Source organism: Phyllobacterium endophyticum (genome assembly GCF_003010935.1).
Classification (GTDB): domain Bacteria; phylum Pseudomonadota; class Alphaproteobacteria; order Rhizobiales; family Rhizobiaceae; genus Phyllobacterium; species Phyllobacterium endophyticum.
Genome location: NZ_PGGN01000001.1, coordinates 566,687 through 797,372, shown reverse-complemented (window position 1 = coordinate 797,372; position 230,686 = coordinate 566,687). Strand labels below are relative to the sequence as shown.

General features: G+C 57.8%; 204 protein-coding genes, 2 pseudogenes and 1 riboswitch (1 of these 207 only partly in view). Of the genes and pseudogenes, 103 read left to right on the top strand and 103 right to left on the bottom strand.

Annotation, left to right across the window (positions count from 1 at the left end):
- The first annotated feature begins 89 nt into the window (after positions 1–89).
- Complete coding sequence (locus CU100_RS03755; RefSeq protein WP_106715188.1) at positions 90–314, top strand: hypothetical protein; 225 nt, start codon at positions 90–92, stop codon at positions 312–314.
- A gap of 232 nt (positions 315–546) precedes the next feature.
- The gene (locus tag CU100_RS03750; RefSeq protein WP_106715187.1) at positions 547–1,623 is read left to right on the top strand and encodes a FecR family protein; all 1,077 of its coding nucleotides are present in this window, start codon (positions 547–549) and stop codon (positions 1,621–1,623) included.
- Between the two features lie 20 nt (positions 1,624–1,643).
- On the opposite strand, the gene CU100_RS03745 is transcribed toward CU100_RS03750, so the two are convergent.
- Complete coding sequence (locus CU100_RS03745) at positions 1,644–3,845, bottom strand: CHASE2 domain-containing protein (RefSeq protein WP_106715186.1); 2,202 nt, start codon at positions 3,843–3,845, stop codon at positions 1,644–1,646.
- Between the two features lie 406 nt (positions 3,846–4,251).
- Here CU100_RS03745 and CU100_RS03740 point away from each other — a divergent pair, with 406 nt between their 5' ends.
- Together CU100_RS03740 and CU100_RS03735 are read left to right on the top strand one after the other, a co-directional pair.
- Positions 4,252–5,280 (top strand): fatty acid desaturase, encoded by a 1,029-nt coding sequence (locus CU100_RS03740; protein WP_106715185.1) that lies wholly within the window; start codon positions 4,252–4,254, stop codon positions 5,278–5,280.
- A gap of 46 nt (positions 5,281–5,326) precedes the next feature.
- Complete coding sequence (locus CU100_RS03735; protein ID WP_106715184.1) at positions 5,327–5,779, top strand: pyridoxamine 5'-phosphate oxidase family protein; 453 nt, start codon at positions 5,327–5,329, stop codon at positions 5,777–5,779.
- Positions 5,780–5,795: 16 nt separating this feature from the next.
- On the opposite strand, the gene CU100_RS03730 is transcribed toward CU100_RS03735, so the two are convergent.
- Entirely contained in the window at positions 5,796–6,968 is a 1,173-nt protein-coding gene (locus CU100_RS03730; RefSeq protein WP_106715183.1) for an MFS transporter, read from the bottom strand.
- Between the two features lie 122 nt (positions 6,969–7,090).
- Between CU100_RS03730 and CU100_RS03725 the strand changes: the two genes are divergently transcribed.
- From CU100_RS03725 to CU100_RS03715, 3 genes are read left to right on the top strand one after another with little or no spacing between them, the layout of a single operon-like run.
- On the top strand, positions 7,091–7,462 hold the full coding sequence (locus CU100_RS03725) for an ArsR/SmtB family transcription factor (RefSeq protein ID WP_106715976.1): 372 nt from the start codon (positions 7,091–7,093) through the stop codon (positions 7,460–7,462).
- 2 nt (positions 7,463–7,464) lie between these two features.
- Complete coding sequence (locus CU100_RS03720; RefSeq protein ID WP_106715182.1) at positions 7,465–7,866, top strand: (R)-mandelonitrile lyase; 402 nt, start codon at positions 7,465–7,467, stop codon at positions 7,864–7,866.
- Positions 7,867–7,908: 42 nt separating this feature from the next.
- Positions 7,909–8,097 (top strand): hypothetical protein, encoded by a 189-nt coding sequence (locus CU100_RS03715; protein WP_106715181.1) that lies wholly within the window; start codon positions 7,909–7,911, stop codon positions 8,095–8,097.
- 9 nt (positions 8,098–8,106) lie between these two features.
- On the opposite strand, the gene CU100_RS03710 is transcribed toward CU100_RS03715, so the two are convergent.
- On the bottom strand, positions 8,107–8,340 hold the full coding sequence (locus tag CU100_RS03710; RefSeq protein WP_106715180.1) for a hypothetical protein: 234 nt from the start codon (positions 8,338–8,340) through the stop codon (positions 8,107–8,109).
- A 125-nt stretch (positions 8,341–8,465) separates the two neighbouring features.
- Between CU100_RS03710 and CU100_RS03705 the strand changes: the two genes are divergently transcribed.
- Positions 8,466–9,389 (top strand): LysR substrate-binding domain-containing protein, encoded by a 924-nt coding sequence (locus CU100_RS03705; protein WP_106715179.1) that lies wholly within the window; start codon positions 8,466–8,468, stop codon positions 9,387–9,389.
- On the opposite strand, the gene CU100_RS03700 is transcribed toward CU100_RS03705, so the two are convergent.
- Positions 9,386–9,547 (bottom strand): Thivi_2564 family membrane protein, encoded by a 162-nt coding sequence (locus CU100_RS03700; RefSeq protein WP_106715178.1) that lies wholly within the window; start codon positions 9,545–9,547, stop codon positions 9,386–9,388. The genes CU100_RS03705 and CU100_RS03700 overlap by 4 nt on opposite strands.
- 176 nt (positions 9,548–9,723) lie before the next feature.
- Here CU100_RS03700 and CU100_RS03695 point away from each other — a divergent pair, with 176 nt between their 5' ends.
- The 7 genes from CU100_RS03695 to CU100_RS03665 all read left to right on the top strand — a co-directional run bounded on the left by CU100_RS03695 (position 9,724) and on the right by CU100_RS03665 (position 19,071).
- Positions 9,724–10,137 carry a VOC family protein gene (locus CU100_RS03695; RefSeq protein ID WP_106715177.1) on the top strand — a complete coding sequence of 138 codons (414 nt, stop codon included), beginning with the start codon at positions 9,724–9,726 and terminating at the stop codon, positions 10,135–10,137.
- A gap of 51 nt (positions 10,138–10,188) precedes the next feature.
- Entirely contained in the window at positions 10,189–11,022 is an 834-nt protein-coding gene (locus CU100_RS03690; protein ID WP_106715176.1) for a DMT family transporter, read from the top strand.
- A gap of 271 nt (positions 11,023–11,293) precedes the next feature.
- A complete protein-coding gene (locus tag CU100_RS03685; protein WP_106715175.1) occupies positions 11,294–13,243 on the top strand; it encodes a PrkA family serine protein kinase in 1,950 nt (649 codons plus the stop codon).
- Positions 13,244–13,397: 154 nt separating this feature from the next.
- Positions 13,398–14,717 (top strand): YeaH/YhbH family protein, encoded by a 1,320-nt coding sequence (locus CU100_RS03680; RefSeq protein WP_106715174.1) that lies wholly within the window; start codon positions 13,398–13,400, stop codon positions 14,715–14,717.
- 7 nt (positions 14,718–14,724) lie between these two features.
- The gene (locus CU100_RS03675; RefSeq protein WP_106715173.1) at positions 14,725–16,275 is read left to right on the top strand and encodes a SpoVR family protein; all 1,551 of its coding nucleotides are present in this window, start codon (positions 14,725–14,727) and stop codon (positions 16,273–16,275) included.
- Positions 16,276–16,404: 129 nt separating this feature from the next.
- Complete coding sequence (locus tag CU100_RS03670) at positions 16,405–16,860, top strand: (2Fe-2S)-binding protein (protein WP_106715172.1); 456 nt, start codon at positions 16,405–16,407, stop codon at positions 16,858–16,860.
- Between the two features lie 3 nt (positions 16,861–16,863).
- A complete protein-coding gene (locus CU100_RS03665; RefSeq protein ID WP_106715171.1) occupies positions 16,864–19,071 on the top strand; it encodes a xanthine dehydrogenase family protein molybdopterin-binding subunit in 2,208 nt (735 codons plus the stop codon).
- Positions 19,072–19,149: 78 nt separating this feature from the next.
- Here CU100_RS03665 and CU100_RS03660 read toward each other — a convergent pair whose 3' ends face one another.
- Positions 19,150–20,061 carry a LysR family transcriptional regulator gene (locus tag CU100_RS03660; protein WP_106715975.1) on the bottom strand — a complete coding sequence of 304 codons (912 nt, stop codon included), beginning with the start codon at positions 20,059–20,061 and terminating at the stop codon, positions 19,150–19,152.
- A 170-nt stretch (positions 20,062–20,231) separates the two neighbouring features.
- On the opposite strand from CU100_RS03660, the gene CU100_RS03655 reads away from it, so the two are divergent.
- Positions 20,232–21,419: an MFS transporter gene (locus tag CU100_RS03655; RefSeq protein ID WP_106715974.1), complete on the top strand. Its 1,188-nt coding sequence runs from the start codon at positions 20,232–20,234 to the stop codon at positions 21,417–21,419.
- 15 nt (positions 21,420–21,434) lie between these two features.
- The gene (locus CU100_RS03650) at positions 21,435–22,259 is read left to right on the top strand and encodes an aldo/keto reductase (protein WP_106715170.1); all 825 of its coding nucleotides are present in this window, start codon (positions 21,435–21,437) and stop codon (positions 22,257–22,259) included.
- Positions 22,260–22,343: 84 nt separating this feature from the next.
- Here CU100_RS03650 and CU100_RS03645 read toward each other — a convergent pair whose 3' ends face one another.
- From CU100_RS03645 to CU100_RS03620, 6 genes are all read right to left on the bottom strand, one after another.
- The gene (locus CU100_RS03645) at positions 22,344–23,201 is read right to left on the bottom strand and encodes a D-alanyl-D-alanine carboxypeptidase family protein (RefSeq protein WP_106715169.1); all 858 of its coding nucleotides are present in this window, start codon (positions 23,199–23,201) and stop codon (positions 22,344–22,346) included.
- 151 nt (positions 23,202–23,352) lie between these two features.
- Positions 23,353–24,399 (bottom strand): L-idonate 5-dehydrogenase, encoded by a 1,047-nt coding sequence (locus CU100_RS03640; RefSeq protein WP_106715168.1) that lies wholly within the window; start codon positions 24,397–24,399, stop codon positions 23,353–23,355.
- Positions 24,396–25,802, bottom strand: coding sequence for a TRAP transporter large permease (locus CU100_RS03635; RefSeq protein WP_106715167.1), 1,407 nt, complete (start codon positions 25,800–25,802; stop codon positions 24,396–24,398). The genes CU100_RS03640 and CU100_RS03635 overlap by 4 nt, the downstream gene beginning before the upstream one ends.
- A 3-nt stretch (positions 25,803–25,805) precedes the next feature.
- Positions 25,806–26,378 (bottom strand): TRAP transporter small permease, encoded by a 573-nt coding sequence (locus CU100_RS03630; RefSeq protein ID WP_106715166.1) that lies wholly within the window; start codon positions 26,376–26,378, stop codon positions 25,806–25,808.
- 66 nt (positions 26,379–26,444) lie between these two features.
- Positions 26,445–27,422, bottom strand: a complete 978-nt coding sequence (locus tag CU100_RS03625) for a sialic acid TRAP transporter substrate-binding protein SiaP (protein ID WP_106715165.1) — start codon at positions 27,420–27,422, stop codon at positions 26,445–26,447.
- A 20-nt stretch (positions 27,423–27,442) separates the two neighbouring features.
- On the bottom strand, positions 27,443–28,195 hold the full coding sequence (locus CU100_RS03620; protein ID WP_106715164.1) for a FadR/GntR family transcriptional regulator: 753 nt from the start codon (positions 28,193–28,195) through the stop codon (positions 27,443–27,445).
- A 232-nt stretch (positions 28,196–28,427) separates the two neighbouring features.
- Here CU100_RS03620 and CU100_RS27615 point away from each other — a divergent pair, with 232 nt between their 5' ends.
- Positions 28,428–29,201: a lytic transglycosylase domain-containing protein gene (locus CU100_RS27615; protein ID WP_106715163.1), complete on the top strand. Its 774-nt coding sequence runs from the start codon at positions 28,428–28,430 to the stop codon at positions 29,199–29,201.
- On the opposite strand, the gene thiD is transcribed toward CU100_RS27615, so the two are convergent.
- The 9 genes from thiD to CU100_RS03570 all read right to left on the bottom strand — a co-directional run bounded on the left by thiD (position 29,143) and on the right by CU100_RS03570 (position 38,264).
- Positions 29,143–29,943, bottom strand: a complete 801-nt coding sequence (gene thiD, locus CU100_RS03610; RefSeq protein WP_106715162.1) for a bifunctional hydroxymethylpyrimidine kinase/phosphomethylpyrimidine kinase — start codon at positions 29,941–29,943, stop codon at positions 29,143–29,145. The genes CU100_RS27615 and thiD overlap by 59 nt on opposite strands.
- Entirely contained in the window at positions 29,940–30,605 is a 666-nt protein-coding gene (gene thiE, locus CU100_RS03605) for a thiamine phosphate synthase (RefSeq protein WP_106715161.1), read from the bottom strand. The genes thiD and thiE overlap by 4 nt, the downstream gene beginning before the upstream one ends.
- A gap of 59 nt (positions 30,606–30,664) precedes the next feature.
- Positions 30,665–30,767: riboswitch (TPP riboswitch) on the bottom strand.
- A gap of 51 nt (positions 30,768–30,818) precedes the next feature.
- Positions 30,819–31,772: a TadE/TadG family type IV pilus assembly protein gene (locus CU100_RS03600; protein ID WP_106715160.1), complete on the bottom strand. Its 954-nt coding sequence runs from the start codon at positions 31,770–31,772 to the stop codon at positions 30,819–30,821.
- A gap of 150 nt (positions 31,773–31,922) precedes the next feature.
- Complete coding sequence (locus CU100_RS03595; RefSeq protein ID WP_106715973.1) at positions 31,923–32,693, bottom strand: ABC transporter ATP-binding protein; 771 nt, start codon at positions 32,691–32,693, stop codon at positions 31,923–31,925.
- Positions 32,690–33,523: an ABC transporter ATP-binding protein gene (locus CU100_RS03590; protein WP_106715159.1), complete on the bottom strand. Its 834-nt coding sequence runs from the start codon at positions 33,521–33,523 to the stop codon at positions 32,690–32,692. Before CU100_RS03590 ends, CU100_RS03595 begins: the two co-directional genes overlap by 4 nt.
- A complete protein-coding gene (gene nikC, locus CU100_RS03585) occupies positions 33,520–34,437 on the bottom strand; it encodes a nickel transporter permease (protein WP_106715158.1) in 918 nt (305 codons plus the stop codon). Before nikC ends, CU100_RS03590 begins: the two co-directional genes overlap by 4 nt.
- Positions 34,438–34,476: 39 nt before the next feature.
- Positions 34,477–35,529 carry an ABC transporter permease gene (locus tag CU100_RS03580; RefSeq protein ID WP_106715157.1) on the bottom strand — a complete coding sequence of 351 codons (1,053 nt, stop codon included), beginning with the start codon at positions 35,527–35,529 and terminating at the stop codon, positions 34,477–34,479.
- Positions 35,530–35,560: 31 nt separating this feature from the next.
- Positions 35,561–37,171 (bottom strand): ABC transporter substrate-binding protein, encoded by a 1,611-nt coding sequence (locus tag CU100_RS03575; RefSeq protein WP_170113720.1) that lies wholly within the window; start codon positions 37,169–37,171, stop codon positions 35,561–35,563.
- Positions 37,172–37,199: 28 nt separating this feature from the next.
- A complete protein-coding gene (locus CU100_RS03570) occupies positions 37,200–38,264 on the bottom strand; it encodes a dipeptidase (RefSeq protein WP_106715156.1) in 1,065 nt (354 codons plus the stop codon).
- 294 nt (positions 38,265–38,558) lie between these two features.
- On the opposite strand from CU100_RS03570, the gene CU100_RS03565 reads away from it, so the two are divergent.
- Together CU100_RS03565 and CU100_RS03560 are read left to right on the top strand one after the other, a co-directional pair.
- Positions 38,559–38,807 (top strand): plasmid stabilization protein, encoded by a 249-nt coding sequence (locus tag CU100_RS03565; protein ID WP_106715155.1) that lies wholly within the window; start codon positions 38,559–38,561, stop codon positions 38,805–38,807.
- Positions 38,804–39,217, top strand: a complete 414-nt coding sequence (locus CU100_RS03560) for a type II toxin-antitoxin system VapC family toxin (RefSeq protein ID WP_106715154.1) — start codon at positions 38,804–38,806, stop codon at positions 39,215–39,217. The genes CU100_RS03565 and CU100_RS03560 overlap by 4 nt, the downstream gene beginning before the upstream one ends.
- Before the next feature lie 40 nt (positions 39,218–39,257).
- Here CU100_RS03560 and gyrB read toward each other — a convergent pair whose 3' ends face one another.
- The 3 genes from gyrB to CU100_RS03540 all read right to left on the bottom strand — a co-directional run bounded on the left by gyrB (position 39,258) and on the right by CU100_RS03540 (position 45,027).
- Entirely contained in the window at positions 39,258–41,681 is a 2,424-nt protein-coding gene (gyrB, locus tag CU100_RS03555) for a DNA topoisomerase (ATP-hydrolyzing) subunit B (protein ID WP_407070308.1), read from the bottom strand.
- 1,439 nt (positions 41,682–43,120) lie between these two features.
- The gene (locus tag CU100_RS03545) at positions 43,121–43,543 is read right to left on the bottom strand and encodes an EF-hand domain-containing protein (RefSeq protein WP_106715151.1); all 423 of its coding nucleotides are present in this window, start codon (positions 43,541–43,543) and stop codon (positions 43,121–43,123) included.
- The gene (locus CU100_RS03540) at positions 43,540–45,027 is read right to left on the bottom strand and encodes a S10 family serine carboxypeptidase-like protein (RefSeq protein WP_245418950.1); all 1,488 of its coding nucleotides are present in this window, start codon (positions 45,025–45,027) and stop codon (positions 43,540–43,542) included. The genes CU100_RS03545 and CU100_RS03540 overlap by 4 nt, the downstream gene beginning before the upstream one ends.
- A 78-nt stretch (positions 45,028–45,105) precedes the next feature.
- On the opposite strand from CU100_RS03540, the gene CU100_RS27130 reads away from it, so the two are divergent.
- On the top strand, positions 45,106–45,513 hold the full coding sequence (locus CU100_RS27130) for a hypothetical protein (RefSeq protein WP_245418966.1): 408 nt from the start codon (positions 45,106–45,108) through the stop codon (positions 45,511–45,513).
- A gap of 121 nt (positions 45,514–45,634) precedes the next feature.
- Complete coding sequence (locus CU100_RS03535; protein WP_106715149.1) at positions 45,635–47,014, top strand: cytochrome P450; 1,380 nt, start codon at positions 45,635–45,637, stop codon at positions 47,012–47,014.
- Between the two features lie 60 nt (positions 47,015–47,074).
- Here the strand turns inward: CU100_RS03535 and cysE are convergent, their stop codons facing one another.
- From cysE to CU100_RS03520, 3 genes are read right to left on the bottom strand one after another with little or no spacing between them, the layout of a single operon-like run.
- The gene (cysE, locus tag CU100_RS03530; protein ID WP_106715148.1) at positions 47,075–47,917 is read right to left on the bottom strand and encodes a serine O-acetyltransferase; all 843 of its coding nucleotides are present in this window, start codon (positions 47,915–47,917) and stop codon (positions 47,075–47,077) included.
- 16 nt (positions 47,918–47,933) lie between these two features.
- Complete coding sequence (locus tag CU100_RS03525) at positions 47,934–49,763, bottom strand: family 2A encapsulin nanocompartment cargo protein cysteine desulfurase (protein ID WP_106715147.1); 1,830 nt, start codon at positions 49,761–49,763, stop codon at positions 47,934–47,936.
- Positions 49,756–50,673 (bottom strand): family 2A encapsulin nanocompartment shell protein, encoded by a 918-nt coding sequence (locus CU100_RS03520; protein ID WP_106715146.1) that lies wholly within the window; start codon positions 50,671–50,673, stop codon positions 49,756–49,758. Before CU100_RS03520 ends, CU100_RS03525 begins: the two co-directional genes overlap by 8 nt.
- Before the next feature lie 340 nt (positions 50,674–51,013).
- Here CU100_RS03520 and CU100_RS03515 point away from each other — a divergent pair, with 340 nt between their 5' ends.
- Both CU100_RS03515 and CU100_RS03510 read left to right on the top strand, forming a co-directional pair.
- A complete protein-coding gene (locus CU100_RS03515) occupies positions 51,014–51,397 on the top strand; it encodes an MbcA/ParS/Xre antitoxin family protein (RefSeq protein ID WP_106715145.1) in 384 nt (127 codons plus the stop codon).
- The gene (locus tag CU100_RS03510) at positions 51,357–52,118 is read left to right on the top strand and encodes an RES family NAD+ phosphorylase (protein ID WP_106715144.1); all 762 of its coding nucleotides are present in this window, start codon (positions 51,357–51,359) and stop codon (positions 52,116–52,118) included. The genes CU100_RS03515 and CU100_RS03510 overlap by 41 nt, the downstream gene beginning before the upstream one ends.
- 8 nt (positions 52,119–52,126) lie before the next feature.
- On the opposite strand, the gene fghA is transcribed toward CU100_RS03510, so the two are convergent.
- The 8 genes from fghA to CU100_RS03470 all read right to left on the bottom strand — a co-directional run bounded on the left by fghA (position 52,127) and on the right by CU100_RS03470 (position 61,288).
- A complete protein-coding gene (gene fghA, locus CU100_RS03505; protein ID WP_106715143.1) occupies positions 52,127–52,960 on the bottom strand; it encodes an S-formylglutathione hydrolase in 834 nt (277 codons plus the stop codon).
- An 87-nt stretch (positions 52,961–53,047) separates the two neighbouring features.
- Entirely contained in the window at positions 53,048–53,698 is a 651-nt protein-coding gene (locus CU100_RS03500; protein ID WP_106715142.1) for a DUF1345 domain-containing protein, read from the bottom strand.
- Between the two features lie 5 nt (positions 53,699–53,703).
- Positions 53,704–54,177 carry a GNAT family N-acetyltransferase gene (locus CU100_RS03495; protein ID WP_106715141.1) on the bottom strand — a complete coding sequence of 158 codons (474 nt, stop codon included), beginning with the start codon at positions 54,175–54,177 and terminating at the stop codon, positions 53,704–53,706.
- On the bottom strand, positions 54,177–55,289 hold the full coding sequence (locus tag CU100_RS03490) for an S-(hydroxymethyl)glutathione dehydrogenase/class III alcohol dehydrogenase (RefSeq protein ID WP_106715140.1): 1,113 nt from the start codon (positions 55,287–55,289) through the stop codon (positions 54,177–54,179). Before CU100_RS03490 ends, CU100_RS03495 begins: the two co-directional genes overlap by 1 nt.
- 157 nt (positions 55,290–55,446) lie before the next feature.
- Complete coding sequence (locus CU100_RS03485; protein ID WP_106715139.1) at positions 55,447–55,818, bottom strand: hypothetical protein; 372 nt, start codon at positions 55,816–55,818, stop codon at positions 55,447–55,449.
- A gap of 11 nt (positions 55,819–55,829) precedes the next feature.
- Positions 55,830–58,379 (bottom strand): S10 family serine carboxypeptidase-like protein, encoded by a 2,550-nt coding sequence (locus CU100_RS03480; protein WP_170113719.1) that lies wholly within the window; start codon positions 58,377–58,379, stop codon positions 55,830–55,832.
- Positions 58,380–58,833: 454 nt separating this feature from the next.
- A complete protein-coding gene (locus tag CU100_RS26700) occupies positions 58,834–59,259 on the bottom strand; it encodes a hypothetical protein (RefSeq protein ID WP_170113718.1) in 426 nt (141 codons plus the stop codon).
- A 10-nt stretch (positions 59,260–59,269) separates the two neighbouring features.
- The gene (locus CU100_RS03470; protein WP_106715136.1) at positions 59,270–61,288 is read right to left on the bottom strand and encodes a S10 family serine carboxypeptidase-like protein; all 2,019 of its coding nucleotides are present in this window, start codon (positions 61,286–61,288) and stop codon (positions 59,270–59,272) included.
- A gap of 211 nt (positions 61,289–61,499) precedes the next feature.
- Between CU100_RS03470 and hrpB the strand changes: the two genes are divergently transcribed.
- From hrpB to CU100_RS03455, 3 genes are all read left to right on the top strand, one after another.
- Positions 61,500–63,944, top strand: a complete 2,445-nt coding sequence (hrpB, locus tag CU100_RS03465) for an ATP-dependent helicase HrpB (protein WP_106715971.1) — start codon at positions 61,500–61,502, stop codon at positions 63,942–63,944.
- A 73-nt stretch (positions 63,945–64,017) separates the two neighbouring features.
- Entirely contained in the window at positions 64,018–65,319 is a 1,302-nt protein-coding gene (locus CU100_RS03460) for an ActS/PrrB/RegB family redox-sensitive histidine kinase (protein ID WP_106715135.1), read from the top strand.
- 68 nt (positions 65,320–65,387) lie between these two features.
- The gene (locus tag CU100_RS03455; protein WP_106715134.1) at positions 65,388–65,951 is read left to right on the top strand and encodes an ActR/PrrA/RegA family redox response regulator transcription factor; all 564 of its coding nucleotides are present in this window, start codon (positions 65,388–65,390) and stop codon (positions 65,949–65,951) included.
- A gap of 160 nt (positions 65,952–66,111) precedes the next feature.
- On the opposite strand, the gene CU100_RS03450 is transcribed toward CU100_RS03455, so the two are convergent.
- The gene (locus CU100_RS03450) at positions 66,112–66,606 is read right to left on the bottom strand and encodes an MmcB family DNA repair protein (protein WP_106715133.1); all 495 of its coding nucleotides are present in this window, start codon (positions 66,604–66,606) and stop codon (positions 66,112–66,114) included.
- A 174-nt stretch (positions 66,607–66,780) separates the two neighbouring features.
- On the opposite strand from CU100_RS03450, the gene CU100_RS03445 reads away from it, so the two are divergent.
- On the top strand, positions 66,781–67,398 hold the full coding sequence (locus CU100_RS03445) for a L,D-transpeptidase (RefSeq protein WP_106715132.1): 618 nt from the start codon (positions 66,781–66,783) through the stop codon (positions 67,396–67,398).
- Between the two features lie 51 nt (positions 67,399–67,449).
- On the opposite strand, the gene CU100_RS03440 is transcribed toward CU100_RS03445, so the two are convergent.
- Complete coding sequence (locus CU100_RS03440; protein ID WP_106715131.1) at positions 67,450–67,860, bottom strand: type II toxin-antitoxin system VapC family toxin; 411 nt, start codon at positions 67,858–67,860, stop codon at positions 67,450–67,452.
- On the bottom strand, positions 67,860–68,120 hold the full coding sequence (locus CU100_RS03435; protein ID WP_106715130.1) for a type II toxin-antitoxin system Phd/YefM family antitoxin: 261 nt from the start codon (positions 68,118–68,120) through the stop codon (positions 67,860–67,862). Before CU100_RS03435 ends, CU100_RS03440 begins: the two co-directional genes overlap by 1 nt.
- Positions 68,121–68,273: 153 nt before the next feature.
- Between CU100_RS03435 and CU100_RS03430 the strand changes: the two genes are divergently transcribed.
- The 3 genes from CU100_RS03430 (at position 68,274) to CU100_RS03420 (ending at position 72,042) form a co-directional block, all read left to right on the top strand.
- Complete coding sequence (locus CU100_RS03430; protein WP_106715129.1) at positions 68,274–69,902, top strand: alpha-D-glucose phosphate-specific phosphoglucomutase; 1,629 nt, start codon at positions 68,274–68,276, stop codon at positions 69,900–69,902.
- 67 nt (positions 69,903–69,969) lie between these two features.
- Positions 69,970–71,202 (top strand): peptidase T, encoded by a 1,233-nt coding sequence (pepT, locus tag CU100_RS03425; protein ID WP_106715128.1) that lies wholly within the window; start codon positions 69,970–69,972, stop codon positions 71,200–71,202.
- Between the two features lie 78 nt (positions 71,203–71,280).
- Positions 71,281–72,042 (top strand): potassium channel family protein, encoded by a 762-nt coding sequence (locus CU100_RS03420; protein ID WP_106715127.1) that lies wholly within the window; start codon positions 71,281–71,283, stop codon positions 72,040–72,042.
- Between the two features lie 22 nt (positions 72,043–72,064).
- On the opposite strand, the gene CU100_RS03415 is transcribed toward CU100_RS03420, so the two are convergent.
- From CU100_RS03415 to CU100_RS03405, 3 genes are all read right to left on the bottom strand, one after another.
- Positions 72,065–72,703, bottom strand: a complete 639-nt coding sequence (locus CU100_RS03415; protein WP_106715126.1) for a CDP-alcohol phosphatidyltransferase family protein — start codon at positions 72,701–72,703, stop codon at positions 72,065–72,067.
- 88 nt (positions 72,704–72,791) lie between these two features.
- A complete protein-coding gene (locus CU100_RS03410) occupies positions 72,792–73,301 on the bottom strand; it encodes a ferritin-like domain-containing protein (protein WP_106715970.1) in 510 nt (169 codons plus the stop codon).
- 79 nt (positions 73,302–73,380) lie between these two features.
- Complete coding sequence (locus CU100_RS03405) at positions 73,381–74,214, bottom strand: MBL fold metallo-hydrolase (protein ID WP_245418904.1); 834 nt, start codon at positions 74,212–74,214, stop codon at positions 73,381–73,383.
- A gap of 211 nt (positions 74,215–74,425) precedes the next feature.
- Here CU100_RS03405 and CU100_RS03400 point away from each other — a divergent pair, with 211 nt between their 5' ends.
- From CU100_RS03400 to CU100_RS03365, 8 genes are all read left to right on the top strand, one after another.
- On the top strand, positions 74,426–74,611 hold the full coding sequence (locus tag CU100_RS03400; RefSeq protein ID WP_106715124.1) for a hypothetical protein: 186 nt from the start codon (positions 74,426–74,428) through the stop codon (positions 74,609–74,611).
- Positions 74,612–74,619: 8 nt separating this feature from the next.
- On the top strand, positions 74,620–74,817 hold the full coding sequence (locus CU100_RS03395) for a hypothetical protein (RefSeq protein ID WP_106715123.1): 198 nt from the start codon (positions 74,620–74,622) through the stop codon (positions 74,815–74,817).
- A 32-nt stretch (positions 74,818–74,849) separates the two neighbouring features.
- Positions 74,850–75,068 carry a hypothetical protein gene (locus CU100_RS03390; RefSeq protein ID WP_106715122.1) on the top strand — a complete coding sequence of 73 codons (219 nt, stop codon included), beginning with the start codon at positions 74,850–74,852 and terminating at the stop codon, positions 75,066–75,068.
- Between the two features lie 21 nt (positions 75,069–75,089).
- Positions 75,090–75,602 carry a nuclear transport factor 2 family protein gene (locus CU100_RS03385; protein WP_106715121.1) on the top strand — a complete coding sequence of 171 codons (513 nt, stop codon included), beginning with the start codon at positions 75,090–75,092 and terminating at the stop codon, positions 75,600–75,602.
- On the top strand, positions 75,548–75,793 hold the full coding sequence (locus tag CU100_RS03380; protein ID WP_106715120.1) for a hypothetical protein: 246 nt from the start codon (positions 75,548–75,550) through the stop codon (positions 75,791–75,793). Before CU100_RS03385 ends, CU100_RS03380 begins: the two co-directional genes overlap by 55 nt.
- A gap of 200 nt (positions 75,794–75,993) precedes the next feature.
- Entirely contained in the window at positions 75,994–76,788 is a 795-nt protein-coding gene (locus CU100_RS03375) for a nucleotidyltransferase family protein (protein ID WP_106715119.1), read from the top strand.
- Between the two features lie 13 nt (positions 76,789–76,801).
- Positions 76,802–77,524 carry a metallophosphoesterase family protein gene (locus tag CU100_RS03370; RefSeq protein WP_106715118.1) on the top strand — a complete coding sequence of 241 codons (723 nt, stop codon included), beginning with the start codon at positions 76,802–76,804 and terminating at the stop codon, positions 77,522–77,524.
- 28 nt (positions 77,525–77,552) lie between these two features.
- Positions 77,553–77,822, top strand: a complete 270-nt coding sequence (locus CU100_RS03365; RefSeq protein ID WP_106715117.1) for a hypothetical protein — start codon at positions 77,553–77,555, stop codon at positions 77,820–77,822.
- Between the two features lie 30 nt (positions 77,823–77,852).
- Here CU100_RS03365 and CU100_RS03360 read toward each other — a convergent pair whose 3' ends face one another.
- A complete protein-coding gene (locus CU100_RS03360; RefSeq protein WP_106715116.1) occupies positions 77,853–78,032 on the bottom strand; it encodes a hypothetical protein in 180 nt (59 codons plus the stop codon).
- Positions 78,033–78,173: 141 nt separating this feature from the next.
- Entirely contained in the window at positions 78,174–78,893 is a 720-nt protein-coding gene (locus CU100_RS03355; protein WP_106715115.1) for a Crp/Fnr family transcriptional regulator, read from the bottom strand.
- A 168-nt stretch (positions 78,894–79,061) separates the two neighbouring features.
- Between CU100_RS03355 and CU100_RS03350 the strand changes: the two genes are divergently transcribed.
- Positions 79,062–79,340 (top strand): hypothetical protein, encoded by a 279-nt coding sequence (locus CU100_RS03350; protein WP_146141788.1) that lies wholly within the window; start codon positions 79,062–79,064, stop codon positions 79,338–79,340.
- A 204-nt stretch (positions 79,341–79,544) separates the two neighbouring features.
- Here CU100_RS03350 and CU100_RS03345 read toward each other — a convergent pair whose 3' ends face one another.
- Together CU100_RS03345 and CU100_RS03340 are read right to left on the bottom strand one after the other, a co-directional pair.
- Positions 79,545–80,762 carry an Mrp/NBP35 family ATP-binding protein gene (locus CU100_RS03345; RefSeq protein ID WP_106715113.1) on the bottom strand — a complete coding sequence of 406 codons (1,218 nt, stop codon included), beginning with the start codon at positions 80,760–80,762 and terminating at the stop codon, positions 79,545–79,547.
- 88 nt (positions 80,763–80,850) lie between these two features.
- Entirely contained in the window at positions 80,851–82,221 is a 1,371-nt protein-coding gene (locus tag CU100_RS03340; RefSeq protein ID WP_106715969.1) for a formimidoylglutamate deiminase, read from the bottom strand.
- Positions 82,222–82,317: 96 nt separating this feature from the next.
- Here CU100_RS03340 and hutI point away from each other — a divergent pair, with 96 nt between their 5' ends.
- From hutI to CU100_RS03250, 18 genes are all read left to right on the top strand, one after another.
- On the top strand, positions 82,318–83,511 hold the full coding sequence (hutI, locus tag CU100_RS03335) for an imidazolonepropionase (protein WP_106715112.1): 1,194 nt from the start codon (positions 82,318–82,320) through the stop codon (positions 83,509–83,511).
- Position 83,512: 1 nt separating this feature from the next.
- The gene (hutH, locus tag CU100_RS03330) at positions 83,513–85,051 is read left to right on the top strand and encodes a histidine ammonia-lyase (RefSeq protein WP_106715111.1); all 1,539 of its coding nucleotides are present in this window, start codon (positions 83,513–83,515) and stop codon (positions 85,049–85,051) included.
- A gap of 259 nt (positions 85,052–85,310) precedes the next feature.
- Positions 85,311–86,117, top strand: a complete 807-nt coding sequence (gene hutG / locus CU100_RS03320) for an N-formylglutamate deformylase (protein ID WP_106715109.1) — start codon at positions 85,311–85,313, stop codon at positions 86,115–86,117.
- Positions 86,114–87,799: a urocanate hydratase gene (gene hutU / locus CU100_RS03315; protein WP_106715108.1), complete on the top strand. Its 1,686-nt coding sequence runs from the start codon at positions 86,114–86,116 to the stop codon at positions 87,797–87,799. The genes hutG and hutU overlap by 4 nt, the downstream gene beginning before the upstream one ends.
- 36 nt (positions 87,800–87,835) lie before the next feature.
- A complete protein-coding gene (locus tag CU100_RS03310; RefSeq protein WP_106715107.1) occupies positions 87,836–88,405 on the top strand; it encodes a HutD/Ves family protein in 570 nt (189 codons plus the stop codon).
- Between the two features lie 18 nt (positions 88,406–88,423).
- On the top strand, positions 88,424–89,179 hold the full coding sequence (gene hutC, locus CU100_RS03305) for a histidine utilization repressor (protein WP_106715968.1): 756 nt from the start codon (positions 88,424–88,426) through the stop codon (positions 89,177–89,179).
- Between the two features lie 222 nt (positions 89,180–89,401).
- Positions 89,402–89,785 carry a hypothetical protein gene (locus tag CU100_RS03300; protein WP_106715106.1) on the top strand — a complete coding sequence of 128 codons (384 nt, stop codon included), beginning with the start codon at positions 89,402–89,404 and terminating at the stop codon, positions 89,783–89,785.
- Positions 89,786–89,857: 72 nt separating this feature from the next.
- Entirely contained in the window at positions 89,858–91,216 is a 1,359-nt protein-coding gene (locus CU100_RS03295) for a PepSY-associated TM helix domain-containing protein (RefSeq protein WP_106715105.1), read from the top strand.
- A gap of 25 nt (positions 91,217–91,241) precedes the next feature.
- Positions 91,242–91,772: a copper chaperone PCu(A)C gene (locus CU100_RS03290; protein ID WP_106715104.1), complete on the top strand. Its 531-nt coding sequence runs from the start codon at positions 91,242–91,244 to the stop codon at positions 91,770–91,772.
- Complete coding sequence (locus tag CU100_RS03285) at positions 91,772–92,362, top strand: SCO family protein (protein WP_106715103.1); 591 nt, start codon at positions 91,772–91,774, stop codon at positions 92,360–92,362. Before CU100_RS03290 ends, CU100_RS03285 begins: the two co-directional genes overlap by 1 nt.
- 402 nt (positions 92,363–92,764) lie before the next feature.
- Positions 92,765–93,268, top strand: a complete 504-nt coding sequence (locus tag CU100_RS03280; protein WP_106715102.1) for a hypothetical protein — start codon at positions 92,765–92,767, stop codon at positions 93,266–93,268.
- 13 nt (positions 93,269–93,281) lie between these two features.
- Positions 93,282–93,458: a hypothetical protein gene (locus tag CU100_RS26695; RefSeq protein ID WP_170113717.1), complete on the top strand. Its 177-nt coding sequence runs from the start codon at positions 93,282–93,284 to the stop codon at positions 93,456–93,458.
- 260 nt (positions 93,459–93,718) lie between these two features.
- Positions 93,719–94,750, top strand: coding sequence for a sulfate ABC transporter substrate-binding protein (locus CU100_RS03275; RefSeq protein ID WP_106715967.1), 1,032 nt, complete (start codon positions 93,719–93,721; stop codon positions 94,748–94,750).
- Between the two features lie 4 nt (positions 94,751–94,754).
- Positions 94,755–95,615, top strand: coding sequence for a sulfate ABC transporter permease subunit CysT (cysT, locus tag CU100_RS03270; RefSeq protein WP_106715101.1), 861 nt, complete (start codon positions 94,755–94,757; stop codon positions 95,613–95,615).
- Complete coding sequence (gene cysW / locus CU100_RS03265; RefSeq protein WP_170113716.1) at positions 95,605–96,486, top strand: sulfate ABC transporter permease subunit CysW; 882 nt, start codon at positions 95,605–95,607, stop codon at positions 96,484–96,486. Before cysT ends, cysW begins: the two co-directional genes overlap by 11 nt.
- A gap of 15 nt (positions 96,487–96,501) precedes the next feature.
- Positions 96,502–97,539, top strand: coding sequence for a sulfate/molybdate ABC transporter ATP-binding protein (locus tag CU100_RS03260; RefSeq protein WP_106715099.1), 1,038 nt, complete (start codon positions 96,502–96,504; stop codon positions 97,537–97,539).
- Between the two features lie 319 nt (positions 97,540–97,858).
- Complete coding sequence (locus CU100_RS03255) at positions 97,859–106,465, top strand: GH36-type glycosyl hydrolase domain-containing protein (protein ID WP_106715098.1); 8,607 nt, start codon at positions 97,859–97,861, stop codon at positions 106,463–106,465.
- A 125-nt stretch (positions 106,466–106,590) separates the two neighbouring features.
- A complete protein-coding gene (locus tag CU100_RS03250) occupies positions 106,591–107,025 on the top strand; it encodes a transcriptional repressor (RefSeq protein ID WP_106715966.1) in 435 nt (144 codons plus the stop codon).
- Positions 107,026–107,067: 42 nt separating this feature from the next.
- On the opposite strand, the gene ptsN is transcribed toward CU100_RS03250, so the two are convergent.
- The 6 genes and pseudogenes from ptsN to lptC form a co-directional block, all read right to left on the bottom strand.
- Positions 107,068–107,532 carry a PTS IIA-like nitrogen regulatory protein PtsN gene (ptsN, locus tag CU100_RS03245; RefSeq protein WP_106715097.1) on the bottom strand — a complete coding sequence of 155 codons (465 nt, stop codon included), beginning with the start codon at positions 107,530–107,532 and terminating at the stop codon, positions 107,068–107,070.
- A gap of 79 nt (positions 107,533–107,611) precedes the next feature.
- A complete protein-coding gene (gene hpf, locus CU100_RS03240; RefSeq protein WP_106715096.1) occupies positions 107,612–108,205 on the bottom strand; it encodes a ribosome hibernation-promoting factor, HPF/YfiA family in 594 nt (197 codons plus the stop codon).
- Positions 108,206–108,417: 212 nt separating this feature from the next.
- Positions 108,418–110,061, bottom strand: a complete 1,644-nt coding sequence (rpoN, locus tag CU100_RS03235) for an RNA polymerase factor sigma-54 (protein WP_106715965.1) — start codon at positions 110,059–110,061, stop codon at positions 108,418–108,420.
- Positions 110,062–110,227: 166 nt separating this feature from the next.
- Positions 110,228–110,956, bottom strand: a pseudogene (gene lptB, locus CU100_RS03230) (LPS export ABC transporter ATP-binding protein); the annotation flags it as partial.
- A gap of 106 nt (positions 110,957–111,062) precedes the next feature.
- The gene (locus CU100_RS03225; RefSeq protein WP_106715095.1) at positions 111,063–111,668 is read right to left on the bottom strand and encodes an LptA/OstA family protein; all 606 of its coding nucleotides are present in this window, start codon (positions 111,666–111,668) and stop codon (positions 111,063–111,065) included.
- Positions 111,669–111,724: 56 nt separating this feature from the next.
- Positions 111,725–112,462 (bottom strand): LPS export ABC transporter periplasmic protein LptC, encoded by a 738-nt coding sequence (gene lptC / locus CU100_RS03220; RefSeq protein WP_106715094.1) that lies wholly within the window; start codon positions 112,460–112,462, stop codon positions 111,725–111,727.
- Positions 112,463–112,797: 335 nt separating this feature from the next.
- Between lptC and sppA the strand changes: the two genes are divergently transcribed.
- The 15 genes and pseudogenes from sppA to CU100_RS03145 all read left to right on the top strand — a co-directional run bounded on the left by sppA (position 112,798) and on the right by CU100_RS03145 (position 129,116).
- Positions 112,798–113,688 carry a signal peptide peptidase SppA gene (gene sppA, locus CU100_RS03215; protein ID WP_407070307.1) on the top strand — a complete coding sequence of 297 codons (891 nt, stop codon included), beginning with the start codon at positions 112,798–112,800 and terminating at the stop codon, positions 113,686–113,688.
- 92 nt (positions 113,689–113,780) lie between these two features.
- The gene (locus tag CU100_RS03210; RefSeq protein ID WP_106715092.1) at positions 113,781–114,065 is read left to right on the top strand and encodes an integration host factor subunit beta; all 285 of its coding nucleotides are present in this window, start codon (positions 113,781–113,783) and stop codon (positions 114,063–114,065) included.
- A 39-nt stretch (positions 114,066–114,104) separates the two neighbouring features.
- A complete protein-coding gene (locus tag CU100_RS03205) occupies positions 114,105–114,437 on the top strand; it encodes a LapA family protein (protein ID WP_183635488.1) in 333 nt (110 codons plus the stop codon).
- A gap of 19 nt (positions 114,438–114,456) precedes the next feature.
- Entirely contained in the window at positions 114,457–115,431 is a 975-nt protein-coding gene (locus CU100_RS03200) for a bifunctional Delta(1)-pyrroline-2-carboxylate/Delta(1)-piperideine-2-carboxylate reductase (RefSeq protein WP_106715090.1), read from the top strand.
- Between the two features lie 70 nt (positions 115,432–115,501).
- A complete protein-coding gene (locus tag CU100_RS03195) occupies positions 115,502–116,611 on the top strand; it encodes a class I SAM-dependent rRNA methyltransferase (protein WP_342588290.1) in 1,110 nt (369 codons plus the stop codon).
- Positions 116,608–117,471: a TrmH family RNA methyltransferase gene (locus CU100_RS03190; RefSeq protein WP_106715088.1), complete on the top strand. Its 864-nt coding sequence runs from the start codon at positions 116,608–116,610 to the stop codon at positions 117,469–117,471. The genes CU100_RS03195 and CU100_RS03190 overlap by 4 nt, the downstream gene beginning before the upstream one ends.
- 17 nt (positions 117,472–117,488) lie before the next feature.
- Positions 117,489–117,995: a signal peptidase II gene (gene lspA, locus CU100_RS03185; RefSeq protein WP_106715087.1), complete on the top strand. Its 507-nt coding sequence runs from the start codon at positions 117,489–117,491 to the stop codon at positions 117,993–117,995.
- 98 nt (positions 117,996–118,093) lie between these two features.
- The gene (locus tag CU100_RS03180; RefSeq protein ID WP_407070292.1) at positions 118,094–118,984 is read left to right on the top strand and encodes a GNAT family N-acetyltransferase; all 891 of its coding nucleotides are present in this window, start codon (positions 118,094–118,096) and stop codon (positions 118,982–118,984) included.
- Positions 118,985–119,155: 171 nt separating this feature from the next.
- Positions 119,156–121,828: pseudogene (gene mutS / locus CU100_RS03175) on the top strand (DNA mismatch repair protein MutS); the annotation flags it as partial.
- A gap of 92 nt (positions 121,829–121,920) precedes the next feature.
- Complete coding sequence (locus CU100_RS03170) at positions 121,921–124,734, top strand: [protein-PII] uridylyltransferase (protein ID WP_106715086.1); 2,814 nt, start codon at positions 121,921–121,923, stop codon at positions 124,732–124,734.
- Positions 124,735–124,741: 7 nt separating this feature from the next.
- Complete coding sequence (murJ, locus tag CU100_RS03165) at positions 124,742–126,328, top strand: murein biosynthesis integral membrane protein MurJ (protein WP_106715085.1); 1,587 nt, start codon at positions 124,742–124,744, stop codon at positions 126,326–126,328.
- Positions 126,325–126,711, top strand: coding sequence for a VOC family protein (locus CU100_RS03160; RefSeq protein ID WP_106715084.1), 387 nt, complete (start codon positions 126,325–126,327; stop codon positions 126,709–126,711). Before murJ ends, CU100_RS03160 begins: the two co-directional genes overlap by 4 nt.
- A 106-nt stretch (positions 126,712–126,817) precedes the next feature.
- Entirely contained in the window at positions 126,818–127,897 is a 1,080-nt protein-coding gene (gene trpS / locus CU100_RS03155; RefSeq protein WP_106715961.1) for a tryptophan--tRNA ligase, read from the top strand.
- 53 nt (positions 127,898–127,950) lie between these two features.
- Positions 127,951–128,439, top strand: coding sequence for a universal stress protein (locus tag CU100_RS03150; RefSeq protein ID WP_106715083.1), 489 nt, complete (start codon positions 127,951–127,953; stop codon positions 128,437–128,439).
- Between the two features lie 98 nt (positions 128,440–128,537).
- Positions 128,538–129,116, top strand: coding sequence for a NifU family protein (locus tag CU100_RS03145; protein WP_106715082.1), 579 nt, complete (start codon positions 128,538–128,540; stop codon positions 129,114–129,116).
- A 51-nt stretch (positions 129,117–129,167) separates the two neighbouring features.
- Here CU100_RS03145 and CU100_RS03140 read toward each other — a convergent pair whose 3' ends face one another.
- The 3 genes from CU100_RS03140 to xylF form a co-directional block, all read right to left on the bottom strand.
- Complete coding sequence (locus CU100_RS03140; protein ID WP_170113715.1) at positions 129,168–129,947, bottom strand: ATP-binding cassette domain-containing protein; 780 nt, start codon at positions 129,945–129,947, stop codon at positions 129,168–129,170.
- Between the two features lie 11 nt (positions 129,948–129,958).
- Complete coding sequence (locus tag CU100_RS03135; protein WP_106715080.1) at positions 129,959–131,266, bottom strand: sugar ABC transporter permease; 1,308 nt, start codon at positions 131,264–131,266, stop codon at positions 129,959–129,961.
- Positions 131,267–131,349: 83 nt separating this feature from the next.
- Positions 131,350–132,393, bottom strand: a complete 1,044-nt coding sequence (gene xylF / locus CU100_RS03130) for a D-xylose ABC transporter substrate-binding protein (RefSeq protein ID WP_106715079.1) — start codon at positions 132,391–132,393, stop codon at positions 131,350–131,352.
- A gap of 212 nt (positions 132,394–132,605) precedes the next feature.
- On the opposite strand from xylF, the gene CU100_RS03125 reads away from it, so the two are divergent.
- Genes CU100_RS03125 through xylA form a run of 3 tightly spaced genes read left to right on the top strand, consistent with a single transcriptional unit; the run spans position 132,606 to position 136,634 of the window.
- Positions 132,606–133,850, top strand: a complete 1,245-nt coding sequence (locus CU100_RS03125) for an ROK family transcriptional regulator (RefSeq protein ID WP_106715960.1) — start codon at positions 132,606–132,608, stop codon at positions 133,848–133,850.
- Positions 133,851–133,872: 22 nt separating this feature from the next.
- On the top strand, positions 133,873–135,327 hold the full coding sequence (xylB, locus tag CU100_RS03120; protein WP_106715078.1) for a xylulokinase: 1,455 nt from the start codon (positions 133,873–133,875) through the stop codon (positions 135,325–135,327).
- Entirely contained in the window at positions 135,324–136,634 is a 1,311-nt protein-coding gene (xylA, locus tag CU100_RS03115) for a xylose isomerase (protein WP_106715077.1), read from the top strand. Before xylB ends, xylA begins: the two co-directional genes overlap by 4 nt.
- A gap of 236 nt (positions 136,635–136,870) precedes the next feature.
- On the opposite strand, the gene CU100_RS03110 is transcribed toward xylA, so the two are convergent.
- A complete protein-coding gene (locus CU100_RS03110; protein ID WP_183635489.1) occupies positions 136,871–137,674 on the bottom strand; it encodes an SDR family NAD(P)-dependent oxidoreductase in 804 nt (267 codons plus the stop codon).
- Between the two features lie 101 nt (positions 137,675–137,775).
- On the opposite strand from CU100_RS03110, the gene CU100_RS03105 reads away from it, so the two are divergent.
- Both CU100_RS03105 and glpK read left to right on the top strand, forming a co-directional pair.
- Complete coding sequence (locus tag CU100_RS03105; RefSeq protein ID WP_106715075.1) at positions 137,776–138,102, top strand: hypothetical protein; 327 nt, start codon at positions 137,776–137,778, stop codon at positions 138,100–138,102.
- Positions 138,099–139,589, top strand: coding sequence for a glycerol kinase GlpK (glpK, locus tag CU100_RS03100; protein WP_106715074.1), 1,491 nt, complete (start codon positions 138,099–138,101; stop codon positions 139,587–139,589). The genes CU100_RS03105 and glpK overlap by 4 nt, the downstream gene beginning before the upstream one ends.
- Positions 139,590–139,737: 148 nt before the next feature.
- Here glpK and CU100_RS03095 read toward each other — a convergent pair whose 3' ends face one another.
- Positions 139,738–141,921, bottom strand: a complete 2,184-nt coding sequence (locus CU100_RS03095; RefSeq protein WP_106715073.1) for a transglycosylase domain-containing protein — start codon at positions 141,919–141,921, stop codon at positions 139,738–139,740.
- Positions 141,922–142,181: 260 nt separating this feature from the next.
- Between CU100_RS03095 and CU100_RS03090 the strand changes: the two genes are divergently transcribed.
- From CU100_RS03090 to CU100_RS03085, 3 genes are all read left to right on the top strand, one after another.
- A complete protein-coding gene (locus CU100_RS03090; RefSeq protein WP_106715072.1) occupies positions 142,182–143,102 on the top strand; it encodes an adenylate/guanylate cyclase domain-containing protein in 921 nt (306 codons plus the stop codon).
- A 38-nt stretch (positions 143,103–143,140) separates the two neighbouring features.
- Positions 143,141–143,326: a hypothetical protein gene (locus tag CU100_RS26525; RefSeq protein WP_146141787.1), complete on the top strand. Its 186-nt coding sequence runs from the start codon at positions 143,141–143,143 to the stop codon at positions 143,324–143,326.
- Positions 143,327–143,609: 283 nt separating this feature from the next.
- Positions 143,610–144,725: an acyltransferase family protein gene (locus tag CU100_RS03085; protein ID WP_106715071.1), complete on the top strand. Its 1,116-nt coding sequence runs from the start codon at positions 143,610–143,612 to the stop codon at positions 144,723–144,725.
- 17 nt (positions 144,726–144,742) lie between these two features.
- Here the strand turns inward: CU100_RS03085 and CU100_RS03080 are convergent, their stop codons facing one another.
- From CU100_RS03080 to CU100_RS03070, 3 genes are all read right to left on the bottom strand, one after another.
- A complete protein-coding gene (locus CU100_RS03080) occupies positions 144,743–145,360 on the bottom strand; it encodes a ribonuclease D (RefSeq protein WP_106715070.1) in 618 nt (205 codons plus the stop codon).
- A gap of 52 nt (positions 145,361–145,412) precedes the next feature.
- Positions 145,413–146,813: a M20/M25/M40 family metallo-hydrolase gene (locus CU100_RS03075; RefSeq protein ID WP_106715069.1), complete on the bottom strand. Its 1,401-nt coding sequence runs from the start codon at positions 146,811–146,813 to the stop codon at positions 145,413–145,415.
- A gap of 344 nt (positions 146,814–147,157) precedes the next feature.
- On the bottom strand, positions 147,158–147,571 hold the full coding sequence (locus CU100_RS03070) for a DUF2147 domain-containing protein (RefSeq protein ID WP_106715068.1): 414 nt from the start codon (positions 147,569–147,571) through the stop codon (positions 147,158–147,160).
- Between the two features lie 173 nt (positions 147,572–147,744).
- Between CU100_RS03070 and polA the strand changes: the two genes are divergently transcribed.
- Positions 147,745–150,696 (top strand): DNA polymerase I, encoded by a 2,952-nt coding sequence (gene polA, locus CU100_RS03065; protein ID WP_106715067.1) that lies wholly within the window; start codon positions 147,745–147,747, stop codon positions 150,694–150,696.
- 147 nt (positions 150,697–150,843) lie between these two features.
- Here the strand turns inward: polA and CU100_RS03060 are convergent, their stop codons facing one another.
- From CU100_RS03060 to CU100_RS03010, 11 genes are all read right to left on the bottom strand, one after another.
- Positions 150,844–152,445 (bottom strand): FGGY-family carbohydrate kinase, encoded by a 1,602-nt coding sequence (locus tag CU100_RS03060; protein ID WP_106715066.1) that lies wholly within the window; start codon positions 152,443–152,445, stop codon positions 150,844–150,846.
- The gene (locus CU100_RS03055; protein WP_106715065.1) at positions 152,445–153,128 is read right to left on the bottom strand and encodes an HAD family hydrolase; all 684 of its coding nucleotides are present in this window, start codon (positions 153,126–153,128) and stop codon (positions 152,445–152,447) included. Before CU100_RS03055 ends, CU100_RS03060 begins: the two co-directional genes overlap by 1 nt.
- A 1-nt stretch (position 153,129) precedes the next feature.
- On the bottom strand, positions 153,130–154,608 hold the full coding sequence (locus tag CU100_RS03050) for a mannitol dehydrogenase family protein (protein ID WP_106715064.1): 1,479 nt from the start codon (positions 154,606–154,608) through the stop codon (positions 153,130–153,132).
- Between the two features lie 74 nt (positions 154,609–154,682).
- The gene (locus CU100_RS03045; RefSeq protein WP_106715063.1) at positions 154,683–155,459 is read right to left on the bottom strand and encodes an L-iditol 2-dehydrogenase; all 777 of its coding nucleotides are present in this window, start codon (positions 155,457–155,459) and stop codon (positions 154,683–154,685) included.
- 72 nt (positions 155,460–155,531) lie between these two features.
- Positions 155,532–156,530 (bottom strand): ABC transporter ATP-binding protein, encoded by a 999-nt coding sequence (locus tag CU100_RS03040; protein WP_106715062.1) that lies wholly within the window; start codon positions 156,528–156,530, stop codon positions 155,532–155,534.
- A gap of 11 nt (positions 156,531–156,541) precedes the next feature.
- Positions 156,542–157,372, bottom strand: coding sequence for a carbohydrate ABC transporter permease (locus CU100_RS03035; protein WP_106715061.1), 831 nt, complete (start codon positions 157,370–157,372; stop codon positions 156,542–156,544).
- A gap of 3 nt (positions 157,373–157,375) precedes the next feature.
- Complete coding sequence (locus CU100_RS03030; protein ID WP_106715060.1) at positions 157,376–157,687, bottom strand: hypothetical protein; 312 nt, start codon at positions 157,685–157,687, stop codon at positions 157,376–157,378.
- 44 nt (positions 157,688–157,731) lie between these two features.
- Entirely contained in the window at positions 157,732–158,604 is an 873-nt protein-coding gene (locus CU100_RS03025) for a carbohydrate ABC transporter permease (protein WP_106715059.1), read from the bottom strand.
- Positions 158,605–158,706: 102 nt separating this feature from the next.
- Positions 158,707–160,017, bottom strand: a complete 1,311-nt coding sequence (locus CU100_RS03020) for an ABC transporter substrate-binding protein (RefSeq protein WP_106715058.1) — start codon at positions 160,015–160,017, stop codon at positions 158,707–158,709.
- A 168-nt stretch (positions 160,018–160,185) separates the two neighbouring features.
- Positions 160,186–161,139 (bottom strand): sugar-binding transcriptional regulator, encoded by a 954-nt coding sequence (locus CU100_RS03015; protein WP_106715057.1) that lies wholly within the window; start codon positions 161,137–161,139, stop codon positions 160,186–160,188.
- The gene (locus tag CU100_RS03010; protein ID WP_106715056.1) at positions 161,136–161,480 is read right to left on the bottom strand and encodes a SelT/SelW/SelH family protein; all 345 of its coding nucleotides are present in this window, start codon (positions 161,478–161,480) and stop codon (positions 161,136–161,138) included. Before CU100_RS03010 ends, CU100_RS03015 begins: the two co-directional genes overlap by 4 nt.
- 227 nt (positions 161,481–161,707) lie before the next feature.
- Here CU100_RS03010 and CU100_RS03005 point away from each other — a divergent pair, with 227 nt between their 5' ends.
- A complete protein-coding gene (locus CU100_RS03005) occupies positions 161,708–162,250 on the top strand; it encodes a sigma-70 family RNA polymerase sigma factor (RefSeq protein ID WP_106715055.1) in 543 nt (180 codons plus the stop codon).
- Between the two features lie 6 nt (positions 162,251–162,256).
- Here CU100_RS03005 and fhuB read toward each other — a convergent pair whose 3' ends face one another.
- The 7 genes from fhuB to CU100_RS02970 all read right to left on the bottom strand — a co-directional run bounded on the left by fhuB (position 162,257) and on the right by CU100_RS02970 (position 171,829).
- Positions 162,257–164,233 carry a Fe(3+)-hydroxamate ABC transporter permease FhuB gene (gene fhuB / locus CU100_RS03000; RefSeq protein WP_106715054.1) on the bottom strand — a complete coding sequence of 659 codons (1,977 nt, stop codon included), beginning with the start codon at positions 164,231–164,233 and terminating at the stop codon, positions 162,257–162,259.
- A complete protein-coding gene (locus CU100_RS02995; protein ID WP_106715053.1) occupies positions 164,230–165,174 on the bottom strand; it encodes an iron-siderophore ABC transporter substrate-binding protein in 945 nt (314 codons plus the stop codon). The genes fhuB and CU100_RS02995 overlap by 4 nt, the downstream gene beginning before the upstream one ends.
- Positions 165,101–165,880, bottom strand: a complete 780-nt coding sequence (locus tag CU100_RS02990) for an ATP-binding cassette domain-containing protein (RefSeq protein WP_106715052.1) — start codon at positions 165,878–165,880, stop codon at positions 165,101–165,103. The genes CU100_RS02995 and CU100_RS02990 overlap by 74 nt, the downstream gene beginning before the upstream one ends.
- Before the next feature lie 10 nt (positions 165,881–165,890).
- A complete protein-coding gene (locus tag CU100_RS02985; RefSeq protein ID WP_170113714.1) occupies positions 165,891–168,038 on the bottom strand; it encodes a TonB-dependent siderophore receptor in 2,148 nt (715 codons plus the stop codon).
- 178 nt (positions 168,039–168,216) lie between these two features.
- A complete protein-coding gene (locus CU100_RS02980) occupies positions 168,217–169,401 on the bottom strand; it encodes a PLP-dependent transferase (RefSeq protein WP_106715050.1) in 1,185 nt (394 codons plus the stop codon).
- Positions 169,398–170,810, bottom strand: coding sequence for an MATE family efflux transporter (locus CU100_RS02975; RefSeq protein ID WP_245418903.1), 1,413 nt, complete (start codon positions 170,808–170,810; stop codon positions 169,398–169,400). The genes CU100_RS02980 and CU100_RS02975 overlap by 4 nt, the downstream gene beginning before the upstream one ends.
- Complete coding sequence (locus CU100_RS02970) at positions 170,807–171,829, bottom strand: GNAT family N-acetyltransferase (RefSeq protein WP_106715049.1); 1,023 nt, start codon at positions 171,827–171,829, stop codon at positions 170,807–170,809. The genes CU100_RS02975 and CU100_RS02970 overlap by 4 nt, the downstream gene beginning before the upstream one ends.
- A gap of 149 nt (positions 171,830–171,978) precedes the next feature.
- Here CU100_RS02970 and CU100_RS02965 point away from each other — a divergent pair, with 149 nt between their 5' ends.
- From CU100_RS02965 to CU100_RS02955, 3 genes are read left to right on the top strand one after another with little or no spacing between them, the layout of a single operon-like run.
- A complete protein-coding gene (locus CU100_RS02965; RefSeq protein ID WP_106715048.1) occupies positions 171,979–172,203 on the top strand; it encodes an MbtH family protein in 225 nt (74 codons plus the stop codon).
- Positions 172,204–172,207: 4 nt separating this feature from the next.
- Entirely contained in the window at positions 172,208–176,167 is a 3,960-nt protein-coding gene (locus tag CU100_RS02960; RefSeq protein WP_106715047.1) for a non-ribosomal peptide synthetase, read from the top strand.
- A gap of 30 nt (positions 176,168–176,197) precedes the next feature.
- Positions 176,198–177,544: a lysine N(6)-hydroxylase/L-ornithine N(5)-oxygenase family protein gene (locus CU100_RS02955; protein ID WP_407070291.1), complete on the top strand. Its 1,347-nt coding sequence runs from the start codon at positions 176,198–176,200 to the stop codon at positions 177,542–177,544.
- Here CU100_RS02955 and CU100_RS02950 read toward each other — a convergent pair.
- From CU100_RS02950 to CU100_RS02915, 8 genes are all read right to left on the bottom strand, one after another.
- Positions 177,538–178,278: a 4'-phosphopantetheinyl transferase family protein gene (locus CU100_RS02950; protein ID WP_183635490.1), complete on the bottom strand. Its 741-nt coding sequence runs from the start codon at positions 178,276–178,278 to the stop codon at positions 177,538–177,540. The genes CU100_RS02955 and CU100_RS02950 overlap by 7 nt on opposite strands.
- Positions 178,279–178,283: 5 nt before the next feature.
- Entirely contained in the window at positions 178,284–179,171 is an 888-nt protein-coding gene (locus CU100_RS02945; RefSeq protein WP_106715045.1) for an alpha/beta hydrolase, read from the bottom strand.
- Between the two features lie 109 nt (positions 179,172–179,280).
- Positions 179,281–181,950: a nitrate reductase gene (locus CU100_RS02940; protein ID WP_106715044.1), complete on the bottom strand. Its 2,670-nt coding sequence runs from the start codon at positions 181,948–181,950 to the stop codon at positions 179,281–179,283.
- Positions 181,951–181,956: 6 nt separating this feature from the next.
- Positions 181,957–182,289 (bottom strand): nitrite reductase small subunit NirD, encoded by a 333-nt coding sequence (gene nirD, locus CU100_RS02935; RefSeq protein WP_106715043.1) that lies wholly within the window; start codon positions 182,287–182,289, stop codon positions 181,957–181,959.
- A gap of 6 nt (positions 182,290–182,295) precedes the next feature.
- The gene (gene nirB / locus CU100_RS02930) at positions 182,296–184,749 is read right to left on the bottom strand and encodes a nitrite reductase large subunit NirB (protein WP_106715042.1); all 2,454 of its coding nucleotides are present in this window, start codon (positions 184,747–184,749) and stop codon (positions 182,296–182,298) included.
- Between the two features lie 23 nt (positions 184,750–184,772).
- Complete coding sequence (locus CU100_RS02925; protein ID WP_106715041.1) at positions 184,773–186,020, bottom strand: MFS transporter; 1,248 nt, start codon at positions 186,018–186,020, stop codon at positions 184,773–184,775.
- A 354-nt stretch (positions 186,021–186,374) separates the two neighbouring features.
- Positions 186,375–187,676, bottom strand: a complete 1,302-nt coding sequence (locus CU100_RS02920; RefSeq protein ID WP_106715040.1) for a CmpA/NrtA family ABC transporter substrate-binding protein — start codon at positions 187,674–187,676, stop codon at positions 186,375–186,377.
- A gap of 9 nt (positions 187,677–187,685) precedes the next feature.
- Positions 187,686–188,273, bottom strand: coding sequence for an ANTAR domain-containing response regulator (locus CU100_RS02915; protein ID WP_106715039.1), 588 nt, complete (start codon positions 188,271–188,273; stop codon positions 187,686–187,688).
- A gap of 187 nt (positions 188,274–188,460) precedes the next feature.
- Between CU100_RS02915 and CU100_RS02910 the strand changes: the two genes are divergently transcribed.
- Positions 188,461–188,964: a hypothetical protein gene (locus tag CU100_RS02910; RefSeq protein ID WP_106715038.1), complete on the top strand. Its 504-nt coding sequence runs from the start codon at positions 188,461–188,463 to the stop codon at positions 188,962–188,964.
- On the opposite strand, the gene CU100_RS02905 is transcribed toward CU100_RS02910, so the two are convergent.
- The 3 genes from CU100_RS02905 to CU100_RS26520 all read right to left on the bottom strand — a co-directional run bounded on the left by CU100_RS02905 (position 188,924) and on the right by CU100_RS26520 (position 189,919).
- Positions 188,924–189,208, bottom strand: coding sequence for a GIY-YIG nuclease family protein (locus CU100_RS02905; protein WP_106715037.1), 285 nt, complete (start codon positions 189,206–189,208; stop codon positions 188,924–188,926). The genes CU100_RS02910 and CU100_RS02905 overlap by 41 nt on opposite strands.
- 10 nt (positions 189,209–189,218) lie before the next feature.
- Entirely contained in the window at positions 189,219–189,341 is a 123-nt protein-coding gene (locus CU100_RS27450) for a hypothetical protein (protein ID WP_280951566.1), read from the bottom strand.
- A 416-nt stretch (positions 189,342–189,757) separates the two neighbouring features.
- Complete coding sequence (locus CU100_RS26520; protein WP_146141786.1) at positions 189,758–189,919, bottom strand: DUF1127 domain-containing protein; 162 nt, start codon at positions 189,917–189,919, stop codon at positions 189,758–189,760.
- Between the two features lie 153 nt (positions 189,920–190,072).
- On the opposite strand from CU100_RS26520, the gene CU100_RS02895 reads away from it, so the two are divergent.
- Positions 190,073–190,372 carry a DUF1330 domain-containing protein gene (locus CU100_RS02895; protein WP_106715035.1) on the top strand — a complete coding sequence of 100 codons (300 nt, stop codon included), beginning with the start codon at positions 190,073–190,075 and terminating at the stop codon, positions 190,370–190,372.
- Positions 190,373–190,395: 23 nt separating this feature from the next.
- Here the strand turns inward: CU100_RS02895 and CU100_RS26690 are convergent, their stop codons facing one another.
- The 3 genes from CU100_RS26690 to lepA form a co-directional block, all read right to left on the bottom strand.
- Entirely contained in the window at positions 190,396–190,557 is a 162-nt protein-coding gene (locus CU100_RS26690; RefSeq protein ID WP_170113713.1) for a hypothetical protein, read from the bottom strand.
- Positions 190,558–190,688: 131 nt separating this feature from the next.
- Positions 190,689–191,993, bottom strand: coding sequence for a hypothetical protein (locus CU100_RS02890; RefSeq protein WP_106715034.1), 1,305 nt, complete (start codon positions 191,991–191,993; stop codon positions 190,689–190,691).
- Positions 191,994–192,834: 841 nt separating this feature from the next.
- Entirely contained in the window at positions 192,835–194,643 is a 1,809-nt protein-coding gene (gene lepA / locus CU100_RS02880) for a translation elongation factor 4 (RefSeq protein WP_106715957.1), read from the bottom strand.
- 142 nt (positions 194,644–194,785) lie between these two features.
- Between lepA and CU100_RS02875 the strand changes: the two genes are divergently transcribed.
- The 3 genes from CU100_RS02875 (at position 194,786) to CU100_RS02865 (ending at position 200,840) form a co-directional block, all read left to right on the top strand.
- The gene (locus CU100_RS02875; RefSeq protein ID WP_106715032.1) at positions 194,786–195,349 is read left to right on the top strand and encodes a DUF2239 family protein; all 564 of its coding nucleotides are present in this window, start codon (positions 194,786–194,788) and stop codon (positions 195,347–195,349) included.
- 160 nt (positions 195,350–195,509) lie between these two features.
- Positions 195,510–198,185 carry an alpha/beta hydrolase gene (locus CU100_RS02870; RefSeq protein WP_106715031.1) on the top strand — a complete coding sequence of 892 codons (2,676 nt, stop codon included), beginning with the start codon at positions 195,510–195,512 and terminating at the stop codon, positions 198,183–198,185.
- 231 nt (positions 198,186–198,416) lie between these two features.
- A complete protein-coding gene (locus tag CU100_RS02865; protein ID WP_106715030.1) occupies positions 198,417–200,840 on the top strand; it encodes an alpha/beta hydrolase in 2,424 nt (807 codons plus the stop codon).
- Positions 200,841–201,002: 162 nt separating this feature from the next.
- Here the strand turns inward: CU100_RS02865 and CU100_RS02860 are convergent, their stop codons facing one another.
- The 4 genes from CU100_RS02860 to CU100_RS02845 form a co-directional block, all read right to left on the bottom strand.
- Positions 201,003–203,000 (bottom strand): PhoX family protein, encoded by a 1,998-nt coding sequence (locus tag CU100_RS02860; RefSeq protein WP_106715029.1) that lies wholly within the window; start codon positions 202,998–203,000, stop codon positions 201,003–201,005.
- Positions 203,001–203,123: 123 nt separating this feature from the next.
- The gene (locus tag CU100_RS02855) at positions 203,124–204,113 is read right to left on the bottom strand and encodes a threonine/serine dehydratase (protein ID WP_106715028.1); all 990 of its coding nucleotides are present in this window, start codon (positions 204,111–204,113) and stop codon (positions 203,124–203,126) included.
- Between the two features lie 97 nt (positions 204,114–204,210).
- A complete protein-coding gene (locus CU100_RS02850) occupies positions 204,211–204,951 on the bottom strand; it encodes an HAD family hydrolase (RefSeq protein ID WP_106715027.1) in 741 nt (246 codons plus the stop codon).
- Positions 204,951–206,003 carry a M14 family metallopeptidase gene (locus CU100_RS02845; protein WP_106715026.1) on the bottom strand — a complete coding sequence of 351 codons (1,053 nt, stop codon included), beginning with the start codon at positions 206,001–206,003 and terminating at the stop codon, positions 204,951–204,953. Before CU100_RS02845 ends, CU100_RS02850 begins: the two co-directional genes overlap by 1 nt.
- 242 nt (positions 206,004–206,245) lie before the next feature.
- Between CU100_RS02845 and CU100_RS02840 the strand changes: the two genes are divergently transcribed.
- The gene (locus CU100_RS02840; protein WP_170113712.1) at positions 206,246–209,368 is read left to right on the top strand and encodes an autotransporter outer membrane beta-barrel domain-containing protein; all 3,123 of its coding nucleotides are present in this window, start codon (positions 206,246–206,248) and stop codon (positions 209,366–209,368) included.
- 18 nt (positions 209,369–209,386) lie between these two features.
- Here the strand turns inward: CU100_RS02840 and pgi are convergent, their stop codons facing one another.
- Complete coding sequence (gene pgi, locus CU100_RS02835; RefSeq protein WP_106715024.1) at positions 209,387–211,045, bottom strand: glucose-6-phosphate isomerase; 1,659 nt, start codon at positions 211,043–211,045, stop codon at positions 209,387–209,389.
- A gap of 152 nt (positions 211,046–211,197) precedes the next feature.
- On the opposite strand from pgi, the gene CU100_RS02830 reads away from it, so the two are divergent.
- Positions 211,198–211,641: a CoxG family protein gene (locus CU100_RS02830; RefSeq protein WP_106715023.1), complete on the top strand. Its 444-nt coding sequence runs from the start codon at positions 211,198–211,200 to the stop codon at positions 211,639–211,641.
- A 111-nt stretch (positions 211,642–211,752) separates the two neighbouring features.
- Positions 211,753–213,375, top strand: coding sequence for a GMC family oxidoreductase (locus tag CU100_RS02825; protein WP_106715022.1), 1,623 nt, complete (start codon positions 211,753–211,755; stop codon positions 213,373–213,375).
- Between the two features lie 35 nt (positions 213,376–213,410).
- Here the strand turns inward: CU100_RS02825 and CU100_RS02820 are convergent, their stop codons facing one another.
- On the bottom strand, positions 213,411–215,045 hold the full coding sequence (locus CU100_RS02820) for a Na+/H+ antiporter (RefSeq protein ID WP_106715956.1): 1,635 nt from the start codon (positions 215,043–215,045) through the stop codon (positions 213,411–213,413).
- 372 nt (positions 215,046–215,417) lie between these two features.
- On the opposite strand from CU100_RS02820, the gene CU100_RS02815 reads away from it, so the two are divergent.
- Positions 215,418–217,115, top strand: coding sequence for a long-chain-fatty-acid--CoA ligase (locus CU100_RS02815; RefSeq protein ID WP_245418949.1), 1,698 nt, complete (start codon positions 215,418–215,420; stop codon positions 217,113–217,115).
- On the opposite strand, the gene CU100_RS02810 is transcribed toward CU100_RS02815, so the two are convergent.
- Positions 217,091–218,680, bottom strand: a complete 1,590-nt coding sequence (locus CU100_RS02810; RefSeq protein ID WP_106715020.1) for a peptide chain release factor 3 — start codon at positions 218,678–218,680, stop codon at positions 217,091–217,093. The genes CU100_RS02815 and CU100_RS02810 overlap by 25 nt on opposite strands.
- A 215-nt stretch (positions 218,681–218,895) precedes the next feature.
- Between CU100_RS02810 and dut the strand changes: the two genes are divergently transcribed.
- The 6 genes from dut to CU100_RS02780 are packed head-to-tail and all read left to right on the top strand — an operon-like array spanning position 218,896 to position 222,895.
- Positions 218,896–219,381, top strand: a complete 486-nt coding sequence (dut, locus tag CU100_RS02805) for a dUTP diphosphatase (protein ID WP_106715019.1) — start codon at positions 218,896–218,898, stop codon at positions 219,379–219,381.
- 30 nt (positions 219,382–219,411) lie between these two features.
- Positions 219,412–220,230 carry an isocitrate lyase/PEP mutase family protein gene (locus CU100_RS02800; protein ID WP_106715018.1) on the top strand — a complete coding sequence of 273 codons (819 nt, stop codon included), beginning with the start codon at positions 219,412–219,414 and terminating at the stop codon, positions 220,228–220,230.
- 4 nt (positions 220,231–220,234) lie between these two features.
- Positions 220,235–220,894 (top strand): HAD family hydrolase, encoded by a 660-nt coding sequence (locus CU100_RS02795; RefSeq protein WP_106715017.1) that lies wholly within the window; start codon positions 220,235–220,237, stop codon positions 220,892–220,894.
- Complete coding sequence (locus CU100_RS02790; RefSeq protein ID WP_106715016.1) at positions 220,894–221,898, top strand: proline racemase family protein; 1,005 nt, start codon at positions 220,894–220,896, stop codon at positions 221,896–221,898. Before CU100_RS02795 ends, CU100_RS02790 begins: the two co-directional genes overlap by 1 nt.
- A gap of 59 nt (positions 221,899–221,957) precedes the next feature.
- Positions 221,958–222,338, top strand: a complete 381-nt coding sequence (locus CU100_RS02785; RefSeq protein ID WP_106715955.1) for an ArsR/SmtB family transcription factor — start codon at positions 221,958–221,960, stop codon at positions 222,336–222,338.
- A gap of 14 nt (positions 222,339–222,352) precedes the next feature.
- A complete protein-coding gene (locus tag CU100_RS02780; RefSeq protein WP_106715015.1) occupies positions 222,353–222,895 on the top strand; it encodes an SRPBCC family protein in 543 nt (180 codons plus the stop codon).
- A gap of 60 nt (positions 222,896–222,955) precedes the next feature.
- Here the strand turns inward: CU100_RS02780 and CU100_RS02775 are convergent, their stop codons facing one another.
- From CU100_RS02775 to ubiE, 4 genes are all read right to left on the bottom strand, one after another.
- Entirely contained in the window at positions 222,956–223,483 is a 528-nt protein-coding gene (locus CU100_RS02775; protein WP_106715014.1) for a GNAT family N-acetyltransferase, read from the bottom strand.
- A 34-nt stretch (positions 223,484–223,517) separates the two neighbouring features.
- On the bottom strand, positions 223,518–224,903 hold the full coding sequence (coaBC, locus tag CU100_RS02770) for a bifunctional phosphopantothenoylcysteine decarboxylase/phosphopantothenate--cysteine ligase CoaBC (protein ID WP_106715013.1): 1,386 nt from the start codon (positions 224,901–224,903) through the stop codon (positions 223,518–223,520).
- Between the two features lie 68 nt (positions 224,904–224,971).
- On the bottom strand, positions 224,972–226,549 hold the full coding sequence (gene ubiB / locus CU100_RS02765; RefSeq protein WP_106715012.1) for a 2-polyprenylphenol 6-hydroxylase: 1,578 nt from the start codon (positions 226,547–226,549) through the stop codon (positions 224,972–224,974).
- 7 nt (positions 226,550–226,556) lie between these two features.
- Positions 226,557–227,333, bottom strand: a complete 777-nt coding sequence (gene ubiE, locus CU100_RS02760; protein ID WP_106715011.1) for a bifunctional demethylmenaquinone methyltransferase/2-methoxy-6-polyprenyl-1,4-benzoquinol methylase UbiE — start codon at positions 227,331–227,333, stop codon at positions 226,557–226,559.
- A gap of 111 nt (positions 227,334–227,444) precedes the next feature.
- Between ubiE and CU100_RS02755 the strand changes: the two genes are divergently transcribed.
- Together CU100_RS02755 and upp are read left to right on the top strand one after the other, a co-directional pair.
- Entirely contained in the window at positions 227,445–228,464 is a 1,020-nt protein-coding gene (locus CU100_RS02755; protein ID WP_106715010.1) for an adenosine deaminase, read from the top strand.
- A 31-nt stretch (positions 228,465–228,495) separates the two neighbouring features.
- A complete protein-coding gene (gene upp, locus CU100_RS02750) occupies positions 228,496–229,122 on the top strand; it encodes a uracil phosphoribosyltransferase (RefSeq protein ID WP_106715009.1) in 627 nt (208 codons plus the stop codon).
- Here upp and deoA read toward each other — a convergent pair whose 3' ends face one another.
- The gene (deoA, locus tag CU100_RS02745) at positions 229,123–230,439 is read right to left on the bottom strand and encodes a thymidine phosphorylase (protein WP_106715008.1); all 1,317 of its coding nucleotides are present in this window, start codon (positions 230,437–230,439) and stop codon (positions 229,123–229,125) included.
- Between the two features lie 4 nt (positions 230,440–230,443).
- Positions 230,444–230,686 carry the 3' end of a purine-nucleoside phosphorylase gene (locus CU100_RS02740; protein ID WP_106715007.1) on the bottom strand. Its footprint extends 558 nt past the window's final position, so 243 of the gene's 801 nt are visible here — the last part of the coding sequence; the start codon falls outside the window, past its right edge; its stop codon occupies positions 230,444–230,446.

Here is a 230,686-nt window from a genome sequence, read left to right as displayed (position 1 = left end):
AAGGGATGAACCTCATATCCGGATGAGTATTTTGCGGCACGAGAACGAAAGTGCGATGCTGGGGGTAGGTGAGTTTTGGGAGTGCGAAAATGCGCTACATCATTGAAGGCAAGGAGGTCGATTCCTGGCCACACGGCACACGAGATGCCGTGCCGCTGATCAAGGTGGCCGATGTACAACCGCCTGTTCATCTGCTTACACAGTTGCTTGTGGCAGCTTCAGAAGCAGCCCGTCTCTCTCACAAGGCGATAAACGGTTCTGTTATTCTGCATGTAGATGGCAAAGAGGTGGGTACCTTCCGCGAGGTAATCTAGTCCACCGGGAAATAACCATTTGATCCAGCAAAACAACTCATTCAGTCAGCACTACCGGGTGCGGATCATGTCGGCTCGTCATCGTGACGGCTACGGATGCGTGCACTCGTGGCCGCGGTGCCACCGCATCCCGTCATCAAAGTCTTTTTTGACACCCAGATGTCCTAACCAATAGGGATGAGGGACACCCGTCCCCGCAGCATGTTATCGTTTGTCCCTTCAGGAGGGGCAAATGTCGTACTTTCGTGGTGTCGCTATCGCGGCGCTCAGTGTGACGCTTTTTAGCCCGCTGCCCACGAGGGCCGCGGAGCAAGTCGGCGAGGCCGTCCTTATCAAGACCGAAGTCACTGGCGCGGGAGGACCGCTGCGCGTGGATGCTCCGGTCCACCGCAACGAAAAAATTAAGACTTCCATATCTGGTCTCGGCCAGTTCCTGTTCCGCGACGGCACCAAGCTCGCGGTGGGCTGGGGCTCGTCGGTCACGATCGACAAGTTCGTCTACGACGACACGGACTCGGTCAAGAAACTTACGATAAAAGCTGCCAAAGGCACATTCCGGTGGATCAGCGGTAACTCGAAATCTTCCGCCTACCAGATTTTGACGCCTGCCGGCACGATCGGCGTGCGTGGAACCGCATTCGACTTCTTCGTGGGGCCTGATGGAACGACGGCAGTCGTGCTATTGAGCGGAGCGGCGAGGTTCTGCGGTGCGGGCGGGTGCCAGGAACTGAAGCGCCGCTGCGATTGTGTCGTTGCAAAGCCGAACGGCCAAATCACCCAAACCCGCCGCGTCGACCGCACCATATTCAAGACATTGGGCACCCAGAAAGCCCTGCCTTTCCTTTCGGGCACCCAAGCACTTACGGGCGGTTTGGGGATCACAGGTACAGGTTGCGGACTTTCCATGGCCGCTGCGGCGGAGCGTTCCGATAACACGAACCCGCCTGCGAGCAGGCCGGCACCCAGTCCTCCAGCGCCCAATAACCCTCCCGCTCCAAACCGCCCCGATCCGCCGGCGCCCAATCGGCCAGACGCTCCCGGCAATCCCAACGTACCGGATCCGCCGTCCAAGCCTGAGCCGCCGAGCAAGCCGAATCGACCTGACAAGCCTGACAAGCCTAGTAAGCCTGACAAGCCTGACAAACACGGCAAGCCGCACCACCACGGCAAGCACCACGGCAAAGACCATAGCTATCATGGCAAGGATCATGATGACGACAAGGGCCGCCATCGACATGGCAAGGACCGCGGAAGAGACAACGACAACCGGAATGGCAATCGTTCGTACGGCGGTTGGAACAAACGTTAGCAGGAAACGCGTGAATTCCTTCAGGGCACCAGGCTGGATTGCGGGACTTTTTCAAGCGCCCCACCGCCATTTTTTACGGCCGTATCGTCAATGAAATGCTCGGACCTGCGCGAAATCCGGCGATAGAATTCAGGTAGACCACTTGCCAGTCTTGCCGCCTGCAGCTTAGCCACCCGGATGAGCTTTCGGCTGCTTGCCGAGCGCGAACGCAGAGCTTCGACAAGCTGCGCATGGATGGCCTTGAGTTCCGCAAACTCTGCGGATGCGCCAAGCCGCTCGTCACCAGCCACCGCAAAAAGCCGGGTGCGGGTACTCTTTCCCTTAAGAGCCAACGCACCTGCCTCCAGAAGGGCGTAGCCGGGCAGCATGTTTGCGCTACTGTCCGAGACCAGTATATCGAAGCTGACCTCCTTGCATGAGGATTCGATGCGCGCTGCAATATTGACCGCGTCGCCGACTGCCGAGTAGTTGAAGCGGGCTTCAGCGCCCATGTTGCCGACGCAGGCAAGACCGGTATGTATGCCAATGCCGATGCCGACCTTTTGCTCGCTGCCGAAACCGAATGCGTCATTTTCGTTAAGCTTTACAAGAGTGTCCCGCATGCCCAAGGCAGCTTTAACAGCCTTGTTGGCGTGGTCCGCCACATCGACGGGCGCATTCCAGAATGCCATGATCGAGTCGCCGATGAATTTGTCGAGTGTGCCCTCGTTGGCGATGACGTGGCGGCTAAGCGCATCAAGCAGGGTATTCAGGAACAAGACAACCTCCCTGGGCGTCAACCGCTCGCTGATCTCCGTGAAATTGCGCACATCGACGAACATCACCGTTATCTCGCGGTCGTCTCCGCCAAGACGCAGTGCATCTCGCGTGTGTTCTATCCGATAGAGGAGCGATGGCGAAAGATAGTGGCCAAAGGCGCGCCGTACCTCGCGGCGCTCCCGATCGATGACCAGAAAACGGAACGACGTCGCCGCGAAATGCGTGATCGATCCACTAACGATTGGTGCGAGTGGATCGAACAGGAGCCCGGCGTAGAAAAAAGCAAGCCACGAGGCGACGAGCGCCATGACCGTGATCAGCAGACCGCAAACAAGTGCGACGGCCGGGCTTACGAATGTCGTCAGCATGACAAGAAGGATGCCCATTGCGGCGATCGCGAGTATCTCGACGCCACTGGCCCAATCCGGGCGCGAGAGGAAACGGCCGGACAGTATCTGCTCGACCGTTTGCGCGTGCAGCGATACGCCCGGTACGTTCTGGCCAAGCGCCGTGGTGCGGATGTCCTGTAGTCCCGCGGCGGAGGTTCCGACGAATACGATGCTTCCTTCGATGGCGGCTCTTGTCTCCGCAGAGACGCCTTCGTTCGCCAGAACTTTTCGTGCTGAGATATACCTTTCCGCCGTGTCGGGGGTAACGTAAAGCCACAACTCACCCGCGGACGTTACCGGCACGACGAATTCGCCGATCTTCACCAGGGTTATGGTGTTCGGCACATTGGTTGCGCCCGCCAGTACATAGGTCGAGGCGCCCTGCGCGACGCGCAGCGCTTCGAGCGCGAGATTAGGATAGAGCTGTTCGCCGTCACTCAAGAACAGTGGAACTGTACGGACCACAGCGGACGGGTTGCCGGGATTGAGACTGATATGCCCGATACCGATGGCATTGGCCTCGAATTCGGGCCGCAGCGGCGTCGCGCCGTTCATGCGCGGCGGCGCGCCGGCAGGGCTCTCGCCTGTGAAGGCAAAGCCTGCCTTCACGGCAGGCCGGAAATCACCTTCGTTTGACAGGCCAAAGCCAAGGACTACAGGTTTGCCGGCGATAGATCGGGCAAATATCTCATCATTGTCGGGTAAATGCGCGAGCAATGCGGGATCGATTCCGGCAACGTCGCGAACAACAGTGCGCGGTGACAAACGGTCGGGCTCTGCGAATAGAACATCGAAAGCTATGGCCGACGCCCCCATATCGGACAGGCGGTCCACGAGCTTCGCAATCCGGTCTCGCGGCCACGGCCACTGACCAAACTCGAGCAACGATGCTTCGTCGATATCGATGACTTTCACTGGCAGGCTTTCGAAACGTCGTGGCGCAAGTCGCTGATACTCGTCGAAGGTGAGCTCGCGGGCCTGCCTGAGCGGTTGTGGATCGCTTGCGCGGAGGGCCATGAGCGCCGCTACGATCACAAGACCGATAATTACGCCAAGTTGCTGTGCGCGCGTCACTGCGGTGCCGGACCCCTTCTGCCATAAGCCAGACGGCAATGAGTGTGTTCGGTATCTTCCATGCGTTAGCTGCCGCCGCGCCTGCGTGATATGCTGCATTCTTTCTCGTCTCTATGCAATCGGAACCCCATCGGAACTGGGGTTGCATAGATGCTACCGGTGCAGCTCAAGCACTCGAATGTGATTTGACGAACTCGCGTTGGAGGAGGACGCTAGTATCGCCCTCCCCTGGGTACCAGAGGCTCGGCGTGCGGCACTTCATAAAGGGCCCGCGTCGGGCCTCATCATTTTCTGGGCCTTCGGCGTGCGAGAATGGAAGAATCCAGGGATTTTAGCCTGTGAACTCACCAAATGTTTCTTGCCGAAACATCTTGCGCGCGCTGCCACGCAAAGGCTATGATGACTGATGAACTCCACTTCTCCTAAATCACCTGCACTTGGCTCGGGCGAACGCCCTTGGCTTAAGATCTTATCAAACTACCGCAAACCGCATAGAGGTCGCAGCACGTTCGAGCTTGCCGTGACGATCATACCCTTTGCAGTTCTCTGGGCGTTGACCTGGGCGGCGGTCCATTATGGCTTCTGGTGGGGCCTGCTGTTGATCATCCCGGCAGCCGGCTTTCTGCTTCGTCTCTTTATGATCCAGCATGATTGCGGCCATGGCTCATTCTTTGCTCATAGGCATACGGATGACTGGACGGGGCGTTTGATCGGCGTTCTGACGCTCACCCCATACGATTACTGGCGGCGGACCCATGCCTTGCATCACGCTTCGGCAGGCAATCTCGACGAACGCGGCGACGGCGACATCACCACACTTACGGTTGCCGAGTACCGCGCCCTTTCCCGTTGGGGCAGGCTGAACTACAGACTCTACCGGCATCCGGCGGTCATGTTCGGGATTGGACCCGTCTGGCTCTTCATATTCAAGCAGCGCCTGCCCTTCGGCATGATGCGTTCCGGCGCAGAGCCATGGGTATCAACGATGGCGACCAATTTCGGGATAGCGGTTCTCGCCGTATTCCTGATGTGGCTGGTCGGCGTTGGCCCTTTCCTTCTCATTCATCTGCCTATCGTCACGCTGGCCGGCGCTGCTGGCATCTGGCTGTTCTATGTTCAGCACCAGTTTGAAGAGACACATTGGTCGTCGGGCCCGGAATGGCAGTTCGCAGAGGCTGCGCTGCACGGATCGTCGCATTATGTACTCCCGGGCGTGCTGCGCTGGATGACGGGCAATATCGGCATTCACCACGTCCATCACCTTTCGTCGCGTGTTCCATGCTACCGGCTTCCGGAGGTACTGAAGGACTACCCGGAGTTGCGGGATGTCGGGCGTATCACCATCATGGAAAGCTTGCGCTGCGTCAAACTCGTCCTGTGGGATGAGAACCGCAGAAAGCTGATCTCGTTTCGCGAAGCTAAAAGACTGGCTTGAGCTGCCAGGTCAACAAGGGCGCGCAGGAAAAAGCAGGGAGCGAGCCATGGTTATCACTGAGATGACGCAGCAGGAAGTCCATGAGTTACTCGAACGAGCGACGACGGGGAGGCTTGCATGCGCAAAGGACGGGCAGCCTTACATCATACCACTCACATTCGCCTATAGCGGGGTGTATCTCTATTCCTTTACGACAGTCGGTCGCAAGATCGACTATATGCGAGCTAATCCGCGCGTCTGTGTCGAGTTTGACGATGTCGCCGCGACGAACAGCTGGCAGAGTGTCATTGTAACCGGCTTGTTCGAAGAATTGACCAAGGAACCCGGTCATGAGGAGATCAGAAATACGGCTCACACCCTGTTGAACAAGAGCGCGGAGTGGTGGCAGCCGGCTTATGTGAAGACAGTACTCCGTGATCGGGAGCGGCCGCTGGAACCGGTCTATTTCCGGATCTCCATACTCGAGACGACCGGGCACAAGACGCTGAAGGGCGCCTAGTACCAGGAAATCGTCCTCACGCCGCCGATAGCTGCGACTTCCTCCGGGGAGCTGAGATACGCATCACGACAAGCCCCGCAAGCGGGAATATGCCACCGATCCAGCCGAGATATTCAAGGCCGATATTGGCAATGATCAACCCGCCGGTCATCGATCCCAGCGCGACCCCGAGATAGAGTGCGGAGTAGTTGAGGGAGAGCGCCAGTGGCGCGCTTTCCGGTGCGATAGCCAGGACACGGCTCGCCTGTGCTGGCGGGAACATCCAGGCAATGGTGCCCCAGACAACCATTGTTGCGAGGAGCGCGGGCCCGCCGATTGCGTCCGGCAAGTGCATGATCCAACTGACGGCCATCAAGATTATCGAGTTCAGGACCGACGCGGCAATCACGGTTCTCGTTGCCCCATATCGGTCGGAGAGCTGCCCACCCAGTACGTTCCCGATCGCTGCTCCAACACCGAATGCAAGCAGGATAACTGGCATCATCGTGCCGCTGAGGCCTGCTCCTTCAACGGCAATTGCGGCGATATAGGTGTAAACGGCAAATGCGCCCATCATATAAAGCAGCATCGTCAGGAGCGCAGGCAACAGGCCTGTATGGCGAAGGACGCCGACACGCTGCGAAAGAGTGAGCCGGTCCGCATAAAGTCCGCGCGGTAAAAGGAACCATACAACCAGCGTGGCGACGGCGCCGATTACGGCAATGAAGAAATATGTGCCGCGCCAGCCGGCAAAGGCGCTGATAAGTGCGCCGAGCGGCGCACCGAAAGCGACCGCAAGCGTCGTCCCCCCGACGATGACAGCTATAGCGCGCGCACGGTGATGCGGCTCGGAAATGGCAACCGCAGTAGCCTGGGCGGTGGCGGCATAAAGCCCTGCCACCACCGCAATGAGCAAACGGGCGGCCATGAGCAGCAGATATGTGGGAGAAACCGCGGCGAGTAGCGCCCCTGCAACGAACACGAGGGCGCTCCCGGCGAGAACGTTGCGTCTGTCATAGGCTCCTGTCAACGCCGCCGCGACCGGCGCGCCGATCGCATAAGCGAACGCATAGGTAACGACGAGATAGCCGGCCTGAACGAGAGTGACACCGGTGTCGCCCGCAATCTGCGGCAGGAGGCTGGCCACTACAAACCCTTCGATACCGATAGCAAAGGTACCAAGCGCCAATCCGACGAGACGAATATCCATTGCGGCTACCTTGTTGTTCAATGATCGTTGAACTAATGAACCTCTCTCTTCGTGGTGTCAAGCGCAAAGTTCAACGAATATTGAACATTGAATTCTCTCCCGGCAATTGCTATTCCTGTGCCATGACAGATTTTCTCCCGCATCCAGCCACCGAGGACCTTGCGCTTCCGGCCGTCCTGACTGCGCTTGGCGACGAAACGCGACTTGCGATCATCGAAGTTCTTGCCGGTAGTTGCGATCGCGCCGTCACGTGCGGGCAGCTTTTACAATTCGGTTCGAAGACCGCCATCAGCTATCACGTGGCGAAGCTGCGCGAGGCGGGCATCATCCACGTTCGTCCCGAGGGGACCAAAAGAATGCTGACCCTTCGGCGCGAGGATTTGGAACAACGGTTTCCCGGCTTCCTCGATAGCGTTGTCGCGTCTACCAGGGCATCGCTGATACCTGACACACAACCTGGTATGCAGGAAACGGCTCAACTCGCGGGAGAATAGTCATGGATATCAAGCCTTCTGGATCGGTTTCCTCGCGTCGCGGGCCATCGGACTGGTTTTCCGGCACCGTCTGGATAGATGCGATTAACGACGCCCCCGCGCCGGCGCGGCTACAGGCGGCCACCGTTCGCTTCGAGCCGGCCGCGCGAACCGCATGGCACACCCATCCGCTTGGGCAGACATTGCATGTGACGGCCGGAAGCGGTCTGGCGCAGGTCTGGGGCGAGCCTATACGCGAGATCAAGGCTGGTGACACCGTGTGGATTCCGCCCGGTGAAAAACATTGGCACGGTGCCGGTCCCAACAATTTCATGGTCCACATCGCCATGCAGGAGGCACTGGACGGCAAACCGGTTGAATGGATGGAGAAGGTCTCGGATGCGCAATATTCCGGCCACGATTAATCTGCTATTATTGTTGCAGCAGTGCATGTGAAAGGAAATGTCATGGCGTTCGAGGAAATCAAAGCACGGATTGCGCTCCTGGTTGAAGAAATGGTGCAGCGGCCAACCGACGCCCACGAGATCCACGAGACATTGCGCGAGCAACTCAACGAATTAAGGGCCATGGGCATGCCGTTGCCCGATGACCTCGTTGCGCTGGAAAGACGTCTGGAAGCCGACTTCGATTCTTGAACGCTCGCATCAAAGCGAGCGCTTCTGGTAGTCCTTGAGCAGGTCTCCATAATCCGGGCGGCCTGTACGTTCGCCCCGCACGGTGCGGCCATCGAGCACTCCAAGATCCCTCAACATGTGATCCGACAGGTCCTCTTTGTTGACGCGCTCGGGCGCTCTTTTGCCCCGGTTCGCTGCACGCGCGATCCGGCTCCACCAGGTAACACGCCTGGCTACATGCGTTGCTTCCGTTAACGACCTCATAGTTTAGCTCCAATGATCCGAAGGCATTTGCCGTCTCTGCGTTGGTCTAAGATGCGCTTTTGCACGCTTGTTTTCCAACAAAACGCCAAGTAGCATGCATAAGGACACCTTATGCGAGAGGGATCATGAACCTACCTCCCCTGGCCGCGATTCGCGTCTTTGAAGCGGCGGCACGGCACGGCAGTTTTACCAATGCGGCCGAAGAGCTCGGGATGACGCAGGCTGCGGTGAGCTACCAGATAAAGCTTCTGGAAGAGAGAATCGGTGCGCCGCTTTTCCTGCGCCGCCCACGGCAGGTGACCCTGACGGAAGTCGGAGCGCGCCTTTCGCCGGCGATCAGCGAGGCATTCGATTTGATGCGGGCGGCGATAGCCGCAACGCGCGAGAGTGCGGATGGGATTCTTACGATAACGACGATCCCCACTTTCGCCGCGAACTGGCTAGTACCCCGGCTCGGCTCGTTTCAGCTGGCGCACCCTTCCCTTGCAGTCCGGCTTCAGGCATCGCGCGATATCGTGGATTTTGCCCGGCAGGATGCCGATGTCGGCATTCGGTCCGGCGCGGGGCGCTGGCCGGGGGTGGTTGCACATAAAATCTTCGGCGCGGACTTCGCGCCAATGCTCAGTCCCGAGCTCGCCGCGTCGATCGGCGGCGTAAAGACCCCTGCCGATCTGCTCAAACTGCCGATCGTCGATCCCGGAGACCCCTGGTGGAAAGTCTGGTTCAGGACAGCAGGTGTTTCAGGGCCCGGGTTGCGGGGCGACCCGCGCAGCCGCTTCGGCGATCAGCATCTGGAAGGCAAGGCGGTCATTGCGGGGCAAGGCGTCGGCATCCTTACGCCAGTATTCTATGAGGCGGAGCTTAGATCTGGCCAGCTGATTCAGCCGTTCGATATAGTCGGCAACGACAATCACTTCTACTGGCTGGTATATCCGGAAGCGCGGCGCAATCTGCCGAAAGTCAAGGCATTCCGCGACTGGTTGCTTGGACAACTGGAACAGAAGGATAGCGGGCGAAGCCCCAAGGCGCCGCCCGCCGCGACAGCCTAGAAAACGGCGAGATAACGCAGAAGAGAAATAATACCGATCACCACGACGATAACCTGCGCGATCTGTTTTGCGCGGCCATCCAAGGGCAGCATCTGGACTAGGTAAAGGACAAGAAAAATCACCAGGACGGTGATCAACAAACTGATCAATATCGACATTTCAAAACTTCCTATTGCGGGATAGATGCGATTGTAGCCTGGTACAACTCCCAGTTGGAAGGTTTGGTTCCTTCAAACAGAAGTGGAAACCTTCTTTTTCCTGCAACCTTTCATTGTTTGCCCCAGGTCTTGCTGGTAGGTTCTTCGATACCCCCCGCCGCTTCCAGGATAATCCCATGCGTTCACTGTTTCATCTTGCTTATCATGTCACCGATCTCGAAGATGCGAGGCAATTCTACGGAAGCATTCTTGGGTGCGAGGAAGGGCGTAGCACAAGCACCTGGGTGGATTTTGACTTCTTCGGCCACCAGATCTCGTTGCATCTTGGCAAGCCGTTCGAAACAACGAACACCGGCAAGGTGGGTGACCACATGGTGCCGATGCCGCATCTCGGCGTAATACTGCCGCTCGAACAGTGGAAAATTCTTGCCGAGCGACTGCGCGAGAAAAAAGTCGCGTTCGTCATGCCGCCAGTTGTACGGTTCGAGGGAGAACCCGGGGAACAGTGGACCATGTTCTTTCGTGATCCTTCGGGCAATCCAATCGAAATCAAGGGTTTCGCGGATTTCGCCAGCGTCTACGCGAAATAGCAACCGGTCATCGTGGAGATACCGCAGTCCAATATAAAAGCGGCGTTCTGGATGACGGGATCGCTGACCGCAATCCTGCTCATGGCCATCTCGGGGCGCGAGGCTTCAAGGGAGCTGAACGTATTTCAGATCATGGAAATGCGCTCGGTGATCGGACTTGCCATGCTCTATCCCCTGATACGCTCGTCAGGCGGGTTCAGGGCGATGAGTACGTCGCGCATCTGGCAGCATCTTGGACGGAACACCGCGCACTATGCGGGACAGTTCGCCTGGTTGCAGGCCCTGTCATTGATCCCGCTCGCACAAGTCATCGCCATCGAATTCACCACACCCGCCTGGACGGCGGTGATGGCTGTGGCCTTCCTCGGCGAGCGATTGAACGTCTGGCGCATCCTGACGATCGTTCTTGGCATCGTTGGCGTCATCATCATCGTACGGCCCGGTATAGGCACTGTCGAATTGGGGCAGATCATTGTCCTTGGCGCCGCCCTTACCTTTGGCATATCCTTCACCATGGTGAAGTCGCTGACCCGCACCGACAGCGTTGTGAAGATCATTTTCTGGATGCTGGTCATCCAGTCGGCAATCGGGCTGCTTCCCGCCTTGTACGAGTGGAAGTGGCCTTCGCTCCACGTCATGCCGTGGGTGGTGATCATTGCTTTCACCGGCACGTTTTCGCATTTCTGCATGGCGAAGGCCCTGCAATACGCGGATGCGACCGTCGTCATTCCCATGGATTTTCTGCGCGTGCCGCTGACGGCTGTGCTTGGCTGGCTGATCTATTCCGAGCGGATCGACGTTTTCACCGCTGTAGGTGCGGCGCTTATCCTTTCGGGCAATCTCCTTAATCTCAAAAATCGCTCGCCTGCGTCTATAGGGGCGTAATTTACCGCAATTTGTTTTGTCTTACCCGTTCCTATAGGCGATCGGCGTTCCTACATAGCCATAGGAAGGACATAAATGTGAGGGATGATGATCGTTCGACGGCGGACACATCTCAATATCTTGATTGATATATACAATATTATACCAATCAGTGTCTTGCGCAGTGCAGCGACTCATCCGACACTGTGTCCATTCGGCATGCAATCCTCTGAGCGAGGGGCGGCCCCTTCAGCTCAGATTCCGTTGAATTTGCACGTGGCTGGAGGTAAACATGACTACGCAAGCTTCTGACGTATTTAGCCTCTTCTCTGAAATCTACAGCAGCGAGAAGCAGGAAGAGATGAGCCTGCAGGAATATCTCCTCGCCTGCCGCAACGATCCCAAGATGTTCGCGACCGCTTCTGAACGAATGGTCGATGCCATAGGTGAGCCGACATTGGTCGATACCAGTGCCGATGAGCGCCTTGGCCGCATTTTCCTCAATCGGACCATCAAAATCTATCCTGCCTTTGCCGACTTCTACGGCATGGAGGACACGATCGAGCGGATCGTCGGTTACTTCCGCTATGCCGCGCAAGGGCTGGAAGAACGCAAGCAGATCCTCTACCTGCTCGGCCCCGTCGGCGGCGGTAAATCCTCTCTGGCCGAGCGGCTCAAGCAACTCATGGAACATCGCCCGATCTACACACTCAAGGCGGGTGGCCAGATCAGCCCGATCTTTGAGTCTCCTCTTGGACTTTTCCATCCCGAACGCATGTCGGGCCTGCTGGAAGACAAGTATGGCATCGCCCGCCGCCGCCTCAATGGCCTGATCTCGCCATGGGCGACAAAGCGGCTCGATGAGTTTGCCGGAGACATTTCGAAGTTCAGCGTCGTCAAGCTCATGCCCTCGCGGCTGCGTCAGATCGGCATCGCCAAGACTGAACCTGGCGACGACAATAACCAGGACGTCTCCTCGCTGGTGGGCAAGGTGGATATCCGCCAGCTCGAGAATTTCAGTCAGTCCGATCCGGACGCCTATTCCTTCAGCGGCGGCCTGAATCGCACGACACAGGGCATGCTCGAATTCGTCGAAATGTTCAAGGCGCCGATAAAGGTACTGCATCCTTTGCTGACGGCCACGCAGGAAGGCAATTACAACGGTACCGAGAACTTCGGCGCTTTCCCGTTCCAGGGCATCATTCTTGCTCACTCGAACGAATCCGAGTGGCTGCAGTTCAAGAACAACAAGAACAACGAGGCTTTCCTCGATCGCATGTCCGTGGTCAAGGTTCCCTATTGCCTGCGCGTCACCGAGGAAAAGCAGATTTACGAGAAGCTGCTTCGCGAGAGCGAATTGCTCAACAATCCATGCGCTCCGGAAGTGCTGGAAATACTCAGCCGTTTCACGGTCTCCACTCGCATGGCGGAGCATGAAAACTCACCGCTATATACCAAGATGCGGGTCTACGACGGCGAGAACCTCAGGGAGTCCGATCCGAAGGCCAAATCCGTGCAGGAATATCGCGATGCGGCCGGCGTCGACGAAGGCATGAATGGTATCAGCACGCGCTTTGCCTTCAAGGTCCTGTCCGAAACGTTCAACTACGATACCAAACAGGTGGCAGCCGATCCGGTCCATCTCATGTATGTGCTGGAACAGGCAATCAAGCGCGAGCAGTTTCCGCAAGAGATCGAGGCTAATTATCTCGACTTCATCAAATCGGAACTTGCATCCCGCTATGCCGAATTCATCGGGCACGAGATACAGAAAGCCTATCTGGAATCGTACAGCGAATACGGCCAAAACCTTTTTGACCGCTACATCGCCTACGCGGATGCGTGGATTGAGGATCAGGATTACAAGGATCCCGATACTGGCCAGATACTCAACCGTGGTATTCTCGACAGCGAACTCTCGCAAATCGAAAAGCCTGCCGGCATCGCCAATCCGAAGGATTTCCGCAACGAAGTGGTCAAGTTCACGCTGCGGGCTCGAGCCAAGAACAATGGCCGCAACCCGTCATGGACGAGCTACGAGAAATTGCGAGAAGTCATCGAAAAGCGCATGTTCGGCCAAGTGGAGGATCTTCTGCCCGTTATCAGTTTCGGCTCGAAGAAGGACGGCGCAACCGAGAAGCAGCACACCGAGTTCGTTCAGCGCATGGTCGAACGCGGCTACACGGAACGGCAGGTCCGGCGCCTGGTCGACTGGTATATGCGGGTGAACAAGGCCGGGTGATGGCCGGCCGGAGTGAGAGCAGGTTTGTCTTGATGGAGTCACTCTGCCGGAGGGATTTTACATGGCAAAGGTCGAGGGGTTTGGCGACGCCGAAGGCTCGCCCGCCCCAAACAGAATTGGCTCAACTTGAACGAAATTTGCTCTGGGTGCGTGCATGCCGAACTTCATTGATCGCCGCCTGAATCCGAAGGATAGAAGCCTGAGCAATCGCCAGCGTTTTTTGAAGCGCGCGCGTGTCGAGTTGAAACGCGTCATCAATGAAAAAATCTCGACCGAGAAAATCACGGATGTAGATGCAGAGCATGCGATCCCCTTGCCGGTCGGCGGGACAAGCGAGCCCAGTTTCGCGCCGGATCGAAGGACAGGTCATCGTGAATATGTCTTGCCGGGTAATCGGGAATTCATAATGGGCGATCGCCTGCCCAAGCCCGGTGCCGGCGGAGGTGCCGGTGCGGGCAAGGGAGGCGCTGCGGATCTCGAGTTGGAAGATGATTTTCGATTCGTCCTGTCACGCGAAGAAGTCCTCGATTTGTTTTTCGAGGATTTGGAACTTCCGGACATGATCAAATCCAGCCTGAAGGAGGCTGTTGCCTTCAAGCCTCGTCGCGCGGGCTATACGACCGCAGGTGCGCCGACCAACATCAATGTCGGGCGGTCGATGCGCAACAGTTTCGGCCGGCGCATCGCCTTGAGGCGGCCGAAACAGGCGGATCTGGATGCGATAGAGGATGAATTGGCCCTGCTCGAAAAGCAGGAGCCGACCCCGGCATTGCTCGAGCGCCTGGCGCGATTGCGCCAAGACATGGAACTGCTGCAGCGACGGCGCAAACTCGTCGCCTATATCGATCCCGTCGATATCCGCTTCAACCGGTTCGAGCCGGTTCCGGTCCCCAACGCCAACGCTGTCATGTTTTGCCTGATGGACGTTTCAGGTTCGATGGGAGAGCGCGAGAAGGATCTGGCCAAGCGGTTCTTCGTCCTGCTGCATCTTTTTCTCAAGCGCCGCTACGAACGGATAGACATCGTCTTCATCCGTCATACACATCAAGCACATGAAGTGGACGAAGAGACATTCTTTCACAGTACCCAAAGCGGTGGAACAGTCGTGTCGACGGCTTTGGAGGAGATGCGCCGCATCATTGAAGAGCGTTATCCCAGCAGGGACTGGAACATCTATGCCGCCCAGGCTTCCGACGGCGACAATCTGACCGGCGATGCAGAAAACTGCGTCAATCTCCTGAACAATGAACTGATGCGGCTTTGCCAGTACTACGCCTATGTGGAAATTCTGGATGAACGGGAAAGCGCAATCTTCCGTTCGACGGACAACGGAACTTCGCTGTGGCGCGCCTATCGTCTGGTGGGAGCCAATTGGAAGAATTTCCAGATGACGCGCATAGCCAAGCCAGGCGATATCTACCCCGTATTCCATCAGCTTTTCGCCAAGCAACCAACTTCGACAAAGAGCGGCTGAACAGCCCATGAGCAAAAGTGCCGAAACATCTGGTCTTCTCTTCCACGGCTCCGAGTGGAACTTCGAGACATTGTACCGCACATACGACGCCATCAAGGAAATAGCCCTCGGCGACCTTGGCCTGGACATCTATCCAAACCAGCTCGAGATCATCTCTTCCGAGCAGATGCTGGATGCCTATTCTTCCAACGGCATGCCGCTGATCTACCGGCACTGGTCGTTCGGCAAACATTTCGTCTACGAAGAACACCATTACCGCAAGGGACACCGTGGCCTTGCCTATGAACTGGTCATCAACTCGAATCCCTGCATCACCTACCTGATGGAAGAAAACACCATGTCGATGCAGACATTGGTGACCGCACACGCCGCCTTTGGCCACAATCACTTCTTCAAGAACAATTACCTGTTCAAGCAGTGGACAGATGCCGACGCCATTTTGAACTATATGGAGTTTGCCAAGGGTTACATTGCACGCTGCGAAGAAAAGTACGGCCTCGCGGCAGTGGAGCCTATCATAGATGCAGCCCACGCATTGATGGACCAGGCTGTATTCCGATATAATCGCCCTCCGCGCAGTTCGCCATTGAAGGAGCGCGAACGCGTTCGGGAACGCCTGGAATATGAGGAACGCGCCTTCAGCGACCTGTGGCGCACATTGCCCCAGCGCAAGGCAGGCGACGATCCAAGCGAAACCGAGCGTGACCTGTCCGAGCGCAAGAAGGCCCTCAATCTGCCGGAGGAGAATCTTCTCTATTTCATCGAGAAGAACAGCATCATCCTCGAACCCTGGCAACGCGAAATATTGCGTATCGTGCGGGTCATCGCCCAATATTTCTATCCGCAGCGGCAGACCAAGGTAATGAATGAAGGGTGCGCGACCTTCGTCCATTACACCATCATGAACATGATGTTCGACAGGGGGCAGCTTAGCGAAGGCAATCTTCTGGAGATGCTGCACAGCCACTCGAATGTCGTCTTTCAGCCGGGCTTTGACGATTCCCGTTTTTCCGGTCTCAATCCCTATGCACTCGGCTTTGCGATGATGCAGGATATTGAACGCATCTGCACACAGCCGACGTCCGAGGATCGGGACTGGTTCCCGGAGTTTGCCGGCAATGGCGATTGGCAGGGCACCTTGCTCGACGCCTGGGCCAATCACCGCGACGAATCATTCATCCTCCAATATTTGAGCCCGGCGCTCATCCGTAAAATGCGTCTGTTCGCGCTGGAGGATGAGTCGAAGGAAAACCACTACAGGGTCGCATCGATTCACGATGAGCGAGGCTACGAAAAGATACGCAGCACGCTGGCCCGGAGCTACGACATCGGAGTGAACCAGCCCAACATCCAGGTCGTCGATGTGGATTTTCGCGGCAACCGTCATCTGCGACTGCAACATACGGTCCGCGATGGCATCGTACTCGACGAGCACACGCGCAAGGCGACGCTGCGCCACGTCCGCCGCCTCTGGGGCTACGACGTGAGCCTTTCGGGAAAAGAGGCCGGATCGGAGAAAATCCTCTACGAGACCTCTGCCGACAGGCTCTCCGAGTAACCGCATTCCCGTGGACACAACCGCACTTCCGGCGTATCTTGCGCGGGGGTTTGACGAGAGCGAAGATGCTCTCTCATTTTCTTCTTTGATTGTTCCAACTCCCCCGCCCCAGCCACCCTCGAGGAAGCCATGGCCTATACTCTCAAGATCAACGGAACCGCTCATAATGTGGACGTCGATGACGACACTCCACTGCTTTGGGTAATACGCGACGTGCTCGGAATGACGGGCACAAAGTTCGGGTGCGGTGCCGCCCTTTGCGGCGCATGCACTGTCCATATCGATGGCGTGGCGACACGCTCGTGCATTACCACTGTCGACAGCATCGGCGACAGCGCCATCACCACCATCGAAGCACTTGGTGCGACGCCGCAAGGATCGGCGTTGCAGAAGGCCTGGCTCGATCTTGAAGTCGTTCAGTGTGGGTACTGCCAATCGGGCCAGCTGATGTCGGCTGCTGCGCTGCTGGCTGAAACACCAAAGCCCACCGATGCAGACATCGACAGCGCGATGTCCGGCAATGTCTGCCGCTGCGGCACATACCAGCGTATTCGCGCCGCCATCAAACAAGCTGCGGAGGCCTGAGCCATGGACACGCTTCATCTTGACCAACAAAACTCCGGCCTTAGCGGCACGTCTCGCCGCGCCTTCCTGAAAGGAAGCGGGCTGCTTCTTGGCTTTGCTTTGGTTGGCGGCACCACGAGTACTGTTTTTGCCGCAAGCGCATCGCAGGTCACCGAAGAAGAAGTTACGGCACCTTTTGCGCCCAATGGCTTCATTCGAATAGATCCCAAGGGCATCGTCACCCTGGTCATGCCGATGGTTGAAATGGGACAGGGCACCTATACCTCTCTCGCAATGCTGCTGGCCGAGGAATTGGAAGTCGATCTCGACCAGGTTCAGGTCCAGCATGCGCCACCCAATAATGCACTCTACGCAAATGCGATCCTGCAGAGTCAGACTACCGGTCTATCTTCCTCGGTGCGCGCCTTCTGGACACCCTTGCGTCAGGCGGGCGCGGTTGGTCGTACACTTATGATCGCTGCTGCCGCTAAAGAATGGGGCGCCGATCCTGCCACGTGCAAGGCGGCACATGGCGTCGTCACTGACGTCTCGGGCTCGAAGCGCCTGAGCTATGGTGAATTGGCCGACGCGGCGGCGAAGCTGCCGGTACCGGCGGCGGACAGCGTCAAGCTGAAGGATCCAAAAGACTTCACCCTGATCGGAACGCCCGCAAAGCGCGTCGATTCGCCCATGAAGGTCGACGGCCGCGCCATCTATGGCATTGACACGAAATTGCCCGGAATGAGGGTCGCAGCGCTAGCGATATCCCCGGTGTTCGGCGGCAAGCCGAAAACCTTCGACGAAAAGGCAGCGCTCGCAGTCAAGGGGGTGCATCAGGTAGTCACGACGGACGAGGCGGTTGCCGTAGTCGCCGATCACCTGGGTGCAGCAAAGAAGGGCCTGGAAGCGGCCGCCATTCAATGGGAGGACGGCCCGAACGCCAAGGTCAACAGCGCCGACATCGTCAAGCAACTGGAAGAGAAATCCAGGCAGCCAGGTGCCGTTGCCCGCAACGAGGGCGACGCCGAGAAGGCATTGTCGGCGGCGGCAGAGCGCATCGACGCCATCTATCAGGTACCGTTCCTCGCCCACGCGACGATGGAGCCGATGAACTGCACCGTGCATATGCAGAAGGACAGCTGCGATGTCTGGGTTGGAACGCAGGTCCCGACATTGACGCAGATGGTCCTCGAGGGCGTGACCGGATTGCCCAAGGAAGCGATCCGGATTCACAACCACCTCCTCGGTGGAGGTTTCGGCCGCCGTCTTGAGCCGGACGGCACCGTATTGGCCGTCAAGATCGCAAAGCAGGTGGAAGGCCCCGTAAAGGTCGTCTGGAGCCGCGAGGAAGACATCCAGCATGATATGTACCGGCCTTATTACTACGACCGGCTCTCGGCCGGGCTGGACGCAGACGGCAAGCCTGTAGCATGGACACATCGCATCGCCGGCTCGTCCATTTTTGCGCGTTATGTTCCGCAGCTTTTCGTCAATGGTCTCGACCCCGATGCCGTGGAGGGAGCCGCCGAACCGCCCTATGCTTTGCCTAACATTCATGTCGACTATGTCCAGGTCGAACCGCCGGGTGTTCCGACTGCCTTCTGGCGCGGAGTGGGTCCGACTCACAACATCTTCGTGGTCGAGAGTTTCATGGATGAACTCGCCCGTGCGGCCAAGCAGGATCCGGTCGCCTATCGCAAGGCATTGCTTGGCAATAATCCACGGGCCCTCGGTGTACTTACACTGGCTGCCGAAAAGGCCGGATGGGGCCCGCCGCTGCCAAGCGGCCAGGGGCGCGGTGTCTCGGTGGCATTCGTGTTTGGCTCCTATGTCGCCCAGGTGGCAGAGGTGGAAGTGGCAGCCGACGGTGCAGTCAAGGTGAAGCGCATCGTCTGTGCGCTCGATTGTGGCATGTCGGTCAATCCGAATACGATCGAAGCGCAGATGGAAGGTGGTTCGATTTTCGGGCTTACCGCCGTGTTGCACGGCGCGATCACCATCAAGGATGGCCGCGTCGAGCAGAGCAATTTCGACAATTACCTGCCCATGCGGATCGACGAGGTGCCGGTGATCGAGACTCACCTCATCAAGAGCGCCGAGGCTCCTGGCGGTATTGGCGAGGTGCCGACAGCCATCGTCAGCGCCGCGGTGACAAACGCGATCTTCGCCGCAACCGGAAAACGTATCCGTACCCTGCCTGTCGATCCGGAGATGCTTAAAACGTCGACGTGACGATGGCAGGTCCCTCTGTGACCGTTGCATTGCCCCGGGCGAAGTCCAGCTTCGTCAGGGGCAAGCTGCCTATGGCGATCAGGAGGCGGTCTCGGCGCTCAAATGGTCGGCCAGAAAATCGACGAAGCTGCGCACCCGCGCCGCCAAATGTTCGTGGCCGACAAAAACCGCGTGGATGAGTTCAAGGTCATTCGGGTTATAGTCCTCAAGCAGGGCGACCAGGCGCCCCTCTTTTATTTCGTTTCGCACATGGAAGTAACCGAGCCGGGCGATGCCAAGCCCGGCAACGCACATCTGCTGCGCCGTCGCACCATTATTGGAGAAGAAATTACCGGAAACGGCCATCGTGTGGATCTGCCCGGTCTTGGGATCTCGAAACGGCCACTCATTCAAAATGCGGCGAAAATTGAAGTTCAGGCAATTATGGCGTTCAAGGTCGCGCGGATGTTCCGGAATACCGTGTTCGGCAAGATAGGCGGGAGAAGCGATGACCACCACGCGGCTTTCGAAGAGCTTGCGCGCCTTCAGGCTTGAACTGCGCATTGGACCGACACGGATGGCGACGTCGGCACGCTCTTCGATCAGGTCTACCACGCCGTCGCTCAAGGAGATATCCAGTTCGACCCCAGGATAACGTTGCAGGAATTTCGGCACGAGCGGCAGGATGCACATCGTGCCGACCGGCACCGAGGAATTGACGCGCAGGCGTCCTCGCGGCGCCGCCGACGCCCCGTATGCAACCTCACGCTCCGCCTCTTCGATTTCCGCGATGATGCGAAGCGCCCGCTGGTGATAAATTTCGCCCTCCGGGGTCAAGCGCAACGTGCGCGTCGAGCGCATCAGCAGGCGTGTCCCCAGCCGTTCTTCGATGCGGCTGATTATCTTGCTGACGGCGGATGGCGTCAGGCCCAGACGGCGCCCTGCGCCCGAAAAGCTGTTCAGCTCTACTGCCCTGACGAACACATCCATTTCTCCGGCACGATTGTCCATCTCGATTGGGTTTCCCATCTGTGAATTTTCTTCACAAGTATTGGGCATTACGAGGCGATTATCAAGGTAATGGCGATGCGCCATATTCGCCGTATCAAGCCATTCAAGCCATTCAAGCCATTCAAGCGAGGCCTGCCTCCCAGGCGCCTCCACTCAACAAGGACAAGACAATGCCTCTCGCTCTTCTGGCGTTGACCATCAGCGCCTATGCCATCGGGACGACGGAATTCGTCATCGTCGGCCTCCTGCCCACGGTCGCCGCCGACCTCAACATCACCCTGCCGCTGGCGGGTCTCATCGTCAGCGTTTATGCGCTCGGCGTAACCTTTGGCGCGCCTGTGCTTACCGCACTTACCGGCCGTATCGAGCGGAAGCCTTTGCTGCTCGGTCTCATGACGCTCTTCATCGTCGGCAATACAGCCGCCGCACTCTCGCCCAACTATGAACTCCTGCTGGTCGCCCGGGTGCTCAGCGCTTTCGCGCATGGCGTATTCTTCTCCGTCGGCGCGACCATCGCGGCTGACCTGGTTGCGCCAAACAGGCGCGCGTCCGCCATAGCCATGATGTTCCTCGGTCTGACCGTTGCCATCGTTACCGGTGTGCCGCTGGGCACCTTCATCGGCCAGCAACTGGGTTGGCGCGCAACGTTCTGGGCCGTCTCAGGACTTGGTGTCATCGCTTTTCTCGCCATTGCCGTCCTGCTGCCCGCAAAGATCGTCAAGGCAGAACCTGCCCGCCTGATCGATCAGCTTCGTGTGCTTGCCAATGGCCGGCTGATCCTCGCCTTCGGCATGACCGCGCTCGGCTATGGCGGCACATTCGTCATGTTCACCTTCCTTGCCCCGGTGCTTCAGGAGATTACCGGTTATGCCGGTTCGACGGTCAGTCTCATCCTCGTGCTCTACGGCCTGTCCATCGCCATAGGCAATATAGTCGGCGGGCGCGTTGCGGACGGCAATCCGGTTGGCGCGCTCGCAGTGATGTTCCTGCTGCAGGCAATCGTTCTTGCCGCCTTCACCTTCACAGCTGCATCCCCCATATGGTCATTGGTGACGCTTGCTGCCCTCGGTGCCCTCTCCTTCTCCAATGTTCCTGGTCTTCAGCTTTATGTTGTGCAACTTGCCAAGATCCACACGCCCGAAACTGTCGATGTTGCCTCCGCGCTCAACATCGCAGCCTTCAACCTCGGTATTGCCGGTGGCGCGTTCCTCGGCGGTATCGTCGTCGCCTCGCCGCTCGGACTCGGTGCAACTCCCTGGGTTGGTGCACTCCTCGTGATCGGTGCGCTCGGCCTCACACTCTGGAGCCAGATGCTGGACCGCCGTGCCGAGGCTACCGAAGCTCTGGCAACCTGCTAGGCGAAAGGAAATCAGATGTTCAATGTTAACGCCAATGGCGCAAGTATTCCGGCAATCGGCTTCGGAACGTTTCGCATCCCGGGGACTGACGTGCTGCGTATGGTCCCCGCCGCCCTTAAGGTTGGTTACCGTCACATCGATACCGCACAGATTTATGGCAACGAGGCCGAGGTCGGCGAAGCCATGGCCTCTTCAGGCGTTGCGCGCGGCGATATATTTCTCACCACCAAGGTTTGGGTGGACCGATACCCGCATGATCCATTCATAAACTCGGTCGACGAAAGCCTGAAGAAGCTGAAGACCGACTATGTCGATCTTCTGCTTCTTCATTGGCCGCAGAGCAATGTGCCCCTTGCAGAACGGATTGCGGCGTTGAACGAAGTTCGCGACGCCGGAAAGGTCCGTCATATCGGCGTCAGCAATTTCAACACGGCGCTTATGGCAGAAGCTGCCGCGCTCAGCCCGGCTCCGATCGCCACCAACCAGGTCGAGTACCATCCGTATCTCGACCAGAGTGCGGTGCTCGGGTCCGCCCGCAAGCATGGCATGAGCATTACTGCCTACTATGCGATGGCCGACGGCAAGGTGATCGATGACCCCGTCATCAAGGAGATCGCCAAGGTTCACGGCAGGAGCCCCGCGCAAGTGGTCCTGCGCTGGCTGGTCCAGCAGGATAGTGTCGTTGCCTTGTCCAAGACGGTCAGCGAAGAACGCGCTCGCAGCAATTTCGAAATCTTCGATTTTGAGCTTTCAACGGAAGAAATGCAGGCTCTGCACAATCTCGCCAGATCCGCCGGCCGCATCGTCAGCCCCGGGCACCTTGCGCCGCAGTGGGACTGACAATTGCCAATGCCCGCGCCCTCCAGCGGCGGTGGTAGTTATCGTACCTGCGATGGCAACCACTCTTGCCCATGTGGCCAGAGCCTATCTGGATGCAACCTGGGGCAAGTATGCGTTCACTAGGCTTACAACCTGCGCATCGCGTTTCTTCGCCGTTTCGCCTCCCATGACCACAGCTACAAGTTGCCGGCCATGGTCGCTGATCGATGTAACGATGTTGAAACCCGACGCACGGACGTAGCCCGTCTTGATCCCGTCCGCGCCATTCAACTGGGCAAGAACGCGGTTGTGTCCCCGGATCAGCTTGCCGTTGTAGACGAAGTCCTGCGTGCCGAAATAGTAGTATTGCTGGGGAAAATGCCGGCGCAAGGCAAGCCCAAGCAGAGCCATGTCGCGCGCTGTCGTGATCTGCTGCGGGTCTGGCAAGCCCGATGCATTGTGGAAGTTGGTGCCGCGCATACCGAGTTGCCGTGCCTTCGCCGTCATCTGCGCGGCGAATTGCTCTTCGGTGCCACCGAGATACTCGGCTAGTGCTGCAGCGACGTCATTGGCAGATTTGACAACGATCGCCTTGATGGCGGTATCAACGTCAATCGTCTGACCGGGTTTGATGCCAAGCTTGCTGGGGGCCTGCGATGCCGCATGTGCCGAAACGGGCATAGTCGTCGCCTTGGAAATCCGTCCCGCCTGCATGGCTTCGAAGGTCATGTACAGCGTCATCATCTTGGTCAGCGACGCCGGAACGCGCGGCAGGTCGGCATTCGCCTGGTAGAGAACCGCGCCGGTGCTGCCGTCAACGACGATGGAGGCGGATTTTTCCGAAACAGGAGCCACTACAGCAGGGGTCACCGTGTCCAGTGTTGCGGCTGTCGTACATCCGCTTGCCGTGCCCAGGATCAAACCCATCAACGCAATGACTTTTGAAAAGGAATAGATCGACATAGGGACTCGCAGCACGTTTAATTCCGGACATAATGCTTATGCGAAAGCGCAGAAGTCTAGGGCGGGACGGTTAACAATTCAGCTTAGTCCGGCTTGTTAGCCGATTTGATGATATCGGCCAACCATGACGCCCATAGCAAATTGTCGCGTGCTACGCGGTCAGCACCACCTTGACGCTGCGCGACCGGTCCAGCGCCACCCGAAAAGCTGCCGGCGCATCTGCAAGCCTGTATTCACCGGTCACGAGCCGCAGCACATCGATTTTGCCTTCGACGATCAGTTCGACCGCTTCGAAGAACTCGTCGCCGAAACGGAAAGTCCCGATGAGATCGAGCTCCTTCGACATGATCGCATTCGCCGGTACGGGAATGGATCCGCCAGCGAGATTTCCGACCTGCACCACGGTTCCACCGCGCCTTACGGTGCGAATGGCTGATGCAAGTCCCGCAGCTGTGCCGGATATTTCAAAAGCGATATCGAATGGCGTGGCTGCCGCGAAGCCCGCAAGTTGCTCTTCGCCCAGCGACAGATCGATTGTCTGGTCAGCGCCAAGCTCTTGCGCGAATTTCAGGGGTGCAGCCGCAACGTCAACCATCGCCACCGACCCAGCACCTGCGTGGTTGATCGCGAGCATGGTCAGGAGACCGATCGGCCCGGAACCGAAAATGATGGTCGATGTGCCTTTCACGTGACCCGCGCGGCGTACCGCGTGCAGGCAAACGGCAAGCGGTTCGGCGAGCGCCGCGGCCTGGTAGGGAAGGTCGGCGGGAACCTTCACGCATTGCGCAGCAGTCGCATCGAACAGGCTGGCGAACCCTCCCTGCATGTGCGGCGTCTTTGATGCTGAACCCATGAAGTAGATATTCTCGCACAAATTGGCACGGCCTTCATGGCAGTAAGCACAGGTCCCGCACCAGCGAGACGGGTTGACCGCGACCCTGTCACCCACGGCTAGGCCGCTGACATCGCGGCCGGTCTCGACGACCTCGCCGGCCACTTCGTGACCGAGTATGAGCGGCGACGTGACGACGAAATCGCCGGTTTTCGCATGGCGGAAATAGTGCATGTCGGAACCGCATATGCCGGCGGCCCCAAAGCGGACCCGCACCATGTTTGGCGCAAGGTCACCGAGTTCGATATCTACGACGCGAAGATCTTCGGCGGCGAATAGGGTGGCGGCTATGCCTTTGCTGCTCATTTGATTAGTCCCAGCTGTGTTGGAAGCCAAAGAGTGATGGCTGGAATGAATGTGATGGCGATCAGTGCGATGAACAGTGGAACCAGCCAGGGCAGGATCGCCATGGTGGTGCGCTCGACGGATAGTTTCGCGACACGCGACAAGACGAACAGCACCATTCCAAGCGGCGGGTGCAGCAGACCAATCATCAGGTTCAGGGTCATGATCAAGCCGAAATGTACCGGATCGATGCCGAATTTCAGCACCAGCGGCAAAAGGATCGGCACGAGGATCGTGATGGCGGCGATCGTATCGAGGAAGCAGCCTACGAACAGCATCAGCAAGTTCACAAGGATCAGGAATACCCATTTGTTTTCGGTAATCGATAGAATGGCTGCCGAAAGAAGCTGTGCCGCCTGGCTTACGGTCAGAAGCCACGCAAAGACGGATGCAGCCGTCACGATGAACAGGACCGAGGCTGTTGTCTCTATCGTATCAAAGCTGGCCTTGGCCAGGCTTTTGAGGGTCATGGTGCGATATCGCACGAGCCCGAGGAACAGCGACCACAGGACCGCCGCGACGGCGGCTTCGGTCGGCGTGAACCAGCCCATGGTCATGCCGCCGATGAGGATCACCGGCGTCATCAGCGCCATCACGGCGGAGAAATCGAAATACCAGTCGGCGGCGAGCAGCAGCACGAGCGCGATTCCGACTGCGGCATTGATCGAAAGGCCGGTGAGCATCAGAAGATAGATGACGACTGGAACGCAGGCGACCACCACAATCTCGAGCGAAGCTTCCAGGAGCTGCTTCAACTCGAAGGGTGTGTCGGAGCCCCAGCTTTTGACGTAGGCGAATATCGCAACGGTAACCATCATTAACAGCGTCATGACAAGGCCGGGTACGATGCCCGCCATGAACAACGCCCCGATCGAGACGTTGGCCATCATGCCGTAGATGACGAAGGGCAGCGACGGCGGGAAGATCGGGCCAAGCGTCGCGGAAGCCGCCGTAACACCGACAGCAGCCTCTACCGGGTAGCCATGATCCTTCATGGCCTTGATCTCGATGGTGCCGATGCCTGCGGCGTCGGCAAGAGCCGTTCCCGACATTCCGGAGAATATGACCGACCCGATGATGTTGACCTGGGCCAGTCCGCCCCTCATCCAACCCACGAGGGCGACGGCGAAGGAATAGATGCGGCCCGTGACACCTGCCGAATTCATCAGGTTGCCGGCGAGGATGAAGAAAGGCACCGCGAGAAGCGGAAAGCTTTCGACACCGGCAATCATTCGCTGCGCAACGATAATGTCCGGTGCGACCCCGAAGAACACGAGATAGAGCACCGAGGCGACAGCCATGGAAATGGCAACCGGCACGCCAACGATCATGAGAACAAGAAAAGTACCAACGAGCAATAACATCAATCAGTCCTCGATCTTCTGGAATTCTTCGGGCCGTTCGAGAACAGAATAGCCCCGGCGAATATTGCGAATGAAAACCTGAATTGAGCGAAGCAGCATCAGCACGAATGAGATGAGCACGCCGTAAAAGACGATATTGCGCGGAAGATCGACTGTGACCATGCGTTCCTCCGCAACGATTTCGACATACCGCCACATCAACCAGACCGCGTAGGCGAAGAAGCCGATCCGCACCACATCGACAAAGTTCGACAATATGCGAGCCACTCCCGCCGGCAGATAATGATAGAGCACGTCCACCTGGATGTGCCGTGAAACGCGCACGCACATTATGGAGCCAAGAAAGACGACGCCGATCAGGCAGTTGATCGCGATTTCCTCCGTCCACGCGTAGCTGTCGTTCATGACATAACGCGTAAAGAACTGCAGAAAGACGCACCCGGTCATCAACCAGAAGACGACGAGCGTCAGCCAGTCCTCCACGGCATAGTCCGACAGATCGGCGACGGGCGCCGCATCCTCGAAGGAGTGCGCCAATTCTTCGGCCGTAATTTGCGTGTGTACTTCATTTGACATGTGCGGTCTCCGGTCGTCAGGCGTGTGGAGTGTGGCCGGACGGATGCACCGCCCGGCCCCGATTGATCACTCCTTGATCGCGCGAATGGCTTCCCAGTCGGATTTCTCGTAACCGAAATCCTCGAACTTCACCTTTTCGACCACGTTCTTTTCGAAGTCGGCCTTGTCGACTTCAGTTACGCTCAGACCCTTTTCCTTGAATGTGGCGACGAGCTGCTTTTCCTTGTCGGAGATGATCTTCGTCGTACGTTCGGCAGCTTCCTGCATCACATCACCGAAGATCTTCTTGTCCTCATCGGAAAGGCTGGCCCAGAGCTGCTTGGAAATGACGGTATTGAGGTGATCCACGATATGGCCGGTCAGGATGATGTTCTTCTGAACCTCGAAGAACTTCTTGGCTTCAATCGTGGTCAGCGGGTTCTCCTGAGCCTCGACCGTGCCATTCTGCAATGCGAGATAGACTTCCGCAAAAGCGATTGGTGTCGTATTGGCACCGCAGGCGCGCGGCATGGCGAGATAGGCCGGCACATCGGGCACGCGGATCTTCAGACCTTGCATATCCGAGCATTTGGCAATCGGCTTGTTGGATGTTGTTTGCCTCGTGCCGTAATAGCTGACGGCCGCGATATGGTTGCCGGTCTTTGCCTCATAACCTGCCGCAAGACGCTTGAAGACGTCGCTCTTCGTGTAGGCGATCAGGTGTTCCGGGCCGCGGAAGATGTAGGGAAAATAGGTCACGCCGATCGGCTTGTAGTCGCGCGCGGCAAAGCTCGAACCGGAAATGATGATATCGACCGTTCCGAGCCTCAGTCCCTGATTGATATCGGCTTCCTTTCCCAGCTGTGAAGCGGGGAAAACATCGATCTTGTATCGTCCATTGGTGCGCTTGGCGATCTCTTCCGAAGCCCATACGGACTCCGTGTGAAAAGGCTCGGATGTTTCGTAGACATGCGCCCATTTGAGCGCTGTTTGCGCTTGTGCCATGACGGCCGATAGCGCGAGAGCGGCAACCGCCCCCATGATTGTCGTCAGCTTGATCTTCATATCTTTCCTCCCAGTTGAATTCAGGCCTTGATACTTACAGTCCGCCCTCCCGCAGGATGGCTCTTTTCATTTTCCAGCTCCTCGTCGAAGCTTCTGGAAAATCTCAGTTGCGATTGCAGCAAATGATGCTGCATCGCTGTCTTGGCACGTGACGGGTCGCCCGAGACGATGGCATCGCGGATTGCCCTGTGTTCCTCGAACGCCTCGCGCCAGGATACGGGACTCTCGAAATAACTAGCCAGCTTTTCGAAATATGGCGTCATGCGCTGGTCGAAGAGTTCGCCGACGAAACGATTGAGCGCCGCGTTCTCGATAATGCCGGCAATGGTCATGTGGAAAGTCCGGTCAAGCGCAATGGATGTGCGCGGATCGTTGAATGTGCTTGCCATTTTCGTCAGGACATCATCGAGGGTGGCGATGTGCTCGGGCGTAATCGCGCTGGCCGCCTCTTCGGCGATTGCGCACTCGATCAGGGAACGCGCTCGCAGGAGTTCGAACGGACCCTCCATGTCTTCGGCAGGGGAAGGGGCCGGTTTTGCGCGCTGCAGGCGCGTAACATAGATGCCGGAGCCCATGCGGATATGGACAAGCCCTTCGACTTCGAGCGCAATCAAAGCCTCGCGGATGGTTGGACGGGAAACACCGAGCTTGTCGGCAAGTTCGCGCTCGCCCGGCAGCCGTTCGCCCACGGCGAAGTCACCGTTCTCGATCAGCGTGCGGACTTGGTCTGCCACTTGCCTGTACAATCGGCGTGGCTGAATGGCTGCAAACATTGGTCCTCCCCGCACGGCTCTCCCCTCCGCGCTCGACTGGTAAACTGGCCTTACCAATACTCAACTGATACATTGATATATATGAACGAGTCAAGCACCTGCGACTAGCGATGGTTCAGCCCTCCCCTGCCGGTTCTCACGTGATGTTTCGGTGTGTAATGCAAAGTTATTGCCGGTTCCCCATTCGAACAAGCTATGACGGTTCTAACATCTGCCAAGCTTCCGGTGACAAATGCCTGATATACGACTGCCGCGCGCCTTCACTTGCCTCGGTCTTGCCCTGGCTCTCGGCGCTTGCACGACAGCGGATCCGAAACTGCCCAATGCCGCATCCATTCCGCTTCCCCAGCCCTCGCCGCGACTTGCGGCTGCGGAGCCCGCACCGCAGCAGAAATCCTCGGAAAAATCCGTAGATGGTCTCATCTCCAAATACTCCGTCGCTTATGCAGTGCCGGAATCGCTGGTGCGCCGGGTCGTGCAGCGTGAAAGCAGGTTCAACCCTTTGGCGCGCAACGGTCCCTATTGGGGCCTCATGCAGATGCTACCCGCAACGGCGCGCGGCCTCGGGCATGATGGCAGCGCCAAGGACCTGCTCGACGCCGAAACCAACCTTAAATTCGGCGTGAAATATCTGGCGGGAGCCTACAAGGTCGCGGACTACAACCCGGATCAGGCTGTGCGGCTCTATTCGCGCGGGTACTATTATCAAGCCAAGCGCAAGGGCATGCTAGACGTTCTGAAGCCCGGTCCTGCAAATGGCGAGAGCGCTCCGGTGGTTGCCGCTATTGCCGCTCCGGCCGGGAGCATAACCTCACCCGCGGGCGAAACACCCATGACCGAGGTGTCCGCGCCTGCGTCAACTGCCCAACTCGCCTATGCTGACGAGCGCGTGGTGCTGCCTGCAACCGTGCCTTTGCCGTTCGAGCGGCCGGACCTGACCAATACGGTCACGCCAACCACCAGCGGTGGAAATGGTGCACAGGCCCGCGTCCCTGCCCCACTTTAAGGGCTCCGGCCGCAGAAATCGCCGCCGTCAGGTATTCTTTTGCCGCCGCTACTGCTGTTCCTGGCTCAAGACCTAGTGCCATCCCTGCGGTGATCGCTGCCGCCAGCGTGCAGCCGGTGCCATGATCATGGGTCGTCTTTATGCGAACGCTCTCGAAGCGCAGCATCGTCACTCCATCGAACAACAGGTCCGTGCACAGGTCGCCTTTCGCATGACCACCTTTGACCAGCACCGCCGATGCTCCCAACGATAGCAATTTATCGGCTTGCCTGGCCGCTTGCATTTCGTTGTCCGCGATGGGCTGTCCTGTCAGCAATGCCGCTTCTGGCAGATTGGGCGTCAGCACCATCGCTCGTGGCAGCAGTTGCTCCCGCAGCGCCTCGATGGCCTCTGGTTCCAGCAACCGATCGCCCGATGTCGCAACCATAACGGGATCCAGCACCACCCTGCGGCCCCAGTCTTTCAACGCGCCCGCGATTGCCTCGATCGTTTCGACCCCGCCGACCATTCCGATCTTGATGGCCTTGACGTCGATATCCGACAGGACTGCATCGATCTGCGCGCGGACAATTTCGGGTGAAAGCGTCTCGATTGCCGTCACGCCGCGCGTGTTCTGGGCGGTGACTGCCGTCAGGACGCTCGTGCCATAGACGCCAAGCGCCGAGAAAGTCTTCAAGTCCGCCTGTATGCCGGCGCCGCCTCCGCTGTCGGAACCCGCAATAGTCAGGGCGATAGCGGTCATGCCCTTGCCTCGAGCGAGGCATTGACCGCCAACAGCAATGCAGCGGTCGCAGCTTGCGGATCGTCCTGCCGGAAGATCGCCGAGATCACCGCCACGCCATCGGCTCCCGCTTCGATGGCGGGAGGTGTACGTGCAAGATCGATCCCGGCAATCGCACCGATCGGCAGGTTTGGCTTCGCCTCGCGGATAATCGACGCCAGACGGCGGAAGCCTTCGAATCCGATAGGCTCAAGGTTGTGTTTCGCCGGTGTTTCGAACAGGCCGCCAATACAGGCGTAGTCAATATCAGCTTCGATAGCGTCCCGGGCGTCGGCCTCGTTCTTGACCGTAAGGCCGATGATGGCGTCCGGTCCGAGCAGGCGGCGCGCGTCTGCCACAAGCATGTCCTCACGGCCAACATGCACGCCTTCGACGCCAGCGGCGAGCGCCACGTCGATACGGTCATTGACCACCAGCGGCACACCGGTTCCCTTCAGCGCCACGTGGATCGTTCTCGCCCTCTCAACCATCGAACGCGTCGGCGAATTCTTGTCCCGATACTGGATGATCGTCGCCCCGCCACGCGCAGCGGCAAGCGCGAGCTCGCCCAAATCCCGACCATGCCCGATCGCATCCACATCGACGATGGCATTCAGCCGGTAGTCTACTTTTGAAACAGCCACAGATGAGCTCCATTGTATTGGAGATCCCGGCCAATGTGCGAAGTGAAGGTTAAGCGCGAAGAAGGCCCAATTCCCGTTCCTACGCCGGCATGACCCGGATCAGGTTCAAGGGTCCAGCTCGACGCTGTCTCAGCACTGTACAGTGCTCCCCTCGGAATGAGCTGATGATGGAGCGGCGCAGACGCGAAGTCAATTGCGCCGCTTCTGTTGTTCCTAATCTGTCAGACGCACGGACTCGTTGTCCACGGCTTTGCAGGCGGATGTCACCGTGTAGAAAAAGTCCTGCTGGGGCCAGCCGCCGCCATCTTCCCATGCGTGTTTGTGGGTGCCGCCTTCACAACTGAAAATGTCCGTAAGAGGTGGTGTGGAGCCAGCCGGGAGTTGCTTTCCGTCGACAAACAGATGGTTCACGGTTAGCGGATCATCTGTCCTGAGAGTTGAATCATACGTCTTCTTGTTCTTGTTCTTTTCGCAGACGACAAACCTCGCGGAAGTGTTAGGATTACTGAATCCAATGTCACAACCGTCGGTCTTAACTTCCATTTTCAAATACACACTGTTGTAGTCGCCAAGTGTGATGGACTGCATCTGGTCCTTGGGCGGCGTAGTCGTGCCGATGCCTCGGCCACTTCCTCCACTGTGATCCGTCGGCTGGTACACGACCGTGCCGACAACTGTTTCGACGCCGTTCTTCACCGCAACGATAGTAATGCGCTTGAACCAATAACCGAATACGTCATCGACCTTGATGGTGGCGCTGCTCGGCTTCAGTGGCGCCAGGGCTGTCGCCGTCACGCCGATCGGCATCGAGTTCTTGTTCAATATCCGCATGAAGGTAGTGTTCGATTGGCCGTTGAGAGAAACCGTCACCAACTGATTGGCCGCCGAGAAGTTTATCGAAACGGCATCTGCGGCCTCATTGCCGAGATTGGCTTTCAGGTAGGCGCGTGCCCGTGCCTCCGCCTGCACAGCGTTCGTGCCTGTAAAGATGGAAGCCCCTGCAAGAGCAGCGGAATCGGCGGCGTTCTGCAATTTCGATCGCTCGTTTGAAGCGACGCTGTAATCCACAGCAAGCCCTGTCATGCCCATAAGCGGCACGAGCATCAATCCGAAGGTTATTGCTGTTGCCCCGCTGCGATCTTTAAGGAATTTTTGAATTTTTTTCATTGGCCCCACTCCGTCGTCGGGAGACCTTTGAATAGTCGGCGTGAATGCCTCCTTAGGAAATTCATTCACATTTTCACGATCAGCTTCCGCATGCGTGAATTGTGCTGAATCATTCTCGCAATGGTAAAAAACAGATGAATATTGCTGATGCTAATCCTGGACTTCCGGCCGCACGAACCCCTCGCTGGCAACGAGCAGGTTGCGCGTATAATCCTTGCTGACCTTGCGTCTGGCAAGTTCGCCCGCGGTCAGACGTTCCACCTCCGCGCCATTCTGCATCACCATCAGGCGGTCGCACATGTGGGTGACGACGGCGAGGTCATGGCTGACCATCACGAAGGTCAGCTTGCGGGCGCGCCTGATCTGCTCAAGCAGGTTGAGCACTTCCGCCTGAACCGAGGCGTCGAGCGCCGATGTCGGCTCGTCGAGAAGCAGGATGGATGGCTCGAGGATCAGTGCTCGTGCAATAGCCACGCGCTGGCGCTGACCACCCGAAAGCTGGTGCGAATAACGAAACCGGAAGCTCGAGCCCAGCCCCACTTCGTCCAGTGCGCGCAGGATACGCTGTTCGATATCGCTGAATCCATGAATGACCAGCGGCTCAAGCAGCAGGCGGTCCACCGTCTGGCGCGGATGCAGCGAGCCATAAGGGTCCTGGAATACCATCTGTACTTCGCGGTAGAATGCCTTGGTTCGCGTTGAACCGAGTGTCTTGCCATTGACGGTTATCGTCCCATCCTTGACCGGGGCCAAGCCCGCGACTGCACGCAGCAGGGTCGACTTTCCTGAACCGGATTCACCGACGAGGCCGAACGACTCGCCCGGCGCAACATCGAGGCTGACGCCGCGCAAGGCGAGGAAACGATCGAATTTAACCTGGAGATCTTCAATCACCAATGCGTTGGAGCGGGAGGGTGTCATGCTGCCCATTCCGGCTTGCGCTCAAGCACTGGCAATGGGTGCCGGTCGGCACCGATCTGCGGCATGCAGTTGAGCAATCCCTGCGTGTAGGGATGCTTGGCGTTGTGCAGGTCGCTGGCGGCGATCTCCTCGACGATCCGCCCTGCATACATGACGATAACCCTGTCACAGAAGGATGAGACCAGCCGCAGATCATGCGAGATGAAGATCAGCCCCATGCCCCTGTCGCGCACCAGATCGTCGAGGATCCGCAACACGTCGAGTTGCACTGTCACGTCGAGCGCTGAAGTCGGCTCGTCCGCGATCAACAGTTCCGGCCCTGTGATCAACATCATGGCAATCATGGCACGCTGCCCCATGCCGCCCGATACTTCGTGCGGATGCAAGTCATATACCCGCTCCGGATCGCGTATCTGAACGGAAGAAAGCATGTCGAGGGCGCGCCTGCGAGCCTCTGCCTTGCTCACCTTCTCATGTGTCCTCAGCGTTTCGACGATCTGCCGTCCTATGCTCATCACCGGGTTGAGCGAATATTTCGGATCCTGCAAGATCATGGCGATACGGTTGCCGCGAAGGCTGCGCCGCTGCTTCACCGAAGCGCCGAGCAAATCGATACCGTCGAAATTCAGCTTCCGTGCGGTGATTTTCGCATGGGGCGGCGTCAATCCCATGATGGCGCGGCCGGTCTGCGATTTTCCCGAACCGGATTCGCCGACTATCCCGAGCCTCTCGCGTCCGAGGGTGAAGGAAACCCCGCGCACTGCGTCGATAGTTCCGGTACGCGTTGGAAACTGAACCCTCAGGTCCTCGACGCTCAGCATGATGCTCATTGATTGCTGCCCCGCGGGTCGAGCGCGTCGCGCAGTCCGTCGCCTAGCAGATTGAACCCCAGGCTGACGATGAGGATGGCAAAACCCGGCGCTGCCGCAACCCACCATTGGTCCATGATGAAACGACGGCCGGACGCGATCATCGCGCCCCACTCCGGTAGCGGCGGCTGCGCACCGAGCCCCAGAAATCCGAGCCCTGCGGCCGTAAGGATGATACCGGCCATGTCGAGCGTCACGCGCACGATCAGGGACGAGAGACATAGCGGCATGATGTGACGCAACACTATTCGAACTGGCGAAGCCCCCATCAGCCGTACAGCAGCAATGTAATCGGAATTGCGAACGGTAAGTGTTTCGGCCCGAGCGATGCGCGCATAAGGTGGCCAGGAAGTGATGGCAATGGCGATGACAGCATTTCCGATGCCCGGTCCAAGCGCTGCAACGAAGGCGAGCGCCAGGATGAGTTTTGGAAACGCCAGGAAGATATCGGTGATGCGCATCAGCACGGAGTCGGTCCAGCCACCTGCATAACCGGCGACCGTGCCGACCAGAAGCCCTATGGGAGCGGCAATGATGGCGACGAGGATGACCACGTAGAGCGTCAGCCGGGAACCATAGATCAGCCTCGACAGGATATCGCGCCCCTGGTCGTCCGTGCCGAGCAGGTACTCGCCGCCCGGTGGCAGAAGGCGCGCGTTGCGCAGGTCGCCGACCACCGGCGAATGCGGCGCCAGCACATCGGCGAACGCTGCGACGAGCAGAAGGGCAATGATGATGGCAAGACCGACAACAGCCAGCTTGTTGCTGGCGAACCTGCCCCAAACGAGATAGGCGCGGCCCAGGCGTGCCTGCATGCGCGATTGTGGCCGGTCGCTCGTCAGCCATTGTCGGCGTGTAAGGGTGGGTACAGTCATCTCATGACCCCAAAACCTGGTCGTAGGGTGGCAAATTTTTCATCGTGCGCGCGTCCGTGGGTCAAGCGCCCGATACAGAAGATCGGACAGGAGGTTGATGGCGACGAAAACCGTGCCGATGATAATGGTGCCGCCAAGGACGGCATTCATGTCGGCATTCTGAAGCGAGTTGGTGATATAGAGCCCCAGTCCCGGCCAGGAGAAGACCGTTTCGGTCAGCACGGAACCCTCCAGCAACCCCGCGTAGGATAGTGCGATCACCGTGACGAGCGGCACCGCGGCGTTGCGCAATGCGTGACCCCAGATGATGCGCGTTTCCGACAAGCCTTTGGCGCGGGCGGCAACGATATATTCCTGTTCCAGTTCATTGAGCATGAATGACCGTGTCATGCGGCTGATATAGGCGAGTGAGAAATAGCCCAGCAATGAGGCAGGCAGGATAATGAAGCTGAAAATATTCCAGAATGCGTCCCAGTTCTTCTGCAGGATAGCGTCCAGCAGATAGAACCCCGTGATTGGCGTGAATGTGTATTCGTAGACGACATCGATACGGCCCGGGCCTGACGTCCAGCCGAGCTTGGCATAGAACACCACGAGGCCAATCATCCCGAGCCAGAAAATGGGAACGGAATAACCTATCAGGCCGATAACGCGCACGATCTGGTCGATGATGCTGCCGCGCTTGACGGCCGCCAGCACCCCCAGTGGAACACCGAAAACCGCTCCGATGATCGTGCCGAATGTCGCAAGCTCCATCGTGGCGGGAAATACCCGCCTTATGTCCTGCATGACCGGGTTGGTCGTCAGGACCGAATTGCCGAAATTTCCCTCCAGCACGCCCTGCACATAGATGAAGAACTGCCGGTAAAGCGGCAGATTGAGGCCGAGTTCTTCCCGTACGCGCTCGACCACGTGCGCGGGCGCACGGTCTCCGACAATCGCAAGCGCCGGATCGATGGGTATGACCCGGCCGATGAAGAACGTCACGGCAATGAGCCCAAGGAATGTGATGATGCCAACCAGCACGAACCTGCCGGCCGCCCAAGCGAAATTGGAAGCCCAGGCGCCGGAAGGCCTGGTCTCCCATTGCATGTCGGGGTTGGTCAACGGTGCGATCCCCGGATCACTTCGAGATATTGAAGACGTAGTTCGTATCGAACGACGGTCCTAGCTTGAAGCCCTTGAGGTTAGAACGATAGCCCGCAACCTCGATCTGCTGGAAAATCATGATGAAGGGGCTTTTTTCAAGCACCTTTCTCTGCAGGTCCTGATACATCTTGGCACGCTTGGCGCCATCGCGCTCAAGCAGCGCAGCCTTCGTTTCCTTCGTCAGTTCCGGCACATCCCAGGCATTGCGCCATGCAAGCGTCTTGTTGGTACCCTCATCCGAATTGTTGGGATTGTTGGTAAATGTGTCGGCATTGGAATGAGGATCCCAGTAATCCACGCCCCACTGACCGATATACATGTCGTGTGTGCGCGCGCGGTACTTGGTTAGCGTCTGCTTACCATCACCCGGGATGATTTCCATCTTCACGCCGGCCTGCGCGAAAGTCTGCTGAACGGATTCGGCAATGCCCGTGACCGGCTGGTTGTTGCGCACGTCCATGGTGACGGAGAAACCGTCCTTCAAGCCCGCCTTTTCCAGCAGCTCCTTGGCCTTGGCGACGTCAAGCTTATAGGGGTTCTCATCGAGTTCGCCGAGAACCCCCTTCGGCAGGAATGTCTGGTGAATTTCGCCGATGCCCTTGATCAGCTTCTCGCCGATCGCATCGTAGTCGACAAGATATTTCAGCGCTTCACTCACGCCCGGTTTGGCAAGGTCCGCGTTCTTCTGGTTGAGGCTGATATAATAGACCGTGCCCTTTGGCGCGTTGGTGGTCGCGATGTCACTATTCTTGACGACCTGCTCCAGATCGTTCGGTTCAAGGTTGCGGGCAATGTCGATATCACCTTTCTCGAGGAGCAGCCGCTGCGCCGCGCTTTCCTTCACGTGACGATAGATCACGCGCATAAGCGGTGCCTTGGTTCCCCAATAGTTGTCATTGCGTTCAAGCACGATGATTTCGTTGGCCCGCCAGTCGCGGATTTTCATCGGGCCGGAACCGGCATAGGCGGTCTTCAGCCACGCCCAGCCGAAATCATCGTTGACCACATGTTCGGAAACCAGCTTCTTGTCGACCACCGAGGCCACCGTTGCGGTCAGGCAGTTCAACACAAAGCTCGGTGCGTAAGGCTGATCGACCGTGAACACGAAGGTAGAAGGATCGGTTGCCTTGGCCTTTTCGGCGACATTGTCTGGCTTCAGGCCGAACTGGGTCAGGATGAATGCCGGGCTCTTGTCGAGCTTGACGGCGCGTTCGAACGACCAGGCGACGTCATCAGCCGTGATGGGGTTGCCGGAGGCGAATTTCAGCCCCTGCTTCAGCTTGAAAGTGTAGGTCAGGCCATCGTCGGACACTGTCCAGCTTTCTGCAATATCGGCAACGACCTTCGACGGATCATTGATGTCGAGGCGAACCAGCTTGTCATAGGTATTGCCGTTGATTTCCCCGGTCGTCAGCTCGAAAGCCTCGGCCGGGTCAAGTGTGATCACGTCATCGATGGCGAAGGCTTCGACGAGCGTATCGGCTGGCGTTGCGGCCCAGCCCGGTACGCCGGAAAGCAACATCGCGGATAGTGCCGCGCCACCAAGAAGTAGCCGGAATTTTGTGCTGATCTGGTTCGTCAACATTGTTGTGGTTCCCTGTTTATGAGCAATTTCACTCTTTGGTTGTTGTTTCATGCCAGGCCGAGCGCAACACGCGCAGCCAGTTTCCACGGCAAATCTTGGCAAGCTCCTGTTCCGAATATCCGGCGTCCCGCAATGCCACAACCAGGTTTTGATTGCCGCTCGCGTCCCCGATTTCACCGGGGATTTTAGCACCATCGAAGTCAGAACCAAGTGCCACGCAATCTATGCCCATCCTGTTGACCATATAGTCTATATGCCGGACCATATCGGCCAGCGGCGTGTCGGCATTTTCCCGCGCATCGGGCCGTAGCATGGCCACCGCGTAGTTGAGCCCGACAAGACCCCTGCTCTCGCGGATCGCGTCGAGCTGCTTATCCGTCAGGTTGCGCGCAACGGGCGTGAGCGCATGAACATTGGAGTGACTTGCGACGAGTGGCTGATCGCTGATCCGCGCCACGTCCCAGAAGCCCTTCTCGGTTATATGGGCAAGATCGACGAGTATGCCGAGGCGATTGCAGGCCCTGACGAGTTCCTCGCCGGTTTCGGTAAGCCCTGGCCCAGTATCCGGCCCCGAGGGATAGGCGAATGGCACGCCATGCGCAAAGATATTGTTGCGGCTCCACACGGGGCCGAGTGAGCGCAGGCCCGCGGCATAGAACACATCGAGCGCCGCAAGATCGCTGTCGATTGCCTCGCAGCCCTCCATGTGAAGCACCGCTGCAAATATTTCGCTTTCTATGCAGCCGGCGATCTCGGCTGTGCTGCGGCAGAGCTTCCAACCGCCTGACCGTTCAAGCTTCAGTGCGATCGATGCCATTTCCATCGCGATGTCCAGCGACGGAGCGCGCTCCAGGGGAGCGGCAAGCGGCGTCGCATAATGGCCATTGGCATCAGGCGCCTTGAAAGCGAGATCACCGGAAGGAACATAGATCGCGCAAAGCCCGCCGATCAGCCCGCCCTTGCGTGCCCTGATCTTGTCGATATGACCCGATTTCGCGCCTTCTATGAATTCCTTGACCGGGTCTGCTCCGTCTTTTGAATGTTTCCACAACCGGTAGAGCACGTCGTTGTGACCATCGAAGACAGGCTGCATTTCAATTCCCGTTCAGATTGACGTGAAAAGACCACAAGTTCGCCGGGTAATCTCTTGTCGACCTTGGCGCCCGTTGCCTTTTTCGACAAAAGATCATGATGCCCGCGAACAGGCAAGAGAGTTGTTGTACAAAAGTATAAAGACAGGTCATCTTGCAACTTCCAGCTACCTGCAACCGAAGACGACGTGCAATCCGCTTAGGAGCCCGGGAACCAAATTGATCAAGCTGACGCCCTAGCCATCTTGATGGCAGGACCAAGATGACCTATGTTATCTTCCAAACGGAGTATTCTCATGGCCGAACCTCAATTATCAGTCCGAAGCGCCAGAGCGCGCGACTTGGCACACCGCCTCGCCAGCCGTGAAAATAGGTCGATTGCTGAAATTGTCGAGCGGGCTCTTGAATCCTATGAAGTTCGCGAAACTGGACGGGAGCCAGCGCCGGCCTTCTACACCCGCCTTTCGAACGAAGCCGGTACGGATGTCGACCTGGAGACTGTCATCAGGCAAGGCCGTCGCGGTCATTCCGGTCCTGAGCTTTGATCTTTTTGGACACCAATGTTATTTCCGAAACCTTAAGCAAGGCGCCGAGCGCTGCTGTCATCGCTTGGCTCGTCCGGCATGATTCGGAACTGGCTTTACCGACTGTAACCATCGCAGAAATCGCATTTGGTATTCAGAAGATACTACCCGATCAGCGCGCCCTTCGTCTGGAGAAAGGTCTTGCCGAATGGCGTCGGCGTTTTGCTGACCGCATATTTGGTTTAACCGAAGAGGCTGCGATGGCCTATGGCGAGATCATGGGAAGTGCCGCACGCCAGGGATCAACCATGTCGGCGCCTGACGGCATGATCGCGGCCATTGTTCGCGTGAATGGCGGTCGTTTGGCCACTCGAAACGTCACCGATTACAGCACGAGCGGTCTCGACGTCATCTCTCCCTGGGAACGATGAGGCATGTTCCTCTCGCCGCTACGCCGGCTTACCGCTCGACCTAAACGTCCAGATTGGCGACGCTCAGCGCGTTGTCCTGAATGAAGTCGCGGCGCGGTTCGACATCGTCGCCCATGAGCCTTGAGAAGAGGCTGTCCGCGTCGGTCGCGTCGTTGACCTTTACCTGCAGCAGCGAGCGCGCATTCGGATCGAGCGTCGTCTCCCAAAGCTGGTCGGCATTCATCTCACCAAGACCCTTGTACCGCTGCAGCGACAGACCCTTGCGTCCGGCTGCGAAGACAGCCTCGAGCAATGCGATGGGCCCGGCGACAGAATCGAACTTGTCCTTGCGGCGCAGCACAGGCGGTTTCGAAAAAATGTCGTGCAGACGCGCTGAATACCGGTCGAGTTGACGCGCATCGGCCGATCCGATCAGCGCCATGTCCAGCGTGACCGTCTCCTTGACGCCGCGGAGTGAGCGCTCGAAAACATAACCATCGACACCGTCGTCGGGTGTTGCAAGACGTCCGGACCAGCCCTTTTCTGTTTCCTCGGCGATCAGGTCAAGGCGCCCGGCGACTTCGGTCACCAGCGCCTGTGCGCGGGGCGTATCGGAAATGGCTTCAGGATTGAGCGCACCGGCAATGGTCGCCTGCTCCACCACAGCGCGGTCATAACGGGTATTCAGTCCCTGCAGAAGATGGCGCACGGCCATCGCATCGTTGATCACCGAGCGCAGGTCGGCACCGGTACGTACCTCGCCCGAGTCGAGTTCGAGCGACGCTTCCTCCAGCCCGGAATCGATCAGGAATTCCTCATAGGCAATTTCGTTCTTGATATATTGCGAGGATTTCCCCCGGGAAACCTTATAAAGCGGCGGCTGCGCAATGTAGATGTGACCACGCTCGATAAGCTCCGGCATCTGGCGGAAGAAGAAGGTCAGAAGCAGCGTACGAATATGCGCGCCGTCGACATCGGCGTCGGTCATGATGATGATCTTGTGGTAACGCAGCTTGTCGGGATTGAACTCATCCTTGCCAATGCTGGTGCCGAGCGCCAGGATCAAGGTACCGATCTGGTCCGATGACAGCATACGGTCCAGCTTTACGCGTTCGACATTGAGGATCTTGCCGCGCAGCGGCAGGATTGCCTGGTTCTGGCGCGAACGCCCGCCCTTGGCCGAACCGCCGGCGCTGTCGCCCTCCACGATGAAGATCTCGGACTTGGCCGGGTCCTTCTCCTGGCAATCGGCAAGCTTCCCGGGAAGCGAGCTGATGCTGAGCGAATTCTTGCGGGTGATGTCGCGCGCCTTGCGCGCAGCCTCACGCGCAGAGGCGGCCTGGATGACCTTGTCGACCAGCACCTTACCTTCTGCCGGATGCTCCTCGAGCCATGTTGAAAGCGCCTCGTTCACCAGACTTTCAACGACGGCACGCACCTCCGACGAAACCAGCTTGTCCTTGGTCTGCGACGAGAATTTCGGGTCGGGCACCTTCACCGAAAGCACGGCGGTCAAACCCTCGCGGCAATCGTCGCCGGTGAGCGTCACTTTCGCCTTCTTGGCCTGGCCGGTGCTTTCAGCATAGCCGGTCATCTGGCGCGTCAGTGCACCGCGGAAACCGGCAAGATGCGTACCGCCGTCGCGCTGCGGGATGTTGTTGGTGAAGCAGAGAACATTTTCGTGGTAGCTGTCATTCCACCACATTGCGACTTCGACGGTCGTGTCGTCGCGCTCACCGCGTATGTAGATCGGTTCGTTGACGAGTTCCTTCTTGGAGCGGTCAAGGTATTTGACATAGGCGGTCAGGCCGCCTTCATAGAAAAGTTCAAGGTCCACCGGGTCGGCGTGCCTTCGGTCCGAAAGCAGGATACGCACACCTGAATTCAGGAACGCCAATTCCCGCAGCCGGTGTTCGAGCGTCTTGAAATCGAACTCGACCATGGTGAACGTATCGGTGGATGGCAGGAAAGAAACTTCGGTTCCCGTGAGGCCGTCGGAATCGCCGGTCACCTTTAGCGGCGCATCCGCGACACCATGGGTAAAGCTCATCTCGTAGATCTTGCCCTGGCGGCGAATTTTCAGTTTCAGCCAGACAGACAGCGCATTCACGACCGAAACGCCGACGCCGTGCAAGCCGCCCGAAACCTTGTAGGAGTTCTGGTCGAATTTACCGCCCGCATGGAGTTGTGTCATGATGACTTCGGCTGCAGACACGCCTTCGGAGTGCATGTCGGTGGGGATGCCGCGGCCGTTGTCGGTCACCGTGCAGGAACCATCCGGGTTCAACGTCACAGTGACGCGCGTGGCATGGCCCGCCAGCGCCTCATCGATAGCGTTGTCGACCACTTCGTAGACCATGTGGTGAAGCCCGGACCCGTCATCCGTATCACCGATATACATTCCAGGGCGTTTGCGTACTGCATCCAACCCCTTGAGGACTTTGATGGACTCCGCGCCATATTCCGGCGAGGATTCGATTGTCATCTCGGGTGTATCACTCATATAAAATTCTATCTTTCCTGACGCCGGAACCGGCGCGTCCCGTCCTTATAGCATAGATCAGGCGAATCATGCCCGAATACTACGCCAGATATAGTGATTATTGCAGGTTTTTCCAATTCCTGGAGCTTGATATCCACGGATGATGGCCGGAATGCGCCAGCGTAGCGCAATGTGCGTTCAAGGCGCATTGAACAACACCAATGCAGCCATTTTTCTTGGCCGAAACCGGATTGGGGGCGGGCGCAGCCTCCGACATCGGACGGGCAAAAACACGACTGCCGCCAGAAACGCTGCAAACCCGTGGCAACATCTCGAAACTGAGAATGCAAGCCTTCGAACCTTTTTCCCGGACGCCCCTGAACTTGCGATGTTGCGCCCATCGTCGGTAAAACTGTCAAAGTTCCCGCCGGACGATATTACAATTGTCGAGGTTCCTCGGTTCCAATGTTGTGGCTGTCAACCTTGTAGCCTTCGAGCGTCACAATCGTCAAAGTTCCCGACCTCCGATATCGCAGCAGCAAAAGCGTGGCCTTCCAGCAGTACAACTGTTCGAAGTTCCGCTGGCGACGTTAAAACCGTCAAAGGTCCCGCCGGGCGACGTTACAAGTGTCGAACTCCCTGACTTCCGATGTCACAGCTGTCAAAGGCCCGGCCTTCGGGCATTGCAATCGTAGAAGTTCTCCCTTTCCGAACGTTCCGAATTGTCGAAGTTTTTTTCTTCGGCGGTACAATCGTCAAAGTTCCCGACCTCCAATGTTCCGGCAGCAAAGGTCTTGCCTTTCAGCAGTACAACGGTCGAAGGTCCTGCTTCCGACGTTACAGCTATCAAAGATCCCAGCCTTCGGGCATTGCAATCGTAGAAGTTCTCCCTTCCGAACGTTCCGAATTGTCGAAGTTCCCGATTTTCGATGTTCCAGCAGCAAAGGTCTGGCCTTCTAGCAGTACTACCTTCAACGTTCCCGCTGGTCGATGTTACAATCGTCGCAATTCCTCACTTTCGATGTCACAGTAGCAAAAGGCCCCACCTTTCAAGCAGTACAACGGTCGAAGGTCCTGCCTCCGACAGTACAATCGTCAAAGGTCCACCGGCCAACGTCACATCCGTCGAAGTTCCTGACTTCCGATGTGACATCAGCAAAGATCCCAGCCTTCGGGCATTGCAATCGTCGAAGTTCTCCCTTTTCGAACGTTCACAATCGTCGAAGTTCCTGCCTGCGACGGTGCAATAATCGTCAAAGTTCCTGATTTCCACATCAGCAAAGGCCCCACCTTTCAAGCAGCACAACGGTCGAAGGTCCTGACTCCGACAGTACAATCGTCAAAGGTCCCGCCGAACGATTACAATCGTCGAAGTTCCTGTCTTTGACCATACAACTGACACGGGCAACGCTGGTGAAACGTCCGCACCTTTGCTCCGGCAATCATTCGATCATCTGAACACTCCCCTCGGACGCTGGCTTTGCAATGGGCGATTGCGCATCAAGAAACCCCTTGACCTCGCTAAAAGTGAGGCTGCCATCCTTGTTGCGATCAATTTCATCGAATTGGCCGACGAGATATCCAACACCTGCCTTGTCCGCCGACGCGACGGTCACACGACCTGTCGAGGGATCAATCGCCCGGTTAAACATCGATCTGATACGCTCATCGAGCGCACCTCGCACCGACCGCGGCGAGATTGGGGCCGGGGTCTCCTTCACGGATTCCTCGCGGCGATGTGGCAGACGCACGATCATGCGCTGCGGTGGCTGGCGCAATACGATCGTGTCGCTTGCATCTGCAGTTGACACTGGCAAGATGGCAGCGAGACATCCGGTCAACACCAGAAACAATAGTTTGCTCATTGTCTTCCTCCATTCAAGCCAGCAGCCCTCAGATCGTCTGCCGCGTGATCCAACCTACGCAAAACCGGCATTCCCGATATGACATTCGTGCCCGCACCAGGTGTTATGGCAGGTGCCCGGTCATAGAAATCCTTAAGGTCGGAAAGCACCCGGTCGGCGTCGTTGGTGTGAGCTGGGTCCACGCCATGACCTCCCTCATAGAGTTTTATCGGCATCTGGGCCGATAGCCCCGCGGCCGCAATATTGAGTTCATTCTGATGGAACGGGGTGTTGAGATCGTAGTAGCCGTGTTCGATGAGGACCTTGAGTGCTGGATTCAATGTCCGGCTATATGCCAGGTCATTGATGCTGGTTCCAGTGCGGTCACCATTGGCGGGGGGCGGCAGGATATGATTGGATCTGTAATTCCATAAATTGATAATCTCACCATTATATCCCAAGTAGGGAGAAACCTGATCATAGCCAATGAACTGTTTCTGATAGGTCTTGATATAATCGTAGGCCACACTTGTGCGGTCAAATGACGGATCAACTTTGTCAATGGGAATAGCCACTCTGCCGTCCGTAAGCTGAAGCTTCACCTTTGGATCAAGCAGCCTCGTAAACCTCGCAGGTTCCATGTTGGGATTCTCGACCCAGGGATTGCCGGCCAGACCATCACCTGGCTTATAGAGCTTGCCAATTCCAGTATATTTATAGAGCTGGTTGACAAAATCTGCTCCATCCTGTGTCCGAAGATACGCATCCCAACCGGTCCTGTCCGGTTTTTCCTTCAACATTCCCGAAAATTCAGCACCGGCACGCTTATTGAATTTGGCGGCAAATTCACGAACATTATCCACATATTCTGCAGTTTCACCGTCTCGTCTCGTGTACTTATCCTTATAGCTCGCAACCATGGCGTATGTCGGCAAGACACCTCCGCAAGGAGCATCATACGATCGCAGACAGTCCGTGTTCAGGTCCAACAGGGGCGAGTTCAGGATCAACCCATTCAGAATATTCGTGGATTCCTTATTCGCCGAGTATTTTTTAGTTTCGCTTTCCAGCAGCAATCCACTCATGACGGGGACACGAATGCCACTATACGAAACGCCGTAAATGTACTTTGGCGAAAGCTGCCGATTATTGACGTTGACGTAACGAGTAACGAAATCGCTCAAGACCTGCGCATCACGTTCCACGCCCCAGTAGTCGCTGTTCACGCCGGGGGATACCGCCGAAGAATAACCCGTACCAATCGGGTCAACAAACACGAGATCGGTTTTATCGAGCAATGTGTTTGGATTGTCGATCAGTTGCAATGGTCCACTTGCGGGCAGTGGAAGCGTGAAATCTTTGGGACCAAGAAAACCAAGGTCGAGATCCGCCGAAGCGCTCCCGGGCCCTCCATTGAAGATGAATGTCACAGGCCGCGAACCCTTGGGCAGGTCGTCACGTGTATAGGCTGTATAAAAAATTGCGGCGCTGCCAAAGTCTGGCATCGTACGGATAATAGTCGTCCCGCCACTCGGAACATGAACCGTAGAATACCTTTCCCACTCCCTGGCTGAAGAGCGAAGATGTCCAGCCGTCGCTGTAAAGGCGATAACAGTGCCATTCAAATTGATAGTCTGTGCCTTGCTGGTCTTTGTTTCGTAATTGTTGATCCGATCAATCGCATCGCGCGCCCCATATTTGAACACGGTGCTTTGCGAATCCCTACCTCCCAAAGGGGTGATGGGCCGGTATGGATCGGGCCGGATTGGCCGGTCAGGCGTAAACGTCGATGTCGCGGCTTCCGGCTTCTCTTGCGCCGGATCCGAACCGCCGCTGCACGACGCCAGAAACACCGCCAGCAAGAGCCAGCACAGGCGAACAACCATGATGAAAAACCTCACAATATCGTTTTGAATATGCTGCTGGTGCGACTTGAAAAAATAACGATGAAAAGTTCTTTATTTCGGGCCGGCGTCAATGTCTTCAGCTGAAGAGGAGCCCATGCGGGCAGTGGCGTCAACGTAGCAATTAGTAGGGGTAAAGCGCCGCCAATTCCGCTCCGTTGGTGGACTTTTTCGCCGCTTGTACCCACATTCATGCCGGAGGCCATGAATGGATACGATACCCACCGCTTTTGTCCCGCCGGCGCCCGTGCCGCGCACAGGTCCCGTGGGCACGTTGCAGCTCATCCGCACCATCTATCGCAATCCCCTCGAGCTATGGGGCGAACCCTCGTACAATGAGCCCTGGGTTTCCATCGACTGGTCCTTCGCCCATACGATCATTGCCAATGATCCCGGCCTTATCCGGCATGTGCTCGTCGACAATGCCAGGAACTACAAGATGGCGGCAGTGCGCCAGCGCATCCTTCGCCCGATCCTGCGCGATGGTCTGCTGACGGCCGAAGGCGACGTGTGGAAACGCTCGCGCAAGGCCATGGCGCCTGTCTTCACGCCCCGTCACATCGATGGTTTTGCCGAAAGCATGAAGCGGACCACCGAGGTTTTCGCCGCGCGCTACGAAGGCCTTGCGGGAACGACCGACGTTTCGCGAGACATGACGATGCTGACCTATGATATTCTTGCAGACACCCTGTTTTCCGGCGAAATCGCCGGTGATCCCGACCAGTTTTCCCATGAAGTCGATCGTCTGTTCGAAACCATGGGCCGCGTCGATCCGCTCGATCTTCTCGGCGCTCCGGCATGGCTCCCCCGCTTCACCCAGATAAGGGGCCGCCGCGCTCTGGCGTTTTTCCGGCAGATCGTCGCCAACACGATGGAGATGCGCAAGGCGCGAATGCGCAAGGAAGGTGATAAAGTCCCGAACGATTTCCTCACACTTCTTCTCAGGGCGGAAGGGCCGCAGGGCCTGTCCCGCGCCGAGATCGAGGACAATATCATCACCTTCATCGGCGCCGGTCACGAAACAACGGCGCGGGCTCTGGGCTGGACGCTCTATCTTCTGGCAAGGGCGCCATGGGAGCGCGATCTGATCGAGCAGGAAATCGACGCTTTCATGGATCAGCGCGATGTTCCACCACCGCATCGATGGCTGGAAGCCCTTCCCATCACGCGTGCCGCCTTCGAGGAAGCGATGCGGCTCTATCCGCCGGCGCCCTCGATCAACCGGGAACCGATCGAAGACGACCGATACAAGGATCTGGTCTTGCCGAAAGGCGCTGCTGTCCTTGTCATGCCGTGGACTGTGCACCGCCACCGCCTCTACTGGGACAACCCGGATGCGTTCATGCCGTCAAGGTTCCAGCCTGGCAACCGCGAGAGGATCGACCGGTTCCAGTATCTGCCATTTGGCGCCGGACCGCGCGTCTGTATCGGCGCAAGTTTCGCGCTGCAGGAGGCTATCATCGCGCTTGCAACGCTCTTGCATCGCTATCGGTTCGACATGGCTGCCGATGTGCGGCCCTGGCCCGTTCAGAAGCTCACCACGCAGCCGGAGGGCGGATTGCCAATGAGCGTAACGGCGCGGAGGTAAGCGCTGCATGCGAAGGCAAGTCGCGGGCGAGATCGCAGGGAGTGATGCGACAAACCGTTCTCAGATGAAATATTCGGGCTCGCAAAGCGTCTGGTCCATGGTGACGCCCGGCATCATCGAATGTGTCTTGCCGACGACCCGCGCCGGAACCCCGACAACCGATGTATAGGGCAGCACGGGCGCGACAACCACGCTGCCTGCGCCAACCTTTGCACCCATGCCAATCTCGATATTGCCGAGGATCTTGGCGCCGGCGCCAATCAGCGCGCCGCGGCGTATTTTCGGATGCCTGTCCCCGGTTTCCTTGCCAGTGCCGCCAAGGGTGACATTCTGGAGGATAGAAACGTCATCCTCGACAACGGCCGTTTCGCCGATCACAAGTCCGCTGCCGTGATCGAGCATGATGCCTTTGCCCATCCGCGCCGCAGGATGAATATCGACGCCAAAGACCTCCGATATCCGGCTTTGAAGATGGCGGGCAAGATGAAACCTCTCATGGTTCCACATCCAGTGCGCGACGCGCTGGCCCTGCAGGGCCAGAAAGCCCTTGAAATAGAGGAAAGGCGTCAGGATCTCGAAGTTGCAGGGATCCCGCTCTTTTATCGCGATGAGATCGGTCGCGGCTTTCGCCAGTATTGCCGGGTCGTTCAGGAAGGTCTGGCAGATAAAGGCCAGCAATTCGTCCTGATCGATATCCGGACTGGCGAGTTTCAGGGCTATCCTGTGCGCGAGCGCCTGGGCAAAGCCCGCGTGATAGAGCACGGCCGAATTCATCGGGCGGGTCACAGCGGGATCGATCCGCATCGCTGCAACAGCTTCGCTGCACAATTCATTCCAGATGCTGGCAACGAGGCTCGACGAGGTGAATTCCGTCGGAAGCAGATTGAAACAACTCACCGGCATTGTACTTTTTCCCCGGTTATAGTTTGCGCACCGATCGGATAAGCGCATCTACATCCGCATGGGTGTTATAAAGCGCGAATGAAGGTCTCACGCTCGTCTCTACCCCAAGCCGGCGCAAGATGGGCTGGGCACAGTGGTGCCCGGAACGCACGGCGATGCCGTCGTTTGAGAGCGCCTTGCCGATATCTTCCGTCTTCATGCCGTCCATGACGAAGGACACCACACCAGCGCGCTCCCTCGGATTGCCGATGATGCGGACGCCCGAAACAGCCGACAGCTGGCGCGAACAATCCTCGATCAGCGCGTGTTCATGCGCCGTGACCGCTTCCAGTCCCCATTGTTCAAGGTAGGCGAGAGCGGCGCCAAGACCGACAGCGTCGGCGATGTTGCCCGTCCCGGCTTCGAACAGTGATGGTACAGGCTGATATCTGATCTCCTCGAAAGTCACGTCGGCGATCATATTGCCGCCGCTTTGATAGGGCGGCATTTCGTCCAGGACGTGCTTCTTGCCGTAGAGCACGCCAATGCCGGTCGGTCCGAAAACCTTGTGACCGGAAAAGACGAACCAATCGGCGTCCAGGGCCAGAACGTCCGAACGCAGGTGCGACACCGATTGCGCCCCATCGACCAGAACTCTCGCTCCGGCGGCATGCGCCATCGCCACCATCAGGTGCGCGGGCGTTACCGTGCCTATTGCATTGGCGACCTGCGTCAGGGAAACGAGCTTGGTGCGCGGTCCAAGCAGGAGCGCATAGTCCTCGATGATAATATCGCCCTTGTCGTCGACGGGAGCAATCTTGAGCTTGGCACCCGTTGCCTTTGCGAGGCGGAACCAGGGCACGATATTGGCGTGATGTTCCAAATGGGTGATGAGAATTTCGTCGCCCGCGCCGATATGGGTTCGACCCCAACTGTCGGCCACCAGGTTGATGGCCTCCGTGGTGCCGCGTACGAAGACAATTTCATCCACCGATCCGGCATTGATGAAGTGGCGCACCTGTTCACGCGCACCCTCATAGGCATCGCTGGCGCGGGCTGCCAAAGTGTGCGCGGCACGATGAATATTGGAGTTCTCGTGTTCATAAAAATAGCTTAGCCGGTCGATGACCGCGCGCGGCTTGTGTGTCGTTGCCGCGTTGTCGAGCCATACCAGCGGCTTGCCATCAACCCGCTCGGCAAGGATGGGAAAATCCCGCCGCGCCAGATTGGCGTTGAAGTCTCTCGGCGTTGTCGGGGCGTTGCCAGCCTTTGCAGGGACAGGCGCGGCATTCGGCACTGCGACAGGATGGAGGAAGTATGGGTTTTCGCCGCCCACGTCCTGTCCTTGTGCGGGAAGTGCGTTCCGTACCTGCTGGCTGCCCAGCAAATCTCTCAGTTCTGCCTCATTGGGAAGTGTCTGATCAAGCGCCGGAACAGGTTTGGGCACCAGGGGCCGCCGATCCTCAGGTACATTGGTAATGTAAAGTGCCGAAGAAGACGCACCGCTTTGCTGCCCGATTGAGCCCAGGTTAGGATCCGGGGTTGCTGGAATGGCAGCAAAAGGCGCAGCCGGCGGTAACACGGGCACAGTGCCGGACCTTCCCGGCACGGGCGCATGCGCCGAACCGATGGGAGCCGGTGCCGGCAAGGAAGCCAGCGGCAGCGATACGGGAAGCGATGCCGGCGCAAGGCCTGGACCCGCGATGGCAGGCGCATGAACGCCTGTTGCATTGGCTGGCGTGGCGTCCCTTCCGCCGGGCACCGCCCGGAAGAATTCATTGGCCATCTGCTCGAGCAGAGCTACATCGGGAAATCCCGCCTGTATGAAGTTTTCCGGGACTGGAGAGACGCGGGAATTCTCAGCCATAATCGTGGAACTTCGTGATGTCGATATTCTCAAGCACGGCAACAGCGTCCTCGGTCAAGACAGCCAGCGAGCAATAGAGCGATACCAGATAGGAGGCGATGGCCTTGTCATTGATGCCCATGAAGCGTACCGAAAGGCCCATGCTCTGTTCGCCGGGCAGATTTGGCTGGAACAGGCCGACGACACCCTGACGTGACTGACCGACGCGGAGCAGGAGAATGCTCGACCTGCCATCTTCCACCGGCACCTTGTTGGATGGAACAAGCGGAATGCCGCGCCATGTCAGGAACGGCGAGCCGAACATTGTTATCGTTGCCGGCGGAACACCGCGACGCGTGCATTCCCGGCCAAAGGCGGCAATCGTATCGGGGTGAGCTAGGAAAAACGCAGGCTCTTTCCAGACCTTGGCGACGAGGCTGTCCATAGCGTCGGGCGTGGGAAGCCCGTTGGAGCTTTGGATTCGCTGCGAAGGCGCGATATTGTTCAAGAGCCCGTATTCGCTGCTGGTGATCAGCTGGCTTTCCTGCTGCTCCTTTATCACTTCGATGGACAGGCGCAACTGCTCGCCGATCTGGTTGTGCGGCGAGGAGTAAAGATCGGAAATGCGGGTATGGACATCGACAACCGTGTTGACGGCACAAAGCATGTATTCGCGTGGATTTTCCTCATAATCCACGAAAGTCTGCGGTAGCTCCCGCTCGTCGCGCGCCGAACATTCGACAGCGACGCGATCTTCATTCCTGACGCGGTTGACGCGCAGGATACCGGCTTCTACCGGCAGCCACTCCAGGCAATGCACGAGCCAGCGCGGCGAAATGCTGGCCATCTGCGGCACGGTTTTGGTGGCATTGGCAAGCTGGCGGGCAGCAACATCGCCAAGGGCGGTAAAATGCTTCTGTGTTTCCGACATTGTTGAAAATTCCTGAACTTGATAAAATATTGAAAGCGAATTGTTTTGAAAAATGAAGCGGCGATGAGATAATGCTTCTATCAACTAGTTGGGTTGGCTGCTTCTGGCAACTGTTAAACGATAGAAAATTTTTGCTATTTTTCAGATGGTTATGACAAAAATGCGCTTTCGGCACGACTCGTGGAAAATTGTTCCGTTGCTTGCGTGCAGTTCCGTTTATCTGTTCGAAGCACCAGGCAAGCGCCCCGATTTTCCCGCGCAGGCAATGTGCACTCGGCACCGGGGACCTTGATTTCACCAGAAATTTATTGTACAGATATTTCCAGTGAAAGGATCTCCAATGCCAACGACCGCACAGCATATTGCAGAGACTCCGAGCAAGACCAACGTTGTTTCCAAGGCGCTGCTGCGTTCCGCTGAATTGCTCGGCCTGACCGCGAAAGAGCTTTCAACTGTCGTCGGCCTGTCGGAACCCAGTATTTCGCGGCTGAAGCGCAGCGAAGGCACAGGTCCGCTCACCGGCAAGAGCTACGAACTCGCGCTATTGTTCATACGTCTTTATCGCTCGCTTGACGCCATTGTCGGCGGCGATGACAATGTAGCGCGGCAGTGGATGCGCACTGACAATACCATGCTCGGCGGCAAGCCGCTCAACCGGATCAAAACCATTGACGGTCTCGCCCATGTCCTTGCCTATCTGGACGCCCGCCGCGCTCCGATCTGAATCGCGATCCCTGCACGGCGCCTGCTGGCGTCTGGTCGAAGCGCAGCACCGCGTTTCCACCATGAAGCTGGTCGATACGCTTGATGAGCAGGCCCTGCTCGAAGATGAACTGGAAGCCACCAAGCCCCCGCTTCCGCCAGCATGCGCGCATCTCGATTACCTGCTGGCGACGCCGTTCCGCTATGGCCGGTACCCCGGCAATTCGCGGTTCAGGCGGGAGGGTTATTCGCCCGGTGTGTTCTATGCCAGCGAGAATGTCGAAACGGCGGTGGCGGAAACGGCTTTCTACAGGCTGTTGTTTTTCAACGAGAGCCCCGGCTTGCCCTGGCCGCGAAATGCACTGGAATTCACCGCCTTCCAAGCGCGCTATGCCACGACCCAGGCGCTTGATCTCATGGCTCCGCCTTTCCTCGATCAGACTCAACTCTGGGCCCGGCTGACCGACTATTCCGCCTGTCTCGACCTCGCCGATCGGGCGCTTGAGGCAGGCATCGAGCTCATCCGCTATCAATCCGTGCGCGATCCGGAAGGCGGCGCCAATCTGGCGCTTTTATCCTGCACCTGCTTTGCCCTGCCACGCCCGGTTCGGATGACAACGTGGCGGCTGCATTTCTCCAGCTACGGCGTCAAGGCAATCTGCGACCAAGCGGACGTGGGGCTCGGATTCAGCCGCCAGACCTTCTCCAAAGACCCCCGGCTGGCGGAGAATGCCGCAACCTAGACGCAGCCTCAAGACAATCTCTCCGCATGCCATTTGATATGGTCGGCCATGAATGTGGAGATGAAGAAATACGAGTGGTCATAACCGTCGCGCATGTTCAGCGTTAGTGGAATCCCGGCCTTCTCGCATGCCTCTTCAAGCAGCCAGGGCCGCAACCCGTCGTCGAGAAAACCATCGGCCTTTCCCTGGTCGACCAGCAGTTCCGGCACGCGGTGCCCGTCTTCGATCAGCGCGACACTGTCATAGGCGCGCCAGGCAGCCTCATCCGCTCCAAGATATTTTTCGAAGGCGGGGCGCGACCAGCCCGCCACCATCGGCCGGCTTATCGGCGCGAAGGCCGAAACGGACTTGAACCGTCCCGGATTTTTCAAGGCCAGCGTCAACGCGCCGTGGCCGCCCATCGAGTGACCGAAAATGCTCTGGCGGTTCATATCGACAGGAAAATTCGCTGCGACCAGTTCCGGCAGTTCTTCACCGACATAGGTCGCCATGCGATAGTTCGCCGACCAGGGCACCTCGGTCGCATCCAGGTAGAATCCTGCGCCACTGCCGAACTGCCAATTGTCCTTCTCATCCGGGATATCATCCCCGCGCGGGCTGGTATCGGGGCAGATGATCGCAACGCCCAGCTCCGCGGCAGCTTTACGATATTCGCCCTTGTCCATGACATTCTGGTGCGTACAGGTGAGCCCCGAAAGGTACCACAGCAGCGGCACAGGCCTTTCTCTTGCCTGCGGCGGCAGGAAAACCGCGAATGTCATGTCGCATTGGCAGGCATCGCTCCGGTGACGATAGACGCCCTGGGTACCCTCAAAGCTTTTGGCAATCGATAATGTTTCCATGAAAAAACTCCCTTCTCGAATCTGTTTTGAATGTTTGCGGCGGCAAGGCACCTGTCTCGGATTTCCGGGGTACTGGCCATGTCATCCCTACTGGCCGAGCGAGACGGCGACATTCACCGCAGCGGCAACAAGCACCGTGTTGAAAAAGAACGATACGATCGCATGTACCAGATTGATCTTGCGCATGCCTGTACTGGTGACGGCAGTGTCGGAAGTCTGTGCCGTCATGCCGATGACATAGGAAAAGTACAGGAACTCGATTCCCCCCGGATCCTTGCCGCCCGGGAAATCGAGCCCTCCGACATGTTTGTGCTGCCGGTCTTTCGACCCTGATGCATCATCGTCCGGTTGCCAGTAAAGGTGAGCGTAATGGATTGCTGCCATCATGTGGATGGTCATCCAGCCGAGAAAGACTGCCGCCAGGCCAAGCGAAAGATCCAGTGGTTGAGGATTCTCGCCGGAATTGAGCAAAATGAAGAGCGAACCGAGAGCGACGACCACCGTACCAAGCGTGACGGCGAAGATTATCCACACCGGCTCGTCGGACCGCGCCGCATTCTTGCGCAAATATTGCGGGGTCAGCTTGCGGATCTTGAGCGCCGAGAGCGCGAGGTAGACCACGAAAAAAATGTTGGCGGCGGCGGCGGAGGCGACATGCGGTGCGAGAGCCAGGGACAATGCCAGCGCGGCGAGGCCGGCGATAGCGGCAATGAAAAACGGATTATGCCGCTTCCACAAAACCGCTACTCCGTCGTGACCGCTGCGGGCCGCTGCATGTCCACATGCGCAATCCCATCCTCGAGATATTCCTCCGAGACCGGCACGAAGCCGAAGGATTCATAAAAGCGCTGCAATTGGCTTTGAGCCGACAGTTTGATCGGGCTTTCCGCATAGAGCCGCTCACATTGCGCTATGGCCTCGACCATCAGCCTTTCGCCAAGCTTCTTGCCGCGGTGATCGGGCGAGACGACGACCCGGCCGATGCGCGCCGCCGGGTCGCTCCTTGAAGGTCTTCTGATCCGCGCACTCCCCACGAGTTCGTTTCCGGCGAGAAGGCGCAGATGCAGGGCATCCGCATCCTTGCCATCGAGTTCCGGATAGGGGCATTTCTGCTCGACGACGAATACGTCCACACGCAGTTTCAGCATGGCATAAAGGTCGCGCGGGCTCAGCTCGTCAAGCCCTGTAAACGCCACCTTCAATGCATTTTCCTGCATCAGAATGTCACGACGCTGCGGATCGATTTGCCCTCATGCATCAGGTCGAAAGCCGTGTTGATCTCATCGAGCGGCATAGTGTGCGTAATGAGGCTGTCGATGTCGATCTTGCCTTCCATGTACCAGTCGACGATCTTCGGCACATCCGTGCGTCCGCGCGCGCCACCGAATGCCGTGCCGCGCCAGTTGCGCCCTGTGACGAGCTGGAACGGCCGGGTCGAGATTTCCTTGCCGGCCTCCGCCACGCCGATCACGATGCTGGTGCCCCAGCCGCGATGGCAGCATTCCAGTGCCTGGCGCATGACATTGGTGTTGCCGGTTGCATCAAAGGAAAAATCCGCGCCGCCATCCGTCAGGTCCTGGATAGCCGACACTACCTTGTCATTGCCGACCTCGTTGGGATTGACGAAATGGGTCATGCCGAATTTCTTCGCCATCGCCACCTTGCCGGGGTTGAGATCGACGCCGATGATCTTGTCGGCGCCAACCATGCGTGCGCCCTGGATGACGTTGAGGCCGATACCGCCGAGACCGAACACCACGACATTGGCGCCAGGCCAAACCTTGCCCGTATAGATGACCGCACCGATACCCGTCGTGACGCCGCAGCCGATATAGCAGATCTTGTCGAAGGGCGCGTCTTCACGCACCTTCGCCAGGGCGATTTCCGGCAGCACCGTGAAATTCGAAAACGTCGAGCAGCCCATATAATGGAACACCTCGCCGCCATCGCAGGAGAAGCGGCTGGTGCCGTCCGGCATGACGCCCTGCCCCTGCGTGGCGCGGATCGAGGTGCACAGGTTCGAACGCTGGGACAGGCAGGTTTTGCACTGGCGGCATTCCGGCGTGTAGAGCGGGATGACGTGGTCGCCGACCTTCAGCGAGCTGACGCCGGCGCCGATCTCCCGCACAATGCCCGCACCTTCATGGCCGAGAATAGCCGGGAACTTTCCTTCGGAATCGAGGCCCGACAGGGTATAGGCGTCCGTATGGCAAACGCCCGTCGCCATCACCTCGACCAGAACCTCGCCGGGCTTTGGGCCGCCAATCTCGATTGTCTCGATCGTCAGTGGCTTATTGGCTTCCCAGGCAACGGCGGCGCGCGATTTCATGATGTCTCTCCCATGCGTCTCAAGCAATGCAACTCAGTGATTTGATGGTTGCACTATCAGGATCGCGCGCGGGATCGTCAATCGAATGAACGACATTTCTTACCGGGAATGGCGCGCCTCCTTGCCGCGCGCCTGCGCGGCAAAACAGCCCGGCTCCCTATTCCACCACCTGCACTTTCGCAGCAGCGCGGGCTCTCGCCGTTGCCAAGGGCGAGCGCGCATCGAAGAATGTCTGGACCTCATCGAAGGTGAGATAGCCGTCGCTGTCGCGGTCGATCTCGTCGTAGTGATCAACGATGACACCCCAGCCGGCATCCTTGGCGCCCTTCGCCGTAAGTAGGTGATTGGACTTTGCAGCGGCGTCGAACTTGGCCCGCAGCTCCTTGTCAAGCAGCTTCTGGATCGAAGCCGCATCCTGCTTTTGTGTTTTGGCTCCTGGTTCCGGGTCCCAAACGCGGTCGCCGGCATGGCCATACCCGGCCGTTACGGTGAAGAGCAGCGCGATGATGATTGTGCGTGAAATGGCCATGGATCGCTCTCCTAGTGCAGGGCTTGGGCGGGGACAGGTGCGCGCTGCATAGGTGCTGCCGCGACAAGACCCTGGGCTTTGATCACGGTGGGACCCGTGCCATAAGGCGGCGCATCGTAGAATTCGTCGAGGGTCTTTTTCATCGGCGCACGCGCCTCCTCCGAATAGTACATCATGTGGCCGCCGGCGAAATTCTTCACCGGTATACGGTCCAAAAGGGTGGTTTTCTTCACAGGATCAATCTCGACACCTTTGAGACTGAGCTCAGATCGGTAGAAAGGGGTCACGGTATCATAATAGCCATGAACGGTGAGAAGCTTGATCGTAGGGTCAATGCCAATTGCTGCAACAATATCCGGCAGGCCTGAGGCAGGGAACTCAAAATTCCAGCTCTCAAAGGCACCCTCGGCCGGGTGAAACCAATCCTTCCATGAAGCATTGATATAGGGCGACGCCGTCTTATAGTTAACGTGGCGGGGGAGATAATCCGTAATCACGTTGTTGAAAGCACGCTCCTCGACGAAGTCGAATTCGTAGTCTAACGGCACCGGCATTAACCCGGTCAAGCCCATAAAAGTTACCGGCACTGTTTCGAGACGCAAATACATTCGGTAGTCGTAAGAATTGTGAATGAATTCGGCGGGTCGTGCAGGACCTGAGTACTTGGAGACATCTATTGTTTTTCCCGCTTTAAGCGCAGGCAGGTATTCCTTCACCATAAAGTCGCGCAACACTTGAGCATATTCATCGATGCTTCTGTCACCGCGTTCTTGTGTCATATTAAAGTAATCGGCTCCCAGCGCAGTTGTAGGCAGCATGGCCTCAGAATCGGAGGCGGAATAATCAAAGGCGGGAGAGTGGAAGACGACGCCGGTGAGAACGTCCGGCTTTACTCCGGAAGCTTCCTTCTCATATCCGCTCGTACCCGCTTCCAGCAGTGCCCGCGCAAGTTTAGGGACGCGGATACCGCCCCCGTAAGACTCGCCATAAAGGTACTTGGGTGAGGCCTGCCGTTTATGGGCATTGACATAGCGAGTGATGAACTGTCGCGATAATTCTACGTCGACGGTGACCCCCCAAAAGTCGTGGTTCTTCTTCGGCGCAATTGCCTGCGAATAGCCGGTGCCAGGAACGACATCGACGAAGACCAGGTCACTCTTGTCAATCATGGACTCGGCGTCTTCAATCATGTCAAATGAATCGGGCGGGTTGTCGACCCATTCGGGCTTGGACTTCGGTCCGTCAAGAAAAGCGCGTTTCGGCGCCCAGGATGCGAGATGCAGATAGATCGATGACGCACCCGGCCCGCCGTTGAAAAAGAAGGTGACGGGGCGATCCGCCTTCGGCAGATCATCGCGCGTATAGGCGGTATAGAAGATCGAAGCCTGCGGGTCTTCCTTCTGCGGGTTCCTGGCAAAAGCGGTAAGATGGCCGGCCGAGGCGGTGTACCAGAATGCCTTGCCGTCCAGCGTCATCTTGTGCCGCTTGACCGATGGCTTCTCATCGACGGCTGCCGCGAGCTGTGCGCCCGCAGAACCATCATATGTTGTCGTGTCTTCCAGTTTGAAGTCCGCCGGCGCGTAGAGCTTGTAGGCTTCCTCGTCGAGGCCGCCGCGGGTATAGAGCGCCGCCACCGCCTTGACTGGCGCGATCTTCGTCAATTCGCCCGCCGCTTCTGCGGTCTTGCCCTCCTTGACGAAAGCCGTAACGGTGCGAAGCGATGCGCCTTCCGCCGTCAGACCAGCGCCATCGAGGATCTTTGCCGCTTCGGCAAATTGTCCGGTCTCGATCAAGGCATTGCTGCGGATACGCGCTGCCTCGAGCTTTGCCGCTTCGGTATCGGCGATCGCAGCGGTCTTCAGCTTGTCGATGCGTGTCAATTCAGCCTTGGCCGTCTCGATCAATCCGTTCTCGCCCACATATCTGGCGAGTTCATCCATCGCCAGCTTGATCTTGCCGGGGTTCTTCGCGTCCCCGATCAGGGACGTGAGTTCCGCTGTATGAGCCGCGCGCTCGTTTTCTGCCAGCTTGATGGAGCCGATATGGTTCGGATCCTTCTGGTCTTTAATCGTCTTATCGCCCTTCAGCTTGACCAGCCTCGCTTCGAGACCTGCAAGCTCTGTCTTTGCCTTGGCGATCTTGCCGGGGGTTGCGCCTGCGCCTTCGTAATCGGCCAGTACGGCCTTGGCTTTTTCTATCTTGCCATCCGGCCCTTCAAGATCGGCACGTTCCTGGTTCAGGCTCTGCACCTTCGTGCTGGCGGTCTCGACGTCCTTCGTCTTGATCCTCGCTTCGTCGAGCAGCCGCGCCAGTGTGTCTTCACCCTCCTTGATTTTTGCGCCCAGCGCCGCATCTGCCTGTTCGGTGGCGGTGAGCTTGGCGCCGGCGGCCGTCAATGCCGCAGTCTTCTGCGATATCTGGCTATTGAGACCATCAAGCTTGGCCTGTGCGGCGAGCATATCGGCATCGAACGTGCCCGCATTGTCATTGCTGGAAGAATTGGAGCCGTTGCAGGCGCTGAGACCAAGCACTGCGAAAAGCAGCAGAAATCTGAAATTCATCGGGTGAAAAATCCTGATTGGTAAAAAACCGATCATTGCCAAGAAAAGCCCGGCCAAACAATTCGCCTAAAGTTTAATCCGGCGACAACATTGCATATTGCTTGAGCAAAACTGCTGCTTGTGCCCGCTGGCATTGCTGGCAAAAGCCAGATCCTGCTGGACTTGACGCTCCAAACCTTATCAAAACGCCGCTTCAACCATTTGCGGATGCCCCTTTGAAAGTTCTGCCTGCCCTCCCTGTCACCGAAATCCTGCCTGCGCTTGATAAGGCGCTTGACGAGGGCAATGCCGCCGTGCTGGTGGGCGCCGCCGGGCGCAGGCAAGACAACGCTCGTGCCGCTGCACCTGCTCGGCGCACCAGGTTACGTGAGCACCGTGGCGCATCGGCAACACGAAGAATGCAGCTGTACTATGAGCATGACGCGCCCCTTTGCCCTTTGCGGTCGGTCACTTCTTATTCCACCACCTGCACTTCCGCCGCGGCCCTCGCTCTTGCGGCAGGCAAGGGCGAGCGCGCATCGAAGAATGTCTGGACCTCATCGAAGGTCAGATAGCCGTCGCTGTCGCGGTCGATCTCGGCGTAGTGATCGACGATGACACCCCAGCCGGCATCCTTGGCGCCCTGCACAGTCAAATGATTATTGGTGGTTCGCACCGCATCATCGAATTTCCTTTGCAGCTTCTGGTCGACTGCCGCCTGCACAGTTTCCTCATTCAAGGGCGGCGCGTTCGGATCAGCCGGCGGCATAAAGAAACCATCGGCGATTTTTACGATCATGGACTGTCCGGGATGCAAGGTGCCGGTATCAAGGGGCATGGCCATTGCAGACATCGAGCCGAGAACTATGATGGCGGTCGCAAGTATTGACAGGTTTTTCATAGGCTTATCCTCAATGCAGCGGCAAGGCTGGCGCTGCGGCAGCGCGTTGTTTAACGGATGCTACCGGCGCGGCCGTTGCACTCGCCTCGGACGCTGCGAAAACGGGCGGAGCCCGATAGAAGGCCGCGACATCTTTTTTCAAGGCTACACGCGCATCGTTGGAATAATAGATCATGTGGCCGCCATGGTAGTTGTTGACCGGAATGCGATACTTCAACCCGCCCCGTGCAAGGTTCATCTCGGTGGTGTAGAACGGGGTGACCGTATCGTAATAGCCATGCACGGCGAGATATTTGACCGAAGGATCAGCCTCCAGCGCGCCGATGATGTCAGGAATTGTGGTGGTCATGGCCCTGTTAGTCGTGCCATCTTTCCATACCCATTTGGCGTTGATACCTCCCTCGAGCTTTAGCTGTTGGTAGTAGGATCCATTTGTATAATTCAGGTACTCCGGCATGTACCGCGTAAAGACATTGTGAAATGCCTTATGCTCGTAAAAATCGAAATCGTAGGGCTTGGGGCTGATACGCCTCGTTGCATCGCCCTTTATATGCATCCGGCTGTCATAGATATTGAGCCGGTATTCTGGCTTGAATGCTTCGACGAATGATTTTCGAACAATCCAGGGAAAATCCTCGAAGAAATCCGCCGAAAGCTTCGCGAATTCCTCGGCAGGAATCGTCATGAACGGCATTGCCGGCGCGCGTTTCCATTCGGCAGCGGCAACGCCAGTGTAAGTTTCTGCTTGGCTGAGATAGGCTTTCCCGTCGTCGCTTTCTGCGTAGTTGTTCCATCTAGGATACCCCCTCTCATTTGTAGACTGGAAGGCCGCTTGGTAATGCTGTTCATTCGTGAATTTCCGTAGGTCTTTGAGGTAGGATTTAAGGTCCTTGTCTTTACCCCACTGCGTCGCCGCATAGGCCTCGTTAGTCATGGCGTAGGTTGGGAAAAGTGTCCAGCACTGCTGCTCGACATGTATGCTGCACATTGAACCCATATCGAAAACAGGAGAGTGAAAGATCGACCCGCTCAGGGCAATCGGTGTTTTGCCGGATGGGTCCGGATCATAGGCCAGGGTACCAGCCTCCGTCATCAGTCGCGACAGGATGGGCACGCGGATGCCGCCGCCATAGGATTCGCCATAGAGATATTTGGGCGAGGATTGCCGCTGGTTGAGATTGACGTAACGTTTGATATATTGAAACAAGACATCCGCATCCACCTGGACACCCCAAAAATCCTTGTTCGTATGGGGCGCGATAGCCTCGGAATAGCCGGTTCCGGGCGGATCGACGAAGACCAGATCGCTTTCATCGAGCAGAGATTCCGCGTTGTCGACCAGAGGCATGTCCTCCGGCTGCTTCTCGGCAGCATCCGCGGTAACCGCTGGACTATTCGTCTCAATGCGTTTTGGTCCCCAGCCGCCCAAATGAAGCCAGATCGAAGCCGCACCCGGTCCGCCATTGAAGAAGAAGGTGACGGGGCGTTTTTCCCTCGGCAAATCATCGCGCGTATAGGCCGTATAGAAGATGGAGGCTTGCGCATCCTTTTTATCATTCGCGGAGTAGGCGACGAGATGACCGGTACTGGCGGTAAACCAGACGGTTTTACCATTTAGCGTCATTTTGTGCCGTTTGACTGCCGGCTTCTCATCGACACCCTTCGGATCGAGCGACGCAGTTTCCGCGTCATCATATCTGGTAGGGTCGCTCAACACGAAGTCTTCCGGCGCATAGAGCTTGTAGGCTTCCTCGTCCAGGCCTGCTCCTTTCAAAGCCAGTGCTGCCTCATCGAGTTTCCCTAGCGCTTTGAGGTCAGCTGCCTTCAGCCGGGCTATTTGCTCCGGCGTAGGCAATTCGACGAACTTGCCGCCCGTGTCGCCGGTGTCTTTCGTCTCCCCGCCACCATCTTTTGTGTCAACGATGTTCTTTTTATCAAAAGTTCCTTCATCTGCGTTTTGAGAAGAATTGGAGCCGTTGCAGGCGCTGAGACCAAGCGCCGCGAAAAGCAGCAGATATCTGAAATTCATTGGGTGAAAAATCCTGGTTGGAAAAACCGATCATTGCCAAGAAAAGCCCGGCCAAACAATTCGCCTAAAGTTTAATCTGGCGAAAATTTTGCACGTTAGTTCGGCAAAACTGCTGCTTGCCCGTTGGCATTGCTGCCAAAAGCCAGATCCTGCTGGACTTGACGCTCCAAACCTTGTCAAAACGCCGCTTCAACCATTTGCGGATGCCCCTTTGAAAGATCTGCCTGCGCTCCCTGTCACTGGGATCCTGCCTGCGCTTGATAAGGCGCTTGACGAGGGCGATGCCGCCGTGCTGGTGGCGCCGCCGGGCGCTGGCAAGACAACGCTCGTGCCGCTGCATCTTCTGGATGCAGCCTGGCGCGGGGAACGCACCATCATACTGCTCGAGCCGCGCCGCCTTGCTGCCCGCGCCGCCGCCAGCCGCATGGCCAACCTGATGGGCGAAGCCGTCGGCGAAACGGTCGGCTATCGCATGCGCCTTGAGAACAAGGTCTCGGCCAAGACCCGCATTCTCGTCGTCACCGAAGGCGTTTTCGCCCGGATGATTCTTGACGATCCCGATTTGAACGGCATCGCCGCCGTGCTTTTCGATGAGTTCCACGAGCGCAGCCTCGACGCGGATTTCGGCCTTGCCCTGGCGCTCGATGTACAGGGCGCCCTGCGCCCGGACTTGAAATTGCTGGTGATGTCGGCAACGCTAGACGGTGCGCGCGTTGCCAAACTTCTGGGCGATGCGCCGGTGCTGGAAAGCAAGGGCCGCGCCTTTCCCGTCGATGTTCGGTACAGGCCCCGCAGTCCGGACGAACGGATCGAAGACGCCATGGTCAGGGCCATCCGCGATACGCTCGCCGATGAGACCGGCAGCGTTCTCGCCTTCCTTCCCGGCCAGCGCGAGATCGAACGCACGGCCGAGGCGCTGCAAGGACGTGTCGCGGCTGGCGTGCTCGTCGTCCCGCTTTATGGCGCTCTGGAAGGCCGCGATCAGGACGCAGCGATCAAGCCCGCGCCTGCCGGCATGCGCAAGGTCGTGCTTGCCACCTCGATCGCCGAAACGTCGATCACCATCGATGGTGTACGCGTCGTCATCGATAGCGGTCTTGCCCGCCTGCCGAAGTTCGAGCCCGCTACCGGTCTCACCCGGCTCGAGACAGTTCGTGCGTCGCGCGCGGCTATAGACCAGCGCGCGGGCCGGGCCGGACGCACCGGGCCCGGTATAGCGGTGCGGCTGTGGCGGGCCGAACAGAGCGCCGCGCTCGAAGCCTTCGCCCCGCCGGAAATCCTTGAGGCCGACCTTACCGGCCTCGTACTCGATTGCGCCGCGTGGGGCGTTGCCGATCCCGCCAGCCTCGCCTTTCTTGATCCGCCGCCAGCGCCAGCGGTCAAGGAGGCGAAGAGCCTGCTCGAAAGCCTCGGCGCGCTCGGCAAGGACCATCGCATCACCCCGATGGGCAATGCGATGCGGAAGTTGGCTCTGCCTGCCCGCCTCGCCCACATGGTCTTGACCGCCCGCGAACGTGGCCAGGCATTGCGCGCGGCGGAACTCGCCGTGCTCCTCACCGAACGCGGCCTTGGCGGCAACGACACCGATCTCGATGTGCGCCTCTCCCGCTTCCAGCGAGAGCGGGGGGAGCGCGCAATGCGAGCGCGATCGCTTGCCGAGCGCCTGGCCGGGGAATTCTCTTCAACGGAACCCGAAAGCGCCGGCCGCCTGCTCCTCGGCGCTTATCCCGATCGCATCGCCAAGGCGCGCGGCAACGGACAATTCACGCTGGCAAACGGACGCGGCGGCGAGATCGAGCCCGCCACATCGCTGGCCAAGTCGCCATGGCTGGTGGTGGCCGATCTCTCGGGCCGTGCCGGGCGCGCCCGCATTCTCGCCGCCGCCGAGGTGACTGAAGCCGAGATTCGCGACGCCCTGAGCGATCGTATCATCAGCGGGAGACAGGTCACTTACGACGTCAGCCGCAATGCCTTGCAAGCTCGCGATGCCACCCGGATCGGCGCGATCTCCCTATCGGAAAAGACGCTGGCAGCGCCCGCCGGCGAGGAAGCCAACCTTGGCGTCATCGCCGCGGTCCGCGCCCATGGCCTCGATATCCTGCCATGGTCGAAAGAAGCCACGATCCTGCGCCGCCGGCTCGCCTGGCTGCATCGGGGGCTCGGTGCTCCATGGCCCGCCATGGATGATGCAGACTTGACCACGGCACTCGGCGAGTGGCTGCTGCCCTTCCTCAACGGCACGTCACAGCTCGACCGGATCCCGGCACATGTGCTGATCGACGGGCTGCGCTCCCTCGTTCCATACGACCTGCAGCGCAAGATCGACAGCCTTGCGCCCACGCATTTCGAGGTACCGACCGGCTCCAATATTCCGATCCGCTACGAGGAAGCGGAGCCGGTGCTGAGCGTGCGCGTGCAAGAACTCTTCGGGCTCGCCGCCCATCCCGCCATCGCGAATGGTACCATCCCGCTCCTCCTGGAGCTCCTGTCGCCCGCACACCGTCCGATACAGATCACGCGCGACCTGCCCGGCTTTTGGAAAGGCTCCTGGGCGGACGTGCGCAGCGACATGCGCGGCCGCTATCCACGGCACTTCTGGCCGGAAGATCCGGCCAGTGCCGTGCCGACGAGCCGCGCCAAGCCGAGGGGAACGTGAGTTAGCACTGCCCTTTACCCTCCGCCAAACTCTCCAATTCCCTTTATACTCCGTTTGTTCTAAAGCTCCGGCCATGGTTCAGGATTTCGGTATTCGCTCATCTTATCTGTCGCGCCGTCTCAGGCTGACGACGCTCATCCGTCTGCGCTGGCTGGCGGTTGCCGGGCAAAGTATCGCGGTGCTTTTCGTTGCGCTCTACCTCAAGTTCCCCTTCCCGGTCAGCATCTGTTTCGCGCTCATTGCCTGCTCGGCATGGCTGAACCTCCTGATGTCGTTCCGCTACCCGATCAATCACCGCCTGGAGCCGCGCGCGGCGGTCACGGTCCTCGCATTCGATATCCTGCAGGTGGCCGGGCTGCTTTACATGACCGGCGGACTGCAAAATCCTTTCGCCGTGCTGATGATCGTTCCCGTGATCATCTCCGCCACGTCGCTCCCGGCCTATTCGACCATAGCGCTCGGCGTTCTCGTCACCATCTGCGCGACGGTACTGGCCATTATCTACCTGCCTCTCCCCTGGTACGAGGGCGAGACGATGCAACTGCCATTCGTCCTCATCGCCGGCGTCTGGTGCTCGGTCGTCTCGGCACTCGCCTTCACCGCGGTCTATGCCTACCGTGTCGCCGAAGAGGCGCGGCTGCTCGCCGACGCTCTGACTGCAACCGAACTGATCCTTCAGCGCGAGCAGCATTTGTCGGCGCTCGACGGGCTTGCCGCTGCTGCAGCGCATGAGCTTGGTACGCCGCTCGCCACGATCGCGCTCGTTGCCAAGGAGATGGAACGGGCGCTGGCCAAGGATGATCGTTTTGCCGAAGACATCGAGCTTCTGCGCTCACAGGCGGATCGTTGCCGTGAAATCCTCAAGCGCCTGACGAGCCTGTCCTCGACGAGCGAGGAGCATATGTCACGGCTGAAGATTTCTTCCCTGATCGAGGAAGTCATCGAGCCAAATCGTGATTTCGGCATCAATATCGAGGTGAAGAAGTTGCGCGGCGAAGGCGTGGAACCGGTCATCCGCCGCAACCCCGGCATCATCTATGGTCTCGGCAATCTCGTCGAGAATGCGATCGATTTCGCCAGGGCAACGGTGGATGTCAGCTGGGGTTGGTCCGACAAGACGGTCGAGATCATCATCAGTGACGATGGCGAAGGATTTGCCGCCGAGATTCTGGATCGCATAGGCGAGCCCTATACGACCGGGCGGGACCGGGAAATCAACGAACATGGGGGAGGGCTCGGGCTCGGGCTTTTCATTGCCAAGACGCTGCTCGAGCGTTCGGGGGCGACCATTACCTTCCGGAATCGCAACGATCCGGGGCAAGGCGCGGAGGTCGTCGTCATCTGGCCCCGCAATCAACTCGTTGCAGATCAATAATCTTTGACTTTTTCTTCATTGCGAACCATTAAAAGCAAATAATAATAGAAAATGAGCAGGAAACCCTGATGGAAACCACGGATCAGGACGATGTTGCGGCCATTGGCGGCGATCCGACACTTCTTCTTGTCGACGATGACAAGCCCTTCTTGCAACGCCTTGCGCGCGCAATGGAAACGCGAGGCTTCACAGTCGCCATCGCAGATTCAGTCGAAGCTGGCCTTGCCAGTGTCAAGACTCATGCACCGGCCTATGCGGTCGTCGACATGCGGCTCGGCGACGGCAACGGCCTCGATATCATCGAGGCCATTCGCGCCCGGCGCGAGGATACGCGCGCTGTGATCCTGACCGGATATGGCAATATCGCCACGGCAGTCAATGCGGTCAAACTCGGCGCCATAGATTACCTGTCGAAGCCCGCAGATGCGGACGAAGTATTCGCGGCGCTGACGCGACGCTCGGGCGAGAAGGTCGCCCCGCCGGAAAATCCCATGTCCGCCGACAGGGTCCGCTGGGAACATATCCAGCGCGTCTATGAAATGTGCGACCGCAATGTTTCCGAGACGGCGCGTCGCCTCAACATGCATCGCCGCACGTTGCAGCGTATCCTGGCAAAGCGAGCGCCGCGCTAGAGCTTATCTCCCCCCATTGTGGGGGAGAACGCGATTTCAGCACGTTAGCCTCTTCGCTAAATACTAGAAATCGCAAGAGAGGGGATTTGCTTCACGAACTACCCACTCACTTGGATTTCTCTACCACAACGGGAGAGATAGCAGGCATCTGGCGCGGAGCCTATTCCACATCCGTTTCAGGCAAGTCCAGACCCGAAAGTTCCGCCAGCGTCATGCGCGCGGCGCTGATCCTTGCAAAGCGCAGCGTCACCGCCTTGCGTGTTGCCCCAGCCAATTTGTGTTCCGGCGCATCGCGTATTATCTCGGCACCGTAGCCATCCGAAAGGATGAAACCGCAGTCCTCGGGGAAAATATCTGCCGGAACGCCCGGATGGGTTGCGAAGAACAACCTGTCGCAGTGCGCGCGATAGATCGGCCATTTGCGATCGACCCTGAAATCCTCGATGGATGATTTGATCTCGACGATCCAGACCTCGCCGGTTCGAGTGAGAGCGACAAGATCGGCGCGGCGGCCGGATGCCAGGGGCAATTCCGGTACGACGGCCAGGCCCATTTCGAGGAACAACCGCTGCACGCCACGTCGCACCAGCATGGCGTTTTCCGATTGTCGCCCATCTGCGAGCGGACTTGTCTGATCCAGGCTTATGAGAGGCATGACCCGAAACTATCGGCAAATTTGCAACCATGCACAAAAAAGTACACGGCGCGGTTGAGGATTAACAGGTTAACGAAAAACTTCACTTTACGGTTAATCCCGCATTAACAATAATGGCGGTAGAGAGGCAAGCCAAGAAAACGCACTTAGATTCGCTTGATATTTGGGGTGACCATGCAATTAAAGACTATCGTCCTCGCAGTTGGGCTGATGGCCACAACTGCCCTGACCGGCTGTTCCACGATAGGATTCAGCTACTCCACCGCCTCCTATTCTTCGGTCGTTGATGCGGGCTATGTCATTCCTGCAGTTCCACGCTCCAAGATCCCGCCCCAGTTCCTGCGCCAGGAAGTCCGCTACGATGGCACTGAGCAGCCCGGAACGATCATCGTCGATACGGGTGCGAAATACCTCTACTACGTCCTCGGCGGCGGCAAGGCGATGCGCTATGGCATCGGTGTCGGCAAAGAGGGCTTCGAATGGAACGGAACCGCGCGCATCGCCCTGAAGCGCGAGTGGCCAACCTGGACCCCGCCGAAGGAAATGATCCAGCGTCGGCCTGAACTTGCCGAGTTCCGCAATGGCATGGATCCTGGCATCACCAATCCGCTCGGCGCGCGTGCGCTTTACCTTTTCAACAAGGGCGGCGACACGGGCTATCGTCTGCATGGCACACCGGAATGGTGGTCGATCGGCAAGGCCATGTCGTCGGGGTGCATCCGACTGATGAACCAGGATATCATGGACCTATACAACCGTGCCGAAGTGGGCACGAAGGTCATTGTCAGGTAATTCGCTGGCTCAGTAACAAGTAGCAAAAAGGCCGCCCTCAAGCGGCCTTTATTAGTTCCAGGGGTTAAAGACTTCAACGCCTGCCGATTTGAAATCGGCGACGTTCCGGGTGACGACGGTCATGCCATGGACAAGGGCCGTCGCGGCAATAAATGCGTCGCGCTCGGATTTCGGATTGGGCACGTGCAGACCCGCACAACAAACGGCGACTGCCGCGTCGAATACAAGAATTCTTTCGGCAAAATCCGGCAGAACGATCGTCTCCAACCATGCCCGCAACATGGCGCCTCGCATGATATCACGTCTTTCTGTGAGCAGGACACTTATCTCAAGTTCCATAATGGTTATTGAAGACAGGAAGAAACTGGCCTGTCCATGTGTCGATGCCCATTTTGCAACGTTTGGATCAGCTTTCGCTGGGCGGCGCAACTCTGAAACAACGTTCGTATCCAGAATGAACATCAGGAAAAATCGGCAGGCTTCAGTTTGAAGTCAATACGGGGAAACTCCACGTCAAAATCATACTCCGGTCCTCCCGGCTGCGCTAACGCTTCCAAAAGGCTTTTTCCACGGCCCGTCAGCTTTCTGTACTCCTCGATGCTCAAAAGCACATGCGCAGGTCTGCCGCGATCGGTGATGAACACAGGTCCATCCTTCGCTGCTTTTTTGGCCTCGCTGGCATACTGATTGAACTGTCTACTGGAGATTGTGGTGATACCCATGACGCCTCCTATGACTGTAGCTACGTTGCTACATTTGGCCGATGGGATCAAGTTGCGCTCATTGCATCATGCCTTCGGAATTCTGTCGTGTTGACCTGATACACGACCGGCTCATAGATTGACGCAGAAACGTAGCAGAGACTGGAATGATATATGTTCAAGACCGTTGTCACCAAGCCCTTCGACGACCAGAAGCCCGGAACGTCCGGCCTGCGTAAGAAAGTCCCCGAGTTTCAGCAGGAGAACTACGTAGAAAACTTCATCCAGTCGGTCTTCGATTCACTTGAGGGTTTCAAGGGCAAGACGTTGGTGATCGGCGGTGACGGCCGCTACTACAATCGCGAAGTCGTCCAGATTGCTGCCAAGATGGCTGCGGCCAATGGTTTCGGGCGGGTTCTTGTCGGCAAAGGCGGCATCCTGTCGACCCCTGCCGCCTCAAACGTCATCCGCAAGCACAAGGCCTTTGGTGGTCTTATTCTCTCGGCGAGCCACAATCCCGGCGGCCCCACTGAAGATTTCGGCATCAAATATAATATAGGCAATGGCGGGCCGGCTCCCGAGAAGATCACGGAGGCGATCTTCGCCCGTTCCAAAACCATCACGCAATATATGATCGCCGATGCGCCTGACTTCGACATCGATGCGATCGGCTCGCAAAAGCTCGGTGCCATGGATGTCGAGGTCATCGACCCCGTGACCGATTATGCCGAACTGATGGAGACGCTGTTCGACTTCGATGCAATTCGCGCGCTCATCAAGTCGGGTTTTACCCTCCGCTTCGATTCGATGCATGCGGTCACAGGTCCATACGGCAAGGAGATCCTTGAACGCCGGCTCGGCGCGCCGGAAGGTACCTGCATCAATTTCGTGCCTCTGGAGGATTTCGGCGGGCATCACCCGGACCCGAACCTCGTCTACGCCAAGGACCTCTACGATCTTCTTATGTCGTCCGATGGGCCGGATTTCGGTGCCGCTTCCGATGGCGACGGCGACCGCAATCTCATCATCGGCAAGGGTATTTTCATCACGCCGTCCGATTCGCTTGCCATGCTTGCCGCGAACGCGCATCTCGCCCCCGGTTATAAATCGGGACTTGCGGGTATTGCCCGTTCCATGCCGACCAGCGGCGCTGCGGACCGCGTGGCCGAGAAGCTCAATATCGGCATGTATGAGACGCCGACGGGCTGGAAGTTCTTCGGCAATCTGCTCGACGCCGGCATGGCCACCATATGCGGCGAGGAAAGTTCCGGCACAGGCTCCAACCACGTGCGCGAGAAGGACGGGCTCTGGGCCGTGCTGCTCTGGCTCAATATTCTCGCGGTGCGCAAGCTCAGCGTCATGCAGATCGCACATGAGCATTGGGCAACCTACGGGCGCAATTACTATTCGCGCCACGATTACGAAGGGGTCGACACGTCCGGCGCCAACAAGTTGATGGATGATTTGCGCGCCAGGTTGCCTGCCCTCCCCGGCACGTCGGTCCAGGGCCTCAAGATCACGCATGCGGACGATTTCGCCTATCATGATCCGGTCGACAAATCGGTCAGCGAGCACCAGGGCATCCGCATCCTGTTCGAAGGCGGCTCACGTGTGGTCTTTCGCCTCTCCGGAACCGGAACCTCCGGCGCGACCATCCGCCTTTACATCGAACGCTACGAGCCCGATCCGAAGCGCCATGATCTCGAAACGCAAGCGGCCCTTGCCGATCTTGTGCGCGCCGCGCATGAGCTTGCCGATATCAAGGGGCACACCGGGCGTGACAAACCGAGTGTGATCACCTGATCGGACCAGATGCAACCCGGCAGTACAAACTGTCTTTCGCCGACGAGAACCGTGGACCACGCGCCCCATGACCGACACTGTTACCGACCGTTTTCTCCGCTATGTCGTTATAGACACGCAATCGGACCCCACGTCCCGCTCACAGCCTTCTACTGAAAAGCAGAAGGTTCTCGGGCACCTGCTCGTGGAGGAACTCCTGGCGATGGGCATTTCGGATGCGCATCTCGATGAGCACGGTTATGTCTATGCGACCATTCCGTCCAATACGGACAGGCAGGTGCCCGTCATCTGCTTCTGCTCGCATATGGATACCGCGCCTGACTTCACCGGAACGGATGTAAAGCCGCAAATCGTGCGCAATTATACAGGGGGCGACATACAGCTTCCGGGCGATCCGCAGCGAATTATCCGCGTCAGCGACAATCCGGCACTGCGCGACCAGATCGGCAACGATATCATAACCACAGATGGCACCACGTTGCTCGGGGCCGATGACAAGGCCGGGCTTGCCGAGATCATGACTGCGGCACAGTTCCTCGTCGATAATCCCGGCATCGAGCATGGAACGATCAAGCTTCTGTTCACGCCGGACGAGGAGGTCGGACGCGGAGCCGACAAGGTCGATCTTGCCAAACTCGGCGCGCAGTTTGCCTATACGGTCGACGGCGAAACCGCCGGTCACATCGAAGACGAGACATTCTCTGCCGATGGTGTCGAAATCGCCATTCAGGGCGTCGCCATTCATCCGGGCTTCGCCAAGGGCAAGATGGAGAACGCCGTAAGGATTGCCGGCGCCATCATCGATCGCCTGCCAATGGAAGCCGCACCGGAGACAACATCGGACCGGGAGGGGTTCATCCATCCAACGGGCGTCACCGGTTCGATGGAGAAGGCCACAATCAGCCTCATTGTCCGGGACTTTTCAGAGGATGGGCTCGCTTCAAAGGAGGCCCTGCTGGAGAGTGTCGTCAAGGACGTGATGGCCGCTTATCCTGGCTCTTCCCATGCGTTCGAGATCATTCAGCAATACCGCAACATGAAGGCGATCCTCGACCGCCACCCGCAGATCGTCGACTACGCCATGGAGGCGATCCGGCGCGCGGGCACGGCGCCGGTGCGCGGCAGCATTCGCGGCGGCACCGATGGCTCACGGCTGTCATTCATGGGACTGCCCTGCGCCAACCTCTTTGCAGGCGGTCACGCGTTTCACTCGCCGCTGGAATGGGTCAGCCGGCAGGATATGGAACGGGGCGTCAGGACGCTCGTGGAACTTGCAAGGATCTGGGCGGAGCGCAGCTAGAGCAAGTCCTGATTATTCGATATCATGGCCAATCATATCCGCCTTGCGGGCTGCCGTTGATGCAGCGACAGGATCGTAGTGAGAAAGTTGTTATCAGAATTGTACGAGGGAAATACCGACAGGGCCCACCTGTTCCGGTACGTCCTGCTGGTCTTTGATATAATCACCATATTGTTCGTTATCGGCACGTCATTTCTGCCACGGTCACAAGTCGTCGAGTGGGTGGACGCGGGCATCGGACTGATTATCCTGCTCGACGTTCTGGCTCGTTTTTCCATAGGCGAAATGACGATGCGTTCGTTCTTTCGGCCATCCACAATCGCGGATCTCGTCGCCATTTTCTCGTTTCTTGCCCCCCTCTCCGGGGAAGGTTTCGGTTTTCTGCGGATACTTCGCACCGTCCGGCTCCTGCACACCTATCAGGTTCTCGCCCGCCTGCGCATCGATTTCCCATTCGTGCGCCAGCATGAAGATGCGTTGATCGCTGTCATCAACCTCCTGGTCTTTCTGTTTATCATGACCGGGCTGGTCTATGAGACGCAGCACCGGACAAACGCGGAAATCGCCAATTATGCCGATGCGCTGTATTTTACCGTCACGGCGCTCACGACCACGGGTTTCGGAGATATTACGCTTGAGGGCACGACGGGCCGGTTGATATCCGTGTCGATCATGATCTTCGGCGTGACGCTGTTCCTGCGCCTCGCACAGGTGTTGTTCAGGCCGAACAAGGTCCGCTACGTATGCTCCAATTGCGGGCTCAGCCGGCATGACGCGGATGCAGTGCATTGCAAGGATTGCGGAGCCATCGTCCACATCGAGAATGAGGGCGAAAGCTGAACGGGTTCGCCCCGAGCGATGCTTATTGGCGGCCTTCGAGACTGCCGGTCAGGGAGATCGTCCGGGTTATGCAAGTTACGAGGCTGCCGGCGGTGATGGCCGCCAACGTGACGCCAAGCGACCAGACGGTACCAAAGACCACGGTCTCGATTGTTTGCGCCACAAGGCCAACCGTCAGCGCTGCCATGCGGCGCTGCTTCGCCATGATACCGCTGAAGTCCTGGGGCAGACCCAATGACCCGCCAAATACCCTTATATAGGCGGTCAGCGCCGCCAGGAGTGCACACAGCCAGCCGAGCCATGGCAGACCTGTCGCATAGCCGACCGGAACCAATAGGAGACTATCGGCGATCCTGTCGGGAAATTCGTTATAAAGCGGTCCGTTCGGGGTCTTCTTCCCGCCTTCGATCGCCACCATTCCGTCGAGAAGATTGCAGACCAGCCTCATCTGCACGCAGGCCGCCGCTGCGATCCATGCAACCGGGTGTTGATTGCCAAATCCTGTAAGCGCCCCGCCAGCGGCGGCAAAAAAGACGGAGAGCACCGAGATGCCATTGGCCGTAACACCAGTCCTGACGAGATATTTGCTCAGTCCGATCGCCCAAGACGACGACCGCGCTGCAATAGGCCGGCGCGCTGCCGGCTCCTCGACTTTACTCATCTGTCCCCCCGATATCCCGTCAGGGCAAACTAGCCGATATCGGGGCCCAACAGAAGCGGCGTCTTTGAAGGCGTGCCGTTTTCAGGGGTCAACGCTTGGCTCTGTCCGAATCCGTCTCTTCCCGCGCGAGGTAGGTGCGGGTAACCTCGCCTGCGTGCTCGGCAAGCCACTGTGCCATGGCTTCCTCCTCGCGCATTATCTCCTCGCAGACGCGCTGGGTTTCGCTGTCGCCTACGAAAGAGGCAGCTTCCGCCAGCATGCGGTAACTCGCAATTTCCATATGTTCGAAAGTGTAGCTGGCGAGTGAGCCCTTCATCACTTCGTCGCTGACGAAGATCCCGCTCAGCGACTGGCCGAGAGCTGTCAGCTTGGCGCCCGCGTCCTTGAGGCCGGACGTATCGGTGTTGCGCCGCTCCAGGCATCCGCGAACCATTTGCGCCTGGCGCTCCGTCTCCCTGATGTGCTGGGAAATACGCGCGCGCAACTCGGGATAACTTTCGAGACGGCTCTCCTGGCCTTTCAGCATCGTAAGCGCCTGTTCTTCCATGGCGTGAGCGTCACGCAGCCAGTTGTTCAGTGCTGTGTCTGCAGCAGTCATATCACTCTCCTCTTTTTTCATCATCGCCCTCCAACACCAGGAACTTGAGATTGTTCCCCGCAAGGAGGGCACCAGCCTTTTATGGTCGGGTCCGGGAATGAGGCACCGCGATCGAGCCGAAATTGTCTGCCAGGCGGTGCAGGCCCGCCTGCAGTTCCGGCCCCGCCATCGCCTTGCCGTGGCCGGTCACGACAAGCTCCGGCTCCAGATCCGCAAGCTTGCGGACAGATGCCTCCGCAGCGTTCCAGTCGGGGGTGAAGTAGCGCGGCGGGCCATGCAGTTCCGGCGTCTGCGCAAGAGCGTGATAGGCGGACTCCTGCCGCGTCGTGATGAATGCGTCGCCCGCCACAAGCGTCCTGTCCGCCTCCCGCCATAGCGAGATATGCCCTTGCGTGTGACCGGGCGTATGTAACCACCTCCAGCCCTCCAGCCCCGGCACCGTGCCGTCCCCCGGAAGCTCCCTCAGCCAGCGCGATATGTCGATCGGGCCGCGGGGAAAGAGCGGGGAAAGCAGCGTCATTGCCCCGCCACCGGCGGACGGATCCGGCGGCGGATAGGATTGGCTTCCGTCCAGGTAGGGGAACTCCGCTGGATGCGCATAGACGGGAACGTCCCATCGTTCCAGAAGCGCCTCCAGCGATCCTATATGGTCGAAATGACCATGCGTGAGGATGATGCAACGCGGCGTCGCGAGGCTGCCAAAGCGCTGATCCGCCGCTTCGATTATTGTTCCGGCATAGGTTGAAAGACCGGCGTCGACAAGCACCCAGTCGTTCTTCGGGAAGCCAATGAACGCCACGTTGACGATGCCCGTCGTCAGGTATGTCAGGTCGTTGCGGACTTCGATTGCGCCCGCCTCATCCTTGAACGTCTCGGCAACGGCGGAATCCGGCATGGGTATCTGCTTGCTCACTGCTGTGCTCCTCCTGGTGAATGTCCCTGTTGCGGCGCTTGGAAGGGTTCATCCATGAGCCTCGGGCGCGCTTCATCTGCGCCACTTGCCCGGTCGCTGTGAAACAATGATGCCGGCCGAATGTTCCAGCGATTCCGGTCCGGCGAAGCCGCCCATTTGGATGGAACATTCGGTGGATTGATTGGTTTTGAAACGAGAAGGAGGAATTATCATGACTTCGAAACCACCCCCCGTCCCCGAGGAAAATCGCTCGCCCAAAGGCCCGGGCGATGCCGCAAAACCTGCGGAAAAACAGGAAGTCCAGCACGCGAATGCCACGGATAATCCGGACAAGCGCGGCCAGACGGGCAATACGAAACTCAACACGACTCACCAGGGTTATCAGCAGGATCGTTGAGGTACATCATGTCAACATCAACCAAGACACCAGCCAGTATCCGTCAGGGAGGCCCGGGAGCCTCGCATGAAAATGCCAAGACACCGCTGAAGATCGACAAGCCGCCGGCCGAGTCTGATCAGCGCTCCAGGAGCAAGGTGTCCGGCGGCGGCGGAGAGCGAGACAGTCATCACACGCACGACCCGCGCCAGAAGGCGGGTAAGTAATCGCTTACCTATGACGTGAAAGGAAAATCCCCATGGCACAGGCCAGCAAGAAACATTTCGGCAAGGGTTCACAGGGAAAAGGCTCGGGTGAAGGTGCGATGACCGAGGTTCCCGAAGATACGATCCCCGAGAACATGGTTCTTTCCAACAGGGACAAGGCGCAACATTCGCGTGAGCGCGGCGCGGACGGCAAACAGATTCAGACCGAGCAATACCACGATCATGCCGCTAACCGCCTCAACGACGATTGAGCCAAGGAAAGGCGTAAGGACATGAACTTTTTTGGCTCCAGCATATCGGAGCTGTTGCCGTTCTTCGTCAGGTCCTCCGTGGTATCTGACAGCTCCAGCGACGTCGCGCTTTGGGAAATGGAACGTGGCTTCTGGCTCAGCGACGCCGCCTATTACACCACGTTTCTTGCGCCCGATTGCATCATGGTGTTTCCCGAGCCGCCTGGCGTTCTCGTTGGCGACGAGATCATTGCGGCACTGGACAAAGCACCTCGCTGGAACAAGATCGAGATGCAGAACCAGAGCCTCGTATCGCTGGACCCGCATGTAGCCGTGCTGACCTATCGCGCAACGGCGCAGCGGGGCAGCGAACCGGCATACGAGGCTCTCTGCAGTTCCATATACACGCATGCGAATTCGCAGTGGCTGCTTGTGCACCACCAGCAAACGCCACTGGCGGTTCGCCCTGAAACAGCGAACAAACCCGAAGGATCAGAACAATGGTTGGAAGGAAAACCCACGAGAGGCAGATCGAAATCATCGAAGGCGGGTTGAACCCGAAGGACGAGGTAAAGCCCGATGTCGCGGAGCGCGATCTGAAACAATCCAAGGAACTCCGAGAGGCTTACCGGAAGGGAGGAAACCTTCGCGCTCCCGAAGCCGACGAGGCCACGAGTGGCGATCGTCCCGACGTTCGCGGCCTCAATCAGGAGAGCAGCCACAACAAGCCGCGCGCCGATGATTGAACCTGGCGACTAAACGCTATCCCGCATAGTCGCCGTCACTTCGACTGTCTCGAACAATCACGTTCTCGGCAGCCTATCCCCGGTTGCGGGCTCCTCGGCATCGGTGTCACGCAGACGCAGCGGCCTCGGCCACGGCGGAACCTCAGGTTCCGTCGGGTGTTGTTCCTTCAACAACTAACCAACGGTTCAGGAGAGTTTGCATGCCAAGGCCCGCCGCCCCACATGAAAATGCACCAGAAGCGCCGCTGGCGCTGCCGCAGTTGGTGGACGAGGAAGCGGAAGCCTTTGTCAGCGAAGCCATTGCCGAGTTGGTCAGGTCCAACATCCCTTTCCTCGTCGCCGGCACTTTTGCCGTGAGCGCCTATACCGGCATTTCGAGGCCGACCAAGGATTTCGACATCTTCTGCAAGGCCGGCGACTATCCACGCATCCTTTCGCACTTCAAATCTTGCGGATATGCCATCGAAATCGAGGACGATCGCTGGCTCGGTAAGGTCTACAAGGGACGGCACTTCTTCGACGTGATCTTTGCATCATCCAATGGAACCATGCCCGTCGGCGAGCAATGGTTCGAGAATGCGATGCAGGTCCGGATGAATGACCTTCCCGTCGCCATCCTCGCGCCCACGGAACTGATCTGGTCGAAAGCCTTCATCCAGCTTCGCCACAGATATGATGGACCCGACGTCGCACATGTCATCTTGAAGGCGCATGACCGGATCGATTGGGAAAAGCTGCTCGGCTACATGGAAGTGCACTGGGAGGTCCTGCTGATCCATCTGCTCAATTTCAGATGGATATATCCTTCCGAGCGCGACAAGGTTCCGCTCTGGCTCATGGATGAACTCCTGGACAGACTTTCGGCACAGAGAAATCTACCTCTGCCCCAGATGAAGATTTGCCGGGGCAGGATGTATTCGCGTGCCGATTTCGAGATCGATATCAAGGAATGGGGTTTCGCCGACGTTGGTGGAGAAGGCGAAATGCGCGACTGACGGAGGTGACAGAATGAGCAAATCGAACGGCAAGATGAGGGTCGCCGCAGTTGCCGACCTTCACGTCAAGGAAGACGGGTCGGTCACCTACAGGGACCTTTTCAAGGAGATCTCGGACGTCGCCGACGTGCTGGTCATCGCCGGCGATCTCACCGACCTTGGAAAGCCCCAGGAAGCGCAGTCCCTGGCTGCCGACCTGAAAGGTTGCACCCTCCCGGTGGTGGCGGTGCTCGGAAACCACGATTACCAATGCGATGCCGTCACGGAAATCTCGTCGATCCTCATTCAGTCAGGCGTCCATCTTCTCGATGGGCAAATGGTGGAAATCAATGGTGTCGGCTTCGTCGGCGCAAAGGGTTTCGCCGGCGGCTTTGGCAGGCACATGCTGGGTTCATTCGGCGAACCCGCCATAAAGGCGATGGTATCCGAGAGCGTCGCCGAAGCGATGCGTCTTGAAAATGCGCTGCGCAAGGTAAACACCGAGCGCGCCGTCGTCGTTCTCCACTATGCTCCGATCGCGGCGACCGTCGCGGGAGAACCGCCGGAGATTTACCCCTTCCTCGGCTCGTCACGCCTCGCCGAGACCATTGACCGTTTCAAGGTCAATGCCGTCGTTCATGGTCATGCACATAGAGGTGTCTATGAAGGCGTCACGCCCGGCGGCGCGCCTGTGTTCAATGTCGCGGCGCATATCGAGAAACCGACCGGAAGGCCATATGCCATTCTGGAAATCTGACCTGCGCATGGCGCAATGAAAGACACCAATGCGAACCTATCATCATTTTCGGCAAAGTCTTGTGGAGCCGGGTTCACTGGTCATCAAACTCTATCGATCCGACGGAAATATCAGGTCATATATTCGGCAGATCGCGAGGCCCGGAAGCGATGATGTCATCTTCCCCGGCGAGGAAATGGAGCCGGAACAAGCGTTTCGCGTGGCTGAAAATCACAAGGCGGATGGCGAGTCGAAACCCGTCTTTGTCGAACTTGCAGAAGGTGTTGAGTGGCACCCGGCCTGGGGCAAGTTGATCTGAAGGATCATCCCGTCACTCAGTTACGGCATTTCACCTCACCAGTCGTGCATTGCGGCCGCCATGAGAGACCCTGTCCCGTTCATGATTGCGGTTTTCGGCACCCTTTCTGGCAGCACGAAACCTTCGCCACAGCGCTATTGCCAGTCCGGCGATACCGCAGGCGACAGGGTGCGCAATCGGCAGCAATAGGAGCAAAAGCACTTGGTCCATCGTCGCATCTCCGATACCAGGAAAAACAATGCCCAACGCACATCTACCGGAGAAGTTCCCGTTCGGCTTTCAAGCGCTTTGGAAGTGGATGATGTCGGATGGCGCGTACCATAAGGCGGTTTGCGCAATATGGCGGTGCCGTTATTTCGACAGGCGCGTGCCCAGCAGTTTCTCGTATTCCTGCTCAGCCGTGCCGTAATATCCCTCGGCGTCGGCGATCAATCCCGCACGATCCTGAATCCTGACTTTGCCGCGGGTTGAGCGGATATAACCCTTGCCTTCAAGCGAGTGCAGCGTTTCCGTGACCCATGGCCGCCTCACGCCGAGCATCACCGACATGAACTCGTGCGTAAGTTGCAGCTCATTGCCTAAAGTCCGGTCGTGCACCATCAGGAGCCATCGCGCCATGCGTGTCTCCGCGTTTGCCTGGCCGTTGACGAGAGCTGTCGTGGCAGTCTGTACGATCAGCGACTGGGTATATTTGAGCAGCATGCGCTGGAGTGAGCGGCTTTTCTCCGCCGCAGCCTGCAATTTGTCTGCGTTGATGCCATATCCAGAACCCGCGAGCTGAATGTAAATGGCTAGTGGAGTCGTCTGCGACCCCAATATCAAAGACGTACCGGTCATTCCTTCAAAGCCCGACAAGCCGATTTCAATGTCCCGGCCCAATGGACTTTTCGCCACAATGGAAGCGATCCCGTCCTCCAGGAACATCGCTTCGGTGATACTTACACCAGGTTTTTCGATTTGGTCTCTTAAGGAAAACGTTCTAAAATCGAGATCCGGAGCAAGAAGCTGAAAATCATCGGACGATAACAGCCTAAGGAGTCGGTTTTGAACGGAAGATTGGACAAGGTCCATTTTGCTCCTCTCCGCGAGGAACAAAGTGACGATCCAGCGCTTTCTCAAAGACCATAAATATCGATTTAGGATGTAAGAACAATGGCATGTCCTCCAGTGGACAATCCGCGAAAATAATCTATTCGAAAGATGTCGGGTTAGGAAAAGCCTGCGGCGCTCAAGGGTACGATGGATCGTAATGCCAAATATCGCAGGCTACTAGGTGGAGATAGTACACCCATTGACGCCGTACGCATACGATTAATCGTGGAACAGGGCGAGGTGGTCGCAGAGGTCGAATGGCCCGAGAATGGCCTGACCGGCGAGGGAGACTATTTTTACGCAACCTATGTGCCCCTGGCATTGGAGCGGGCGCTGGACGTCAAGGAAAATTACGGTTTTCGCGAAATTGTGGTGGTCTTGGAAGACGAGCGCTTGTGGAATCCTGCATGGGGACAGCTTGTCTAGTGCGTGGACGCGGGAGTACGCCGACAACAGGTATCCAAGCCCCGTTTTTCCGGAACGTTTTGAGCAATGCGCAGTTAGTGCATGCGTCGAAAGGCAAGTCTTTTCGACTGGGGCCTGACGCCAGCCTCGACCCCTTCACAAGACGCCAGGCCCCACCCCACTCGTTTGCGGTTGTACAGCCAGCCGTGGCGATTCAGCCAGCCGCTACTCGAACACGATCGCGGGAGCGCTCCGTCCGGGATTTGCCTTTGCAGCTGCGAGCTCGTTCCATACTTGCGCGGCGATCTCACGATAGGCCCGCGCCTGCGGGCCTTCGGGATTGCTGACGACGACAGGCGTTCCGGCATCGGACGTTTCGCGAATTTCCATTACGAGTGGCACCTCGCCGAGGAACGGCACGCCAAGGCGTTCCGCTTCCTTGCGTGCGCCGCCATGGCCGAAAATGTCATAGCGCGCACCCGTATCCGGGGCGATGAAATAGCTCATGTTCTCAACGATGCCGAGCAGCGGCACGTCTACTTTCCTGAACATGTTCAAGCCCTTGCGCGCATCGATCAGCGCGAGGTCCTGCGGCGTCGAAACGATGACGGCGCCGGCCAACGGCACCTGCTGCGCCATCGTCAATTGCGCGTCGCCGGTGCCGGGCGGCATATCGACCACGAGCACATCCAGGTCGCCCCATTGCACCTCCCGCAGCATCTGCGTCAGCGCCGACATGACCATCGGGCCGCGCCAGATCATCGGCGTTTCCTCCTCGACGAGAAACCCGATCGACATGACTTTGATCCCATAGCCTTCCATCGGCTTCAACACCCGGCCGGAGACCACCTCCGGTTTGCCGCGAAGGCCGAGCAGGCGCGGCATCGAAGGCCCGTAAATATCCGCATCGAGAATGCCGACGCGATGGCCGTTGGCTTTCAGGCCAAGAGCGAGATTGACGGCCGTCGTCGACTTGCCGACACCGCCCTTGCCGGAAGCAACCGCGATGATCGCGCCGACACCGGGCACGCCGGATTTGACCGGAGCTGCCGCATGGCCATGCGAGTGCGGCTGGGCCGCCGGTTGTGCGGCAACGCGCTGGGGCGGAACTGCGCCCGCCGGAGCCGGGCGTTGCGCCGGACGTGCTGCCGGGGCGGGACGCGGCGGCGCGTCATCGCTCGTCGGTCCGCCTTTCTTCTCCGCAGTCAGCGCAACGATGGCGCCGGTCACACCTGGCATCGCCTTGACGACGCGCTCGGCGGCGGAGCGCAGGGGTTCTAGCTCCTGTGCCCGCGCAGCTGGCACGGTGATCGAGAAGAACACTTTGTTGTCCGCGATGAAAATGTCGGAAACCAGACCGAGTTCGACAATGTTGCTGTTGAAGTCGGGACCAGTCACCGTCTTCAATTGCTCGAGCACCTGCTCCTTGGTCACGCCTGCCATTGCAATTTCCATCCCTGTCGTTCGTGCCACTCAAATAGTGCAGTCGGAGCCAAACGCCAATGGTGATTATCCGCGCAAGTCGAGCGGCTCAAAGCTTTGCAAGGATCGCTGCGAGGCGCGTCCTGTACGCCTTGAATATCGCATCGCGATCGCGGTGGCTGCCCTCATGCACCACGTGCCGCCCGGCCGACCAGACATCGCTGACCGCGTGGCGGTCGCCCGCGAATATCCAGCCGTCGAGCAGCCTGTCGCCGCAAAGCCCCAGCAATGCCGGATTTTCAGCGTCGAGCGCAATCATGTCCGCCCATTTGCCAGGGGCAAGGCCGCCCGCGTCGCGCCCGAGCGCCTGCGCCCCTCCGGCGAGCGCCGTATCATAAAGCGTTCGCCCGCAGCTCTTGCCCTCGACCGACAGCGTCACGCGCGACACATCGCGCAACCGCTGGCTATATTCGAGCTGGCGCAGTTCTTCCGATGGCGAGATGCGGATGTTGGAGTCCGATCCCGTGCCGAAACGCCCGCCAGCGCCGAAATAGTTCACCCCGTCGAATATGCCGTCGCCGAGGTTTGCTTCGGTGATCGGACAGAGACCCGCCACGGCGCCGGTCTGTGCGACCCGCAACGTTTCTTCACCTGTCATATGCGTCGAATGGATCAGGCACCAGCGCTCATCGACGGGCAGATGATCGAGCAGCCAGCTCATCGGTCTCTGGCCATAGGCCGCCTGCACTTCCTCGATCTCCGGTATCTGCTCGGCGATGTGGATGTGAAACGGTACGGCGCGAAATTGCTGCTCCAGCGCTTGGAGATCCGCCTCGCTGACGGCACGGATCGAGTGCGGCGCGACACCAAATCCCACGTCGGCGCTGACCGATCTTGCGGCTTTCTCCGCTGTTTCTGCCAGGTTCACGAATTGATCGAAATCATTGCCGAAGCGCAGTTGACCACCTGCAAGCGGTCGCCCGTCGACGCCGCCCCGCATATAGGCGACCGGCAACAGCGTCAGGCCGACCCCTGTGGCGTCCGCCGCGGCCGCGATCCGTTCCGACAGTTCGCCGGGGTTGCTGTAGGGCTGCCCGCCCGGCTGGTGGTGCACATAGTGGAATTCCGCGACGCTCGAATAGCCGGACTCCAGCATTTCGACAAAGGCGAAGGCTGCGATCGCCTCTATGTCCTCAGGCTCGAGAATGTCGAGGAACCGGTACATGATCTCGCGCCACGTCCAGAAACTGTCGCGCCCCGCCGGGCTGCGTGCCTCGGAAAGCCCTGCCATCGCTCGCTGGAATGTATGAGAGTGAAGATTGGCTTGCGCCGGCAGCAAGATATCGACCGCAAGGGCGTTGGGTTCAATCGCACTGCCCGGCACTACGGACGCAATGCGCCCCGACGCGTCGATCTCCACGAGGACGTTGTCCTCCCAGCCATTTGGCGTGAGAGCGCGCCGGGCAAACACCGTTTTCATGGCCTGTTTCATTTCTTCCCGCCTCCCAATTGACATGTTATGTATATACATATTAACGTTGCGGGCAAGGTTTAAAACGGGAGCAGGCTGCGGCCGATGAGGAAAATTCTGTCCGGATTGAGGATAGCTACGCTTGAGGATGGCGGCGTAGCCCACGGCCTCATGGAAGATGGCGCCATCGGCATCGATGGCGAGCGAATCGCCTGGGTGGGACAGACTATCCCCAGCGGCTGGAATGGCGTCGAACGCGAGGATTTCGGCGGCAGGCTCGCCACCCCTGCCCTCATCGATTGCCATACGCATCTCGTCTTCGGCGGCAATCGGGCTCGCGAGTTCGAGATGCGGCTTGAAGGCGCGACATATGAGGAGATCGCGCGTGCGGGTGGCGGCATTGTTTCCTCGGTCAAGTCGACGAATGCCCTGAGCGAAGACGAACTTGTGGCGCAGAGCCTGCCGCGTCTCGACGCGCTGCTTGCGGAGGGCGTCTCGACCGTCGAGATCAAATCCGGCTATGGCCTCAACATCGAGGCCGAGTTGAAGATGCTCCGCGCTGCCCGTCGCCTTGGCACCATGCGTCCGGTTCGGGTCCGGACGAGCTATCTCGCTGCCCATGCGACGCCGCCGGCATACAAGGGCCGGCCCGATGACTATATAACCGAAGTCGTGCTCCCCGGTCTTGAAGCCGCGCATGCGGAAGGCCTTGCGGATGCTGTGGATGGCTTTTGCGAAGGCATCGCCTTTTCACCCGGCCAGATCGCCCGCGTTTTCGACAGGGCAAAAGCGCTTGGCCTGCCGTTGAAACTCCACGCGGAGCAACTCTCCAATCTTGGCGGTGCGAAGCTTGCCGCATCCTATGGTGCGCTGTCGGCGGACCACCTCGAATATCTCGATGAGGAAGGTGCGAGGGCCATGGCCTCCGCAGGGACAGTCGCGGTGCTCCTGCCCGGCGCTTTTTATGCCCTGCGCGAAGAGCGCGCTCCGCCCGTTGGTTTATTGCGCGACGCCGGCGTCCGCATGGCCGTCGCCACCGATTGCAATCCCGGCACATCGCCTCTCACTTCGCTGCTCCTGACGATGAACATGGCTTGCACTTTTTTCCGGCTGACAGTCGAAGAGGCGCTGGCCGGCGTGACGCGCGAGGCAGCAAGGGCACTTGGATTGCACGAGGAAACCGGCACCATCGCACCCGGCAAGCGCGCTGAAATCGCCATCTGGAACGCAGAGCAGCCAGCGGAACTCTGCTATCGCATCGGCTTCAATCCGCTCCACCAGCTCGTTCTGAAAGCGTAAAATGACAATCATCCTGCACCCCGGCGCTGTGCCGCTTGCCACGCTTGAGTCCCTCTACTGGCACGGTACGCCGGCAAAACTCGATACGTCCTTCCATCCGGGGATCATCTCTGCTGCAAAACGGATCGGCGAAATCGCGGCGGGAAACGCGCCTGTCTATGGCATCAATACCGGCTTCGGCAAACTCGCCTCCATCAGGATCGATGCCGCCGATGTGGGAACGTTGCAGCGCAATCTCATCCTCTCCCATTGCTGCGGCGTTGGAAACGCCCTGCCGGAAAACATCGTCCGGCTCATCATGGCTTTGAAGCTGATCTCGCTCGGGCGAGGTGCTTCGGGCGTCCGCTTCGAACTCATCAGCCTGATTGAAGCCATGCTGGAAAAAGGCGTCATTCCGGTCATTCCGGAAAAGGGCTCCGTCGGCGCTTCCGGCGATCTCGCGCCGCTCGCCCATATGGCTGCCGCGATGATCGGTGAAGGCGATGTCGTGCTTGGCGGCAAGCAGATGCCTGCGGGCGAAGGCCTCGCCCAGGCAGGCCTGAAACCTGTCGTCCTCGCTGCCAAGGAGGGCCTCGCTCTCATCAACGGCACGCAGGTCTCCACCGCCCTTGCTCTTGCCGGCCTCTTCCGGGCGCATCGTGCCGGGCAGTCAGCCTTGATAACGGGCGCACTTTCCACCGATGCGGCCATGGGGTCTTCGGCGCCTTTCCACCCGGACATTCATGCCCTGCGAGGCCATCGCGGCCAGATCGATACGGGCGCGGCCTTGCGCAAGCTCCTGGAGAATTCGCCGATACGGATGAGCCATATCGAGGGGGACGAACGCGTGCAGGACCCTTATTGCATCCGTTGCCAGCCGCAGGTGGATGGCGCGTGCCTCGATCTCTTGCGCATGGCGGCGCGAACGCTGGAGATCGAAGCCAATGCCGTTACTGACAACCCGCTTGTCCTGAGCGATGGCTCCGTCGTCTCGGGCGGCAATTTCCATGCGGAGCCGGTGGCCTTTGCCGCCGACCAGATCGCGCTCGCGATCTGCGAAATCGGCGCGATAGCCCAGCGGCGCATTGCGCTGCTGGTCGATCCCGCCTTGAGCTATGGCCTGCCCGCCTTCCTCGCCAGGAAGCCAGGGCTGAATTCCGGATTGATGATCGCCGAAGTCACATCGGCAGCGCTGATGTCGGAAAACAAGCAGATGTCACACCCGGCGTCCGTCGATTCAACGCCGACCTCTGCCAATCAGGAAGATCATGTATCCATGGCCTGCCACGGCGCGCGCCGCCTGTTGCAGATGACGGACAACCTGTTCTCGATCATCGGCATCGAGGCATTGACCGCAGCGCAGGGTCTGGATCTGCGTGAGCCGCTGCAGACCAGCCCGGAACTGACCCGCGCGCGCAACGTTATTCGTGCAGCAGTGCCAACGCTTGACGAGGACCGTTACATGGCACCCGACTTGAAAGCTGTCTCCGATCTCGTTGCTTCGGGCGCTCTCAATGCGGCGATTTCTCCCGATATACTGCCGGTTCTGGGTGTTGAATGATGTCGGTGATGCACAGCATTCCTGCGACCTTTTCTGCTTTACCTGACGCAAACGTTGCCGTCCTTACCCTCCCCCTTGTGGGGAGGGACGGAGCGAAGCGACGGGGCGAGGTTCTTCTAGATGAAGGAAGTCCCCTCCCGGCTGCATTGCAGCCACCCTCCCCACAAGGGGGATGGCAAGAACGGCAACGCTCGTTTCAAGTCGGCGAACTGCCGAACACCACAAGTTCAGCCATCGACAATTTCCTGGAAACGCAACTATGAACCCCGTTGACGTCACGCAGGGTTCGTCCCCGATCATCCTCGGCTTTCCGCACACGGGAACGGATGTGCCCGACGACATTCTCGCCCGGCTAAATGAAAACGGGCGATTGCTTGCCGATACGGACTGGCACATCGACCGGCTTTATGACGGCCTTCTCCCTGAGGTGACGACTGTTCGTGCTACCTTCCACCGCTATGTGATCGACGCCAACCGCGATCCCGCAGGCGTCAGCCTGTATCCGGGCCAGAACACGACTGGCCTTGTCCCCGAAACCGATTTTGACGGCAAGCCGATCTGGCGCGATGGCGAGAAGCCGACGGCGGCAGATATCGAGACGAGGCTGAAACGGTTTCACAGTCCTTATCACGTGGCGCTTGCCCGGGAGATCGAGCGTGTGCGAGCCGAACATGGCCTCGCCATCCTCTATGACTGCCATTCGATCCGTTCGCATATTCCATTCCTCTTCGAAGGCAAACTTCCGGATTTTAATATCGGCACCAACGAGGGCAACAGTTGTTCACCCGAAATCGCCTCGGCGGTCGGCCGCATCGTCTTTGCCGCTCGCGGATATGATGCCGTTATCAACGGCCGGTTCAAGGGTGGTTGGACGACGCGCCATTATGGACAACCCCAGCTTGGGGTTCACGCCATCCAGATGGAACTGACGCAATCCTCGCATCTGAAGACGGAGGCGCCGCCCTTCGCCTATGACGAGGTCAAGGCGGAAAAACTGCGCAAGCATCTCAAAGATGTTCTCGAAATCATTAAACTGACGGCCGTCAAACTGGGGAGCAAACAATGAACAGTCCGCGCCACAATATCCGCGAAGTGCGCGCTCCGCGCGGCGATCAGCTAAATACCAAATCCTGGATGACGGAAGCGCCCTTGCGGATGCTGATGAACAATCTCGATCCTGATGTGGCCGAAAACCCCAATGAACTTGTGGTCTATGGCGGCATTGGCAGGGCGGCGCGCACGTGGGACGATTTCGACAGGATCGTATCCACCCTGAAAACCTTGAACGAGGATGAGACGCTGCTCGTCCAGTCGGGCAAGCCTGTCGGCGTGTTCAAGACCCATGCCAATGCGCCGCGCGTTCTGATCGCCAATTCCAATCTCGTGCCGCATTGGGCAACCTGGGATCATTTCAACGAGCTCGACAAGAAGGGTCTCGCCATGTACGGCCAGATGACCGCGGGTTCGTGGATTTATATCGGCACCCAGGGTATCGTTCAGGGTACGTATGAGACCTTTGTGGAAGCTGGCCGCCAGCATTATAACGGCAATCTCAGGGGCAAGTGGATACTCACCGGAGGCCTGGGCGGCATGGGTGGCGCCCAACCGCTGGCTGCCGTCATGGCCGGTGCCTGCTGTCTCGCTGTCGAGTGCAACCCGGATTCGATCGATTTTCGCCTGCGCACCCGCTATGTCGACGCCAAGGCGGAAACGCTTGATGAGGCGCTTGAAATGATCGAGCGCTGGACCAAGGCAGGCGAAGCCAAATCCGTCGGGCTTCTTGGCAATGCAGCAGATGTGCTGCCTGAACTCGTGCGCCGCAACGTGCGCCCGGATATCGTTACTGACCAGACCTCGGCGCATGATCCGATCAACGGCTATCTGCCGAAAGGCTGGACCCTGGCCGAATGGCGCCAGAAGCGCGAAAGCGATCCGAAAGCCGTGGAGAAAGCTGCCCGCGCCTCCATGCGCGAACATGTCGAAGCCATGATCGCCTTCTGGGAACGAGGCATTCCGACGCTCGACTACGGCAATAATATCAGGCAGGTCGCCAAGGATGAAGGTCTTGAGAACGCCTTCGCCTTCCCCGGCTTCGTGCCCGCCTATATCCGTCCGCTTTTCTGCCGGGGCATCGGCCCGTTCCGCTGGGCGGCCCTTTCGGGCGATCCGGAAGATATCTACAAGACCGATGCCAAGGTGAAGGAACTGACACCTGGCAACACGCACCTGCATAATTGGCTGGACATGGCGCGTGAGCGCATTGCATTCCAGGGCCTGCCCGCCCGCATCTGCTGGGTCGGGCTCGGCGACCGCGACCGGCTAGGTCTCGCCTTCAACGAGATGGTGCGCAGCGGCGAGTTGAAGGCACCGATCGTGATCGGCCGCGATCATCTCGATTCAGGCTCGGTCGCCTCGCCGAACCGCGAAACAGAAGCCATGAAAGATGGTTCAGATGCGGTTTCCGATTGGCCGCTCTTGAATGCGCTGCTCAACACCGCCTCCGGTGCGACCTGGGTTTCCCTGCATCATGGCGGCGGTGTCGGCATGGGCTTTTCCCAGCATTCCGGCATGGTCATCTGCTGCGACGGTACCGACGATGCGGCGGAGCGTATCAAGCGCGTTCTCTGGAACGATCCGGCAACCGGCGTCATGCGCCACGCCGATGCGGGCTACGAGATTGCGATTGAATGCGCGAGGGAAAAAGGTCTTAACCTGCCGGCAATTCTGGGGCCTTCCTTGGCTGAATAGGGCTGCGCTGCCGGAGGCCCGGAAAGGCTACGTCTCATGAACATTCTGCGCGCCATCGGCTACCGGCAGATGCCATGGAAGAATGGCGGCGGTGTTACCACCGAGATCGCCGTTTCTCCGGCCGCCTCCTCCATTGGCGATTTCGGCTGGCGCATCAGCATGGCATCCGTTGCTTCCGATGGGCCATTTTCGTGCTTTGACGGGATCGATCGGACGCTGACTGTCTTGAGCGGCGCAGGCTTGATGCTCGACGTCGATGGGGAAGCACCGGAGCGATTGACCCCGACGGACAAGCCGTTCGCATTCCCGGGCGATGTGCCAACATCGGCGCGTCTTATCGCAGGACCCATCACCGATTTCAACGTCATGACGCGGCGAGGACGCTGGTCGCATAGCGTCGAAGATCTTCGGATAGATGGGACACGTTCCCTGAGCGTCGTTGCGGGCCTTGTTGTCGTCTTCTGCCGTAGCGGCGAACTCGTTTTGGATCGTTCGTCGGCTCTTGCCGCACATGATACTGCGTTCATCGAAGCGTCGGCAGAGGTCTCCGTCGCCGGATCGGGAGAGGCACTCGTCATCCGCTTGTTTGAAATTCCGGCGGGATAAGAGGGTATCGTGGATCAGTTGGACAACCCGCTCAGCGAAACGCCGAAAGGCCAGCTTTCCGCCCGCATCCGCCGGGACATCGAGCAGCGCATCCTTCTCGGCGAATGGGCTCCCGGGTTTCGCATTCCCATGGAGCGCGAACTGATGGAAACCTATGGTTGTGCGCGGATGACAGTCAACAAGGCGCTGTCGGCGCTGGCAGCGTCCGGCCTCATCGAGCGCCGCAGGAAAGCGGGAAGCTTCGTTTCGCAACCGCTGTCGCAATCGGCAGTCATCGAAATTCCGGACGTGCGTGCCGAAGTCGAAGCCATCGGTCAGGCCTATCGACTCGAGGTGATCTCGCGCCAGCAACGCCGGTCGACGCGCGCCGACATGGAACGCCTCAATGTGCAATCGCCGCGGCAGGTGCTTGCGGTTCATTGCCGCCACTTCGCCGGCCTTCGCGTCCATGCCTTCGAGGACCGCCTGATCGATCTCGTCAGCGTCCCCGACGCTGCCGAGATCGCCTTCGCCGACGAACCGCCGGGAACATGGCTGCGCGGTCACGTGCCTTGGTCGGAAGCAGAAAACCGCATCAGTGCGCTCAACGCCGATGCCTCACTGGCGGATCGTCTCGGCGTGAAGCAAGGCTCGGCCTGTCTGCAGGTCGAGAGATCGACGTGGCGAGGCAAACGGCCGATCACCGCCGTGCGCATGTTTTACCCGGGTGAAACATACCGGCTCATCGCTCATTTCAGTCCGAAGGGTGATGTTCCGCGTCGCGAGCCTGCATAGGATAAAATTCCGGCAGGGATTTGGTCGTTGCCTGCGCTGGTTTACGTGCAAAAGGAATAGTTTGAATCGAAAATCATCCGGCTTCAAACGAAAACAAGGGATTTTCACGCCAAAATTTCTACCATCACGAGAAGTTTTGGTGTGCTCGGTTTCAATCCTCTTTGCCGCATGGATTTCGGTCGTCCTGTGCGTTACTAGTGCGGTCCGGAAAATGAGGCATTGATGCGGAATATTTGGAACGACTGGCGATTGGCGGTGCGCATGCTTTGCGCATTGGCGCTCGTATTCGTCGCCTTTGCGCACCAACCCGTTTCCGCCTCTCCGGCGAGCGCCATCGACCTTGCCGCCTATACCTTGCCGGACGGGTCAGTGCCTGTTCTTTGCCTTGACGGCGAAGTCGACCAGGGACCGCACAAGTCATCCTGGCACGGCAATGGCTGCGAGGCATGCCGACTGTCGGCTTCTGTAATTCTGCCTGTTCCGCCGCGTGCATCAAGCCGGAAAATTGAGCCTGTTCAATCGCTTGTGGTTCAGCGAGAGGCAATTCGGATCGCGCGCAGCCTCTTCCCGCCATCGGCCCCGCCGCAAGCTCCACCACTCGTCTGATCTAAAATGCGCACCGCGTCGGCCTTGCGAATGCAGGGTCGTCACCCTCGCTATCAGACGACTGGAACATATATGACCGTCTCAAGCATGGCTTCCGGCAAGCCCGATTTTCTCAGACTATCGCTCTACCGCGCCGTCTGGCGCTGGCACTTCTTCGCTGGCCTCCTGGTCATTCCTTTCATGCTCAATCTCGCCGTCACCGGCAGTCTTTACCTGTTCAAGGACGAGATCGGCAATACGATCTTCGCCTATCGCAATGTGGTTCAGCCGCGCGGCGGAACATTGGCCCCATCGCTATTGACCGGCAATGCTATGGCAGCAGTACCGGGCTCAAAAGCTTTGCGATATCAATCACCTGGCGTTAAAACGCAGTCCGCGAGAGTGACCGTTGGCACCCCCGCCGGCAATGTCGTGGTTTTCGTCGATCCCTATAGCGGCGCTGTTCTCGACAAGGTCGGCGAGCAGGAAGAATTCAACTGGGTGGTCAGAAAAATCCATAGCCTGGAATATTTCGGTCTGGCGTTCAACCGCATCGTCGAGGCGGTGGGCGGTCTCGCGTTAGTTCTTGTTATTACTGGGATTTATCTATGGTGGCCGCGCAAACAGACTGGCGGCGTCATCAGCGTTCGGGGAACTCCAGACAGGCGCGTGTTCTGGCGCGACCTGCACGCGGTAACCGGCGCGGGAGCTGGCGCGTTGATCTTCTTCCTCGCCATATCAGGCATGCCCTGGTCCGGCTACTGGGGCGACAAGCTGAACACGACGCTGGCCACTAATGGACTTGGCTATCCGGCGCAGCTCTGGGATAACGTTCCCTTGTCGAAACTTCAGACAAAACAAGTGCTTGGCATCTCCGGATGGACTGTCGAAAATGCCTCCGTGCCGGTATCGCAAGCGGCCGGAACACCCGTCGGGCTGGACCAGATCGTCGCCTCGGCCAATGCCCTTGGGATGGCGCCCGGCTTTGAAGTATCGCTGCCTTCCTGCAAAGGCGGCGTCTATACCGCCGCGGTTTTCCCCGGCGACACCATGCAGCAGCGAACGATTCATTTTGATCAATACAGCGGCAAGCCATTGATCGATATCAAGTTTTCTGACTACGGTACCGGAGCTAAGGCAGTTGAACTCGGCATCAGCCTACATCAGGGTCAGTACTGGGGCCTCGCCAACCAGCTTGCGATGCTGGCGACGTGCCTCGCCATCATTCTCGCCTCCGTCTCCGCCGTGATCATGTGGTGGAAACGGCGACCTTCGGGACGACTGGGGGTGCCACCCATGCCGCAGCAACAAAGCGTGTTTGCTTGTCTCACGCTGATCATCCTCGCTTTCGGAATCGTCTTTCCGCTCACGGGATTTGCAATCCTGGCCATGCTCGTTCTCGACCAGTTGATCACCCGCATCCCTTCGCCATTACAACGTGTATTCTCATAAGAAACCTTGATTGGAGACGCTCCTCATGAAACATTTAATCAGATGCGCCGCCGCCATGCTGCTGTTGACGTCGATTGCGAATGCGCAAGCGCATGACCATTCCAAGATGATGCAGGGCGGCGCCGCCGCCACGGGCGACAACGCTTCGATGGAGCCTGTCAAAGCGGGCGATTTGACCTTGAGCGGCGCCTTCGCACGCGCGACCCTACCGGGTGCGAAGGTCGGCGGCGGTTATCTAAAGATCGACAACGGATCGAATGAACCGGACCGCCTCGTTGGCGGTTCCAGCCCGGCTGCTGCCAGGATCGAGGTTCACGAAATGAAGATGGATGGCAGTATCATGAAAATGCGCCAGCTGAAGGATGGTCTTGAAATTCCCGCTGGCGGAAGCGCCGAACTCTCACCGGGCGGCGCGCATCTGATGCTGATCGATCTCACGTCGCCCCTCAGGGAAGGTGACATGGTGCCTGTTACTCTCGATTTTGCGAAAGCCGGCAAAGTAGACGTCCGGTTCATGGTCGCACCAGCTGGCGCGAAGAGCATGGAGCATCATTGATGAATTTCCGTCTCCTGCGCTACACATTATGGGGTCTGGTGGCCATTCTGTGCGGCTTATTGGCTTTCACCTATGTCAATACGCGCAACGGCAGCAATCCTCAGGCCGCGCAACTCGGCGTTCCGTTCAACCTTACCGATCACAATGGCGCTCCCATCACGGAAGCGGCATTCAAGGGTCATCCGACAGTACTTTTTTTTGGCTTTACCCACTGCCCCGAAGTATGCCCGACTACCCTCTTCGAAATGGCGGGCTGGCTGAAGACACTTGGGGATGAAGGCAAAGATCTGCGCGTCTTCTTCATTTCCGTCGATCCGGAGCGCGACACGCCAGAAGTGATGAAGGGCTATACGTCAGCCTTCACGGACAGGATCACCGGGATCACCGGCAATCCGCAAGAAGTCGAGAAGGTCCTGAAAGCATGGCGAGTATACGCGAAGAAAGTGCCGACGGACAACGGCGACTACACCATGGATCATACCGCTTCGGTGATACTGCTTGATCGTGATGGCCGTCTGAAAAGCACGATCGATTACAAGGAAAGCCCGGATGTTGCGTTGAAGAAGCTTCGATTGCTGCTCGCGGGGTAATGGAGCAACCACGATTTCTCCCGGAGCTTGCCGGGAGAAATCACTACGCAACCGGGGGAACCGGTACATTTGTCTACCAGAACACTCATGTTTTTTGGAATTGTTCTAAGTTATTGATTTTTAGCGTTTTTCCCACAATTAGCGTTTGACAAACTTATTAATAGTCGCCTTTATGCCAGAAGTGCAAATGCACATCCCTTTGATGTCTGGGCCTTGAACCCTTTCGATTGGAGGACCCTATGATAGGTCTTTTTCTGCCACGCCAGCGCGTGGTTTCATTGTTGTGTCGCTCGCATCACGCTCGTTCCGTCCACCGGAACAGGCCGATTCAGCCAGTTGCCCGAATTTGCCGCAGTGCTCCCCTCGCCCTGATCCGCAACAGCGAATTGGACAGGAGCGGCGATGTATCCGCGCACATCTGAAATCGGCAGTACGAGTTGCTACTTCGACCGCACGCCGGAAAAGCTGGTGCTCGAGGGTTACCGCCGCTGGACAGCTGGTTTCGAAACCGGTTCTGTCATTGCCTGGGAAATGGCGTTTGGCCTTTATAGCGAGCTCCTGGGCACGCGTGACGGCAACCGGGCACTCTCGGAGCTTTCTTTGTTCATCAGAACTCTCCGGCATTGTGCGCTATGTCCGCTGAAGACCTTTCCCTTCGGTTCGCATCATGTCTGCCGCGAAGAATGCATGACCTTGGGTCTCATTGCAGGGATTCAAAATTGCGACATGGTTGCGGCACGAACCTGCCTCAATGCCATGGCATGTCCATCTCGCCGGGAAGAAGTGGAGCACGCAGCAACTGATTTCGCCAAGACCCTGGCCGAGATGGACCAGATGCTCCTGCCGATCCCACAATCCGCGATCGACGACATTATTTCCCGCCCATTGCGGGCGAAGTACCATTGAGAAGGGAGAGAGCATGATCATCAGTTCGCGTATGGAGCGGCGCCTTTCCATAGCCGCTACCGCCTTGTTGACGGCTGCAACGCTCATCATCCCGGTTGCCACACGGGCTTATCACGACACCCGGTCAAATCCGGACGGCTATACATGGCTTGCCGATGCGACGCCCGGAAAGGCGTTGATCGAGAAATAGTATCTGCTTACCCAGGGAATATCATTCCCAGGCAGTCGCATTTTCCAGGAAAGAGCGCCATTGCTTTCTGAATTTGCCGAAGCGGGCTCTGAGGCTAAAGTTTAAGGGAATCGTGTGCCTCCCGTTAATAGACTACCATTTCAGTAGACTATGTTCATCTGGTAGAATATTCTAATTATGCGCTGCAAAAGGAATTCTTTCTAACGCCCCTATTGAGAGCCGCTCTGCTACGCTTCGGTTCTCATCATATGGAGGCAGGCATGAAACATTCCCGACTTTCCCTAAATTTGGCAGCACTATTGCTCACAGCAACTGTCGCCATTCAGCCGATGTCTGCCTCCTACGCAGACACCACCCTCTTGAACGTGTCCTATGACCCGACCCGTGAACTCTACAAGGATTTCAATGCGGCGTTCGCAGCCAAGTGGAAGGGCGACTCAGGCGAGACGGTGACCATACAGACGTCCCATGGCGGTTCCGGTGCACAAGCGCGTTCGGTCATCGATGGCCTGGACGCCGACGTTGTGACTCTGGCGCTCGAAAGCGACATAACCGCGATTGCCACTAAAACGAAAAAAATCAGCCCCGACTGGCGCGCAAAGTATCCGCACAACTCGGCTCCTTACACATCGACGATCGTCTTCCTGGTACGCAAGGGCAATCCAAAAGGTATCAAGGATTGGAGTGATCTGGTGAAGGATGGGGTGGAAGTCATCACCCCGAATCCCAAGACGTCCGGCGGTGCGCGGTGGAACTATCTTGCGGCCTGGGCTTGGGCCAACACGCAGTACGCAGGAGACGAGACCAAGATCAAGGAATATATCGGGACCCTTTTCCAGCACGTTCCGGTGCTGGATTCCGGCGCGCGCGGCGCTACGAATACATTTGCGCAGCGCGAACTCGGTGACGTACTTCTTGCCTGGGAAAACGAGGCTTATCTCGCGTCCAAGGAATTCGGCGATGACAAGTTTGATATTGTCGTGCCACCCTCCTCGATACTCGCTCAGCCGTCAGTTGCAGTCGTAGATGCGAATGTCGATGCAAAGGGCACGCGCAAAGTGGCTGAAGCCTATCTCGAATATCTCTATTCAAAGGAAGGCCAGACGATCGCAGCCAAGCATTTCTATCGTCCCTCGGAGCCCGAACTGGTGGCACCGGAACTCTTGAAGAAATTACCGGAGTTGAAACTGGTGACGATCGATGATCCTATCTTCGGCGGATGGGCAAAGGCACAGCCCTATCACTTCGGAGATGGCGGAACGTTTGACCAGATCTACAAGCCAAAACAGTAACAGCATGATTTCCAACCTCGCGAAAGCGGGTTGGCGGTTTAAGCAGCCGAGTGTCATACCAGGTTTCGGCCTGACACTCGGCTTCACTCTTGCCTACCTCGCCCTCATTGTACTCATCCCTTTAACCGGCCTTGTTTTTCGCTCGGCATCCCTTGGTTTTTCAGGATTTTGGCACGTTGCAACCGATCCCCGTACAGTCAATGCTCTGAAAATCAGTTTTGGCACGTCACTCGTGGCCGCATTGGTCAATGTCTTCTTCGGCGTCATCGTCGCGTGGGTGCTGGTGCGCTACCGGTTTCCTGGCCGGCGTATCGTGGATGCGATCGTTGACTTGCCCTTCGCGCTGCCAACGGCGGTAGCCGGTATCGCGCTGACTGCACTTTATTCCAAAAACGGTTGGATCGGTCAGTGGCTGGACGTGATCGGCATCAAAGTCGCCTACACACCGATCGGCATCACCATTGCATTGATCTTTATCGGTCTTCCCTTTGTCGTTCGTACAGTCCAGCCGGTGATGGAAGAAATTCGCAAAGAGGTCGAGGAGGCGGCCGCGACACTCGGCGCCAATCGCTTCCAAACGATCACACGTGTGCTGCTTCCAGGACTGCAGCCTGCCATACTGACCGGGTTCGCCCTGGCATTCGCCCGGGCCGTCGGTGAATATGGATCCGTGATATTCATCGCCGGGAACTTGCCCTATGTCTCCGAAATCGCACCATTGTTGATCGTCATCCGCCTGGAGGAATTCGATTATGCCGGAGCAACCGCAATCGCAACGATCATGCTCCTCATTTCATTTTTCATGCTCTTCGTAATCAATCTCATCCAGGCGTGGAGCCGGAGGAGGTATGGCTATGGCGCATGACCCTGTCCATACAACGGACCCATCGTCCACTGCCCGTCATGCCACCACGGAACGGCGCACGTCGCGTTTCATCCTTACCGGTATCGCACTGGTTTTCCTGGGTTTGTTCCTTTTGCTTCCGCTGGTGGCGGTTTTCGTCGAAGCATTCCGCAAAGGCCCTGCCGAGTATATTGCAGCCTTTGCCGAGCCGGATGCACAGGCGGCAATTCGCCTGACATTGCTTGTCGCCGCCATTGCGGTCCCGCTCAATGTCATCTTCGGCGTCATAGCCGCCTGGTCTATCGCCAAGTTCGAGTTCAAGGGCAAAGCCTTCCTAACAACTTTGATTGATCTGCCGTTTTCAGTTTCTCCGGTTATTTCCGGCCTCGTATATGTGCTGCTGTTCAGTTCGCAAACTGTGCTCGGACCCTGGCTCAAATCGCACGGTATCGAAGTCTTGTTCGCCGTTCCCGGAATAGTCCTGGCGACGATTTTTGTCACCTTCCCATTCGTTGCGCGCGAGCTCATCCCCCTGATGCAGGAACAGGGCACGACCGACGAGGAAGCCGCATTGTCGCTCGGGGCCAATGGATGGCAGACGTTCTGGCATGTCACGCTTCCCAACATCAAATGGGGCTTGCTCTATGGCGTGCTTCTATGCAACGCCCGGGCAATGGGAGAATTTGGGGCGGTCTCAGTCGTTTCGGGTCACATAAGGGGCCTCACAAACACGATGCCGCTGCACGTCGAGATTCTTTACAACGAATATAATTTTGTCGCGGCATTTGCTGTGGCTTCGCTGCTCGCGCTATTGGCGCTGGTGACACTCGTTCTCAAGACCTTACTGGAATTGAGATACGGGGCGGAGCTTCGCGCCGTCGGCGGGCATTGAAGGGGAACAGGCTAGATGGACGTTCGTGTAAGTGGTGTACGCAAGGAATTCGATCGTTTCCCGGCGCTGCATGACGTATCGCTCGATATAAATTCAGGCGAGCTTATTGCTCTGCTGGGGCCATCGGGATCGGGCAAGACCACCCTGCTGCGCCTTATCGCCGGACTTGAAACACCCACCGAGGGCAAGGTTTTCTTTGGAGATGAGGACGCCTCGCTGAAGTCGGTGCAGGAGCGTAATGTCGGTTTCGTCTTCCAGCACTACGCGCTGTTTCGCCATATGACAGTTATCGACAATGTCGGATTCGGACTCAAGGTCCGCCCCAATTCCAGCCGCCCCAGCAAGGACGAAATTCGTCGGCGTTCGGCAGAACTCCTGGACTTCGTCCAGCTTTCCGGTCTTGAGAAGCGGTATCCAGCGCAGCTCTCGGGTGGTCAGCGCCAACGCGTCGCGCTCGCGCGTGCCATGGCTATCGAGCCCCGCGTGCTCCTGCTGGATGAGCCTTTTGGCGCGCTCGATGCCAAAGTGCGCAAAGAATTGCGGCGCTGGCTTCGCGAAATCCACGATAAAACCAAGCACACCACTGTTTTCGTGACGCACGATCAGGATGAAGCACTGGAACTGGCCGACCGCGTGGTAGTCATGAGTCAAGGCAGGATTGAGCAGATCGGCAGCCCCGATGAGGTCTATGACCGGCCGAACTCGCCGTTTGTTTATAGCTTTATCGGCGAATCAAGCGCACTGGATGTCAATGTCGACAAAAGTGAATTGTGGCTCGGTGACCAGGCCCTCGGCATGAGGAGCGACCTGCCTGATGGAGAAGCGCAGCTTTATTTCAGGCCGCATGATGTCGAGCTCGTCGACGATTCCGGCGCGCGTATTGCAGGAAAGATCATCGCCAGCCGCCGTGTTGGTGCCACTCGGCGAGTGGAACTTGAAATCAATGGTGCGAAAGGCCGGGTGGAGATTGAAATCCCTGCTGATCATCCAGCCAGGGAAACCAGCCTGATCGCTTTTCGGCCCAAACATTGGCGCGTGTTTCCGAAAAACTAGCAAGACTGCGTGATAGAGAAGCCGGGGATCGAGGGTGCCAGGGTCTCTCCGCGCCATCATGAGGCTCGCACTTCTCGCGCTATTCAGCTACGAGCGCCGCTGCCGCGGCTTTTCTCCTGTGCGGAAACGCTGAAATTACGCACAAAGACCAATAGAAATCTGACTCATTTTCATCAAAACTGATCGCTAACGCTAAAAGTGGTGATAGCTTAATTGCCATGACCTGATTAGACCGTAAACTGAACGTTGGGTGATCGGTCCCTGACCGCCCAAGTGCTGCAATCCCGAAGAATCGTTCTTCCAAACTGAAATGAAACCAATGCCCGTATTGAGCTTTTTTCAAGCGTTCGCATCACAGAAGAAGACTGTTGGACAGAGCTTTGCTGTTCAGCCAAACCCCATACGGGCTCACTATAAATCTATCGACGATCTAAGGGACCTCGGGACGAGGGTGGCGAGGGGCGAAGATGTCCGCTTGCCGGATTATGAACCGATCGTCTTCGAGCAGCGGACCGTAGAGAATGCACGGCTGATCCTGCACTCCTACCGCTCATCCGATGCGGCAGCACGCAATGGAGAAACCATTACGCCGGCGGCCCAGTGGCTCCTCGATAATTATTATCTGGTCGATCAGAACATACAGCAGGTAGAGCGTGATCTGCCGAAGAAATTCTTCCGGCAGTTGCCTTCGCTTGTAAGCCAACCCAGCATCCCGCGGGTCATGGCACTTGCCTGGCTTTACGTCGCCCACACAGACAGCCAGTTTTCCCTCAACAGCCTGAGCGCAATCGTTGAAGGTTTCCAGGCGGTCGAACCGCTGCATATCGGTGAGCTATGGGCGCTTCCATCTGCCGTTCGCTTTATCCTTATCGAGAACGCCCGGCGTTTGTCGTTACGCGTCGAGCGGGCGCGCAGGATGCGTGCATTCGCCAATAGCGTCGCAGACGAAATCACGCTGAACGCCGACAAGGATAATCTACCCCAGCTCCTCGCCCAGTATACGACGGCCGCCAAAGACAGCACTTTCGCAACGCATTTGCTCTATCGCCTGCGTGGCGGCACGGCTCACTCGGGCGCTGCAGTTGCATGGCTGGAGGAAGAACTCGAAAAGAATGGCAGCGACTCCGAGGACGCTATCATTCAGGAACACACGCGCCAATCGACCGGCGGCGTGAGCATGGGCAACCTTATCCGCAGCCTGAAATCGATCGATGACGTCGACTGGATCACTTGGTTCGAGACAGTAAGCGGCGTCGACGCGGTGCTACGCGAAAACTCGAACTTCGATGCGCTCGACTTCCATTCTCGCAATGCATACCGCGTGAGCATCGAAAAAATTGCACGCCGGTCCGGTAAGAGCGAACACGATATTACACAGGCCGCGTTGGAGCTCGCCCGCAAGAGCGCCGAGGAGACTGGCGGCGAAGGCGGCGTGACAGAGCAGCGCAGACGCGATGTCGGCTACTATCTGGCTGGCGAAGGCCGTCCCGAACTCGAGGATGCGTGCGGGTATACGCCAACGCCTCTGCTACGTTGGGTGCGTTTTTACCGGAAATTGGGACTGGCAGGGCTTTGGGCTCCTGCATCATTCTTCTCAATCGCTATTTTGGTGTTGATCCATTTTGTTCTGGATCGTGCCGGACTGTCCGACGGTATGAACCTTCTTTTTACCCTGCTGGCGGTGTTTCCAACGATGGAAACAGCGAACGGGTTCGTCAACTGGATCATACCGATGTTCATGCCACCGACGCGGCTGATCGGGTTTGAATACAAGAACGGCCTGCCTCCGGAAGCGAAGACGCTTGTCGCAGTGCCAACTCTCATCACCTCGCGCGATTCCGTTGATGAGCACATCCGCAATCTCGAAGTGCATTATCTGACCAACCCGCGCGGCGAGGTTTATTTTGCTCTTCTGACGGACTGGGCCGACAGCAAGTTCGAACAGACCGACGACGACCTCGACGTTTTCGATTATGCGCGGGAAAAGATCACGGCGCTCAATGAACATTACACCCAGAACAATCCCCGCTTTTTCCTTCTGCATCGCAAGCGCCTGTTCAACGCCCAAGAAAACCGCTGGATGGGCTGGGAGCGCAAGCGCGGCAAGCTGCACGAGCTTAATTTGCTGCTGCGCGGCGACAAGGATACGACCTATTTTCCCTCGAACGAGGAAATACCGGCCGACATCAAATTCGTCATGACGCTGGACTCCGACACGCGTCTGACCCCAGACTCCGTGAACCGTCTCGCGGGCAAGCTCATCCACCCGCTCAATCGGCCCATCTATAGCGCGAAAGCGGGACGCGTCGTCAGTGGCTACGCCATCTTGCAGCCGCGTGTTACCCCCTCGCTGACCACGGGCGACGACGCCTCGTTCCTGCAGCGCGTCTTTTCGGTCAACCGCGGCATCGACCCCTATGTCTTTGCAGTTTCCGATGTTTATCAGGACGTGCTGGGGGAAGGCACATTCACCGGCAAGGGCCTTTATGACATCGACTTCTTCGAGGCCGCCCTTGATGGCAAGATCGGGGAGAACACTGTCCTCAGCCACGACCTGCTCGAAGGGGGTTATGCGCGCAGTGCGCTTGTCAGCGATGTCGAAGTGGTCGAGGATTACCCCACCGGCTACAACGTCGATATTTCCCGCCATCATCGCTGGACGCGCGGCGACTGGCAGCTCCTGCCTTATCTTTTCAGCACACGACCGGGCGTCACCGCCGTCACGCGCTGGAAGATGGTCGACAATCTTCGCCGATCGCTGACACCGATATTCTGGATTCTTGCCTCGATTGCCGGCTGGACATTGCTTCCTCCCGGACTGGCGACGCTGTGGCAATGTTTCATGATCTTCAGCATGTTCATCGTGCCTACGATGATCCTGTTTACAAATCTTGTCCCGACAGACATGAACCTGTCTCTCAAGGGCCACTTCCAGGCAATTCTGACGGATATATTTGCCGGTGCCGCAGACATTGCCCTGCGCATCACCTTCATCGCCAATATGGCGTGCCTGATGACGGACGCGATCGTTCGCACGCTCTATCGTCTCTTCATTTCACGCAAGCACCTTCTCGAATGGCGCGCCGCGGCACAGGCGAAAACCAGTTCTCCCGATACACTGAGTTATTATCTGCAGTTGATGTGGCCGGCCTTGATCGTCGCTCTGATCGCCATCGGTTTACCACTGGCGATCCAAAGTCCCGCCTGGTACCTGGCCGTGCCATTCGCCTTCATCTGGTTCTTGTCGCCAATGATCGCATGGCTGGTAAGCCGTTCTGCCAAACCGCTGGACGACCTCAACGTTCGCTCGTCTGACAAGGGTGAACTGCGGCGTTTCGCCCGCCGCACCTGGCATTATTACGATACGTTCGTCACAAAAGAGCAAAACTTCATCCCACCCGACAATTTTCAGGAAGATCCGCATCCGGTCATCGCGACGCGCACTTCTCCTACCAATATCGGAATGTATCTGCTTTCGACGGTCGCGGCGCGCGACTTCGGATGGATAAGCTTCAATGAGACCCTGACGCGTATCGACCAGACCCTTGAAACGCTTGAGAAGATGGAGAAGTATCGGGGCCACCTCTATAACTGGTACGAAACGACCACGCTCAGTCCCCTTCTTCCACTTTACGTTTCCGCGGTGGATAGCGGAAATCTGGCGGGGCATCTTGTAGCCTTGTCTTCAGCGTTGGAGAAATGGGCAGAAGCGCCGTCGGTCTATCTGCAGAGCGATCTCGACGGCATTCTGGATGTCGGCGATATCCTGGAAGAAGCGATCAGCGACATCCCCGATGATCGCCGCGTTCTACGCCCCCTGCGCCGCCGCCTGGAGGAGCGGGTGTCCAATTTCCGCCGGGCAATCACCACTATCAAGGAGGAGCCGGAAACGGCGTCGCTTCGAACCATCAACCTCGCCTTGTTTGCGGGCGATATCCAGCGTCTGACTGAAGAATTGCACAGCGAGCTTGAAACCTTCATCAGCGCCACGGCCAACGAATGGGCGCTTCTGCTCGTCAAGACCTGCCAAGGTCACACAGACGATGCCATTGGCAGCCACGAGAGCACGGACGTCTTGCGTGAGCGATTGGGAACACTCGCGACACGGGCGCGGCAGCTAGCTTTCGACACTGACTTTACGTTCCTGGAACGCAAGGAGCGGCGTCTGTTGTCGATCGGATTCCGCGTGGAAACCAACGAACTGGACGCCAGCTGCTACGATCTTCTTGCGTCAGAAGCGCGTCTGGCCAGCCTGTTCGCCATTGCGAAAGGAGATATTCCGGTCGATCATTGGTTCAAGCTCGGGCGCCTGCTTGTGCCTGTGGGCTGGCGCGGTGCGCTCGTTTCCTGGTCGGGTTCGATGTTCGAATATCTCATGCCGCCTCTGGTCATGATTGAACCACTGGGCAGCATGCTGGATCAAACCAATAAATTGATCGTGCAGCGCCAGATCGAATATGGCGAGTCCAAAGGCTTGCCATGGGGCATTTCTGAAGCGGCCTACAACGCCCGCGACCCGGAAATGAACTATCAATACACGAACTTCGGCGTTCCAACCCTCGGTCTCAAGCGCGGCCTCTCCAAAAACTACGTTGTAGCTCCCTATGCAAGCATCATGGCGAGCCAGTACCAGCCGGCGGCAGCCGTCAAGAATTTGCAGCGCCTGCGTTCAATGGGCGCGCTTGGCCAATATGGCTTCTATGATGCCGTTGATTTCACCAAATCGCGTGTGCGCGAAGACGAGGAATATGCGGTGGTTCGCAACTACATGGCCCACCACCACGGCATGTCGATCGTCGCTGTCAACAATGTGGTGTTCGAGGGCCGGATGCGCGACAGGTTCCATGCGGATCCAGTGATTGAAGCCGCCGAGCTCCTGCTGCAGGAAAAGGCGCCGCGCGAAATCCCGGTATTGCAAGCCAAGGCCGAGAACCCGATGCGGAAAGCCGTCGAAAGCTCCGAAGAAACGGCGTCTATTCGCTTCATTCAGAATCCATTGAGCGCACCCAACGCAACGCAGATCATGTCGAATGGACATTACTCGGTGATGGTCACGGCCAATGGCGGTGGCTACAGCCGCTGGAATGGCCTCGCCATTACGCGCTTCCAACCGGACCCGCTCGAGAGCGGCTATGGAACGTTCCTGTTCCTCCGGGACCTCGAGAATGGGGAGTGGTGGTCAGCAACTGGCGACCCGGTAAGGGTTTCGGGCGAAAAAAGCATGACCATCTTTGCCGATTACAAGGCAGAATTCGTCAAGGAGAACGGAACAATCCACTCAACAGTGGAAACCATAGTCGCTTCCGATTCCGATGGTGAGGGTCGTCGTATCATCATCACCAATACCGGCAGCAAGGACCGCATCATCGAGGTTACGTCCTATGCCGAACTCGTCCTGACGAATGAGGACACCGACACCGCTCATCCGGCTTTTGCCAAGATGTTCGTGGAAACGGAAATCGATCAGCGGGGTGATGCAATATACGCCACTCGCCGCAAGCGCGGCAGTGACGACCCCGATATACATCTGGCGCATGTCGTGAGCGACAGCTCGGGCACAATGCGGGAAATCCAGGCCGAGACCGACCGCCGCAACTTTATCGGCCGGGGCCGGTCGTTGCGCGATCCGGTGGCTTTCGACGATGGTGCCACATTGAGCGGAAGTCATGGCTTCGTTCTCGACCCCATCGCCGCACTGCGTTGCCGCGTGCGCGTTCCCGCGCACAAGAAGGTTACGCTGGTTTTCTGGACGCTGGTGCGTCCAAACCGGCAGGAGCTTGAAGACGTCGTCGCCCGCTTCCGTCATCCCGATTGTTTCGCCCGGGAATTTTCATTGTCTTGGACGAGTTCGCAGGTCCGCCTCCACCACATTGGCATCAACCCTGATGAGGCGGCCGAATTCCAGCGCGTTGCCACCAGCCTGATTTATCCGGATAAGGCGCTGCGAATGCCATCGGAGAGCATTGCAAGCGGACTTGGCAGCCAGTCCGAGCTTTGGCCCATGTCGATCTCAGGAGATTTTCCAATTCTGGCTCTGCGCATCGACGATGAAGCGGACATGGAAACTTTGAAGAATCTGCTGAAGGCGCATGAATATTGGCGTGCCAAGGGCCTTGTCGTCGATGTCGTAGTCATCAATGAACGTTCCTTCTCATATGCGCAGGATTTCCAGCGCGGACTGGAAGCGATCTGCGAAAACAGCCGTGCCCGCGGCGCCCAACTTGGACCGCGTGTCCACATCTTCACTGTCAGAAAGGACCAGACGAGCGATGCCAGCTATAATACGCTGCTGGCTTCCGCCCGTATCGTGATGCATGCGCAGAACGGGTCGCTCTCCGAACAGCTGAAACGTATGGCAGGCCTGACTGCGGACCTCGTTCCTGTCACCGAGACGCGGGGGAAAACCCTCATAGCCGGTGACATTGGAAACGATGACCTGCGTGGAGCCGCTCCCGCCCCAACACAGCTCATGAGCAAGCGCCGCCCGAAAATATCCGGCGACGACCTCGCGTTCTGGAATGGCTTCGGTGGCTTTGACATGAAGAGCGGCGAATACGTTGTCCGGCTTGGCGGTATGGTCAGTACACCTCAACCCTGGATCAACGTTATTTCGAATTCGGGATTCGGCTTCCATGTCTCGGCTGAAGGCGCCGGCTTCACCTGGTCCGGCAACAGCCGCGACTACCAGCTGACACAATGGTCGAACGACCCTGTCATCAACCGCTCTGGTGAAGCGATCTACGTCGTAGACCTGGACAAGAACACCGCATTCTCTCCTACCGCATCGGTCTTGCGCGACCCCACTGCCCAATACGAAACGAGACATGGTCAAGGCTACTCCATCTTCGCAGCGCGGCATGGCAATATAGGACTTGAGCTGACGCACACTATAGACCCTCAGCAGCCTGTGCGGGTTTCGCGCCTAAAGGTCACCAATAGCGGTGGTACGGCCAAGCAATTGCGGGTCTACGGTTTTGTCGAATGGATGCTGGGCAATGCCCGCGCAAAAACGTCGCCCTTCATCGTCCCGTCCTGCGATGCGGAAACGGGGGTGCTGTTTGCCCGCAATCCATACGGTATAGATCGCCGTGAACGCGTGGCTTTCTTTGCCGCCAATACCAAGCCACAGTCCTATACTGCCGATAGGGCAGAGTTCTTCGGCAGTCTCGGGTCGGTTGACCGCCCTGACGCGGTGCTGCAGGCAAGGACGTTATCGAACCTCGTGGAGGCTGGTGGTGATCCCTGTGCCGCACTCGCAGTCGATATAAGCATCGCAGCCGGCGAAACGCAGGAACTCATCTTTTACATGGGCGACGCGGGCAGCCAAGACGAAGCGCGACGTATTCTTGCAGACCACAGCAAACGGCCGTTCGACGAAACGCTTCTGGCCTCCAAATCGGTCTGGGCGAACTTCCTTGACGGATTGCAGATCGACACTCCGGACGATGCGTTCAATGTCATGGTCAATAGATGGCTTCCTTACCAGAGCCTTGCCTGCCGCATCTGGGCTCGATCGGCATTCTACCAGGCGAGTGGCGCATTTGGCTTCCGCGATCAGTTGCAGGATACGCTGTCCATGCTGATCCTCGACCCGTCTCTTGCACGCAAACAAATCCTGAATGTTTCGGCCCGGCAGTTCAAGGAAGGGGATGTCCAGCATTGGTGGCTCCCGACAACGGGGGCCGGCGTCAGAACGAAGATTTCCGACGATGTAGTCTGGCTTGGCTATGCCATCGCTCACTACACCTCAGTCACTGGCGACATGAGCATACTTGACGAGAAGATTCCCTTTATCGAAGGGCGGGCACTCGAAAACGGTGAACATGACGCCTTTTACCAGCCTTCGATCTCCGGCGAGGAGGTCAGCGTATACGAGCATGCCGCGCGGGCGCTGGACCTTGCAATTGCCCGCACCGGTCCGCACGGCCTTCCACTCATGCTCACTGGCGACTGGAACGACGGCATGAACCGGGTGGGCGAAGACGGCAAGGGTGAAAGCATCTGGCTTGGCTGGTTTCTCATCAGTACACTGCGCGATGTCTTGCCGATCGCGAGGCATTTCAAGGACAAGGAGCGCATAGAACGTTGGGAACAGCATATCGAGAGCCTGAAAATCGCTCTCGAGAAGGATGGTTGGGATGGTGAATGGTACCGCCGCGGCTATTTCGACGACGGGGCTCCGCTCGGATCGAAGAAGAGCGACGAGTGCAAGATCGACTCCATCGCTCAGTCCTGGAGTGTCATCTCCGGCTATGGCGATCCTGACAGGGCCAAGCAGGCAATGCGGTCTGTCGCAACGCATCTCGTCGATGAAGAAGTTGATATCATCAAACTGTTCACGCCTCCATTCAACAAGACGCGGCACGATCCGGGCTATATCAAGAGCTATCCGGTCGGCGTGCGCGAAAACGGCGGGCAATATACGCATGCTGCAACTTGGGCAGTCCTCGCCATGGCCAAATTGGGCGATGCCGACGAGGCGTACCGATGGTTCAAGAAGCTCAACCCGGTCAACCATTCGCTGTCGTCCGAACAAGCCGAGTCTTACCGCGTCGAACCTTACGTCGTGGCTGCCGATGTTTACTCGGTCGACCCCATGCGTGGACGCGGTGGGTGGACTTGGTATACCGGCTCGGCGGGTTGGCTCTACCGGGTTGCGACGGAAGGGATTCTAGGTATCAGCCGCCGCAATGACCGATTGTTCGTCGATCCGGCATTCCCGTCGGAATGGGCCAGTTTCAGCTTCGTGTTGCGGAATGGCGATGCCCGCTACAATGTGGAAGTCAGGCCATCGACAAAGGAGGACCGCAGGGTCACCGTCAATGGCAAGAAACTTGCCAAACTGGAAGGCGGCATTCCATTGGAGGCAACCGGCGAGCACAAGGTTATCGTGGAAATCCCTGTCAGAGTTCCTGTCATCGCATAAAGGACTCCCGCCGCTTGTATTTTTCGGCAAGCGGCGGTCTAACCCTCTTTGCCAGAAAGATTGATCACCAGCATTCCAGTTGAGAATCTTTGCAACTGACGCCAATCTGGCGCATAATCCGCAGCATGAGACAAGCAATGAATCAGAAGCCGGATTATGAAAAGGAATTGCGCAAGGCGGGTGTGCGCATCACCCGTCCGCGACGTATCATCATAGATATCCTCACTTCGACTGAAGACCACCCTGATGCGATGAAGATTTTTCATCGTGCTATCGAGATCGATGACAGCATTTCTCTTTCGACGGTCTATCGAACCATGAACCTGCTCGAGGAAATGGGTGCGATTCATCGACATGCCTTTAACGGCGGGCCATCCAGGTTCGAACAGGCGCGCGGCGAGCATCACGATCACCTGATAGATATCGATACGGGTGCCGTGATTGAGTTTCAGTCAGGCAAGATCGAGAAGTTGCAGGAGGAGATCGCGCGGTCTCTGGGCTATGATATCGTTCACCACCGGCTGGAACTCTATGGCCGGAAGACCGACCGATCCTCTTGAAGGGCCGCTAGGGTCGGCCTTCAGCGAGTCAGGACGACATATTCAGGCGGCGGTAGACGCCGGCTGCGACGTTAGCAGCTCGTAAATCAGGCTTGCGTCGTGGGCGGTACGAAGTTTCGCAATACGGTCGGGATCGCGCAGCATGCGCGCAATGCGTGACAATGCCTTCAAATGGTCCGCCCCGGCATTTTCCGGCGCCAAAAGCAGGAATACGATATCAACAGGCTGGTCATCCAATGATTCGAAATCAATTGGCGTTTCGAGCTGAGCAAAAACGCCGGCTATCCGCTTCACGCTGTTGATTTTGCCATGCGGGATTGCAATGCCGTTGCCAACACCGGTGGACCCGAGACGCTCACGCTGCAAAATCGTATCGAATACCGCCCGCTCGCTTAATCCGGTGAGGGCGGCAGCCTTTTCCGACATGATCTGCAAAAGCTGCTTCTTGGAATTGACTTTCAACGCGGGCAGGACAGCGTCGGGCTGAATGAGATCACCCAGATCCATTATCTCTCTTCCTTCCAGTTCCGTCCGCGCGCTTTCCCTTGCGCGGACGGGGGTTCGATTTCGCTATGAATCCGCGTCGTTACGTCCGAGCGACGTTTTCACCCGCCACTGTCGATGGATCGATCCAGCCAATATTTCCATCGGCGCGGCGATATACGATATTTACCTGCGTACTGCCAGCGTTTCGAAAAACAACCACCGGGCTATCTTTCAAGTCAAGCTCCACGACCGCTGAAGCAACGCTCATGCTTCTGAGCGCCATCGACGTTTCGGCAACTATGGTCGGCGCATAGTCCTCCGGCATATCCTCCTCATCATCCGGTACGGGTGCCATGACCGTGTAGGAAATATCGTCGAACACACCGTTTGAGCCTGGTGCCTGGTGCGATTTGAGACGCCTCTTATAGCGGCGGAGCCTTTTGTCAACGCGTTCGCCCGCGGCATCAAATGCCAGTACGGGGTCCTGGGCCTCGCCCGCCGCCTGAAGCACGGTACCGGTGTCGAGCCGGATGAGACAGTCGGCAATAAATCGCGAGCCCTGCTTTTCCACCGTGACGTGGCCGGTATATCCACCATCGAAATATTTGGAGACCATCTCGCCTATCCGCTCTTCAATTCGGATGCGGAAAGCGTCCCCAATGTCCATATGTTTCCCAGATACACGCAGACTCATGATACCTCACCTTCATTGTGATCTTCATCGCCCCAACAACCTACACTGTTGTTGAGAGGCGAGCAAAGACATCCCACACAACCAGTGCGGGCGTTTCATCACATTTCACTTGCTGATTCTTCATCTAAAAGGTGCGCTTTCACTTTCAATTGTAGCAAATTACCGGCGCCTGCCTCCCATCCGGACTTCTTTGGTCCGGTTCGTTTACCCACTCACAGAGATTCTACACCCGCTCGGCGGATGAATCCAGACTTTCCATCGCCCGCGCACACAGATAGCTGAGCTTTCTTTTCGCGTCTGCGTTGCACGGACGAAGCGATGTTCATCCCCTCCCGGTATTTAGCAACGGTCCGGCGAGCAATATCGACTCCTTGCTCCTTCAACAAATCTACGATCGTATCATCCGACAGCACGCCCTCTGGCGTCTCCAAGTCGATAAGACGCTTGATCTGGTGGCGCACAGATTGCGATGAGTGCTGGTCGCCACCTTCAGTTGCCGCGATTGCAGCGTTGAAAAAGTAACGCAGTTCGAACACGCCGCGCCGGGTCAGCATATATTTGTTGGCCGTTACCCGGCTGACCGTGGACTCGTGCATGCCTATGGCATCCGCGACATTTCGCAGGTTGAGCGGCCTGAGGTGGGCAACACCATGGCGAAGAAATTGTTCCTGCTGTCGAACGATTTCGCTTGCCACTTTGAGGATCGTTTGTGCTCGTTGATCAAGGCTACGGGTAAGCCAGCTGGCGTTTTGCAGGCACTCGCTCAAAAATGTTTTCTCGGCCGATGTAGTCTTCGATTTTGCGACCGTGGCGTAATAGCTGTTGTTTACCAACACACGCGGCAAGGCATCGGGGTTGAGCTCTATCCGCCACGTGCCGTCCGGCGCCAGATCCACTTGCACGTCCGGTACGATACTGTCTGCGACCCCCGAGGAAAAAGCGGTGCCCGGCTTGGGGTCAAGACGCTGAATGTCCTGTAACATAGCCAAAATCTCGGCGTCCCCCACCCGGCAAAGCTTCTTCAAGCTTTGGAAATCGCGTTTTGCCAGAAGCTCAAGATTCTGCAGAAGCGTTCTCATTGCCGGGCTCAAGCGATTTCTTGCCTGAAGCTGCAGAGACAGGCACTCTGCGAGATTGCGCGCGAAAATCCCGGCAGGCTCGAAGGTCTGCAGGACTTTGATCAGGCTTTCGATGTGTTGAACAGAGACCCCGAGCCTGTCCGCAAGCTCTTCGATATCCGCGCGCAGGTAGCCCATTTCGTCGAGGTGGTCGGCGAGTTCAGCGGCGACCAGGCGGTCTCCCGCTGAAGCGAAGGCAAAGATGCTCTGCTCGGCAACATGACCGCGGAGGGTCAGGGGAGCGGCGGTCACCTGCTCAAGGTCGAAACCCTCACCCCCGGTTGAGATATAACCGTCGCCGGATGAGGATTTCCATGTCGAAGCCAGGTCACCGGCGATGAGATCGTGTGTTCCAGGATCATCCGGAAAGATATTCTCCAGCGAGCTGTCGAACGTGTCGGACATGGAGCCGGCACTTGTCGACTCTCCGCTTACCAGCCAGTGATCGGTCCCCCCATCCAAGGGTTGGTCTTCCCCCGGCTCATCGTCGCTGGCTCGGCCAAACTCATGTTCATCGCCCAAGCTCCTGTCGCTTTGAAAATCGCGCTTGTCAGACGTGTAAAAATCGCTGTTAGTTGTCTCATCGCGTTCCAGCAGGGGGTTTTTTTCGATCTCCTGCTCGATAAACTGGTCGAGTTCGACATGCGTCAACTGCAGCAGTCGAATGGACTGCATGAGCAGGGGCGTCATCACCAATGCCTGGGTTTGCCTGAGATCCAGCTTTGCCGACAGAGCCATGGTGAACGCCGATACTCCCATACGAATTCTTGCTGTCGTACAGAACTGGCCCAATCCTTGCTTGTCAATCGCAAGGGCATGAAAAAGGCCTTGCTGCGGCAATTTTCAATCTAAAGACGTAGAGAAAACGACAATTCTTGTAGAAATCTCAGGTTGAATCGCAAAATCAGAGCTTGAACTGATCTCCGAGGTAAAGCCGTCGTACGTCCTCATTGGCAATGATGTCATTTGGAGGTCCATGCGTGAGTACCTGCCCGGCATGTATAATATAGGCCCTGTTGATCAGCTTCAGCGTCTCGCGCACATTATGGTCCGTAATCAGAACGCCGATACCGCGGTCGGTCAGGTGGCGCACCAATTGTTGAATGTCTGCTACAGCAATCGGATCCACACCTGCAAATGGTTCGTCCAGAAGCATGAAATTGGGACTCGATGCCAAGGCGCGTGCGATTTCCAGCCGCCGACGCTCCCCGCCTGATAACGATAGCGCGGGGGCCTTGCGCAGGTGAGCGATGTGGAACTCTTCGAGAAGCGCGTCCAGTTCTTGAGCGCGCTTACTACGATCCTTTTCTACGACCTCAAGGACCGCCTTGATGTTATTTTCCACTGACAGCCCGCGAAAAATCGACGCTTCTTGCGGCAAATACCCTATACCGAGCCTCGAACGGCGGTACATTGGCATGGTCGTTACATCGAAGCCGTCAATTTCTATCGTGCCTTTGTCGACCGGGACGAGGCCAGTGACCATATAAAAACATGTGGTCTTGCCCGCACCATTCGGACCCAGAATACCAACAGCTTCGCCGGCGCGAACTCCAAACGTGACGCCGTTGACGACCTGGCGGCCATTGTAGCTCTTGGTGATGCCACGTGCGATAAGCGTACCTTTTTTCTCATCAGCAGCCTTTGGGTCAGCAGGACGCATTTCCTGAGAAACAGTCGAGTCAAGCCGCGCGGAAAGCTTGCTGGAAGAGGGACGCGAAAACAATGACACTACGGTCTCAGTTCTTCGGAGCGTTTTTGGGGGCTACGATGATAGAAACGCGCCCTGTCTGTCCACTCTTGCAGCTCTCGAGCTGGGCTTGACCTGTTTTTAACTGCGCAGTCAGCTTGCAGCCGACCGCAACATTGTCTCCTTGCGAAAGAACAACCTTGCTGCCGGTCAGAACCAGTACTTCCGTTTTCATATCGAAAGTGCCGTGATCGCCAGTGGCGACCTGATCCTGGGATTTGACGTAAACCTTGTCATTGACCTCGATGTGGTCGATATCCTGAGAGCTGGCACCAGTTATTCCGGCGGGTTTCGGGGCGTCGGTTGTCGTCCCACCTGCGTCTTTCTTGGGTTTGATGTAGTAGACTATCATCGAACCGGCTTTCAGAAGCGTCGCGCCCTGGACAACCGTCACATTCCCGGTGAAGGTAGCCGTTCCATCGTTGTCACGGACATCCACCTTGTCCGAGTCGATCTGGATCGGCTGGTCGCCAGACAACTTGATACCGGTCGTGGCCGTAGCAGCTTCCTGAGCGAAGGCGGGAGCAGTCAAGGGCGTCGCCAATAGCCCAAACGCAATGGTCGATATGCTGATCAGTTTTGCCCCGCGCGACATCGTCTTCTCTCCTAAATCCGGGATATTCCCTCGAAACCAGCAATGATCCCCGGATGCTACTCCGGCGATTGCATTTCCTTCTCACCTTCTTGCAGCTTTGCAGGCTGAATGACAAGCCTCACACGCTTCTCGAAGGTTATAACCTTCCCGCTTTCGGTAATTCGCATACTGTCAGCGGCAATACTCGACCTGCCATTTTTGATGCTGACCGGATCATCGGTCGACATCGCGTTACCAGCCATATCAATAGTAGCGGACTGCAGCAAAGCCGTAATGCCGTCGGATGTTGTCAGGGTTATGGCGCTATCGAGCTTCAATTGCTGATTGGCGTTGTCGTACACACCCGATTTTGTCGTGACCTCGGCGCGCAATTCCTTGCCGAGCGGGATCTTGGCATTGATTCCTTCAAGCGAGATAACATTGTTATTGCCGACCTCCTGAAGGGCTCTGACGGCACTCACCTTGTATGGAAGATTGTCTTTGGTGAATCCATCAAGATTCGGATTGGTCATGACGCGCATGCCGTTTTCGATTCCGACATTGTCGAGCGAGATATTGCTCGGTACACTTGACGTCGAAAAGAAGGTGAACCAGGAAAAGACGGCAGCGCCGGCGAGAGCCGCTGCAGGTAGCGCGAACTTGAGAAAGCGCACGCGGCGCGAATGGCGCTCCGCAGCTCGGAACACCATGGAATCTTTGACAGAGCCAGCAAACTGCCGCGCGACCTCTGCATGATGGTCTGCAACGGCGGTGGCGTCGCGCCCCGCATGCATGTCGTCTGGTTCGATGGACATAGGTCTAGCTGTGTTTACCGATTGCAATATAATGGCTATCTGACGCCAGTATGGTTATTTTTCGATGAAATGGACATGCACCATTTTGCACAAGTTGCACTCGGTGCAACAAGTATGCCGTCGGTTGACCAGATACAAGGTCCAAACTTCGGATCGAGCCAGACAACCAGTATGGACTCCGATGGGATCATGCCGCAGAAGAGACGTGAACTGAACTGCAAAAATGAACGGACGGAACGATGGCAAATACTGCTGACGCAATTATCGACAGACGACGGCTCCGCAGAAAATTGACTTTCTGGCGGGTATTGGCCTTCGCAATCCTCGCAGTTGCAATGTTCGGCCTTTATTTCTTCAACACCGGCTCGGACGGCTTATCGAGCAAGTCCGCGCCGCATATTGCCAAGGTACGCGTGGAAGGCACAATCTTCGAAAATGATGAACTGCTAAAACGCTTGAAGGACGTGGAGGATTCCGATGCAGTCAAAGGTGTGATCCTTTCGGTCGATTCACCCGGCGGGACGACGGCAGGCGGAGAAGCGATCTATGAGGCTGTGCGCAAACTTGCAATGAAGAAACCTGTCGTTTCCCAAGTCGGAACCCTGGCTGCTTCGGCCGGATACATGATTGCAAGTGCAAGCGATCACATCGTTGCCCGCCAGTCATCCATCATTGGCTCTATTGGCGTTCTCTTTCAGTATCCGGACATTTCTCAGCTGCTTGGCAAACTCGGCGTAAAGGTCGAAACCATAAAATCCAGTCCGCTCAAGGCAGAACCAAATTTCTTCAATCCCGCCAGCGAAGAAGCCAAGGCCATGATCCACCGGATGATCATCGATTCATACGACTGGTTTGTCGGCCTTGTTCAGGAGCGGCGTAAGTTCACGCATGAACAGGCGCTGGCACTGGCAGACGGATCAGTCTTCACCGGCCGGCAGGCAGTCGCCAACAAGCTCATCGATGAACTTGGCGGCGAAGAAAAAGCCCTCGGCTGGCTCAAGACCAAGGGAGTCGATGACAAGCTTCCCGTCCTTGAATGGAAACCCGTCGAAAAATCGTCACTTGGGATGTTTTTCTCCCATTCTGCCGTGAAAATGCTGGCGAAGTATCTCGGCATCCCTGAAGAGAGTGCGGGAATTCTGCGCGAATTGACAGGTGATCGGATGTTCCTTGACGGACTCGTTTCTGTTTGGCACGTTGACGGCAAGCCCGTTGGGGCGCAATAAGCCTATTAAACTCACAAGATCAGTGACATAGTCTCCACGTTGGTGCCTTTAGACCCTTGTCCTCCTGATCTTGAACCGGAAGGGATTTCGCTGTGATCAAATCAGAGCTCGTGCAGATCATTGCTAACCGCAACCCGCATTTGTTTCAGCGTGATGTGGAAAACATCGTCGGCGCCATCTTTGACGAGATTACCGATGCGCTGGCCGAAGGCAATCGGGTGGAACTCCGTGGCTTCGGAGCATTCTCCGTCAAGAACCGCCCTGCTCGCAACGGCCGCAACCCACGCACCGGTGAAAGCGTGGATGTCGAAGAGAAATGGGTACCGTTCTTCAAGACGGGCAAGGAACTTCGCGACAGGCTGAACGCCAACGGCTAGTGCCATCGAACAGCGTGTGGAGCGCAGCCGGAGAATATCATGATCAGTCGTATCGTCATTGTCCTCATTCTTGTTCCCCTCGCTGTGATCCTGATCGCCTTGTCAGTAGCGAACCGCCAGGCCATATCGTTCACCATCGATCCGTTCAATCCAGGAAACCCCGATCTTTCGTATTCTGCGCCGCTGTTTGTCTGGCTATTTGCCGCTCTGATACTCGGTTTGATGCTCGGAAGCTTCGCGACCTGGTACAATCAGGGCAAACATCGCAAACTCGCTCGCCAACGCAAACTTGAAGCGGAATTGCTGCGCAAGGAAGCCAGAAAGTCTTCGGCCGAATCGACGTCTACGCCGAATCTGCCGTCACTGCATTGAAGCAATTCAAGGAAATGAAATGAAATTGATCTCCCCGGCTGAGGTCGACGGGCTCTTGAACTGGCCGGACATGATCGAGGCAATCAACAATGCCTTCCGTCAAGGCGTAGTTCAGCCTGTGCGTCATCACCATACGGTCAACCGTCCCGACGGAGCGCCCTCAACGCTGCTGTTGATGCCTGCCTGGTCTGACTTCGACGCTCTCGGCGATTCTTCCAAGGGTTACATGGGCGTCAAGATCGTAACCGTTTCTCCGGATAATGGCGCAGTCGCGAAGCCTGCTGTCATGGGAGTTTACCTTCTCATGGACGGCAAAACCGGAGAGCCAAAAGCGCTGATTGACGGGCAAAGGCTCACTTTGTGGCGCACCGCCGGTGCATCTGCCCTCGCCGCACGGTATCTGGCGCGGGAGGATGCATCAAGGCTTGTCGTACTTGGCGCAGGCGCGCTTTCGGGTTTTCTCGCACGCGCGCACAGTGCTGTCCGTCCCATCACGCAAATCTCGGTCTGGAACCGCAATTTCGCAGGTGCGGAAAAGATCGTTCGCGAACTCGTTGCAGACGGCTTCAACGCCAGAGCGGTAAAAGACAAGGATGCGGCTATCGCAGAGGCCGATATCGTGTCTGCCGGGACCCTGTCGAGCGAACCCCTGATCCTTGGCAAGCACTTGGAGCCTGGCACCCACGTGGATTTGATCGGAGCTTTCACCCCTGAGATGCGCGAGAGCGACGACGAATGTGTCAAACGGGCTCGGGTTTTTGTCGACACTCTCGACGGTGCGTTGAAAGAGGGCGGTGATATTGTGCAGCCGATCAAAGCGGGCGTCATCAGCGAAAGCCACGTGATCGGTGATCTGTTTGGTCTTACGCGCGGGACAGTCGAGGGTCGCCGATCCCCCAGCGAAATCACGCTATTCAAGTCGGTCGGCGCTGCATTGGAAGATTTGGCGGCCGGCGTTCTGATCTACGAAAAGGCAGTCTCCGCTTCCGCTTGAGCGTTTTTGCTTTCTCCTTTCCTCCTCTTGGCATAGGAAAAGTTCCAACCAACTGCGAGGAATGCACAGTTTGAAATCGTCCGGCGGAAAATCCAGGAAGGCAAAAGGGACTGGTCCCACGGGGAGCGCTCCGAAAGGCGTAGCGTATCGGCAAAGCGCGACGAAGCCGCGGCCGCAATTCGCCAACGCGCCACGTGCCGCCGATATCGAATCCCCAAGGAAATCAAGCACCCGTTCCGAAGCCGCGGCTCCAAAGCGCGTCCTGGCGCGTCGCTCCGGCCTGCGTCCTCGGGAACAAACCGGGCTTATCCTCGAAACCTCGCCTTCGAGCGATTACGCTTTACTCGATAGTGGCAATGGTCTGAAACTTGAACAATACGGCCCCTATCGCATCGTTCGTCCTGAGGGACAGGCAATCTGGCTGCCTGCGTGGGATCGAGCGGAATGGGACAAGGCGGATGCGGTTTTCACCGGCAATACGGATGAGGAGGGTGTCGGCCGCTGGAATTTTCCAAAAGTTCCCCTTGGCGAGACCTGGCCGCTTTCTTATGACGGCCTACCGTTTCTGGGGAGATTTACATCCTTTCGCCATGTGGGGGTCTTTCCTGAACAAGGTACGCACTGGTCCTACATGGACCAGTTGATCCGGAATGCGAAACGGCCCGTCAAGGTGCTCAATCTCTTTGGATACACGGGTGTGGCTTCTCTCGTGGCGGCCCGTGCAGGGGCTGAAGTGACCCACGTCGACGCCTCCAAGAAGGCGATCGTCTGGGCAAGGGAAAATCAGGAGATGGCAGGGCTATCCAGCAAACCCATTCGGTGGATATGCGAGGACGCGATGAAATTCGTTGCACGCGAGGAGCGGCGCGGCAGTGTCTACGATATCATACTTCTCGACCCGCCCGCCTATGGACGCGGTCCCAACGGAGAAGTGTGGCAGTTGTTCGACAATCTGCCGGACATGGTGGATCTCTGCCGGTCCATCCTGACGCCAAACCCGCTTGCGGTCGTTCTGACAGCTTATTCAATCCGCGCTTCGTTCTTTGCCATCCATGAATTGATGCGTGATGCGTTCACGGGCTTTGGAGGAGAGGTTCAGTCAGGCGAGCTCATCCTGCGTGAGCGATCCGCCAGCCGAGCGCTTTCAACCTCCCTTTTCAGCCGCTGGAGCGCGCAATGAACAAGCAGGATGATCAACAGCGCGGCAGCGGACGGGTGCGCCCTGGGCGGGTCAAGGAGGTCACCAGCCTGACCAATCCGATCGTCAAGGATCTGCGATCCCTGGCGGTCAAGAAGTTCCGCGATCAGCAGGGTGTCTTCCTCGCCGAAGGATTGAAACTCGTCATCGATGCCATTGACCTCGGTTGGACAATCAAGACACTCGTCTATTCGAAAGCGGGCAAGGGTAATTCGCTGGTCGAACCGGTCGCCGCACGCACGATTGCCAAGGGAGGCGACGTACTTGAGGTCAGCGAGAAAGTCATTGCCGCCATAACCCGCCGTGACAATCCGCAGATGGTCGTTGGTGTATTCGAACAGAAGCTGCAATCGCTTTCGTCGATCAAACCGCAGGGCAACGATGTTTATGTGGCTCTCGACCGCGTGCGCGATCCTGGCAATCTCGGCACGATTATCCGAACAGCGGACGCTGCTGGCGCGAAGGGCGTCATTTTGATTGGCGATACGACTGACCCGTTCTCACTGGAAACAATTCGGGCAACAATGGGTTCGGTTTTTGCCATGCCGGTCATACGTGCACCCGAGACCGAGTTTCTTTCCTGGCGGAAAGGTTTTTCAGGCATCGTCGTTGGAACCCACCTGAAGGGCGCGGTCGATTATCGAACGATCCCCTATTCCGACAAACCGGTGGTTTTGTTGATGGGTAACGAGCAACAAGGTCTGCCGGATCAACTGGCTTCGTCGTGTGACAGGCTCGCGCGCATTCCGCAGGAGGGCCGTGCCGATTCGCTTAATCTCGCCATTGCCACCGGCATCATGTTGTTCGAAATCCGGCGTAACGCATTGAAACTCGTCCCTTGAATTGAGAAATCGGATTTATGAGAAGCAAAGCATTTTACAGCCTTCTTGCCATCATTGGTTTCGCCGTAATCAGTGACCAGATCATCAAATATCTTGTCGAAAGGGGCATGGAATATCAGGAACAAATCGATCTCTTGCCCTTTCTCGCGTTGTTTCGCGTGCACAACACCGGGATTGCATTCTCGATGCTGAGCGGATTCGGGGACGAAGCCCTGATTGCATTGACGATCGTCGTCATCTGTTTTGTCAGCTATCTATGGTGGAGCACAACGTACTCGCGATGGATGTCGCGCTTCGGCTTCGCACTGATCGTCGGCGGGGCGCTCGGCAACCTCATCGACCGAAGCCTGCACGGCTATGTCATAGACTATTTCCTTTTCCACCTGCCCTCATGGTCCTTTGCCGTCTTCAATCTGGCTGATGCTTACATATCGATTGGCGCGGCGCTGGTGGTGTTGGAAGAATTATTGCTCTGGCTGGGGGACCGCAGAGCCGGCGGTGGCGGGAAGACCGGCGAGAACTGACGCCAAAGCCTGGCAGTCACGTCATTTAGCCGTCATCCAACTGTTGTATTCGACGAACGAACGAGTACCGATAAATCTCCTGGATGAGCCAAATCGATATGACCATCGCCTTGCTTGAATCTGCTTCAATCACTAAAGATCAACGCATGATGTCGCAGGTTGATTCAACTCCCTCGCCGTTTACGGCTCCACACCTTGCACCGGTGCTTGGCCGCATCGGTACGATGGAGGTTTGCCTGGCGCAAACCGAGGATGAGATCGCATCATCGCAGCAGTTGCGATTCAAGGTCTTCTTTGATGAATTGGGCGCCAAAGGCTCTGCGACGATGGAGCAGCGTGATGCTGACCGGTTCGATCCCTTCTGCGATCATCTTCTAGTCTACGACACATCGATCGCGGGACCCAAACACAAGCAGATCGTGGGCACTTACCGGCTGTTGCGCTCCGAGAAAGCTTTCGAAACTGGCGGCTTCTATTCAGCCAGCGAATATTCGATTGATCGGCTGGTCAATGCCAAGCCTGAACTGCGCTTCCTCGAGTTGGGCCGCTCCTGTGTTCTCCCGGAGTACAGGTCGAAACGGACCGTAGAATTGCTTTGGCAAGGTATCTGGACCTACTGCCGCCACCACTCAATCGGCGTGATGTTCGGCTGCGCATCGTTCCACGGCACAGTTCCGGCCGCGCACGCGCTGCCTCTATCTTTTCTGCAGCATAATTGTCGCGCAACGCCCGATTGGGATGTTCAGGCCCTGCCTGCGCTTTATCACGCGATGGATCTTGTTCCGAGCGAAGCGATCAATCCAAAGGTCGCGCTCTTCGCCATGCCACCTTTGATCAAGGGCTATTTGAGGCTTGGGGCAATGATCGGCGATGGCGCCGTGGTCGATCATGATTTCGGCACGACGGATGTCTTCATCATTCTGCCGGTCAGCCGAATATCGGAGCGCTATATCAGCCATTACGCTGCCGAGGCGAAGCGCTTCGTCTAAATCTGTTGATCCTGCCGATCACCTGTGGAGAAAACTCCCGGACGCACGAGGAAGAGGTGTGTAAATCCTCCGATAGAGACTAGATTGCTCCCGATTTAGATCTGGAGAACGTTCTTGGCCGAACCGGCAGCGATCATCGAACCGACCCCTTACGAGGCTGAAATATCGGCGCGACCAACGCCGATGATGGAGCAGTACATCGAGATCAAGGCCACAAATCCGGATAGTTTGTTGTTCTATCGGATGGGCGATTTCTATGAGCTGTTCTTCGATGATGCCGTCGAAGCTTCGCGGGCGCTCGGAATCACACTGACGAAACGCGGAAAACATTTGGGCGACGATATTCCCATGTGCGGCGTACCTGTTCATGCGGCGGACGATTATCTGCAAAAGCTGATCGCCCGAGGTTTTCGTGTCGCCGTATGCGAGCAGATCGAAGATCCTGCCGAGGCAAGGAAACGGGGGGCGAAGTCCGTCGTGAAACGCGACGTCGTCCGGTTGGTCACACCCGGCACGATCACCGAGGAAAGGCTGCTCGACCCGTCCGAAGCCAATTACTTGATGGCCCTCGGTCGGGTGAAGGGCTCGGACAAAGGTCAATTCGCCCTCGCCTGGATCGACATATCCACTGGAACATTCCGCGTTAGCGAGACCGAGCCTTCGCGGTTGCTCGCCGACATACTGCGTGTGGATCCGCGCGAACTTATCGTCGCGGATACTGTCTTTCACGATCCGGATCTGCGACCGGTATTCGATGTCATCGGCCGCGCGGTCAGTCCGCAGCCCCCCAGTCTTTTTGACAGCGCTACAGCGGAGAATCGTATTCAGCGCTATTTCGATGTCAGCACATTGGATGGATTTGGACAATTCTCGCGTGCCGAGCTTTCATCCATTTCCGGTGCCATCGCCTATGTCGAAAAGACGCAGATTGCGGAGCGTCCCCCGCTGATGCGACCCGAGCGGGAGTCGGAAGGTTCATCGCTTTTCATCGACCCTGCAACCCGCGCCAATCTTGAACTTCTGCGCACGCTTTCGGGCAAACGCGAGGGAAGTTTGCTGAGGGCTATTGATCGCACGGTGACAGGCGGCGGCGCGCGGCTCCTGGCTGAGCGGCTGACCTCACCACTGACTGATCCAGCGGCCATTGCGGAACGTTTGGATTCGATCTCGTTTTTCCTGCTGCGCCAACCACTTGCGGATCTAATGCGTGAAGCATTGAAGGGCGTGCCCGACATGCCCCGCGCCCTGTCACGGCTTGCGGTTGGCCGTGGCGGTCCGCGCGACCTGGGTGCACTCGCCCGCGGGCTTGAGGCGGCAGTGCAAATCACCCAATTGTTGCAACGCGAGGATCTGCCGAAAGAATTTGCGCGAATCAGAGAATGTCTGGCCAACCTGCCGCTGGATTTTGCCAGGCACCTTGATCGGGCGCTCGCAGACGAATTGCCCCTTCTCAAGCGCGACGGGGGCTTCGTCCGGTCCGGCTATCACGACGAACTCGATGAGATGCGGGCACTGCGGGATCATTCACGCCGCATAATCGCCGGTCTGCAGGCTGATTACATGGAAACCACCGGCGTCAAATCTCTGAAGATAAAACATAACAATGTCCTTGGTTATTTTATCGAAGTAACGGCCAACAATGCCTCTGTGATGACCGATACAGATGCGGCCAAGAGCAAGTTCATCCATCGCCAGACCATCGCCAATGCGATGCGTTTCACGACGACGGAACTGGCGGAGCTCGAAACCAAGATAGCAAACGCAGCCGAACGCGCACTTTCGATCGAGCTTGGCGTTTTCGACGCATTGACCAATGAAACCGTAGCAAACGCCGACGCCATTCGTGCAGGCGCTGTGGCACTGGCAGCGCTTGATGTCTCCGCCTCCCTCGCAGCGCTGGCGGAAGAACAAGGCTACTGCCGACCACTCGTCGATGACAGTCTTGCGTTCAAAATCACGGCTGGACGACACCCGGTTGTCGAGCAATCGCTGCGCCGGCAAGCGGCCGTTCCTTTCGTTGCCAATGACTGTAATCTCTCCCCTCCAGGCGCGGGCAAGGGCGCTATCTGGTTGCTGACTGGCCCGAACATGGGCGGCAAATCGACGTTTCTGCGTCAGAACGCCTTGATCGCGATTCTCGCGCAGATAGGTTCGTTCGTCCCAGCAGGTTCGGCGCACATAGGTGTCGTTGATCGGCTTTTCTCGCGTGTGGGGGCCTCCGATGACCTCGCACGGGGACGCTCTACCTTCATGGTGGAAATGGTCGAGACTGCCGCCATCCTTAACCAGGCCACTGACCATTCGCTGGTTATTCTCGATGAAATCGGCCGGGGTACCGCCACTTTCGATGGCCTGTCGATCGCATGGGCGGCGGTTGAGTACCTGCACGAGAAGAACCAATGCCGGGCATTGTTCGCGACGCATTTCCACGAGATGACCGCACTTTCGGAGAAACTCGAGCGGCTCAGCAATGCGACGATGCGCGTCAAGGAATGGGACGGCGACGTCGTGTTCCTGCATGAAGTCGCCAAGGGCGCCGCCGATCGTTCCTATGGCGTGCAGGTGGCGCGTTTGGCAGGCCTCCCTGAGGCTGTCGTCAATCGTGCCCGCGATGTGCTGCACCAGCTCGAGGCCAGCGAGACATCGGGCAAGACAGACAAGTTGATCGATGACCTGCCCTTGTTTTCGGTGGAGGTCAAGCGGCAGGCTCCCAAACCTGTCCAAGGCCATGATAACGGGCTCATGGCAGCCATTTCAACGATCAATCCGGATGAGATGACACCGCGCGAAGCGCTGGAGGCTCTCTACCGATTGAAGGGCCTTGTCGCGAACACGACATCTTGAATGACGTCAACACGGAACGTCGCGAATGTAATCGTTTCGTTTGAAGTAAATTCGCGCTATAGCGTGCGGCCATTATTCATAAAGACGTATTCATGAGCGCTTCAGACCTTAGACTGGAACAGATCGTCAGCCCGGCCGAACTTCATCGTCAATTTGAAGAGTTGGTCATGTCCACGGACAAGAAGGGCACCGCGACGGTCGACCGTAACGATGTATTGCAACTGGTAAAACAGACGCTGCTCGCCGGTCGAAAGACGGCCGAAGAGATGCTGACGAAGGATGCTGCGGGGACGCACTGTTCAATCCGGCTTTCCTATCTGATGGACCGGATCATATCTGAACTCTACGATTTTGCGGTTGCGCATGTATACCCCGCTATCAATCCATCGACTGCTGAACGGATGGCGGTCGTTGCAGTTGGCGGTTATGGCCGCGGGGGTCTCGCACCCGGTTCCGACATCGATCTGTTGTTCTTGCTACCTTATAAGCAGACACCGTGGGGCGAACAGGTCGTCGAATACATCCTCTACATGCTGTGGGATGCAGGTCTCAAAGTCGGTCACTCGACCCGCAATCTCGACGAGTCCATTCGCCAGTCTCTGGCCGACATGACGATCCGAACCAGCATTCTGGAAGCTCGGTACATTTGCGGGAACGAGGATCTTTTTGCCAAACTCGAGCAGCGTTTCGATGACGAGGTGGTCAGGGGAACCGGGCCAGCTTTTATCGAAGCAAAGCTTGCCGAGCGTGACGCCCGCCACCGCAAAGCCGGCGCGACCCGATATCTGGTGGAACCGAACGTCAAGGAAGGCAAAGGCGGCCAACGTGATCTTCACACGCTGTTCTGGATTGCCAAATATTACTATAGGGTCAAAACAAGCGACGAACTGGTCAAGCTGGATGTACTTTCTCGCGCTGAACACAAGATCTTCCAAAAGGCCGAGGATCTGCTCTGGGCTGTCCGCTGTCACATGCATTTTCTGACAGGCAAGGCAGAGGAGCGCCTCTCATTCGATATCCAAAGCGAGATTGCCCGCCGGCTTGGCTATACGGCCCATCCTGGCCAGCGAGACGTCGAACGGTTCATGAAACACTACTTCCTCATCGCCAAGGAAGTTGGTGATCTTACGCGGATCATATGCGCGGCCCTGGAAGAAGAGCAGGCCAAGCATGTCCCGGGGTTCAACCGGATCTTTCTCACCTTTTCACGTCGCAAGCGAAAGCTCCCCGGCACAAGCGATTTCGTGGTCGACAATCACCGCATCACCATCGCGAATGACGAAGTCTTCCGGAAGGATCCCGTCAATCTTATCCGACTGTTCCGGCTGGCAGACGAACATGGCCTCGAGTTCCACCCCGACGCCATGCAATTGGTGACGCGTTCGCTGTCGCTGATCAAGGCTGATCTGAGGGAAAATCCCGAGGCAAACCGGCTTTTCCTGGAAGTCTTGACCTCTGAGCGAAACCCCGAGCTCATCCTGCGGCGGATGAACGAGTCGGGCGTGCTTGGCAAGTTCATTCCCGATTTCGGCAAGGTCGTCGCCATGATGCAGTTCAACATGTATCATCACTATACTGTCGATGAGCATTTGCTGCGTTGTATCGCTGTCATGTCGGAGATTGACCACGGCGATCTTGGACAGGAACACCCGCTTGCCAACCAGATCATGCCTGGCCTGAAAAAAGATCGGCAGATCCTTTATGTGGCGCTACTTCTTCATGACATAGCCAAGGGAAGGCCGGAGGATCACTCGATTGCCGGGGCAAGGATCGCCCGACGGGTCTGCCCGCGCCTCGGCCTTTCTCAGGCCGACACGGAGACAGTTGCCTGGCTTGTGGAACAGCATTTGACGATGAGCCGGGTAGCGCAGTCTCGCGATCTGAACGACCGCAAGACAATCGAAGACTTTGCTGAGATTGTCCAAACGCTCGACCGCATGAAACTGCTTCTGGTTTTGACGATCTGCGATATCAAGGCAGTCGGACCCGGGGTCTGGAATGGCTGGAAGGGCCAGTTGCTCCGCAATCTCTTCTACGAAACCGAATTGATGCTCACAGGCGGATTCTCCGAAGTCTCCCGCAAGGAGCGCACCGATCACGCTCGCATTCAACTCGACCATGCATTGTCGTCTTGGCCACAGGTCGAGCGCCAGTCGTATCTGGCTTTGCACTATCAGAACTATCTGTTGACTGTCAGTCTCGAAGATCAAATTCGCCATGCCAATTTTGTGCGCGAGACAGATGCAAGCGGCAAAGCACTCGCTACGATGGTAAAGACCCATGACTTCGAGGGCGTAACAGAAATCACGGTGTTGTCACCGGATCATCCTCGGTTGCTGTCGATCATCGCAGGCGCCTGCGCCGGAGCCGGCGCCAATATCGTCGATGCGCAGATCTTTACGACCAGCGACGGTCGCGCACTTGATACGATTCTTATAAGCCGGGAGTTTCCAACCGACGATGACGAACGGCGGCGTGCCATGCGCGTCGGCCGGTTGATCGAGGACGTGCTTTCCGGAAAATCCTACCTTCCCGAAATGCTGGCAAGCCGCACGAAGCCGAAGCGTGCGGTAAAGGCCTTCCGCATCACGCCGCGTGTCGAGATAAACAACACTCTGTCGAACAAATTCACCGTCATCGAAGTCGAGGGGCTGGATCGTCCCGGTGTTCTGTCCGAGATAACGGGGACTATATCCGACCTCTCACTCGACATCGCTTCGGCGCACGTAACTACGTTTGGTGAGAAAGTAATCGATGTGTTCTATGTAACCGATCTGGTCGGCCATCAAATAACCAATACGGCACGCCAGAACCGTATCCGCAAAAAGCTGCTGGCGCTGTTCGGCGAAGGAGACATAACCACTGCCCAGCCACAACGGCCGAACATCCTCATGACGGCGGAATGACCCGAAAATGAGCCTGGTCAAGAAATTTGCGACGGTTGCGTCTGGCACCTTGATGAGCCGCGTTTTCGGTTTCACGCGCGAGATGTTGATGGCTTCCGCGTTGGGGACCGGACCTGTCGCCGACGCCTTCAATGCAGCTTTCCGCTTTCCGAACACGTTCCGGCGGCTCTTCGCCGAAGGTGCCTTCAATTCCGCATTCGTGCCCTTGTTTGCCAAGGAGATCGAAGCCAATGGCCTTGATGGTGCGCGGCGTTTCTCCGAGGAAGTCTTCGGTGTTCTGTTTACTGTCCTGCTCAGCCTGACAATCCTGATGGAACTCTCCATGCCCCTGATCGTGCGCTTCGTGATCGCACCGGGCTTCGTTGACGACGCCGCAAAATTCGACAACACGGTGTCGATGGCGATCATCATGTTCCCATACCTCGCCTGCATGTCTCTCGCCGCGATGATGAGCGGTATGCTGAATTCACTGCACCGTTATTTCGCCGCCGCGATCGCTCCTGTTTTTCTGAACGTCATACTGATTGGCGTACTCGGCTACGCCTGGTGGAAAGGCCAGGACGGCAAGGCCGTCGGATACGCCTTGTCCTGGGGTGTCATGGTCTCCGGTCTCGTTCAACTGGCGATAGTATGGTTCGCCGTGCGAAACGCGGGCATATCCATTGGCTTCCGCTTACCTCATATGACTGCCAACGTTAAACGGCTGCTGATATTGGCCTTCCCCGCCGCCGTAACGGGCGGCATCACGCAGATCAACCTGTTGATCAACACGAATATCGCGTCGGGAAAATCAGGAGCGATATCGTCTCTGGCCTATGCCGACCGGATCTATCAATTACCCTTGGGTGTGGTCGGAATTGCGGTAGCGACGGTCCTCCTGCCGGAATTGGCGCGTGCGCTGCGTTCGGGAAATCTGAAGGAGGCCGGCAGCCTGCAGAACCGATCCGTTGAGTTCACCCTGTTTCTTACCCTTCCCGCTGCCGCGGCATTGCTGGTGATGTCCGAACCGATCGTCAGGATTCTCTACGAACGCGGCAACTTCTCCGCCGCATCCACCCAAACGGTCGGTAACATCCTCGCAATCTATGGGCTTGGTCTTCCAGCATTCGTTTTGATTAAGGCGTTCCTGCCGGGATTCTTCGCACGCGAAGATACTCGAACACCCATGATCTTCGCTGCTGTCGCGGTGATCGTGAATGTCAGCCTTGCGCTGACGCTGTTTCCGATAATGGCCGAGACTGGCATCGCAACGGCCGAGATCGTCGCCGGATGGACCAATGCGCTGTTGCTCTTCATCACACTGGTCTGGCGAGGGCATTGGGGCCGCGACATTCCCCTGCTCACGCGCATTCCACGGCTGATTGTTTCCGCCGCTCTCATGGGAATTGCACTCTACTATGCCATTGGGTGGATGGGGCCTGCGCTAGAGCCTGATGCCCCCCTGCACACACAGGTCATAGCCGTCTTGTCGCTCGTCGGATTGTCGATGATCCTTTATTTTGCACTGGCCTTCGGGACAGGTGGAGCGAGCTTCGGCATGATCCGCAGAAATGTAAGGCGCAGACCCAAAGCGCCTGGGGACAGCGCACCATGAGCCGGTTCATTGGCATGATCACGCTTGTCGTGCATGACTACGACGAGGCGATAAGGTGGTACACAAATGTGCTGGGGTTTACTCTTGCCGCAGATACGCCGCTTTCAGGGACAAAGCGTTGGGTCGTGATTGCACCAGAAGGCGGCGGCGCCAGCCTGCTGTTGGCCAAGGCTGACGGAGATATGCAAAAGGCGAGCATCGGCAATCAGACCGGTGGTCGTGTTTCACTGTTCCTCTACACCAATGATTTCGCCGAGGACCATGCGAGGATGATCGGAGCGGGAGTTCAATTCCTCGAGGAGCCGCGTCATGAACCTTACGGGAGCGTCGCCGTGTTCGAGGACCTTTATGGCAACAAATGGGATCTGCTTCAGCTTAAATGAGACTCACGTTCAATAAGGCTTGAATCGAGTGCCTCCCTCTGCCAAAAGCTCGGTTTCACTGCTGTCGGCGCGCGAAAGCCCGATCCCCAACGATCAAGGACAATATATGAGCATGTTTGAACCGCTCGTCTTTTCCGGTGTCCAGCCGACCGGCAATCTGCACCTTGGCAATTATCTCGGTGCCATCCGACGGTGGGTCGCGCTTCAGGAGACCAGCAAGTGCATATATTGTGTCGTCGACCAGCACGCCATTACTCCGCCGATTTCTGTTTGGGGCGGTCCGGCCGAATTGCAGCGCAACACGCGTGAGGTTACCGCAGCGTTCCTCGCTTCGGGAATAAATGCAAGAACGAACATCGTTTTCAACCAGAGCCGTGTGCACCAGCATGCCGAACTGGCCTGGGTCTTCAATTGCGTTGCCCGCATGGGGTGGCTCAACAGAATGACCCAGTTCAAGGACAAGGCGGGCAAGGACCGTGAGAATGCATCCGTGGGCCTTTTCGCCTACCCTACTTTGATGGCCGCCGATATCCTTGTCTACCGCGCCACCCATGTGCCGGTTGGAGAAGACCAGAAGCAGCATTTGGAGTTGACGCGCGACATCGCTCAGAAGTTCAACACCGATTTCTCCGACCGCATCGCTGACCTCGGGCTCGGTGTCGATACGCCATCCGGCGAGGAAATCATTTCCAGCTACTTCCCGCTGACGGAGCCTGTCATCGGCGGACCTGCGGCGCGCGTCATGAGTTTGCGCGACGGAACCAAGAAGATGTCGAAGTCGGACCCATCCCACCTGTCGCGGATCAATTTGACAGACGATGTGGACACGATCTCGAAAAAGATCCGCAAGGCCAAGACCGACTCGGAACCACTGCCGTCCGAAATCGAGGGCCTGAAAGACCGGCCCGAAGCGGACAACCTCGTGGGCATTTACGCTGCGTTGGTCGACAGCGACAGGGCTACGGTGATCCGCGATTTCGGCGGGCATCAATTCTCGACGTTCAAGCCAGCCCTTGCTGACCTCGCTGTTGAAAAGCTCGCGCCGATAGCTGCGGAAATGCGGCGGCTTTCGGCCGATCCTGGTTATATCGATGCCGTTCTCAAGGATGGCGGCGAACGGGCCAGTGTCCTTGCCGAGAAGACGATGCGGGATGTTCGTGATATTGTCGGCTTCCTACAGAACTAGGCCGCATCAGGGATGGTCTTGCATGCGATCGATGCTTGAGGCAGGTTGAACACATGGTATCAAGACGTCTTAGCCGCGAGGCCGGTCACCGCCGCAAGTTTCTGGCCGTCATCGACGAAACGCCCGAATGTGAGAGGGCGGTTGCTTATGCGTCTCGCCGTGCCAAGACGACGGGCGGCGTCCTTTTGCTGCTGTTCGTGATCGACACTGCGGATTTTCAGCAGTTTCTGGGCGTCGAGCAGATCATGCGCGCAGAAGCAGAAGAGCGGGCCAATTCAACGCTGAGCAAATTCGCTGCCAGCGTTCGCGAAACCATAGGAATCGAATCGGAACTGGTTGTACGCGAAGGCATTACGTCCGAGCAGATCCAGAAGCTCATTGAGGAAGACCAGGACATTGCCATCTTGGTCCTGGCAGCGGGTTCGGGCAAGGACGGTCCTGGTCCGCTTGTTCAATCGCTTGCGGGACGCGAAACGTTTTCGATACCCGTAACAGTGGTGCCCTACAATCTTTCCGACGAAGATATTGACGCCATCACGTGATGCGTGAAAGAACCGTGACACAATCTTGACTTGAAGAGTTGGGTTTAAAGGCCTATATCCGCCTTTGAATTGTTCTAAACTGATACGCGAGATCAATCATGTTTATCCAGACTGAAGCTACGCCCAACCCGGCTACTTTGAAGTTCCTCCCTGGCAAGGTTGTTCTCGAGGAAGGCACAGCCGATTTTCGCGATGCGGCAAGTGCTGGTGAGGCATCACCCCTCGCAGGCAAGATTTTCGCTGTACCCGGCATTACCGGCGTATTTTTCGGTTACGACTTCGTTACCGTGACGAAGTCTGACGGTCCGGAATGGCAGCACCTCAAGCCCGCTATTCTTGGTGCCATCATGGAGCATTTCATGTCCGGTGCGCCTGTGATGGCCAACGCGACGCAGGTTGCCGACACCGCACAACGGGAAACGGATGGCGAATTCTTCGATAGCGCTGACACTGAAATCGTCGACACTATCAAGGAACTTCTCGAAACGAGAGTGCGTCCAGCGGTAGCTCAGGACGGTGGCGACATCACCTTCCGTGGATATGAAAACGGAACGGTATTTCTCCACATGAAGGGCGCCTGTTCGGGCTGCCCTTCTTCGACAGCTACGCTGAAGCATGGAATTCAGAACCTGCTGAAACACTTCGTTCCGGAAGTTCAGCAGGTCGAGGCTATCTGATCGTTCCTCATTAAACAAAAAAGGCCGCTCGCGCGGCCTTTTTTGTTCCAACTAGTTGACTGCACCCGGTCCAGGAATCGCCCCTGGGGGGCACTTTCCAAGGATTATCATTCCGAGCACTTCGTCTTCGTTGACGTCGCCGACTTTCGCAGTCCCCACGACCTGGCCATTTTTCATCACTGCGACTCTGTCGGCCAAGTGGAAAACATCATGAATATCGTGGCTGATGAGGAATATGCCGATTCCCTCGCTTTTCAATTGCTTGATGAGTTCACCCACTTGCGCCGTCTCCTGTGGCCCGAGAGCGGCAGTGGGTTCATCCATGATCAATATCCGTGCGTCGAACAAGATCGCCCGTGCGATCGCCACAGACTGCCGCTGGCCGCCGGAGAGAGCCTTGACCGGATCCTTGAAGCGCTGGAATCGGGGATTGAGGCGCCCCATGACTTCGCGGGCCTTGTGTTCCATTGCAACGTCGTCGAGAGTCCCCCACGGCGTCATCAATTCACGTCCAAGATAAAGGTTGGCGGCGGTATCTACATTATCGGCAAGCGCAAGCGTCTGGTAGATCGTTTCGATACCGTAGCTTTTGGCATCGCGCGGATTGCTTATAGTCGCTTCTTCACCACTTACCTTGATCGTGCCGCTATCACGCTTGTAGGCGCCTGACAGAACCTTGATCAAGGTAGACTTTCCGGCGCCATTATGTCCGAGAAGAGCCACGACCTCCCCTGGATAAAGATCGATCGAAGCTCCATCGACTGCTCGGATGCCACCGAATGCAATCGAGATATTCTGCATTTCTATGAGAGGTACTTGTGTGTTGTTCATCATAGATTCTCCTATGCAGTACGGCGGCGATAGATCGTGTCGAGCCAGACGGCGACGACAAGGACCAGACCAACCACAATGTTCTGCAATGGTGTATCAAGACCAAGCAGGACCATGCCGGAACTCAGCGACTGCATCAGCAATGCACCGATCATGGCGCCTGCAATGGTGCCAATACCACCAGCCAGTGAAGTGCCGCCAATAACGGCTGCGGCAATGGTCAGAAGCTCATCGAGCGTCCCCTGGGCGTTTGTCGCGGCGTTCAGGCGGGCGGTGGAAATCGCGCCGGCAATTGCGCAAAGAACCCCCATGATGATGAATATCTTCATCGTTACCCATCGTGTGTTGATGCCGGCCAGATCGGCCGCTTCGGGGTTGCCACCCATAGCGAAGACATAGCGGCCGAAGCGGGTGCGGGTAGCGACGAACGTCATGATCAAACCTGCCGAAACGGCGATCAGCACCGGAATGGCAATGCCGTGTGAGATGAACAGGCCACCATCGGGAATTGTGATGCTATTGGCTTCTGCATATCTGCGCACAATGCCGATTGGCCAATAGTAGGCGTTTGCAACGGCGACCGCGCCCAGTACCAGAAAGCAACCCACAGCAGCCATGAAGGTCTCAGCCCATATCGGGCGACGGGGGAAGTTGAAGCGCTTCCGCTGGCGGCGGCTGTTGATGATCATCCCGATGATTGCGACGCAAGCAACGATGCCTACGACCCAGCTCCAGAATGCTCCGATAGAACCTTCGGGACCGCCGCCCATGAGGCGAAAGGTCGAATCCATCGGGGCGACCGTTCGCCCGGACGTAACCCACCAGGCAGCGCCACGCCATACCAGGAGGCCACCAAGGGTGACAATGAAAGCTGGAACGCCAAGGAAGGCAATGATGAACCCATGTATACCGCCGATGAGAGCGCCCGTCACGATACCAATGGTGAGGGCGATGACCCAGGTTGCGGGGTTTTCAAAGCCAATCAGGCCGGGCAGGATTTCAGCCTGGACGACACCCATGATCATGCCGACAAAGCCGAGAATGGAGCCGACGGAAAGATCGATGTTGCGGGTAACGATGATCAGCACCATGCCTGTCGCCATGACCGCAACAGATGACGTTTGAACAGACAGATTCCAGATGTTGCGGGGCGTCAGAAACTGGCCGCCCGAAAGAAACTGGAACGCCAGCCATATAACGACAAGAGCTCCGATCATTCCCAAAAGGCGCGTGTCGAGCTCCGTCGCCTTGAAAAACCTGGCGACAATGCCGAGTTCCGACGAACGGGCCCGGTCAAGGCTGATGGCCGGATCACTCATTTCACTCTCCCAATTTCATTTTCTTTTGGAAACGCCGCTGACCCCATTGGACCAGCGGCGTTCCTTCTTGATAGTTGATAATGCTATTTGCAGGCGGCTGCCGAGCCTGCCTTCACGCCTTGGCAGACAACGTCCTTCGTCACCCAGCCGGCATCGATGACGACATCGAGGTTGTCCTTCGTGACGGGGACAGGCGTCAGGAACACCGCATTGACTTCAACCTTGTTGACGCCTCCGGCAAACTTCTGGACGTTCGGGATTTCTTCCATTTTCTTGCCATCTGCGAGGGCTGCGGCAATACCCGCAGCTTGCTTGCCAAGTTCGCGGGAATCCTTCCAGATCGTTACGGTCTGGGTGCCGAGTGCAATGCGATTAAGCGCAGCGAAATCGGCGTCCTGGCCCGAAACGGGAACGGTGCCTGCAAGTCCCTGGGCCTGCAGGGCCGCAATCGCGCCGCCTGCAGTTCCGTCATTCGCAGCAACGACCGCATCTACCTTGTTGTCATTGGCAGTCAGGAACTGCTCCATGTTCTTCTGCGCGTTCGCTGGAAGCCAGCCATCCGTATAGGCCTCACCGACGTTCTTGATCTTGCCGGAGTCGATCGCTTCTTTCAGCACTTCTTGCGCGCCTGCAAAGAGGAAGTCGGCGTTCGGATCAGCCGAGCTGCCTTTGATGAAGACGTAATTGCCTTCAGGCTTTACCGCGAATACACCGCGAGCCTGCATCCGCCCGACTTCCTTGTTGTCGAACGTAATGTAGAACGCGTCCTTGTTTTCGATCAGGCGGTCATAGCCAACGACCGGAATACCTTCGGCGACAGCCTTTTCAACGGCAGGTCCGATTGCGCTCGAATCCTGTGCCAAGATGATCAAGGCGTTGGCCCCTTGCGAGATCAGGCTTTCAACATCGGTCAACTGCTTGGAAGCAGAGGACTGTGCATCTGCCGAAATATATTTGTCTCCACTGGCCTCGAGCGCCTTCTTGATCGCGGCTTCGTCGGTCTTCCAGCGTTCTTCCTGGAAGTTGGACCAGGACACGCCGATGATCTTGTCTTTTGCCAGCACAGGACCAGCAAATGACATTGCAAGAACTGCAGCCCCCGCGAGTGCGGTTGCATATTTTTTCATGGTATTCCTCCCAGTGCGAGCAGCACGCGTTGATCATGTCGATGCTGGCACTTCACCTCCGGCCGGCATCGAAGCTCTTTAATTCGAGCCTCGAAAAAAATAGTGACTTAAAACAGATTTCGTGTCAACTTAGATTTTCGTAGCATAACCTGCTGCAAGGCAGACATTTATTGCGCTGCACACTAAACAGATTTCGGGAGGAAATCGTTTTGTTGCTAGATGAAATTGCGCGTCCTGACGATGTCCGGCGTCAGAACAGACGCCTTGTGCTGACAGTACTGCGGCAACACGGGCTGTTGTCGAGGACCGATATTGTCGCGCAGACTGGGCTCAGCCCATCGACAGTTTCGGCTATCACGACAGCGCTCATTTCCGAGGGGATTGTAACCGAAAGCCGCGATGCCGATGCAGCAGCAAACCGGCGGGGACGGCCCCAAGTCGCACTCACTTTGAACCCGGATATAGCAACGATCGCGACTGTCGAACTCGCGCTCAATCTGGTCCACGCGGTTCTGTTCGACTACAAGGGCCAATTGATTGCTGAAGAATTCCGGCGGGTTTCGACACTCGACGCCACGTCGGACGATCTGATCGGGGCGATCTGTTCGATGCTCGACAATCTGCTCGAAAGCAAGACCTCCGGGGCGGGCCGGCTCATGCATATCTCCATGGGTGTCCAAGGCGTCACCGATGCGGCAAGCACGACGATGTTGTGGTCGCCGATCACGCCGGACAGTAATATTCCTTTTGGCGAAGTGCTTTCCGAGCGCTACGACGTAGCGGTCGGCGTCGCCAACGATTGCAACATGATCGCAGAAGCATTGCGCTGGATCGAGCCGGACCGCTACTCAGACGATTTCGCGGCGATCCTCCTCTCGCACGGCATCGGCATGGGACTTTATCTCAAAGGCAAGCCGTTTCTTGGTGTCCACTCCTCCGCCGCCGAATTCGGTCATATGCTGCACGTTCCGGACGGGGCCCTTTGCCGCTGCGGGCGGCATGGCTGTATCGAAGCCTATGCCAGCGATTATGCCATCATGCGAAAGACTTCCGGCCGTAACCCGAAAGACCAGCCCGCACAGGACGTCGACGCTGCGGCCTACGAAGCGATCGCAAACCGGGCGCGGGCAGAAGATGGCGAAGAGCGCGCCGCTTTCCGCAATGCAGGACAGGCAATCGGCTCAGGTTTACGCAGCCTCTTTTCCCTGATCGACCCGGTTCCTGTGGCCCTCGTCGGATCTGGCGCGGGTGTTTTCGACCTTATCGAAGAAGACCTGCGCGAAGTCGTATACGGTACCTCCGGCTGGGGCGCGGCCGAGGATCTCAAAATACGCTGTTATCCCGATGAGCATCCTCTCATCCTGCAAGGCTGCATGATGACATCCTTGCTTCACCTCGATACACAGATTTTCGCTCCGCGCGACGCTGGGGACGCATCGCTCAAGCGGGCAGTTTGAACGTAATTCAGGAGGAGAATCCATGTATCTTGGTCTCGACTTGGGCACATCCGGCGTCAAGGCGCTGCTGATTGACGAAGATCAGACTGTCATCGGCTCCGGCACCGGGACACTCGACGTTTCCCGGCCGCATTCCGGCTGGTCGGAACAGGACCCGTCGCACTGGATCAAGGCGACCGAAGACGCGGTTCATGCCCTCAAAGCCCGCCACGCCAAGGAGCTCGCCGCGGTAAAGGGCATCGGCCTGTCTGGCCAGATGCATGGCGCAACGCTCCTCGATGCGAACGACGACGTGCTTCGGCCATGTATGCTGTGGAACGATACACGCAGCCACAAGGAAGCCGCCGAACTCGACGCCGACCCGAAATTCCGGGCATTGAGCGGCAATATCGTATTCCCCGGCTTCACCGCACCGAAGGTCGTTTGGGTCAGAAACAACGAACCCGAGATCTTCGCGAAGCTGCGCCGGGTGCTTCTGCCAAAAGATTACCTGCGCTTGTGGCTTACTGGAGAACATGTGTCCGAAATGTCGGACGCTGCAGGAACGTCATGGCTCGATGTCGGCAAACGCGCCTGGTCGACGGATCTGCTTGCAGCGACTGGCCTCGATGCCGGCAACATGCCTTCTCTGGTGGAAGGGACCGAGGTATCCGGTACGCTCAAGGCAGATCTCGCCTCTCAATGGGGCATGGGCAGCCATGTCGTCGTTGCAGGCGGAGCGGGTGACAACGCAGCGTCGGCATGCGGCATGGGTACAGTCGGCGAAGGCCATGCCTTCGTTTCCCTCGGCACTTCTGGCGTTCTCTTTGCCGCCAATGGCACCTATCTGCCCAATCCCGAGAGCGCGGTCCATACATTCTGCCATGCCCTGCCCGGCACCTGGCACCAGATGGGTGTTATCCTTTCGGCCACCGATGCCCTGAACTGGTACGCGGGCATCACGTCACGCAAACCTGCCGAACTCACGGGCGAGCTCGGCGATGCGTTGCGCGCGCCGTCCGGCGTGACCTTCCTGCCATATCTTTCCGGCGAACGTACACCGCTCAACGATTCCGCCATTCGCGGCTCTTTTCACGGCCTGGAACACGCCAGCGACCGCACGGCTCTGACACAGGCGGTGCTGGAGGGCGTTGCGTTTGCGTTTCGCGATTGCCTGAACGCACTTGCTGCCGCCGGGACGAAGCTCGACCGCGTCACCGCCGTCGGTGGCGGATCGCGCTCGACATACTGGCTCAAGGCCATCGCAACGGCGCTCGACATTCCCGTCGATGTACCGGCGGATGGCGATTTTGGCGCTGCCTTCGGTGCCGCCCGCCTCGGATTGATCGCCGCTGAAAAGGCCGATCCAAGAGCGGTTTGCGCCGCACCTGCCACCGACTACACGATCGAGCCGGAGGCCCGCCTTCTCGGCGAGTTCGACGCGGCGTATCACCGCTACCACAATCTCTATCCAGCACTAAAAGGAGTTCAATCATGAGCAGCGGATTTTTCGGCGACGTAAAACCAGTCAAATATGAAGGGCCGGAGAGCACCAATCCGCTTGCCTACCGCTTCTACAATCCCGATGAAGTCGTCCTGGGCAAGCGGCTTGAGGATCATTTGCGATTTGCCGTCGCCTACTGGCACTCCTTCGTCTGGCCGGGCGGCGATCCATTCGGCGGGCAGACATTCGAGCGTCCATGGTTCAACGACACGATGGATGGTGCCAAGTTGAAGGCGGACGTCGCTTTCGACATGTTCTCGATCCTCGGCGCCGCCTATTTCTGCTTCCACGATGCCGACGTGCGTCCCGAAGGCGACAGCATCGCCGAGAGCGACAAGCGCCTGCATGAAATCGCCGACTACTTCGCCGCAAAGATGGAAAAGACGGGGACCAAGCTACTCTGGGGCACCGCCAACCTCTTTTCCAACCGCCGGTATATGTCGGGCGCTGCGACCAATCCCGACCCGGATGTCTTTGCCTATGCGGCGGCAACCGTAAAGACCTGCATCGATGTCACGCAGAAGCTGAAGGGCGAAAACTATGTTCTCTGGGGCGGACGCGAAGGCTACGAAACGCTGCTGAACACCGACATGAAGCGCGAACTCGACCAGATGGGCCGGTTTTTGAGCCTCGTCGTCGATTACAAGCACAAGATCGGCTTCAAGGGCGCGATCCTGATAGAGCCGAAACCGCAGGAGCCAACGAAGCATCAATATGATTACGATGCAGCCACGGTCTATGGTTTCCTCAAGCGTTTCGGCCTCGAAAAAGAGGTCAAGGTCAATCTCGAACAGGGCCACGCCATCCTGGCGGGACACTCCTTCGAACATGAAATCGCAACGGCCGCAGCACTCGGTATCTTTGGTTCGATCGACATGAACCGCAACGATTACCAGTCGGGATGGGACACGGATCAATTCCCGAACAATGTTCCCGAAGTCGCAGTAGCCTATTATGAAATCCTCAAGGCCGGCGGATTTACCAGTGGAGGCACGAATTTCGACGCGAAGCTGCGTCGTCAGTCACTCGACCCGCAGGATCTCCTGGTCGCGCATATCGGCGGCATGGATACTTGTGCACGTGGCCTCAAGGCGGCTGCGAAGATGATCGAGGACAAGGTTCTGACTGGCTTTGTCGATGATCGCTACGCGGGATGGTCGAAGCCGGAGGCGCAAGACATGCTCTCGGGCAAGGTCTCGCTTGAAGAGATCGCAAAGCAGGTCAACGACAGCAATTTGCAGCCGCAACCACGCTCGGGACGCCAGGAATACCTGGAGAACGTTGTAAACCGCTACGTCTGAGAGGTTTAAGATACTAGGAATAAGTTCTCAGCTGAGAACTTATTCCGCTACTGCGCCGACCTGAAGGCGCTGCGGAGTTGCGGTTAAGCTCCTTCCAAAGCGGCCTTCCAGCGGCAATTCTTGTGCAAGAATCGAAGATTCTTGTGTGAGTTTTTGTGGCGGAATCATGGCTTTTTCGTGTGGCAGGACCACAATTGGCGTCGTGAATTCGCTGTAGGCAATGCCGATTCTCTACGCTAAACGTGCTGACCGCCGTTGATATGGATCTCGGAACCGGTCACGTAGGATGACGATTCCGTGCACAGGAAATAGATCGTCTCCGCCACTTCCGCGGTCTTGCCGAGACGCCGCAGGGGCAGATGCTCGATCATCTTGTCGGTACCGGGCGAAAGGATCGCCGTGTCGATTTCACCCGGGGCAATTGCATTGACGCGGATGCCATGCGGACCGAAATCCGAGGCCATCTCTCGGGTCAGGGACGCGAGTGCCGCCTTGGACGTGGCATAGGCGGTGCCCGCGAAAGGATGGACCCGGCTGCCCGCGATCGATGTTACATTCACCACCGACCCCTGTGCCGCCTCAAGTTCCGCAAACAGGCCGCGCGCCAGCATGATTGGCGCAAAGAAGTTCACCTGGAAAACGCTCATCCATGTCTGCATGGGGGTCTCGATGGAATCGAGCCGGTCGCCCGTGCTGTTCTTGGGCGAGATGCCCGCATTATTGACCAGCGCGTTCAGCCTGCCGCCTTCCGCCGCGAGCCTCTGCCTGATCTCCGATACCGCATGATCGACATCGGCAGGGTCGGCGAGATCGACCTTTATGTGATCGTCCGGTCCGGCCGGCCAGGGACAATTATCGTCGAAACTCTGGCGCGAACAGGTGATGACGCGCCAGCCGGCGCGTGAAAACCGCTTGACCGTTGCATGGCCGATACCGCGGCTCGCGCCCGTCAGGACAAGTACCTTGCGTGGTTCTTCGTTGGTCATGGGAATACTCCGTTGCGCCAGCAATAGCTTATCGCACTGCAAAATTCGAGGCATATCATGTCGCGGGCGATTGATCCGTTCGGGCGAAGCCCATATCGTGGCCCGCAAACTAGAGCAAGTTTGTCTAAATAGAGTCGTTCTGCCGGAGGGAATTCGTGGACAAGGTCAAGGGGTTTGGCGAGGCCGATGCCTTTCCATCGGACAATGCTAACGCCCGATGGATTTGGCTCGAATTCACCCGGCCCACTGATCGAACCGCGTTTCTGCGAAACGCGGATAATTCGATCAGCGGGTTTAAAAGCTTGTTGGTTTGCGAAAGCAAACCAACGGCTGGGTTTCCAGCTGGCGGCCAACCACTTTGTCAGGCGGCGTCGGACGATGGAAATGCATCGGCCTCGCCACCTTCCGTGTGGATTGCCTCGCCATCCGAGAAACAGAACTGGCTCTATTCAGGCAAAATTTGCTCTAGGGGGGAAGCATGAACGGATATATTCTGGCAATCGACCAGGGCACCACGTCGAGCCGCGCTATCGTTTTTGACAAGAATCGCAAGGTTGCGGGCAAAAGCCAGCAGGAATTCACGCAAATCTACCCGCAATCCGGCTGGGTGGAGCATGATCCGGAGGAAATCTGGCGATCCGTGCTCAGCACCTGCAAGGTCGCCATCGAAAACGCCAAGATCCAGGCAGGCGACGTAGCGGCGATCGGCATCACGAACCAGCGTGAGACGGTCGTTGTCTGGGACAAGGGCACCGGCAAACCGATACATAATGCCATTGTCTGGCAAGACCGGCGCACCGCCGCGCTCTGCCAGAAACTGAAGAAGCAGGGCCTCGAAAAAAAGTTCACGAAGAAGACCGGTCTTCTGCTCGATCCTTATTTCTCCGGAACGAAGCTCTCATGGATTTTGGACAAGGTGCCCGGCGCCCGCAAACGCGCGGCAAATGGCGAACTGCTTTTCGGCACGGTCGACAGTTTCCTCATTTGGCGGCTTACCGGCGGCAAGGTGCACGCCACCGACGCCACAAATGCATCGCGAACCCTGATCTTCAACATCGCGACGAATGACTGGGACGATGAATTGCTCGATATTCTGCGTATTCCCCGAGCCATGCTGCCACAGGTAAAGGACTGTGCGGCAGATTACGGCGCGGCGGAGGCGGACATTTTCGGCGCCTCGATACCGATACTCGGCGTCGCGGGTGACCAGCACGCGGCGACTATTGGCCAGGCGTGTTTCGAGCCGGGAATGTTCAAGTCCACCTATGGAACCGGATGTTTCGCCGTTCTCAACACCGGCAGCGACATGGTGCTGTCGAAAAACCGCTTGCTGACGACCATTGCCTACCGCCTCAACGGCAAGACGACCTATGCCCTCGAAGGTTCGATTTTTATCGCCGGCGCGGCCGTGCAATGGCTGCGCGACGGACTGAAGATCATCGGTTCGGCGCCTGAAACCGGCAAACTTGCCGACCAGGCCGATCCCAGCCAGGACGTCTATCTCGTGCCAGCCTTCGTCGGCCTTGGAGCACCGCACTGGGATGCTGAGGCGCGCGGCGCAATCTATGGCCTCACGCGCAATTCCGGTCCGGCGGAATTTGCCCGGGCGGCGCTGGAATCGGTGGCCTACCAGACCCGCGACCTGCTGGATGCAATGCGCAAGGACTGGAAATCGTCTGGTACGAAGACAGTGCTGCGCGTCGATGGCGGCATGGTCGCTTCCGACTGGACGATGCAACGTCTCGCCGACATTCTGGACGCCCCGGTCGATCGACCGACCATTCTCGAAACCACGGCACTCGGGGCCGCATGGCTCGCCGGCTCAAAGGCCGGCATCTGGCCCAGCCGGCGGGAATTTTCCAAGACCTGGGAGCGGGATATCCGTTTCACGCCGAAGATGGACGACAAGACTCGCAAGGCGAAAATTGCGGGATGGCGAACGGCGGTGAAACGGACGTTGACGAGTTAGTTACAATCTTAGAACGCTTCCTCTCCGTCATCCTCGGGTCAAGCCCGAGGATGACGGAGAGGAAGGTGCTTTACCATATTGGAGGAGCGATTCGCTTCACTGAGCTAGCCCCCTCTCTTGCGATTTCTCCGGGGAGATAAGAACAATGCTAATTGCCCATGATCAGGTCGAACAGCGTCGTCTTGCGGCCCGAGTTGCCAACTTCGCCGGGAGGTACCGGCCGGGTGGAGCCGGTCTGGTCGCCGAGGTCCACCGGCGGCATAGGGCCAGCAGGATTGACCTGCGCCGAAGGGATGCCCTCGGCCGGAGGGACCGATGGATCACTGCCGGGCAAAATGTCGTTTCCATCATTGACCTGCTGGCGCAACTGGTAATCGCCCGGCAATTGGGCAACCGGAACGCCCTTGTGCGCCGCGACCATGAAGTCTTTCCATGCAATGGCCGGCAATGATCCGCCGGTGATCTTCTTCGTCGGCTTGCCGTCATCATTGCCGAACCAGACGCCGGTCGTCAGGTTTGCGGTATAGCCGATGAACCAGGCGTCCCGAAAGTTCTGGCTGGTACCGGTCTTTCCGGCCGCGGGCCAACCGAACCTGGCCTTCGTCGCCGTACCTGTGTCGACCGTCTGGCGCAGCATGGCATTCATCATTCCGACATTGCGCGGATCGATAACGCGGTCTGTGGCCGTGTTCTTGTGCTGGTAAAGCACCTTGCCTTCGTTGGTGGTCACGCGCCGGATGACATAGGGCGGCGCCCTGTAGCCGCCATTGGCGAAGGGAACGAAGGAATCGGTCAGTTCCAGCAGCGTGACCTCCGATGTTCCAAGCGCCAGCGATGCATTTGCCGTAAGGTTCGATTCGATGCCGAGGCGATGGGCTGTCGATACGACTGTCGTCGGACCAACTTCCATCACAAGCTGCGCGGAAACGGAATTCAGCGAGCGCGCCAGTGCTTCAGCCAGGGTGACCTTGCCGAAATACTTGCCGTTGAAATTCCCGGGCGTCCAGTTGCCAATGCGGATCGGAGCGTCATTGCGCACGGATTCAGGCGTGAACCCCTGTTCAAGCGCCGAGAGATAGACGAAGGGCTTGAATGCCGAGCCCGGCTGACGCTTGGCCTCGCTGGCACGATCGAACTGGCTATTGGCATAATCATAGCCGCCGACGAGTGCCCGCACGGCCCCGGTGCCGTCCACCGAAACCAGGGCGCCCTGCGAGACGTTGAGTTTCTCACCATTCTTGCCGATCAGATCGCGAATCGATGCTTCGCCGAGTTTCTGCAGGCCGAGATCGACCGTCGTATCGACGATCACATCGCTGCGTACATCTCCGATCAGACCCGGCAATTCTTCCATCACGCGGTCGGCGACATATTGCTCCGAGCCGCTCCAGTAAGAGGCGGCGCGGGTTGCCGGCTGTTTCTTGGCGAAGCTGAGTTCCTTGTCGCCGATCATCCCCTGCTCGCGCATGGCGCCAAGCACAAGCTGCGCCCGTTCGCCGGCGGCTTTCGGATCGCGCGCGGGCGACAGGCGCGACGGCGCCTTCAGGAGGCCGGCAATCAGTGCGGCCTCCGGCAAGGTCACTTCCCTGGCCGATTTGTTGAAATAGCGGCGCGAGGCCGCAGCCACACCATAGGACCCGGAACCGAGATAGACCCGGTTCAAATACATTTCGAGTATCTGATCCTTGGTGTATTTCTGCTCGAGCCAAAGGGCGAGCATGACTTCCTGTACCTTGCGCTCGATGGTGCGATCCGGCGTCAGGAAAAGGTTCTTGGCCAATTGCTGCGTGATCGTCGAACCGCCCTGAACCAGGCGTCCGGACATGACATTGGCAAGCATGGCACGGGTGAAGCCGATGGGATCGACACCGAAATGCGAATAGAACCGGCGGTCCTCGATGGCGACGACGGCTTCCGGCAGATAGGGCGACATGTCATGCAGGCTGATCGCCTCGCCGCCCGAGGCGCCGCGATTGGCAATCAGATCGCCTTCGACCGACACGATCTTGACGTTGGGCGGACGGTCGGGAATTGCCCATGTGGTCGTCTGCGGCATCTTGGCGGCAAAATAAATGACCGTTCCTGCAAGGGCGATCCCGCCCCAGATGCACAGGACGAACGACCAATAGACCAAGCGGCGCACCGCACCGAAAAACCCTCCGCCGCTGCTTCCCCGGCGCGCTCTGCCGCGCTTCGACCTGGCCGGTTTGCGTGCCGTCTTGCGTTTTGCCACAGGCCTGTCCTCCGGATCTGCGCGCAGATCATCGCCCGAGCGGCGGTCCGTACCGAACCCCGGTTCAATGCGCTGCCTGCCCCTGTCGCGTGATGCCATTGATGAGAGTCCCGCCCCCGATAAGCCCGAATAGTCGCAAACGCCCCGTTGCAGGGTAAATGCGGCGATTTAAGGTGCGGTTAAAGTCGCGTCAGTTAATCGATGTGGGGGATCAAGGAATTGGACGCATGAATCCGCTTGCAGCTGGACCGGGGCAGACGACTCGGACCAACTCTTCCCACATGAGGCTCCAGCGGATATCATTGCATACAAATACCCTGCGGCCCCTGCAGGTACGGAGCTTGGGAGAATAGGACGCCATGACCGGAACGCGCCGCAAGCTGACGACGATCTTCTCGGCAGATGTCCAGGACTACACACGCTTGATGCGGGCCGATGAGGAAGGAACGCTCGACACCCTGAAAAAATACCGTGGGGCAATGTCCCGGTTGATCGAAACCCATGGTGGCAGGGTCGTGAACACCTGGGGCGATGGGCTGATCGCCGAATTTGCCAGCGTGGTCGAGGCCGTGCGCGCAGCGCTCGACATACAGAACGAGGTGGCGGGCTACAACGCCGATCGGCCCGATGACACGCGCATGCTGTTTCGCATCGGCATCAATCTTGGCGATGTAATCGCCGAAGGCGACGATATCTACGGCGATGGTGTGAACGTCGCCGCACGGCTGCAAGCATCCGCGTCGGCGGGCGGCATCGTCATATCCAGCACCGTCTATGACCAGGTACGCAACAAGGTCGCGGTTGGCTTCGAATCCCTGGGGCAGGTACCCGTCAAGAACATCGAAGGTGGCGTGCTCAGCTACGCCATCAGGATCGGAGAAGACAGTTCCCGTTCAGCGCAACAGGAAACTGCACCGGCCGAGACAAGAATTGAACCCCATCCCGCCCGCGACACTGCCACCGCGATACCAAAGTGGCGCAGCTATGGGGTAGTGGGCGCAGTTTCGGCCGGCATCCTCGCCATCAATCTGCTGTCCTGGGACGGAGAATTCTGGGCGCCCTGGCCAATTCTCGCCATTGCAACCTTGGCCGCACTGTCGTGGATTCGCAACACAAGACAGATCGACCAGGTTCTGGCAATGCTCACTATTCTTGGCGTTGCGCTCACCTGCATCAACCTGCTTGCCTGGCACGGCACTTTCTGGGCCGCCTGGCCGTTGCTTGCAATGGCTGTCCTTGGCAGTATCCGATGGTTTACGCGCCGCAGCGCGGAACCCTGACCGGCGCTCGAATTCAGAGCAATCTCACGGAGTGACCAATGCGCTTTCTGGTATTTGCAACTTTGACGCTGATCGTGAGCGGTTGTAGCGGCGCGGCGTTCCAGAGGCTAAATCCAAACCCCGACGCCGAAGCGCAGTATCGCCTTGGCGGGTGTCAGCTGCGCGGGCACGGCGTTTGCAAGGACCTGCAGGAGTTCTCCGGTTCCGGCCAGCAAACCCAGTGACATGAGGTTTTCTGCTCAAATCATCGCGCGCGTAAAATATTATTTTGCAGCCCTTGAAAACCTTCTTCGGTAGTTCTACTTTAATCCTTGCGTAACGAGTGGTTCTCCTCCCATTTTACACTCGTTGCGTGTTCCCCTCTGGACGCGTTAGCGTTCACAATTCGCCGGGCTTATGCCCGGCTTTTTTGTGCCTTCGGTTCGGATCTGTTCATCAACCGAATTTTACTTTCCCTTTTCATTTTTCACGTATCAAAGAGCACTGGGATCGTGGGGTACGCAAGACATGAACACGGGCGAAAAGGCACGCGTCGACTGGGTGGATATTGCCAAGGGTATCTGCATCATCTTCGTCGTGATGATGCATTCGGTGCTCGGCGTCGAGGCCGAGGCCGGCGCGCGCGGCTGGATGCATCCTGTCGTCGCCTTTGCCCAGCCGTTCCGCATGCCGGATTTCTTCATGATCTCGGGTTTGTTTCTCGGTATTGTGATCGATCGTTCCTGGCTGCGTTATGCTGATCGCAAGATCGTGCATTTCGCCTATTTCTACGTGCTCTGGCTGACGATCCAGTTTCTGTTCAAGGCACCCGGCATCGTCGCGCAAAGCGGTACCGGAGGCGCTTTGTCCGCCTATCTCATGGCCTTCATTCAACCCTTCGGCACCTTGTGGTTCATCTATCTGCTGCCGGTTTTCTTTGTCGTCACGCGGCTCGTCAAGGGGCTGAACGTCTGGCTGGTCCTTGCTGTGGCTGCGGTACTCGAAACGCTGCCGATCCATACGGGATGGCTGGTGGTCGACGAATTCTGCAGCCGCTTCGTCTATTTCTTCGCGGGCTATGCACTTGCGCCGGAAATCTTCCGCCTTGCGGAGTGGCTGCGGCAGCGGCCGGCCACCGCCCTTGCGATTCTCGGTGCATGGGCGTTGATCAATGGCTGGCTGGTTTTCACACCGGCACCACTGCCTTTCGCAGCGTGGATACCGGCAGAGGCAGCGACCTCCGGCGGACTTGGCGGATGGGCGAGCGTGCCGCTGATTTCGCTCGCCGCCGGCGGCGCCGGAGCACTGGCTATCGTGTCCGTTTCAGCGCTGATTGCCCGCCTGGCGCTATCTCTCGAAGCCGCCGTGAAACCGCTGCGCTGGCTCGGCGCGAATTCGATTGTCGTCTACCTCGCCTTCTTCCTGCCAATGGCGATCGCCCGCACGATTCTTCTGAAAACCGGCATCATCACCGATATCGGCACGATCTCGCTCCTGACCGTGATCAGCGGCGTCCTCGGCCCGGTCATGCTCTACTGGTTGATCCAATGGTGCGGCTACGGCCAGTTCCTGTTCAGACGCCCACAATGGGCCTATATAGATCGCGCGCCGGCGCCGAGGGGCGCGCTCGCTTCAGCCGAGTGATATTCGTGCCATTTGGTCTAGCTGTGCGCAAAGATATCCTGCTCATCCCATCCCATCAAATCGAGCTTGGAGCGGACAGGAAGGAATTCGAAACAGGCGCCGGCTTCTTCCGAGCGGCCATCGCGCAAAAGCCTCTGCTGCAGAATCGTACGCAGGCGATGCAGGTAGAGCACGTCAGATGCAGCATATTCCAGTTGCGCCGGGGACAGTTCAGGCGCACCCCAGTCGGAAGATTGCTGCTGCTTGGAGAGATTGACTTCCAGCAATTCGCTGCAGAGGTCCTTCAGGCCGTGTCGGTCCGTATAGGTCCGCACCAGGCGTGAGGCGATCTTGGTGCAGAAAACCGGCTTTGCCATGACACCGAAAGCCTGGAACAGCACGGCAATGTCAAACCGGCCGAAATGAAAGATCTTGGTAATCGCATCGTCGCCAAGCAGTTTAACCAGATTGGGCGCTGCCGTCTGGCCCTTGTCGATCTGGATGACATCCGCCGAACCGTCACCGGGAGATATCTGCACGACACAAAGCCGGTCGCGATGCGGATTGAGCCCGAGCGTCTCCGTATCGATAGCGACAGCATCGACCTGGTAATTATCGAGGTCTGGCAGATCATTGCGGTGAAAGCGGATGGTCATTGTCGTTTCCTGTCAGTTCTGTCTTGTCTAGGCATTCAGCGCCTGGCGATATTCACGCTTTGGCTGGATTAGCCAAAGCGTCGAGAATACGTGCCCAGGAACGCTGACCCTTGTGGAAGGAGTTCAGCTCGTATTTTTCGTTGGGTGAGTGGATGCGATCGTCCTCAAGGCCGAAACCGACAAGCAGCGATTCCATGCCCAGCATACGCTGGAAATCGCCGACGATGGGGATCGAACCGCCCATGGCAATCAGCACGGCCGGCTTTGGCCATTCGTCGCTCAAGGCATTCTTCGCTCTCGTCAGCAGCGGGGACTCGTAGGACAGCTGGATCGCCGGCGAAGCGCCGTGCTCATGAAACTCGACGCTGCAGTCGGCTGGAATGCGTGCCCGCACGAAAGCGCGGAACGCCCCGCGGATTTTCGCCGGATCCTGGCTGTGGACGAGACGGAACGACACTTTTGCCGAGGCCTGGGCTGCGATGACGGTCTTGAAGCCTTGGCCGGTATAGCCCCCGATCATGCCGTTGAACTCGGCTGTTGGCCGAGCCCAGATCAACTCGAGGATGGAACGGCCCTTTTCACCTGATGGAATGGAGAGGCCGACGGGTCCGAGAAAGTTTTCCGGCGTGGCGCCGAGCCCTTCCCACATCTGCAGGATCTGCGTCGGCGTTTCGTCAACGCCGTCGTAAAAGCCAGGAATGGTCACGGCGCCGTTCTCGTCGTGAATATCGGCAAGTATCTTTGCCAATATGCGAACAGGATTGGCGGCAGCGCCGCCGAACATGCCGGAATGAAGATCGCGATCAGCGGCCTTGATGACGATTTCCTCGCCAACGAGCCCGCGCAACCCGACGGAGATGGCCGGGGTTTCCGCATCCCACATGCCCGTATCGCAAACGAGAGCGAAATCCGCCTTCAATTCTTCCCGGTGCGCTTCCAGGAAGGGCTTCAGCGATGGCGAACCAGACTCCTCTTCACCTTCGAAGAGGATGGAAATCTTCACCGGCAGCTTGCCATGCACTTCCTTGTAAGCGCGGCACGCCTCGACAAAAGTCATCAACTGGCCTTTGTCATCAGACGTGCCGCGGCCCGTAAGAATCTTCCGGCCGCCGTCGATTTCCTTGATCGCAGGCGCGAAAGGATCATTCTCCCACAGGTCCAGCGGATCGACCGGCTGTACATCATAATGGCCATAGAACAACACGTGCGGCGCGTCGGGGCCTGGACCTTCGTGATGGCCGACGACCATGGGATGACCTGGCGTATCCCTGATGCTTGCTTCAAAGCCGATCGACTTCAGATCATCGACGAGCCATTCGGCTGCTTCACGGCAATCGGCCTTGAACGCAGGGTCCGTCGAAATGGACTTGATCCGGAGCAGCTCGAAAAGCCGATCAAGGCTTTTATCGAGATTATTGTCGAGGACGTTCAAGACAGGTTCGAGAGCTGACATTCCAATTTCCAATTTCTGTGGGCCGGGATCGAGAGGGGAGTTCTTCTTAGCGCATTTTGAGCGGCGCGGCACAAAAAAGGCTTCCCTCAGGCCCAAAAGAAATGGCCGCCGTGGCGGGGGGACCACAGGCGACCAGATCACTACACTCAATTTGCGGTCAACCCTGGAGAGGGGGATGAGGCTGGCCGCAAGCCCGGTGTTAGGCGGGGGACGAGCCTTATAAACCGGACATCGATCTAACGTCGACACCTATGGATTTGGGGGGCAAACCGTGGCAATTCAAGGGCACCGGAGATTACATCTTTGTAACAAACGCGTGATGCGCGCGTGCTCGAAAACAGCCTCTATTCAGAGCGCTTCCATACCGAGGTTTTGCAAATGAGGCCGCCAAGCACGCAGCCCGAAAGCTCAACATCATCTCCCGCAAGCTTTGCCTTGCCCGAATAGGTCTTGCCGCTCTCCGTGTCATAGAGCGAGCCGGCATAGGTGCCGGAGCCTGTTGGCTTGAGGGTCACGGCCTGAAGGCCTATGACGGGGCGATCGCGCTTGGAGGCATCCGGATTTTTGACGTCCTTGACCGGTTCTCTCATCCAGATGACCGTGCCGCAAACACCGGCATCACAATTGACCAACCGGACTTTCGTGCCGCCCGATTCGTTGACAAAAGTTCCGGTGATATCCCGCGTCTGCGCTCCGGCAGAGACAGTCAATATGCCTGCAAAAGCGACCGGGAGAATGAGCTTCTTTGAAATGGACAATGTTATCTTCCTATTTTTGCTAATGATCTGCGCCTGCCGACATTATTGCACGGGTGCGACAACAGCTGCAAATTTCTGTTAGGCGGCTTCGATTTCAGGCGCTATTCTTTTTCTTCCGCACGCCGCAACCACCGCATTTCCTTTTTCCCGATCATCATTTAATCGTAGGCACCATGAAAAAAGGTGATCATCTCTTCCTCGTTGACGGCTCGGGTTACATCTTCAGGGCCTACCACGCACTCCCCCCCTTGACGCGCAAATCCGACGGCCTGCCGGTGGGTGCAGTCTCCGGTTTTTGCAACATGTTGTGGAAATTATTGAGGGAAGCGCGCGATACTTCCGTTCGCGATACTCCCACGCATTTCGCGGTGATCTTCGACTATTCCGCCCACACATTCCGCAAGCAGATCTATCCCGACTACAAGGCAAATCGGTCTGCCCCGCCGGAGGACCTCATTCCGCAGTTCGGCCTGATTCGCCAGGCCACGAAGGCTTTCAACCTTCCCTGTATCGAAAAGGACGGCTACGAGGCGGATGACCTGATAGCGACCTATGCCCGGCAGGCCGAGGCGGTGGGCGCAGAGGTCACGATCATCTCGTCCGACAAGGATCTGATGCAGCTCGTCACGCCGCTGGTGACGATGTATGACAGCATGAAGGACAAGCAGATCCGCATTCCCGATGTTATCGAGAAGTGGGGCGTTCCCCCCGAAAAGATGATCGACCTGCAGGCAATGACAGGCGATTCGACCGACAATGTGCCGGGAATTCCTGGCATCGGACCCAAAACGGCGGCGCAGTTGCTGGAGGAGTTCGGCGATCTCGATACGCTGCTTGCAAGGGCGAGCGAAATCAAACAGCAGAAGCGGCGCGAGAACATCATTCAATATGCCGAGCAGGCGCGCATCTCGCGCCAGCTGGTAACCCTGAAAACCGACACGCCGGTCGATGTCGGTATCGAGGATTTCAGCCTTGAACCGCAGAACGGCCCGAGGCTCGTCGCCTTTTTGAAGGCGATGGAGTTCAATGCGCTGACGCGGCGTGCGGCAGAGGCAACAGGCGTCGACGCCAGCGAAATCGAACCGGCGAACGTGATTATCCAAGCGGTCGCAGAGGCACACGGGCCGGATCTCGATATCTCGAATGAGGATGACCTTCCCAAACCCCCGGCACCTGTGACGGCAAATGTCCCGTCGCCCAAGACCGCGAACGGCAATATTCAGGCCACCCCGGCGGATCTGGTGAAATCGAGGACCGACCAGGCGCTTTCAGCCAAGATCGATCGCAGCTCCTATGCCACCATTCGGGACGTTGCCGCATTGCAGGTCTGGATCGACGAAGCGATGGCATCGGGCGTGATAGCGTTCGACACGGAAACCACGTCCGCGGATCCGATGCAGACCGAAGTGGTCGGCCTGTCGCTGGCGACGAGGCCCGGGCGGGCAGCTTATATCCCGATCAACCACGTGTCCGGCGACGGCGATCTCCTCGGCGGCGGGCTGGTCGCACACCAGATCCCCGAGCGCGAAGTGTTTCGCATGTTGAAGCCGCTTCTGGAGGACGCGTCGGTCCTGAAGATCGCGCACAGTATGAAATACGAGTGGCTTGTCATGCATCGTTACGGCATCGACCTCCACCCGCTCGACGATACAATGCTGATCTCCTACGTGCTGGACGCCGGGGAAGGCAGTCACAGCATGGATAGTCTGTGCGATCGCTGGCTGGGGCACAAGCCGCTCGCCTACAAGGATTTGATCGGATCGGGCAAATCGTCGGTTACATTCGACAAGGTCTCCATCGAGCGGGCAACGGAGTACGCGGCGGAAGACGCCGACGTCACCTTGCGGCTCTGGCGTCTGCTGAAGCCGCGTCTCGTCGCCGATGGGCTGATGTCCGTTTATGAGCGGCTGGAGCGGCCGCTGATCCCCGTACTTGCGCGCATGGAAGAGCGCGGGATTTCGGTCGACCGCCAGATATTATCGCGGCTGTCGGGCGACCTCGCCCAATCCGCCGCGGCGATCGAGGAGGATATTTACCGGCTTGCCGGCGAGAAGATCAATATCGGCTCACCAAAACAGATGGGAGATATCCTGTTCGGCAAGATGGGTCTCCCCGGCGGTTCCAAGACGAAGACCGGCCAATGGTCCACCTCCGCGCAGCTTCTCGAAGACCTTGCTGCCGAAGGTCACGAACTGCCGCGCAAGATCGTCGACTGGCGCCAGTTGACGAAGCTCAAATCCACTTATACTGACGCCCTGCCCGGGTATATCAATCCCCGTACCAAGCGCGTGCACACCTCTTATGCCATGGCGGCGACTTCCACGGGACGGCTTTCATCATCCGAGCCGAACCTGCAGAATATTCCGATCCGCACCAGCGAGGGCCGCAAGATACGCACCGCGTTCATTGCCGAGCCGGGAAACAAGCTGATATCGGCCGATTACAGCCAGATCGAATTGCGGGTACTGGCGCATGTCGCCGAAATTCCGCAGCTGACGCAGGCCTTTGCCGATGGCATCGATATTCACGCGATGACTGCGTCAGAGATGTTCGGCGTGCCGGTGAAGGACATGCCTTCGGAGGTTCGACGCCGGGCCAAAGCCATCAATTTCGGCATTATCTATGGTATCTCGGCGTTCGGCCTGGCCAACCAGCTGTCCATTCCACGCGAGGAAGCCGGCCAGTATATTCGCACCTATTTCGACCGTTTCCCCGGCATCAAGGATTATATGGAAGCGACGAAGGCGTTCGCCCGCCAGCATGGCTATGTGGAGACGATTTTCGGCCGGCGCGCGCACTATCCCGAAATACGCTCGTCCAATCCGACACACAGGGCGTTCAACGAACGCGCCGCGATCAACGCGCCGATCCAGGGTTCGGCGGCCGACATCATCCGCAGGGCCATGGTGCGCATGGAGCCTGCGTTGAACGAAGCCAAGCTCTCCGCCCGCATGCTGCTGCAAGTCCATGACGAACTGATCTTCGAGACATCCGACGAGGAAGTCGAAGCGACTATCCCGGTCATCCGGCATGTGATGGAGAATGCGGCGATGCCCGCAGTATCGCTGTCGGTGCCGCTGCATGTGGATGCACGGGCGGCGCACAACTGGGACGAGGCGCACTAGAGACTGTCTTATCTCCCCTCCTTGTGGGGGAGAATGCGATTTCAGCATCTTGGCCTTGCTAAGTGCTGGAAATGAGAGGGGGTTTGCCTCGCTGAACTACCCCCTCACTTGGATTTTCCACAACGGGAGAGATAGTCGGAGCCGTCTCTAGGACTGCAGCGCGTCCAACACTTTCCGCTGGGCATGCATTTCGAGGAAAATACGGTAATCGCGGTCTAGACGATCCCGAGCGGCCGGGTTCGGCTGGCGGGCATGGCCGCCCTGTTTCATCGCGATACATGCAGCAGGCAGATCGGGGTAGATGCCGGCGGCCGTCGCCGCAACCATTGCAGTGCCGAGCAGCACCGCATCTTCTGCCGCCGAGGTTATGACGGTGCAACCGGTGGCGTCCGCATAAAGCTCCATCAGCAGCGGGCTCTTGGTGTGGCCGCCCGTCACATGCATGGTGTCGATGGCATAGCCCCTGTCGTTCAGCGCATCGAGGATATGCCGGACACCCAGCGCGATTGCGACGCAGGTGCGCCAGTAGAGGCGGCAAAGGCTGTCGAACGATGCATCGAGGGTAAGGCCGCTGATCACACCCACCGCGTGCGGATCGGCGAGAGGCGAGCGATTGCCATGGAAGTCCGGCAGGACGTGCAGGCGGCTGGCGAGGTCCGGCCCTTCCTGCGCGCGCAATTCAACGATGCGCTCGGTGATTTTCTTGTGCAGGGCGGGGTTCGGTTCGCCAACTGCACCATGCCAGCGGGTGACATGATCGAGGAGCGCTCCGGTCACGGACTGTCCGCCCTCGCTAAGCCAGACATCGGGCAGGGCGACGCCATGATAGGGCCCCCATCCGCCGCTGAACGAAATCGGCTCGCGCGACAGAGCCATGAGGCAACTGGACGTGCCCGCGATCAGCGCAAGATGGCGATCGATCTGCGCAAGATCGCCGGCAAAGCCACCGAGGACACCGAGAGCGCCGGCATAGGCGTCGATCAACCCCGCCCCGACGTGGCAGGACGTGGTCAGCCCGAGCGCGGTTGCCGCTTCAAGCGTCAGCGGTCCGATATCGGTACCGACTGCGGACGCGAGTTCGGGCAGATTGCCCCTCTCCACCATGTCGGACAGACCGACGGCCTCGAGGTAGTCCGGCTGCCAGCCTCTTTCCTCATGTGCCAGATAGGTCCATTTGCACGTAAGCGTGCACTGTGACCGGACGAGCGATCCAGTTGCTTTCCAGCCGAGATAGTCGGCAAGATCGAAGAAATACCCGGCTCTGTTCCAGGTTTCCGGCAAGTGCCGCTTGAGCCACATCAGTTTCGGTGTCTGCATTTCCGGCGACATCACGCCGCCGAGATAGCTCAGCACCCTGTGACCGGTGGCCGTGCATTCATCCGCCTCATCAAGCGCGCGATGGTCAAGCCAGACGATTGTATCCCACCTGTTCTCGCCGGAGGTCGAGACGGACAAAGGCTTGCCCTCCGTATCCCTGACGACCAGCGAACAGGTGGCATCGAAGCTAATGCCAACGACGTGAGAGGGATCGACCTTCGAGGCAGCAAGAGCGCCGCGTACGGCGATGCATACGGATTTCCAGATGTCTTCGGAATCATGTTCCGCATGATCGGCAAGCGGCCTGTTCATCAAAATCGGGTGCTCGACGCGGCCAAGGAGATTTCCCCCGGCGTCGAGGATGCCCGCACGCGCGCTACCTGTCCCGACATCTACAGCACAGACATATCGAGAGCCTATTGCTCCGGCCATCAAAGAACTTTCGGTGTGGCTTCCTGCATGAGCAAGCCCGGCAACTCCAACATGTCGCTGAATATACGGTCCGGGTTGCGGGACGCAAGTGCAGCCTCCAGCCGCCCGCCGCGCGAGTGTGTGCCGCCAGTGAATGCGAAAACCCGCATTCCGGCGCTTTTTGCAGCTTCGATCCCTGCCGGGCTGTCTTCGACCACGATGCAATCCTTCGGATCGACTTTCATCGTTTTTGCAGCAAGGAGAAAGAGGTCCGGCGCCGGCTTCCCGTGCTTGACCATGGTCGCACTGAAAATGTGCGGATCGAGGAGGTCGAGCAGCCCTGTCAGTTTCAGCGACAGGCGAATGCGGTCCGGCTGGCTCGACGAAGCCACGCAGCGCGGTACATCGAGCCTGCGCAAAGTCTCCGCAATACCCGGTATAGGCTGCAGATCGAGCTCGAAACGTGCAAAGAGATTTGCCCGCATCTCATCGAGATCGGCCTCGCTTGCGGCGAAACCGTAATCTTCGTGCAGCACCTTGCTGATCGTCGTCATGCTGCGCCCAAGGAAGCGATCATAGGCATCGTCCTCGGACATGGTAACGCCGCTCCTGGTGATCATATCAAGGAGGACGGCGATGGATATCGGTTCGCTATCAACAAGGACGCCGTCGCAATCGAAAATAATGAGATCCGGTTTCGTCATGTCAAAGCTTGTCGTCCAGGTAGAGCTTGAGGGTCTCCCGGGCGCCTTTGTCCCAGAGTGTGCGGAGTATCCGCGAGAAAGATTCGACAAATATCGGCGATGTACCGACCTCACCGAAGATGTCGGTCATCGCGAGGAATGCCTTGGGATCATCCTTAGCCTTCAGCGCTTCAACCTTCAAGCGTTCGGCGCTTGCATCGAGATAGTTCGTCGGCTTGCCGGAATCGGTCGTGCCCGCGCAGAAGCGGCACCACAGCGCCGATACGAGCGACAGGCCGGTGACGCTCCTGCCGGCCCTCAGCCGGTCTGCCGTCGTCGGCAGCACGAATTTGGGCTGGCGGTTGGAGCCGTCCTGGCAAAGGCGCTGGATCGTATCGCCGATCTTAGGATTGGAGAACCGCCGCACGATGAGGTCGAAATATTCGTCGAAGGGCATGCCCGGCACGGCGGGCAGGACCGGGATGATCTCTTCACGCTCGAGCTTTGCCAGGAAGTCGCGGACAAGCGGCTCCTCCATCGCTTCGTGCACGAAATGAATGTCCATCAAGGCTGCCGGATAAGCGATCGCCGCATGGCCGCCGTTGAGGATGCGGATCTTCATCAGTTCGTAAGGTGCCACATCGTCGACGAAGGTAACGCCGACTTTCTCGAGCGCGGGTCTCCCCATGGGGAACTTGTCCTCGAGCACCCATTGCTTGAACGGTTCGCAGAACACGGGCCAATTATCCTCTATGCCGAAATCGGCCGCCAGAAGCTCGCGCTCGCGGTCGGTGGTGGCGGGAGTTATGCGATCCACCATACTGTTGGGGAATGCAACGGCATGCCTGATCCATTCCGCGAGGTTGGCGTCGATGAGTGCCGCAAGGCCGCTGACCGCATCGCACGTCACATGGCCATTGCCCGGTATATTGTCACAGGACATTACGGTAAACGGCGCGGTTCCTTCGTTGCGGCGGCGGATCAAGCCGGCAAGGATCAGACCGAAAACGGTTTGAGGAGTTGTAATGTCCGCCGCATCTGCCGCAATCGCCGGATGTTGCGGATTGAAAACACCGGACGCGGGATCGATGAAATAGCCGCCCTCGGTAATGGTCATCGAAACGATGCGGATCTGCGGATCGGCAAGGCGCGCGATGATAGTGGCGCTATCGCCGGGCTGGAGGTAATCGATCATGGAGGAAGTAACGTGCGCCGTCCGGTGGCCGCTATCCTGCTCGACGACGGTGGTCAGCCAATCCTGTGCCTCGAGTTTCTGGCGCATGACCTCGTCGGAGGCCAGGACACCTGCGCCAACGAGGCCCCATTCATGATCCGTGCCGGCGTTGAACAATGCATCGAGATAGACGGCCTGATGGGCGCGATGAAAATTTCCAATGCCGAAATGGATGATACCGGCCGTCAGGTCGGACTGATCGTAGCCGGGAACGCCGATATTGGCCGGCAGGTTCGCTAGTGCGGCTTTCGAGAGTTTGATCGTCATCGGGCCTACCCTTTCATTAGTAATAAAGTGGCCGTAGAGGTGCCGAGTTTTCTCTCCCACAAGGGGAAGATAACTCAGCTCATCCAGTTGCCGCCGTCGACATTGTAGGTTTGCGCGACGATGTAATCGCTCTCGCTGCTCGCGAGGAAAATCGCCATACCAGTCAAATCTTCGGCGGTACCCATGCGGCCATAGGGCACGGCCTCGCCGACGAGGCGCTTCTTCTCGCCGCGTGGCCTGTTTTCATATTTGGCAAAAAGTGCATCGACGCCTTCCCAGTGTTCGCCGTCGACCACTCCTGGGGCGATTGCATTCACGTTGATACCGTGTTCGATCAGGTTGAGGCCGGCGGACTGGGTCAGGCTGATGACGGCCGCCTTGGTGGCGCAGTAGATCGCCACGAGCGGCTCGCCGCGGCGTCCCGCCTGACTGGCCATGTTGATGATCTTGCCGCCCTTGCCGCGTGCGATCATCGTCTTTGCGACTGCCTGCAATGTGAAGAGCGTACCGGAAAAATTGACGGCGAAGAGCTTCTCGTAGCTTTCGCGGGTGATTTCGACAATCGGCGCCAGATCGAACAAGGCAGCGTTGTTTACCAGAACGTCGATACCGCCAAACTTTTCGACCGTTTCGTTTACCGCGGCATCGATGGAGGCCTGGTTCGTGACATCCAATTTCACGGCATGGGCTTGACTGCCAAGCTCCCGCGCCGTCTGCTGCGCACGCTCCAGATCGATATCGGCGATCACCACATGGGCTGCTCCCTCGCCTATATAGGCCGCCGCGAACGAACGACCGATGCCACGCGCCGAACCTGTGATGAATGCCGTCTTGCCTGCCAGTCTGTTCATTTCAACTACCTGTCTTGTCCTGCTCTACTTTGTTGCAATTGCGGAAACCCGGTCCCACGTTCCTGCAATTTCTCAGATTGCCTGGCCATTCGCGTCGAAGCGATGCAGCCGCGCCGCCTCGGGCGTCAGAAAAACTTGCTGCCCGAATTCGGTCGTGAAATCTCCATCGGTCCGAACGGTGATCTTGCCGATCCCGTCAGCCTGCACGTGGATGAAGGTGTCGGAACCGAGGTGTTCCGTCACTCCAACGGTGCCTTTCCAGGTACCCTCTGTCTTTGAGATACGGACATGTTCCGGCCGCACACCGAGTGTGACCGCGTTCTGCCTGGCCGCTTCCTGTCCCTCGATGAGGTTCATGCGGGGTGAGCCGATGAACCCGGCAACGAAGACATTTCTCGGACTGCGGTAAAGTTCGAGTGGCGATCCGACCTGTTCGATCCTTCCGGCGTTGAGCACCACGATCTTGTCGGCCATGGTCATCGCTTCCACCTGATCGTGGGTGACGTAAATCATCGTCGTTTTCAGCTGGTGATGCAGATCGCTGATCTCCAGCCGCATATTCCCGCGCAGCGCCGCATCGAGATTGGATAGCGGCTCGTCGAAGAGGAAAGCCTTGGGCTGGCGCACGATTGCACGGCCGATGGCAACGCGCTGGCGCTGGCCACCGGAGAGTTGCCCGGGACGGCGATCGAGATAGTTGGTGAGATTGAGGATATGCGCCGCGTCCTTGACCTTCTTGTCGATCGCAGCCTTGTCCTGGCCATCCATCTTCAGGGGAAACGCGATGTTGCCGTAGACGCTCATATGCGGATAAAGCGCATAGGACTGGAATACCATTGAGAGGCCGCGCCTGGCAGGCGCCTCGCTCGACATATCCTTGCCGTCGATGATGATGCGGCCGCCGCTCAGATCTTCGAGACCGGCAATCATCCGCAGGAGCGTGGACTTGCCACAACCGGAGGGACCGACGAAGACAACGAATTCTCCATCGACGATTTCAAGATCGATCTCCGGAATAACCGACGTGGTTCCGAATGACTTCGATACTTTCTCGAGTGTGATGCTTCCCATAATATTCCCCCTTATTTCACGGCGCCGAAGGTCAGGCCGCGCACCAACTGCTTTTGGCTGAACCATCCCATGATCAGGATCGGCGCAATTGCCATGGTAGATGCGGCCGACAACTTGGCCCAGAACAGACCTTCAGGACTGGAGTAGGATGCGATGAACGCGGTGAGCGGGGCAGCATTCGCGGCTGTCAGGTTCAACGTCCAGAACGCCTCGTTCCATGCGAGAATGATATTGAGCAGCATGGTCGACGCGATTCCCGGCACAGCCATGGGCGTCAGCACATAGACGATCTCCTTCATCAGCGACGCGCCATCCATGCGCGCTGCTTCGAGAATCTCACCCGGGATTTCCTTGAAATACGTATAGAGCATCCAGACGATGATCGGCAGATTGATCATCGTCAGGATAGCTACGAGACCAAGCCGCGTGTCCAGCAGGCCCCAGTCGCGGAAGATCAGATAGAGCGGTACAAGCACGCCGACCGGCGGCATCATCTTGGTGGAGAGCATCCACATCAGCACGTCCTTGGTGCGCTTCGTGGGCGAGAACGCCATCGCCCATGCGGCTGGAATGGCAAGTGCCAGACCGATGAGCGTCGATCCGACCGAGATCACCACGGAATTGATGACGTGTTTCATGTAGTCCGACCGGCTTTGCACCTCATGATAGTTTTCCAGGGTCCAATCGAAGAACAGGAATTGCGGAGGCGTGGCGATCGCGGTCCCTTCCGACTTGAAGCTGGTAAGGAACGTCCACAGGATCGGGAAAAAGATCAGAAAGCCGATGCTCCAGCCGACGATGGTGAATATCAGCTTGCGGCGAGGTGTGACTGCGCGGGCCATGGCTTAGAGCCTTTCCCGGCCATATTGGCCGTATTCTGTTTCTCGGCTGGCGAGACAATCCGCGCGGAAGGTGGCGAGGTCGATGTGGTTCATCGGACGAAGCCGCCTGACAAAGCGGGTGTCCGTCAGCCGGAAACCCAGCCGTTGGTTTGCTTTGCAAACCAACAAGCTTTCAAACCCGCTGGTCGCATTATCCACATTTCGAGAGAAATGCGGTTCGACCAGTGGGACGGGACCTGTTGCGCCAATATCGGCGCCAAGCCACTCGCCCGCACGAAAGGTGCGGGTCTTCGCGTCTTTGCTTGATCTTGTCACAACATGCCTCCGTCAGAATAGGTCAATATGGCCGGGAAAGGCTCTCACCTCTCCAGGTTCTTGCCGATGAGGCGAATGAGGAAGAACGCGACGATGTTGGCAAGGACGACCGCGACGATGCCGCCAGCCGACGCGCCGCCGACGTCGAACTGCAGGAGCGCCTGTGCGTAGATCAGATAGGTGATGTTCGTCGTCTGCAGCCCCGGACCGCCATTGGTCGTCACCAGAATTTCCGCGAAGACACTGAGCAGGAAGATGGTTTGAATGAGGATGACAACCGTGATGGCGCGCGACATATGCGGGAGCACCAGATAGAAAAACCGCGAGAACGCCCCCGCGCCGTCCATCTCCGCGGCTTCGATCTGTTCGCCATCGAGCGACTGCAGGGCGGTCAGAAGGATCAGCGTGGCGAAAGGCAGCCACTGCCACGCGACGATGAGAATGATCGAAAACAGCGGCAGTTGCGCGAACCAGTCGATCGGCTGGAAACCGAACGAGCGGGCTATCCATGCGAACAAGCCATTCACCGGATGCATCAGCATATTCTTCCACACCAGTGCCGACACTGTCGGCATGACGAAGAAGGGTGCGATGACCAGAAGCCGGACGATGCCCTGGCCCCAGAAGGGCTGGTCCAGCACCAATGCCAGCAGGACACCGCCGACGACCGTGATCAGCAGCGTGCCGCCGACGAGCATGAGCGTGTTGCCGAGTGCCGTGAAGAAAGCCGGGTCAGTTAGGAAGTACTGATAATTGAGAAACCCGATAAATTCCTCGGTTCCCGGCATCAGGAGATTGTAGCGCAGGAACGAAAAATAGAGCGTCATGACAAGCGGCACGATCATCCACAAAAACAGCAGGATGACGGCGGGCGACATCATGAGACGGGCGGTTGCGCGTGTCTGAAGCGTAGCCATGGTGAGGTTCCGATGCAGTAATCATCAATTGGCGACAATGCAAAAGATGGGCTCCGGCGGCCGCTGACATTTGCGTCAGAGACCGCCTGAATGATCGACGAACTATTTGATATAGCCGCCCTTGGTCATTTCGCGTGTCGTGAGTGCCTGTGCACTCTGCAAGGCCTGATCGACCTTCATGGATCCGGCAAGTGCCGCCGAGAACTGCTGGCCCACGGCCGTTCCGATACCCTGGAACTCCGGAATGGCAACGAACTGACCACCCGTATAAGGCACCGGCTTGACGCTGGGCTTGGTGGTATTGGCTGCATTCATCGCATCGAGCGTGATCTTGGCGAAGGGAGCCGCCTTCTGGTATTCCGGATTGGCGTAAAGCGACTTGCGCGTCCCCGGAGGAACATTGGCCCAGCCTTCCTTGCTAGCAACGAGCTCGGTATAGGCCTTGTCCGTTGCCCAGGATACGAACTTCTGCGCCGCCTCGGCCTTCTTGGTGCTTGCCGGGATGGCAAGGTTCCAGGCCCACAGCCAGTTGCCATGGTTCTCCACACCGCCGGTCGGGAAGAGCGCATAACCCACCTTGTCGGCAACTTTCGAGTCCTTGGGGTTGGTTACGAAGGACGCAGCAACCGTCGCATCGATCCAGATGCCGCACTTGCCTGTCTGGAAGAGCGCGAGATTTTCATTGAAGCCGTTGGACGAGGCTCCGGGAGGGCCAGCTTCCTTCATAAGGTCGACGTAGAAGGTCAGCGCCTTCTTCCATTCGGGCTGGTCGAATTGCGGCTGCCACTTTTCGTCGAACCAGCGTGCGCCGAACGAATTGGCAGTCGCAGTCAGGAGCGCCATGTTCTCGCCCCAACCTGCCTTGCCACGCAGGCAGATGCCGTAGGTCTCGGTGGACTTATCAGTCATCTTCCTCGCCGCGTCGGCGATTTCGTCCCAGGTTGGCTTCTCAGAAATCTTCACGCCGGCCTTTTCGGCGAGATCGGTGCGGTACATCACCATGGCGCTCTCGCCATAGAACGGCGAGGCGTAAAGCTTGCCGTCGACGGACACGGCCGCATCGATAGCCGGCAAAAGGTCGGACTTGTCATAGTCCGCGCCAAGACCATCAAGCGGCAGGAGCCATCCCTGCTTGGCCCAGATCGGCACTTCGTAGGTGCCGATGGTCATGACGTCGTACTGCCCGCCTTTTGTTGCGATGTCGGTCGTGACCCGCTGACGCAACACGTTTTCTTCAAGCGTCACCCACTCAAGCTGGATATCCGGATTTTTCTTCGTAAAATCGTCGGTCAATTTCTGCATGCGGACCATGTCGCCATTATTGACCGTGGCAATGGTCAGCGTTTCAGCAGAGGCGAAGCCCGTCATGGCGAGCACCGACGCCGCGCCGAGCAGAAGCGTTCTTGTTAACATCTCATTCCTCCCGAATGTTATGAGCAATTGCTTGTTGTATGGGCAAATGTTCACACAACATCGAAGCAAGTCAAGTGCAATTCGTCGCTGCAATGCAGCAATGGAAGGATTCTTGCCTGTCGACGAAGTTCCAGACGGAAAACCGTTTGCCACTTTTCCTGATTAGCTTCAGGCGGCGAGCAAGGTCTCCGCCGTATGCTCGTCGGTGATCAAGCCGTTGATAAGATTGCCCTTCAGCGCGGCCTCTATGCCGGGCAGCTTTTTGGCGCCCTTGGCGATTGCGATCACCATGGCGGTGTCGCGCGACGGGATGTGCGCACTGGCGACACGATCGTTTGTCAGCCCCTTGATAGGCACGCCGTCGCGGTCGAACGCCCGCCCGACGATCTCACACACGGCGCCCGCCTTCCGCAGCGCCACGAGTTCATCGCGGGAAATGAAACCGTCGATGAAAAGCGGAGCATCATCCTCAAGATCACCGATGCCGAGAAAAGCGACATTCGCCTGGGCAGACAATTCCAGCACGGGACGTATCATGGCCTGGCTGTGCAGGAGCTCGCGTTCCTCGGGCGAAGAGGCGATGACAGGCAGCGGCATTGGAAAGCTGCGCGCCTTGATCTTGTCGGCAATGTTGAAGATGACGTTGTAGAACGCCGCAGAACCATCCGGCGCGATATTGCCGGTCAAGGACACGACCTTGTGCTGAGGGCATTCGATGGGCGACAGGAGCTCGATCGCGGCTTTCAGCGTCCGGCCGGTGCCGATGCCGAGAATGATCGGCGTTTCCGATTTCAGCCAGCGCGTCATCTCCGCAGCGGCCGCATCGGCAACCCCAAGCGTCGTCGACGTGGAACCGGGATCGGTCGGAACGACCTCCGCCATCTTCAGGTCGAAGCGCTGCCGGAGCTGCGCTGCAAGATCGAGGCAATGGGCGATCGGGTGATCGAGCCTGACCTTGACCAGCCCCTCCGATACCGCAAGCGAGACCATGCGCTGGGCCGACTGGCGCGAAATTCCAAGCTTGGCGGCAATCTCGTCCTGCGTGTTGCCGGCGACATAATATAACCAGCCGGCGCGTGCTGCGTCGTCGAGTTTGGTCGTGGTGAGGTCGGGCTTGCTCACGTGTCTGCCCCGCCCTTAAGCGCGTCGCCTCGCTCGTTGCTGGCGGGGACCCCGGTGGCCTTATGCCCATCCGAATGGCCGAGGTCGCGTTCGGGCCAGACGATATCGCGCACCTTCTGTTTCAGCACCTTGGCCTCGGGGAACCCGCCATCGCGCTTGCGCTCCCAAATGAGATCGCCATCCACATGGATCTCGAAGATGCCGCCGGTGCCGGGAAGAAGCGCCACCTCGCCAAGGTCGGCGCCGAAGGTGGACAGAAGTTCCTGCGCCATCCAGGCGGAGCGGAGGAGCCAGCTGCATTGCGTGCAATAGGTGATGGTGATGCGCGGTCGTATGGTCATGTCCCTAAATATCATTTTCCGGGGGCATTGGAAGCTGCCGTCTGCGTGAGGGCCTGCGAGGGCCAAATTTTCATGGTCAAAAGCCTAGATGCACCTCTTCAACTAACTATTTTGATTTAATAACTTGACTCGTTTTATCATATTAAACTATAGCTTCGACACAACAATGATGGCCGCTTTACTCACGTATTTGAAACACAAATACGTGATACGGAGACTTTTTCGCTATGGCTTCGGATACAAAGCACTCTGGTAAAAATATTAAATGCCCGTATGGTAGTAACGTTCTTGTCGAAACCTTGATAAAATACAAACCTAAGTTGATCACGATCGCGAATGATGTACTGCACTCACATGTACAATCTGAGGATGTATTTCAAGATGCTATCGTCAAAGCGTGCACCATGCGTTCTACTTGCATCCACTGCCCCATCGGGTACGCCTGCCGCATGGTCTATAATCTTGCATTGGACGAGGCCCGGCGCAGGTCTCACGACAAGCTGAAGATGACGACAATCGATGATGCCGACACACTTCCTGCTGCAAATGTCAGCGCATTGGATTGCATCGTTGCCACCGAGACGCTCCATGAAGTCCTCAACTCATTGAAGAACCTGCCCCGGCGCACACACGAGGCCTTTATTCGCCACCGCGTCGAGGGCATTCCCCAGAAGGATATCGCCGAGGAACTGGGCGTATCGAGGACGCTGGTCAACTTCATGATCAAGGACGCGCATCGCAGTTGCGAGCGCACGCTGAGGGCTGCATAGAGCCGTTCAGGCCAGAGCCCGACGCCTGCTTCGGACGAGGAGCAGCGCGAACACCGGCCCGCCGAGCAAGGTTGCCATGAGCCCTGTCGGAAGCTGCCACGGAAAGTAGATCGTGCGTCCAAGGAAATCGGCAGTTGCCATCAGCAGCCCTCCAAAGAGCGCCGCGCCCACGAGATGCTGCGGTCCACGGATAAGGCCGAAGCGCTGCGCCATATGCGGTGCCATCAAACCGACAAAGCTAAGCGGGCCGACAATAAGAGTGGCGACCGCAGTCAACATTGCGGCAAGGCCCATGATCAGAGCGCGGAACTTGCGGATATCGACGCCATGCGAGTGGGCCGATGCCTCGCCGAGCGTAAATTGCTGCAATGGCCGCAGCAGCAGCATCACCGCAGTAAAACCCGCAAGTGCAAACGCCGACGACGTCCATGCCAGGGTGCTGCCCACGGCATATGTCGAACCTGCCATCCAGCTGACCAGCGAGAGCGCACGCGGATCACCCGATGCCAGAACCACCGATATGAGCGCTGTCAGGAAAGCGCCCAGTGAGACGCCGAGAACAAGGAAGCGGTTGCCGGATCGCGACCCGCGCCCCATGGCGAACAGGACGAGCAATACGGCTGCGGCTCCTGCAACACCGCCGGCCAGACGGTCGCCGTAAGTCGGCTCGGCAACAAGAAACAGCACGCAGAGCAGCCCGAATGCCGTGCCGGCACTGACGCCGAGCACCTCCGGACTTGCCATCGGGTTTGCCGTCAACCGCTGGAGGAGACTGCCTGCAAGCGCAAGCATGATGCCAGCCGAAACCGCAGCAATGAGGCGCGGCAACCGCCAGGGCAGCAACAGTTCGAGCATCGCACCAGCCTGGGTTGTCCACGAGCCGTCAACCCCGCGGCCCGCCACGATCGCGAGGATAGCAACGGCGAACAAAGCAATTATCAGGATCGATATGCGCAACAGGGGGTGCTTCGCCGCAGGAACGACCTGACGATGCGATGGCATGGCCTGAAGCGAGGCGCCACGACGCAGCATTACGACCAGGAGAACCGGGACACCGACGAGGGCCGTTATCGCACCGGCGGGCAATGACGCAGCGGTCATCTGCAATGCCTGATCGACGATGACCAGCAATGCGGCGCCTATGATTGGCGCGATGACAAGCCGGGACTGGAGCCGCCTTGCTCCGATCGCGCGCGCAATGGCGGGAGCGGCAAGCCCGAGGAAGCCGATGATACCGACGGAACTGACCGTGAACGCGGTCAAGGCGACAGCAATGAACAGGCCAAGCGCGCGCACGAAGTGAAGCCTTACACCGAGGTTCTGCGCGGCATCACCCAATGCGAGTATGTTCAATTGCCTGACCATGAGCAGGACCAGGAAAGAGCATGCAGCGATCTTGGGAAGAAGGCTTGCGGCCTGACGCCAATCATTCTGGTTGAGCGAACCTCCGCCCCAGATGAAAAGACCTGAAAGATAATGGTCGTTCATGAGCATCAACAGGGTAACGATCGCCGTGCAGTAGAGCCCGACCACCAATCCGGTCAGGATCACCGCGACCGGTTGGAACTTGAACCGCCAGGCAACGGTGAAAACAATGCCCATTGCCGCAAAGCCGCCCAGCGCAGTCGTGCCGTCGCGGCTCCAGCCGATAAGTGCCGGAGACCACAGGGTGGCGATGGCGAGTGCGAGTTGCGCTCCCGACTCGATACCGAGCGTCGAGGGTGATGCGAGCGGATTGCGCAGCACCTGCTGGGAGAGCGTTCCGGCAAGGCCAAGCGCGAAGCCGCACAAGCAAGCCATCGCGAGGCGCGGCAGAAGGCTGTAGTAGAGAAGGACTGCCTGACCAGCGCCGGGAGAAGGCGGCGATAAAGCCGCTCTGAGGCCAAGATTTGCGATCATCGGGCCCAAATTGAGTGCAGTCGCGGCGAGAGCAATCGCCACGACAAGAGCAGACAGCCAGGGAGAATAGCGGGAAGGGTTCATAGGCTGGCTTCCGCGAGAAGGCGGGCGAAACGCGTAGCAGATGGCAGCGTCCCGAACATGAGGACGCTTGCCATGCGATGGACGTTGCCGCTGCGCACGAATGGCATGCTTTGCCAGAGCGGGCTACCGGACAGGGTCGCAAGTACATCTGATGGAACCGGGTCCATATAGAAAAGCTTGCAGTCCCCCAAAAGAGCGAGGTCGGCGAGGCCAATGTCGCTAAAGCCCCATTCGTTGGTGGGTTTCGGCCAAGCGTTCCGCAACTCCAGGCGGTCGAACACGTCCTGGAAGATACCACCTGGACCATAGATGCGCAGATTTCGGGCATCGAGGAAACTGACTACGGCGAGGCCGGTTCCCGCCAGATTTCGCGTTGCTTCCTTGGCTGCAAGCAGTAACGCATCCGTCCGCTCGATCAATGCCTCGGCCCCGGCGGCGCGCCCGGTGATGCGGCCGAGCTCCCGCGTGGCCGCAACGATAGGCTTGTAGGGAGATGTGCCGAGCGCATGGATCGGAAAGGACTTGACCGGGGCAATCTGTTCAAGCTGCGATCTCACCCACTCGAGATATGGTGTCGAGACGATCAGGTCGGGTTTCAGCAGCTGCAAAAGCTCCATGTTGACTTCATGGGAGGAACCGATGTTGGCGACGCCGGCCGGCAAGGGCGGTTCTATCGTCCAATCCGCCCAGGCAGGCGCGTCGACCAAGCCCACCGGCGGGACGCCAAGTTCGATGAGGGTCTGTGCCAGGCCATAGTCGAGCGAAACGATTCGTATGGGGCCGGCGTTTGCTTGTGGCGCGAGCAGAGCACCGGCGCTTGCGATTGCACCAACGAAGAAGCTGCGTCTGTCGATTGAATACATGCGGTCAGAGAACGTAGCTGACAGGCGTCCGGGTAGTCGGATGCGTGAAAATCCCCATCCGCACACCATAGATGGCATCGAGCCGTTCCGGCGTGATCAATAGTTCGGCCTCTTCGTGAGCAACAAGCTTGCCGCCCGAAAGGGCAATCAGGCGATCGCAATAACGTGCGGCCATGTTGATGTCATGCAGCACGACGAGGATGGAGCGATCGTGCTCATGGGCCAGTTTCCGGATCAGGTGCATGACTTCGATCTGATGATTGATATCCAGCGCGGAAATCGGCTCGTCAAGGAGGAGGCATTGCGCATCCTGCGCGATGAGCATCGCCAGGAAAGCGCGTTGGCGTTCGCCGCCTGAGAGAGTATCGACGATGCGGGCTGCAAACGGCGCCAGCGAGGTAAGATCAAGTGCCTCGGCGACCTTTGCCTTGTCCGTACTGGAAAAGCGTCCTAGCGCGCCATGCCAGGGATAGCGACCGAGAGCAACGACCTCGCTTACGGTCATCCCGTCGGTATCCGGGGCCTGCTGTGGCAGGTAAGCAACGTTTCGCGCGTATTCCCGGGTGGTGAACACCCGGATATCCTGGCCCAGACAGGTGACGTCACCAATCGTTGCCGGTTGGATGCGCGCCAGGATCTTCAGGAGCGTGGATTTGCCGGAACCATTATGGCCAAGGATGCCGACGACCTCGCCGCGAGGAACGTCGAGCGTCAGCGGATGAAGCAGCGTCCTGCCTTCCACAGTGAAACCGACCCCGGTCAGCGAAAAAGAAGTTCCGTTCATCGCCGACTCGCTAGAACTTGGCCGATAGCGTGGCCTTGATGGTGCGGCCTTCGCCGTAGATGCAACTGGAATTGCTACTGTTGCAAGTCGAGTAGTATTCCTTGTCGAAGACATTGCTTGCCTTCAACGACCCTTTCCAGCCGTTCTTCTCGTAGCTGATCGCCGCATCGACGAGAGTATAGTCGGCGACTTCAATCTCATTAAGATTGTCCCCGAACGAGCTGCCGACGTAACGAACACCGGAACCGACGTTCAGGCCTTCAAGAGCTCCAGTTTCAAACGTGTATTTTGCCCAGAGTGCGGCCTGATGCTCCGGTACGATCGCCGGCCGGTTGCCTACTTCACCGGCAACGTTACTCGAGGTGATTTCTGCATCGAGATAGGTGTAGCTGCCAGTGAGGCTGACGCCGTGATAGAGGTTTACCGTTGTCTCCAGCTCCAGGCCGCGATGCCGCACCTCGCCTGTCTGAACCTGGAAATTTGGATTGTTCGGATCCGGCGTCAGTACGTTCGACTTCGTGATCTCGAAAACAGAGCCGGTAATTGTCGCCGGGAAGAAATCCGGTTCGTATTTGACACCTGCTTCATATTGCTGACCCTCGGAGGGAGAGAACGTCTGCCCGCCGAATCCCTGACCAATCGTGGGCGTGAAGGATTCGGAATAGCTGATATAGGGCGTGAGGCCATTGTCGAACAGGTATCCGAGACCCACCCTTCCAGAAAAGGCACTGTCAGATTGCTCGCTGGTTGAATTGCCTATACGGTCAAACGTCTTGTCTTCGACCCAGGACTGGCGTCCACCCAAAGTAAGCAACCAGTGATCGTCGAACTTGGTCTGCGTTTGTGCGTAGAGTCCAACCTGATCGACGGTCTGACGGCGGTCGACAATAATCGACGGAGAGGGAACATCGATCCCAAAGACCGGGTCATCGATGTCAAGGCTCGGTCCGGTACCGAAGCCATTCTGCCCGTCGACAGTCTGGCGGTCGTAGGAAAGACCCATCAGCAGGGTGTTCTTTATGCGCTTGCCCTCATAGTCGTATTGAACACCATTATCGACACTGAAAAGTGTTGCGGTTTCGTCGACAGTGAAGGCCGCGCGGTCCATCGTATCAGCATCGATCATCTTGGAAAAATAAAGGTGCCTATAGTCCGTTCCCTGCTGCGAGTAACGGACATTCTGCCAGATTTTCCACTCCTCATTGAAACTGTGCTCGAACTCATAGCCGATGGATCCATGGTCCGCATCAAACCGGTCAAAGTTCGGATCGGACGTGGTGAAGCTGCGTGAGAATTTCGGTATGTTCGGGAAAGCGGGACTGGCGATCGGCAGGAATGTGTTCGGCGTCAGTTCATCCCACTGATAATTGGCGAGGATTGTCAGCGAGGTGTCGGCGCTGGGTGACCAGGTGATGGCAGGTGCGATAAATACCCTGTTGTTCCTGGAAAAGTCGGTTTGCGTCTGACCATCGCGGAAGAGACCTGTCAGCCGATAGGTCCACATGCCTTCCTTGTCGAGCGGTCCGCCCAGATCGATTCCCGCTTCATAGGTATTGAAGGATCCGTAGCCGGCATATGCGCTGTAAAGCGGGTCCTGCGTCGGCCGCTTCGTCACGAGGTTTACGATACCGCCGACCTCGTTCGAGCCGTAGAGGACGGATGCAGGTCCCTTGAGAACCTCCACCCGCTCCAGGCCGTATGGCTCGGCCTTGAAGCCGGAGAAGTCGATGGCCTTTTGCGGCAGGCCGTCGCGATAGACGGCATAAGGGCCAATGTCAAAGCCGCGGATGAGGAATTGATCGAAGCGATCATCGACACCCCAGGGCGACGCCGTCACGCCTGATGTATAGGCGATCGTATCTTCGATCTGCTCCGAAATGCGGTCGTCCATCTGCTCCCGTGTCACAACGGAAATGGACTGAGGTATTTCGCGGATAGGCGTATCCGTCTTCGCGCCGGTCATTGTATTTTTGGCGATGTAGCCTTTGTCCGGACCTGTCGGGCTCGTATCGCCGTCGATAACGATCGTATTGAGTTCGATATTGGCCGCTTCCTGCGAAAGAGCGGCGCTGGTCAGCAACAGCCCGGCGATCGACGTCGTCATCAGCAAACACACGCGGCGTTTTTGTCCGATCGAACTGACGTTGTTCCAACTCATCGCCCTGCATCCCCGCATGACACACCCCTTGTATAAACTATGGCTACGCTTGAGAATTATGATCACTCATGTTTAAAGCTGACTACATTTGTCATGTTATCCAAGTCAAGGCGCGGGGTCTGAAATCCCTGCGTTTTTCCCGCGCCTCGCAAGATCGCGTTCGGGTGTGGCCTCGATGCTACAGACGCGCACTGTGCAGGGCCTGCTGGAGATCGTTCCAGATGATCTCCGGCTCCTCCAGACCAACTGCAAAGCGTATTGTCTGCGGGTTGACCCCAAAGCGAACGAAGGATGTCATTCGGTCGGGGATTTGCAGCGCGGCCTTCGCCGGTACCACGAGCGTTTCCGGACCGCCCCAACTGACGCCGAGCCTGATATGGCGCAGCGCATTGACAAAGCGTGCCACGTCGACGTCCGGGCTCAGGTCAAAGGCGAACAGGCCGGAGAAGCCCGTCAGCGTTTTCTTGCCCTGATGGTCTGAAAATGCAGGGTGACGAACAAGCGATATGTCCGGGTGCTGCTGCAAGTGGCGGGCAAGCACAAGCCCGTTATGCATGTGTTCCTTCAGACGCACCTTGAGCGTTCTCATGCCGCGCAGCAGAAGCCAGGCCTCGAATGGCGACAATTTCGCTCCGATATAGGGGTAGGTCGTACTGTTGATTTTTGCGATCAGGTCGCGCGGGCCGACCACCACGCCGGCAACCGTATCACTGTGGCCACCGAGGTATTTCGATGCGGCGTGTATGACGAGGTCTACGCCGTGCTGGATCGGCTTCTGGAATAGCGGAGTCGCCCAGGAGTTGTCGATGACACTTACGACGCCATATTCCTTGGCCATCGCCGCCAGCGCTTCGATATCCTGCAATTCAAAGACCATAGACGTCGGATTTTCCAGATAAAGCAGTTTCGCCCCAGGGAGGGCAGCGCGCACTTCATCGTGATTGGAGGGATCGACGAAATCCACCGCAACGCCGAAACGGGCGAGCAGCTTGACGAAAAGCCGGTAGATATCATTGTAGAGATGCCGGACCGCCACCACCCTGTCGCCCGCTTCCACGAGGCTGAGGATCGTCGCCGTGATTGCAGCCGTACCGTTAGAAAAGCCCCTTCCGTCCTCGGCGCCTTCAAGCCGCGCGGTGAGCAATTCAAATTCGCGTACGGTAGGATTGTCGCCGCGCGAATAGATGTAGTTGCGCGAGCGGCCCGCAAACACATCTTCCATCGCTTCATAGCTGTCGTAAGTGAAAAGCGACGTCTGGAATATCGGCGGGGAAACCGCATTGAATGCAGCGGCATCGACTGGCGAAAACAGGTCGTCCGGCATTTCAGTACTGAACTCCTGCGGAGGCATGGCTTTGTTCATGATGTCCTCTCAGACACGGTGCTATTGAAACTGGTGATGGAACTGGATGGAGAACGCCCCCGCAGCTGGCGGAGAATGACGGCGAGCAGCGCCGATGACAGGAGAGCGGTCAGCACCGGCGCGATGAAAAGGCTGGCGAGGACCCCGCCGAACCCAAACCAGTGCGGCAGGATGAACAGGAGCGGCAGCAGGAAATAACCATTCTGCGCGACACCGATGGACGCCGCCAGCCGCGCCCTGCCCTGCGCTTGCAGGAGCACCAGCAGGATCTGTCTTGCGCCGAAGAAAATGAACGGGATGTGCGTGATGACGAGCGTGAGCGCCGCAATATCGGCGATCGCGGGATCGGCGGTGAAAACCGCAGCAACGCGATGGCGCAGCAGCACGACTCCAAGGCCGTAGAGGAAGGCGAATGCCGATGTGAGCTTGATGAGAATGCCGGAAGCGGCGAGCAGACGCTGCGAATTTCTGGCGCCCCACGCGAAGCTCAATACAGCCTGACCGCCTAGCGACAGACCGATGATCGGCAGCATGCCCAACGTCAGGACGCGCAACGCGATGCCAATGCCGGCTATGCCGCTGTCGCCGCGGTAAAAACCGGCGAAAGTGAAGAGGACTGCAAAGCTGGCGCTGCTCAACATGCTCGTGAGCGATACCGGCAATCCTATGAGCAGCACCGGCTTGAGAACATCGGTGCGAAATGCCACGAAGCGCGCAGCTATGTGCAAGGTGCCGACGCGCCTGTGGAAATAGACGAGATAAGCGACGAGCGCTGCAATCTGCGACAGGATGGTGGCGATTGCGGCCCCTGCAAGGCCGAACCCGAACCAGAAGATCAGGATAGGGTCGAGCACGATGTTGAGGGCAAAGCAGCCCAACAGCGTCCACATGCTGAAACGGGTATTGCCCTCTGAAATGGCAATGAAATCGGAAAGTATCTGCAGCATCGTCAGCGTCACGGAGAAGGCGACAATCGCGAGATAATGTTCGGCCAAGGGCAACATGGGCTCGCTCGCGCCAAAGAGGATGAGAAGCTCTCGCCGGAAAAGGAGAATGGCTGCCGTCAGCGCAAGCCCGACCGGTATCGCCAACATGAACAACGTGGAAGCGGTGACGTTGGCATGACGTGGATCGCCGCCACCGAGCGCGCGGCTGACCGCCGTTGCGACGCCGACGCCGAGCCCCTCGCCGATGGCTCCGACCATCATCAGAATCGGCAAGACGATCGTGATCGCAGCGATCTCCTGGCTGCCGATCATGCCGACGAACACCATGTTGATCGTGTGGTGTACCGCATTGATCGAAAGTCCTGCAACGGCCGGCATGCCGAGCCTGAATATCAGGCTCGCAAGCGCCGGATCGTTCAGGTCGTCGGGTGCAAAATAGGACCGATGGTGCTTGGCGGTCACGGCGCTGGCGTCCAGAGACGATCGCCGAAGAAGCGCTCGCGCGTCAGCATGACCAGCATGGCGCGCTTGTGGGGGAAATCGAAGTGCTTCACCTTGGCAAATCCCGACCGGTCGAGATTGCGGATTTGCTGTTCATGGCTGGCGCGGGGTTCACCGACTATGCGCTGGGTGCGGGGATCGTCGAGAAAGATGAAATGCATGAGCGACGGTAGCCAGGCGGTAATCCATTGCTTGCCACGATACGCCGGTTCGCCGATGGCGACGTGCCAGCCGCGATCATAGTCCTGCGCATCGTAATAGGGGCCGAGCCGATTTTCCTTGGCCCAGTAAACTTCGAAATATCCGAATGGCACGCCATCGAAGCAGCCGATCAACGCAAGCATATGCGGATCTCGCAGGCGATCCTCGAGAATGTCCGCGTGCTTTTGCCGGTCACCAGCATCTTCCCACACGACGTTCACTTGTTCATCGTTCATCCAGCGGTGGAAATGCTCGATGTCGGCGGCGGGATCCGCCACACGGAACGACAGGCTTTGGTCCAGCCAGGGAATATAGCGCTCATAGACAATGCCTGTGGGCTTTTGCGGCCGCTCCGGATGATAGCGGCCATTGCTGAACACATGCACCTGCGGGTGTGGATAAGCCGGCTTTGCTATCCAGGGCACTGGCCATTGCCAGAATGCACGCGGATCGACCGTCAAACTGTTGTCTTCACGGGAACCAAGCGGAAAAACGGATGCCGGCACGTCCGAAATTTCGATAGCGCCTGCTTCGCGCGATTGCGCCGACATGAACTCGATCGCCGAAGACAGAACCTTTACCGCGTCATCCCCGGTGACATCAGGCAAGCGGAGCTGCACCGTACTTCCAGCCTTCTCGAACGGAACAAGAAAGTTACCTGCCGCGGTCGATAATCGCAGCAGGTCAGGCGACAGGAGCGAACCTCGACGGAGGAAGCTCCATGCCTCGGGCGCAGGCTCCGCATGAGCATATGTGGCTAGGCTGGCGTTGGAAGGCATGATCGGCTCCGCATATCGTTGATACAGAGACGAACATGGTCAGCATCGATTTAGGGTAATCTTCGAAAAAATATTTCTGGCCTTCCGCCTAAATCGGGCGAGCCCCCATCCGTCTCTTGATCATGTTGTATTGTTCCAGGAGCCTTCAGATGTCCGTACCAGTAGCTTTAGAGCCGGAAACGTGGAGCGTCGTGCGCGATCAGGAAGAACGGTATTCCGTTTGGCCGGACGACAAGGCGCTGCCTGCCGGCTGGAGCAGACAAGCCCATGGCGGCACACGCGATGAGTGCCTCAAGAAAATAAAGGAAGTTTGGAGCGATCCGCGGCCGCGCAGCTTGCGTCTGGCCATGAACATCCAGGCCAGGAGCCGGTGACAATATGAACAAGCCTGTTGCACCCGACCAGAGCGGCAAGCCCGTTGACGTCGAGGATTTTTCCCGCAGCTTTCCCCTCACGCTCGCTCAAAAGCGCATATGGTCACTTGAGCAGATCGGCAACAGCTCCGTGTTCCCACCGCAGGTGCTGACGCTCGACTGGGAGCGCTCGGTTTCACTCGACCGAATACAAAAGGCTGTCGCCGCAGTGGCAGCTCGTCATAGTGCCTTGCGAATGCGCTTCCTCCGCTTTGCCGGAGGCCGCATCGAACAATTTGCCAATGCCGGCGACGTTCCTCCGATCGAGACGCTCGGCAGCGACAGCAACCCGCTCGACGCCGACGAAGCAGACGCAGCGCGGGCTGCATTCATTGCCCGACCATTCGATTTGCTGGGCGGCGTGTCTGCCCGTTGCCAGCTCATCGTTTGCGGCCGGGACACGATACGGTCGACCTTCGTCCTGCACCCGATAATCTGTGACGTTGCGGCGATCTCGGTGTTGCAAAGAGAGCTTGTCGCATTAGTAACCGACGAGCCCTTGGTGCCGCTCGATGATGACTGTCTGTTGCGGGGCCTGCGAGAAGAAGAGTGGCTGGAAACAGAGAGCTTTGCGTCCGCTCTTGCCTATTGGCGCAAGCTGATTGGCGAAGACTACAACGCCGTCACCCTGCCTGTTCGCTTCAACGCCAGCAGCTATGCCGGGTCAACACGGCTTCATGCCGCTTTTGAGCTGGAAGCCACGGTCTGGACCGAGGTGCAGGCTTACGCCAAGCGAAACGGGATCGAGCCACAACATGTGCTCTCAGCTGCCTTCGCAATCCTGCTCGCCCGCTACAGCGGCAATCATGAACTGCTTTACGGAACGCTCCTGGCCAACCGTTGCGGGGATAAAAGTCCTCAGGCCGTCAGTCGCAGCGAGCAGGTCCTGCCGCTGAGATTCCAGGTTGCCCCAAGAAGCCGGGTGCTTGACGTTTGTCATGCGATAGTATCGGCCGAGGCCGAAGGAACGAGCAACCTCGTGCCGTTCGAGCGACTGGTGCAGGAGATACAGACACACGAGGAGCGCGAGCAGGATGCCATCGTCAAATCCCTGTTCGAGTTCCGCCGATCACAGCCGGTATCGTCTTTGCAGCCCCGTTCGGACGTGGAGCTCGCACTCGTGGTCGCGCCGAATGAGACTGGCGGGCTCAACGCGTTTTTCGACCATGCGGCAGACATCTACGAGCCCGCGCTGGTTGAGCGCGCGGCCACGCATTTCCAACGGATTCTTCGGCAGGCCGTTACAACGCCAGAAATCCGGATGAAGGATATCGAACTCGTGGCGGAGGATGAGCTGGAGCTGCTGTCCGCGCCCTATGCGGACGACGGCACAAATGACGACCGGCCCGTGCATGAGCACATTGCCGCGCATGCCATCCGCACACCTGACAAGACGGCGATCATATTCGCCGACGAAGTATGGAGCCACCGCCGGCTCGACCAGAACGCCAACAGGCTTGCGCACCGGCTGATCAAGCTTGGCGTGGGGGCAGATGTCAGCGTTGCTATCGCAGTGAAACGATCGCCCGAGGCCATCGTGGGAATTCTTGCGACGTTGAAGGCCGGCGGTGCCTATATACCGGTCGAACCCGATCATCCGACCACACGAAATCATCATATTCTGCGCGACGGCGGTGTGAAGGTGATCCTCACCAATAGCTGGCTGCTCGAACGCATTCCCGACGGACTCGATGCGACGATACTCGAGCTCGACAAGCTCGATCTTTCCCAGGAACCGGACACAGATCCAAAGGTCTCGGTTCATACAAACCAACTCGCCTATATCATGTACACGTCCGGCTCCACGGGCCTGCCCAAGGGCGTTGCCGTCGAGCATGGGCCATTGACCCACCACATGCAGAATACGTCACGCGTGTACGGCATGAGTGAAGAATCGCGGGAGTTGCCTTTCCTTCCATTCAGCTCCGATGGCGGCCACGAACGCTGGATGAACCCTCTCATGGAGGGCGGCAGCATCATCCTGCCCGACCAACCCCTATGGACGCCGGAGGAGACCCTGACGGCCATGCGCAAGCATGGCGCAAACAATGCAAGCATCCCCACTACCTACTTGCAGCAGCTGGCAGAATGGGCCGACCTCACCGACAGCGCGCCGCCCATGCGGCTCTACTCGTTTGGCGGCGAGGGCCTCGCCCAGCAGACGTTCGATCTATTATCGAAGGTGCTGAAATCCGAATGGCTGATCAATGGGTACGGACCAACGGAAACGATCATGACGCCGATGGTCTGGAAGGTGCGCGCAGGCCAGAAGTTCGAGGGCACATATGCGCCTATCGGCCGCGCCGTCGGCAATCGCCGCGTCTATGTGCTTGATCCGGATCTCAATCCCTGCCCCATCGGCGTGACGGGTGAGCTTTATATCGGCGGGGAAGGCATGGCCCGGGGATATATCGGAAAACCCGACACCACCGCGGACCGTTTCATTCCCGATCCTTTCTCGAAGGATGGCGGCCGGCTTTACCGTTCCGGAGACCTGACGCGCTGGCGTGAGGACGGCACGGTTGAATTCGTGGGCCGTGTCGACCATCAGGTAAAGTTGCGTGGCTATCGTATCGAACTCGGCGAGATCGAAGCGGCCCTGCTCGAGCAAGATGGAGTAGGCGAGGCGCTGGTCGTTCTGCGTGACGACGAGGCGACGAAACAGAAGATATTGGTGGCCTACGTTGTTCCGAAGCAGGGAGCCGAACTCACGATCGCCACGATCCACTCGGCACTGGAACGCTCCCTGCCGGGATACATGGTTCCCTCGGCGATCGTCGCGTTGAAAAGCATGCCGATCAATCCGAATAGTAAACTCGATCGCTTTGCCCTTCCGGCACCGGCGCCGGTGGAGCGAACAATCATCGCACCCGAAAACCCGGCCGAAGAAGAAGTTCTCGAAATCTGGCAGAATGTGCTCAGTTCGGGCCCGATCAGCGTGGAGGATAATTTCTTCTCTATTGGCGGCAACTCGCTTGGCGCCATCCGCATTCTTTCTGCGCTGCGCCAGCGCAGGCCGCAAAGCCGCACGACAATCGCGGACCTCTTCAACAACCCGACTATCCGCTCTTTTGCCAAGATCATCGACGCTGGCGACGAGCGTGCGGGAAGTGAGGTGATAGTCTTGCGTGCATCGGGCAGCAAACCGATGCTTTACTGCTTTCCCGGGCTGCTGGTGAGCACACGCGAATACGTCAAGCTGGTCGACTATCTTGGTCCGGACCAACCGGCAACGGGTTTCATCTGCTACTCACTGTCCGAGCAGAAGCAGATTGGCGCATCTGTCGATGAAATCATCGAAGGCTATGTCGACTACATTCGAGCTCACAGCAAAGGGAAGCCCTGTTATTTCCTCGGCTGGTCATGGGGTGGCCTGCTTGCCTATGAGGCGGCGCGCAGGCTCGGCAACGAGATCGACCTGCGCCTGATCACGATGGTCGATGTATGCGATCTCGGCACTGAATTTGCCATTGGCTCGGTTCCCCGATTCAAGCAGGGAGAGCGCGACAGCCTGCATCAGACGGTAGAGGACTGGCTTTCCCGTAGCGCGATGCGGGCCGAGTGGGATCGACTGCTCGGCGTCATGGATGGCGACACCTACAACCAGTTCCTGCGGTTCGTGGGGGACGAGAAGGAGGCACTGCCAACCGACGGGCCGGATATCAGCAGCCGCGAGCACACTTTCTGGATACTCATCGACAATGCCCTGATTTTCCGGCGCCACCAGTTGCAGCCGCACGACGTCGCTATCCATTCGTGGGCAGCTGATGACAGCCTGAACCGGGGACTCAACCTCATTGACTGGCGGCGTTATTCCCCCCGGGCAAATCCCGCGGAGATCATCTCCGGCACCAATCATTTGCATGTCATCGGCTCGCAGGCCTTTCACAGCCGATTGGCACACCGGCTGGATGAAGCGCTTTGAACGACACGTTCACCGAAAGGAAAATTCTTGATGACCGCCATGTTTGCGAACAATGATCGAACCGGCCATGCACATGATGCGCTTGATGTGGCCGGGATAGGAATCGGGCCATCGAATTTGAGCCTCGCGTCGCTGCTCGATGGACTTAGCAATGTCAAAGCGCACTTCTATGAGCGCCAGCCGGTTTTCAACTGGCATCCAGGGATGATGCTGCCCGACGTGGAGTTGCAATCGTCCTATCTTAAGGACCTCGTCACTCCGGTCATGCCAACGAGCCGCTGGTCATTCGTTTCATACCTCGTGGCGCACAAGCGGCTCTACGCTTTTCTCAATGCGCAGTATGAGGCTGTGCCGCGACGCGAGTTCGCGCATTATCTCGCCTGGGTAGCAAGCCAGCTAAAGAACCTCAGTTTCAACGCGGTGGTCCGCGATGTCAGCTACGAAAAGAACCAGTTTCACCTAAGGTTCGACAACGGCAGCGTCGCGGCCAACAATCTGGTTCTGGGTACTGGAACCACGCCGTTCGTTCCCGCCTGGGCAACGCCTTTTCTTGGCGACACGTGCTTCCACAATTCGGAAGCGGCGTATCGTCTGGCGCCGCTGAAGGCCGCGCGTATCGCGGTGATTGGTGGGGGGCAAAGCGGCGGCGAAGTCGTGGAAGCATTGCTCAACGCCAAATCCGAGTTGAAGGAACTCAACTGGTTCAGCCGCCGGCACAATTTCGAGCCGATCAATGATACTGCCTTCTCCAACCAGGTGTTCTCACCGGAATATGTCTATGCCTATCTCAACCTCAACAGCGATCAGAAACTGGAGGCGTTGAAAGCCTCTGTCCTGACCAGCGACGGCTTGTCGATTTCGACGATCAACAACATCTATCGCCGGCTCTACAGTCTGCGTTACCTGGAAAATCGCGATATCGATGCGAAATTGTCGCCAAACCGGGACGTCATCCAGATGGAGGCCGACAAGAACGGCTACCGCCTGATCGTGCGTAACCGTTTTGACGGCGGCGTCGAGGTCTTCCACGCGGATGCTATTATCCTTGCGACGGGCTACCAGTTCAAACTGCCGGATGCTGTTGCTGGCTTGCAGGATCGTATCCAGTTCGATCGTCACAACCGTCCGGTTCTGGATGACAGGTACTGCCTGAACTGGAGCGGTCCCAAGCACAACCGCATTTTTGCCCAGAATGCCGGACGCTACAGCCATGGAATTGCCGATTCGCAGCTTAGCCTCATGGCATGGCGCAGCGCGCACATTATCAACTCGTTGCTCGGCCAGGCGCATTTCGACCTGGAGCCGCACGATTCGCAGGTAAACTGGCTTTCCAGCGGACATGCCTCCTTGAACCAGAACGTTGCGGTTGACTATTGACCTGAGAATTCGAACTGCCGGAAAAGCAACTTCCGAGCCGGCGACCGTGCCGAAACGGCGATGGAATGGCCGGAGGGCGTGACAAGAAGACGATGATGCCACGCTTCATCTTCACTCAAGGCTCGATCGATGCGGATCGAGCCGTCTTCGAGCTGAACCGTCAGCTCTGCCGGGTCCACCAGAAGACCGGTACCCATCGCCTTGAGAAAGCTCTCTTTTATTGTCCAATAGGCGACGAGCAGCGATGCCCTTTCAGCCTCTTTCGACGCTGCCACAACTTGGCGCTCGGCAGCCGAGCAGAACATCAACGATGCCTCGGGCTCAATGGGCGTTTTGAGAGGTTCCGCGTCTATGCCCAGCGAAGTGGCACTACGACTGATGGCGAAGGCTACCAAGCCATGCGTATTGGTGAGATTGAAGCTGATCTCGTTTTCGTGGCCGGCGAGGAAGGGCTTGCCATGCTGCCCGGCCACGATGTGCAGATCATCGATAGCCAGCCCCAGGTGAACTGACAGCGAACGGCGCTGAAGATACCGCCCGGCGGCAAAGGCCAACGCATCCTTCTCAAACCTGAACTCGGCAGCGCGCTTGCGTTCCTCGGCGGTCAGGAAGACCGCGAGCGCGCGCCAGTCACCGTTCGGGTCGAAAGCCCACCACCAGATATCGACGCACGGATCATCGCTGCCGGACGGCGATGCTGCCGGCAATTCCCCTATGCTCACGAATGGCCGCATGGCCATCACAGCTTGCGGAGCGCAAAGGCATTCTGGATGGCCCGGTTCACCGCAACCGGCAGCAGCGACATATGATTCTCGCCGGGATGAACCTCGAACCGGACACGGATGGGTCGAGCCGGCAAATTGTTCAACCGCTCCATCATATCCAGCGCGTGCACGTCGTTCAGCGTGATCTTCTTCTGCGCCAGCCGCTCCGCCTCGTCACCGGCGCCCAGCTGAAACGGCGCCAGCTTGTCGGTTTCGTATTCCCCGCAGGAGAGAAAAAGCTCCGCATTGTCCCTTGTTCGAGGGTTCGTGGCGAACGGCTCGTAGAAACGATCAATCGCGCGATTTTCCCAGTAAATGGAGGGGCTCGCGGCGATCCACGTCGTGAACGCCGAAGGGCGCGTGAAGAGACTATAGAGGACGAAGAGACCGCCAAAGGAGTGACCGAATAGGGCCTGCCGGTGCTGGTCGATCGGGAAGCCTGCCTCGACCATGGGCCTCACCTGCTCCACGATAAAGTTCAGGAACTCATCTGCCCCGCCAGTTCTGACTTCCGGACTATTCTCAAAGAACGGTGGATAGGTCTGGCCTGGCGGCGGACCCAGATCCCAGGATCGGCGCAGTGGATCATAAGCGGCATCCTGGGGATAGCCGATGGTGACGATGACGCCGTGCCCGACATTGGTGCCGCTTGGATAGTTTGCCTGCGCGCGCATGACATCGACGGCGGTGCCAATGACGGCATTTCCATCGGTCATGTAAAGCACAGGCCAGCCTTGTTCCGGCGGGTGCGCATCGGGACGATAAATGAAGATCCGGTAGAGCTGGCCGTTGCGATCAGACTTAACGTCGTGAACGGTGGTGTTGGCTATCAATGCCGAAGTCGAATGTGGAAAGCCCGTCATGAATCCATCTGCCCCGCGTGAACATCACGGGTTAATAAACATGAGCGGCATCGTCAACAATAATCCACGGTTCACTTCGGCAGGAGGAACTTAGACTCGCGGGGTGGCGCTATTCGGCTGCTTCAACCATACTTGTGTCGAGTATGCCCTTGATCTCGGCGCGGCAGGAGCCGCAATTGGTTCCCGCCTTGAGCTTCGCGCCAATCGCTTCAACGCTCCGGCAGCCATTCATTGCCGCAGTTGCGATCTCGTTTCGACCGATACCGAAGCAGGCGCAGACGATGGCGCCTTTGTCGGGCATATCCTTGCCCGGCCTGCCGGCAAGTACCTGAAACCGCTGGTGCGATCTGGCAAAGGGCAGCGTCAGCTGTTCCGCGGCCCAACTGCGCGACACAGTGACTGGTTCACGTGCCACATAAAGTACCCCGATCAGGGTCTCATTGTCGAAAATCGCCATACGATGCTGACCCTGGCGTTCATCATGATAGGCGAGCAATGGCGCATCGGTGCTGGAGCCGAACAAGCGGCGGGCAAAAGCACTCCAGTCGCGAGGTTCCTCGAGGCCGGCGAGCTCCAGCCGAAAACCGCCTTCTGCGCGGGCGAGCGCCCAATAATCGGCGGTAGTGTCCGGCTTTTCTCGCATGACCGAGAATCCGTACCAGGCGGCCTCGAACGGCTTCATCGCAACACGCGCCATCTTCAAAGCGGGCTGGCCGGAAATCGGATCAACATTGGCTGAAACAAGCTTGTCCACGCGCGCATCGCCGGCAAACTGTCCATTCCAATGCATGGGAACGAAGATTCTGCCTCTTGCCTGCCGGTCTGTCAGCAATGCTCGGACGATGATCGTGCCGTGGTCGTTACCGAGTTTTACCAGACTGGCGTCGGCAATGCCGTGAACCGCTGCGTCCAGCGGATTGATCTCGGCAAAAGGCTCGGCAAAATGCGCGGATAGACGCGCGCTTTTTCCCGTACGCGTCATCGTATGCCAATGGTCGCGGACCCGGCCCGTGTTCAGTGTAAAAGCGAAGCGCGGATCCGCAGCCTCCTCGTTGACCGGGTTTACCGGGATGAACCGGGCGCGCTGGTCCGGCGTGTAGAACTCGCCCTGCGAGAAAAAGCGTCTCTCGAGTGCGGCCTCCCCCCTGCCCTGCGGCCACTGAAAGGGAGAAAGATCGTCATATTCCACATCTGAAATCGCCGAATGCGCGCTGATGTCGAAATCACGGCTGCCGCGATTACCGTGCCCGGAGAGAGCCGCGTGTTCGGCAAAGATCTGAGCCGGCGTCTCGTATGGGAACGCTTCCGCAAAGCCGAGGCGGCGTGCAACCTGTGTAATGATCCACCAATCCGGCCTGGCCTTGCCAGGCAAAGGCAGGAACGGGCGCTGCCTGCTGATGCGCCGTTCCGAATTTGTTACCGTACCATCCTTCTCGCCCCATCCGGCGGCAGGAAGGAGTACGTGGGCATGAATCGTCGTGTCATTTACCGAATTGATATCGGATACGACAACGAACGGGCACTCCTGCAGCGCTTTCACGACCAGATCGGCTTCCGGCATGGAATCGACCGGATTGGTTGCCATGATCCACAGGGCCTTGATCTTGCCTGTCCGCACCGCGTTGAAAAGATCGACCGCTTTCAGGCCCGGGCGCGACGCGATCGTGGGAGAATTCCAGAAGGTCTGGACCAGATCCCGATGCCCCTCATCTTCGATATGCATATGGGCAGCCAGCATATTGGCAAGACCGCCGACTTCGCGGCCGCCCATTGCATTGGGTTGACCGGTTACCGAAAACGGTCCCATTCCCGGGCGGCCAATGCGGCCTGTCGCGAGATGGCAATTGATGATGGCGTTGACCTTGTCGGTCCCGCCAGCTGACTGATTGACGCCCTGACTATAGACCGTGACAACGCGCTCGGTTTGCGTGAAAAGGTTGAAGAACTCGCGCAACTGCTCGGGCGAAATACCGGTTCGAGCGGAGATACTGCGCAGGTCGTGACTGCTGGCGATAGCCAGAGCCTGCTCAAATCCCGAAGTGTACCGGTCGACATATGTGCGATCCACCATCGCTTGCGCTGCGATATATCCGAGCAGGCCGATGAACAGGGCTGCATCGCCGTCGGACTTTATCGCGAGGTGCATGTCGGCGATATCGGACGTCATGGTACGTCGGGGATCGATAAGCACGACGCGCATCGCGGGTCGCTTTGCCTTGGCGGCGGCGATGCGCTGGTAAAGTACCGGGTGACACCAGGCGAGATTGGAGCCGGTCAAAAGGATAAGATCGGCAAGCTCCAGATCCTCATAGGTTCCGGGTACCGTATCCGAGCCGAAAGCACGCCTGTGTCCGGCCACCGAAGACGACATGCACAACCGCGAATTGGTATCGATATTGGCCGAGCCGATAAAGCCCTTCATCAGCTTGTTGGCGACGTAATAATCTTCGGTCAGCAACTGACCGGAGACATAGAAGGCCACGCTGTCAGGACCGTGTTCGCTTATGGTTTCAGCAAAACTGCTGGCCACGAGATCGAGTGCCGTATCCCAGCTTGCCGGCTTGCCGCCGATCCGGGGCTCGAGCAGCCGCCCCTCGAGGTCAACGGTCTCGCCAAGAGCGGAGCCTTTCGAGCAGAGACGCCCGAAATTGGCGGGATGCATGGGATCACCCTTGATGCCAATGGCTCCGCTCTCCTCCCGTGTGGCGAGAACGCCGCAGCCAACGCCGCAATAGGCGCAGGTCGTGCGGACGGTTTCGGGAGAAACGCTACTGTTCATGTTGGCCTATTCCGCCGCGAGGGCAACGCGCTCGATCAGGGCGAATATGCGCTCGCCATCGCGCTTTATCGCAACGGTCTTGACGCTACCCTCATCTGCTCCCAGCGCCTTGCCGGTTTCCAGCGAGATCACCCAGTTGTGCAGAGGGCAAGTCACCGAAGCTCCATGAACGATCCCCTGGCTTAGAGGTCCGCCCTTGTGCGGACAATGATCGTCAATGGCAAAGACCTGATCTTCCATAGTGCGGAATACGGCGATCTTGCCTTGCGGCGTCTTTACACATCGCGCGCCGCGGCGGGGAATATCGTTGAGCGTACCGATCTCGATCCAGTCGTTCATGACGTTTCACTCTGCTGCTTGTTGGTAGGGGATCGTCGCCATCGGGCGGAACTCGTGCTTGTCCACCCCGGACACACGCTCGGACCAGGGATCGACCTGGGCAAATTTCTGGCTGAAAACAAAACGATCGAAATAGCCCTTGCGCTTGTCAGCATCGCCCATGATCTGCCGGCGGATTTCATCAAGCCCGACGCGCTTCGCCCATTTGTAGATGCGCTCCAGATAACGGCCCTGCTCGCGATACATCTGGGCGAGTGCCACGACATGTTCGAGCGCCTCGTCTTCCGTATGGACCAGTCCGAGAATTTCCGTTCCCTTGATATCGAGCCCGGCGGCGCCGGCGAAATGGATCTCGAAACCGGAATCTACGCAGATGATGCCTATGTCCTTGCAGGTGGCCTCCGCACAATTGCGCGGGCAACCGGATACCGCCATTTTCAGCTTGGCTGGTGTCCAGGATCCCCACATGAACTTTTCGATGCGGATACCAAGACCGGTCGAATCCTGCGTACCGAACCGGCACCAGTCCGTCCCCACGCAGGTTTTCACCGTGCGGAGGCCCTTGGCATAAGCTTGTCCCGAGACGAAGCCGGCCTTGCCGAGATCGGCCCAAACGGCAGGCAAATCTTCTTTCTTGATGCCGAGCATGTCGATGCGCTGACCGCCGGTGACCTTCACAGCCGGTATCGCGAACTTGTCGACCACATCGGCAATGGCACGCAATTCCTTCGAGCTGGTCATCCCGCCCCACATGCGTGGCACGACCGAATAGGTCCCGTCTTTTTGGATATTGGCGTGAACTCGCTCATTGATGAAACGCGACTGGTAGTCGTCGGCATATTCATCCGGCCAATCTGAAACGAGGTAGTAGTTCAAGGCCGGGCGGCACTTGGCGCAACCGCAGGAGGTTTTCCACTCAAGCTCCTGCATCACCGCCGGAATGGATTTCAAACCCTTCGCCTTGATCAAACGGCGCACATCATCATGACCAAGATCGGTGCAGCTGCACATAGGCGTTACAGCGGAAGGATTGTAGCTATCTCCCAATGTCAGCGACAAAAGCTGCTCGACAAGTCCGGTGCAACTCCCGCAGGAAGCGGACGCCTTGGTATGGGCGCGGACATCATCGAGCGATGTCAATCCCTTGGCACTTATCGTGCCGGTGATCTTGCCCTTGCATATGCCGTTGCAACCGCAGATTTCCGCATCATCTGGCAAGGCTGCAACGGCCGCCATAGGGTCCAGCGGGGACCCTCCCTGGTAGGACTGGCCGAAAATGAGGGTGTCGCGCATCTCCGAAATGTCGGTGCGCTTTTTTGTCAGGTCATGGAACCAGGCACCGTCCGAGGTTTCTCCGTAGAGTACCGTCCCTATGATACGGTCATCCTTGAGGACAAGCCGCTTGTAGACGCCCGCGGCGGCGTCGCGCAGGACAATCTCCTGCCGATCGTCTCCTTCGCCGAGATCGCCGACGGAAAAGACGTTGATGCCGGTAACCTTGAGCTTGGTCGGTGTTTCGCTGTGCACGAAGGCGGCTTCGCTGTTCCCCGCAAGCTGGGCTGCGACGACACGTGCCATTTCATAGAGCGGCGCCACGAGCCCATAGCACTGCCCTCCAACCTCGGCACACTCACCAATGGCGAAAATATCCGGATCGGACGTACGCATGCCGGCATCCGTGACAATGCCTCGATTGCATTCAAGCCCTGTATCCTTGGCAAGAGAAGCACTTGGCCGGATGCCGACAGCCATCACCACAAGATCGGCCGGCAGCACCGTGCCATCGGCAAGCAGGACGCCTTCGACTTTCTTCTCGCCGATAATTTCCTTGGTGCTGGCCTTGGTAATGACCTTGATGCCGCGCGCTTCAACCGCTTTTTCAAGAAGATAGCCCGCCGCCGGATCGAGCTGCCGCTCCATCAAAGTCGGCATGACATGCAGAACCGTCACATCCATATCGCGGGATTTGAGACCGGCCGCCGCTTCGAGGCCAAGCAGCCCGCCCCCGATGACGATGGCCTTTGCTCGCGACTGAGCCGCCAAAAGCATGGCCCTGACGTCGTCGAGGTCGCGGTAAGTCAGAACGCCGGGAAGATTATTACCTGGCACCGGCAGAATGAAAGGGGAAGAGCCCGTGGCGATCAGCAGCTTGTCATAAGGCTCGGTCGTTCCCGCATCCGACGTGACCGTCTTGGCAACGCGGTCGATATTGACCACCTTATGACCCTTATAAAGCATGATGCCATGCTTGATGTACCAACCATCGCCATGGATGATGATTTCTTCGAATTCCTTCTCGCCGGAAAGCACCGGCGAGAGCATTATCCGATCATAGTTGACGCGCGGTTCGGCATTGAAAATCGTCACGTCATAGGCGTCGGGCGCCAGTTCGAACAGATGTTCCAGCGCGCGGCCCGGCGCCATGCCATTGCCGATGATGATGAGCTTTTGTTTCTTCATGGATTGGTTTCCGGTATCGATATTCAAGCGAAGGCAGGGCGGCGTTGCATTTGCCGGATGGAGAGGTGCATCCAGACAAGTGAGACGGCGACGATGAGAAAAAGCAGCATGAAACAGCTTGACCAGAGCCCGGTGAAGTCCTTCAGCAGGCCAAATGCGATGGGAAGGACAAACCCGCCGAGGCCGCCCATCATGCCGACGACACCGCCCACGGCGCCGATGCTTGCTGGATAATAGGCAGGGATGTGCTTGTAGACAGCGGCTTTACCGAGGCTCATGAAGAAGCCGAGAACAAAAAGCACGATCACGAAGGCGGTGGATGAAATCGCAAGCGGACCGGACTGAGGACCCATTGCCGGCGGCAAGGAGAGTATGAGCGTCGCGGCACTTGCCACCGCCAGCGTCATATACATCACCTTGCGCGCGCCGATCCTGTCGGAGAGCGCTCCGCCATAGGCCCGGAAAATGCTGCCCGGGATCGAATAGGCAGCGGCGAGCATGCCGGCGGACTCGAGTCCGAAACCATAGACGCCGACGAGGTAGCGCGGGAGCCACAGCGACAGGGCGACAAAGCCGCCGAACGAGAAGAAATAGTAAAGCGAGAAGCGCCAGACTTGAAGGTCCTTCAGCGGAGCGAATTCCAACAGGAAACTGCGAGGCTGCTCCTTGCGCAGGCGGCGTTCACGGAACGCCGGATCGTCCGTGGTGGTGAACCAGAACACGAGCGCCATGAGGACAAGCGCGGCGGCCCACACTTCCGCAACCGCCTGCCAGCCATAGGCGGCAAGGACCAGCGGAGCGAGGAACTTGGTGAGTGCCGCGCCGACATTGCCTGCACCGAAAATACCTAGCGCAGTGCCCTGTTTTTCGGGAGGAAAGAAGGGAGACACGTAGGCCACGCCAACCGCGAACGATCCCCCTGCAAGTCCAAGGCAGAAGCCTGCAAGCAGCATCTGAGGAAAGGTGGTCGCATAGGCGAGCAGGAAAGTTGCGAGCGCCGCGGCAAGCATCGTTGCCGTGTAGACAACGCGTCCGCCGTAGCGGGTGGTCCACACGCCCAGCAAGATGCGGCTGAGCGAGCCCGACAGGATCGGCGTGCCGACCAAAAGGCCGAACTGCGCTTCGTTGAGGCCGAGTTCCTGCTTTATCCTGACGCCGATGATGGCAAAGATAGTCCAGACGGCAAAACAGATTGTGAATGCGGCGGTCGAAACCCAAAGGGCCTGGCTCGCCTCTTTTGCCGGTATGCCGTTCGATGATCCGTCTTTCATCGTGTTCCCCTGAACGCTGCGGCCGCTTCGGGCCTCTTGAAACGAAAAAACGCCGCTGGATTGAATTCACTTCCCGGATGGTCCGCGGAATGAATTCGCCAAGCGACGTCTGTGTCTTTGATAGCACCCGATGGCGGTGCTCACGGCCCCGGTCTTCGTTGACGGGACAGCATTAGCAATGCAAGTGGCGTGCCAGTCGTTGAAAGAAAATCATATGCTACTGAAATACCTGGCTAATTAGCGCTCCAAAGCCGCGACGGCTGGAAGTTGGGCGTCGGCACCAAGCAACAGATTTATGCAAGTGGCCCCAGGCGAATGCGCTTTTATTGTGCAGGGCACAAAATATGTGCGCTCCTAAAGATCGACCAGACCCGTAGTTTTGGGCGCAGCGCTGCGAATTGCGGAACCTGCGATATAACCGGATATGTCTTCCGGATAGAACACCGTGCTGTCCATGAATCCGTCGCCCTTCGCGTTTCCTTCGATACGCGTATCGCCTGCCGGGATATCGGCACGGCTGCCCAAGGCATTGCGGTATATGTCAGGCCGAAATGCCGACGAGACCTGCCCTTGGCTTTCGGGCGAATAGGCAACCTGCCCCCATCGCACCATCTGGCTGAATATCCATTGCGCCTGGCTGATCCACGGGAAATTTGCTCCGCCACGATGGAACGTCAAGTAATCAGGCACTATCCGCCGGGTTCCAACCGGATCGATGGTGAACCTGCCCATGAGCACCGGATGGAGAATATCGAACGGCACGTCGAGATAACGCGGTTCTGCGAGGAGTTGCGCCAGGTCACGCCGATTGTCCGGGATATCACACCAGGAGGCAGCCCGGTCCAGCGCGACGATCAAGCGCGACAGCGTTTCAGGATTTTGCTCCGCCCATTCGGGACGCGTGCCGAGCACTTTTTCCGGGCTCGACGGCCAGATATCCTGCTTGACCGCCACGATGCGCCCGAGTTCGCGCGAAACGGCCACCATGTTCCACGGCGCACCGACGCAGAAGCCGTCGATTGCCCCGGCGGAAAGCGCATCTGATGTCATTGGTGGCGGCACGACCACGAGCTTCACATCCGTGTCAGGATGAATGCCGCCGGCCGCCAGCCAATAGCGCAGCTCATAATTATGCGACGAGAATGGATAGGTCATGCCGAGTACCGGCAGTGCCTCTCCCTTTTTCCGCATGTCATCGATGACAAGCTTGAGCGCCTTCGCATTCGTCAGGGCGTCTTCCTGACCGGCAAGTCCGGCCATTTCCTGCATGCGGCGATAGAGCCGCAGCGACAGGGTGATGGCATTGCCGCCCCGCCCCAGCGAAAATGGCGCTATCGACGGAGACGGGTTGGACCCAAGACCCAGCGCGGAAGCGACAGGCATCGGGGCAAGCATATGGGCGACATCGAACTGCCGGAACGCCAGGCGGTCGCGGATATTGGCCCAGGAGACATCCTTGACCAGATCGAGCTGAATGCCTTCGCGCGCCGCAAAACCGAACTCCGCGGCGGCAATCAACACCGACGCATCGACAAGCGGAATGAACCCGGCGCGCACCAGCCTTGTGCCCTGGCTGCGGCCTGTCGCAGGTCCGGTCAAGCCACCGCTCTGCCAACCCGCGCTGCCTTGATCAATTCCGGTGGGGATGAAGCTCATGGATCTTTCCTAACTCCCCAGAATTGCCGCCGCCATGACGACGCTTTGTGCAATATCGGCAAGTCTCTTCTTTTCGTTCATGGCTGTCTGGCGCAGAAGCGCGTAGGCTTCGTCTTCCGACAGATTGCGGGATTTCATCAAAATGCCCTTGGCGCGATCGATTATCTTTCGCTCCTCGAGTGCGCTTCTGGCATCCGCCAGTTCCTGCTGCAGCCGGCTGAAAGCCTTGAAGCGGCTCACGGCCATGTCGAGGATCGGCTTGACACGCTCCTTCTTCAACCCGTCGACCACATAGGCCGACACGCCCGCCTCCACCGCGGCCTCGATGGACGAACTGTCCGAGCGATCGACGAACATGGCAATGGGCTTGCGCACGGAACGCGTCAGCTGGAACAAATGCTCCAGCATGTCGCGGTTTGGCGTCTCGATATCGATGACGATGACATCCGGGCCAATGATTTCGATCTGCCGCGCCAGACCGACAATATCGTGCAGGACCACCACCTGGTCATGGCCCGCCTCCCGCAGCCCCTCCTCGATAATCGAGGCGCGGATGCGGTTTTCGTCGAAGATCATGATGGAGAGCGCAGCCTTCATGCATCAATTTTGCGCATGCACGAATATTGTGCAATGCTACATTCAGCCACACCGACTATAGTTGATGACGGCAGCCGCGTGGCAGCAGGAGCGGCGGCAAAGATTCGCGCCCCTCCTGACACCCTACTGACAGAATGTTGTCAGGAGCCCTGCGCTATACCGTCGGCTCAAACGGGAGGATGGCGGCATGGACGGAGCGATAGACACCCTTGGCAGCGCGTCGGATTTCGATTTTTTCATCGGCGACTGGAACATCCGCAATCTGCGCCTGAAGGAACGTTTTGCCGGCTCGGATGACTGGGAGATCTTTCCCGCCACGTCGAGCGTGCGCAAGATCCTCGAAGGCACGGGAAATTTCGAAGAGATGCATATGCCCTCCCAAGGCTTTACCGGAATGACGCTGCGCCTGTTCAACCCGCGCGATGGATCATGGTCGCTCAACTGGGCCGACAGCCGCTCGAATGTGCTTTTCCCGCCCGTCATCGGCCATTTCGACAATGGCAAGGGCGTCTTTTACGGCGAGGATATGGATGACGGCGTGCCGGTGCGCGTGCGCTTCCTGTGGACACCCTCCGTGGAAGCACCGGTCTGGGCGCAGGCGTTTTCCCGGGATGGCGGCGAAACCTGGGAAACCAACTGGGTGATGGAGTTTACGCGAGCGTCGCGTAAAGATCGTTCCAATTTGGGTTGATGCTTTCGATCAGTTCGATCTTCCACTGACGATACCAGCGTTTCAGCGATTTCTCGCGCTGGATTGCATCGACGACCAGATCACGTTCTTCATACCATACAAGACGCGTGCAACCGTATTTCCATGCAAAACCCGGCGTGTGCCCTTCGCGGTGCTGGTAAATGCGGCCGGCAAGATCGGCTGTAACGCCGACATAGACCGTCCCGTTCTTGCGATTTGTGAGGATGTAGACATATCCGGACATACCGCATTTTCTACGCAAACCGGGGCCGCGTATATTCAACGAAAGCCGAACGCTCTTCGTGAAAAGCGCCTCCCTGTTGGACGACGACAAGCGCCTCCTTCTCCGTCATCCCAAGGCCCTCCCTTTCCGCCATCCTCGGGCTCCACCTACCCGTCATGCTGCGCACCTCCCTCTCCATCATCTTCGGGCTCCACCTCTCCGTCATCCTCGGGCTTGACCCGAGGACCCACGGCCAGGGAGTGCGAGTTGGAGCTTGACTGCGCATTCCAGAGGACAACTGCACTCAATCAAATCTTACGCAAAACATCCGCTCTAGCTGGACCCCGTCGAAGTTTCCAGCAACTAGCTGTGCTCCCTGGCCTTGGGTCCTCGGGTCAAGCCCGAGGATGACGGAGAGGGAGGTGTTTTACGATGACGGAGAAGCAGGAGCCCGAGATTGACCGAGAAGTGGAACCTCAATCGTCGAGAGGCAGGTGCACTAGGATTCCAGCGAATAAAATGCGCTTTACGCCCATCGAAGCAGACGGCGCTCCCTAACAGCACCCGAAATCAGCGGCGCGACATCTCGCGCGCAATGCGGGCGAAATCACCCTGCTTGATGCCGATATCGGCGCGATCCCGCGCGCTCATGCCCTGCAGCACGGCAAGCGCCTCGCGATAGGCACCATCACTGGCGCGGCGGCGGGTGGCAAAATCAATCAGAAAGCTCATGGCCTGTTTCCTGGGGGCGATGGTTCAACAGGAACAGGATAGGTGTGGGTGCGGGTCTTGTGCAGTGCAATATGCGCATGGGTGGTATGCCCATTTACCTGACTAATGGACTCCAAAGGGGTATGATGTCCCGACAGAAGTCGGGAGGTGACCATGGCTGCATATCTTATTGCCGATGTAGACGTCCATAACACAGCTGCCTTTGAGGAGTATCGCCGCGACGTACCGGCGACCGAAGCGCGGTATGGCGGACGATATCTGGGACGTGGCGGAGCGACCAAGGTGCTCGAAGGCGACTGGGAACCACATCGCCTCGTCATAATCGAGTTTCCGGATATGCAATCGTTGATGGCTTGGTACGAATCGCCGGAATACGCTCGACTTAAGGCAATCCGCGAGGGCTGCGCCTCTACGAGGATAATTGCTTTGGAAGGTGTCTTGCCGTCCAATTGATTTCGGCAAGTGCCGGTTGCAAGCTACCGCGACATCTCGCGCGCAATGCGGGTGAAATCCGCCTGCTTGATGCCGATATCGGCGCGATCCCGCGCGCTCATGCCCTGCAGCATGGCAAGCGCCTCGCGATAGGCACTGTCATTGCTGCGGCGACCGCGCGTGGCAAAATCAATCAGAAAGCTCATGGCCTGTTTCCTAGTGGCGCTGGTTCAACAACCACAGGATAGGCGCAGGTGCGGATATTGTGCAGTGCAATATGCGCATGGGTGGTATGTTTCCGAGTCAAGTCAACGTCTCTCGTACACTACCGCCTTGGCTACTTTAGATACTCAGCATATGCGGAAGCTACTTTTGATGGGACCGTCGACGGGTCAATCAGGTTCACAAATTCTTTGTATCTTTCATTGCACGGCGATGAAAATTTCATGCGCCGCGCGAGTATATTTTTTTCAGATGGGAGACTCAGCATTATTTCAACTTCTGCCGGAGAAAAGCCTCTGATCAATTTGCGGTAGTGAGGGGTGGCAAGGTGTGAAACTCCATACTGGTTTCCAACCGCGCAGGTGACAATTGTTTCAACCAGCTCTTGTTTGACAGTATCCGGGGTCGCCCCTTGCTCCGAAAGCGTTCTAAGACGTTCTGCAAAAGGGGGTTCATTATAGAAATTGTCGTAAGACTGATGCACCGCCATTAACTTCTTGGCCGCATTGGAGATCAATGAATGCACTTCATGGGCATCAAGTAAGTCCAATATTTGTAATTTTTCGAAGAATTGTTGTGATGCCTTATGCCGTTTCTCATCGCCCTTGGCTATGTAATCATGGTGCCGATTTATGAAATCTGATTTTGCTTTTGGAGAGAAGCCCTTTGCGAATTCCGATGTGATTGCCAATGCGTTTACACGAGCTTCTTCGTGACTGGCGGGATCACAATAGATACCATGCATCGTACCAAAGATCAGACCTTGTTGTGCTTCATGCGTCTTCGCTATTCGCAAAACCCATTGGTTCGTTTGCTCAGGCGTAAACTTTCCAGCCTTTATGGCAATCAAGAAGCCTGCGAGGTCAACTCCGACGGGGTTGTATTCATTATTAAGAGCATATTTTGCGCAGCGGTTGGTGAAAGCAATGAACTCGTGATTGTCAATGTTGCCGACTCCCGGATGAGCGGCTGAGAAGTTATTTCTTATGTCGCGGCATTGATCTAAAAAATAGAATCCGTCTTCAGTTATAAGGTTCAACTTCAAACATAGATTGAGCAAATCAGCATCTTTTAAGTCGATCAAAACCTGTTCGTCAAAACTCGGCTTGCCAGTTATTTGCGAAACGACATTCAATCCAAATCTTTTTACTTTCTCTCTTAACTCCACTATTGAGCAATTCCAAACATAGTTCAGCGCACTGTCGAATAGACCAGAGGCGACTGCGATACACATCTTTGCTAATTGCTCGGTTCGTAGTTCGGCGGGGATCTTGTTGAGCACGCTCGGCAAACTGGACCAAGCGCTCCCAATCTCCTCGTCAGACGCAAGTATACTTCGCGGGATACCCAGAGCAGCTGTCAGATCGTCTAGAACTGGCAAAGTGTTTTTGATTATGGCTGGCAGATTTACGTCGGTCATGATCTTCTCGCGTCGGTGGCTCTAGTAAATAAGTATGAAAGCGCGTGCGATTAACACAATAGATAAAATACAGAGACCACTTAAGTGTTGATCCAAAGTGGACAGATAACGCTAAGCCGCTGTAATGTTTGCACTAAGTTGCGTAAGGTTTTTTTGCAATTTTTCAGATATTTATGAGGAACCACACAATGAGCCGTGGCTTGGGTTCAATTGAACGCAGCATTTTGGAGGTTTTTGATCGCTCGCCACACTCGTTGAGCGGATACATTGCCCGACTCGGCGTTGACGCAGGTATTCTATTGAGTACTGAGAGAGTTACCCAGCTTGTACATAATCGAGGTGATGTTACACGGTCGAACATCGTTGCGGTCAATCGTTCGCTTAACCGCTTATATGATAGATTTTTGATTGTTCCCGTGACCTACGGCCGATACCGAATTCGAATATGGGCGACGCCCAATTCTGCAAAGCAATTCCTACAAGCAATGGTGCACGAATTCGGCGATAGTTCTTTAACTGATAAAGAGATGGCACTCTTAAGACTATTGGAATCTAGGATAGGACCTTGAAAAAGGCTACCCCCCGAACTGCTCTTCCTGCTCCACCGTCAGCGGCTTTATGCCGGGCGTCGGTGGTTCGGGCTGGTCGTCACCCTGTGCCGCGCGCACTGCCGCCGGCGGGGTTCGCGGCGGGGTTGTGGTGCAGCCGGCGAGCGCGGCGCTCAACAGGATGGGGGCGAGAAGCGCCACCAACCTTCGCTTCGCTCTCACATCGGGGGTGACCCGCGGGTCTTGCCCGCTCATCGCCCCCGCAAGGGCAAGGGTAAAGGGCAGCGCAGCCCTCAACTATCGCCCATCTTCAGTGCCTGGATGAAGGCTTCCTGCGGGATTTCGACCTTGCCGAACTGCCGCATGCGCTTCTTGCCTTCCTTCTGCTTTTCCAGAAGCTTGCGCTTGCGTGAGACGTCGCCGCCATAGCACTTGGCCGTCACGTCCTTGCGCAGGGCCGAGATGGTCTCGCGCGCGATCACCGTGCCGCCGATGGCCGCCTGGATCGGGATCTTGAACATGTGCTTGGGGATGAGGTCCTTCAGCTTTTCGCAAAGGTCGCGGCCGCGCTTTTCGGCGGCGGCGCGGTGCACCATCATCGACAACGCGTCCACAGGCTCGCCATTCACCAGCACCGACATCTTGACAAGGTTGCCCTCGCGGTAATCCGACAGGTGATAATCGAAGGAGGCATAGCCCTGGCTGATGGATTTCAACCGGTCGTAGAAATCGAACACCACCTCGTTGAGCGGCAGGTCATAGATGACCATGGCGCGCTTGCCGACATAGTTGAGATCGATCTGGATGCCGCGGCGATCCTGGCAGAGCTTGAGGATCGAGCCGAGATAATCGTCAGGGGTGAGGATCGTCGCGCGGATCCACGGCTCCTCGATGGAGGCGATCTTCATCACCTCGGGCATGTCGGCGGGATTGTGCAATTCGCGCTGGGTGCCGTCGGTCATGTTGAGCTTGTAGACGACGCTCGGCGCGGTGGCGATGAGATCGAGGTTGAACTCGCGCTCCAGCCGTTCCTGGATGATCTCCAGATGCAGGAGCCCAAGGAAGCCGCAGCGGAAGCCGAAGCCGAGCGCGGCGGAGCTTTCCATCTCGAAGGAGAACGAGGCATCGTTGAGGCGCAGGCGGCCCATGGCGGCGCGCAGATCCTCGAAATCCGCCGCATCGACGGGGAATAGGCCGCAGAAGACGACAGGTTGCGCAGGCTTGAAGCCGGGCAGGATCGAGGCGGTCGGGCGCTTGTCCTCGGTGATGGTATCGCCGACGCGGGTATCGGCGACTTCCTTGATCGAGGCGGTGATGAAACCGAACTCGCCGGGTCCAAGCTCATCGACGGCGAGCATCTTCGGCGTGAACACGCCCGTACGCTCCACCGGATACTTGGCGCCGGTACCCATCATGCGGATGGTCTGGCCTTTTTTCAAAACGCCATCGATGATGCGCACGAGGACGATGACGCCGAGATAGGCATCATACCAGCTATCGACCAGCATGGCCTTGAGCGGCTTGTTGCGATCACCTTCGCGCGGCGGCGGCAGCTGGTTGACGATGGCCTCCAGCACATCCGGAATGCCGAGGCCGGTCTTGGCGGAGATGAGCACGGCCTGGCTCGCATCGATGCCGATGACTTCTTCCACCTGTTCGCGGATACGCTCCGGCTCGGCGGCGGGGAGATCGACCTTGTTGAGGACCACGACAATCTCGTGATTGTTGTCGATGGCCTGATAGACATTGGCCAGCGTCTGCGCCTCGACACCCTGCGAGGCGTCGACGACGAGCAGCGAACCTTCGCATGCAGACAGCGACCGCGACACCTCATAGGCGAAATCGACGTGGCCGGGCGTGTCGATCAGATTGAGGACATAGGTCTCGCCATTATTGGCCTTGTAATTGAGCCGGACGGTCTGCGCCTTGATGGTGATGCCGCGCTCGCGCTCGATATCCATCGAGTCGAGCACCTGCTCCTTCATGTCGCGTAACTCCAGCCCGCCGGTCGATTGGATCAGCCGGTCGGCAAGGGTGGATTTGCCATGGTCGATATGGGCGACGATGGAGAAATTGCGAATGTGATCTAGTGGAGTGCTCATGCGCGCCACATAGAGCATTTTCGCAGCGTTTGAAAGGGTGGCGTGCCAGCCGGAGGACAATAGGCAAGAATAATTTTACCCGGGTATATTGACGAAGGAGTTTTACCCGGATAAATCCATGGCGAGCAATAGCAAGTGGTGAATGGAAATGACATGTACGGCCTTTCAAGGCATGCGGAAGATTGGCGCCGGCAGTCCGGCCGAGGTGGCGCTCGCGGTGAAACATGCGCGAGATAGCGGCGAGGCGATCCTTGTCTTCGACAATGCGACCGGCAGGCAGATCGAGTTCGACCTGCGCGGCAGCGATGCGGAGATCGTCGCGCGGCTGGAACAGAGCGAGCCGCGCAGGCCGGGCCGGCCGAAGCTTGGCGTTACGGCACGCGAGGTAACGCTGCTGCCACGGCACTGGGACTGGCTGGCGGCACAGCCTGGCGGTGCCTCGGTCACGTTGCGCAAGCTGGTCGATGCGGCACGTAACGCCAACGGCGGGCGCGAACGCACGCGGCAGGCGCAGGAGGCGTCGGATCGTTTCATGATGGTGATGGCCGGCAACGAGCCGCTTTACGAAGAGGCCGCGCGCGCGCTCTATGCCGGGGACTATCACAGCTTCACCGATTTGACAGAAGGCTGGCCGCAGGAGGTGCGCGATCATGCGCGTCACTTGAGCGAGCCGGCATTCGGCTGGCCTGATACTTCGGACGCTTAGGCCATTGGTCTAAGATCGCCCTTTCTGGCACGCTTGTTGCACCTCAAGAATCGTTAGTCGGCAGGGTCGCATGCATTTTTAGCGGCCCTGACATCGATATTTTATGTGTTTCAAAGCGGATCGTTCGCTGCGGCGGGCATCTGCCAGTCAGGAGTTTCCGATGAGCAAATGGAAGACGCGGGAATTGACCCGCGCATGTATATTTAGCGGGCTGCTTGCCCTTTTGATGGGCTGCGACAATGACGGCGGCAATACAACATCAACGCCGGCGACCGACGGAACGTTCGTCGCAGAAGTCAAGAAGGATGAGAACGACAAGAAAATCGACGATAAGAACGTCCCGGACGAGCCCGTGGTTGGCATCGTCACGGCCGTTCCGGACACCGAACCAGAGAAGGTGATTTCCGACCCGCGTGCGCCAACGCAGACTATAGTCACTGAGGGCGGAGCGGAGACGTATGAACCGCCAGCGAAGCGCTTCATCGAGACAGCGCCGGATACAACCAGTAATCCTACTTACCACTCATCACCACCCCTTAAATACGATCTTGGTAATTTAGTTACGATGAACACCGACGATTCGATCACCTTTGCCAATGGCAAGGCCCTTGTTACGCCCGTCAAAGGCAGGCTATTTTTTCCGGAAAGTCCACGCAAGGCATCAACGACTCCCGAGCGTTTTCCGATCATCATCTTCTTGCACGGGATGCATAGTTGGTTCGAGCCGAGCTACGAAGGCTATGACTATCTGGCCAAAGACCTTGCTGAGCACGGCTACGTCGTGGTTTCAATCGACGCGAATGTGATCAATTCCACTAACTTCGACGATTCCTCCGGTTTGTCTCGCGCGCAGCTGGTGCTTGGCATGCTGGACCGTTTGCGCCAGATCGACGGATTTGGTCAGGTGGACTTCGGGGGCAATCGGGGAAAGCTCGATCCGTTAAGAGGCAGCCTTGATTTTACCCGAATAGGCCTGATGGGCCATTCGCGCGGCGGCCAGGGAATTGTGAACACAATCCTTTTCAACGAAACCCGGAGTGGCGTTACGGAAGAAGAGCTTAAAGAGCGCTTGATGCATCTCCCTACCCCGCTCGAAGCACTGCGCAAGGCCTTTTCGTTAGCCCCCGACGAAACACTTCAACAACTTATTTCCTTGGTGCCGCAAGGATTCTCTGCCCTGAAAAGCGCGTTTCAAATCGACGACGCCCTCGCGAAAAAGATCATTGATACAGTGACCGATCCTTCCGGCATGAAAACCGCGTATCCCGATCTCATCGATGCAATTATACCTGCTTCAGCAGCCAACCCAATCCATATTGACGACCAAAAGCTTCGGGAGGCCATCAGCAAGTACAACATATTCTATGCCTCTGGCAGCAAGAATACCAACGGCAAGGACGCTTCCTACTATACATTCAAAGGAGCCTTCCTTGTGGGACCCACGGATTTTGGTGGCAATAGTGGTCTGAGTAACGTTCCTCTCGCCGTGTTACTCCCCTCCTGCGATGGTGATATGGCCAATCTTCAGGGCGCTACCACCTACGACCGTAACCGTTTCGGTCATGCGGGCGACATAGCACCGCGGTACCAGATCGTGGTGAACGGAGCGAACCATAATTACTACAACACTGAATGGAAAAGCGATGACTTCTCTTCGCGCCGAGGACCGGATTACTGCCAGGAGAAGCCTGACCCTTCTGATTCGATACGTCTGAGCAGGGAAGATCAGAGAAAAGGCGGTATGTTTATCATTAATTCCTTCATGCGTTATCACGTCGGCGGCGAACGAAAGTTTGCGTCCTGGTGGAACGGGATAGCGCAGTTGCCCGAAAATGCCTGCCCAGTCGGCAAAGGCCCTTGCGATGAACGCGTTGTGTTGACTGTGCAGAAGGCCGATCCTGGACGCAAGCTTATTCAACGCTTCGAGTGGGCGGACAGTCTTCGGCGAAACCTCATCGGCGGCACCATGACGCTTTCAGGCTTCGATGCCACCGCCCGGTGCACCATGCCCTCCATTGCCAACAGGGCAGGAAAATGCTCACTCAGACGTTTGCCCGACTTCGCGTGGATAGTTGATGAGTATGGGCCCATCAAAGGCCTCCTCTCAATCGCCGACCACGCCGAACTCGCCTGGTCAAAGCCGAACGCCTCGATTGTCGCTGAACTCAAAGATCTTTCCGCCAATGACTATGACTCGCTGACCTTCCGCGTTGCCGTCGTACGTCCCATGGGTCAGGAAGTGCTGGTGACGCTTACGGACACTGCCAACCGATCATATACGATAACAGCAAGCGATTTCACCAATGCACTCTATAATGCGCCGAGGGCCAAGACTTATCCCTTCAGGCAAGTGCCGGTCGCCAATGCTTCAACTGGCTCGCGTAATCCCGACGAAGCAACGCGGTCCATGATTGATCTGACCGGCCAACAGGCGGCTTTCGAAGTTCCGTCTACGATTGTTGTAAAAACCAAACCTGAACCTGAACGTGTACCTGATCCTGCCAGCGACATTCCGCTTCTGGACCATAAGGACGACGCGCCCTACGCCAATGGCCAGGTAAAAATGCTCCTGAACATGGTCGCCATCCCGCTCAAGGCTTTCAGGGGCGTCGATCTTGCGCACCTCAAAGAGCTGAAACTCGCGTTCCCGAAAGAGAGCGGCAAGGTGGCCATCACCGATATCGAGCTGCAGAACTTCGGGCGTGACCAGCGGATCGCGGAGATTGCCTTGTCACAGGGCGCGATAGTCGGCGGAACGACGGGCGGCGGTGTAGCCCTTGGCGGCAACGGCGGCCAACCAAAACCCGAGGACAAGGTGCTTCTCATCAGTCAATGACGCGAACTTAGATGTTTTCGATCAACATTGAGCCGGCCCTATAACGCAAGGCCGGCTCAGAGCGGCACTGTTCTAATACCTTGGTCTCTGACGACACGCCAACACCCGCGTGTTAGCTTTTGATTGTTTCAGCCTGTGGCTCCACGTGGAGCCACAGGCATCAGCGATGTTTTGTGTCTTTTCGAGGCGGACCGCTCTGGAATGGCGATCCGCCAAGCCCGGGAGTTTTCAATGATCAAATGGATGGATGCGGGGGCAGCCAGAGTGTGCCTGCTTGGCATGGCACTTGCCCTCTCGATGGCCTGCAGCACTGACAGCAAGGCACAGTCAATACCGCTGGAGGAAGGGATATTTTCAGGCCAGCTGCATTTGGAACAGGCAAGGATTGACGATACGGCAGTCCCCAACGAACCGGTGATTGGCAAGGTCAAGATCATTACTGATCCGGAACCGAGCCAAGAGGGCGATGTTTTCGATGAACCCGTTACAACCAGAACGTTGGATGTGCCCAAGCCCGACGCTGCAGCCCGCTTTCTTGAAACGGCGCCGGACGTGACGAGCGCCGCCAAATACTCATCCACGCAAACATATGAGTATGATCTCGGCAATCTGGTTGCGACGGCCAGTGCGGACGGGATAGACTTTACCGAGGCTGCCGCGCTCATTGCGCCAATCAAAGGCGTGATACGCTTCCCTGATGAGCTGTCCAAGGATAAGATCAAGATTACCTATCCCGTCATTCTTTTTCTGCACGGGCGGTCCCCCGTTCCAGACAGCTACAAGGGTTACGACTATCTTGCCAAGGATCTCGCCAAACATGGATATGTCGTGGTTTCCATTGATGCTGCGAGTGTCAACAATGAGATGGTCACTTTTAAGAGGCCCGATGAGGCTGACATAGCCAGTTTCCCGCCGAAGACACTGCAGCGTTTGTTACCGGGTGTTGATATAAACAGCCCGCCACCGGGAAAAGCTCGAATTAAATGGTTACTTGGCTTGATACGAGCGAAGTACGCTAGCGGGGATGCATCGAGCCTGGCGAGAGGGCAACTGATACTCGGAACTCTCGACAGGTTGCGTCAGATCAACCAACAGGGACAGAAAACAAAGGCTGGAGCCGCTGGCCCGCTCAATGTGTTGAAAGGCAAGCTGGATTTTACCCGCATAGGTATCATGGGACATTCGCGCGGCGGTCACGGTGTTGTGAATGCGCTTCGGCTCAAGGATGAAAGACTGAAGACAACGGCGAACAGTTTGGCGGAGAGCATCCGGAAGAAACCGGATTTGTTCGAGAACTACCCTTTACTTGTAGCGGCCACTCAAGGCACAGCCGACTTAGCCGTAATTACGGGTAGCGATAAGTTCAAGAAAGCCCTCAAAGCCCACAATATATTCCTGGCCACCGGCAGCAAAGGTGATGGTAAATCCGAGCTTTACGGCTTCAAAGGCGGCTTCCTCCTGGCGCCTACCTATGCCGGCAGCGATGAAGACAAACCAAAAAATGTCCCGCTTGCCGTCTTGCTGCCAGGCTGCGACGGCGATGTGGTCACCTTCGATGGTGCCAAGGCTTTTGACAAGAACCGCTTCGGTGCCAAGGATGACCAGGCACCGCGCTATCAAGTTCTAGTGCAAGGCGCCAATCACAATTTCTATAATGCCAAATGGACGAGCGACGATGCATCCAATTATCTTGAAGGACCGGACTTTTGTAAAAGTAACGCAAAAGGCAATGTCCGGCTGAGTGCCGATGCGCAGCGTAATAGTGGCCTTTTTCTTATCGATTCATTCATGCGCTATCATGTAGGCCGCGAAATGCAATTTGCCTCTTACTGGAATGCACAGGCGAGACTGCCGCAGGCAGCGTGTCCAGAAGGCAAAGGAAGCTGTGACGAACGAGTGGTCCTGACGGTTCAAAAAGGCGGAAGTCACAGCAAAACCATCCAGAGCTTCAACCCGGCAAGGGATGGGAGTAGCTTCAACAGGACAGTCGTTCTTTCCGGCATCCACGAGCATGCGCTGTGCGATCTGCCGGTATCGAAACCTCCCAACCCATTTGCTGTGACGACATGCACGCCAGAGCAATTGCCTGCATTCATATCCGCGGTGGGTGGGGCGCCGCGGCAGGGCTTTCTTTCCGTCGCTGACCATCTTGAGCTTTCCTGGACCAAAATAGATGCATCCATCGTCAAGAATCTCGGCGATTTGTCAGCCAAAGGCTATGATTCTCTAACCTTCCGTATCGCTGTCGCTCGTCCGATGGATCAGGAGGTGGAGGTTACGCTCACGGACACTGCAAACCAATCATACCCGATAACAGCGAGCAATTTCAGCGATGCGCTCCATAATCTGCCGCGGCGAAAAGACGTGGACGTCAAAATTCCGGTTGTGGATCACCCTGACGATGAGGTCTACACCGAGGGGCAGGCGAGGATATTCCTGAACATGGTGGCGATACCGCTCAAGGCTTTCGAGGGCGTCGATCTTGCGCATCTGAAGGAGTTGAAACTCGCTTTCCCGAAAGAAAGCGGCAGCGTTGCGATCACCGATATCGAGCTGCAGAACTTTGGACGTGACGAGCTTATTGCAAGCAAGACCGGCATAGGTCTCGCCTCCAGCAAGAAGCCCGAGGACAAGGTGCTTCTCATCAGTCAATGACGCCTCCGTTCGCCGCTTCGCCTTGAGCTGCCAACTTGCCATCCACGGGCGGAAGGTATCTGCGTCTACTAATAGAACCCGGCTTGTGAAATATTCCACAAGCCGGGCTCAGTTTGACACCGCAAGAGAATGTCTTGTCGTTTTTAGCTTCGGTCCTTGACCTTAAACAGCGATCTTGCCGCCGCCCTTTTTGGTAATGGCGAGGACAGAGGGGCGCACCGGCATATCATCCTTGAAGTCCGGCCAGCGAGTGGACGGGTCCTCGTAGTAGGAGGGGCGACCGAATGGCTTCCAGTCCTCGCCGCCATCGCCTGGGTGCTGGACGGCAACCATGAAGGTCGCCATGTCCGGCAGCATGAGCGGGCCGCACATCTCGGCACCGACAGGCACACGGAAGAACAGTTTCGATGTTCCGCGGGCGGGACCGTCGGTATCCACGGCCCAAATGCCGTCGGTGCGGCCGGTTGCCTCGGGCGAATTACCATCGGTAGACACCCAAAGACGGCCATCGGCATCGACTGCGCAATTATCGGGCATGCCGAACCAGCCGTTCCTGGTCGTATCGGTGGAGAAGGATGAACCGACATCGGCCACGGAAGGATCGCCGCATTTCAACAGCACCTCCCATTTGCCACTGGTGGCGGCGAAATTGCCGTCTTCTTCACCAATCTCAATAATATGGCCGAAGGCATTCTTGGCGCGCGGATTTGCGGCGTCGACCTGATCATCCTTGCGCTTCGTGTTGTTGGTCAACATCACGTAGACCTTGCCATTGACCGGGTTGGGCTGAATGTCCTCCGGACGGTCCATCTTGGTGGCGCCGAGCAGATCGCCGGCACGACGGGTTTCAATAAGCACGTCTGCTTGACTGGCAAAGCCGTTGGCCTCCGTCAGCGGCCCTTCACCATGGACGATCGGCAGCCAGTTCACAGAACCATCGGCAGCGAATTTGGCCACAAAGAGCGTACCTTGATCCAACAGATCGAGATTGGAGGCACGATCCTCCGGATTGAACTTGCCGGCCGTGACGAACTTATAGACATAATCGAAGCGTTCATCGTCGCCGAGATAGAAGACGACGCGGCCATCCTTGGCGACGACGGACTCAGCACCTTCGTGCTTGAACCGGCCCATGGACGTGCGCTTTTTTGGCACGGAATTTGGGTCGTTTACATCGACCTCGACGATCCAGCCGAAGCGATTGGCTTCATTTGGCTCCTTTGACAGATCGAAACGATCATGGAACCTGCCCCAATCGTAAGCGCCTTCGGGAATGCCCATGCGCTTGTAATTGGCGGCTTCCTTGCTGTCAGCTGATAGTTCGCCAAGAAAATAGCCGTGGATGTTCTCTTCTGCCATGACGTAGGTGCCCCAGGGCGTTACACCACCTGCGCAATTATTGATGGTTCCGAAGACCTTTGTGCCCGATGGGTCGGCCTTGGTCCTGACACGCTCGTGGCCGGCTACGGGACCAGAAAGCTGCATTTCCGTATTGGCGGTTATGCGGCGGTTGAGCTTCCCGTCCTTGACGACCTGCCATTTGCCGTTCGTCTTCTTGATCTCGACGATTGTGCCACCATGGGCAGCCATTTCGACGTCGACGCGCTTTTGGTCAGCCGGCGCGATCTCGATCTTGGCTTCGCCCTTGTCATCCTTGACGACTTTGACAATGCCGGGGAACATAAGATGTTCATTCGTGTATTCGTGGTTGACGACAAGGAGTCCATGCTCGGAAGAGCCGTCGATCGGGAGATAGCCGACATAATCATTGTTGTACCCGAACTGCTTCGCCTGGGATTCCGGTGTCTGGTTCAGCGGATCAAACTCGGGCGAATCGGCAAAGATGGCGTCACCCCAACGCAATAGGACATCCGCGTCATAACCGGCGGCGACATGGTGCGTCTCATCGATGCCCGCCTCGACTTCGTCAAAGGTGAAAGCCGACTTGCTCTCGGCGCGCGCTTCATCGGCCATCATCAGCGCCATAGGGCTGACCGTCGCGGCGATGGCGGATACAGCGAGCGAGCCCTTCAGGAAGCCTCGGCGCGAAAAGCGCGCTGCGATCAATTCACCCATGGTCGCATTGTCAGTCGGGTTGTGGCCGGGCCCGTCATTTTCCTCGAGCTGGCTGGTGCGGAATATCTGAGAATGGTCGTTCATGGAGCTTACCTCTGGCTGTCTGGCTGGGGAACGGACTTAAACCGTAATTCCCCGCTATGACGGCAGCGTAACAGTCTGATGACAAAACCCCACGTTTGTGTGCATGTCCGACGATGGCCATAGTCAGGCCGATGCGATAAGTCCGCCATAGAGATCGAGATCGACATTGCCGCCGGAGAGCACGACAGCGACCGTCTTGCCCTCGATGTTCACGTCGCTGCCAGCCAAAGCCGCAAGCCCGACACAACCTCCGGGCTCGACAATGAGCTTAAGGTAGTTGGCCGCGTCACGCATGGCGACCTTCACAGCTTTGTCGGAGACGGCGACCGCGCCGGCGAGATTGCGCCTGTTGATCGGGAAGGTCAGATCGCCAGGTTGCGGCGTGAGGATCGCATCGCAGATCGAGCGGTGGCCGGGTTCATTGGCGACCTGTTCACCGGCGATCAACGAGCGGCGCAGATCATCGAAGTTTTCCGGTTCGACCCCCCATATGCGCGTCTGTGGTGAACCCGCCTTCACTGCGACGGAAACGCCGCTGATAAGTCCGCCGCCGCCGCTGGGGACGAACAGTTCATCGAGGTGCAGCCCCCGCTCCCTTGTTTCCGCCACGATTTCCAGCCCGATCGTCCCCTGCCCCGCCATGATGGAGGGATCATCATACGGAGGCACCAGGACCATACCGCGTTCTTCGATATAGGGCCGGGCAACCGCATCGCGCGTCTGGTTGTAGCGGTCGTAGAAGACGACATCCGCACCATAGGAACGCGTGTTGGCGACCTTGGTCTGTGGAGCGTCATGCGGCATGATGATAGTAGCGTGAATGCCGAAGAGCCGGGCGGAACTGGCGACGCCTTGGGCGTGATTGCCGGAGGAATAGGCGATGATGCCACGCCTTCGTTCATCCTCCGTGAACTGGCTGATACGGTTGTAGGCCCCGCGGAACTTGAAAGAGCCTGTGCGTTGCAGGCATTCCGGCTTGAACAGGATGCGCGCCTTGTACCTGGCGTTCAAAGCCTCGGATTCGACAAGTCTCGTAGATACGATCTGGCCTTTGAGTCTTACCGCCGCAGCCTCGACGTCCGCAATTCCAATGGCCAAATCCTGACTATCCATACTATCCCGCTCCGATGCTGCACCGCGGGGAATTGATAGCACCGCGATCTGCGAGAGGCACTTAAATCATTGTCATCATAGCAATCGACGGCGCTCCTCAGGCGGGAAGATTTTCTGCCCGGTTTTTTAGAAACTGCGGCAGTTCGGCGATAGATCCCAGGATGGCGTCGCCAAGATGCGCGAGATCGTCGAGAGTGCTGTTGCCGGACAGGACTCCAATGGCAAGCCCCGCACCTGCGGCGTGGGCCATTTCCAGATCATGTGCGTTATCGCCGACCATGGCGATGGCATCCGGTTCAAGGCCGGTCCTTGCGGCAAAGAGATGGAGCTGGTCCGCATGCGGCTTGGCGCGGGCGACCGAATCATAGCCGATAATGACGCTGAACCACCGGGTGAGGCCGAGCGACTCCGCCGTTGCTCGCGCACCGGCTTCCGAATCATTGGTGGCGATGCCGAGGACGAACCCCTGCGTTACCAGTGCTTCGAGCGTCGCCTGCAGGCCTTCGATACCAACGGCACGCCGCGAGCCTTCTTCCGCGGCATAGGCATCGTATTCCTGGATACGCATCCGTTTCTCTTCGAGAGTCAATTCGGGATGCCAGAGATCGACAATATCGTTGATCGTTCCTGCCGCTATGATCGAGCCGCCACGGAACTTTTCCATCTCCCAGTCATAGCCACCGGCCTCGACAAGTGCCCGCGCCCGTTCCTCGTCGCCATCGGCTGCCTTGTGCGCCAGTTCCATGGTGATGCCAAACCAGGTGCGATTAAAATCGACCAATGTGCCATCCTTGTCGAAAAGAATGCCGCGGAGGTGATGCGAACCGACTGTTGCCATCATGCTTCCAGCGAGCCCGGCCTGGCGGTTTCCGAGCGCTTGCTGCCGAGCAGTTTCATCAGATCATCGCCGCGCCTTGTATAGCGATGTCCCCGGCGGGTGAGCACGCGTCCCGCCTGCGGTGCGGTCAAGGTAATGTCACCGCCCGGATCACCCGGATTGGTTACGACAGTCACCAGCCTGTCACCAGCCCGCACTTCGGTGCCGATATCGACGTGGAACAGGATCATGCCGCCCTGCGGTGCCCGGATCATCTCGACATTTTCGAGGGGCGTTACCGGTCCGGCGAAATCGACGTTCAGCCTGATAGTGTCATCCTTGACGACGCCGCGATGGACAAGAAATCTATACAGACCCTCAGCGTCGGCCTTGCCGGTTGCGAAATCGACATCATTCAGGCCGCGAAACTCGACAGTCGTGACAGCGCGGGCTTTTCGCTCGCCCTCGGGCAACTGCAACGCCGGATGGGCACAGGCCTCCTCGAAAGCGGCATCCGCGGTACTGTCCCACGAAAGGATGGCGGTCGAGCCAAGTGCGGAAGCAAGATCATACATCTCGGGCAGGAACGCCTGATGAATATAGAGATAGTTTTCGCTTTCATCATCGCAGTGCAGGTCGAGCACGATCTCGTGCGGCAGAGCCAGACGAAGGAGTTGGGCCTTCAATCGTTCCGCCAACGATTTCGGCGCATCGATATCGGGGAGTGCCGACGTATCGAACGTGTCAAGCAGCGGGAAGGAACGATTGAAATTAACGCCGGAGAAGTAGTCGAAGCGACCGAGATGCTGGTGCGCCTGCCATTGTGCCGACCCGATCGGATTGGCTTGGGGAACAACAGTGATGCGACCGACGACGCGACCTTCCGTTTCGGCCTTTTCCAACATGGGTATGAGGAAATGCAGCGCCGCCTGCCCGGGGAGTTCCGACCCGTGCAGCGACGATTGCAGATAAGCGCTGACGGCGTCGCTGTCGGCGCCCTCGAAGCGCAGGACACGCAGTTCGATGCTGTTGCCCGGCACGTCGCCGGGGAGCTCTATCGTTTCGATTTCCATGTTGTCGTTCCGCAGTGGCAGGATTCGGGCAATTGCCGCCAAGATAGGCAGCTTTATGCCCCTTCACAAGAAGCGAAGCCGAGACAATCGATACTTGTGACCTGAGCAGTAGACACGTATTTATTTTCGTAAATTTCCGCGAATATACTGACATTTTCTAGTGCTACCTTAGTATAATTGACGCTCTAGCCGGTCAATAATACTTAAAGTGTACACGCGAATCCTGGTGGGGCAAAATGCGCATGATGAACAAATCCGACCGTCTAAGTCTGCCGGCAACTTCGCCGCGATTACTGCGAAGCCGTTTGCTCCTGCTTTCCCTATCGTCGGTCGCAATCATACCGTCGCAAGGCCTTGCCCAAACGGTGATCGACGGTGGCCTGACGCGTACTGTAATTGCGCCGGAAACCTGGGAGCTAACGGACTCACTGATTATCGGCAATGCAACGAGCGGCGACCTTGTCATTGAGGCCGGCGGCAAGTTGAAAGGCATCGGCGCTGTTTTGGGCAAACAGAGCGGTAGCACCGGGACAGTATTTGTCACGGGACCCGGATCGGAATGGCACGCCGGCACAACCCTTGGCATCGGCGATAGCGGGAATGGCAAGCTAACAATCGCTGATGGCGGCAAGGTTGTGCTTACAAGCCAGACGGTCATTGGCGCCACTATTGGCGGCAGCGGCGAATTGTTGATATCCGGCCAGGGTGCCAACCTGACCACAGGCGGCACCGAGGGTTTCACAATCGGCCACAGCGGTAAGGGCGTCCTGACGGTGGAACAAAAGGGAACTCTCAACAGCAATTCAGCCAATATCGGCGGCTTTGACGGTTCCAACGGTACTGCGACGGTGCGGGATGCCGGATCGCTTTGGACTGTCGATGGCAGTTTGGCTGTTGGTGGCGACGGGTCGGGTGAACTGACCATAGCAGAAGGCGGCGCGGTTCGCATCGGCACAACGACGTTCATCGGGGCGGTCAACAACACCGATACTCCCGGACGTTTACACAAGCTCGTTGTGACCGACAAGGGCTCCAGTCTGAGCAGCCGCCGTCTGATTATTGGCACGAAAACGCTTGGCGAACTTTCTATCATGAATGGCGCGACATTGACGACAACCGGATCGGGCACAGCCCCAAACATGGAATCCTTGCTTGGGCGGACATCAGGCGGCATTGCGGGATCAGCAAACGTGACGATTGATGGCGCCGGCTCGAAATGGACGGCGGGAGGAACCGTTGTCGTCGGCGAAACAGATTCAGCTAATATCAAGTTGAGCCGTGGCGGCGAATTTTCAAACGCCCTTGCCGTTCTTGGCCGAAACGCCAATTCGTCCGGAACCGTTACTGTCACAGGCAATTCCAAATGGGACACAACGGGAGCCTTGACAATCGGTCAGGCAGGTTTCGGCGTTTTCAATGCGGATACAGACGGTGCGATTACCAGCGGATCCGGCATTCTTGCCAGGGACGCGGGATCGGCAGGTGTGCTCACCCTGAAAGACAGGGCCAACTGGACCGTTGCCGATGCCATGACCATCGGCCAGGATGGTGACGCTACGCTCAACATTTACAATGATGCGCGACTCTCAAGCGCCACGACAGCTATCGCGACCAATGCCGGATCGAAAGGCGTTCTCAATATCAATGGTGCGCAAAGTGGTTTTGTCACAAACAGCATCACCTTCGGCGCGGGTGATGGCACGGTCAATTTCAACGGAGATCGCCAGATCAATGCTGCTATTGCCGGCAAAGGCAAGCTGAACTTAAATTCCGGTACATTAGTCCTTGCATCGGACAGCGGCGGCTTTACTGGTACGACGACGGTGAGCAACAAAAGCATTTTACGCGTCAACAACACGCTTGGGGGCGCGCTTCATGTGCTTGGCGGCGGATTTCTTGGCGGCGTCGGCACTGTCGGTACGACAAGGCTCGATGCGGGATCGATCCTCGCGCCCGGCAATTCTGTCGGGACAATCCACGTCAATGGTGACCTACTTCTGGCGTCTGGAACAACCTATCAGGTAGAACTCAATTCCACCGCGAGCGATCTGACACAGATTACCGGCACGGCCACGTTGACCGGCGCGCGAGTGCAAGTGGTGGCGGTTGAGGGCCAGCCCGACCCCGCCGGCTATACGATCCTGACTGCCGCAGGCGGCTTGAACGGGACAACATTTCAGGATGTGTCGACTGAGTTGGCATTCTACAAACCGGAGCTTCTCTACCCCAACGGCACGGATGTTCGTCTAGTGGTAAAGCGCAATGATCTGAAGCCCCCCATCATCGATCCCCATGGTGGAGGTGGCTCTGAACTTGACAAGAAAATCAAGGCACTCGAAACGGAAACAGCGCCGCGTACTGTTGAACAACTGCCGGGCCGGATTCACCCCGCACTGGCTGGCGTTCTTCTTGAAGACAGCCGATTTGTCAGGGACGCCATCGGCAACCGGTTGCGCACGGCCTCGGACGATCGGGTTTCGACAGGACTGCCTGTCCTCGCTTTTGGGGAAGACGTAAAAGAATTGCCCGCTGACGTGGTCAACCGGTTTGGATTGTGGAGCGAAGGTTTCGGCTCCTGGGCTGACATCAAGAGCGATGGAGGCTTCTCCGATGCAGCACGGTCTCTTGCAGGGTTTATGATTGGCGGCGATGCCGTAATTGGTGAATATGGCCGCGCCGGTATTGTGGCGGGTTACAGCAAAACCGATCTGAAGCAGTTGGGCCTCGCTGCAGAGGCCTCCGTGGACAGTTACAATCTCGGCCTTTATGGCGGGGCTGAATATGGCCGTATCAACTTTCGATCAGGTGCGGCCTATAGCTGGCACAATATCGAGGTATATCGCCAGGTGCGGTTCATGGACCGCCTCGAAAGATTGGGCAGCGACTATGATGCGGGAACGGCGCAAGTCTTTGGCGAAATCGGTTACAAGGCCGGCATTGGCGCTGTGGCGTTGGAGCCATTTGCCAATCTTGCCTATGCGCGGATTCACACAGACCCTTTTGCCGAAAATGCGGCTCTGGCTGGTCTCGCCAGCAATGGCGCTGATAATGATCTGACGGTCAGCACGCTAGGATTGCACATCTCGGGCGCTTTACCGACGACCTCGCTGAACGCAAGCTTTCGGGGCACAATCGGCTGGCGTCACACCTATGCTGACGCCGTGCCTTCCTACCGCGTGAATTATACCGGCCTCGGTCTGATCGGTATTGACGGGCTGAGGGTCGGCAGGGATGCGGTCGTGATTGACGCCGGGATCGCATTTGCACTTGGCAAGAACACGACGCTCGACCTGAGCTATGATGGTCTGTTCGCAGAAGGTCTCAGTGACAACGCGGCAAAAGCCGCATTGTCTGTAAGATTTTAGTCGTCGACGCCATCGAGATCAGGACTTGGGGTCGCGGCGCTTGCGCAGGTGCGCGACAAGACCTTGCGTGGAAGCGTCCTTGTCCTTCGGCTCCACCTCCCCTGACACAACGGGCAGAAGTTCCGTTGCGAGTTCCTTGCCAAGTTCGACACCCCACTGATCGAAGGCGTTGATGCCGTAGAGCTGTGCCTCGACGAACACGCGGTGCTCGTAAAGCGCAATCAGGCGTCCCAGTGTAAAGGGATCAAGAATGTCATGGATAATGGTGATCGAAGGGCGATTGCCAGTGAAAACCCTGTGCGGCGCTATGCGATTCACCTCGGATTTTGGCAGGTTCTTTGCCGCGAGCTGCGCCTTGGCTTCTTCAAGCGTGCGACCGCGCATCAGCGCCTCGGATTGGGCGAGGCAATTGGCGAGCAGCATCTCATGCTGGTTGGCGAGATCTGGCTCGTGACCCTTGGCAGCAACAATGAATTCCACGGGAATAGTGTCCGTGCCCTGATGCAGGAGCTGGAAGAACGCATGCTGGCCATTGGTACCAGGCTCACCCCAAACGACCGGCCCTGTGGGCCCGCTGACGGGTTTGCCGTCGATGGTAACTCCCTTGCCATTCGACTCCATGTCGAGCTGTTGCAGATAGGCTGGCAGACGGGCAAGACGCTGATCGTAGGGAATTACGGCGCGGCTGGTATATCCGCAAGTGGCGCGGTGCCAATAGCCGATCAGACCCAGAATCATGGGCAGGTTTCTGTTCAGCGGGGTCTTGCGGAAGTGCTCGTCCATGGCGTGGGCGCCATCAAGGAAGCGGCCGAAATTTTCCGGACCGATAGCAATCATCAGGGGCAGGCCGATCGCGGACCAGATAGAATAACGGCCGCCGACCCAATCCCAAAAGCCGAATATCCGGTCCTGAGGAATGCCGAAGGCATCGACCTTGTCGAGTGCTGTGGACACGGCGGCGAAGTGCTTGCCGACTGCCTTCTCGCCTAGCGCATCTGCGACCCATTTGCGGGCCGCCTTGGCGTTGGTCATGGTTTCTATCGTCGTAAACGTCTTCGAAGCGACGATTATCAGTGTTGTTGCCGGGTCGAGGCCCGCAAGGGTATCGGCGATATGCGCACCATCGATATTGGAAACAAAATGCGTCCTCGGGCCGTCATGGTACGGCGACATGGCAAGCGTGGCCATGGCTGGCCCCAGATCGGAACCGCCGATGCCGATGTTGACGATGTCGGTGATGGCTTTGTTCTTCGCGCCTTTGATCTCGCCGCTTCGCAGTCCGTTGGAGAATGCGGCCATGCGATCCAGCACGTCCTCGATTCCGGGCATGACATCTTCGCCGTTCACCTTGATCGGCTTGCCGGAGCGATTGCGCAGCGCGATGTGCAGCACGGCGCGACCTTCCGTATTATTGATCGGTTTGCCGGCAAACATTGCATCGCGCCGGCCTTCGACATCAGCTTTCTTCGCCAGGTCGGCGAGCAGCGAAATGGTCTCGTCATGGATGAGGCATTTCGACCAATCGAGCAGGAGATCATCAAATCCGAGCGAGTAGCGCGCGAAGCGTTTCGGATCCTGTGCAAAGGCGGTGCGCATGTTTTTGGGTGCGCCACTCTTCCAATGAGCCTTCAATGCCTGAACCGACCGCTTGAGGTCGCTCGCTTGTTCTGACGCCATGTCTTTCTCCTGAGATAACGCTGATGGTGGGCAAACTGCCACTGGAATGCTCTTAAAGCAACGCATGTCCAAATAGAATGGATGCGTGACAGAAACATGGACATAAGCATTTGCGTGTCTTAGCCTTCTACTTTCCAGGGAGGGCTTCGAATATGGATTTGACGGGGGAAGAACGGATCGCGGCGTCGCGTGATACGGTATGGAGAGCGCTGAATGACCCGGAGATATTGAGGGCCTGCATTCCCGGATGCGAGAGCCTTGAGAAAATATCCGATACGGAGCTCGAGGCTACCGTCGGCGTCAAGATGGGCCCGGTGAAGGCGCGCTTCACCGGGAAAGTGGAGCTGACAAATCTAAACCCGCCTTCCTCCTACACAATCTCCGGGGAAGGCAAAGGCGGGGTTGCTGGATTTGCGAAAGGCGGCGCCGATGTGACCTTGACCGAGGAAGGCGCCGAAACCGTGCTGGCCTACAAGGTCAACGCCGATGTCGGTGGAAAGATAGCTCAACTCGGCAGCCGATTGATCGCCTCGACTTCGAAGAAGATCGCGACGCAGTTTTTCGAGAACTTCAACGCAGCCGTGAGCGGAACATAAACAACCCACTGTCGCAATTTCCATAGGCCATGACGGAAAGCCGTTTGGGTTTACGCAGCCGAAGCCGGATATCCTGAATGCGTGCAATAATGCATTCGAAAGACGGCAGGCATGCGTTCGTTTGATTTCATCATCGTCGGTTCAGGATCGGCCGGATCCGTCGTGGCAGAACGTCTGTCTGCCAACGGGCGTTACTCGGTTCTGGTGCTGGAAGCCGGCGGATCGGACAGGCGCTTCTTCATCTCGATGCCGCTTGGGTACGGCAAGACCTTTTACGACAAATCCGTCAATTGGATGTACCGTGCCGAGCCCGACCCCGGCCTTGCCGGAAATGCGGATTACTGGCCGCGTGGCAAGGTGCTGGGCGGCTCGAGTTCGATCAACGCGATGGTTTATGTCCGCGGTGCACCGGACGATTTCGACGAGTGGCGCGACGAGGGCAACCCAGGCTGGGGGCATGCCGATGTCCTGCCGGTCTTCCGGTCGCTTGAGGATCATGACGGTCCAGCCCGGAGCCTGGGCAAGGGCGGGCCATTGCATGTCACCGATTGTTCGAAGTCATTTCATCCGCTGGCCAATGCGATGATCAAGGCAGGGCAGGAAGCGGGACTTGCCTATAATGCGGACTTCAATGGCGCGACTCAGGAAGGTGTCGGACCCTTTCAACTGACGACGAAAGGCGGACGGCGAATGTCGGCGGCGCGGGCTTTCCTGCGACCTGCGATGAAGCGGCCCAATTTGACCGTGATTACGCAAGCCATGGTCACGCGCGTGGCCTTTGACGGGAAACGCGCCACCGGCGTGGAGTTCGTCCGGAACGGCAAGAGTGAAACCGTTGCCGCCGGGCGCGAGGTCATTGTCTGCGGCGGGTCGATAAATACGCCGCAACTCCTTGAATTGTCCGGCATCGGTGACGCCCAACGGCTGCGTGGTTTTGGCATCGAGACGATGCATCACAATGCTCATGTCGGCGAACACCTGCAGGACCATCTCGGCATCAACTATACCTATCGTGCCAACGTCTCATCGCTGAACCAGATCTTGCGGCCCTGGTGGGGCAAGGCCCTGGCGGGCATGGAATATCTGTTTCAGCGCAAGGGTCCGCTGTCTATCAGCATGAACCAGGGCGGCGGCTTCTTCCGCACCGATCCCTCGCGCATGCGTGCCAACATGCAGCTCTATTTCCAGGCATTCTCAACTTTGGTGCCCAAGAATGGAGAGCGGCCAATTCTCACGCCCGACCCCTGGCCCGGATTCTCGATCGGCCTGTCGAACTGCCGTCCGACAAGTACCGGTTCCATCCACATCCGATCCAGTAATCCGCACGAACAGCCGCGGATCATCCCGAACGCATTTTCGACTGACCACGACGTGGCTGAGATGCTCGACGCGGTGAAATTTTTGCGCAGGATTGCCGCAACACCAACGATGTCCAGGCTGATCGTCGAGGAGTTGCTGCCGGGACCTGCCTGTCAGAGTGACGAGGAACTGATCGCGGACTTCAGACGGCGCAGCGGCACGGTCTATCATCCGGTCTCGACATGCCGAATGGGCCCCGATCCAGCGCAATCGGTGGTCAATCCGCGGTTGCAGGTTCATGGCGTAGACCGCCTGCGCATCATCGACTGCTCGGTGTTTCCGAACATCATCTCCGGCAACACCAATGCCGCAGCAATGATGGTGGGGGCAAAGGGAGCGGAGCTCGTGCTGGAAGATCAGCGGCAATCTCGCTAGCGACGCGCGACGTATTCCGCTGCGGTTGCCAGGGTTCAACCGTAGCGTGCTTCGAGCAAATCGATATCCCGCACCATCTTGCTGGCGATCGTACTTTCCAGGCGTCGCGCCCGCACCAGCCGGTAGATTTCCTGCCGCTCCGCCTTTAGCGCCGTGATGTGCAACTGCTTGCCGATTTCCTCGCTTCGTGCCGCCTGTTCGCGTTCCTCGCCAAGGTGCATGCGCCCGTCTATGCGCTTGCGGTATAGTTCCATGATCTGCGTAGCTACGTCTGTGAACGCATCTGCATCCGCGCGGCCGGTGGCCAGATCGTGCTGCGCTTTTTCGATGGCCATGATAGCGGCTTCCGCGGCCGCAATACGCGCGTAGTCCTCGGCGCGCTGGTGCGAGTCCTCAACCGGCAAGTCGATATTCTGGAGCAGGCGCGGCAGGCAGATGCCTGCCGTGATCAGTGACAGGATGATGACGCCGCTCGCCAAAAATATCACGAGATCGCGAGCAGGAAACAAGGTGCCATCATTGAGCAAGAGCGGTAGCGTCAGGATACCAGCCAGGGTGATAGCACCGCGAACGCCGGCAAAGGACATGGTGGCGACGAGGCGCCAGCTAGGCTTGACCGCGGCGCCGCCGTGGTTCAATGGGCGGTACAAGGCGATGCGCCACGAAGCCCATACCCACAGGAAACGCAACGCCACAAGGACCGCATAGATAATAACGACATAGACGCCCAGCCACCACGGACTCGAGCCGCCGCCATGCTGCACGTTTTCGACGGCACCCATGAAAATGCTTGGAAGCTGCTCACCCAAGAGCACGAATATGGCACCGTTGGCGGCAAATTGCGCCGTGTCCCAGACAGCTGCGCGTCTCACCCTTGTCAGCGCAAGAGATTGACCGGTATTCTCGGCATAGCTCATGGTTATTCCAGCGGCCACGGCCGCGAGGATGCCGGACGCGTGGAGGTGCTCGGCCAGGAGATATGCACCAAAGGGAATGAGAAGGCTGATCAGTATCTGCGACCCGCTCTCCTCGCCAAGGTGACGCGCCAGGAAGGCCTTGCCTTTCGTGACGCCGATGGTGACGCCGACGCCAATGGCAATTCCGGCAAAGGCGAGCCAAAGAAAAGTGAAGAAGGCTTGCGGAAGGGAAAACGTGCCCGTGAGCATTGCTGCAACGGCAAAGCGCATGCAGACAAGTCCGGACGCATCGTTCAGCAGAGATTCGCCTTCCAGGATATGCATCATTCGCGATGGGATCGGCACGCGCGCGGCAATGGCGGAAACGGCAATCGGGTCCGTAGGCGAAAGGATGGCCGCAAGGGCAAACGCCACCGGCAGCGGGACGGATGGAATCATCCAGTGAACGAAAAAGCCCAGCCCGACGACTGTGAATATGACGAGCCCCAGCGCCATTTCGAGAATGATGCCCTTGTCGCGGAATAGACCTTCCTTGGGAATGCGCCAGCCATCGAGGAACAGCAGCGGCGGCAAAAACAGCAAGAAGAAGATGTCGGGTTCAAGTTCGACGCGGATGCTGGTTACGGAGGCAATTACTGCACCAAGCCCTATTTGAACCAGTGGCAGCGGTAATGGAACGGGCGACACGCGGATAAGGGAATCGCTGACCACGACGGCCAGTAACATCAGGAGGACAATGGTTATTGTTTCCACGGGAACCCAATTCGATCGAAGCAGAGTGAAGAACGCCAGGCGCTTTGTCGAGGTGAACCTTGGCAACTTTGTGCCGGGAACAGGCCCTTTGGATGAATCCTACAAAAACAGCCTCATCATGTTTTTACGTTTACGTTAATGTAAAGACTTGCAAGCCCTGGGGCTCTCGCTCTAGATACGAATATTAAGTACCATGTGGCAGGCTGGGAACTGTTGCATGGTTCAAGTGATTTTTAAACGGGGAGGATTAACATGGCACGAGAGACGACACCGGCAAAAAAGAACACCAGCAGCACAAAAGCCGAGGCAGCAGCCGACAGATCAGTAAACAGCGAGGCGCCTGCTTCCGTAAAGGTCTCCGCCAACGCCCCCATGCCCACGCCCAAAATGTGGGTGAAGTCTTATCCCGACGGCGTGCCAGCAGAAATTCCAGCTTCGGAGTATACGTCCCTCGGCGATTTCTTCGACAAAGCGTTTAAGCGAAACCCTGGGAAAGCCGCTTTCACCTGCCTTGGCAAGCCTTTGTCCTATGCCGAACTCGACACCCGCTCGATTGCTTTTGCTGCATGGCTACAGTCACGGGGATTGGTCAAGGGCGATCGCGTTGCGATCATGATGCCCAATGTCCTGCAATATCCCGTTGCTATCGCCGCGATCTTGCGAGCAGGTTTGATCGTCGTAAACGTCAACCCGCTCTATACCCCGCGCGAACTCGAACATCAGTTGAAAGACAGCGGCGCGAAAGCCATCATCATTCTGGAAAATTTTGCCGCGACGCTGGCGAAGGTTATCACGAAGACGTCCGTGCAACATGTGGTCGTCGCAACGATGGGCGATATGCTGGGCGTCAAGGGCCATCTGGTCAACTTCGTTGTCAGGCGGGTCAAAAAGATGGTTCCGGCTTTTGCCTTGCCAGGGCATACGCCATTCAAGGCCGCCTTGGCCAAGGGCGCATCCCTCCGTTTCAAGACTGTCGAGGCGAGCCAGGGGGATGTTGCTTTTCTGCAGTATACTGGCGGCACGACCGGCATCTCCAAGGGTGCAACCCTTACGCATGGCAATATACTTGCCAACCTGACGCAGATGAAGTTGTGGTGCGATGTCGGGTTCAAGCTCAAGGGGCGCCCCGAGAACCTGATCTATATGTGCGCGCTGCCGCTCTATCATATTTTCGCCCTCACTGTGAATGCAATGATCGGCATCGAGCAGGGCGCCAATAATATCCTTATTCCCAATCCGCGCGACATACCCGGGTTTGTGAAAGTCTTGCAGAAACAGCCTTACCACTTTTTCCCTGGCCTGAGCACGTTGTTCAACGGGCTGATGAACAATGCGGATTTCCGCAAGCTGGACTTCAAGCACCTCCTGATCACATTCAGCGGCGGCATGGCTCTGCCGAAAGCCATTGCCGATCGCTGGCAAGAAATGACCGGCTGCGTGATCATCGAAGGATATGGTCTGTCGGAAACTTCGCCCGTGGCATCTGCGAACCCGCTGAACATCACTGAATTTTCCGGTAGCGTGGGGGTGCCCCTGTCCTCGACGGATTTTTCCATCCGCGACGACGATGGAATCGAGCTTCCCTTGATGGAAGCTGGTGAAATCTGCATTCGCGGTCCGCAGGTGATGGCAGGATATTGGAATCGCCCCGACGAAACTGAGAAGGTCATGACGAAGGACGGCTTCTTCCGCACCGGTGACGTCGGCTATATGGACGATCGCGGATACGTCAAAATCGTCGATCGCAAGAAGGACATGATCCTCGTTTCCGGGTTCAATGTCTTTCCGAACGAGATCGAAGAGGTGGTGATGGAACACCCCGGCGTGGCCGAAGCGGCGGCTGTCGCGATGGCAAATGAGAATTCAGGTGAAGTGGTCAAGCTCTTCATTGTCCGCAAGGACCCGGCGCTTACCGAAGAAGCGGTGAAAGCTTTCTGTGCCGAGCGGCTGACCAATTACAAACGCCCGCGTTCCGTCGAATTCCGCGACGAACTACCGAAAAGCAACGTGGGCAAAATTCTGCGGCGCGAGTTGCGCGATGCGGATCAGGCCGCCTTGTCTCGAACCTGATAATCCTTGATCGCGGCGAAGCGGATCGCTTTCCAGCGTTCCGCTTCATAAGACAGCGAGAAGGTATTCTGGGCGAGAAAGACCGGATCATTGTCAAGATCGTGCGCGATATCGGCGCGATGCGCATTGATAAAGCGCTGCAACTCGGCCGGATCGTCGGCTGAAATCCAGCGCGCGACGGTAAAGCGGGCTGGTTCGAAGCCGACAGGCAGGGTATACTCCACCTTGAGCCGTTCGGTCAGGACATCGATCTGCAACGCGCCGACGACGCCGACAATAGCAGGGGAGCCATCATCCGGCAGGAAGAGCTGGACCACGCCCTCCTCCGCCATCTGCTGCAATGCTTCGCGCAACTTCTTCGCCTTCATGGCATCGTCGAGCCGCACGCGGCGAAGGATTTCCGGTGCAAAGTTCGGCACCCCGCGGAACAGAAGGTCTTCGCCCTCGGTCAATGTGTCGCCGATACGCAGCGTCCCGTGATTGGGGATTCCGACCACATCGCCTGCCCAGGCCTCATCGGCAATCTGGCGGCTGCGCGCAAAGAAGAATTGCGGTGCAGACAAGCTCATGGGCTTGCCGGTTCGCACAAGCTTGGCCTTCATGCCGCGCGACAGCTTTCCCGAGCAGACACGCAGAAATGCAATGCGGTCGCGGTGATTGGGGTCCATGTTCGCCTGAATCTTGAAGACGAATCCGGTCATCCTGTTTTCAGTCGCCTCGACCTTGCGCGTGTCGGCATCTTGCGCGCGCGGGCTTGGTCCATAGTCACAGAAGGCCTCGATGAGATCGCGCACGCCGTAATTTCGCAGGGCTGACCCGAAATATACCGGCGTGAGATGCCCCTCGCGGAAGGCCTGAAGATCAAACGGGTTGCAGGCATCGCGTGCCAGCGTCACTTCGTCGATCCAGGCCTGCCGCTCATTGTCGGGCAAAAGACCGGACGCCGCAGGGGATTCCGGGCCGTTGACCGGCGTCGGGACCTCTTCCTCATCACGGCGGCGGACGGTGTTGTTCTGCAGATTGTAAGTACCGGCAAAGCTCTTGGCGCGGCCGATGGGCCAAGTGATCGGGGCAGTGTCCAGCGCGAGCTTCTGCTCGATCTCATCAAGAATTTCGTAGGGATCGCGGCTTTCACGGTCCATTTTGTTGATGAAGGTGACGATAGGTATGTCGCGCATGCGGCATACTTCGAAGAGTTTGAGGGTTCTGGCTTCGATACCCTTGGCGGCATCGATGACCATGACTGCGCTGTCGACGGCAGTCAGGGTGCGGTAGGTATCATCGGCAAAGTCCTCGTGACCGGGCGTATCGAGCAGATTGAAGATGCAGTCTCTATACTCGAACGTCATGACCGAGGTGACGACCGAGATACCGCGGTCACGCTCTATGTTCATCCAATCGGAGCGGGTTTGGATGCGGTCCTTCTTGGCCTTGACCTCGCCTGCAAGCTGAATTGCCCCGCCGAACAACAACAGCTTTTCGGTGAGCGTGGTTTTACCGGCGTCAGGGTGGGCGATGATCGCAAAAGTACGGCGCTTGGAAACAGGATGGTCGGCAGAAGACATTGAAAGCTCAAACTCGGTGGAGGAAGGTTAGCGCGCCTTCTATCAGCAGCGAGCCTTGCAGTCGATGGTTGATTGTCAGCCGCTGTATGCAATGATGCAGGGGGTCCCATCAGCCCGACGGCAGCCGCGTGGCTGGTGCGTATTATGTGCAAACCAGGCACCCTTCATATCTTGTGAGTTGACCCCGACCGCCGTCTGGTGAAAAAGGTCTTTTCATGTCCAAAATATCCGATTCCGTTCGCTATAAGAACCCCGCTCTCGGTATCGTCCGGTTGCCACACGGTCAGGACCTTGAGCTTCCCGCTTATGAGACTGCAGGCTCCGCCGGCATGGACCTGCGCGCAGCTGTGCCGGAAGACCGGCCATTGCTACTTTTGCCGGGTCGCAGGGCATTGGTGCCCAGCGGCTTGATTTTCGAAATTCCGCAGGGTTTCGAAGCGCAGGTCCGGCCGCGTTCAGGCCTGGCGCTGAAGAACGGAATTACATGCCTGAATACTCCTGGAACGATTGATTCAGACTACCGGGGTGAGGTAAAAGTGTTGTTGATCAATCTCGGCGATGACGATTTCTATGTGACGCGCGGCATGCGAATTGCGCAAGTCGTCCTTGCTCCGGTCGTGCAGCTAGATGTCGAAGAACGGCAGCATGCCAGCGATACGGCCCGGGGCGCCGGGGGCTTTGGTTCAACAGGCACGTCCTAGAATGTAGGACATCCGCACCGGGAGGTCGTCATGGACAAAGGCAGGGCTTTTCGCGAGCTGCATGAAGCTTCCGGGACTTTCCTCATGCCTAATCCGTGGGACCCCGGGACGACGATGTTCCTGGCGTCTCTCGGATTCAAGGCACTCGCAACCAGCAGTGCCGGGTTTGCGTTTTCACGCGGGCTGCCCGATGGGGCCGTGCCTTTCGACATGATGATAAACCATTGCAAGGATCTCGTTTCCGCAACCGGCCTTCCCGTCAATGCCGATCTGGAAAAAGGCAAGGGCGACAGCCCGGATAGCGCTGGCGAGACGATCTTCGCAGCGGAGGCGGCCGGGCTCGCCGGGTGTTCTATCGAAGATTATTCGGGCGACGATCGCAATCCGATTTATGATTTCTCGCTTGCGGTCGAGCGGGTGGCAGCAGCGAGCGAAGCTGCCAAGGCACTGAAAGGCGATTTCGTCTTCACCGCCCGCGCCGAAAACTTTTTGCACGGCAGGCCAGACCTCGAAGACACGATCCGGCGGTTGCAGGCGTTTGAAGCGGCTGGCGCGAATGTCCTCTATGCGCCGGGCATAGGCGATATCAACCACATCCGCCAAATATGCTCCTCCGTCTCCAAACCCGTCAATGTGATGGCCCTGCCGGCGTTTACGGTCGCGCAGCTTGCCGAAGCCGGGGTCAAGCGCGTTTCCATTGGCCCTCGACTGACCACCATTGCCTTCGCCGCGGTTCGCGACGCAGCGCACGAGATGCTGGACAAAGGTACTTTCGCGTTTGGCGACCGCGCCATGCCCTTCGGGGAATTGCAGCAACTGTTTTCGCAGGGCGCGAACAAGGACATCTGAAATAATGACGAGACCGGAGCTGGTGATTTTCGACTGTGACGGGGTGCTGGTCGATACGGAAACGCTCGGTAATCGTCACCTCGTTGAAATGCTGTGCGCTTCCGGATACGCGACCACTTTCGAGGCCGTCCGCAGGGACTTCTGCGGCATGCCGATGCGTGCAGTGAAGGAAAAGGTCGAGAGCGAGGGGTACGTGCTTGGCGACGATTTCGTTGATCGCTGGTACAAGGCCATACCGATCATCTTCGAAAACGGTGTCGAAGCCATCCCTCATATCGAGGAAGTCATCGCTGCGGTGAAACAGGCAGAGCTTCCATACTGTGTCGCTTCGTCGGCGAATGTTGAGAAAATGCACATAACCCTGGGGAAAACGGGGCTGATAGACCATTTCCGCGATGTGCTCTACAGTGCCTCGATGGTAGCCCGAGGCAAACCTTTCCCCGACCTGTTTCTGCACGCGGCTAGGGAAATGGGCCATGAGCCGTCCCGGTCTGTCGTTATCGAGGATAGTGTCGCAGGAACCAGGGCCGGCACGGCGGCCGGCATGCGCGTGTTTTCCTATTGCGGCGACAAACATGCGGATCACGAGGGGCTGACTGCCGCAGGCGGCATCCTCTTCGATGACATGCGAAAACTGCCCGCGATGCTGGGGCTAGCAGCCTGATGGCCGAGACGCTGACTGTCATCGACATGCACACGGGCGGCGAACCCTTGCGAATCGTCACTGCCGGTTATCCGAAACTACCCAAGAGCACGATCCTTGAAAAACGCGCCTATGTTCGTGACAGGCTGGATCATCTGCGCAAGATCCTGATATTCGAGCCGCGCGGCCATTTCGACATGTATGGCGCCGTTCTGGTAGAGCCCGACCTGCCGGGAGCCGACCTGGCAGTGCTTTTCATGCACAATGAAGGTTATTCCACCATGTGCGGCCACGCCATTATCGCGCTTGGGCGCTATGCCGTCGACTATGGCATAGTAGCCAAAGTCGACCCGGTGACGACGGTACACATTGAATGCCCGTGTGGCATGGTGGTCGCATCGGTCGAGGTGCGCGACGGAAAATCCGGTGGCGTTTCGTTCGAGAGCGTGCCTGCGTTCCTGTTTGCCCGGGATCAGAGCGTGGAACTGCCAGGCTTCGGCTTGATCAGTTTCGATGTGGCATATGGAGGGGCGTTTTATGCCTTGGCCGATTGCAATCAGTTTGGTCTCGAGTTCGGACGCAACGCGGCAGGAGAATTCGTACGTGCTGCCACTACCCTTACGGAGGCCGTGAAGGATGCGGTGCAAATCGACCACCCGGACCACAAAGACCTGGCATTTCTTTATGGATCGATCCTGACAGATGGTGCCGATGACTGGAACGAGGCCCCGACAAAAAACGCCTGCATCTTTGCCGATGGACAACTAGATCGCTCTCCGACCGGATCGGGCGTGACCGCGCGGTTGGCTGCGATGCACGCCCGGGGCCAGATACATGAAGGAAACGCTCGAATCTTCGAAAGCATCGTTGGTTCACGCTTTGCAGGCTTTATTGCCTCAAAAACGAAGGCCGGGGAATTCGACGCCATCACCGCACGCGTTTCCGGTCGCGCCTATTATAGCGGTCGGGCAGAGTACATCGTTGAGGACGATGATCCGCTGGGGCAAGGTTTTCTCGTTCCTTAGAACCTGAAAATATTCAACCGGTTGGTTGACTATTGTTTGCGTCGATGATATTAAACCATATGGTTGAATTTCAGACACATCATCTCGACTCCGTGTTCCACGCTCTTTCCGATCCAACGCGAAGGGCGATGTTGCACCGGCTTGCGGGCGGCGACCATTCAGTGAGCGATCTTGCGACGCCCTTCAACATGTCGCTCGCCGGCGCATCCAAACACATAAGGGTGCTGGAAGGCGCCGGGCTGGTCCGGCGTCACGTCCAGGGCCGAACGCATATGTGCCAGCTCGAGGCTGCGCGGCTGGCCGACGCGCAAGAATGGCTGCGCACTTATGAACGTTTCTGGACATCGCGTCTTGATGACCTTGAGACACTCCTGCGCGAGGAGGAACGTGCCTCGCCTTCCACGCATGAAAAGACGACGAAAAAGCTACCCAAACCTTGAGTAAGGAGAACGAAATGAACGAGCATGTTGGAAATGACCGTCTCGGTATCGTCACTGCGCCGCGAACGGTTCGCATCGAACGACTTCTCCCGGGGCCTGTTGAACGGGTATGGGCCTATATCACCGAATCGGACAAGCGCAAGAAGTGGCTGGCGCAGGGCCCGATGGCAAACCATGTTGGCGGCGACGTCAAACTGACGTTCCATCATTCGCAACTTTCGGATGAACCAGCACCCGCGGAATTCGCGACTCTCGAGGGCGCAAAGCAAGAGGGCAAGGTACTTCGTTACGAACCGCCGCATGTCTTGAGCATTACATGGCCCGACGGGGGACAGGATTCCGAGGTCACCTTCGAACTCGAACCGAAAGGCGCCAGCACTTTGCTCAGGGTGACGCACACACTTCTTTCAAGTCCCAAATCCATGGTCATGGTCGCGAGCGGCTGGCACACCCATCTGGGGATCCTTGTAGATCACCTCAATGGAGACACGCCCTCGGGATTCTGGGGAAATTTCGAACGGGTCAGACAAGAGTATAGCCAGATTATCGCCGAGTAGGGCCTAAACCAACTGACAAACGGCCGAAGTTGCGCCAGCAGGTTCGAACTTCGGCCGCATTCACCTGGTGCCGAACGGCCGTTCCAAAAGCATGACCTGCTCACCTGTGTAGCTCGTCTCAAGCATTTTGCTGAACCCGTTCTTCTCCGCGACCCGCAATGAGGCGGCATTGTCAGGCGAAATTATGCAAAGCGCCCGATTTTGCTTGAGGGTATCTTCTCCCCAGCCCACAACTCTGGAGATCGCTTCGCTGCCATAGCCCTTGCCGTGGATTTCGGGTGCGAGGACCCAGCCCATTTCCGGCGTATCGCCAAAGCGGGGCTCGATATCGCGCTCGAAATTGCCAAATCCCAACTCTCCGATAAAGCGCCCGCTTGCCTTCTCCTCCAATGCCCAGAAACCATAGCCTATCAATGGCCACATGCCGGCATAGCGCAGGAGGCGCGCCCACGACTGCTCTCGTGTCGACGGCTTGCCGGAGATATATCTATATACGGATGGATGGGCCCACATTGCATGCAGCGCCTCAAAATCCTCGCGCTTGTGAGCACGAAGGATGAGGCGCTCGGTCTCGAGGACTGGGATCATGACGGCTGTTCCTGTAAATGATCGCATAAAACGCTCATACTTCCACCGATTCCAAGGCGGCTGCAATCTTCGCCGCCAATCGCTCCGCAACTTCTTCCTTGCTCATGTCCGGCCATTCCTCGACGCCTGACCGCGTGACGATGCGCACCGAATTGCGGTCGCCGCCCATGACGCCGGTTGCGTGGCTGACATCATTTGCGATGATCCAGTCAGCGCCTTTTTTGTCGAGCTTTCGCTGAGCATTGGCAAGTACATCCTGCGTTTCGGCAGCAAAACCGATGACCAGATGCGGACGCAATTTACTATGTCCTACACCCGCGAGAATGTCCGGGTTTTCAACCATCTGCAGCCTTGGCGCCTTCTCTCCGGCCTTTTTCTTGATCTTCTCGCCAGCTTCTTCAGCCATGCGCCAATCGGCGACGGCGGCGACCATGATCGCGGCATCGGCGGGCAGAAGCTGCTCGACAGCATCGCGCATTTCACGTGCAGATTCCACGTGGATCACGCCTACGCCTTCCGGATCCGGGATAGTGACAGGACCCGACACGAGGCGCACCGTTGCGCCAAACCTTGCCAGCGCCGCGGCTATGGCATGGCCCTGCTTTCCAGATGATCGATTGGCGATGTAACGCACGGGGTCGATTGCCTCATGGGTCGGCCCAGAGGTCATGACGATGGTTTTGCCTTGCAGAGGCTTCGCACTCCGGTCGAGCAGCTTTTCTATTGCGGCCGCGATTTCCAGCGGCTCCGCCATACGGCCCGAACCGCTCTCGCCGCTCTCCGCCATCTCGCCCCTGTTGGGGCCGACAAACCGAACGCCGTCCTTTTCTAGCGTTGCGCGATTTCGCTTCGTGGCCGGATGGTCCCACATCCTGGGGTTCATCGCGGGCGCTACCAGCACAGGCTTGTCCGTCGCCAGTAGCACCGCGGAGGCAAGATCATTGGCAAGACCTGTTGCCATCTTTGCCATCAGGTCCGCTGTCGCCGGTGCGACGACGATCAGATCAGCCTCGCGGGACAGGCGAATGTGACCGACGTCCTGTTCGTCTTCACGTGAGAATAGTTCCGTAAAGACCTTGTCGGCTGCGAGCGCTCCGACCGCCAGCGGCGTAACGAACTCTTCCGCCGCCCCGGTAAGCACCGGGCGAACCTGTGCACCGCGCTCTCGCAGCCGCCGGATGAGGTCGAGACATTTATACGCAGCAATTCCGCCGCCGATGATCAGCAGGATGCGGCGTCCGGATAAGGAGCCGGAGTGCTGCCGGATAGACGACGCGGGCGCCACCGGCAGACTTGATGCTCCAAGGTCGGCGAGAATAATCCGCACTTCTTCTTCCATCGACCGCCCGTTTGCTGCTGCCCGCAGGCGCAACCTTTCCTTGATCGAATCGTCCAGATTTCGGATGGTGATACTGGCCATATGCTTGCACCTACGTAGGTAAATGACGGCACAATGCAATCATTGCAATCATACTATCGGGAATTTTGCTACGTTAATAGCTGATACGTGATTGTGACCAAGCAAATTGCAATCACCCACAACGCCACTCTGCCGGAGCGTGTGTGACGAGCTTCCGCCTTGCCAATAGAATGTGCGGTCTGCTCGTCCAACCGCAAGCCGTTCTCCGCCATGTTGTCCAGTTCCTTCGACAGACGATCGGCACGCCCCACCAGTTCGGGCATTTGGCGAGCGAGGTGCAAGACTGCCTGTGCGCCATCTCTTGCATCGATGAGTATGCCCTGGGGGCCGAGATTACGACGAATCCAGCCCCCAACCACCGGTTCCGACGCCTTCCACATGTTGAAATGCGGGTCGAGGGTACGCGACACGCCCTCGACAACAACCATTGTCTTCTGCAGCATGACAAGTTCCGGCCGCGTTTCCATATCGAAGAGTTCCGTTACTTCAAACAGCAGCGTGAGCAGTTTTGCCATGGAGATGGTTTCGGCAGGCTGGCCATGGATCGGCTCGCCGATGGCGCGAATTGCCTGAGCAAAGCTGGCAACGTCGTGACGATGCGGGACATAGCCGGCCTCGAAATGCACCTCGGCGACACGGACGTAGTCCCGAGTAATGAAGCCATAAAGAATCTCGGCGAGAAAGCGGCGCTCCTTCTTGCCGAGCCGCCCGGTAATGCCAAAATCCACCGCGACGATATGGCCTTCATCGTCGACGAACAGGTTGCCAGGATGCATGTCCGCGTGGAAAAAGCCATCGCGCAATGTATGGCGTAGAAATGACTGGATCAGTGTTTCCGCGAGCCTGATGAGGTCGTGTCCGGCAGCACGCAGGCCTTCGGTGTCCGACATCTTGATGCCGTCGATCCATTCAAGCGTCAGGACATCACGCCCCGTGCGTTCCCAATCTACCGTCGGAACACGGAAGCCCGGATCATCCCTGGTGTTTTCGCCTATCTCGGAGAGAGCTGCTGCCTCGAGCCGCAAGTCCATCTCGATACGGGTGGTTTGCGCAAGCGTTCGCGTGACCTCGATCGGACGGAGGCGGCGGGTGGCCGGCACGTAGCGCTCCTGCCATCTTGCAACCAGAAAGAAGCTCTCGAGATCATTGTTGAACCGCTGCCGCACACCGGGGCGCACCACCTTGACCGCAACTTTCTTGATCTCGCCATTGCTCTCGACGAAAGCAGGATGCACCTGCGCAATCGACGCTGCGGCGATCGGTTCTTCAAGGCCAGCAAAAAGGTCTGAAACAGGCCGTCCCAATGAACCTTCGATGGCCCTGACCGAGGCCTCCATGGGGAAGAAATCGAGCTGGTCCTGCAGGAGCGCGAGATCGTCGGCTACTTCGGTTCCGACCACATCGGGACGCGTCGCCAGGAACTGCCCAAGCTTCACATAGGATGGTCCGAGTTTGTTGATGGCACGTGACATGCGCTCGGAGCGCTGAGTTGTCCTGGCGCGGCGACGTGCCAAAAGGCCGGCGACACGATGACCGAATGCCGGCAGACCGGTCAACCCTTCGGCTGGCAGTGCGGAGATAACCCCCTCCCGCGTCATGATCCATCCGGCCCTGATCAGGCGGAACGTGGCTGCAAGGCTACTCATGCAGCGATCACAACTTCCAGCCGGAATGGAGCGCGGCTATACCACCAGTGAAATTGCGCCAGGTGACGCGTTCGAAACCCGCACTGCGTATCATTTCGGCGAAATCACCCTGCCGCGGAAACTTGCGAATCGATTCCACCAGATATTGATAGCTGTCCGCATCGCCTGTCACGGCCTTGCCTATATTGGGGATAGCGTTGAAGGACCACGCATCGTAAATCTTGTCGAGGATTGGCAGCTCGACCTCCGAGAACTCGAGGCACAGAAATCGGCCGCCCGGTTTGAGCACCCGGAAAGCCTCTTCCAGAGCGCGATCGATATGCGGCACATTGCGAATGCCGAACGCGATCGTGTAAGCCTCGAAACTCGCATCCTCGAACGGAAGCTCTTCGGCATCGGCTTCGACAAATTCGGTATTATCGATCAGCCCTTTGTTTTCCGCCCGATCGCGCCCGACGGCGAGCATTGAGCCATTGATGTCGAGTACCGTGGCATGGGCATTACGATTTGATGCTTCAACAATGCGAAACGCCACATCGCCAGTGCCACCCGCAACATCCAGCACCTTCCAGCGCGCGGTTTTGGAGGGCGCCAGCCACGCGATCATCGAATCTTTCCAGACACGATGCAATCCGCCCGACATCAAGTCGTTCATCACATCATAGCGCTTGGCGACGCGATGAAATACATCATTGACGCGTGACTGCTTTTCCCCGTCGCTGACATCCTGAAACCCGAAGGACGTCTCCATGCCGCCGTGGGCACCGGTACGTTGCTGGTTCATTGTGCTACCCGTTTTTCAAATCGCCAGAACCATAGAAGATTGAAACGCATAAGGCTATTGTCTCTTGCGCGATGAAGCGCCGCGTTAAGTCGTTTTCTTGAGGTAAGCGGGATGGTTCTTAAAGCCGAGCTTCACTGCCATATCGAAGGCGCCGCCTCCCCCCGCCTTGTCGAACAGAAGGCCGCCAAATACGGCGCAGATGTTTCCGGATTCATTCGGAACGGGAGATACGTCTGGAACGACTTCACGTCATTCCTGCAGGCGTACGACCGGGCTTCAATGCTCTTTCGGGCTCAAGAGGATTACGCCGAACTCGCCGAAGAGTATCTTATGTCGCTGGGCCGGCAGGGAGCTATCTACTCGGAATTTTTCATATCGACCGACCACGCGCTCGGCGCCGGGCTCGACCCGAGCGCCTATATCGAGGGGCTGGCGGAAGGTATCAGGCGCGCCAAAGCCGCGACGGGTATCGAATGCCGGATGATCGCGACCGGACTACGCCACAGGGGACCCGAGGCGGTCACGGCGGCGGCGCGATATATCGCTGCTCACCCGCATCCCCTGATTACCGGCTTCGGCATGGCGGGCGATGAGCGCATGTATCACTCCGAAGATTTCGCGACTGCATTCGATATTGCACGCGATTCAGGACTTGGCATAACCGTGCATGCGGGTGAATTGGCCGGGTGGGAAAGCGTGGCCGATGCGCTGGACGCGCTCAAACCCGCACGGATCGGCCATGGTGTTCGTGCCGTTGAGAATCCCGATCTCGTCAAGCGGCTCGCCGATGCGCAAATCGTCCTGGAATGCTGCCCGGGGTCGAATATCTCGCTGGGCGTCTATAAAAACTTCGGGTCGCATCCCTTTGCGGCGCTCGCCAGGGCCGGCGTGCCGGTAACGCTCAACTCAGATGATCCGCCTTTTTTTCACACGGATATCCAACAGGAGTATGATATCGCAGCCACGCATTTCGGCTATGACGACAGGATGCTGTCAGACGTTACTGCGACTGCACTGAAGGCGGCTTTCATAGATGAAGGTACAAGGTACGCCCTGCTGCGACGGCTCTATCAGGACAAAACTGTGTGTGCCATTGATGAGTTCTTTGCGGGATCAGCCTCAAACAGCTAAGGTCCACTTCTTAGAGTAAGAGGGGTTCCCCATGGGCGTGACAATCGTTTCCCATCCGCTTGTCCAGCACAAGCTCACCATCATGCGCGACAAGGATACGTCGACCGCCGGATTCCGGCGGCTGCTCAAGGAGATATCTCTGCTCCTTTGCTATGAAGTGACGCGGGACCTGCAATTGACCAATATCCGGATACAGACACCGCTGACGGAAATGGATTCGCCTGTCATCGAGGGCAAAAAACTGGTCTTCGCCTCGATCCTGCGCGCTGGCAACGGCCTTCTCGAAGGCATGCTCGACCTTGTGCCCGCGGCCCGTGTTGCTCACATCGGTCTATATCGCGACCATGAGACGTTGCTGCCGGTGGAGTATTACTTCAAGGCGCCGGAAGACATCGTAAACCGGCTGATCATCGTGGTCGATCCGATGCTGGCGACTGCCAATTCCGCTATCGCCGCTATTCAGAAACTCAAGGAGCGGGGAGCCAGCAATATCCGGTTTCTCTGTCTTCTTGCTGCGCCTGAGGGTATCGAGCGATTTACTACGGCCCATCCCGACGTTCCTGTTTTCACGGCCGCCATAGATAGTCATCTGAATGAGAAAGGCTATATCGTTCCTGGTCTTGGCGACGCGGGCGACCGCATGTACGGGACAAAATAATCAAACGCCCACCCGGCGGAGCACCGGGTTGATGGTGCGCGGCTTGCGCTCGGAGAAGCCGAAGGCTGCGTGGACAACTTCAACCGCGGCAGCAGCGTCGCTGTCGCTTCGAGCATGGACAAGCGCAACAGGTTCACCCTCTTCGATCATTGCACCAAGCGGTTGCAGCGCGGTAATTCCGACGGCATGATCGATCGGGTCCTGCGGGCGAATACGACCGCCGCCGAGCGTGACAACGGCGATACCGATCGCACGCGTATCGATCGACGCGACATAACCGGCGCGCGTTGCCCTGACTTCGTGCGTGATCGGCGCAACGGCCAGATGGTACCGCGCGCGGGACACGAAATCCGTCGGTCCGCCCAATCCGGCAACCATGCGGCCGAACACCTCTGCCGCCTTGCCACTGTTCAACGCCTCGCGCGCCTTATCGGTTGCGGTTTTATGAGTGGTGGCAAGTTTGGCGGAGACAAGCATCTCGGCAGCCAGCGCCAATGTAACAGCTTCGAGCCGAGAGTCGCGCCTGTCTCCGGTGAGGAAGTCGACGGCATTCCTGACCTCTACCGCGTTGCCTGCAGCACGGGCGAGGGGCTCGTTCATATCAGTAAGAACTGCCGTCGTCGCCAGACCTGCTCCAGCCGCAACCGCAACGATGCTTTCGGCCAACGACACGGCATCGCGGTTTCTGGTCATGAAAGCACCGTTACCCGATTTCACGTCCAGCACGAGCGCGTCGAGGCCGGCGGAAAGCTTCTTCGACAGGATCGAGGCGGTGATGAGCGGGATGGACTCTACGGTGGCGGTGACATCACGGATCGAATAGAGCCGCTTGTCGGCTGGCGCGAGATTCGCAGTTTGGCCGATTATGGCACAACCTGCCTCATGCACGACCTTGCGAAAAAGATCATTGTCAGGCTGGCTACGATAGCCTGGGATCGAATCCATCTTGTCGAGCGTACCACCGGTATGACCGAGACCTCTGCCGGAAATCATCGGTACATAGGCTCCGCAAGCGGCTGCGATTGGCGCGAGTATCAGCGATACATTGTCCCCGACACCCCCGGTCGAATGCTTGTCGACGGCGGGCCCGGGCAGGTCCGACCAATCGAGAATGTCGCCAGAATCGCGCATCGCCAAGGTGAGCGCGACGGCTTCGTCGCGTTTCATGCCATTGAAGAATATGGCCATGGCGAAGGCGGCGACCTGCCCATCAGTGATCGATCCAGAACTCATTGCATTGATGAAAGCTGTAATATCGGCTGCATCCAGGGTTTCGCCGTCACGCTTTCGCCGGATGATTTCCTGGGGCAATAACATTTGCTCAGCCTATCTCCCGGATCAGGGCCTGAATAATTTTCCGCAGGCGGGCGCCGCCCCGTGGAGCGACGTCTTTCGTTTCCTCGTGGGAGAGCTCGTCTCCTGTCATGCCCGCTCCAAAGTTGGTGATGACCGAGCAAGCTGCGACACGCAAGCCGAAGAACCGTGCCAGAATTACCTCCGGCACCGTAGACATACCAACCGCATCCGCACCAAGGGTTCGCGCCATGCGAATTTCAGCCGGCGT

What these genes read in the sequence shown, in the direction of transcription:
- CU100_RS03755 (WP_106715188.1), top strand. Translation starts at nt 90, where the DNA reads ATGCGCTACATCATTGAAGGCAAGGAGGTCGATTCCTGGCCACACGGC.
- CU100_RS03750 (WP_106715187.1), top strand. Translation starts at nt 547, where the DNA reads ATGTCGTACTTTCGTGGTGTCGCTATCGCGGCGCTCAGTGTGACGCTT.
- CU100_RS03740 (WP_106715185.1), top strand. Translation starts at nt 4,252, where the DNA reads ATGAACTCCACTTCTCCTAAATCACCTGCACTTGGCTCGGGCGAACGC.
- CU100_RS03735 (WP_106715184.1), top strand. Translation starts at nt 5,327, where the DNA reads ATGGTTATCACTGAGATGACGCAGCAGGAAGTCCATGAGTTACTCGAA.
- CU100_RS03730 (WP_106715183.1), bottom strand. Translation starts at nt 6,968, where the DNA reads ATGGATATTCGTCTCGTCGGATTGGCGCTTGGTACCTTTGCTATCGGT.
- CU100_RS03725 (WP_106715976.1), top strand. Translation starts at nt 7,091, where the DNA reads ATGACAGATTTTCTCCCGCATCCAGCCACCGAGGACCTTGCGCTTCCG.
- CU100_RS03720 (WP_106715182.1), top strand. Translation starts at nt 7,465, where the DNA reads ATGGATATCAAGCCTTCTGGATCGGTTTCCTCGCGTCGCGGGCCATCG.
- CU100_RS03715 (WP_106715181.1), top strand. Translation starts at nt 7,909, where the DNA reads ATGGCGTTCGAGGAAATCAAAGCACGGATTGCGCTCCTGGTTGAAGAA.
- CU100_RS03710 (WP_106715180.1), bottom strand. Translation starts at nt 8,340, where the DNA reads ATGAGGTCGTTAACGGAAGCAACGCATGTAGCCAGGCGTGTTACCTGG.
- CU100_RS03705 (WP_106715179.1), top strand. Translation starts at nt 8,466, where the DNA reads ATGAACCTACCTCCCCTGGCCGCGATTCGCGTCTTTGAAGCGGCGGCA.
- CU100_RS03700 (WP_106715178.1), bottom strand. Translation starts at nt 9,547, where the DNA reads ATGTCGATATTGATCAGTTTGTTGATCACCGTCCTGGTGATTTTTCTT.
- CU100_RS03695 (WP_106715177.1), top strand. Translation starts at nt 9,724, where the DNA reads ATGCGTTCACTGTTTCATCTTGCTTATCATGTCACCGATCTCGAAGAT.
- CU100_RS03690 (WP_106715176.1), top strand. Translation starts at nt 10,189, where the DNA reads ATGACGGGATCGCTGACCGCAATCCTGCTCATGGCCATCTCGGGGCGC.
- CU100_RS03685 (WP_106715175.1), top strand. Translation starts at nt 11,294, where the DNA reads ATGACTACGCAAGCTTCTGACGTATTTAGCCTCTTCTCTGAAATCTAC.
- CU100_RS03680 (WP_106715174.1), top strand. Translation starts at nt 13,398, where the DNA reads ATGCCGAACTTCATTGATCGCCGCCTGAATCCGAAGGATAGAAGCCTG.
- CU100_RS03675 (WP_106715173.1), top strand. Translation starts at nt 14,725, where the DNA reads ATGAGCAAAAGTGCCGAAACATCTGGTCTTCTCTTCCACGGCTCCGAG.
- CU100_RS03670 (WP_106715172.1), top strand. Translation starts at nt 16,405, where the DNA reads ATGGCCTATACTCTCAAGATCAACGGAACCGCTCATAATGTGGACGTC.
- CU100_RS03665 (WP_106715171.1), top strand. Translation starts at nt 16,864, where the DNA reads ATGGACACGCTTCATCTTGACCAACAAAACTCCGGCCTTAGCGGCACG.
- CU100_RS03660 (WP_106715975.1), bottom strand. Translation starts at nt 20,061, where the DNA reads ATGGACAATCGTGCCGGAGAAATGGATGTGTTCGTCAGGGCAGTAGAG.
- CU100_RS03655 (WP_106715974.1), top strand. Translation starts at nt 20,232, where the DNA reads ATGCCTCTCGCTCTTCTGGCGTTGACCATCAGCGCCTATGCCATCGGG.
- CU100_RS03650 (WP_106715170.1), top strand. Translation starts at nt 21,435, where the DNA reads ATGTTCAATGTTAACGCCAATGGCGCAAGTATTCCGGCAATCGGCTTC.
- CU100_RS03645 (WP_106715169.1), bottom strand. Translation starts at nt 23,201, where the DNA reads ATGTCGATCTATTCCTTTTCAAAAGTCATTGCGTTGATGGGTTTGATC.
- CU100_RS03640 (WP_106715168.1), bottom strand. Translation starts at nt 24,399, where the DNA reads ATGAGCAGCAAAGGCATAGCCGCCACCCTATTCGCCGCCGAAGATCTT.
- CU100_RS03635 (WP_106715167.1), bottom strand. Translation starts at nt 25,802, where the DNA reads ATGTTATTGCTCGTTGGTACTTTTCTTGTTCTCATGATCGTTGGCGTG.
- CU100_RS03630 (WP_106715166.1), bottom strand. Translation starts at nt 26,378, where the DNA reads ATGTCAAATGAAGTACACACGCAAATTACGGCCGAAGAATTGGCGCAC.
- CU100_RS03625 (WP_106715165.1), bottom strand. Translation starts at nt 27,422, where the DNA reads ATGAAGATCAAGCTGACGACAATCATGGGGGCGGTTGCCGCTCTCGCG.
- CU100_RS03620 (WP_106715164.1), bottom strand. Translation starts at nt 28,195, where the DNA reads ATGTTTGCAGCCATTCAGCCACGCCGATTGTACAGGCAAGTGGCAGAC.
- CU100_RS27615 (WP_106715163.1), top strand. Translation starts at nt 28,428, where the DNA reads ATGCCTGATATACGACTGCCGCGCGCCTTCACTTGCCTCGGTCTTGCC.
- thiD (WP_106715162.1), bottom strand. Translation starts at nt 29,943, where the DNA reads ATGACCGCTATCGCCCTGACTATTGCGGGTTCCGACAGCGGAGGCGGC.
- CU100_RS03600 (WP_106715160.1), bottom strand. Translation starts at nt 31,772, where the DNA reads ATGAAAAAAATTCAAAAATTCCTTAAAGATCGCAGCGGGGCAACAGCA.
- CU100_RS03595 (WP_106715973.1), bottom strand. Translation starts at nt 32,693, where the DNA reads ATGACACCCTCCCGCTCCAACGCATTGGTGATTGAAGATCTCCAGGTT.
- CU100_RS03590 (WP_106715159.1), bottom strand. Translation starts at nt 33,523, where the DNA reads ATGAGCATCATGCTGAGCGTCGAGGACCTGAGGGTTCAGTTTCCAACG.
- nikC (WP_106715158.1), bottom strand. Translation starts at nt 34,437, where the DNA reads ATGACTGTACCCACCCTTACACGCCGACAATGGCTGACGAGCGACCGG.
- CU100_RS03580 (WP_106715157.1), bottom strand. Translation starts at nt 35,529, where the DNA reads ATGCAATGGGAGACCAGGCCTTCCGGCGCCTGGGCTTCCAATTTCGCT.
- CU100_RS03575 (WP_170113720.1), bottom strand. Translation starts at nt 37,171, where the DNA reads ATGTTGACGAACCAGATCAGCACAAAATTCCGGCTACTTCTTGGTGGC.
- CU100_RS03570 (WP_106715156.1), bottom strand. Translation starts at nt 38,264, where the DNA reads ATGCAGCCTGTCTTCGATGGTCACAACGACGTGCTCTACCGGTTGTGG.
- CU100_RS03565 (WP_106715155.1), top strand. Translation starts at nt 38,559, where the DNA reads ATGGCCGAACCTCAATTATCAGTCCGAAGCGCCAGAGCGCGCGACTTG.
- gyrB (WP_407070308.1), bottom strand. Translation starts at nt 41,681, where the DNA reads ATGACAATCGAATCCTCGCCGGAATATGGCGCGGAGTCCATCAAAGTC.
- CU100_RS03545 (WP_106715151.1), bottom strand. Translation starts at nt 43,543, where the DNA reads ATGAGCAAACTATTGTTTCTGGTGTTGACCGGATGTCTCGCTGCCATC.
- CU100_RS03540 (WP_245418950.1), bottom strand. Translation starts at nt 45,027, where the DNA reads ATGCCAGACTTTGGCAGCGCCGCAATTTTTTATACAGCCTATACACGT.
- CU100_RS27130 (WP_245418966.1), top strand. Translation starts at nt 45,106, where the DNA reads ATGTCCAGCCGTCGCTGTAAAGGCGATAACAGTGCCATTCAAATTGAT.
- CU100_RS03535 (WP_106715149.1), top strand. Translation starts at nt 45,635, where the DNA reads ATGGATACGATACCCACCGCTTTTGTCCCGCCGGCGCCCGTGCCGCGC.
- cysE (WP_106715148.1), bottom strand. Translation starts at nt 47,917, where the DNA reads ATGCCGGTGAGTTGTTTCAATCTGCTTCCGACGGAATTCACCTCGTCG.
- CU100_RS03525 (WP_106715147.1), bottom strand. Translation starts at nt 49,763, where the DNA reads ATGGCTGAGAATTCCCGCGTCTCTCCAGTCCCGGAAAACTTCATACAG.
- CU100_RS03520 (WP_106715146.1), bottom strand. Translation starts at nt 50,673, where the DNA reads ATGTCGGAAACACAGAAGCATTTTACCGCCCTTGGCGATGTTGCTGCC.
- CU100_RS03515 (WP_106715145.1), top strand. Translation starts at nt 51,014, where the DNA reads ATGCCAACGACCGCACAGCATATTGCAGAGACTCCGAGCAAGACCAAC.
- CU100_RS03510 (WP_106715144.1), top strand. Translation starts at nt 51,357, where the DNA reads ATGTCCTTGCCTATCTGGACGCCCGCCGCGCTCCGATCTGAATCGCGA.
- fghA (WP_106715143.1), bottom strand. Translation starts at nt 52,960, where the DNA reads ATGGAAACATTATCGATTGCCAAAAGCTTTGAGGGTACCCAGGGCGTC.
- CU100_RS03495 (WP_106715141.1), bottom strand. Translation starts at nt 54,177, where the DNA reads ATGCAGGAAAATGCATTGAAGGTGGCGTTTACAGGGCTTGACGAGCTG.
- CU100_RS03490 (WP_106715140.1), bottom strand. Translation starts at nt 55,289, where the DNA reads ATGAAATCGCGCGCCGCCGTTGCCTGGGAAGCCAATAAGCCACTGACG.
- CU100_RS03485 (WP_106715139.1), bottom strand. Translation starts at nt 55,818, where the DNA reads ATGGCCATTTCACGCACAATCATCATCGCGCTGCTCTTCACCGTAACG.
- CU100_RS03480 (WP_170113719.1), bottom strand. Translation starts at nt 58,379, where the DNA reads ATGAATTTCAGATTTCTGCTGCTTTTCGCAGTGCTTGGTCTCAGCGCC.
- CU100_RS26700 (WP_170113718.1), bottom strand. Translation starts at nt 59,259, where the DNA reads ATGAAAAACCTGTCAATACTTGCGACCGCCATCATAGTTCTCGGCTCG.
- CU100_RS03470 (WP_106715136.1), bottom strand. Translation starts at nt 61,288, where the DNA reads ATGAATTTCAGATATCTGCTGCTTTTCGCGGCGCTTGGTCTCAGCGCC.
- CU100_RS03460 (WP_106715135.1), top strand. Translation starts at nt 64,018, where the DNA reads ATGGTTCAGGATTTCGGTATTCGCTCATCTTATCTGTCGCGCCGTCTC.
- CU100_RS03455 (WP_106715134.1), top strand. Translation starts at nt 65,388, where the DNA reads ATGGAAACCACGGATCAGGACGATGTTGCGGCCATTGGCGGCGATCCG.
- CU100_RS03450 (WP_106715133.1), bottom strand. Translation starts at nt 66,606, where the DNA reads ATGCCTCTCATAAGCCTGGATCAGACAAGTCCGCTCGCAGATGGGCGA.
- CU100_RS03445 (WP_106715132.1), top strand. Translation starts at nt 66,781, where the DNA reads ATGCAATTAAAGACTATCGTCCTCGCAGTTGGGCTGATGGCCACAACT.
- CU100_RS03440 (WP_106715131.1), bottom strand. Translation starts at nt 67,860, where the DNA reads ATGTTCATTCTGGATACGAACGTTGTTTCAGAGTTGCGCCGCCCAGCG.
- CU100_RS03435 (WP_106715130.1), bottom strand. Translation starts at nt 68,120, where the DNA reads ATGGGTATCACCACAATCTCCAGTAGACAGTTCAATCAGTATGCCAGC.
- CU100_RS03430 (WP_106715129.1), top strand. Translation starts at nt 68,274, where the DNA reads ATGTTCAAGACCGTTGTCACCAAGCCCTTCGACGACCAGAAGCCCGGA.
- pepT (WP_106715128.1), top strand. Translation starts at nt 69,970, where the DNA reads ATGACCGACACTGTTACCGACCGTTTTCTCCGCTATGTCGTTATAGAC.
- CU100_RS03415 (WP_106715126.1), bottom strand. Translation starts at nt 72,703, where the DNA reads ATGAGTAAAGTCGAGGAGCCGGCAGCGCGCCGGCCTATTGCAGCGCGG.
- CU100_RS03410 (WP_106715970.1), bottom strand. Translation starts at nt 73,301, where the DNA reads ATGACTGCTGCAGACACAGCACTGAACAACTGGCTGCGTGACGCTCAC.
- CU100_RS03400 (WP_106715124.1), top strand. Translation starts at nt 74,426, where the DNA reads ATGACTTCGAAACCACCCCCCGTCCCCGAGGAAAATCGCTCGCCCAAA.
- CU100_RS03395 (WP_106715123.1), top strand. Translation starts at nt 74,620, where the DNA reads ATGTCAACATCAACCAAGACACCAGCCAGTATCCGTCAGGGAGGCCCG.
- CU100_RS03390 (WP_106715122.1), top strand. Translation starts at nt 74,850, where the DNA reads ATGGCACAGGCCAGCAAGAAACATTTCGGCAAGGGTTCACAGGGAAAA.
- CU100_RS03385 (WP_106715121.1), top strand. Translation starts at nt 75,090, where the DNA reads ATGAACTTTTTTGGCTCCAGCATATCGGAGCTGTTGCCGTTCTTCGTC.
- CU100_RS03380 (WP_106715120.1), top strand. Translation starts at nt 75,548, where the DNA reads ATGGTTGGAAGGAAAACCCACGAGAGGCAGATCGAAATCATCGAAGGC.
- CU100_RS03375 (WP_106715119.1), top strand. Translation starts at nt 75,994, where the DNA reads ATGCCAAGGCCCGCCGCCCCACATGAAAATGCACCAGAAGCGCCGCTG.
- CU100_RS03370 (WP_106715118.1), top strand. Translation starts at nt 76,802, where the DNA reads ATGAGCAAATCGAACGGCAAGATGAGGGTCGCCGCAGTTGCCGACCTT.
- CU100_RS03365 (WP_106715117.1), top strand. Translation starts at nt 77,553, where the DNA reads ATGCGAACCTATCATCATTTTCGGCAAAGTCTTGTGGAGCCGGGTTCA.
- CU100_RS03360 (WP_106715116.1), bottom strand. Translation starts at nt 78,032, where the DNA reads ATGGACCAAGTGCTTTTGCTCCTATTGCTGCCGATTGCGCACCCTGTC.
- CU100_RS03355 (WP_106715115.1), bottom strand. Translation starts at nt 78,893, where the DNA reads ATGGACCTTGTCCAATCTTCCGTTCAAAACCGACTCCTTAGGCTGTTA.
- CU100_RS03350 (WP_146141788.1), top strand. Translation starts at nt 79,062, where the DNA reads ATGGATCGTAATGCCAAATATCGCAGGCTACTAGGTGGAGATAGTACA.
- CU100_RS03345 (WP_106715113.1), bottom strand. Translation starts at nt 80,762, where the DNA reads ATGGCAGGCGTGACCAAGGAGCAGGTGCTCGAGCAATTGAAGACGGTG.
- CU100_RS03340 (WP_106715969.1), bottom strand. Translation starts at nt 82,221, where the DNA reads ATGAAAACGGTGTTTGCCCGGCGCGCTCTCACGCCAAATGGCTGGGAG.
- hutI (WP_106715112.1), top strand. Translation starts at nt 82,318, where the DNA reads ATGAGGAAAATTCTGTCCGGATTGAGGATAGCTACGCTTGAGGATGGC.
- hutH (WP_106715111.1), top strand. Translation starts at nt 83,513, where the DNA reads ATGACAATCATCCTGCACCCCGGCGCTGTGCCGCTTGCCACGCTTGAG.
- hutG (WP_106715109.1), top strand. Translation starts at nt 85,311, where the DNA reads ATGAACCCCGTTGACGTCACGCAGGGTTCGTCCCCGATCATCCTCGGC.
- hutU (WP_106715108.1), top strand. Translation starts at nt 86,114, where the DNA reads ATGAACAGTCCGCGCCACAATATCCGCGAAGTGCGCGCTCCGCGCGGC.
- CU100_RS03310 (WP_106715107.1), top strand. Translation starts at nt 87,836, where the DNA reads ATGAACATTCTGCGCGCCATCGGCTACCGGCAGATGCCATGGAAGAAT.
- CU100_RS03300 (WP_106715106.1), top strand. Translation starts at nt 89,402, where the DNA reads ATGCGGAATATTTGGAACGACTGGCGATTGGCGGTGCGCATGCTTTGC.
- CU100_RS03295 (WP_106715105.1), top strand. Translation starts at nt 89,858, where the DNA reads ATGACCGTCTCAAGCATGGCTTCCGGCAAGCCCGATTTTCTCAGACTA.
- CU100_RS03290 (WP_106715104.1), top strand. Translation starts at nt 91,242, where the DNA reads ATGAAACATTTAATCAGATGCGCCGCCGCCATGCTGCTGTTGACGTCG.
- CU100_RS03285 (WP_106715103.1), top strand. Translation starts at nt 91,772, where the DNA reads ATGAATTTCCGTCTCCTGCGCTACACATTATGGGGTCTGGTGGCCATT.
- CU100_RS03280 (WP_106715102.1), top strand. Translation starts at nt 92,765, where the DNA reads ATGTATCCGCGCACATCTGAAATCGGCAGTACGAGTTGCTACTTCGAC.
- CU100_RS26695 (WP_170113717.1), top strand. Translation starts at nt 93,282, where the DNA reads ATGATCATCAGTTCGCGTATGGAGCGGCGCCTTTCCATAGCCGCTACC.
- CU100_RS03275 (WP_106715967.1), top strand. Translation starts at nt 93,719, where the DNA reads ATGAAACATTCCCGACTTTCCCTAAATTTGGCAGCACTATTGCTCACA.
- cysT (WP_106715101.1), top strand. Translation starts at nt 94,755, where the DNA reads ATGATTTCCAACCTCGCGAAAGCGGGTTGGCGGTTTAAGCAGCCGAGT.
- cysW (WP_170113716.1), top strand. Translation starts at nt 95,605, where the DNA reads ATGGCGCATGACCCTGTCCATACAACGGACCCATCGTCCACTGCCCGT.
- CU100_RS03260 (WP_106715099.1), top strand. Translation starts at nt 96,502, where the DNA reads ATGGACGTTCGTGTAAGTGGTGTACGCAAGGAATTCGATCGTTTCCCG.
- CU100_RS03255 (WP_106715098.1), top strand. Translation starts at nt 97,859, where the DNA reads ATGCCCGTATTGAGCTTTTTTCAAGCGTTCGCATCACAGAAGAAGACT.
- CU100_RS03250 (WP_106715966.1), top strand. Translation starts at nt 106,591, where the DNA reads ATGAGACAAGCAATGAATCAGAAGCCGGATTATGAAAAGGAATTGCGC.
- ptsN (WP_106715097.1), bottom strand. Translation starts at nt 107,532, where the DNA reads ATGGATCTGGGTGATCTCATTCAGCCCGACGCTGTCCTGCCCGCGTTG.
- hpf (WP_106715096.1), bottom strand. Translation starts at nt 108,205, where the DNA reads ATGAGTCTGCGTGTATCTGGGAAACATATGGACATTGGGGACGCTTTC.
- rpoN (WP_106715965.1), bottom strand. Translation starts at nt 110,061, where the DNA reads ATGGCTCTGTCGGCAAAGCTGGATCTCAGGCAAACCCAGGCATTGGTG.
- CU100_RS03225 (WP_106715095.1), bottom strand. Translation starts at nt 111,668, where the DNA reads ATGTCGCGCGGGGCAAAACTGATCAGCATATCGACCATTGCGTTTGGG.
- lptC (WP_106715094.1), bottom strand. Translation starts at nt 112,462, where the DNA reads ATGTCCATCGAACCAGACGACATGCATGCGGGGCGCGACGCCACCGCC.
- sppA (WP_407070307.1), top strand. Translation starts at nt 112,798, where the DNA reads ATGTTCGGCCTTTATTTCTTCAACACCGGCTCGGACGGCTTATCGAGC.
- CU100_RS03205 (WP_183635488.1), top strand. Translation starts at nt 114,105, where the DNA reads ATGATCAGTCGTATCGTCATTGTCCTCATTCTTGTTCCCCTCGCTGTG.
- CU100_RS03200 (WP_106715090.1), top strand. Translation starts at nt 114,457, where the DNA reads ATGAAATTGATCTCCCCGGCTGAGGTCGACGGGCTCTTGAACTGGCCG.
- CU100_RS03190 (WP_106715088.1), top strand. Translation starts at nt 116,608, where the DNA reads ATGAACAAGCAGGATGATCAACAGCGCGGCAGCGGACGGGTGCGCCCT.
- lspA (WP_106715087.1), top strand. Translation starts at nt 117,489, where the DNA reads ATGAGAAGCAAAGCATTTTACAGCCTTCTTGCCATCATTGGTTTCGCC.
- CU100_RS03180 (WP_407070292.1), top strand. Translation starts at nt 118,094, where the DNA reads ATGACCATCGCCTTGCTTGAATCTGCTTCAATCACTAAAGATCAACGC.
- CU100_RS03170 (WP_106715086.1), top strand. Translation starts at nt 121,921, where the DNA reads ATGAGCGCTTCAGACCTTAGACTGGAACAGATCGTCAGCCCGGCCGAA.
- murJ (WP_106715085.1), top strand. Translation starts at nt 124,742, where the DNA reads ATGAGCCTGGTCAAGAAATTTGCGACGGTTGCGTCTGGCACCTTGATG.
- CU100_RS03160 (WP_106715084.1), top strand. Translation starts at nt 126,325, where the DNA reads ATGAGCCGGTTCATTGGCATGATCACGCTTGTCGTGCATGACTACGAC.
- trpS (WP_106715961.1), top strand. Translation starts at nt 126,818, where the DNA reads ATGAGCATGTTTGAACCGCTCGTCTTTTCCGGTGTCCAGCCGACCGGC.
- CU100_RS03150 (WP_106715083.1), top strand. Translation starts at nt 127,951, where the DNA reads ATGGTATCAAGACGTCTTAGCCGCGAGGCCGGTCACCGCCGCAAGTTT.
- CU100_RS03145 (WP_106715082.1), top strand. Translation starts at nt 128,538, where the DNA reads ATGTTTATCCAGACTGAAGCTACGCCCAACCCGGCTACTTTGAAGTTC.
- CU100_RS03140 (WP_170113715.1), bottom strand. Translation starts at nt 129,947, where the DNA reads ATGAACAACACACAAGTACCTCTCATAGAAATGCAGAATATCTCGATT.
- CU100_RS03135 (WP_106715080.1), bottom strand. Translation starts at nt 131,266, where the DNA reads ATGAGTGATCCGGCCATCAGCCTTGACCGGGCCCGTTCGTCGGAACTC.
- xylF (WP_106715079.1), bottom strand. Translation starts at nt 132,393, where the DNA reads ATGAAAAAATATGCAACCGCACTCGCGGGGGCTGCAGTTCTTGCAATG.
- xylB (WP_106715078.1), top strand. Translation starts at nt 133,873, where the DNA reads ATGTATCTTGGTCTCGACTTGGGCACATCCGGCGTCAAGGCGCTGCTG.
- xylA (WP_106715077.1), top strand. Translation starts at nt 135,324, where the DNA reads ATGAGCAGCGGATTTTTCGGCGACGTAAAACCAGTCAAATATGAAGGG.
- CU100_RS03110 (WP_183635489.1), bottom strand. Translation starts at nt 137,674, where the DNA reads ATGCCTCGAATTTTGCAGTGCGATAAGCTATTGCTGGCGCAACGGAGT.
- glpK (WP_106715074.1), top strand. Translation starts at nt 138,099, where the DNA reads ATGAACGGATATATTCTGGCAATCGACCAGGGCACCACGTCGAGCCGC.
- CU100_RS03095 (WP_106715073.1), bottom strand. Translation starts at nt 141,921, where the DNA reads ATGGCATCACGCGACAGGGGCAGGCAGCGCATTGAACCGGGGTTCGGT.
- CU100_RS03090 (WP_106715072.1), top strand. Translation starts at nt 142,182, where the DNA reads ATGACCGGAACGCGCCGCAAGCTGACGACGATCTTCTCGGCAGATGTC.
- CU100_RS26525 (WP_146141787.1), top strand. Translation starts at nt 143,141, where the DNA reads ATGCGCTTTCTGGTATTTGCAACTTTGACGCTGATCGTGAGCGGTTGT.
- CU100_RS03085 (WP_106715071.1), top strand. Translation starts at nt 143,610, where the DNA reads ATGAACACGGGCGAAAAGGCACGCGTCGACTGGGTGGATATTGCCAAG.
- CU100_RS03080 (WP_106715070.1), bottom strand. Translation starts at nt 145,360, where the DNA reads ATGACCATCCGCTTTCACCGCAATGATCTGCCAGACCTCGATAATTAC.
- CU100_RS03075 (WP_106715069.1), bottom strand. Translation starts at nt 146,813, where the DNA reads ATGTCAGCTCTCGAACCTGTCTTGAACGTCCTCGACAATAATCTCGAT.
- polA (WP_106715067.1), top strand. Translation starts at nt 147,745, where the DNA reads ATGAAAAAAGGTGATCATCTCTTCCTCGTTGACGGCTCGGGTTACATC.
- CU100_RS03060 (WP_106715066.1), bottom strand. Translation starts at nt 152,445, where the DNA reads ATGGCCGGAGCAATAGGCTCTCGATATGTCTGTGCTGTAGATGTCGGG.
- CU100_RS03055 (WP_106715065.1), bottom strand. Translation starts at nt 153,128, where the DNA reads ATGACGAAACCGGATCTCATTATTTTCGATTGCGACGGCGTCCTTGTT.
- CU100_RS03050 (WP_106715064.1), bottom strand. Translation starts at nt 154,608, where the DNA reads ATGACGATCAAACTCTCGAAAGCCGCACTAGCGAACCTGCCGGCCAAT.
- CU100_RS03045 (WP_106715063.1), bottom strand. Translation starts at nt 155,459, where the DNA reads ATGAACAGACTGGCAGGCAAGACGGCATTCATCACAGGTTCGGCGCGT.
- CU100_RS03040 (WP_106715062.1), bottom strand. Translation starts at nt 156,530, where the DNA reads ATGGGAAGCATCACACTCGAGAAAGTATCGAAGTCATTCGGAACCACG.
- CU100_RS03035 (WP_106715061.1), bottom strand. Translation starts at nt 157,372, where the DNA reads ATGGCCCGCGCAGTCACACCTCGCCGCAAGCTGATATTCACCATCGTC.
- CU100_RS03025 (WP_106715059.1), bottom strand. Translation starts at nt 158,604, where the DNA reads ATGGCTACGCTTCAGACACGCGCAACCGCCCGTCTCATGATGTCGCCC.
- CU100_RS03020 (WP_106715058.1), bottom strand. Translation starts at nt 160,017, where the DNA reads ATGTTAACAAGAACGCTTCTGCTCGGCGCGGCGTCGGTGCTCGCCATG.
- CU100_RS03010 (WP_106715056.1), bottom strand. Translation starts at nt 161,480, where the DNA reads ATGACCATACGACCGCGCATCACCATCACCTATTGCACGCAATGCAGC.
- CU100_RS03005 (WP_106715055.1), top strand. Translation starts at nt 161,708, where the DNA reads ATGGCTTCGGATACAAAGCACTCTGGTAAAAATATTAAATGCCCGTAT.
- fhuB (WP_106715054.1), bottom strand. Translation starts at nt 164,233, where the DNA reads ATGAACCCTTCCCGCTATTCTCCCTGGCTGTCTGCTCTTGTCGTGGCG.
- CU100_RS02995 (WP_106715053.1), bottom strand. Translation starts at nt 165,174, where the DNA reads ATGCCATCTATGGTGTGCGGATGGGGATTTTCACGCATCCGACTACCC.
- CU100_RS02990 (WP_106715052.1), bottom strand. Translation starts at nt 165,880, where the DNA reads ATGAACGGAACTTCTTTTTCGCTGACCGGGGTCGGTTTCACTGTGGAA.
- CU100_RS02985 (WP_170113714.1), bottom strand. Translation starts at nt 168,038, where the DNA reads ATGAGTTGGAACAACGTCAGTTCGATCGGACAAAAACGCCGCGTGTGT.
- CU100_RS02980 (WP_106715050.1), bottom strand. Translation starts at nt 169,401, where the DNA reads ATGAACAAAGCCATGCCTCCGCAGGAGTTCAGTACTGAAATGCCGGAC.
- CU100_RS02970 (WP_106715049.1), bottom strand. Translation starts at nt 171,829, where the DNA reads ATGCCTTCCAACGCCAGCCTAGCCACATATGCTCATGCGGAGCCTGCG.
- CU100_RS02965 (WP_106715048.1), top strand. Translation starts at nt 171,979, where the DNA reads ATGTCCGTACCAGTAGCTTTAGAGCCGGAAACGTGGAGCGTCGTGCGC.
- CU100_RS02960 (WP_106715047.1), top strand. Translation starts at nt 172,208, where the DNA reads ATGAACAAGCCTGTTGCACCCGACCAGAGCGGCAAGCCCGTTGACGTC.
- CU100_RS02955 (WP_407070291.1), top strand. Translation starts at nt 176,198, where the DNA reads ATGACCGCCATGTTTGCGAACAATGATCGAACCGGCCATGCACATGAT.
- CU100_RS02950 (WP_183635490.1), bottom strand. Translation starts at nt 178,278, where the DNA reads ATGCGGCCATTCGTGAGCATAGGGGAATTGCCGGCAGCATCGCCGTCC.
- CU100_RS02945 (WP_106715045.1), bottom strand. Translation starts at nt 179,171, where the DNA reads ATGACGGGCTTTCCACATTCGACTTCGGCATTGATAGCCAACACCACC.
- CU100_RS02940 (WP_106715044.1), bottom strand. Translation starts at nt 181,950, where the DNA reads ATGAACAGTAGCGTTTCTCCCGAAACCGTCCGCACGACCTGCGCCTAT.
- nirD (WP_106715043.1), bottom strand. Translation starts at nt 182,289, where the DNA reads ATGAACGACTGGATCGAGATCGGTACGCTCAACGATATTCCCCGCCGC.
- nirB (WP_106715042.1), bottom strand. Translation starts at nt 184,749, where the DNA reads ATGAAGAAACAAAAGCTCATCATCATCGGCAATGGCATGGCGCCGGGC.
- CU100_RS02925 (WP_106715041.1), bottom strand. Translation starts at nt 186,020, where the DNA reads ATGAAAGACGGATCATCGAACGGCATACCGGCAAAAGAGGCGAGCCAG.
- CU100_RS02920 (WP_106715040.1), bottom strand. Translation starts at nt 187,676, where the DNA reads ATGAGCTTCATCCCCACCGGAATTGATCAAGGCAGCGCGGGTTGGCAG.
- CU100_RS02915 (WP_106715039.1), bottom strand. Translation starts at nt 188,273, where the DNA reads ATGAAGGCTGCGCTCTCCATCATGATCTTCGACGAAAACCGCATCCGC.
- CU100_RS02910 (WP_106715038.1), top strand. Translation starts at nt 188,461, where the DNA reads ATGGACGGAGCGATAGACACCCTTGGCAGCGCGTCGGATTTCGATTTT.
- CU100_RS02905 (WP_106715037.1), bottom strand. Translation starts at nt 189,208, where the DNA reads ATGTCCGGATATGTCTACATCCTCACAAATCGCAAGAACGGGACGGTC.
- CU100_RS27450 (WP_280951566.1), bottom strand. Translation starts at nt 189,341, where the DNA reads ATGGCGGAAAGGGAGGGCCTTGGGATGACGGAGAAGGAGGCGCTTGTC.
- CU100_RS26520 (WP_146141786.1), bottom strand. Translation starts at nt 189,919, where the DNA reads ATGAGCTTTCTGATTGATTTTGCCACCCGCCGCCGCGCCAGTGATGGT.
- CU100_RS02895 (WP_106715035.1), top strand. Translation starts at nt 190,073, where the DNA reads ATGGCTGCATATCTTATTGCCGATGTAGACGTCCATAACACAGCTGCC.
- CU100_RS26690 (WP_170113713.1), bottom strand. Translation starts at nt 190,557, where the DNA reads ATGAGCTTTCTGATTGATTTTGCCACGCGCGGTCGCCGCAGCAATGAC.
- CU100_RS02890 (WP_106715034.1), bottom strand. Translation starts at nt 191,993, where the DNA reads ATGACCGACGTAAATCTGCCAGCCATAATCAAAAACACTTTGCCAGTT.
- lepA (WP_106715957.1), bottom strand. Translation starts at nt 194,643, where the DNA reads ATGAGCACTCCACTAGATCACATTCGCAATTTCTCCATCGTCGCCCAT.
- CU100_RS02875 (WP_106715032.1), top strand. Translation starts at nt 194,786, where the DNA reads ATGGAAATGACATGTACGGCCTTTCAAGGCATGCGGAAGATTGGCGCC.
- CU100_RS02870 (WP_106715031.1), top strand. Translation starts at nt 195,510, where the DNA reads ATGAGCAAATGGAAGACGCGGGAATTGACCCGCGCATGTATATTTAGC.
- CU100_RS02865 (WP_106715030.1), top strand. Translation starts at nt 198,417, where the DNA reads ATGATCAAATGGATGGATGCGGGGGCAGCCAGAGTGTGCCTGCTTGGC.
- CU100_RS02860 (WP_106715029.1), bottom strand. Translation starts at nt 203,000, where the DNA reads ATGAACGACCATTCTCAGATATTCCGCACCAGCCAGCTCGAGGAAAAT.
- CU100_RS02855 (WP_106715028.1), bottom strand. Translation starts at nt 204,113, where the DNA reads ATGGATAGTCAGGATTTGGCCATTGGAATTGCGGACGTCGAGGCTGCG.
- CU100_RS02850 (WP_106715027.1), bottom strand. Translation starts at nt 204,951, where the DNA reads ATGGCAACAGTCGGTTCGCATCACCTCCGCGGCATTCTTTTCGACAAG.
- CU100_RS02845 (WP_106715026.1), bottom strand. Translation starts at nt 206,003, where the DNA reads ATGGAAATCGAAACGATAGAGCTCCCCGGCGACGTGCCGGGCAACAGC.
- CU100_RS02840 (WP_170113712.1), top strand. Translation starts at nt 206,246, where the DNA reads ATGATGAACAAATCCGACCGTCTAAGTCTGCCGGCAACTTCGCCGCGA.
- pgi (WP_106715024.1), bottom strand. Translation starts at nt 211,045, where the DNA reads ATGGCGTCAGAACAAGCGAGCGACCTCAAGCGGTCGGTTCAGGCATTG.
- CU100_RS02830 (WP_106715023.1), top strand. Translation starts at nt 211,198, where the DNA reads ATGGATTTGACGGGGGAAGAACGGATCGCGGCGTCGCGTGATACGGTA.
- CU100_RS02825 (WP_106715022.1), top strand. Translation starts at nt 211,753, where the DNA reads ATGCGTTCGTTTGATTTCATCATCGTCGGTTCAGGATCGGCCGGATCC.
- CU100_RS02815 (WP_245418949.1), top strand. Translation starts at nt 215,418, where the DNA reads ATGCCCACGCCCAAAATGTGGGTGAAGTCTTATCCCGACGGCGTGCCA.
- CU100_RS02810 (WP_106715020.1), bottom strand. Translation starts at nt 218,680, where the DNA reads ATGTCTTCTGCCGACCATCCTGTTTCCAAGCGCCGTACTTTTGCGATC.
- dut (WP_106715019.1), top strand. Translation starts at nt 218,896, where the DNA reads ATGTCCAAAATATCCGATTCCGTTCGCTATAAGAACCCCGCTCTCGGT.
- CU100_RS02800 (WP_106715018.1), top strand. Translation starts at nt 219,412, where the DNA reads ATGGACAAAGGCAGGGCTTTTCGCGAGCTGCATGAAGCTTCCGGGACT.
- CU100_RS02795 (WP_106715017.1), top strand. Translation starts at nt 220,235, where the DNA reads ATGACGAGACCGGAGCTGGTGATTTTCGACTGTGACGGGGTGCTGGTC.
- CU100_RS02790 (WP_106715016.1), top strand. Translation starts at nt 220,894, where the DNA reads ATGGCCGAGACGCTGACTGTCATCGACATGCACACGGGCGGCGAACCC.
- CU100_RS02785 (WP_106715955.1), top strand. Translation starts at nt 221,958, where the DNA reads ATGGTTGAATTTCAGACACATCATCTCGACTCCGTGTTCCACGCTCTT.
- CU100_RS02780 (WP_106715015.1), top strand. Translation starts at nt 222,353, where the DNA reads ATGAACGAGCATGTTGGAAATGACCGTCTCGGTATCGTCACTGCGCCG.
- CU100_RS02775 (WP_106715014.1), bottom strand. Translation starts at nt 223,483, where the DNA reads ATGATCCCAGTCCTCGAGACCGAGCGCCTCATCCTTCGTGCTCACAAG.
- coaBC (WP_106715013.1), bottom strand. Translation starts at nt 224,903, where the DNA reads ATGGCCAGTATCACCATCCGAAATCTGGACGATTCGATCAAGGAAAGG.
- ubiB (WP_106715012.1), bottom strand. Translation starts at nt 226,549, where the DNA reads ATGAGTAGCCTTGCAGCCACGTTCCGCCTGATCAGGGCCGGATGGATC.
- ubiE (WP_106715011.1), bottom strand. Translation starts at nt 227,333, where the DNA reads ATGAACCAGCAACGTACCGGTGCCCACGGCGGCATGGAGACGTCCTTC.
- CU100_RS02755 (WP_106715010.1), top strand. Translation starts at nt 227,445, where the DNA reads ATGGTTCTTAAAGCCGAGCTTCACTGCCATATCGAAGGCGCCGCCTCC.
- upp (WP_106715009.1), top strand. Translation starts at nt 228,496, where the DNA reads ATGGGCGTGACAATCGTTTCCCATCCGCTTGTCCAGCACAAGCTCACC.
- deoA (WP_106715008.1), bottom strand. Translation starts at nt 230,439, where the DNA reads ATGTTATTGCCCCAGGAAATCATCCGGCGAAAGCGTGACGGCGAAACC.